General features: G+C 59.9%; 148 protein-coding genes, 3 pseudogenes and 1 riboswitch (1 of these 152 running past the window's edge). Of the genes and pseudogenes, 96 read left to right on the plus strand and 55 right to left on the minus strand.

Annotated features, from left to right (window positions below; genetic code table 11):
* The 6 genes from PL597_RS01115 to PL597_RS01140 form a co-directional block, all read right to left on the minus strand.
* A protein-coding gene (locus tag PL597_RS01115) for an ABC transporter permease (protein ID WP_077985097.1) crosses the window boundary here: on the minus strand, positions 1–524 show its 5' portion. The gene continues 328 nt to the left of window position 1, outside the view; only the first 524 of its 852 coding nucleotides appear in the window; it begins with the start codon at positions 522–524; its stop codon lies beyond the left edge, outside the window.
* Entirely contained in the window at positions 524–1474 is a 951-nt protein-coding gene (locus tag PL597_RS01120) for an ABC transporter permease (protein ID WP_271364430.1), read from the minus strand. The genes PL597_RS01115 and PL597_RS01120 overlap by 1 nt, the downstream gene beginning before the upstream one ends.
* A 91-nt stretch (positions 1475–1565) precedes the next feature.
* Positions 1566–3176: an ABC transporter substrate-binding protein gene (locus PL597_RS01125; RefSeq protein ID WP_137411543.1), complete on the minus strand. Its 1611-nt coding sequence runs from the start codon at positions 3174–3176 to the stop codon at positions 1566–1568.
* A gap of 93 nt (positions 3177–3269) precedes the next feature.
* Entirely contained in the window at positions 3270–3983 is a 714-nt protein-coding gene (locus tag PL597_RS01130) for an HAD-IA family hydrolase (RefSeq protein ID WP_269823523.1), read from the minus strand.
* Between the two features lie 256 nt (positions 3984–4239).
* Positions 4240–5613, minus strand: coding sequence for an aspartate aminotransferase family protein (locus PL597_RS01135; RefSeq protein WP_271364431.1), 1374 nt, complete (start codon positions 5611–5613; stop codon positions 4240–4242).
* Between the two features lie 15 nt (positions 5614–5628).
* On the minus strand, positions 5629–6465 hold the full coding sequence (locus tag PL597_RS01140; RefSeq protein WP_271364432.1) for a GNAT family N-acetyltransferase: 837 nt from the start codon (positions 6463–6465) through the stop codon (positions 5629–5631).
* On the opposite strand from PL597_RS01140, the gene PL597_RS01145 reads away from it, so the two are divergent.
* From PL597_RS01145 to PL597_RS01155, 3 genes are read left to right on the plus strand one after another with little or no spacing between them, the layout of a single operon-like run.
* Positions 6430–6789, plus strand: coding sequence for a hypothetical protein (locus PL597_RS01145; protein WP_271364485.1), 360 nt, complete (start codon positions 6430–6432; stop codon positions 6787–6789). The two genes, PL597_RS01140 and PL597_RS01145, sit on opposite strands and share 36 nt — an antisense overlap.
* Positions 6786–7454, plus strand: coding sequence for a haloacid dehalogenase type II (locus PL597_RS01150; protein ID WP_269823525.1), 669 nt, complete (start codon positions 6786–6788; stop codon positions 7452–7454). Before PL597_RS01145 ends, PL597_RS01150 begins: the two co-directional genes overlap by 4 nt.
* Before the next feature lie 15 nt (positions 7455–7469).
* On the plus strand, positions 7470–8744 hold the full coding sequence (locus tag PL597_RS01155; RefSeq protein WP_077985091.1) for an NAD(P)/FAD-dependent oxidoreductase: 1275 nt from the start codon (positions 7470–7472) through the stop codon (positions 8742–8744).
* 93 nt (positions 8745–8837) lie between these two features.
* Here the strand turns inward: PL597_RS01155 and PL597_RS01160 are convergent, their stop codons facing one another.
* The 6 genes from PL597_RS01160 to argE form a co-directional block, all read right to left on the minus strand.
* Entirely contained in the window at positions 8838–10295 is a 1458-nt protein-coding gene (locus PL597_RS01160) for an NAD-dependent succinate-semialdehyde dehydrogenase (protein ID WP_077985310.1), read from the minus strand.
* 15 nt (positions 10296–10310) lie between these two features.
* On the minus strand, positions 10311–11354 hold the full coding sequence (locus PL597_RS01165; RefSeq protein WP_271364433.1) for a tartrate dehydrogenase: 1044 nt from the start codon (positions 11352–11354) through the stop codon (positions 10311–10313).
* A gap of 13 nt (positions 11355–11367) precedes the next feature.
* The gene (locus PL597_RS01170; protein WP_271364434.1) at positions 11368–12831 is read right to left on the minus strand and encodes an aldehyde dehydrogenase family protein; all 1464 of its coding nucleotides are present in this window, start codon (positions 12829–12831) and stop codon (positions 11368–11370) included.
* A 189-nt stretch (positions 12832–13020) separates the two neighbouring features.
* Entirely contained in the window at positions 13021–13377 is a 357-nt protein-coding gene (locus tag PL597_RS01175; RefSeq protein WP_271364435.1) for a cupin domain-containing protein, read from the minus strand.
* A gap of 27 nt (positions 13378–13404) precedes the next feature.
* Entirely contained in the window at positions 13405–14328 is a 924-nt protein-coding gene (locus PL597_RS01180; protein ID WP_077985087.1) for a 2-hydroxyacid dehydrogenase, read from the minus strand.
* Positions 14329–14351: 23 nt separating this feature from the next.
* A complete protein-coding gene (gene argE, locus PL597_RS01185; protein WP_271364436.1) occupies positions 14352–15476 on the minus strand; it encodes an acetylornithine deacetylase in 1125 nt (374 codons plus the stop codon).
* A 202-nt stretch (positions 15477–15678) separates the two neighbouring features.
* Here argE and PL597_RS01190 point away from each other — a divergent pair, with 202 nt between their 5' ends.
* From PL597_RS01190 to PL597_RS01210, 5 genes are all read left to right on the plus strand, one after another.
* Complete coding sequence (locus PL597_RS01190; RefSeq protein ID WP_271364437.1) at positions 15679–16557, plus strand: GNAT family N-acetyltransferase; 879 nt, start codon at positions 15679–15681, stop codon at positions 16555–16557.
* A 39-nt stretch (positions 16558–16596) separates the two neighbouring features.
* Positions 16597–16831, plus strand: a riboswitch (cobalamin riboswitch).
* Positions 16832–16989: 158 nt separating this feature from the next.
* On the plus strand, positions 16990–18021 hold the full coding sequence (locus PL597_RS01195; protein ID WP_271364438.1) for an ABC transporter substrate-binding protein: 1032 nt from the start codon (positions 16990–16992) through the stop codon (positions 18019–18021).
* Positions 18022–18092: 71 nt separating this feature from the next.
* Positions 18093–19046, plus strand: a complete 954-nt coding sequence (locus tag PL597_RS01200) for a FecCD family ABC transporter permease (protein ID WP_416372225.1) — start codon at positions 18093–18095, stop codon at positions 19044–19046.
* A complete protein-coding gene (locus tag PL597_RS01205) occupies positions 19043–19843 on the plus strand; it encodes an ABC transporter ATP-binding protein (protein WP_269826456.1) in 801 nt (266 codons plus the stop codon). Before PL597_RS01200 ends, PL597_RS01205 begins: the two co-directional genes overlap by 4 nt.
* A complete protein-coding gene (locus PL597_RS01210) occupies positions 19840–20319 on the plus strand; it encodes a pseudoazurin (RefSeq protein WP_271364440.1) in 480 nt (159 codons plus the stop codon). Before PL597_RS01205 ends, PL597_RS01210 begins: the two co-directional genes overlap by 4 nt.
* Before the next feature lie 20 nt (positions 20320–20339).
* Here the strand turns inward: PL597_RS01210 and PL597_RS01215 are convergent, their stop codons facing one another.
* A complete protein-coding gene (locus tag PL597_RS01215; RefSeq protein ID WP_271364441.1) occupies positions 20340–21155 on the minus strand; it encodes a class I SAM-dependent methyltransferase in 816 nt (271 codons plus the stop codon).
* A gap of 113 nt (positions 21156–21268) precedes the next feature.
* Here PL597_RS01215 and PL597_RS01220 point away from each other — a divergent pair, with 113 nt between their 5' ends.
* The 10 genes from PL597_RS01220 (at position 21269) to PL597_RS01265 (ending at position 34189) form a co-directional block, all read left to right on the plus strand.
* Positions 21269–22402, plus strand: a complete 1134-nt coding sequence (locus tag PL597_RS01220) for an ABC transporter substrate-binding protein (RefSeq protein ID WP_271364442.1) — start codon at positions 21269–21271, stop codon at positions 22400–22402.
* 96 nt (positions 22403–22498) lie between these two features.
* Entirely contained in the window at positions 22499–23638 is a 1140-nt protein-coding gene (locus PL597_RS01225; RefSeq protein WP_077985078.1) for an ABC transporter substrate-binding protein, read from the plus strand.
* Positions 23635–24702 carry a FecCD family ABC transporter permease gene (locus PL597_RS01230; RefSeq protein ID WP_271364443.1) on the plus strand — a complete coding sequence of 356 codons (1068 nt, stop codon included), beginning with the start codon at positions 23635–23637 and terminating at the stop codon, positions 24700–24702. The genes PL597_RS01225 and PL597_RS01230 overlap by 4 nt, the downstream gene beginning before the upstream one ends.
* Entirely contained in the window at positions 24696–25448 is a 753-nt protein-coding gene (locus PL597_RS01235; RefSeq protein WP_077985076.1) for an ABC transporter ATP-binding protein, read from the plus strand. The genes PL597_RS01230 and PL597_RS01235 overlap by 7 nt, the downstream gene beginning before the upstream one ends.
* A 190-nt stretch (positions 25449–25638) precedes the next feature.
* The gene (locus PL597_RS01240; RefSeq protein ID WP_077985075.1) at positions 25639–26139 is read left to right on the plus strand and encodes an RNA polymerase sigma factor; all 501 of its coding nucleotides are present in this window, start codon (positions 25639–25641) and stop codon (positions 26137–26139) included.
* Between the two features lie 110 nt (positions 26140–26249).
* Entirely contained in the window at positions 26250–27245 is a 996-nt protein-coding gene (locus tag PL597_RS01245) for a FecR family protein (protein WP_142911972.1), read from the plus strand.
* A 149-nt stretch (positions 27246–27394) separates the two neighbouring features.
* Positions 27395–30166, plus strand: a complete 2772-nt coding sequence (locus tag PL597_RS01250; RefSeq protein WP_271364444.1) for a TonB-dependent receptor — start codon at positions 27395–27397, stop codon at positions 30164–30166.
* A 105-nt stretch (positions 30167–30271) separates the two neighbouring features.
* Complete coding sequence (locus PL597_RS01255) at positions 30272–31027, plus strand: hypothetical protein (protein ID WP_142911970.1); 756 nt, start codon at positions 30272–30274, stop codon at positions 31025–31027.
* Positions 31028–31041: 14 nt separating this feature from the next.
* The gene (locus PL597_RS01260; protein ID WP_271364445.1) at positions 31042–32889 is read left to right on the plus strand and encodes a type I secretion system permease/ATPase; all 1848 of its coding nucleotides are present in this window, start codon (positions 31042–31044) and stop codon (positions 32887–32889) included.
* Entirely contained in the window at positions 32876–34189 is a 1314-nt protein-coding gene (locus PL597_RS01265) for an HlyD family type I secretion periplasmic adaptor subunit (protein WP_271364446.1), read from the plus strand. The genes PL597_RS01260 and PL597_RS01265 overlap by 14 nt, the downstream gene beginning before the upstream one ends.
* A 24-nt stretch (positions 34190–34213) precedes the next feature.
* On the opposite strand, the gene PL597_RS01270 is transcribed toward PL597_RS01265, so the two are convergent.
* Both PL597_RS01270 and PL597_RS01275 read right to left on the minus strand, forming a co-directional pair.
* Positions 34214–35134, minus strand: a complete 921-nt coding sequence (locus PL597_RS01270; protein ID WP_271364447.1) for an SMP-30/gluconolactonase/LRE family protein — start codon at positions 35132–35134, stop codon at positions 34214–34216.
* 33 nt (positions 35135–35167) lie between these two features.
* On the minus strand, positions 35168–35875 hold the full coding sequence (locus PL597_RS01275; RefSeq protein ID WP_142911966.1) for a GntR family transcriptional regulator: 708 nt from the start codon (positions 35873–35875) through the stop codon (positions 35168–35170).
* Positions 35876–35978: 103 nt separating this feature from the next.
* Here PL597_RS01275 and PL597_RS01280 point away from each other — a divergent pair, with 103 nt between their 5' ends.
* From PL597_RS01280 to PL597_RS01325, 10 genes are read left to right on the plus strand one after another with little or no spacing between them, the layout of a single operon-like run.
* Positions 35979–37031: a Gfo/Idh/MocA family protein gene (locus PL597_RS01280; RefSeq protein ID WP_173990824.1), complete on the plus strand. Its 1053-nt coding sequence runs from the start codon at positions 35979–35981 to the stop codon at positions 37029–37031.
* A complete protein-coding gene (locus PL597_RS01285; RefSeq protein ID WP_077985068.1) occupies positions 37024–38040 on the plus strand; it encodes a Gfo/Idh/MocA family protein in 1017 nt (338 codons plus the stop codon). The genes PL597_RS01280 and PL597_RS01285 overlap by 8 nt, the downstream gene beginning before the upstream one ends.
* Positions 38037–39110 (plus strand): Gfo/Idh/MocA family protein, encoded by a 1074-nt coding sequence (locus PL597_RS01290; RefSeq protein ID WP_271364448.1) that lies wholly within the window; start codon positions 38037–38039, stop codon positions 39108–39110. The genes PL597_RS01285 and PL597_RS01290 overlap by 4 nt, the downstream gene beginning before the upstream one ends.
* Positions 39111–39131: 21 nt before the next feature.
* Entirely contained in the window at positions 39132–40403 is a 1272-nt protein-coding gene (locus PL597_RS01295; protein ID WP_077985066.1) for an ABC transporter substrate-binding protein, read from the plus strand.
* A 57-nt stretch (positions 40404–40460) separates the two neighbouring features.
* Positions 40461–41429 carry a carbohydrate ABC transporter permease gene (locus tag PL597_RS01300; RefSeq protein ID WP_271364449.1) on the plus strand — a complete coding sequence of 323 codons (969 nt, stop codon included), beginning with the start codon at positions 40461–40463 and terminating at the stop codon, positions 41427–41429.
* The gene (locus PL597_RS01305; protein WP_137411569.1) at positions 41422–42465 is read left to right on the plus strand and encodes a carbohydrate ABC transporter permease; all 1044 of its coding nucleotides are present in this window, start codon (positions 41422–41424) and stop codon (positions 42463–42465) included. Before PL597_RS01300 ends, PL597_RS01305 begins: the two co-directional genes overlap by 8 nt.
* A gap of 22 nt (positions 42466–42487) precedes the next feature.
* A complete protein-coding gene (locus PL597_RS01310; protein WP_077985064.1) occupies positions 42488–43567 on the plus strand; it encodes an ABC transporter ATP-binding protein in 1080 nt (359 codons plus the stop codon).
* A gap of 37 nt (positions 43568–43604) precedes the next feature.
* Positions 43605–45329: an L-arabinonate dehydratase gene (araD, locus tag PL597_RS01315; RefSeq protein ID WP_191216636.1), complete on the plus strand. Its 1725-nt coding sequence runs from the start codon at positions 43605–43607 to the stop codon at positions 45327–45329.
* An 11-nt stretch (positions 45330–45340) separates the two neighbouring features.
* Positions 45341–46138, plus strand: coding sequence for an NAD-dependent epimerase/dehydratase family protein (locus PL597_RS01320; RefSeq protein WP_142911961.1), 798 nt, complete (start codon positions 45341–45343; stop codon positions 46136–46138).
* Positions 46139–46171: 33 nt separating this feature from the next.
* On the plus strand, positions 46172–46882 hold the full coding sequence (locus tag PL597_RS01325) for a ribonuclease activity regulator RraA (protein ID WP_003506768.1): 711 nt from the start codon (positions 46172–46174) through the stop codon (positions 46880–46882).
* A 3-nt stretch (positions 46883–46885) separates the two neighbouring features.
* Here the strand turns inward: PL597_RS01325 and PL597_RS01330 are convergent, their stop codons facing one another.
* Positions 46886–49237, minus strand: coding sequence for a helix-turn-helix transcriptional regulator (locus PL597_RS01330; protein ID WP_271364450.1), 2352 nt, complete (start codon positions 49235–49237; stop codon positions 46886–46888).
* Between the two features lie 136 nt (positions 49238–49373).
* On the opposite strand from PL597_RS01330, the gene PL597_RS01335 reads away from it, so the two are divergent.
* From PL597_RS01335 to PL597_RS01405, 15 genes and pseudogenes are all read left to right on the plus strand, one after another.
* A complete protein-coding gene (locus PL597_RS01335; RefSeq protein ID WP_077985061.1) occupies positions 49374–50402 on the plus strand; it encodes an ABC transporter permease in 1029 nt (342 codons plus the stop codon).
* Entirely contained in the window at positions 50402–51283 is an 882-nt protein-coding gene (locus PL597_RS01340) for an ABC transporter permease (protein ID WP_077985060.1), read from the plus strand. Before PL597_RS01335 ends, PL597_RS01340 begins: the two co-directional genes overlap by 1 nt.
* Before the next feature lie 4 nt (positions 51284–51287).
* A complete protein-coding gene (locus PL597_RS01345; protein WP_271364451.1) occupies positions 51288–52934 on the plus strand; it encodes an ATP-binding cassette domain-containing protein in 1647 nt (548 codons plus the stop codon).
* A gap of 17 nt (positions 52935–52951) precedes the next feature.
* On the plus strand, positions 52952–54508 hold the full coding sequence (locus tag PL597_RS01350; RefSeq protein WP_269823543.1) for a hydantoinase/oxoprolinase family protein: 1557 nt from the start codon (positions 52952–52954) through the stop codon (positions 54506–54508).
* Positions 54501–55634, plus strand: a complete 1134-nt coding sequence (locus PL597_RS01355; RefSeq protein WP_004438394.1) for a DUF917 domain-containing protein — start codon at positions 54501–54503, stop codon at positions 55632–55634. Before PL597_RS01350 ends, PL597_RS01355 begins: the two co-directional genes overlap by 8 nt.
* A 43-nt stretch (positions 55635–55677) precedes the next feature.
* Positions 55678–57273 (plus strand): ABC transporter substrate-binding protein, encoded by a 1596-nt coding sequence (locus tag PL597_RS01360; protein WP_269823544.1) that lies wholly within the window; start codon positions 55678–55680, stop codon positions 57271–57273.
* A gap of 117 nt (positions 57274–57390) precedes the next feature.
* Positions 57391–58467: a DUF917 domain-containing protein gene (locus PL597_RS01365; RefSeq protein WP_137411575.1), complete on the plus strand. Its 1077-nt coding sequence runs from the start codon at positions 57391–57393 to the stop codon at positions 58465–58467.
* Positions 58464–60002: a hydantoinase/oxoprolinase family protein gene (locus PL597_RS01370; RefSeq protein WP_271364452.1), complete on the plus strand. Its 1539-nt coding sequence runs from the start codon at positions 58464–58466 to the stop codon at positions 60000–60002. The genes PL597_RS01365 and PL597_RS01370 overlap by 4 nt, the downstream gene beginning before the upstream one ends.
* A 45-nt stretch (positions 60003–60047) precedes the next feature.
* Positions 60048–60992: an isoaspartyl peptidase/L-asparaginase family protein gene (locus PL597_RS01375; protein ID WP_269833852.1), complete on the plus strand. Its 945-nt coding sequence runs from the start codon at positions 60048–60050 to the stop codon at positions 60990–60992.
* A 13-nt stretch (positions 60993–61005) separates the two neighbouring features.
* A pseudogene (locus tag PL597_RS01380) lies at positions 61006–61381 on the plus strand (LysR substrate-binding domain-containing protein); the annotation flags it as partial.
* 30 nt (positions 61382–61411) lie between these two features.
* Entirely contained in the window at positions 61412–61573 is a 162-nt protein-coding gene (locus PL597_RS01385; RefSeq protein ID WP_271364486.1) for a hypothetical protein, read from the plus strand.
* 148 nt (positions 61574–61721) lie between these two features.
* Positions 61722–62651 carry a sugar ABC transporter substrate-binding protein gene (locus PL597_RS01390; protein ID WP_271364453.1) on the plus strand — a complete coding sequence of 310 codons (930 nt, stop codon included), beginning with the start codon at positions 61722–61724 and terminating at the stop codon, positions 62649–62651.
* A gap of 48 nt (positions 62652–62699) precedes the next feature.
* Entirely contained in the window at positions 62700–62888 is a 189-nt protein-coding gene (locus tag PL597_RS01395) for a hypothetical protein (RefSeq protein ID WP_077985053.1), read from the plus strand.
* A 1-nt stretch (position 62889) separates the two neighbouring features.
* The gene (locus PL597_RS01400) at positions 62890–64431 is read left to right on the plus strand and encodes a sugar ABC transporter ATP-binding protein (protein WP_077985052.1); all 1542 of its coding nucleotides are present in this window, start codon (positions 62890–62892) and stop codon (positions 64429–64431) included.
* A 32-nt stretch (positions 64432–64463) separates the two neighbouring features.
* A complete protein-coding gene (locus tag PL597_RS01405) occupies positions 64464–65495 on the plus strand; it encodes an ABC transporter permease (RefSeq protein WP_077985051.1) in 1032 nt (343 codons plus the stop codon).
* 80 nt (positions 65496–65575) lie between these two features.
* Here PL597_RS01405 and PL597_RS01410 read toward each other — a convergent pair whose 3' ends face one another.
* Positions 65576–66331, minus strand: coding sequence for a gamma-glutamyl-gamma-aminobutyrate hydrolase family protein (locus tag PL597_RS01410; RefSeq protein WP_137411579.1), 756 nt, complete (start codon positions 66329–66331; stop codon positions 65576–65578).
* Between the two features lie 304 nt (positions 66332–66635).
* Between PL597_RS01410 and PL597_RS01415 the strand changes: the two genes are divergently transcribed.
* A complete protein-coding gene (locus PL597_RS01415) occupies positions 66636–67733 on the plus strand; it encodes a TRAP transporter substrate-binding protein (protein ID WP_271364454.1) in 1098 nt (365 codons plus the stop codon).
* 146 nt (positions 67734–67879) lie between these two features.
* Here the strand turns inward: PL597_RS01415 and PL597_RS01420 are convergent, their stop codons facing one another.
* Positions 67880–69745, minus strand: a complete 1866-nt coding sequence (locus PL597_RS01420; RefSeq protein ID WP_269823547.1) for a TRAP transporter large permease — start codon at positions 69743–69745, stop codon at positions 67880–67882.
* 1 nt (position 69746) lies between these two features.
* Positions 69747–70316 (minus strand): TRAP transporter small permease subunit, encoded by a 570-nt coding sequence (locus tag PL597_RS01425; RefSeq protein WP_236760805.1) that lies wholly within the window; start codon positions 70314–70316, stop codon positions 69747–69749.
* A 418-nt stretch (positions 70317–70734) separates the two neighbouring features.
* Between PL597_RS01425 and PL597_RS01430 the strand changes: the two genes are divergently transcribed.
* The gene (locus PL597_RS01430) at positions 70735–70959 is read left to right on the plus strand and encodes an aa3-type cytochrome c oxidase subunit IV (protein WP_003524572.1); all 225 of its coding nucleotides are present in this window, start codon (positions 70735–70737) and stop codon (positions 70957–70959) included.
* A gap of 70 nt (positions 70960–71029) precedes the next feature.
* Complete coding sequence (locus PL597_RS01435; protein WP_165691340.1) at positions 71030–71563, plus strand: hypothetical protein; 534 nt, start codon at positions 71030–71032, stop codon at positions 71561–71563.
* A gap of 16 nt (positions 71564–71579) precedes the next feature.
* Here the strand turns inward: PL597_RS01435 and PL597_RS01440 are convergent, their stop codons facing one another.
* Positions 71580–72833, minus strand: coding sequence for an NAD(P)/FAD-dependent oxidoreductase (locus tag PL597_RS01440; protein WP_271364455.1), 1254 nt, complete (start codon positions 72831–72833; stop codon positions 71580–71582).
* A 317-nt stretch (positions 72834–73150) separates the two neighbouring features.
* Between PL597_RS01440 and PL597_RS01445 the strand changes: the two genes are divergently transcribed.
* The gene (locus PL597_RS01445) at positions 73151–74887 is read left to right on the plus strand and encodes a methyl-accepting chemotaxis protein (protein WP_077985044.1); all 1737 of its coding nucleotides are present in this window, start codon (positions 73151–73153) and stop codon (positions 74885–74887) included.
* 83 nt (positions 74888–74970) lie between these two features.
* Here PL597_RS01445 and PL597_RS01450 read toward each other — a convergent pair whose 3' ends face one another.
* The 6 genes from PL597_RS01450 to PL597_RS01475 all read right to left on the minus strand — a co-directional run bounded on the left by PL597_RS01450 (position 74971) and on the right by PL597_RS01475 (position 81000).
* Positions 74971–76287, minus strand: coding sequence for an LLM class flavin-dependent oxidoreductase (locus tag PL597_RS01450; protein ID WP_271364456.1), 1317 nt, complete (start codon positions 76285–76287; stop codon positions 74971–74973).
* 18 nt (positions 76288–76305) lie between these two features.
* A complete protein-coding gene (locus tag PL597_RS01455) occupies positions 76306–77652 on the minus strand; it encodes an MmgE/PrpD family protein (protein WP_271364482.1) in 1347 nt (448 codons plus the stop codon).
* Between the two features lie 4 nt (positions 77653–77656).
* Positions 77657–78457: an amino acid ABC transporter ATP-binding protein gene (locus tag PL597_RS01460; RefSeq protein WP_137411584.1), complete on the minus strand. Its 801-nt coding sequence runs from the start codon at positions 78455–78457 to the stop codon at positions 77657–77659.
* Between the two features lie 12 nt (positions 78458–78469).
* Positions 78470–79252, minus strand: a complete 783-nt coding sequence (locus tag PL597_RS01465) for an amino acid ABC transporter permease (protein ID WP_271364457.1) — start codon at positions 79250–79252, stop codon at positions 78470–78472.
* The gene (locus PL597_RS01470) at positions 79249–79992 is read right to left on the minus strand and encodes an amino acid ABC transporter permease (protein WP_137411585.1); all 744 of its coding nucleotides are present in this window, start codon (positions 79990–79992) and stop codon (positions 79249–79251) included. Before PL597_RS01470 ends, PL597_RS01465 begins: the two co-directional genes overlap by 4 nt.
* A gap of 168 nt (positions 79993–80160) precedes the next feature.
* Positions 80161–81000 carry a transporter substrate-binding domain-containing protein gene (locus PL597_RS01475; RefSeq protein WP_080795754.1) on the minus strand — a complete coding sequence of 280 codons (840 nt, stop codon included), beginning with the start codon at positions 80998–81000 and terminating at the stop codon, positions 80161–80163.
* 258 nt (positions 81001–81258) lie between these two features.
* Between PL597_RS01475 and PL597_RS01480 the strand changes: the two are divergent.
* The 9 genes and pseudogenes from PL597_RS01480 to PL597_RS01520 form a co-directional block, all read left to right on the plus strand.
* Positions 81259–81683 (plus strand): annotated as a pseudogene (locus PL597_RS01480) (transposase); the annotation flags it as partial.
* 124 nt (positions 81684–81807) lie between these two features.
* Positions 81808–82761: a sugar-binding transcriptional regulator gene (locus PL597_RS01485; RefSeq protein WP_271364458.1), complete on the plus strand. Its 954-nt coding sequence runs from the start codon at positions 81808–81810 to the stop codon at positions 82759–82761.
* Positions 82762–82905: 144 nt separating this feature from the next.
* The gene (locus PL597_RS01490) at positions 82906–84219 is read left to right on the plus strand and encodes an ABC transporter substrate-binding protein (protein ID WP_271364459.1); all 1314 of its coding nucleotides are present in this window, start codon (positions 82906–82908) and stop codon (positions 84217–84219) included.
* A 173-nt stretch (positions 84220–84392) separates the two neighbouring features.
* Positions 84393–85265, plus strand: coding sequence for a carbohydrate ABC transporter permease (locus PL597_RS01495; protein ID WP_077985038.1), 873 nt, complete (start codon positions 84393–84395; stop codon positions 85263–85265).
* A gap of 12 nt (positions 85266–85277) precedes the next feature.
* The gene (locus tag PL597_RS01500; RefSeq protein WP_137411722.1) at positions 85278–86102 is read left to right on the plus strand and encodes a carbohydrate ABC transporter permease; all 825 of its coding nucleotides are present in this window, start codon (positions 85278–85280) and stop codon (positions 86100–86102) included.
* Positions 86103–86114: 12 nt separating this feature from the next.
* The gene (locus PL597_RS01505) at positions 86115–87113 is read left to right on the plus strand and encodes an ABC transporter ATP-binding protein (protein ID WP_271364460.1); all 999 of its coding nucleotides are present in this window, start codon (positions 86115–86117) and stop codon (positions 87111–87113) included.
* 125 nt (positions 87114–87238) lie between these two features.
* Positions 87239–88723, plus strand: a complete 1485-nt coding sequence (locus PL597_RS01510) for a mannitol dehydrogenase family protein (protein ID WP_142911946.1) — start codon at positions 87239–87241, stop codon at positions 88721–88723.
* Positions 88724–88730: 7 nt separating this feature from the next.
* Positions 88731–89450: an HAD family hydrolase gene (locus PL597_RS01515; RefSeq protein ID WP_142912104.1), complete on the plus strand. Its 720-nt coding sequence runs from the start codon at positions 88731–88733 to the stop codon at positions 89448–89450.
* Between the two features lie 60 nt (positions 89451–89510).
* Complete coding sequence (locus tag PL597_RS01520) at positions 89511–91085, plus strand: FGGY-family carbohydrate kinase (protein WP_162520357.1); 1575 nt, start codon at positions 89511–89513, stop codon at positions 91083–91085.
* Positions 91086–91297: 212 nt separating this feature from the next.
* On the opposite strand, the gene PL597_RS01525 is transcribed toward PL597_RS01520, so the two are convergent.
* Positions 91298–92131: a MurR/RpiR family transcriptional regulator gene (locus PL597_RS01525; RefSeq protein ID WP_142911944.1), complete on the minus strand. Its 834-nt coding sequence runs from the start codon at positions 92129–92131 to the stop codon at positions 91298–91300.
* Positions 92132–92431: 300 nt separating this feature from the next.
* Here PL597_RS01525 and PL597_RS01530 point away from each other — a divergent pair, with 300 nt between their 5' ends.
* The gene (locus tag PL597_RS01530) at positions 92432–93169 is read left to right on the plus strand and encodes a sulfate transporter family protein (RefSeq protein ID WP_142911943.1); all 738 of its coding nucleotides are present in this window, start codon (positions 92432–92434) and stop codon (positions 93167–93169) included.
* Here the strand turns inward: PL597_RS01530 and nth are convergent.
* Complete coding sequence (gene nth, locus PL597_RS01535; protein ID WP_271364461.1) at positions 93131–93913, minus strand: endonuclease III; 783 nt, start codon at positions 93911–93913, stop codon at positions 93131–93133. The genes PL597_RS01530 and nth overlap by 39 nt on opposite strands.
* 37 nt (positions 93914–93950) lie before the next feature.
* On the opposite strand from nth, the gene PL597_RS01540 reads away from it, so the two are divergent.
* Together PL597_RS01540 and PL597_RS01545 are read left to right on the plus strand one after the other, a co-directional pair.
* On the plus strand, positions 93951–94433 hold the full coding sequence (locus PL597_RS01540; protein ID WP_271364462.1) for a DUF2244 domain-containing protein: 483 nt from the start codon (positions 93951–93953) through the stop codon (positions 94431–94433).
* Positions 94434–94693: 260 nt separating this feature from the next.
* Positions 94694–95566, plus strand: coding sequence for a bifunctional helix-turn-helix domain-containing protein/methylated-DNA--[protein]-cysteine S-methyltransferase (locus PL597_RS01545; protein WP_271364463.1), 873 nt, complete (start codon positions 94694–94696; stop codon positions 95564–95566).
* A gap of 202 nt (positions 95567–95768) precedes the next feature.
* Here the strand turns inward: PL597_RS01545 and PL597_RS01550 are convergent, their stop codons facing one another.
* Positions 95769–96758, minus strand: a complete 990-nt coding sequence (locus tag PL597_RS01550) for a sugar-binding transcriptional regulator (RefSeq protein ID WP_271364464.1) — start codon at positions 96756–96758, stop codon at positions 95769–95771.
* Between the two features lie 206 nt (positions 96759–96964).
* Between PL597_RS01550 and tal the strand changes: the two genes are divergently transcribed.
* On the plus strand, positions 96965–97930 hold the full coding sequence (tal, locus tag PL597_RS01555) for a transaldolase (protein WP_271364465.1): 966 nt from the start codon (positions 96965–96967) through the stop codon (positions 97928–97930).
* A gap of 106 nt (positions 97931–98036) precedes the next feature.
* Here the strand turns inward: tal and PL597_RS01560 are convergent, their stop codons facing one another.
* A complete protein-coding gene (locus PL597_RS01560; RefSeq protein WP_269826480.1) occupies positions 98037–98810 on the minus strand; it encodes an IclR family transcriptional regulator in 774 nt (257 codons plus the stop codon).
* A gap of 199 nt (positions 98811–99009) precedes the next feature.
* Between PL597_RS01560 and PL597_RS01565 the strand changes: the two genes are divergently transcribed.
* Positions 99010–99741 carry an SDR family oxidoreductase gene (locus PL597_RS01565; protein ID WP_271364466.1) on the plus strand — a complete coding sequence of 244 codons (732 nt, stop codon included), beginning with the start codon at positions 99010–99012 and terminating at the stop codon, positions 99739–99741.
* Between the two features lie 58 nt (positions 99742–99799).
* On the opposite strand, the gene PL597_RS01570 is transcribed toward PL597_RS01565, so the two are convergent.
* The 5 genes from PL597_RS01570 to PL597_RS01590 all read right to left on the minus strand — a co-directional run bounded on the left by PL597_RS01570 (position 99800) and on the right by PL597_RS01590 (position 103670).
* The gene (locus tag PL597_RS01570; protein ID WP_003499086.1) at positions 99800–99973 is read right to left on the minus strand and encodes a DUF1328 domain-containing protein; all 174 of its coding nucleotides are present in this window, start codon (positions 99971–99973) and stop codon (positions 99800–99802) included.
* A 212-nt stretch (positions 99974–100185) separates the two neighbouring features.
* On the minus strand, positions 100186–101040 hold the full coding sequence (locus tag PL597_RS01575) for a metal ABC transporter permease (protein WP_271364467.1): 855 nt from the start codon (positions 101038–101040) through the stop codon (positions 100186–100188).
* On the minus strand, positions 101037–101897 hold the full coding sequence (locus tag PL597_RS01580; protein WP_137411597.1) for a metal ABC transporter permease: 861 nt from the start codon (positions 101895–101897) through the stop codon (positions 101037–101039). The genes PL597_RS01575 and PL597_RS01580 overlap by 4 nt, the downstream gene beginning before the upstream one ends.
* On the minus strand, positions 101878–102783 hold the full coding sequence (locus tag PL597_RS01585) for a manganese/iron ABC transporter ATP-binding protein (RefSeq protein WP_162520336.1): 906 nt from the start codon (positions 102781–102783) through the stop codon (positions 101878–101880). Before PL597_RS01585 ends, PL597_RS01580 begins: the two co-directional genes overlap by 20 nt.
* On the minus strand, positions 102780–103670 hold the full coding sequence (locus PL597_RS01590) for a metal ABC transporter substrate-binding protein (RefSeq protein ID WP_165691337.1): 891 nt from the start codon (positions 103668–103670) through the stop codon (positions 102780–102782). Before PL597_RS01590 ends, PL597_RS01585 begins: the two co-directional genes overlap by 4 nt.
* Before the next feature lie 284 nt (positions 103671–103954).
* Between PL597_RS01590 and PL597_RS01595 the strand changes: the two genes are divergently transcribed.
* A complete protein-coding gene (locus PL597_RS01595) occupies positions 103955–104884 on the plus strand; it encodes a hypothetical protein (protein WP_244614214.1) in 930 nt (309 codons plus the stop codon).
* Positions 104885–105059: 175 nt separating this feature from the next.
* Here the strand turns inward: PL597_RS01595 and lysS are convergent, their stop codons facing one another.
* From lysS to PL597_RS01620, 5 genes are all read right to left on the minus strand, one after another.
* Positions 105060–106559, minus strand: coding sequence for a lysine--tRNA ligase (lysS, locus tag PL597_RS01600; RefSeq protein WP_269826485.1), 1500 nt, complete (start codon positions 106557–106559; stop codon positions 105060–105062).
* 251 nt (positions 106560–106810) lie between these two features.
* Positions 106811–108268: a glutamate--tRNA ligase gene (gene gltX / locus PL597_RS01605; protein WP_269823563.1), complete on the minus strand. Its 1458-nt coding sequence runs from the start codon at positions 108266–108268 to the stop codon at positions 106811–106813.
* 236 nt (positions 108269–108504) lie between these two features.
* Complete coding sequence (locus PL597_RS01610; RefSeq protein WP_077985021.1) at positions 108505–110277, minus strand: SLC13 family permease; 1773 nt, start codon at positions 110275–110277, stop codon at positions 108505–108507.
* 240 nt (positions 110278–110517) lie between these two features.
* The gene (locus tag PL597_RS01615) at positions 110518–111276 is read right to left on the minus strand and encodes a TerC family protein (protein ID WP_077985298.1); all 759 of its coding nucleotides are present in this window, start codon (positions 111274–111276) and stop codon (positions 110518–110520) included.
* Between the two features lie 163 nt (positions 111277–111439).
* On the minus strand, positions 111440–112126 hold the full coding sequence (locus PL597_RS01620) for a TetR/AcrR family transcriptional regulator (RefSeq protein WP_080795819.1): 687 nt from the start codon (positions 112124–112126) through the stop codon (positions 111440–111442).
* Positions 112127–112286: 160 nt separating this feature from the next.
* On the opposite strand from PL597_RS01620, the gene PL597_RS01625 reads away from it, so the two are divergent.
* From PL597_RS01625 to PL597_RS01655, 7 genes and pseudogenes are all read left to right on the plus strand, one after another.
* The gene (locus tag PL597_RS01625; RefSeq protein WP_137411603.1) at positions 112287–113501 is read left to right on the plus strand and encodes an HlyD family secretion protein; all 1215 of its coding nucleotides are present in this window, start codon (positions 112287–112289) and stop codon (positions 113499–113501) included.
* Between the two features lie 34 nt (positions 113502–113535).
* Positions 113536–115119 (plus strand): DHA2 family efflux MFS transporter permease subunit, encoded by a 1584-nt coding sequence (locus PL597_RS01630; RefSeq protein WP_142911934.1) that lies wholly within the window; start codon positions 113536–113538, stop codon positions 115117–115119.
* A 245-nt stretch (positions 115120–115364) separates the two neighbouring features.
* The gene (locus PL597_RS01635) at positions 115365–116033 is read left to right on the plus strand and encodes an MSMEG_1061 family FMN-dependent PPOX-type flavoprotein (protein WP_271364483.1); all 669 of its coding nucleotides are present in this window, start codon (positions 115365–115367) and stop codon (positions 116031–116033) included.
* 118 nt (positions 116034–116151) lie between these two features.
* Complete coding sequence (locus PL597_RS01640; RefSeq protein ID WP_271364468.1) at positions 116152–117174, plus strand: LacI family DNA-binding transcriptional regulator; 1023 nt, start codon at positions 116152–116154, stop codon at positions 117172–117174.
* Between the two features lie 47 nt (positions 117175–117221).
* On the plus strand, positions 117222–118676 hold the full coding sequence (gene xylB / locus PL597_RS01645; protein ID WP_142911932.1) for a xylulokinase: 1455 nt from the start codon (positions 117222–117224) through the stop codon (positions 118674–118676).
* Between the two features lie 241 nt (positions 118677–118917).
* Entirely contained in the window at positions 118918–120228 is a 1311-nt protein-coding gene (gene xylA / locus PL597_RS01650; RefSeq protein ID WP_077985014.1) for a xylose isomerase, read from the plus strand.
* A 38-nt stretch (positions 120229–120266) separates the two neighbouring features.
* Positions 120267–120515: pseudogene (locus PL597_RS01655) on the plus strand (transposase); the annotation flags it as partial.
* A gap of 161 nt (positions 120516–120676) precedes the next feature.
* Here PL597_RS01655 and PL597_RS01660 read toward each other — a convergent pair.
* Positions 120677–122965 carry an NADP-dependent malic enzyme gene (locus tag PL597_RS01660; protein ID WP_077985012.1) on the minus strand — a complete coding sequence of 763 codons (2289 nt, stop codon included), beginning with the start codon at positions 122963–122965 and terminating at the stop codon, positions 120677–120679.
* Between the two features lie 474 nt (positions 122966–123439).
* On the opposite strand from PL597_RS01660, the gene PL597_RS01665 reads away from it, so the two are divergent.
* From PL597_RS01665 to queE, 10 genes are all read left to right on the plus strand, one after another.
* Positions 123440–124870, plus strand: a complete 1431-nt coding sequence (locus tag PL597_RS01665; protein ID WP_142911930.1) for a mannose-1-phosphate guanylyltransferase/mannose-6-phosphate isomerase — start codon at positions 123440–123442, stop codon at positions 124868–124870.
* Positions 124871–125173: 303 nt separating this feature from the next.
* Entirely contained in the window at positions 125174–126406 is a 1233-nt protein-coding gene (locus PL597_RS01670) for an ABC transporter substrate-binding protein (RefSeq protein ID WP_271364469.1), read from the plus strand.
* Between the two features lie 142 nt (positions 126407–126548).
* Entirely contained in the window at positions 126549–127451 is a 903-nt protein-coding gene (locus PL597_RS01675; RefSeq protein ID WP_271364470.1) for a carbohydrate ABC transporter permease, read from the plus strand.
* Positions 127444–128385 carry a carbohydrate ABC transporter permease gene (locus PL597_RS01680; protein ID WP_137411610.1) on the plus strand — a complete coding sequence of 314 codons (942 nt, stop codon included), beginning with the start codon at positions 127444–127446 and terminating at the stop codon, positions 128383–128385. Before PL597_RS01675 ends, PL597_RS01680 begins: the two co-directional genes overlap by 8 nt.
* Positions 128386–128390: 5 nt before the next feature.
* A complete protein-coding gene (locus tag PL597_RS01685) occupies positions 128391–129479 on the plus strand; it encodes an ABC transporter ATP-binding protein (RefSeq protein ID WP_077985297.1) in 1089 nt (362 codons plus the stop codon).
* Positions 129480–129535: 56 nt separating this feature from the next.
* Positions 129536–130300: a sugar phosphate isomerase/epimerase family protein gene (locus PL597_RS01690; RefSeq protein WP_142911929.1), complete on the plus strand. Its 765-nt coding sequence runs from the start codon at positions 129536–129538 to the stop codon at positions 130298–130300.
* 24 nt (positions 130301–130324) lie between these two features.
* On the plus strand, positions 130325–131458 hold the full coding sequence (locus PL597_RS01695; protein ID WP_077985007.1) for a Gfo/Idh/MocA family protein: 1134 nt from the start codon (positions 130325–130327) through the stop codon (positions 131456–131458).
* 143 nt (positions 131459–131601) lie between these two features.
* Positions 131602–132312: a 7-cyano-7-deazaguanine synthase QueC gene (queC, locus tag PL597_RS01700; RefSeq protein WP_269827315.1), complete on the plus strand. Its 711-nt coding sequence runs from the start codon at positions 131602–131604 to the stop codon at positions 132310–132312.
* The gene (gene queD, locus PL597_RS01705; RefSeq protein ID WP_269827316.1) at positions 132312–132668 is read left to right on the plus strand and encodes a 6-carboxytetrahydropterin synthase QueD; all 357 of its coding nucleotides are present in this window, start codon (positions 132312–132314) and stop codon (positions 132666–132668) included. Before queC ends, queD begins: the two co-directional genes overlap by 1 nt.
* Positions 132665–133420: a 7-carboxy-7-deazaguanine synthase QueE gene (gene queE / locus PL597_RS01710; protein WP_137411613.1), complete on the plus strand. Its 756-nt coding sequence runs from the start codon at positions 132665–132667 to the stop codon at positions 133418–133420. The genes queD and queE overlap by 4 nt, the downstream gene beginning before the upstream one ends.
* A gap of 319 nt (positions 133421–133739) precedes the next feature.
* Here the strand turns inward: queE and PL597_RS01715 are convergent, their stop codons facing one another.
* From PL597_RS01715 to PL597_RS01740, 6 genes are all read right to left on the minus strand, one after another.
* A complete protein-coding gene (locus PL597_RS01715; protein WP_077985003.1) occupies positions 133740–134789 on the minus strand; it encodes a Gfo/Idh/MocA family protein in 1050 nt (349 codons plus the stop codon).
* 5 nt (positions 134790–134794) lie between these two features.
* The gene (locus tag PL597_RS01720) at positions 134795–135580 is read right to left on the minus strand and encodes a ThuA domain-containing protein (protein ID WP_271364471.1); all 786 of its coding nucleotides are present in this window, start codon (positions 135578–135580) and stop codon (positions 134795–134797) included.
* A gap of 57 nt (positions 135581–135637) precedes the next feature.
* Positions 135638–136666 carry an ABC transporter ATP-binding protein gene (locus PL597_RS01725; protein ID WP_142911925.1) on the minus strand — a complete coding sequence of 343 codons (1029 nt, stop codon included), beginning with the start codon at positions 136664–136666 and terminating at the stop codon, positions 135638–135640.
* Between the two features lie 10 nt (positions 136667–136676).
* A complete protein-coding gene (locus PL597_RS01730) occupies positions 136677–137510 on the minus strand; it encodes a carbohydrate ABC transporter permease (RefSeq protein ID WP_045018509.1) in 834 nt (277 codons plus the stop codon).
* The gene (locus PL597_RS01735; RefSeq protein ID WP_142911924.1) at positions 137507–138481 is read right to left on the minus strand and encodes a carbohydrate ABC transporter permease; all 975 of its coding nucleotides are present in this window, start codon (positions 138479–138481) and stop codon (positions 137507–137509) included. The genes PL597_RS01730 and PL597_RS01735 overlap by 4 nt, the downstream gene beginning before the upstream one ends.
* Positions 138482–138545: 64 nt before the next feature.
* A complete protein-coding gene (locus PL597_RS01740; protein WP_077984999.1) occupies positions 138546–139811 on the minus strand; it encodes an ABC transporter substrate-binding protein in 1266 nt (421 codons plus the stop codon).
* 268 nt (positions 139812–140079) lie between these two features.
* On the opposite strand from PL597_RS01740, the gene PL597_RS01745 reads away from it, so the two are divergent.
* The 3 genes from PL597_RS01745 (at position 140080) to PL597_RS01755 (ending at position 141888) form a co-directional block, all read left to right on the plus strand.
* Positions 140080–141093, plus strand: a complete 1014-nt coding sequence (locus PL597_RS01745) for a substrate-binding domain-containing protein (RefSeq protein ID WP_077984998.1) — start codon at positions 140080–140082, stop codon at positions 141091–141093.
* 174 nt (positions 141094–141267) lie between these two features.
* On the plus strand, positions 141268–141465 hold the full coding sequence (locus tag PL597_RS01750) for a hypothetical protein (protein ID WP_077984997.1): 198 nt from the start codon (positions 141268–141270) through the stop codon (positions 141463–141465).
* Between the two features lie 126 nt (positions 141466–141591).
* A complete protein-coding gene (locus tag PL597_RS01755) occupies positions 141592–141888 on the plus strand; it encodes a hypothetical protein (protein ID WP_271364472.1) in 297 nt (98 codons plus the stop codon).
* Here the strand turns inward: PL597_RS01755 and PL597_RS01760 are convergent.
* Positions 141866–142438, minus strand: a complete 573-nt coding sequence (locus tag PL597_RS01760) for a DNA-3-methyladenine glycosylase (RefSeq protein ID WP_271364473.1) — start codon at positions 142436–142438, stop codon at positions 141866–141868. The genes PL597_RS01755 and PL597_RS01760 overlap by 23 nt on opposite strands.
* A gap of 97 nt (positions 142439–142535) precedes the next feature.
* Here PL597_RS01760 and PL597_RS01765 point away from each other — a divergent pair, with 97 nt between their 5' ends.
* The 4 genes from PL597_RS01765 (at position 142536) to PL597_RS01780 (ending at position 145738) form a co-directional block, all read left to right on the plus strand.
* Entirely contained in the window at positions 142536–142919 is a 384-nt protein-coding gene (locus tag PL597_RS01765) for a hypothetical protein (protein WP_162520334.1), read from the plus strand.
* Positions 142916–143701, plus strand: coding sequence for an SDR family oxidoreductase (locus PL597_RS01770; protein WP_173990757.1), 786 nt, complete (start codon positions 142916–142918; stop codon positions 143699–143701). The genes PL597_RS01765 and PL597_RS01770 overlap by 4 nt, the downstream gene beginning before the upstream one ends.
* Positions 143702–143877: 176 nt before the next feature.
* Positions 143878–144933, plus strand: a complete 1056-nt coding sequence (locus PL597_RS01775; RefSeq protein WP_271364474.1) for a L,D-transpeptidase family protein — start codon at positions 143878–143880, stop codon at positions 144931–144933.
* Between the two features lie 19 nt (positions 144934–144952).
* Positions 144953–145738, plus strand: a complete 786-nt coding sequence (locus PL597_RS01780) for a L,D-transpeptidase (protein ID WP_137411622.1) — start codon at positions 144953–144955, stop codon at positions 145736–145738.
* Positions 145739–145793: 55 nt separating this feature from the next.
* Here the strand turns inward: PL597_RS01780 and PL597_RS01785 are convergent, their stop codons facing one another.
* A complete protein-coding gene (locus PL597_RS01785; protein WP_077984349.1) occupies positions 145794–147128 on the minus strand; it encodes an aspartate aminotransferase family protein in 1335 nt (444 codons plus the stop codon).
* Positions 147129–147273: 145 nt separating this feature from the next.
* Between PL597_RS01785 and PL597_RS01790 the strand changes: the two genes are divergently transcribed.
* From PL597_RS01790 to PL597_RS01805, 4 genes are all read left to right on the plus strand, one after another.
* Entirely contained in the window at positions 147274–147822 is a 549-nt protein-coding gene (locus tag PL597_RS01790; protein WP_173990752.1) for a cupin domain-containing protein, read from the plus strand.
* A 618-nt stretch (positions 147823–148440) separates the two neighbouring features.
* The gene (locus tag PL597_RS01795) at positions 148441–149121 is read left to right on the plus strand and encodes a sugar transferase (RefSeq protein ID WP_077984348.1); all 681 of its coding nucleotides are present in this window, start codon (positions 148441–148443) and stop codon (positions 149119–149121) included.
* Positions 149122–149315: 194 nt separating this feature from the next.
* On the plus strand, positions 149316–150572 hold the full coding sequence (locus tag PL597_RS01800; RefSeq protein WP_271364475.1) for a polysaccharide biosynthesis/export family protein: 1257 nt from the start codon (positions 149316–149318) through the stop codon (positions 150570–150572).
* A 7-nt stretch (positions 150573–150579) separates the two neighbouring features.
* Entirely contained in the window at positions 150580–151848 is a 1269-nt protein-coding gene (locus PL597_RS01805) for an O-antigen ligase family protein (RefSeq protein WP_271364476.1), read from the plus strand.
* Here PL597_RS01805 and PL597_RS01810 read toward each other — a convergent pair.
* From PL597_RS01810 to PL597_RS01830, 5 genes are all read right to left on the minus strand, one after another.
* Positions 151845–152339 carry a hypothetical protein gene (locus PL597_RS01810; RefSeq protein WP_142911917.1) on the minus strand — a complete coding sequence of 165 codons (495 nt, stop codon included), beginning with the start codon at positions 152337–152339 and terminating at the stop codon, positions 151845–151847. The genes PL597_RS01805 and PL597_RS01810 overlap by 4 nt on opposite strands.
* A gap of 85 nt (positions 152340–152424) precedes the next feature.
* Complete coding sequence (locus PL597_RS01815; RefSeq protein ID WP_142911916.1) at positions 152425–153783, minus strand: HlyD family type I secretion periplasmic adaptor subunit; 1359 nt, start codon at positions 153781–153783, stop codon at positions 152425–152427.
* Positions 153784–153791: 8 nt separating this feature from the next.
* Positions 153792–155996: a type I secretion system permease/ATPase gene (locus PL597_RS01820; protein WP_271364477.1), complete on the minus strand. Its 2205-nt coding sequence runs from the start codon at positions 155994–155996 to the stop codon at positions 153792–153794.
* A gap of 83 nt (positions 155997–156079) precedes the next feature.
* Entirely contained in the window at positions 156080–158095 is a 2016-nt protein-coding gene (locus tag PL597_RS01825) for a hypothetical protein (RefSeq protein ID WP_271364478.1), read from the minus strand.
* Between the two features lie 146 nt (positions 158096–158241).
* Complete coding sequence (locus PL597_RS01830; protein ID WP_269824168.1) at positions 158242–159210, minus strand: fibrinogen-binding protein; 969 nt, start codon at positions 159208–159210, stop codon at positions 158242–158244.
* A gap of 908 nt (positions 159211–160118) precedes the next feature.
* On the opposite strand from PL597_RS01830, the gene PL597_RS01835 reads away from it, so the two are divergent.
* Entirely contained in the window at positions 160119–160892 is a 774-nt protein-coding gene (locus PL597_RS01835) for a helix-turn-helix transcriptional regulator (protein WP_142911912.1), read from the plus strand.
* Positions 160893–160951: 59 nt separating this feature from the next.
* On the opposite strand, the gene PL597_RS01840 is transcribed toward PL597_RS01835, so the two are convergent.
* Positions 160952–161302: a hypothetical protein gene (locus PL597_RS01840; RefSeq protein WP_080795921.1), complete on the minus strand. Its 351-nt coding sequence runs from the start codon at positions 161300–161302 to the stop codon at positions 160952–160954.
* A 392-nt stretch (positions 161303–161694) separates the two neighbouring features.
* Between PL597_RS01840 and PL597_RS01845 the strand changes: the two genes are divergently transcribed.
* The 5 genes from PL597_RS01845 to PL597_RS01865 are packed head-to-tail and all read left to right on the plus strand — an operon-like array spanning position 161695 to position 167145.
* Positions 161695–162717: a UDP-glucuronic acid decarboxylase family protein gene (locus tag PL597_RS01845; RefSeq protein WP_080795923.1), complete on the plus strand. Its 1023-nt coding sequence runs from the start codon at positions 161695–161697 to the stop codon at positions 162715–162717.
* Position 162718: 1 nt separating this feature from the next.
* Positions 162719–163702 (plus strand): UDP-glucose 4-epimerase GalE, encoded by a 984-nt coding sequence (gene galE, locus PL597_RS01850; protein WP_077984338.1) that lies wholly within the window; start codon positions 162719–162721, stop codon positions 163700–163702.
* Complete coding sequence (locus tag PL597_RS01855) at positions 163699–165651, plus strand: glycosyltransferase family 2 protein (RefSeq protein WP_416372224.1); 1953 nt, start codon at positions 163699–163701, stop codon at positions 165649–165651. Before galE ends, PL597_RS01855 begins: the two co-directional genes overlap by 4 nt.
* A 14-nt stretch (positions 165652–165665) precedes the next feature.
* On the plus strand, positions 165666–166169 hold the full coding sequence (locus tag PL597_RS01860; protein WP_077984380.1) for a DUF995 domain-containing protein: 504 nt from the start codon (positions 165666–165668) through the stop codon (positions 166167–166169).
* 13 nt (positions 166170–166182) lie between these two features.
* Positions 166183–167145, plus strand: a complete 963-nt coding sequence (locus PL597_RS01865) for a glycoside hydrolase family 26 protein (RefSeq protein WP_142911909.1) — start codon at positions 166183–166185, stop codon at positions 167143–167145.
* The last annotated feature ends 165 nt before the right edge of the window (positions 167146–167310 follow it).

The raw sequence follows: 167310 nt of genomic DNA on the forward strand, positions 1-167310 counted from the left end.
TCCATGGTGTTGACATTGACAGCCAGCGCTCGCGCGAAACGATAGGCGCCCGGCGTGTAGATGACCGAGAGCGTGATGATCAGCACCGGTATGGAAGAGCCGACGGCGGCGACGACCACGAGGCCGAAAAGCTTGCTCGGAATGGAGTTCACCGCATCGAGAAACCGGCTGAGTGCTGCATCGAACCAGCCGCCGATGACGGCGGCGCACATGCCGAGCAAAACGCCGGAGGTGCAGGCGATGGTAACGGCTGCGAGCGATATGCCGACCGTGAAACGCGCGCCCATGAGAATGCGGGAAAATACGTCACGGCCGAGATAATCGGAACCGAGCCAGAGATCGGATGTCATCGGCCCGAAATAATCGAGATCGACGATTTCACCGACCGGATGCGGAATGAGATAGGGCGCGAAGATTGCGACCATGGCCCAGAAAAAAATGACGAGAAAGCCGAAAACGCCGACTGCGTTGATCTTGTAGCCCAAACGCGAGGTCCCCGAAGTTGTTTTGATATTGTCGGCCATCAGCGCAGCCTCGGATTGGACATGATGGCGATGATATCCGCCGTCGTGATGAGGAGGAGATAACCGACGCAGAAGATCATCGCGCAGCTTTGGATCAACGGCAGGTCGCGGGTGGCGACGCCATCGACCATCAACTTGGCGATACCAGGATAATTGAAGATCGTCTCGACGATGATGACGCCGCCGACGAGATAGGAGAGCGACAGGGCCACCGCATTGACGATGGGGCCGAGCGCATTGGGAAGCGCATGGCGAAGCACGATGCGCATCCGCGGCGCACCCTTCAAAAGCGCCATTTCCACGTAGGGCGTATCCAGCGTCTCGATCACGGCGGCGCGGCTCATGCGGATCATCTGTGCGGAAACGACGAAGGTCAGCGTGATGACTGGCATTGCATAGACCCGCAGCACATCGAAAAGCGTGTGAACTTCGCTCACCAGCGACAGCGCCGGCAGCCATTTCAGATAGACGGCGAAAAGTAGCACGGCGAGTGTGGCGATCATGAATTCCGGCACCGAGATGACGCCGATGGTCAGCACGGTGACGGCCCGGTCATAAAGCGTTCCGCGCAGCATGGCGGAACTGATGCCGAGGGTCAGCGCCAGCGGCACGGCGATGACGGTGGTAATGCCGGCGAGCTTCATGGAGTTGACGAAGCGCGGACCGATGAGATCGGCAATCGCCATGTTGTTGGCGTAGGACGTACCGAGTTTACCCTGCAGCAGGCCCAGAAGCCAGCGCACGAAACGCAGCAGGGCCGGATCGTCGAGATGCATGGCGGTGCGCAGGCCGGCCACGGCTTCCGGCGTGGCCGCTTGGCCAAGAAGGATCGTCGCCGTATCCCCGGGCAGCAGGCTGGTGGCCGAAAAGACGATAAACGACACGATAAGCAGCGTCGTCAGCATGACGACCAGCCGCCTGGCGATAAGGGACATTATTTGGCTGTTCATTCCATATGCTCCTGCGACCGACCCTTATTGTGGAGGCTTCCCGCATCGGCGGAAAGGTCGCCGGGCAGTTTATGCCCGGCTCCGTGGTCTATCAGGCTTCGAGCCAGACGTATTCCGCAAAGGCGTAACCCATCATGCCACCCAGCGGATTGGCTTCCAGACCCTTCAGCTTGGAAGAGATGGCGTCCACATTCGATATATAGGCGGGGATGATGGTGCCGGCTTCATCGGCGATCATTCTTTCCATCTCGAAGTAAATCTGCTTGCGTTTCTCGATATCGAGCATGCCGCGTGCTTCAAGCATCATCTTGTCGAATTTCGGCGACTTGTACTGGCTCTCATTCCACGGCGCGTCGGAGGCATAAAGCAGCGAGAACAGAATATCCGGCGTCGGGCGCGGGTTGATGTTGCCGAAGTGGATCGGCGCCTTCAGCCAGTAGTTGCTCCAATAGCCATCCGATGGCACGCGTTGAACGTCCAGCTTGACGCCGATCTGCGCCGCGGAAGCCTGCATGATCATCGCCATGTCGACAGAGGAGCCCGCAGCATCCGATGCGATGACCGGAATGGACTGACCGATGACGCCGGCTTTTTCGAAATGGAACTTGGCCTTGTCCAGATCGAAGGCCCTCGGTTTGAGGTCCGGGTTATGATACGGGCTCATTGGCGGAACCGGCTGGTCGTTGCCGACTTCACCGAGGCCGCGCAGCGCCGCCTTGACGATCTGCTCGCGATTGATCAGCGATTTCATGCCCGCGACAAAGTCTGTTTTGTTGCCCGGTGATTGATCAAGCCGAATGTTGAGGTTGGTATAATTACCCGATGTCGTCTTGGACAGCACGACACCTTCCTGCTTGTCGAGCAGGCGGAGCGCGCGGGGGTTGATGGCGGCAGCAAGCTGGATGTCGCCGGAAATAAGAGCATTGACGCGGGCATTGTCGTCCGAAATCGCCATGAATTCGAAACTGTCGATGTGTGGGCCGCCGGACTTCCAGTAATTGGTGTTCTTGGCCATGATCGAACGCACGCCCGGCTCGAACTTTTCGAGCTTGAAGGCGCCGGTGCCGTTGCCCTTGGAGAAATCCGTGGTGCCATCGGCAACGATCATGAAATGGTGCAGGGCCAGAATGGACGGCAGGTCGGCGTTCGGGTTCGCCAGCGTGATTTCGACCGTGCTCTTGTCGAGAGCCTTGAAGCCGGTCATCTGGGCGGCGATCTTGGCGACCTTGGAGCCGACGGCCGGATCGAGATGGCGCTTCAGCGAATAGACCACGTCGTCGGCGGTCAGCGCCTTGCCGTCATGGAAGGTGACGCCGGAACGCAGCTTCACGGTCCAGGTCTTGGCATCCTTCGTCTCGATGGCTTCGGCCAACTCCATCTGTGGCGTGCCCGAAGCATCGAGGAAGCTCAGGCGGTTATAGAGCGCGCAGCAACGGACATAGTCCGTCGAAAGCGAGGCTTTCGCCGGATCGAGCGTATCGGCTGTGGAGGAGGACCAGCCGGCGGCTTTCAGCGTGCCGCCGGAGACCGGCGTTGCGGCCACGGCATTTGAGGCGCGACCAAGAATGGCCGAACCGGCGGAAAGGGCGACGCCGCCCGCCAGCAGCATGTGAAGCAGCTCACGCCGCGTTGCGCCGCGCCGGATGGCCTGTTCAACGGCGGCATCGTCGGAACGGGTCCAGTTTGTAATCCTGTCACTCATGGTCTTCCCCTTTTGTATGATTTGTTGAAATGCGTCTGAATGAATTTCCGGCATGCCGCATCCCAGTTCGCGGCGCGCCATTGGCGGGGCGGCTTAGCCGCCCGTCTGTCTCAATGCTTCGGCAAGGCCGGCCATCGAGGTGAAGTGGTAGTCCGGCTCGGTAAAGTTTTCCGGCTCTATCGTTCCGCCATATCCCTTCTGGGCGTGGCGGCGTTCGATCCAGCAATTGGTCATGCCCAATTTCCGGGAAATGCCGATATCGTGATACTGGCTTTGCGCAACGTGCAGAATGTCGTCCTTCGATGCGCCCTCGCTTTCCACAAAGGCGAAGACCTTTTCGAAGAAAGCGGGATTTGGCTTTTCGGTGCCGGTGTCATCCGCCGTGAAAGCGGCATGAAAAGGATTGCCGAGTTCCTGCGAGAAATATTCGAAGGCCCAGCGCTGGGCGTTGGTCATGGCGATGAGGCGATGCGTCTTGGCAAGCTCGGCCATGGCGGCGCGGCTGTCTTCAAAGCCTTTCCAGCTTTTTGCCGCATCGCGCAGGCGCTCACCGAATGCGCGTTCCGCCGGCAGGCCGAGTTCGGGAGCGATGATCAGGTACACCCGCACGAGGTCATCCGGAAACAGGTCGGTCGCGTCGGAATAACGGGCCGCACGGTAGAGCGCGAGCGCCTTTTCACCATCGACTTCCACGCCGTTTTCCGCGCCGATTGCGGTCAGCGTCGATTTCAGGCCGCCTTCGAAATCGATGAGGGTCCCCACCACGTCGAAGCTCATATATTTGAAGTCGCTCAGTTTTTTGGGCAATGTCGGTCTCCGCTTTGCCGCCTCGGTCTCCTGGGGAGACTGCGGCAGATTATTCTGTTCCCGGACGGGGTCCTTGCCCCGTTCCCATTTGCGATTACGCCCTTTTTTATGGCGTTTATTGCCGTTTGCATTAATAGTTTGGCACTTTTGGCGCGCCGGATTCGCCGAAATGGAATAGCTCTTCGGCAGAATATTGCGAATATGCGGTGCGTTGCGACATTTCGAGAGGGTGGCGCAACGCCTCCCGGCTATAGCCTCAGGCCATGGCGGCCCGCACCGCGGGGTCTTCGAGCGTCTGATCGAGGGTCTTCAGCGTCCGCTCGATGATGGCGTCGATCTCGCTGTCGGTGCAGCAGAGCGGCGGCGCGTAACCCAGAATACCGTTCGCAAAGGCACGCACGATCAGGCCGTTTTCCCAAGCGCGGTCGAAAACTTTTCGCGCGGGGGCGGCCGCGGTCGGCAAGGGCGTCTTCCTGTCCTTGTCTGTCACGAGTTCGAGGGCGGCGAGCATGCCGCGCCCGCGGACATCGCCGACCAGCGGATGGCTTCTCAGGCTCTCAAGCCCGGCCATCAGCCTTTGGCCGGCGCGGCGGCCGTTTTCCAGCAGCCCGCCCTCGTAAAGTTTCAGCACTTCGAGACCGACGGCGGCGCTGACGGGATGGGCGGAATAGGTGTAGCCGTGCCCGATTGCGGCCTCGCCTGCGAAGTCGGCTATTGTATCATAGACGTGGTCCGCCATGAAGACGGCGCCCATCGGCACGTAGCCGGAGGTGAGGCCCTTGGCGGTGGTGATGAAGTCCGGCACGATATCCTCGTCAGCGCAGGCAAACAGCGGCCCCGTCCGGCCAAAGCCGGTGATGACCTCGTCGGCGACGAAGAGGATGCCATAGGACCGGCAGAGGTCGCGCATGGCCTTGATCCAGCCGGGAGGCGGTACGAGAACCCCGCCGGAACCCTGGATCGGTTCCGCATAGAAGGCGGCGACACGGTCCGGACCGATCGTCTCGATCTTGTCCTTCAGGATTTGCAGGGAGGATGCGATGATGGCGGCCGGGTCGCTTCCCACCGGGTTACGGTAGGCGTAGTGCGACGGGATTTTGTGCTGCCAGTCGTAGGGCACGCCAAAACCGGCATGGAAAGCGGGCAGGGCGGTGAGGCCCGAACCGGCGGTGGTGGAGCCGTGATAACCCTGTTCGATGGAGATGAACTGGTCGCGCTGCGGCTGACCTTTGGCATGCCAGTAGTAGCGGATGAACCGAATGGTGCTGTCCACCGCATCGGAACCGCCAAGCGTGAAATAGACATGGTTGAGATCGCCCGGCGCGCGGTCGGCAAGCTCGGAGGCGAGCCGGATCGCCGGTTCGCTGCCAATGTCGAAATAGGCCGTCGCATAGGGCAATTCCCGCATCTGCTTTGCCGCCGCCTCGACGATGCTGTCATGGCCATAACCGGCATTGACGCACCACAAGCCGGCAAAGCCGTCGATGAGCCGATGGCCGGTGATATCGGTGACGGTGGCGCCGCTTGCCGATTGCAGCACCCGCACGCCCAGCTTCTCGTGGCCGCGGAAGGAGGAGACAGGGTGCACCAGATGGGCGCGATCCAGTTCGATCAGTGAATTGCTTAACATGTGGTCTCTCCGAATTCAGCCTAGCGCCTGGCTGGCCAATGCGAATGTTTTCAATCTCTTTTCAGCGGGTAGTTCGGTCGTTGACCGGCGCATCGCGATGCCGCCGCCGACATGGGCGAGATCCTGTTCGGCGAGCCACGAACCGAGGCCTGCCTTGACGGTGGTGTCCACACGCAGGAATGCGCCGGGGCGTTCAGAAATTGCGAATGCAATCAAATCTTTTGCGATTTCAATGGTTTCGGCCACGACCGGACCTATGACTTCACCGCGACCGAAGGTGCGGATTGCCGCAAATCCCTTGATGACGCCCTCGTTCCTGACCGTCGCGAAACGTGCCCTTTGCGCAAGTGCGGCAAAAAGTGATGTCCGATCTGCGCCAAAAGCCTCTGCATCAAGTGTCGCGAGTTCGGCCGCGTCGATGTTTAGCGCCCAGACCACATTTTCCGGTTTGGTGGCGGACTTCGGAATTCCCTGATGCTGAACCACCTCACCCCAGGCGACAAATCCGAGTTTTTCATAAAGCGGCAACCCATCGGCAGTGGCGACCAGACGGCATTCACGATCGTCGGCGGCGTCGAGCGCCGCGTGCATCAACTTGCGTCCAAGGCCGCGGCCGCGCATGCTCTCGTCCACGATCACCATGTTGACGGTGGCGCAGCTTTCTCCGAGATGCGTTGCCATGGCCGTTCCGACGACGCGGCCGTTCTCAACGGCGACGAAACCCTTGCTGATGGAAAGGACCATGGCCCAGTCCTCTTTCCGGTGCGGCCATCCGGCCTGGCGGGAAAGTTCAACGGCCGCGTCGAGGTGGTCCGGTTGAAACGTTTGGATATCGATCAGGCTCGCCTGCATGCCGGTACTCCCTTGTTCTGCTTATTCATTGATAGACCGATGCCGAAAGAAGATTGTCCCGACAAATGGGAAGGTTCGATATGTTTCGCTGTTGCTTTTATCCGCCGCCGCATCTTATGCCGCGTCTTGTTCGCATCGGTCCGGAGCGCCGGAGAGGGGGAGCTGCCAGTCCGCCCCGGCGCAACTCTCTGCCAAACTGGCGGCTGGATACGCAACAATCTGCTTCCGCGAACAGCAATTGCGGTGCGCCGATCGGACAAAGGCATCTATGATCTGATTATTGCAGCCACCACCAATCCCCAAGCAAGGATGACGACGAGATGACCATCTTCCGCCCGAAATACATCACTTTCGATTGCTACGGCACGCTCATTCATTTCCAGATGGCAGAGGCTGCCCGCGATCTCTACGGTGATCGTCTGGGAGAAGCGGAGATGGAGGAATTCATCAAGAATTTTTCCGCCTATCGTCTTGATGAGGTCATGCATGACTGGAAGCCCTACGCAGAGGTCGTTCACAATGCTCTGTCGCGCACCTGCAAGCGCAATGGTGTCGCTTTCAAGGACGAGGATGCGGAAATGGTCTACGAGCGGGTTCCGACCTGGGGGCCACATGCGGACGTTCCGGCGGGTCTTTCAAAGGTCGCCAAGGAGATTCCGCTGGTCATTCTGTCCAACGCCATGAACTCACAGATCATGTCGAATGTTGCAAAACTCGGCGCACCGTTCCATGCCGTCTATACTGCCGAACAGGCACAGGCCTACAAACCGCATTTCAAGGCGTTCGAATATATGTTCGACATGCTCGGTTGCGGCCCGGAGGACATCCTGCATGTGTCGTCCTCCTTCCGCTACGATCTGATGTCGGCGCACGATCTCGGCATCAAGAACAAGGTCTGGGTCAACCGTGGCCATGAACCTGCAAACCCCTATTACGGTTACACGGAAATTGCCGATATTTCCGGCCTTGCTGGTGTTGTCGGACTGTAAGAGAGGACATTGATCATGAAGCTCGTCTCCTATTGGCACGACACGGCGCCCCTCTTTGCGGGGGCGGCGCAAGGTCCTGTCGAAGGCCATTATGATGTGGCCGTCATCGGTGGCGGCTTCACGGGTCTCGGTGCCGCGCGCCAGCTTGTGAAAGCCGGTGCGCGCGTCGTCGTTCTGGAAGGGCAGCGCGTGGGCTGGGGCGCTTCGGGCCGCAACGGTGGCCATCTCAACAATGGCCTTGCCCATTCCTATCTCTCTGCCAAGGCGGAACTCGGCAAGGAGCGGGCCATCGCGCTCTACCAGGCGCTCGATTCCTCCATCGATACGCTGGAGGCGCTGATTGCGGAGGAGGGGATCGAGTGCAATTTCCGGCGCGCCGGAAAGCTGAAAATGGCGTCGAAACCACAGCATTTCGAAGGACTTGCTCGGAATTTCGAAGCCGTTCACGCCGAGGTCGATCCTGATACGGCGCTTTTGTCCGCCGCTGATCTGAAGGCGGAAATCGGCTCGCCTTTCTACGGCGCGATGCTCTCTAAAAAAAGCGCCATGATGCATATGGGCCGTTATGTCGCCGGTCTTGCCGAAGCCGCCAGCCGGCATGGCGCGGTGATCTTCGAAAATGCTGCCGTGACGAAGCATACTCAGAACGGCAAGCTCCATGAGCTGGAAACCCCGCGCGGCAAGGTGACGGCCGACAATGTTCTGGTCGCGACCGGTGCCTATACGCCTTCCGGCTTTGGTTATTTCCGCCGCCGCATCATCGCGGTCGGCAGTTTCATCATCGCCACGCGGCCGCTGACGGATGCCGAGATCAAGGCTTCGGTTCCGGGCAACCGAACCTACGTCAACACCATGAATATCGGCAATTATTTCCGTCTGGCGCCGGACAATCGCTTGATTTTCGGCGGCCGCGCCCGTTTTTCCGCGACATCGGACCAGCGTTCCGACGCCAAGAGCGGTGCGATCCTGACTGAAAGCCTGCATCGCATCTTCCCGCAGCTTGCCCATGTGCCGATCGATTATTGCTGGGGCGGACTGGTCGATATGACCAAGGACCGTTATCCGCGCGCCGGTTTTCATGACGGTGTCTGGTACGCCATGGGCTATTCCGGCCATGGCGCGCAGCTTTCCACCCATCTCGGCATGATCATGGCTGACGCCATTCTGGGACGGCCGGACAGGAACCCGCTAAAAGGGCTGGATTGGCCGGCGGTGCCGGGGCACTTCGGAAAGCCCTGGTTCCTGCCGCTGGTAGGCTATTATTACAAGATGCTCGACACGTTTCGATAATTCAAGAGCGGCCTCCGGGCCGCTTTTTTGTTGCGTCTGCAAAAAAGAAGGGCCGCAAAGCGACCCTTTAGGCGGGGAGAAAACAAGTGGGCGTCAGGCAAGCCCACCGATATGAAAGGCCTTGGTCTCCAGATATTCTTCGATCCCGATCTGCGCGCCCTCGCGGCCGAGACCGGATTGCTTGACGCCGCCGAAAGGGGCGACCTCGGTGGAGATCAACCCGGTATTGAGGCCGACCATGCCGAATTCCAGCGCCTCACCCACGCGCCAGGCGCGCTTGAGGTTCTCGGTGTAAAAATAGGCGGCAAGGCCAAAGGGTGTTCCATTGGCGATGGCGAGCGCTTCTTCCTCCGTCTCGAAACGGAAGAGCGGAGCGACCGGTCCGAAAGTCTCCTCGCTCGCCAGCTGCATCGCCGTCGTTGCGCCCGTCAGCACCACGGGCGCTGTATATTGCGGACCATCAGGCAGATTGCGCGGCTTGGTGATGATCGTGGCACCCTTGGAGACGGCGTCATCGATATGGGCGCGGATTTTCGCGATGGCCGGTTGGTTGATCATTGGGCCGATGGAGACGCCCGCTTCCGTTCCGGGGCCAACGCGCATGGCGTCGACGCGATCCGCCAGCTTCTTCGCAAAGGCGTCATAAACGCCAGACTGCACCAGAATCCGGTTGGCGCAGACGCAGGTCTGGCCACCATTACGGAATTTCGAAACCAGCGCACCTTCAACGGCGAGATCGAGATCGGCATCGTCAAAAACGATGAAAGGCGCATTGCCGCCCAGTTCCAGCGACAGCCGTTTGATGCTGTCCGCAGCGCCGCGCATCAACAGCGAACCGACGCGGGTGGAACCGGTGAAGGAAATTTTCCGAACCGTCTCGTTGGCCATGATTTCATTGCCGATATCAGTCGGCATGCCGGTGACGATGTTGATGACGCCTGCGGGGATGCCCGCCCGTTCGGCGAGCACGCCAAGCGCCAAGGCCGAATAGGGTGTGAATTCCGAAGGCTTGATAACGACGGTGCAGCCGGTGGCGAGTGCCGGCGCGACCTTGCGGGTGATCATCGCATTCGGGAAATTCCATGGCGTGATGATGCCGCAGACGCCGACCGGCTCCTTCAGCACCACGATGCGCCTGTCTGGAGTCGGTGAAGGAATGGTGCCGCCGCCGATGCGCCGGGCTTCTTCCGCAAACCATTTGACGAAGGAGGCGCCGTAGCGGATTTCTCCCTTGGCTTCATCAAGCGGTTTTCCCTGTTCGATAGTGAGGAGCAGGCCGAGATCATCGATATTCTCGATCATCAGCGCAAACCATTTTTCCAGAAGGGCGGCGCGCTCCGCATGGGTTTTTTTCTTCCATGGACCGAAGGCCGCGTTGGCAGCCTCGATTGCCGCGCGGGTTTCCGCGCCGCCCATATCAGGCACGGTGCCGATAACCGCCTGTGTCGCCGGATCGATGACATCCACCACCTTGCCCGATGCTGCCGCCTTCCATGCGCCACCGATCAAGCCCGTCTGGCGAAAGAGTTCCTTGTCCTTCAAGCCCTGCATCATAAGTCTCCGAAATCAGGCGAGTGCCGCGAGAACCGCGGCTGTGATGGTATCCGTCTTGTCCTTGCCCCGCACGGTACCGATGCCGCGAGCGGTCGCCGTTTCCAGCGCCGTCATGATCCCTGCTGCCGCATCCTTTTCGTCAAGATGCTCCAGCATCATCGCGCCGGACCAGATGGCGGCAATGGGGTTGGCGATGCCGAGATGGGCGATATCAGGGGCGGAACCGTGCACCGGCTCGAACATCGAGGGCGCGCTGCGGTCGGGATTGATATTGGCGGAGGCGGCAAAACCGAGGCCGCCCTGAATGGCGGCGCCGAGATCGGTCAGAATGTCTCCGAAAAGGTTAGAGGCGACCACGACATCGAGGCTTTCCGGCGCCATCACCATGCGCGCCGCCATGGCGTCGATGTGGTAGCTCGTGACCTCGACATCTGGATACTCCGCCGCGAGCTTGTGGGTCACCTCGTCCCAGAACACCATCGAATATTTCTGGGCATTGGACTTGGTGATGGATGCGAGCTTGCCGCGACGTTTTTGCGCCTGTTCGAAACCGAAGCGCAAGATTCGCTCCACGCCCTTGCGGGTGAAGATCGACGTTTCGACAGCCACCTCGTCGTCCGTGCCCTGATGCACGCGGCCGCCGGCGCCGGAATATTCGCCTTCCGTGTTTTCGCGGATGCAGAGAATATCGAAGCCGTCCGCCTTCAAGGGCCCTTGCACGCCGGGCAGCAGCCGGTGCGGGCGGATATTGGCATATTGCACGAAAGCCTTGCGGATCGGCAGCAGTAGACCGTGCAGCGACACCGAGTCAGGCACTTCCGCCGGCCAGCCGACCGCGCCGAGCATGATGGCGTCGAAGCCGCGCAGCGTTTCGATGCCGTCCTTCGGCATCATCGACCCGGTTTCCTTGTAGAAGGCGCAGGACCAGGGGAATTCGGTTCCTTCGAGCGCAAAACCGGAGGTTTTGGCGACGGCATTGAGGACCTGCCACGCCGCGTCCGTCACGCTTTGGCCGATGCCGTCTCCGGGAATGAGTGCGATGCGATGCGTTTTCAAGAGAATTCCCCTGTTACAGTCCGATAAGGACGCTTTTGCTCTTGCGGTTGGCGAGATAGGCCTCGCGTCCGAGATCCTTGCCGATGCCCGAGCGTTTGTAACCGCCGGTCGGCAAGATGTGGTCGCGCGAGCGGCCATAACGATTGACCCAGATCGTTCCGGCCTGGATCGCGCGCGACAGTCGCAGGACACGCGAGACGTCGCGGCTGAAAAGACCCGCCGCCAGACCGTAGGTCGGATGATCGGCAAGCGCCAGAGCCTCTTCTTCCGTGCGGAAGGTCTGTAGTGTCAGCACCGGCCCGAAGATTTCCTCGGTGACGGCGGGCGAGGTCTGGTCGACATTGGCGATCAGCGTCGGCTGATAGAAATAGCCGGGGCCATCCATCACTGCGCCGCCCGTCAGGCATTCGCCGCCATGGGCGACCGCCGCCTGCACGATGCCATCGATGCGCTTGCGCTGCACCTCGGAGATGATCGGGGAATATTGCGTCGTCTCATCCCAGGTCGGGCCGGGCCTCACCGTTTTCATGCGGGCGATGATCGCGGCGGAAAGGGCGTCGGCCGCACTTTCCTCAACGATGATGCGCGAGCCGGCGACACAGGCCTGTCCCGCATTGGAAAGAATATTGCCGGCGATCGCTGCTGCCGCCTTTTCAATATCGGCATCGGCAAAGACCAGCTGCGGGCTTTTGCCGCCGAGTTCCAGCGTCATGGGCTTGATGCCGGTGCGGGCGACATTGGCCATGATGGCGGCGCCTGCGGCGGTCGAGCCGGTGAAGCTGACCTTGGAAATCTCGGGATGGCCGGTGATGGCGTTGCCCGTCACGGGCCCGTCGCCGAGCACGATGTTGATGAGGCCGGCGGGCAGGCCGGCCTTGATGGCCAGTTCAGCCAAGAAAATGCTGGAAAAAGGCGTCATTTCCGATGGTTTCAGCACCACGGCATTGCCGGCCGCGAGCGCCGGGCCGAGTTTCCAGCCCGCCATGGAGACGGGGAAATTCCAAGGGGTAATCGCGCCGACCACGCCATAGGGTTCGGTCATGATCATGCCGAGGCTCGTATCGTCGGTCGGCACGAGATCGCCGCCTTCCTTGTCGGCAAATTCGGCAAAGAAGCGGATCTGCTCGGCGGTCACGGCAATGTCCCCGGCAATCAGTTGGCCCACCGGCCGCGTGGAGGACAAGGCTTCGATCTTTGCCAGCGTCTCAGCTTCTTGCTCGATCAGGTCGGCCCAGCGCTGTAGAACTTTCGTGCGTTCGCGCGGGCGACCGCCCCCCCAGTTGCTGCTTTTCAGCGCGGCCTTGGCGGTCTGCCCCGCTTCACCGACCGGCGCGGCACCCGCCCGGGGGCAGCCGCCATATTCGACGCCGTCCGACGGGCGATGCATGTCGATGCCGTTTTGAGCCGGGATCAGCTGACCGCCGATGAAATGGCCGATCGGCAAGGACAGGCTGTCTGGATCGAAGCTGAGCGTCATGGGAAACCCTCTGTGGACATGCCTCAAACCTAGCCCCTGATGGCAAGCAGCATCGGCCGACTCTGGCGGGGGCGGTGAACGAAAATCCCGTTTTGCCACCGGCGGACAGCGCAATCTTCGGTGCGTATGTCCGCCGGCATTTTCCCGGCACAAACCCTCACGGGCGATGCCGGAATGCAGGATCTCAGCTCATCCGTTCACGGTGACGTAAATCTTGCGCACGGTCTCGATGGTCTTCCACACGCCGACGAAACCCGGCTTCATGACGAAGCTGTCGCCCGCCGTATAACGCAGCGGCGCGCCGCCCTTCGGTGTGATTTCGATGACGCCTTCGAGAATATGGCAGAATTCGAAGGTCTCGCCCTTGATGGATCGGGTTTCGCCCGGGGTGGCTTCCCAGATGCCGGTGTGGACGGTGCCGTTGCGGGCTTCGTCCAGCGCCCAGGTCTTGAAGGCCGGGTCGCCGGCGATGAGGCGTTCAGGCAGGGCCTTGGAGGCCTTGGGTTCGAAGGCGGGATTGGTGTCTATGGTCTTGAGAAGCGGCATGGGTGTCCTTTCCTGGAACGGTGTGGGTTAGTATCCGCGGTTACGATCAACGAGGCCGAGCGGCTCGAGACCGGACTGGTATCGTTTGATGTTCTCGACAACGGTGCGCGCTGCCGAATGCGGCTGGGTGACGCTGGCGATATGCGGCGTCAGGAGAATTTTCGGATGGGTCCAGAAGGCATGGTTTTCCGGAAGCGGTTCCGGATCGGTGACGTCAATCATCGCGCCCGAAAGCAAGCCCCGATCCAGCGCATCGATAAGGGCGTCGTGGTCGAGCTGTTTGCCGCGCCCGGCATGAACCAGCCCCGCGCCCTCGGGCAGCATCGCCAGACGTTCGCCGTTCAAAAGCCCGGTGGTCTCTTCGGTCAGCGGTAGCAAGCAAACGAGAATATCGCTTGTCGAGAGGATGGTGGCCAATCCGGTTTCCCCATGATGGCAGGTCACGCCGTCGATCTCGCGCGGTGAGCGGCTCCAGCCAGAAAGCGGAAATCCGAAGGGTTTCAGCTGTTCCAGCGCCGCAACGCCCAGCATGCCGAGGCCGAGAACGCCCACCCGGCACTCTTCCGCCTGACGCTGCGGCAGGGCCTTCCAGAGTTGCTGGCGCTGCTGCTTCAAATAAACCGGCAGGTTGCGGTGAAGCGCCAGCACGCCGAGGCTCACATATTCTTGCATCATGCGGATGATGCCGTCATCCACCATGCGCACGACTTTTACATGCGCAGGGACGGCTTCGATGTGGAACTGATCGACGCCAGCACCGATGGAAAACAGGATTTCGAGATTGCGGTAGCGGCCGATATCATCAGGTACAGTCCAGGTGATGAGGTATCGAACCGCATCCGGATCAACGCTGGCTGCATCCATCGAAAAAGGCAGTTCCGGCAAGTCGCGGGCCAGAGCCTGCCGGAAAATCTCGCCGCGCTTCGCGTCGGAATTGAAGAAGAAAGTCATCTGAAATCCGTGGTTCCGAAGGTTTAAACCGTGCAGCGGTTCGCCAGTGTTTCCAGCATTGACTGGCAAGCCGACAGTTCATCGACCGTTATGAATTCGTTCGGCTTGTGGGCGCGGCCGATATCGCCCGGGCCGCAGATGATAGCGTCGATGCCAGTCGCCTGAAAAAGCCCGGCCTCCGTGCCGTAGCTGACGGCGGCGATGCATGGCGCGTCGGTCAATTCTTCCAGAAGCTTCACGAGCGGTGCATTGGCGGCAAGGGACAGCGCCGGATAATCGCTCATCGGCGTCCATTCAATGTCGATGCCCTCGGCGGCAAGCGCTTCGACGCCGTCGCGCACCGGCTGGAGCAGAGCCACCGGCGATACCCCGGCAATTGCCCGCGCTTCCAGTTCGATGGCGCAGAGATCGGGGATGATATTGATCGCCTGTCCGCCTTTCACCGTGCCGATCTGCAGGGAGGAATAGGGCGGCTCGAACGTCGCTTCGAAGGGCCCCTCCGTGAGAGCCCGTGCGGTCTCGACCGCCTTTGCCATGATGCCGGTCATCAGATGAATGGCGTTCACGCCCTGATCCGGCCGTGAGGAATGGCCGGAGCGGCCGCGAATGGTGATGCGAGCAGCGGCCTTGCCCTTGTGGGCGCGCACGGCGCGCAGATTGCTCGGTTCGCCGATGATCGCGCCCGCCGGTTTTGCGCATAGTTCCGGCAATCGGGCGATCATGTGCGGCACGCCGCGACAGCCCGCCTCCTCGTCATAGGAAAAGGCAATATGCACGGGCCGCTTCAACGCCATGCGCGAAAATGCCGGTGCAGCGGCGAGAACCGTGGCCAGAAAACCTTTCATGTCCGTGGTTCCGCGCCCGTAAAGACGCTCGCCTTCGGCTCTCAGCGTGAAAGGATCGGAGGACCATTCCGGCTCACCGGCAGGCACCACATCCATATGGCCGGATAGGATGTATCCGGCGACATCAGCCGGGCCGAAGCTCGCGAAGAGATTGGCGCGGTCGCCCTCCGGGCCGGCAAGCAGCGATACTTTCGCGCCGTGGCTTTCCAGATAATCGGCGATCCATCCGGCGATATCGCCATTGGCGGTTCCGACGACCGATGGGAAGCCGACAAGACGCTCCAGAATGTCGATTGCGTTCATGGCTGCCCCCGTCGTTTCAACGTCGAAAGCTTAAAGTGGCTGATGGCGTTTATCTGCTGAAATGCGGTTGATTTCGGTAGATTGTTGTGTCCTTCCAGTGCTTTCGGAAAATTCGTGCCGGCAAGGCTGGTTATCTTCGGAAGTTGTGGGCTGGGCTGCCGGGATCAAGGTTCCGCGCCGGAGGAAATGAGAGCCGTTTGTCATGGAACTGCTCAAGGTCGATAGTTTCGAGTTGCGAACCGTGGATATCGCCGATGTGGAGGCCGATCATCTGCACGCGCTTTCCATGGCTGTCGGGTGGCGATATCACGCGAATGAATGGTGTTTCCTGCGTCAATGTGGCGTCGGTCTTGCCGCGCTTGACGAAATCGACCGCGTTGTCGCAACTGCGATGCTGTTTCGCTATGATGAGGGTTTTGCGACGCTCGGCATGGTCATCGTTTCGCCGCGCCTTCAGGGGCAGGGTGTGGCACCGTGGCTGGTGCGGCGGCTTCTGGCGAAATTCCCTGCCATATCCCTGAGGCTCAACGCCACGGACGAGTCGAGGCGGTTGTTTGCCGGGCTGGGTTTTGCCGGAGAGACGGAACAAGTACATCTCCTTCGGGGCAAGGCGCGCTGCCTTGCCGAGATGCCGGCGCTCGGAAGGAAACAGAGGATCGAGCCACTTACGGAGGACCATTTGTCCGCTGTTGCGGATCTGGATGAGGCGGCTTTCGGTGTCTCGCGCCGGCGCGTCCTGCAGCGTCTCCTGCGGGAAGACGAGGGTTATGGCCTGTTTGAGGCGGATCGTCTTGAGGCATTTGCATTGCGACGCGCAGCGGGGCGGGGCCATATTGTCGGCCCGGTCGTTGCGGGCGACGAGACGGCGGCCATCGTGCTGGTCAGGCGGCATTTTTCCGATTTGGACGGTCAGCTTGTCCGTCTTGATGCCGTGCGTGACAGCGGTCTTCTGACCGACTTCCTGGCGCAATCCGGGCTGGTGGTGATCGAAACGCTCACCACCATGTCGAAAGGCGCGCCGCAACCGGCAGGCTGCGGTTCCGCAATGATTTTCGCCCTGGCAGGCCCGTCTTTGTGCTGAGGTGCGGCACTATCGCAATTGACGCCCCGCTTCTTGCCCCTTATGTGAGAAAGCGACGGTTCCTGCAGCCGAAAGGCGAAGGGATTAATAGGGAACATGGTGCGGGCGATCTTTTTCGCCCAATGCCGTGGCTGCCCCCGCAACTGTAAGCGGATTGTCGTTCATCCCCGTGACGCTTCAAGGCGTCATGCCACTGTATTTTTCGGAATGCGGGAAGGCAGATGAGAGACGCAAATCCGTGAGCCAGGAGACCTGCCGTCAAAATATGAACCATCGTTACGGGCGGGGAAGCCCGGAGGAGGATTTTGTAATGTTATTTCATAACATTTCGTTTGCGTCCTATTACCGTTCTCCGTACAAGACGTCCCGCTGTTGCTGCGCGTTCTGACGCCTGCTGCTCTGGAATAAGTTTTACTTTCGACTGGAGAACACATGTTTCATTCTAGACGCCTGCCGGTTCACGCCGGCTTTCTGGCCACCGTGCTTTCGGTTTTGCCTGTGGTCGGCGCCAATGCCGCCGAAACCACCTATCCCCTGACAATCAACAGCTGCGGTCAGGAGATCACCTTCAAGCAGGCGCCCGCCCGCACCGTTTCCGTTGGCCAGAGCACGACAGAGGTTCTTTACCTGCTTGGCGTTGCGGACAAGGTCGTCGGCACGGCGCTGTGGATTGGTCCGGTTCTGAAGGGCTACGAGGAGGCCAATGCCAAGGTCGAGCGACTGGCCGATAATGATCCGAGCTTCGAGGCGGTCGTCGGCAAGAAGCCGGACCTTGTCACGACGCAGTTCCAGTGGCAGATCGGTCCCGAGGGTGTTGTCGGAACGCCGGCGCAATTCGCCGAACTCGGTATTCCCGTCTATACCTCGCCTGCCGATTGCGTCGGCAAGGACAATTCCGGCGGCGGTGATGGTGTGCGCAACACCGGCTTCACCATGGAGTTGATCTATCAGGAAGTCCGCGACCTCGCCAAAATCTTCGACGTGCAGGACCGCGGTGAAGAGGTCGTTGCCGACCTGAAGAAGCGTGAAGAAGCCGCCCGCGCCAAGATCGCCTCAGCCAATGGCAAGCTTTCCGCCGTCTTCTGGTTCTCGAGCGCCGAGCTGGATGTCGATCCCTATGTCGCAGGTCGCAATGGCGCTCCCGGCTACATCATGTCCGCGCTGGGGTTAAAGAACGTCATCGAAAGCGATGAAGAATGGCCGACGGTCGGCTGGGAAACCATCGCCAAATCCAATCCGTCGATCATCGTCGCCGGCAAGATGGATCGCCGCCGTTTCCCCGCCGACGACATCGCCGTCAAGTTGAAGTTCCTCGCCACCGATCCCGTGGCCAGCATCATGCCCGCCGTCAAGGAAGGTCATGTGTTCGAGATGGATGCGCAGGCGATGAACCCGACCATTCGAACCATCGAAGGTATTGAAACGCTGGCCGAGGCGATTTCGGCCGCTGGCCTCGCCAAGTGAACCGTTTCACCACCCATCTTGGTAGGGCGGGGTTGGCATTTGCCGCGCTCGCCCTGCTGCTCGTCGCGCTGATGGCCGGGGCGGCCATCGGCGAGACTGCCATCCCTTTGGGTGTTGTAGCAAAGACGATTGCCAACCGCGTTTTCCACGCGGGTTATCCGCTTGAACCGCTGGATGAAGGCATCGTCTGGAGTTACCGCCTCAGCCGCGCCGTTGTTGCTGCCTGCTGCGGGGCGTCGCTGGCGCTCGCCGGGGCAGTGCTGCAATCTCTTTTACGCAATCCGCTTGCCGATCCCTATATTCTCGGAATTTCTGCCGGTGCCTCCACCGGTGCCGTCGCCGTGGCGCTTCTGGGCTTCGGCGCGGGCTTTCTGACGATGCCGGCGGGCGCACTCATCGGCGCTTTTGTCGCTTTTTCGCTGGTCAGCCTTCTGGCCGTGCGGGCGGGGCATGGCAACAGCGCCATCATTCTGGCGGGCGTTGCCGGTTCGCAGCTGTTCAACGCCATGACCTCCTTCATCGTCACCAAATCCGCCAATGCCGAACAGGCGCGCGGTATCATGTTCTGGCTGCTCGGCAATCTTTCCGGCGTGCGCTGGCCGGATGTCTGGCTGGCGCTACCGGTCAGCCTTGCGGGCCTTATCGTTTGTCTCTGGTACGCGCGGGCGCTCGATGCCTTCGCCTTCGGCGGTCAGGCCGCAGCCTCGCTCGGCATTCCGGTGCGCTGGGTCTATACCGTGCTGATCTCGGTTTCGGCGATCATGACGGCTGCGATGGTGTCGCTGGTCGGCTCCATCGGCTTCGTGGGCCTCGTCATTCCGCATGCTGCGCGCATCTTCGTCGGCGTTCGCCATGGTATCTTGCTGCCGGTGACGGCGCTGACCGGCGCGGTTTTCATGATCGTCGCGGATATTCTCTCTCGCATCGTCATTCCGGGCCAGGTGCTGCCCATCGGCGTCATCACCGCGCTCGTCGGCGCGCCCGCCTTTGCCTTCATCCTCGGGCAGAAGAGGAGGCGTTCATGAAACTGTCCGCCCACGACCTGCATTTCCATGCCGGCAATATCGACATCGTGCGCGGCGTTTCACTCGATGTCGGTTCCGGTGAGTTTCTCGGTGTCATCGGGCCGAACGGTTCCGGTAAAAGCACGCTGCTCTCCATGCTGGCAGGCATTCGCAAGCCGCGCCGGGGTCACGTTACGCTCGGAGATGAACCGCTTGCCTCGCTGGGACGGCGAGACCTTGCCCGCCGGCTCGCCTTCGTTGAGCAGCAGGCTGAAACCACCGAACGCATCACCGCACGACAGGCCGTGGAGCTTGGGCGCACGCCCTACCTCGGGCCGCTTTCCGCCTGGTCGCAGCAGGATGACGCCATCGTTGACGCAGCACTCGCCAATGTGGATATGGCTGATAAGGCGGAGCGCAGCTGGCACCATCTTTCCGGCGGCGAACGGCAGCGCCTGCATATCGCCCGCGCGTTGACGCAGGAGCCGCATATCCTGCTTCTGGACGAGCCGACCAACCATCTCGACATAGGTCACCAGATCGGCCTGCTCGATCTGGTGCGCCGACAGGGCCTGACCGTTGTAGCGGCGCTGCACGACCTCAATCACGCCGCCATGTTCTGTGACCGCGTCGCCATCATGCACCGGGGCGAGATGATCGCGGTCGGTCCGCCGCGCGAGGTGCTGACACCGGCGACAATAGCCGCCGTCTTCGGGGTGGAGTGCGTGGTCACCACGGATGAGGGGGGCTTTTCCCATATTCGTTTTTTGCCGGCCCATGGGCGGGCCGAGCATGCAAGGAAAGTATTGGCACGATGATGACAGTCATTACGTTCGCAAGCTCTGCTGCAAAGGCCAGACGGTTTTGTGCCGCTGCCGCAATTGCCGTTTCGGCCGCAGGGTTTCCCCTTCACGCTTTGGCCGAGGCCTTCGAGGTGAAGATGATGAACAGGGGCGAAAAAGGCCCGATGGTGTTCGAGCCCGATTTTCTCGAGATCGCCCCCGGTGACCGCGTGCGCTTCGTGCCGACCCACAAGAGCCACAATGCCGCGACCATTGACGGCATGGTTCCAGAAGGTGTCGAGGGTTTCAAGAGCCGGATCAATGACGAATTTGAGACCGTCTTTGAAAAACCGGGCTTTTACGGCATCAAATGCTCGCCGCATTATGGCATGGGCATGGTCATGCTGATCAAGGTCGGCGAGGCCACCCTGCCGCAGAGCTACCGGACTGTGGACGTGCCCGTCCGGGCAAAGCCAAGGTTCGAGGACCTCTTCGAGCAGGCGGAAAAATAAAGGTATACCGCCTCACCCCTTTACGGAACACCCGGCTTCACCGCGCAGACCGCATAACGGTGCTGCAGCCCGCGCAGAATGCCTTTCAGCAGGCTGAAGTTTTTCGCCTGGGCGCGGTGAATGGCTTGAAGCTCCTGATCGATTGCAACAGGTTCGAAGCCAGCCGCACGCAACAGCGCCGCGACATCGCCGGCCCTTGCGCCCTTCGAAAAATAAACGCGGGAAAGAATGCTGTTGAAGGTATTTTCCGGGTCCGCCGGCTTGTGCGGCTGGTCCGGTTTGACGAGGCCGATGCTCTCCAGGCCGGTGGCCAGTTTCTTCACCAGCTTTTCGCGCCAGCCGGTATTCACGAAATCGCCGTCGACGATCAGAAGCCGCCCGCCGGGCTTCAGAACACGGAACCATTCGGCAAAGCTTGCCTGCGGGTCCACCAGCGTCCAGACCAGATGGCGGGTGATGATGACGTCGGCGCTTTCATCCGGCTCCATCGTATTTTCGGCATCGCCGACAAAAAAGCGGATGCTGCGCCCACGGCTTTTTGCCTTTTCCCGGGCAAGCCCCAGCATCGTCTCCGACCAGTCTATACCGGTGACCTGAAAACCGAGATCGTCCATCAGGTGCGAGATGACGCCGGTGCCGCTGGCAAGATCGAGCGCCTTGCGGCCTTCTCCGTGGCCGAGATGTTTCAAGATAAGCGCGTGCCAGGCCTCGCGCTCGTCTTGGGAGAAAATTTCATGTCCGGGGGAAAGGTCGAAAGTCGCGGCGCGGCCGGACCAATAGGATTTGATTTCGTCTCTCAGACTGTCGTTCTTGCCATATTGGGTAGTATCGATCATCGGCCTTAAACTCATATACCGGTCAGTTAAGAATGGCTCTAAAACATAAATGTTGACTAGTACAGTCAGAAAATAATACAGCCGCGCCAGTCAACACTGGAGAGCAATATCCGATGCGCATTTCAGCCAAATCCGCGGCACTTGCCCTTGGCCTTCTCGTATCCGTCGCATGGCCGGCTTTCGCCGAAAAGGTCACCGTCAAGGATGTGACGGGCCGCGATGTCGAAGTCAATGTGCCCGTTTCGCATGTGATCCTCGGCGAAGGCCGTCAAATCTATTTCCTGGCTGCGCTCGACAAGGAAAATCCTTTCCAGCACGTCGTTGGCTGGCGCGACGACCTGGCGAAAGCCGACCCGGAAACCTATGCAGCCTATCTCGCGAAATATCCCGAGATTGCCAAGCTGCCGACTTTCGGCGGCATGAAAGACGGCACCTTCGACATAGAACAGGCTGTCGCACTGAAGCCTGACGTGATCCTGATGAACATCGACGCCAAGACGGCGACCGAAGAAGCGGGCTATATCGAGAAGCTCGCCAAGGTCGGCATTCCGCTGGTCTACGTCGACTTCCGCGAAAAGCCGATGGAAAATACCGAGCCGAGCATGCGCCTCATGGGCCAGCTGACGGGCAAGGAAAAGATCGCCGAGGACTTCATCAAGTTCCGCGCCGACTCCATCGCCAAGGTCACAGATACGCTGGAAAAGGTCAATCCGAAGAAGCCCGTCGTGTTCATGGAGCGCGCCGGCGGTTACTCCGACGATTGCTGCATGTCTTTCGGCAACGAGAATTTCGGCAAGATGGTGGAGCTTGCCGGCGGCATCAACATGGCCAAGGACATCATTCCCGGCACCTTCGGCACCGTCAACCCGGAACAGATCATCGCCTCCAATCCAGAACAGATCATCATCACCGGCGGCAACTGGAACGGTTATGTTCCGGGCGGCAACTGGGTCGGCGTCGGTTATGGCGCGGATCTGAAGGAAGCCCATCGCAAGCTTGAAAACCTGACCAAGCGTCCGGCTTTCACCGGCGTGCAGGCGGTGAAGGACGGCAATGTCCACGCCATCTGGCATCAGTTCTACAACAATCCCTATCAGTTCGTGGCCATTCAGGAAATTGCCAAATGGCTGCATCCGGATCTCTTCAAGGACCTCGACCCCGAGGCCACCTTCAAGGAGCTGCATGCGCGCTTCCTGCCGCTTGACTACAAGCCCGGCTACTTCGTGTCGCTGAAGGACGGGAAGTAATTCAGGGACGGTGAAGGGGAGCGCCGTCCGATCGATGGATGAAGCCGCAGCGCTGCGGCTTCATCGTTCTGCTTAGGAACTCAGTGAGGATTTCTCATGCGGCTCAACGCTCTCAGGCATCTTGCGGTGCTGGCATTTTCCCTTCTCGCCATGACGGCACATGCCGGGGAGATTACCGACGTCGCCGGGCGCAAGGTCGAGCTGGACCTGCCAGCCAAGCGCATCATCGTCGGTGAGGCCCGCCAGGTGCATGTGATCGCTGCGCTCAAGGGCGACAAGACCTTCGATACCATCGTCGGCTGGCGTGACGATCTTCTCAAGAAGGATCCCGACAGCTATGCCGCTTATGTCGAGCGTTTTCCGCAGATCGAGAAACTGCCGCGTTTCGGCTATGTGCCGCAGGGCGATTTCAGCCTCGAAACCGCCATCACCCTTTCGCCAGATGTGATCACCCTCAATCTGGAGGCTGAGAAGTCCGCGAAGGAAAGCGGTTTTGAAGACAAGGCCGCCGCCGCCGGTATCAAGGTCATCTATCTCGATTTCCGCATCGATCCTGAAAAGAACAGCGAAGCCTCGGTTGAAATTCTCGGCAAACTGTTCGGCGCCGAAGAGCGTGCGAAGGAATTCATCGCCTATCGCCGCGCCGAAATCGCCCGCGTGACCGACCGGCTCGCCAGCGTCAAGGACCTGAAACGCCCGAACGTCTTCATTGAACGCGCCCCCGGCATTTCCGGCGAAAACAATTGCTGCCGCACTTTCGGACCGGTCAATTTCGGCGCGATGGTCGATCTCGCCGGCGGCCAAAACATTGCCGACGGCATCATCAAGACGACGTTCGGCGACCTCAATCCCGAACAGCTCGTGATTGCCGATCCCGACCAGGTCATCGTCACCGGCTCCAACTGGGCAGCCGAATCCGACATCAACCAGTTCGTTCCGGTCGGACGCGGTGCAGATATGGTTCTCTCCCGTGAGAGACTTGCCAACCTGATGAAGCGCACGCCGTTTCCGGAGTTGAAGGCCGTGAAGGAAGGCAATGTCCATGCCGTCTGGCACCAGTTCTATGGCGCGCCCTACGAATTCTTCCCGATCCAGCAATTCGCCAAGTGGTTTCATCCCGATCTCTTCGCCGATCTCGATCCGGAAAGGAATTTTGAGGAGTTTCACCGCAAATTCCTCCCCATCACCTACAAGCCGGGCTATTTCGCCTCGCTCGACAAAGGTTTGAACCAATGACGTCGCTGAATGAAAGCGCAGTTGGCATGAGTGGGCGCGATCAATATCGCGCTCTTGCCGCGCGCAGGATCATTATCCTTTTCGGACTTTTTATCGCGCTGTGCTTCAGCCTGGCCGCAGACATGGCGCTCGGCCCGGCCCGCTACACGCTATCAGAGGTTCTGGCGACCATTGCCGACCCGGCGGCGGTCGGTAACCAGCTTCGGGTGGTGATCTGGGACATTCGCATGCCGATCGCGCTGATGGCGGTTACTGTCGGAGCGTCGCTTTCTGTTGCCGGCGCACAAATGCAGACAATTCTGTCCAACCCGCTTGCAAGCCCTTTCACACTCGGCATTTCCGCCGCCGCAAGCTTCGGCGCGGCGTTGGCGCTTGTCGGCGGCGTGGCGATCTTTCCGGGAGCCGTGCAGTATATGGTGCCCATCAACGCCTTCATTATGGCGATGATTGCGGCTCTCTTCATTCATTTCGCCTCAACGATGCGCGGCGTAACGGTGGAAACCATCGTTCTGCTCGGCATCGCGCTGGTTTTCACCTTTAATGCGGCGCTGTCCCTGCTCGAATATCTGGCGTCCGAACAGGCGCTCGCTGCCGTCGTGTTTTGGACAATGGGCAGCCTTACGAAAGCGACTTGGGAAAAGGTTTACATCACCGGCGCCATTCTCCTCGTCACCGTGCCGCTGTTCATGCGCAATGCCTGGGCGTTGACGGCGCTGAGGCGCGGCGATGACAAGGCGGCCAGCATGGGCATCAATGTGCGCCGTCTGCGGTTGTCGACCATGCTGACGGTCAGTCTTCTGGCGGCGATTCCTGTTTCTTTTGTCGGCACCATCGGCTTCGTCGGGCTGGTCGGTCCGCATATCGCCCGCATGGTTGTCGGTGAGGACCAACGCTTCTTCCTGCCCGGTTCTATCATCTGCGGGGCTCTGCTTCTGTCGGCTACCTCGGTCATCAGTAAAATCCTCATTCCCGGCGCGATCCTGCCGATCGGCGTCATCACGGCGCTTGTCGGCGTTCCATTCTTCTTCGCGCTCATTTTCGGTAACAGGAGACGCGCATGGTAGCGCTCGCACTGAAAGATGTCGGCGCCGCCTATGGGCGCATCACGGTACTCTCCAAGGTTGGCATCGATACGCTGCAAAGCGGCAGTGTTACGGCCGTGATCGGCCCGAACGCGGCCGGCAAGTCCACGCTCTTCAAGCGCATCGCCAGCCTGATTTCCGGTCCGGGTCTGGTCGAATTGTCGGACACGGCGCGCGGCAACCGCGCCATCTGCTATATGCCGCAGGATACCGGCGCCAACGCCGTGCTGACGGTCTATGAATCCATACTTCTTTCCGCCAAGCAGGGCGGCGGCTGGCGGGTTCACGACGATGAGCTGTTCGAGATCGACGCCATTCTCAAGGCGCTGAAAATCCACGATCTGGCCTTCCGCGGGCTTGGCGAATTGTCCGGGGGCCAGCGACAGCTTGTGTCGCTGGCGCAGGCGCTGGCGCGCAAGCCGGAAGTGCTGCTGATGGACGAGCCGACCTCTGCGCTCGATCTTCACCGGCAGATCGAGGTCCTGGGTTTCGTCACCGATCTGGCGCAGAAGACCGGCATGATCGTGCTGATCGCCCTGCATGACCTCAACCATGCACTTCGTTATTGCGAAAATACGATGGTGATCGCGCGCGGTGAAATGGTGGTGAGCGGCAGCACGGAGGCGGTTATAACCCCGGAGATGCTGCGCGATATCTATCGCATCGATGCGCGTATCGAGCCCTGCTCGCAGGGTAGGCCGATGGTTATCGTCGACGGGGCCATCTGACAGGTCAAAGCCCGGCCGCCCTTGCTGCCGGGTCCGCTCGATGCGGCCTGCACAAATTCTTGATGATAATAGTCATGAAATATCTGTTCGAGCCATGGTTTGAATGCTAGAGCTTTGAACGGCAAAACTGCGCGGCCACTCGGCGGACGGCAGGTTTCGTCGATCCCCTCAAATTTCTCTCGGTTGAGACATGGGCATACGGGAAGATGACAAGCGTTATAACGCTTACGTCGCGCATAGGGTCGACCTGATCAAATACGCCACCGTCATATTGGGGTCGCGGGCGGATGCGGAGGACGTGGTTCAGGAAGCGTTCCTGAAATTCGTTCCCGAGGCCTCCGGTAATCCCGCCAATCTCAAATCCTATCTCTTTCGTATCGTTCGCAATCTTGCCCTCGACAATCGCCGGCGCAGCCGCCAGGACATTCGCGAACGGCCGGACGATACGCCGTTCTGGGGTGTGCCGCAGGACAATGGCACGCCGGAGGAACACGCCCTTTTCTGCGATGAAGTCCGCCAGATGCGGACTGTTTTGGCCGGCCTGCCGGTTCAGGCAAGAGTGGCGTTGGAAATGCACAGATTCGGTGGTTACAATATGGAGGAGATTGCGCGTCACCTTGGCGTATCCGTGGCCAGCGCACACCGTCTGATCAAGGGCAGCATTGCCGCGATCACCAGAGAAATGAAGTAAATAGTCCCGATTGTCCCACCTTGTGAAAAAAATCTCTTCGTTAAACGTCTTTATAAAAATGCAGAAGACGACGCTCCTGCTGCGCGCCCCAAAGGAACTGGCCCGGTTCAATGACCATTGATCCAGAGAAAAAAACTGAATTGCCGGCCGGTAAGGCGGAAGAGGCGGCCGACTGGTTGCTGCGTTTGCAGTCCGGCTCGGCGGAATCGCGGCTGAAGGCGGAATTTGAGCAATGGCTGGGGGCAGAGCCGGCAAACCGTCTCGCCTGGGAACGAACATGCAGGACGTGGCGAAACCTCGGACTGGTGGAGCCGGAATTCAAGAGCCTCTGGGAAGATGCCCCGCATCTGCCGGGCAAGGCCGCGATAAAGCCGCAGCGGCGGCGCTGGTCCGGGCGGCGCTATGCCGGCGCGGCCGTGGCGGCGGCCTCCCTCTGTCTTGCGGTGCTGTTCGTTCCGGCATTTTTCGTTCGCTTGCAGGCTGACTATCAGACCACCACTGCTGAAAGCCGCACGATCACCCTCGAAGACGGCAGCAAAGTGCAGCTCGCCGCCGCGAGTGCGCTTTCAGCGGATTTCACGGATGGCCGTCGCAATGTCACGGTGTTGAAGGGGGAAGCTTTTTTCGACGTGGTGCCGGATAAAACGCGTCCCTTCGTCGTGAAGGCAAAAAACCTTACCGTTCAGGTGCTGGGCACGGCTTTCGACGTCGACCTGACGGATGGAGTAACCCAGGTGGCGCTGGCGCACGGTTCCGTGGAGGCGTCCTTCCGTAATGCGCCGCCAACGCGGCTCGTGCCGGGCGAGATGCTGATCGTCGACGCTTCCGGCGCGATCCGCAAAGAGACCGTTTCCGTCGAGGATATTGGCGGCTGGCGCAACGGCGAACTCTATGTGGTCGATTCGACGATAGGCTCGGTCGTGGAGCAGATCCAGCGCTACCATCCGGCGTGGCTTACCATGGCCGACAAGCGACTTGCCGAGCAGAGAGTGACAGGGTTTTACGATCTGCGCGACCCGGATCGCGCGCTGGAAGCCCTGGTGGAACCCTATAAGGGCAAGGTGCATGCGATTGGGGACAGTGCCCGCATCATCACCCGTTTCTGAAACATTCCAAAACAAAAAATCATATTTATTTTCAGTTATTTATAAAATTCCTTCCGAAATCCTGAAAAAAATCGACGAGGCAATCGTCTTTTTGTTGAGTAATCCGGTCAAGATATATCCGGAGCGAAAGACAGGAAGACGAAAGCAATATGCGCCTCCAGACATGCAAGACCGGTTCAGGGGAAAAAGCAGCAAAGCGGGCTCGCAGGGCCGTGCTGCTGGCGACAACGGCGGTCATTGTTTCATTCGCGACGCCCGTTCTGGCCCAGACCGGAGCTGGCGCCACCAATTCCCAGCGTCCAGGCGGCGAGCAGGGGGCGACGAGGCCATTCAATATTCCCGCCCAGTCGCTGTCGTCGGTCGTGGGTGCTTTCGGGCGGCAATCCGGCCTTCAGGTCACGCTTGCCACGCCGGCGGCGGGCAATGTGCGCACCAATGCCGTCACCGGCAGTTTCACGGTGCGGGAGGCGCTGTCACGGCTGTTGGCGGGAACGGGCGTCAATTTCCGTATCGCCGGCAATGGCAGAACCGTCGTCATCGGCACGGGGCAATCGACCGTCGATCTTTCCGCGGCGGAGGGCACTACGGTTCTGGAAACCATTACCCTGACCGGCAAGACCGGGCGCAACTCCATTGCCGGTTCCGGTTATCAGGGGACGCCCGACTGGGTTTATGAAACGCCCGCCAGTGTCAGCGTGGTCGGCCGCGAGGCGATCCAGTCGGCCGGCGTGCGCAATACGCGCGATGTTTTCAACCGGGTTTCCGGTGTTTATGCCGGCGAGGGCAACGGCAGCTTCCCAACCGTTTCGCCCAATGTGCGGGGTTTGCAGGAAAGCGGCCGCGTGGTTGTCTCAATCGACGGGGCCCGGCAGAATGCGCAGCGTGGTGCGACCTTCGGCGGCACCGCAAGCTATACTGCGAGTGCCGGGCAGGGCTATGTGGATGTCGCTTTCATCCGTGCCGTCGAGATCGAGAAAATAACCAATGCGCGGTCGGGTAATGCGGGCTCTCTGGGCGGCAAGGTCGAGTTCCGAACCGTCAGCGCCGACGATCTCATCGCCGAGGGTGAAAACAAGGGCGGGGAAGTGAATGTTTCCCGCGGCACCAATGGTTATGATTTTCAGGGCTCGGTTCTCGGCGCCGTTCGCTCGCCTGATGGTGCTCTCTCCTTTGTCGCCGGCTACAGCCGCACGATCATGGATGAATACAAGATCGGCACAAAAGGCGAGGCCCGCAGCACCGCGCTGACAATGAAGGACCTTCTCGGCCGCGACGGCTGGTCCACCTTCTTCAAGGGCGAAGGCGAATTTGGCGACGTGAAGGCTTCGCTCTCCTGGATGCATCAGGAGAATGACTTCGTTCAGGGCGCATCTGAGGTGATCGACCGGGAAAGCGTGCGAAACGACAGCGTCGTCGCGAAGCTTGACTGGGACCCGGAGAGCGAACTCATCGACTTCAAGTCGTCGCTGTGGCTGAACGATAATATGACGCATGAACTGCGTGCGGCGCGCAAGTATGCGGTGGAGACGAACCTTGACATGGGCCTGCGCAGCTTCGGCGGCAGCCTGGAAAATACCAGTCGCTTTGATACGGCGGCGGGCGCGCTCAGCCTGAACTACGGAGCGGAAGCCTTCCGGGACATCGCCACGTCCGTTGCGACAAGTGCCAAAATCGCCGAAAATCCTTCTTTCGCCAGCAGCTACACGTCCTTCAGCCCTGCAGGGCGACGCGATGTCGCCAGCCTGTTCCTGAATGGTGAGCTTGAGCCGGCCGATTGGATCACGCTGAGTGGCGGCGTGCGTTACGACTGGTCGCGTCTCAAGGGATCTGCGACCTATTATAGTGTCAAGGAATCGATAGTAACGACAAGTGTGCCTTGCGACCTTGTTCGCAATCACTATACGGCCCTGGAATACTTCAATCGGGTCTTTCTGCCTGCAAACTCCCCCATATGGGCATCCCGTTATAGTATTTTTCTCGTCAGCATCTGGCCGCGGACATCGGCCAACTGTATGCCGGGCACCGGTATAACCACCAATACGCCGGTCACCGAATATCCCTCGCATGAAGTCGATATCGATCGCACCTACAGCGCCTGGCTGCCCTCGGCCACCATCGAGCTGAAACCCGTCGACTGGTTCCGCCCCTATGTGAGCTATTCCCAGAGCCTGCGTCCGCCGACAATTCTCGAGGCGTTTTTTGCCGGTGCGCGTCCGGGCGATAGCGCCGGATACGAATACGCTCCCAATCAGGCTCTGCGCGCCGAAAAGGCGACGACCTATGAAATCGGCGCGAATGTGAGCTTCGACGGCGTGCTGCTGGACGACGATTCCATTCGCATCAAAATGGCCGCCTTTCGTCGCGAGGTGAAGGACTATATCGCGCTCGGTTATCTCGTCACCGATCAGGTTCTCGACCGCACCTATACCAGCTTCGTCAATCTGGACGGCACGACCTATATGCGCGGGCTTGAATTCGAGGGCAATTACGATGCCCGCAATTTCTGGCTCGGCGGCTCGGCGACGCTTCTGAAGACGGAATGGCCCGAAAAGACGCAGGTTTTTTCCAACGGCACGACCACCACGACGGGCGAAATCGTCGCTTGGCCGGGCGATGTCGCGCCCAAGGTGAAGCTGACGCTCGATGGCGGCATGCGTTTCTTCGATGAGAAATTCTCGCTGGGCGCAAGGCTCAACCATGTCACGCCGACACAGTCGCGCACACTGGATACGGAAGGCAATCTGCGGGAGGTGACCGATCCCTATACCACGGTGGACCTCTACGGTTCCTATGCCTTCAACGACAAGGCCACGCTCCGCTTCGCTGTCAACAACCTGACGGACCGCAAATACATCCCGGCGGCAAGCGCCTACTCGGCCCCGGGTCGCACCTTTATCGCGACGATGAACGTGAAGTTCTGAACCGTGGAAGAAATTCTCCGGGTTGGGGTTGCAGCCCGTCCCGGAGATGAAACGCCTTCGTCACATGACCAAGGTATCCCTATTGGCCAGCAAAGGAGTACACCTATGGCTACCACAATTCAACTGACGCAGTCTTCCTCCGATCTGATCGGCTACCTCAACGGTTGGACGAGCGGTTTCGGTTCGACCTATGGTGCGTTCTACGACGCTCAGACCAGCTCTCTCGCCACCACCACCATCGATCCGAACACGACCTATGAGGCGTGGGGCGATGGCAGTTCCGGCGGCAAGGGCATCGTCATGAGCGGCGCTTTGCAGTACTCCCAGGGCAACCTGACGGGTTCGGTCGACAGCATCGTTCTGGGCGCCGGCTACAGCCAGTCCACCAGCGGCATCGCCGTCAGCCAGCAGGAACTGCTGATCGATCCCGACAGCGCCTATTCGCTTGCCGGCGCTCGCGATCTTCTCGATCTCGCCGTCTACCAGCTTGCCCGCTTCGGTTCGCTGGCCGGCTTCTATGATTACTTTGCAGCCACCGGCACGGTGATCGAGGACACGGCTGCCTCCAACACCCTGACCGGCTTTGCCGGCGCAGACACCTTCGTATTTTCCGGCGGCAACGACGTCGTAGCGGCCGGCCCGACCGGAACCTACGGCTATCAGGACGGTACCGATACGCTCGATGTCTCCGCCTGGGGCGCAACTTCGGTGGACGATTTGTTGTGGTATAATGATAACGGAAATGCCGTTATCCTTTCGGCCACAGACACGTCCGTCTCCGTCACACTGAATGGTGTCGATGCAAATGTGCTCGACGCGTCGGACTTCATTTTCGCCAGCGCATCGGCGCTTGCCGCGTAAAGGAAAATCAGGCTGTGGGCTTTCAAAACCACCAGCAGACGCCGCCGCAGTCCCTCACTGCGGCGGTTGTTTCGCCCCTTAAAAGCACGTTTCTCGGCCTTGCGCTCGTCAGCGGCGTGGTCAATATACTCGCGCTCACTTCGCCGCTCTTCATGCTCCAGGTTTATGACCGGGTTCTGGCCAGCGGCAGCCTGCCGACGCTGGTCGGGCTCGCCATTCTCGCGCTTGGCCTTTACGGCTTCCAGTGCCTGCTCGATATCATCCGCGCTCGCGTTCTGATCCGTATCGGTGAAGATTTCGACTTGCGTTATTCCGGTAAGGTGCATGATGCGGTGGTGCGCCTGCCGCTTGTCAACCGCATGCCGGGGGACGGTCTGCAGCCGCTGCGCGATCTCGATAATGTGCGCGGTTTTCTCTCCGGCACGGGGCCGACGGCCTTTTTCGATCTGCCGTGGATGCCGCTTTATCTCGGCATATGTTTTCTGTTTCATTTCTGGATCGGTGTGACGGCGCTTGCCGGCGCGATATTGCTTGTCTCCCTCACAATCCTGACCAACATCTTTTCGCAGAAGCCGATCCGCGACACCATGGTCGAGAATATGGCCCGCAACCGGCAACTGGAGGCTTCGCGCCGCAATGCCGAAGTCGTGCAGGCCATGGGGCTGGGCGGTCGGCTCGGAAAACGCTGGCAGAATTCCAACGAGGCCTATCTCGCCGCCAATCGCAAGGCGGGCGATGTGGCCGGCGGTCTTGGCAACATCGCGAAGTCTTTGCGGGTCGTGCTGCAATCGGCAATTCTGGCGGTCGGCGCGTGGCTCGTCATCAATCAGGAAGCTTCGGGCGGCGTGATGATCGCCAGTTCGATCATGATGGGCCGGGCGCTGGCACCCGTCGATCTTACCATTTCCAACTGGAAGTCCTTCGTGGCCGCCCGGCAGAGCTGGGCGCGGCTGAGGGAGCTTTTTGCACAGATGCCGGCCAATGCCGCCGCCATGGCCCTGCCGAGGCCTGAAAAGGATTTGCGGGTCGAAAACGTCACCATCGTTCCGCCGGGAGAAAGAAAACCAACCGTCACCGGACTTGGCTTCATCGTGACCGCTGGAAACGCGCTCGGCGTTATCGGCCCCTCCGGCTCGGGCAAATCCACCCTGTCGCGCATTCTCACCGGCGCTTGGATGCCTGCGGCCGGCAAGGTACGGCTGGACGGTGCAAGTTTCGAGCAGTGGGACCGTGAGGCGCTGGGCCGCCATATCGGTTATCTGCCGCAGGGCGTTGAGTTATTCGATGGCACGATCGGCGAGAATATCTCCCGTTTCGAGGATAATCCCGATCCTGACGCCATCATCGCGGCGGCCAGGGCTGCGGGCGCGCATGAGCTGATCCTGCGTTTCGAAAAGGGTTATGACAGCGATATCGGCGAGGCGGGTTCGGCGCTTTCCGCCGGGCAGCGCCAGCGCATCGGCCTTGCCCGCGCGCTATACGGCGATCCCTTCATCGTGGTGCTGGACGAACCCAACGCCAATCTCGATGCGGAAGGCGAAGCCGCCGTGGTCAAGGCGATTTCCTCGGTCAAGGCGCGGAGCGGGATTGCCGTCGTCGTCGCCCACCGGCCGAGCGCCATCGGCGCTGTCGATTTCATTCTGATGATGGAAGAGGGGAGGATGAAGGCCTTCGGCCCGCGAGATGAGGTGTTGTCGAAAGTCCTGCGCGTTCCGCAGGCGCAGTCGGGCAAGGGATTTACCGCATCCGCCCAGACCATCTCGCCGCTGCGCGTCGTCGCCAATACCCAGCCTCACGCGCTGGTGCTGGAAGACGTCCGTGAAGAGAACAGCCAGGAAGGAGATGCAGATGTCAAACATTGACCGGCGCAGCCATGTGTCCCGCTCCATCCGCAAACATCTCGTTGCCGGCCTTGCTGCGGGCGTAGCGCTGCTGGCCGGTGTCGGCGGATGGGCTGCTACGACCAATCTTGCTGGCGCGGTTGTCGCCTCCGGTCATCTGGTGGTGGATTCCTACACGAAGAAGGTGCAGCATCCGAGCGGCGGTGTCGTCGGCGAAATTCTGGTGAACGAAGGCGATAGAGTGAAGGCCGGCGATGTGGTCATGCGCCTTGATGCGACCCAGACCCGCGCCAATCTCGCCATCGTGACCAAGCGTCTGGATGAGCTGAATGCGCGCATGGCAAGGCTGGAGGCCGAGCGCGACGATCTGCCGGAACTCGTCTTTCCGCAGGCGTTGATGGCGCGAAAAGACGATGCCGATGTCGCCTCCGCCATGCGCAGCGAGACCAAGCTGTTCGAATTCCGCAAATCCTATCGCCAAGGGCGCAAAGCACAGCTTTCCGAGCGTATCACCCAGTTCGAACATGAGATCGAAGGGCTGAAGGCGCAGGAAGTCGCCTATGATAACGGCCTTGCCGTGCTGGAGGCTGAAATCACCTCGCAGAAATCCCTGCTTGAACAGGGTGTCGTGTCCGTGCAGCGGCTGAACAGCCTGCAGACGCAGGCCGCGACATTCGGCGGTGAGCGCGGCGAGAAAATCGCCTATCAGGCGCAGACGGCGGGGCGCATCACCGAAACCAGGCTGCAAATCCTGCAGATCGATCAGGAATTGCGCACCGAGGTCGGGCGGGAACTGCGCGAGATACAGGCCCAGATGGGCGAATTCGTCGAGCGCAAGGTTGCGGCCGAAGACCAACTGAAACGCATCGACATTGTCGCGCCGCAATCAGGCGTGGTGCATGAAATGGCCGTGCACACCGTGGGCGGCGTGGTGACGCCGGCGGATCCGATCATGCTCATCGTGCCTGACGGAGACGAGCTGGCGCTGGAGGTGCAGATCGTGCCCAAGGATATCGATCAGCTTCAATTGGGGCAAAAGGCGATGCTGCGCATGACCGCATTCAACCAGCGCGTCACGCCGGAACTGGAAGGCCATGTCAACCGCATCGCGGCGGATATCACCACCGATCAGCGCAGCGGTCTCTCCTATTATCTGGCGCGGATTTCCGTACCGGTCTCCGAGCGGCGGAAGCTGAACAATGCGCCGCTGGTGCCGGGCATGCCGGCCGAGGCCTTCATTCAGACCAGCGAAAGAACGGCGCTGTCCTATATCGCCAAACCGCTGACCGACCAGATCAGTCGCGCCTTCCGGGAGGAATAGGGTTCGGAACCCGGCTTCCGGACGTTACCTACCGTCGCCAAAGCGGAAGCCGGCAAACCCTTTCGTCTGAGTGGGGATCGCCCAGACGCCACCTGAAAATGGCGCTTTGTGCAGTCGGTCCTCGGACATGTTGTGGCGGTGGGATGTCAGGAAAAGAGTACTGAAATCCGTGCCCCCGAAGCAGAACATCGTGGGGTGGGGCACTGGGGCTGCTATCACGTCCGCCAACGCGCCGTCGGGCGTGAAAACGTTGAGCAGGCCGGCCGACACGCCTGCGCTGTAATAGTTGCCGCTGCTATCGAGGCAGCCGCCATCGGGCCTTCCAGTCTCTTCCGTCATCTGGGCCACCAGCACGCCCTCATCGAAGCTGCCGTTCCGGCTGTCGAAATTTCGCCGACGTATCCATTTCTGAACGGAATCGCTCTGCCACATGATCGATCCGTCCTCGGAGAAGGCGAGCCCGTTCGGGCATGTCAGCCCCGTCTGAATACGCTCGGCGTTCTTTTCGGTGATCCGCCAAAGTTCGCCATGGGGCTCCATGTCCGGGAGCGGGACATTGTGCATGGTTCCCACCCAGAAAGCGCCGTCGGGGCCGATCCGCCCGTCGTTCAGCCGGCAGGGGATGCCTTTGGGCGCAGGAATGGAATGGAGGAGGCGCGTTTCGCCGCTATCAGGATTGAGAATGATAACATCCATGCCGCAGGCGACGACGAGATCGCCGTTCTGACAAAGTCCAAGGCTCGATACGGTGTGGGGGAACGACCATTCGCGATAACGCCCGGGCTCGAGCGCTGCGGACCGCACCGTCCCGCCGAGAATATCGCACCAGAAAAGCACCTGTCGCCGCTCGTCCCAAACAGGAGATTCCGCAAGTGTGCTCATCGTGTCGCAAAGAAGTTCCGCCTGCGACATGGCAAGCGTGTGTCCGGGGTTTGCCGTATTCATGATGCTCGAACCGTTGAAAAAAATGCTGCGGAATTATTCGAAGTAGTCCTGATGGTTCTCGAAAACTTGTGAGAGAATGCCTAGGACGCGTCTCAGGTGCTTTTGCAGACAATCCGTCGCGCGGGCGTCGTCACCCGCCCTGATTGCGTCGTATACCGCCTCATGTTCGGAAAGCAGCCGCGCCATATGCGCCTCATCGGTGATGGCCAGGGCGCGCAAACGATCCAGCCCCGCCTTCTCGCGGATCAACAGAGATTCCAGCCTTTCGAGGCCCGTTGCGGCGGCAAGCGCGCTGTGAAACTGGTCGTCATGGATGCGGAAAGCTTTTCTGTCGCCGTTGCGCATCGCCGCCCGCTGGCCATTCAGCGCATGCTCGATCTCCTGCTCGGCCTCCGGCGCCAGGCCAATCTGGCAAAGCCTGCGCACTGCGGCCACTTCAAGCGCCTCGCGGATGAATTGCGCGCTACGGATGTTCTTTTCCGATAGTCGCGAGACATAGGTTCCACGGCTTGGCAGCGTGACGATCAGGCCGTCGTCGCGCAGGCGGCTCAGCGCCTCGCGTACCGGCGTTCGGCTCGAATTGAACGACTGTCCGATCTCGTTTTCAGAGACGGCTTGCCCGGGAAAAAGCTCCCGCGAGAGGATGGCTGATTTCAGCGCGGAGTAAATCTGGTCCACGACCGGACGGTTGAGGTCCAGCCGCTCCATCGTCGGCACGCCTGTTACAGGAATTTTCGGCATGTACCCTCCACTGTTCTCATAACCGGTATACCGGAACACAAGTCTGTTGACAACCGGCATACCGGTATGCAAATGATCGCGCATTGGGAAGGAGGCTCCCGAAATGCAAAATATCAAGACCTGTGTCATCGTTGGCGCCGGAATGGTGGCGAAGACGCATGTGCTTGCCTGCGCGGCAAGCCCGGAAAAAATTCGCCTGAAGGGCATCGTCGATGGCGGTTCCGGCCGCGCCAAGGCGCTGGCTGCCGAGGCGTCGAAACATACCGGATACGCGGTGGCGGTTTATTCCTCCGTCGACGAAGCGGCGCGCGATGCGGATGTCGATTTCGCCATTATCGCCACGCCGCCCAATGCCCGCATCGATATTGTCGGAAAACTGGCGCAGGCTGGCAAACACATCCTGATGGAGAAGCCGGTCGCTCGCAATACGCGGGAAGCCGAGGGTCTCGTCGCCCTGTGTCGTGACGCGGGTGTCGCGCTCGGCATCATCTTCCAGCACCGCATGCGGGCCGCATCGCAAAAAGCGCGCGAGCTTGTGGATGGCGGAACGCTCGGGATGCTCGGCCTCTGCGAAATCTCGGTGCCCTGGTGGCGCGCGCAATCCTATTACGACGAACCGGGTCGCGGCACGCTGGCGCGCGATGGCGGCGGCGTACTGATCTCCCAGGCAATCCATACGATTGATCTGGCCTTGAGCCTGACGGGGCCGGTCGCCCGTGTTCAGGCGATGGCTGCAACGACGCGTTTCCACCGCATGGAAACCGAAGATTACGTGTCTGCGGGCCTGCGTTTCAGGAATGGCGCTGTCGGTTCGCTGGTGGCAAGCACCGCAAGCTTCCCCGGGGCTGCGGAATCGATCCTCCTGCATTTCGACAATGCCAGCCTGCGGCTCGCCTCCGGCCTGCTGCATGTCGACTGGCGCGATGGCCGGCAGGAGACTTTTGGCGGCGCGGCCGCTGGCACGGGCGGCGGCGCCGACCCCATGGCTTTCACGCATGAATGGCATCAGGGCGTTTTCGATGATTTCGCAGACGCCATCTCTTCAGGACGCCCGCCGGTCGTCACCGGCGAAGCGGCTCTTTTGTCTCACAGATTGATCGACGCGATCATCAACTCGGCCGACACCGGCAAGGAAGTGGAACTGCAGGATGAGTAAAGCAATCAAGTTCGTCGCTCTTGGTATTGAGCATCGGCATATTTTCGGCATGGCCCAGAACCTGCTGGATGCCGGCGCCGAATTTGCCGGCTGGTGGACAGAAGGCGAGCCCGATGTCGTGGAGGGCTTCGTCAAGCGCTTCCCGAATGTGCCGCGCGCAGCATCGAAAGAGGCGCTGCTGGCTGACGGCACTGTCGATCTCGTCGTGATCGCCGACATTCCCTCCAAGCGCGCCGATCTCGCTATCGCCGCCATGGAAGCCGGCAAGGACGTCATGTCGGACAAGCCCGGTTGCACCACCTTCGAACAGCTCGACCGCCTTCGTCAGACCGTGGCAAAGACCAAGCGCATCTGGACCGTCGATTTCTCGGAGCGCTTTGAAGTGCCGAGCGTGACCAAGGCGGCTGAACTCGTTGCTCAGGGCGCTATCGGCCGCGTCATCCAGACCGTCGGCCTCGGCCCGCATCGTCTCAACCGCCAGATCCGCCCGACATGGTTCTTCGAGCGTGAAGCCTATGGTGGTATCCTCACCGATATTGCCAGCCACCAGATCGATCAGTTCATGTTCTTCACGGGTTCGACCGAGGTTGAGATCGTGTCCGCCACCGTTGCCAATTATGCCAACCCCGGCGATCCGGGTCTTCAGGATTTCGGCGAAGTTGTGCTGCGCGGCGACAAGGGCCACGGCTATATCCGCGTCGACTGGTACACGCCCGATGCGCTGCCGACCTGGGGTGACGGCCGCCTGACCATCCTCGGCACCGAAGGTTACATCGAACTGCGTAAATATGTGGATGTCGGCAATACCGAAGGCACGGACCGCCTCGTTCTCGTCAACGGCGACCGCTGCGAGTATATTGATGCTTCCGGCGCCGGTCTGCCCTATTTCGCCCGCATCTGCGACGATATCCGCAACCGCACGGAAACGGCGATGACGCAGGAACACGTCTTCAAGGTCTGCGACCTCTCGCTTCAGGCGCAGGCCAAGGCTGAGGGAGCCTCGAAATGATCGGTGTTGCCATCATCGGCGCCGGCATCGGCGCCCAGCATCTGAGCGGTTATCGGGCGCTGCCCAAGCGCTTCGTCGTCAAGGCGATCTGCGATCTCGATCTGGAGCGCGCGCGCTCCGTCGCCGGCGATGACACCTCCATTCGTCTGACCACCGATCTCGATGAGGTTCTGGCCGATGAGAGCATTCAGCTCATCGACGTCTGCCTGCCGCCTCACCTGCATTTTCCTGTCACTCTGAAGGCGCATGCGGCGGGCAAGGATGTGGTCTGCGAAAAGCCGCTGGTTCGCTCTCTGGAAGAGGCCAATGCGCTGATCGAGTCCGTCAAGAAGACCGGACGCGGTGTATTTCCCGTCTTCCAGTACCGTTTTGGACATGCCATGCGGCAGTTGCGGGCGCTGATCGATGCCGGTCTTGCGGGCAAGGCCTTTGTCGCAAGCTCGGAAGTTCACTGGAACCGTGGCGCCAGCTATTACGACATCCCGTGGCGCGGCACCTGGAAGGGTGAGTGCGGCGGCGCGATCCTCGGTCACGCCATCCACGCCCATGATCTTCTCTGCCACGTCCTCGGCCCGGTCGAGGAAGTTTTCGCCATGGCCGACACGCGCGTCAACACCATCGAAACCGAAGATTGCGCAGCACTCAGTTTCCGCATGAAAAGCGGCGCGCTGGCGACCAGCTCCGTCACGCTCGGTGCAGCAGAAGATACGTCCCGTCTGCGTTTCTGCTTCGAAGGCTTCACCGCCGAGAGTGGCACGCTTCCCTATCGCCCGGCCGAAGACACATGGCGTTTCATCGCCCGTGCACCCACCACGCAGGACCAGATCGATGCCGTTCTGGCAAAGGTTGCCGACGGCGAAAACGGCTTTGCCGGTTTTGTCGAAGCCATTGCCGACGCGATGGAAGGACGCGGCGGCAAGGAAGTGACGGTCAATGACGGCCTGCAGTCCATAGAACTCGTTACCGCCATCTATCGCTCGGTACGGGAAAGAAAGCCGGTCCGCCTGTCCGACGCCGCCGAAGGCGAATGGATCAAAGGATGGGCTCCGCGCGCATCCGCCAACGCATAATCATCTAAGGGAGGAAAAGAGATGATCGGTAAATACAGCATGGCATTGGCGCTCGCCATTGGCGCGGCGTCCTTTGCAGGCGCCGCCCAGGCGGCCGAGGAAGTGCGCTTCACCTGCGCTTATGACGGCAATGGCTGCGAAATCCTGAAGGACATTCTCGCCCGTTACGAAAAGCAGCATCCGGACGTGAAGATCGTTACTGACATTGTGCCCTACAAGGCGTTGCTGGAAGGCCTGCCCGTACAGCTCGCCGGCGGCAGCGGGCCGGATTTCGCAACCGTGACCGACCTCGGCGGCCTCAACCGCTATTATCTCGATCTCACGCCCTATGTGGACGCGAAATATTGGGAAGACAATTTCTCCAATGTGCTGAAATGGTACCGCAGCGGCCCCGACGACAAGGGCATCTACGGCATGCATACCCAGCTCACCATCACCGGCGCTTTCATCAATCGTACCCTGTTCGATCAGGCAAATGTCGCCGTACCCGGCAAGGATGCAACGCTGGACGATTGGGCGAAGGCTGCCAATGCCGTCGCCAAGGCAACCGGCACACCTTACCCGATGGCGATTGACCGTTCCGGCCATCGCATCGCCGGCCCGGCCATTTCCTATGGCGCGAAGATTTTCGATGCTGACGGCAAGCCGATCCTCGTCGACGAAGGCTTTACGACTTTCGTGAAGAAATTCGTCGAATGGAACAAGGACGGCACCATGGCGCGTGACGTCTGGGCCGGGCAGGGCGGCAATACCTACCGCGACGCCGCGCAGGAATTCATCAACGGCCAGCTGGTTTATTATTATTCCGGCAGCTGGCAGACCGCGCGCTTCGACAGCCAGGTGGGCGATGCCTTCGACTGGGAAGTCGTGCCGCAGCCCTGCGGTGGCGCCGCCTGCACGGGCATGCCGGGCGGTACCGGCATCGTCGGCTTCAAGCAGACCAAGAACCCGAAGATCGTCGCCGATATCCTGAACTTCCTTGCTCAGGACGAGAATTATCTCGACTTCACCGTTCGCACCCGCAACGTTCCGGCCCACAAGGCCGTGGCCGACAAGGGCGTGACCTATACCGGTGCGACGCCTGCGACGCAGAAGGCCATGAATGCCTGGCTGGACCAGATTCCCGGCCTCAGCCCGATTGCCTATGCCTATCAGGGCTACAAGAACAATCGCGCCATGTTCAACATCTCCGTCCAGCGCATTACGCAGGCCATCGTCGGTGAGAGCACCGTTGATGAGGCCATGGCCCGTGCGAAGACGGACCTCGAGGAAGCGTTGAAACAGGCGAAGTGATCCATCGCCTTCCGGCGCGGCGCATGCCGCGCCGCGCCGGATCGAAGGAGGACCCTCATGTATAAATTTCTTGCGCCCGTCATGGGCATCGTCGAACTGCCCTTTGCCTTCCTGCAGAAGGTTCTTGGCCACCGGCGGATTGCGTGGGTGTTTCTGACACCCAACCTGATCCTGTTTGCGGTCTTCGCCTTCCTGCCGATCCTGCTGAACATGGCCTATTCCGTGACCGGCAGCGAACACATATTGCTTTCCGAGCGCCCTTCGGTGGGCGGCGAAAACTTTTCGGTCCTTCTTTCCTGTCAGAATTATCTTGATCCCAATTCCTGTGCGCGCGACCTGTTCTGGCGCTCCGTCTGGAACACGCTGTTCTTCGTCGTGCTGCAGGTGGGTTTCATGGTTGGATCCTCGCTGATCACGGCCATCGTGCTTAATCGCGATATCCGCGCCCGTGGCTTTTTTCGCGCGGTCTTCTTTTTCCCTGTTCTCTTGTCACCCGTCGTGGTCGCGCTGATCTGGAAGTGGATTCTCCAGCGTTTCGGCGTTCTCAATGCGGCGATGGAGGGGCTCGGCCTCGGTTCGGTGGACTGGCTGCTCGAGGCCAATCTTGCCTTCGGCTGGTCGGTCTTCCTGTCGGTCTGGGCGCATATGGGCTTTTACACGCTCATTCTCCTCGCCGGCCTGCAGGCGATCCCGCGTGACGTCTACGAGGCGGCGCAGCTGGACAAGGCAAGCCCATGGCGCATCTTCCGGCGCATTACCCTGCCGCTGCTTGCGCCCACCATGCTTGTCGTTCTCGTCCTGTCGGTCATCAAGGGCGTGCAGACTTTCGATGAAGTCTTTGCCTTTACCGGCGGTGGTCCGGGTTCGGCGACGACCTTCATCATTCAATTCATCTATCAGACCGGCTTTGCCGGGACGCCCCGGAATTTCGGACTTGCGGCCGCCGCTTCGCTGCTGCTCGCCGTGGTGCTCGTGGTGCTGACCGCCCTGCAATTCCGGGCAAACAGGAGCAAGGTCGATGGCTAGGATTGGCGCATTTCTGACCCGTACCCGCGGCCGCAACGGCAAGCTGCACTGGACCGACTGGCTGTCCTACGCCTATCTCGGCGTGGCCGTGCTGATGATGTTCGGCCCCGTCGTCTGGCTGGTGCTCTCCTCGTTCAAGACGGAGGCCGACCTTCAACGCTTCCCGCCGCGCCTTCTGCCCTATAGCCAGGAAACCGTGGCGGTTGATGGGCAGGCAGCGCCGCTGCCGGCCTATGTCGACAAGGATGGCCGCAAGCTCGGCATGATCCGCCGCATCGGCCTCGTGGCCCAGGTGGTTGACCCGGCCAAGCCGACCGAAGTCCTGAAGATGCCGTTCAACGAGCTGAAACCGGCTGAAAAGGTGGCGCTGGCGACGGAAAACTACACCGAGCTTTTCCAGCGCTTCAATTTCCCGCTCTATTTCTGGAACTCGACCTTCATCACGGTGACGTCGACACTCATCATGCTGATCGTCAATTCCATGGCCGCGTTTGCGCTCTCGAAATATCAGTTCAAGGGCAGGGGCGTGGTGCTAGCGCTGGTTGTCGGCACATTGATGATCCCGCAGACGGTGGTGCTGGTGCCGCTGTTTCTCATCACCAGCCAGCTTGGCATGATCAACAGTCTCTGGGGCGTCATCATTCCCGGTGCCGCGACACCCACGGGCGTTTTCCTGCTGCGGCAATACATGCTGACGATACCCGATGAAATCCTCGATGCGGCGCGCATGGACAAGGCGAGCGAGTGGAAAATCTACTGGCGTATCATCCTGCCGTTATCGGCTCCGGCGCTTGCCGTTCTGGCGATCCTTGCGATCATGTGGCGCTGGAACGACTTCCTCTGGCCTCTCATCGTGCTGACCCGCAACGACAACTTCACCCTGCAGCTGGCGCTCAACTCCTTCCAGGGGGAGATGACGACGGAATGGAGCAACCTTCTGGCCATGACCGTGCTGACGCTTGCGCCCATCGCGCTGGTCTTCATGTTCCTGCAAAAATATATCGCCACCGGCATTGCGTCCACGGGCGGCAAATAATCCTCAGGGAGGAAATACGACAATGGCAAGTATTCAGCTTCGTCAGGTCAAAAAGACATATGGCGCCCTCGATGTCATCAAGGGTATCGATCTCGATATCAAACATGGCGAGTTCTGCGTCTTCGTCGGCCCATCCGGCTGCGGCAAATCCACCCTGCTGCGCATGATCTCGGGTCTCGAGGAATTGACAGGCGGCGATATCGTCATCGGCGGCGACGTGGTCAACACGGTGCCGGCGGCGGACCGTGGCCTTGCCATGGTGTTCCAGTCATACGCGCTTTATCCGCATATGACGGTGCGCGAAAACCTGTCTTTCGGCCTTGAGAATATCGGCACCCCCAAAAAGGAAGTCGCCGAGAAGATCGCTCAGGTAGCGAAGATGCTGCAGATCGACCAGCTGCTGGAGCGTCGCCCCAAGGACCTGTCGGGCGGCCAGCGCCAGCGCGTCGCCATCGGACGCGCCGTGGTGCGCGAGCCGCGCGTGTTCCTCTTCGACGAGCCGCTTTCCAACCTCGATGCGGAACTGCGCGTCGATATGCGCGGCGAAATTTCCAGCCTGCACCGGCGTCTCGGCAACACCATGATCTACGTGACGCATGATCAGGTGGAGGCCATGACCATGGCCGACAAGATTGCTGTTCTGCGTGCCGGCAAGCTTGAACAGTTCGGCGTGCCGCTCGATCTCTACAACCGCCCGGCCAATATTTTCGTGGCAGGCTTCATCGGCTCGCCGAAGATGAATTTCTTTGCGGGCGAAGTGACTTCGGACGCAACGCCTGCTCTCAAAATCGCGACGGGCGAGACTATCCCGCTGCCGCAGACCGGCTTTGCCTATAAGCCCGGTCAGAAGGTGACGCTCGGCGTCCGCCCGAACCATGTGGAGCCGGGCGAAGGCGGTGCGTTGACGATGTCAGTACGCACCGCAGAGCAGCTGGGCGGCGAGTCCTATCTCTACGGTAATCTGGGTGACGGCACCCCGGTGACGCTGCATCTTTCCGGCCAGACCTCGACATCGGCGGGCGAAGTCATCCGCCTCTCCGCACCGCTTCAACACGTCCACCTTTTCGATACGACGAGCGGGCTGACGCTCCGGCAGGACTGACAGCCTTTGGCGCAACCCGCAACGCAGGACCATTGACATGACAGATAAAAAACTCCGTTCCGACCGCTGGTTCGCACCCGACGACCTGCGCAGCTTCGGCCACCGCTCGCGCATGATGCAGCTCGGTTATGCGGAGGAGGATTTTGTCGGCAAACCCGTCATCGGTATCCTCAACACCTGGTCGGAGCTCAATACCTGTCACTCCCATTTTCCCGAGCGCGTGCAGGATGTGAAGCGCGGCGTGTTGCAGGCGGGCGGTTTCCCCGTCGAAATGCCGTCGCTCTCGGTGGACGAGAGCTTCACCAAGCCGACATCGATGCTTTACCGCAACATGCTGGCAATGGAGACGGAGGAGATGATCCGCTCGCATCCGCTCGACGGCGTGGTGCTGATGGGCGGTTGCGACAAGACGACGCCCGGCCTCGTCATGGGTGCAATCTCAGCCGGTGTGCCGATGATTTATCTGCCGGCCGGCCCGATGCTGAGCGGAAATTATGCCGGCAAGGTGCTGGGCTCGGGTTCGGACGCCTGGAAATATTGGGATGAGCGACGCGCAGGCAATGTCACGGACGAGGAATGGCGTGGCGTGCAGGGCGGTATTGCCCGTTCTGCCGGTGTGTGCATGACGATGGGTACGGCCTCGACCATGACGGCCATTGCCGACGCGCTCGGCATCACCCTGCCGGGTGCCTCCTCCATCCCGGCAGTCGATTCCGAACATCAGCGCATGTCCGCAGCCTGTGGCCGCCGCATTGTCGAGATGGTGTCGGAAGACCTGACACCGAACCATATCCTGACGGCGGCAGCGTTTCGTAATGCCGCCATTGTTGCGATGGCGACCGGTTGTTCCACCAATGCCGTCGTGCATCTGATCGCCATGGCGCGGCGCGCCGGTGTGCCGATGACGCTGGACGAGCTGGACGAACTTGGCCGCGTGACGCCGCTCATCGCCAATGTCCGCCCCTCGGGCAAGGACTATCTGATGCAGGACTTTTTTTACGCCGGTGGCCTGAGGGCGCTGATGAAACAGCTGGAAAGTCGTCTTGACTGTTCCGTGCTGACCGTGACCGGTCGTAGCATGGGCGAAAATCTCGAAGGCGCGAAAGTCTATAATGACGACGTCATCCGCTCGCTCGACAATCCCGTCTATGCGGAAGGCTCGCTCGCGGTCCTGCGTGGCAATCTCTGCCCCGACGGCGCCGTGATCAAGCCTGCCGCCTGCGATCCCAAACTGCATGTCCATCAAGGTCCGGCGCTGGTGTTTGACAGCTACCCGGAAATGAAAGCCGCCATCGACGATGAAAATCTCGATGTGACGCCCGACCATGTGCTGGTGCTGCGCAATGCCGGTCCGCTCGGCGGCCCCGGCTTTCCGGAATGGGGCATGTTGCCCATTCCCAAGGCGCTGATCAAAAAGGGCCATCGCGATATGCTTCGCATTTCCGATGCCCGCATGTCCGGCACCTCCTACGGCGCCTGCGTTCTGCATGTCGCGCCGGAAAGCTTCGTCGGCGGCCCGCTGGCGCTCCTGAAGACCGGCGATATCGTGCGCCTCGACCTGCCCCAGCGTCGTCTCGATATGCTGGTAAGCGAAGAAGAGATCGCCCAGCGCCGGGCGGCATGGCAAGCGCCTGCGCCGCGTTATGAGCGTGGTTATGGCTATCTTTTCTCCAAGCACGTCACCCAAGCTGATCAGGGCTGCGACTTCGACTTCCTACAAACGGATTTCGGCCGCACCGCCGGCGAGCCCGATATTTTCTAAGAGGCGCCATCATGTTGAAGCGATTGCTCATCACCGGTGCCGGCGGCAAGCTGGGAAGCATGCTGCGCGGGCGGCTTGGCCACGTTACCGAAACTATTCGCCTGTCTGATGTCGTCGATTTGGGTACGCCAGCTCCTCACGAGGAACTCGTTCGCTGCGCGCTCGAAGACGAGCAGGCGGTGCACGATCTCGTCAAGGGTTGCGACGGCATCGTTCATCTCGGCGGTGTGTCGGTTGAAAGGGCTTTCGATCCGATAGAGGCGGCCAATCTGCGTGGTGTCTACAATCTCTATGAGGCGGCACGGTTGAACGGCATGCCGCGCATTCTGTTCGCCTCCAGCAACCATACGATCGGTTATTACCCGCAGGGTCAACAGCTTAGCCCGGAGACGCCTTTTCTGCCCGATGGCCTCTATGGGGTTTCGAAGATTTTCGGCGAGGCGATGGCAAGCCTCTACCATTCCAAATTCGGCCAGGAGACGGCCATTGTCCGCATCGGCTCCTGCGAAGAAAAACCGTCCAACTGGCGGATGTTATCGACGTGGCTGAGCTACGGTGACTTCGTCTCGCTGATCGAGGCCACATTCCGCGTGCCGACGCTCGGCTGCCCGGTCATCTGGGGCGTTTCGGCCAATGACGACAGCTGGTGGGACAATTCCCATGTCGACTTTCTCGGCTGGCAGCGGCGCGACAATGCCGCTGATTACCGGGGGGAAATCGAGCGCGACGTACCGCGCCCCGACCCGGAGGCTGCGATCGCAAAATATCAGGGCGGCATTTTTATCGATGAGCCCATTCACAGGACTTGAAACGCATTTATCCGCCATTGCGAGGAGACAGAGATGAACAATGAAACGCGCGAAAAACTGATGACGATTTCCGTCGCTACCCTGGCGACGGCGCTTTATAAGCGCGGCCTGCGCAACCAGGTCATTCAGGGCGTGCGCCCTCTGGGCTACAAGGGTAAAAACATGGTGGGCCCAGCCTTCACCCTGCGCTACATGCCGGCCCGCGAGGATCGCAACCAGCTCGTGGAATTCCGCAATCCCGCCCATCCGCAGCGCGTCGCCATCGAAACCTGCCCGCCCGGCCATGTGCTTGTCATGGACAGCCGCAAGGACGCTTCTGCCGCCTCGGCAGGCGATATTCTGGTCACGCGCCTGATGGTTCGCGGTGGTGCAGGCATCGTTTCCGATGGCGGTTTCCGGGATGCGGCCACTATTGCCGAACTGGATATTCCAGCCTACCACACCCGGCCCTCCAGCCCGACCAACCTCACCAAACACGAGGCTATCGAGATCAACGGCCCGATCGGCTGCGGCGATGCGCCGGTTTTCCCGGGTGACATCATCGTCGGCGACGCCGATTGCGTTATCGTCATCCCGGCGGGCATTGCCGACGAGGTGGCGACCGAGGCGGTGGAAATGACCGCTTACGAGGATTTCGTCGTGGAGCAGGTCAAGGCCGGCCAGACGATCATCGGGCTTTACCCCTGCACCAAGGAAGAGCACCAGACGGCATTTGCCGAATGGCGCAAGAAGAACAACCGCTGAACCTTACAGCCAGCCCAGTGCTTTCGCCGCGCGGATTGCCTCCGCGCGGCGTTTGCAATCCAGCTTGCGGAACAGGTTGCCGAGGTGAAATTTAACCGTCACTTCCGAGATGTTGAGCGTCTGGGCAATCTTCTTGTTCGACATGCCGCTGGTCAGCAGTTGCAGCATCTGCGCTTCCCGTTGCGAAAGCCCGCCATGCAGCGCGCGCGCCTGCGGTGAGTTCATTGAGGCGGCGAAAATCGATAGTGCGCTGCGGACATCGGAAGAGGTCTCGATGAAACTGCGGATGCGGCGATTGTTCAGAAGCGGCGACAGGAAGATGCGTTCCTCCGACAGGACGCCGCTGCATCCAAGGCGGGTTGCCGATTCAAGGGCGGTGAGGATATGGGCGCGGGCGGCGGCGTTGTCGCGACGCTGGTGCGCGGCGTAGCTCTGCCAGATTCTCAGCGCGACCTTCTCGCGGTTGGTCACCTTGGGATTGGCGATCATCGCGTCGATCTGGCGGGACAGATAGGCGCGCGGCGTGAAAAGATGCACCGCATCCCGCAGCCAGGCCATGACATAGGAGATTTCATCGCGCCGCGTCAGGCGGGAAAGATCCTCGTGCGCGCTCTCCACCCAGTTGCGGCCCATGGGCATGCGGATTGCCGAAAGGGTTGCTGCCGCGTCCGCCCAGCGGTTGGCGTTCTGATAGGCGATGGCCGTCCTGATTTCCATCATCGCATGGAATTGCAACCCTTCCGAAAGGTGGATCCACAAGCCATCGAGAAAGCCCGGGCGAACGGTCATCGGAAAATGGTCGATCAATACCTGTGAGGCGTAAAACAGGGCAAATTGCATGAGGCTCGGCCAGATTTCGGCAGCGGCGAAGTGATCGAATTCATGTTCGACGAAATGCAGGAGGTCGCGGGGCTTTCCGGCCTCATAGGCAAGGCAGGCTTCCGCCAGCCGCAACATCCGGAACTCCTGCACGGCGTCATGCGGCACCTGTTCCAGCCGCGCGCGCGCCTCCTGCGCGGCCCGGCGCGCCAGAAGCACGTCGCCGCTCATCAGCCGCAGCACGATCTGGTGCAGGTGGATGAAGAACTCCAGCAGCGGCTGCCCGCCCATTTTGCGCAGATAGATCAAAGCGCGGGCAGCGGCGGCCTCCGCCTCGCGGAAATTGCGGCGGCGGATTTCGAATTCCAGCAGCGCATTGTAATAGGCCGCCCATTTGCCGTGGTCGTCCATCGGATAATCGGCCATGAACTCGCCGAGCCGCGTTATCATCGCGTCATTGGGCGTCAGGTCCTCGGCAATCATCAGGTTGAGCCGGAATGTGCGGGCGGCGAAGGAAAACCGTGAACCCCGGGCAAGCACCTTCAACGGATCGAGATAATCCGATCCGAGGCTCTTGCCGAGCAGATGGCGCACACGCTGCAACTCACCCTGTTTCAACAGGGCGCGGGTAACGGCGAAGAGCACGGTTTCATTCGTTGCGATCATATCCTGCGAAAAACGCATAATGATCTCGCGAAACCTGCCGACGCTGCTTCTGTAAATCAGTTCGCGGCCATGGGCGCGTTCCAGAATTTGTGCGGCATGGGTCTCATAACCGCGGTCGAGCAGCATCGCCATGGCCGCAAGCGCCCGTCCTTCCTTTTCGAAAGCCGATGCGACCTCCACCACGGCGCTCCCGGCCTGCAGCGTAGCGAGACGCTCCCGTGCGGCCACGCCCAGAAGCCTTATCAGGGTGGGATGATTTTCGGGATTTCCGGTCAGGAAGGGCGGCAGCAATTCGGTCCATTCCGCCTCGGGTTCTGCGGAAGGGTTTTCGAGCCAGAGCGAAAGCTCAACCGTCTGGGTGGGCGAAAGATGCGGCAGGTAGTTTTCGCGCAGATAATCGGCACACAGCGGTTCGTTTGGAAGACGGACCAGTGACAGGAAAGCCGGCCAGCCGGCATAGTCGTGAAGGGCGAGACGCTTCTGCTCAGGTGGCAGGTCTTCAACCTCCTCCTGCCCAAGAAGCAGCTCATCCGGGCCGATGGTAAGCGAACCGTGATGCAGGATCTGCCGGGCCAGTCCGCTGATCCGTTGATCCGGGCGGCAGGCGATGACCAAAAAACGCACCTTTTCCAGAATGGCGGCGGGCATGCGCACCGCCCGCGCGAAAACCGGCACGTCCCATAGGAGGCAGTCATTTACGGCATCATCGCTTCGCGGCTGGTGCGTGCGGCATATCTGCGTTCCCAACTCCTTTGCCAGCATTTCCAGCAGCACGCTTTTTCCCGCACCCGCCGGAGCGCGCAGGAAGACTACGCCGGCGGTTTCGCTGGCGATGCGGCGGCAGAGGCGGGTGCGGGGCAGGAGCGTCATTGGCAACGGGATAGGGGACTTTATCTTAAAAACCTATACTCTTGTTTCAAAAAACTATACCTTTTTTAGATTGTTCAAAAGGGTTGGTGATGAAAACTTGTGCTCAGACAACCGATGCACAAGGAACGTTCCACCGATGCAGCAACATCCGTTGGTCGCGATTTTGAACAGGCTCGGCACCTTCGTGCTGGTCATGATCGCCCTGTCCATCATGATTTTCGCGCTCGCCCGCGTCGTGCCGGGAGATCCCGCGCGCATGGCGCTCGGCCCTGCGGCGACGCAAGAGCAGGTGGATGCGTTGCGCGGCGAGATGGGCCTCGACAAGCCGCTGGCCGTCCAATATCTCGACTATATCGGCAATGCCCTGCATGGCGATCTCGGTTTCTCGCTGGTGTCGCAACGCCCGGTGACTACCGATCTGGCACAGACCGTTCCTGCGACGGTCGAACTGGTACTGGTCTCGGTCATCTTCATGTTTGCCGTGGCTATCCCGCTCGGGGTCATTACGGCGCATTACCGCGACCGGCCGCTGGACCATATCGGCCGCATCCTGTCGCTCACCGGGGTGACGATCCCGAGCTTTCTTTTCGCCATCACGCTGCAATTGCTGGCCGCCCGTTTTCTTTCCGGCTGGCCGATCATCGGTAGGCTCGACCACGGGCTTGGCTGGCAGGGCGGCCCGACCGGCTTCATCCTGATCGACGGGACGCTGGCGGGGCGTTTCGATGTCGTGCTCGATGCGCTGAAACATCTCGCGCTGCCGGCCTTTGCGCTCTCCATGGCCGGCATCGGCCAGATCACCCGTATCACGCGCTCCTCGATGATCGAGAACCAGCGCAAGGACCATGTTTTGACCCTGCAAAGCTTTGGCGTGCCGGAGCGTGTCATCATCTTCCGTTACCTGCTGAAGCTTTCTTCCATCGCGCCGCTGACGATCATGGGTCTCGAATTCGCGTCGCTGATCGGCAATGCCTTCGTGATCGAGATGGTCTTCGCCTGGGGCGGCTTCGCTTCCTACGGGCTCAACGCCATCCTGCAGAAAGACCTCAACGCAGTGACCGCCGTGGTGCTGGTGGCCGGCCTGTTCTTCATCGTTGCGAACCTGATCGTGGATGTCCTGATCTCGATCATCGACCCGCGCCTGCGCCGCAAGGAGGCTCGCTGATGGCTGACATAAAAATGCTCGAACCCACCGATCGAGGCCTGAGTGCCGGTTACATGATGTGGTATCGCTTCAGCCGCAATCCGGCGGCGGTCATCGGCTCGCTGATCCTTCTGTCGGTACTGGTACTGGCGGTCTTCGCGCCATGGCTTACGCCTTATCCCAAACATATCGGCGCGGTCGTCGATTTCCGCGCCCGCCATATGCCGCCGGACCTGGAGCACTGGTTCGGCACCGACAAGGCCGGCCGCGATATCTTCTCCCGCACCATCTTCGGGCTGCGCGTCTCGCTGCTTCTCGTCATCGGCGTGCTCGGTATTTCGGTGCCAGTCGGAACCGTCCTTGGCCTGATTGCCGGTTATTTCGGCGGCTGGACCGAGAAACTCATCAGCGGCCTGACGAATGTGATGCTGGCGATGCCGCCGCTCGTCATGGCGCTCGCGGTCTCCAACCTCCTGGAACCGACGCTGACGAACGCCATGATCGCGATCACGTTGTTATGGTGGACCTGGCATGCACGGCTGATCTATTCGGTGTCAAAGTCTATCGCTTCGGAAGACTATATCGAGGCGGCACGTCTTGCCGGTGCAGGCCCGCTGCATATTCTTTTTCGCGAAATCCTGCCCAATTGCGTTTCGGTCATATCGGTCAAGACCACGCTCGATGCCGCCTTTGTCATCCTGTTCGGTGCGACGCTGAGCTTCCTTGGTTTCGGCGTCAAGCCGCCGACCCCCGACCTTGGATCTATGGTCGCCGACGGGCGCCAGTTCATGCCGGATTTCTGGTGGGAAGTGCTCTGCCCCGGCGCGGCCGTGCTTTACGTGACGCTGGGTTTCAATCTGCTGGGCGACGGCCTGCGCGACATGTTCGACGTGGAAAGCTAAAGTCATGACTGAACCGCTTCTCAAGGTCGAAAACCTCAACGTCACCTTCACCAATTACGGCCGCACCCGGCAGGTGCTGCGCGATGTCGCCTTCACGGTTGCCGCAGGTGAGCGCGTGGCGCTGATCGGCGAAACTGGATCGGGCAAATCCGTCACAGCCAAGGCGATCATCGGCACCCTGCCGAAGAATGCCGCGATCACATCAGGTGCGATCGTCATCGATGGCCGGGATGTGCTGTCCATGCCGCGCAGGGAGCGCGAGGCGCTGAAGGGCACGGCGTTTTCGCTGATCATGCAGGACCCGCTTTCCTCCTTCAATCCGGTCTTCAAAATCGGCACGCATCTCGATGATGTCATGCGTTTTGCCGACAAGCGCGACGGTATCAATTCGTCGAAGGCGGAGCGCCGCGACCGCATCGCGGCGGTGCTGCGCCGGGTACAGCTTGCCGATACCGAACGGGTGATGGACGCCTATCCGTCCGAACTTTCGGGCGGCATGCGCCAACGCGTTCTGATCGGGCTTGCCCTGCTGCACCAGCCGAAACTTCTGATCGCGGATGAGCCCGGCACGGCGCTCGACGTCACCACGCAGGATGAAATTCTCAATCTCATCAACCAGCTGGTTGCCGAAGAAAACATGGCGCTGCTGATGATTACCCACAATCTCGGCGTCGTGCGCAAGGTGGCGGACAGGGTCGTGGTCATGCATCACGGCGATATCGTTGAGACCGGACCCTGCACGCAAATCCTGCATACGCCTGCCGAGGACTATACGCGCTCGCTTCTGGATGCAGTGCCTCCGCTTTATGGCCCGCGCGTCACCGATCTGGCGCAAAGCACGCGCTCGCCCATCGTGACGATTGAAGGGCTGAACAAGATTTACGGCAGGCGCAACGGTTATCACGCCGTGCGGGATGTGAACCTGACCCTGAACGAGGGCGAGGTTTTCGGCCTGGCGGGTGAATCCGGTTCCGGTAAGACCTCGGTTGCACGCATGATCATGGGCCTTTCGCGCCCGACCTCCGGCAATCTCGTGATCGACGCTCCAGCACCTGAGCGCGGCAAGCGGCTGACGCAAATCGTCTATCAAAATCCGGGCACCTCGCTCAATCCGAAGCGTACGGTGAAACAGACGCTTGCCCTGCCGCTGAAATCCATCGGCATGGACGGGCCTGCGCGTGAAAACCGCATGCTGGAACTGATGGGGCTGGTGCGGCTGCCGCAATCCTATCTCGGCAAATATCCGCATGAACTGTCCGGCGGCCAGAAGCAGCGTGTGGCAATTGCCCGGGCGCTGGCGGCCGAGCCGAAAATCCTCATCCTCGACGAACCGACAGCCGCACTCGATGTGTCCGTCCAGAAGACGGTGATCGACCTTCTTTTGCAGCTGCGCGAGGAGCTTGGCCTGACCTATCTGATGATCTCGCACGACCTGTCGCTGATGCGCAATTTCTGCTCGCGCATCGCCATCATGCTGCGGGGCGAGATTGTTGAAGAGGGCGTGACGTCGGCGGTCTTCGCCGAGCCGGCCCATCCATACACCCGCGCCCTGATCGCGGCCATCCCCGTCGTCACCGACGAGGAAGAACGTCTCAAACCCACCGTGACCGAGGAAGAGCGTATGCGCTTCCTCGTCAAAACGACCGATTGATGAAAGAGGAGCCTGACGTGTATCGCGTTGGAATTGACGTCGGCGGCACGAATACCGATGCCGTTGTGTTGCAGGATAAAACCGTTCTGGCGGGGGTAAAAGCCTCCACGACAGAGGATGTGACATCCGGTGTCATCGAAGCCCTTGAAAAGGTCATCGAGGCGTCGGGCATTGACAGGGCGCGCATCGGCGCCGTGATGATCGGCACCACGCATTTCACCAATGCGGTGATCGAGCGCCGGCATATGGACGAGGTGGCCGCCATCCGTCTCGGCCTGCCCTCCGGCGCCGGCCTGCCGCCCATGGTCGACTGGCCGGATGACCTCCGGGAAATCGTCGGCAACCACGGCTATCAGGTGCGCGGCGGTTACGAATTCGACGGCCGCGAAATTTCGCCGCTCGACGAGGACGAAATCGTTCGCATCGCCGCGGATATCCGCGCCAAGGGCCTGAAGGCGGCTGCCGTCACCTGCGTTTTCAGCGGCATCAACGATGCGATGGAGTTGCGGGCGAAAGAAATCCTGCAAGAGCGTTGCCCCGGCCTGCCGGTGGTGATGTCCAAGGATATCGGCCGGCATGGCCTGCTTGCACGGGAAAGTGCTGCAATCATGAATGCCAGCCTGCTGTCGCTGGCCGACCGCACGGTTGCGGCTTTCGGCGTGGCGCTGAAGGCTGCGGGCATTACCTGCCCGTTCTATATCACCCAGAACGACGGCACGCTGATGGCGGCTGATGTGGTGCGCGGTTTCCCAGTGCTCACCTTCGCGTCCGGTCCGACGAACTCCATGCGTGGTGCGGCCTTCCTCACCGGTCTCAAGGATGCCGTGGTCGTGGATGTGGGCGGCACCACCTCCGACGTCGGCTCGCTGTCCCACGGTTTCCCGCGTCAGGCCTCGACCACGGTGGATATTGGCGGCGTGCGCACCAATTTCCGTATGCCCGACGTTTTCTCCATCGGTCTCGGCGGCGGTTCGCTCGTGGTCAATGGCGATCACGGCCTGACCGTCGGGCCGAAATCCGTCGGTTATCGCGTCCGTCGCGAGGCGCTCTGCTTCGGTGGCTCGACGCTGACAGCGACCGATATCGCGGTTGCCTCCGGCAAGGCGGACGTTGGGGAGAAAAAGCTGGTCTCCAGCCTCGACAAAAAACTGGTGGATGCGGCGGTCGACAAGATCAACGACATGCTTGAGGCCTGCGTGGAGCGCAGCCGCATCTCATCGTCGCCGGTGCCGGTGATCGCCGTCGGCGGCGGTTCTATCCTGATGCCGGATCGCATCGGTGATCTTGAGGTCATCCGGCCCGAGAATTTCGCAGTGGCGAATGCTGTCGGTGCGGCGATTGCGCAGATCAGCGGCGAGACCGACCGGGTCTTTTCTCTGGTGGACGGGCGCACGCGCGAGAGCGCGCTGGCAGAGGCAGAAGCGGAGGCCCGGGAAAAGGCGATTGCCGCTGGTGCGATTGCCGAAACGCTTGAGGTCATCGAGCGCGAAGATATGCCGCTTGCCTACCTGCCCGGCAATGCCACCCGCATTCATGTGAAAGTTGTTGGAGAAATGGGAGCCAATCATGGCTGAGACGCGCAAGCTGAAATATGACGAAGCGGCATTGCGGACGCTGACCCGTGAAGATCTCGACGCGCTGGAAATCGGTGCCGGCATTCTCGGCACGGGCGGCGGCGGCAATCCTTATCTCGGCAAGTTGCTGGCGCTGGAAGCCATGAAAGCCGGGTACGAAATGAAGATCCTCGCGACCGACGCAATCGAGCCGGACGCGCTGTGCATGTCCATCGGCGGCATCGGCGCACCTGTTGTCGGAGTAGAGCGCATTCGTGAAGGCCGCGAAGGCCTGCGCTGCCTGCGCGCGATGGAAGAGCTGATCCGCACGCCGGTAGACGCCATCGTCTGCGAGGAAATCGGTGGCTCCAACTCCATGAACCCGCTGGTAACGGCGGCGCTGGGTGGCCTGCCAATCCTCGATTGCGACGGCATGGGCCGGGCATTCCCGGAAATGCAGATGACCACCTTCTCCATTTACGGTCATAGTTCCACGCCATCGGTGATGTGCGATCTGCACGGCAATGCCGTCATCTTCAGTCATGCCGTTTCCGAGGTCTGGCACGAGCGCATGGCGCGCGCCTGCGTCGTCTCGCAGGGTGGCGGCGCGATGCTGGCGACCGCACCGATGCAGGCGCATTATGTGCACCAGTACGGCATTCCGAAAACCTACACCAAGGCGATTGCCATCGGCGAGGCCGTGATCCGTGCCCGCAAGCAGCAGGAAGACCCGATTGCCGCGGTCTGCGCGCTCGAAGGCGGGCGGCGCATCTTCAACGGCAAGATCACCGATCTGAAGCGCCATCTGCGCGGCGGTTTCGCGGTCGGCGATCTCACACTGTCCGGCTTCGACGATTGCGCCGGCCAGACGGCGGGCGTCGCCATCCAGAACGAATTTCTGCTGTTTTCCCGTGATGGCAAGGTGGAAGTGACGGTCCCCGACCTGATTGTCCTGCTCGATGTCGACACGGGTTACCCGATCACTACCGAAGTGCTGCGCTACGGCCAGCGTGTGGCCGTCATCGCCATCCCCTGCCACGACCTGCTGCGCAGCGCCCGTGCGCTCGAAGTCGTCGGGCCGGCGGCCTTCGGTTACCCCGACATTCCTTTCTCACCGCTGCCCGTTCCGGTCAGCAAGGCTGCCTAACCATAAGCGGGGCCAATGACCCGCAATAAAGAGGAGAACGATAATGAAAATGCCTGTAGTTTCTTCCCGTCTCGCCGCGCTGGCACTCGGCACGGCGCTTACGTTGCCGCTTATCTCTTCCGCATCCTTTGCGGAAGACAAGGTGTCGGTGGCGGTCAACACCATGCAGATATTCAGCTCGCTCGACCCGGCGAAGGTGACCGATTACACCGGCTACATGGCCATCGTGAACATGTATGACGGTCTGACCACGGTGAACGCCAAAGGCGAAATCGTGCCGCATCTGGCGAAATCCTGGGAGATTTCCGAGGACGGCCTGACTTACACCTTCCACCTGCGCGACGATGCGAAATTCCAGGATGGCACGGCGGTAAAGGCTGCCGATCTTGCCTGGTCGATCCAGCGTCTGCTCGGTATCAACAAGGGGCCGTCGAACCTCATCGTCGGCGTGCTGAAGCCCGAAAACGTCACCGCGCCTGACGATGCCACGCTGGTCATGAAGATCGAGCGCCAGTTCTCGCCCTTCATGGCGGCGACGCCGTTGATGATGGCGATGAACAAGACGCTGATCGAGGCCAATGCCAAGCCCGAAGACAAATGGGGTGAGGCCTATGTCGGCGAACATTCCGCCGGTTCCGGCCCCTACAAGCTGGTCAGCTACAATCGCTCCGCCGATATGGTCATCGCCCGCAATGCCGATTATTTCCTCGGCTGGACCAAGGGCAAGCCGATCGATGAAGTGCGCTTCGTGCAGACCAGCGACGACGCGACCGTCAAGGCACTGGCGGAAAAGGGCGAACTCGGCCTGTCCTCACACGGGCTTGGCAACGACACCTATGAATCCATCGGCCGCATGAAGGGTTACAAGCTGATCCAGACCCGCACCGCCGGCGGTTTCGTCATCAAGCTCAACACCAAGGTCTATCCGACCGACGACGTTCATGTGCGCCGCGCCATCGCCTATGCGACCGACTACAAGACGATCCAGGAAGTGATCTATCCGGGCTTCGATATGACGGGTCCGCTTTCCGACGCGTTCAAGGACGCGCATAATGGCGATATCCAGCCGGGCGTTTACGATCTGGAAAAAGCCAAGGAAGAGCTGGCGAAGTCGAAATATGCCGGCCAGAAGATCACGCTCGTCAACAGCTACGTCGCGTCGCTCGCCTTTGAGGCCGAAGTGGCGCTGCTTCTGCAATCCAGCCTCGAGCAGATCGGCATCACGCTTGATATCAAGCCGGAGCCGTGGAACCGCATCGTCGAGCTTTCTTCCAAGCCGGAAACGACGCCGGCATCGACGCAGGTGAATATTTCGCCGACCTATCCGTCGCCGGATGCGATGTTCTACAACCAGTATCACTCCAAGGCATCCGGCACCTGGATGTCGATGGAATGGTTGCAGAATGCGGAAATCGACGGGCTGATCGACAAGGTTCGCGCCACCACCGATGTCAACGAGCAGAACGCCACCTACAAGGAACTGCAGACGAAGATCGTTGATCTTCAGCCTGACGTCTGGGCCGTTGCGCCGAACCGCCGTTATGCGGCGAACAAGTGCCTTCAGGGTTACGAGTTCATTCCCATGCAGAGCTGGGACCTGAACTTCTCCAACTTCCATTGGGACTGCAAGGCGGAGTGATCTTCGTCTCATGAAAACCGGCCCCGCCCAGACGGCGGGGTTGGCCAGACTTGGAACTTCAAAGGGAAGGAGCATCGCCTGCGGCCGGAAAGGCTACGGCATGCCCGAGGATGACGCATGATCCAGGAATTTTCCGAAGACGATATCGAACCTCTCGCCACCGGCGCCTGGATTCTGGGGACGGGGGGCGGCGGTAACCCCTATCTCTCGACGCTCAATCTGCGGCGTCTCTATGCCGAGGGGCGGCGGGTAAAGGTCATGGACCCCATGGCGCTCGCCGACGATGATATGGTCGCCGTCGTCTCCAAGATGGGTGCGCCGCTTGTCGGTCAGGAAAGACTGGGGGACCCCGTGCATCTCGCCCGTGCGGTCGAGGTGATGGAGGATTATCTCGGCAAGCCGTTCCGGGCGATCATGAGCGTGGAGATCGGCGGTTCCAATGCTCTGTCGTCCTTCCTCGCCGCCGCCGTGCTCGACCGGCCGGTCGTTAATGCCGATGCCATGGGACGGGCCTATCCGGAAGCGCAGATGACATCCTTCGCCATCGGCAACCTGCCGATGTTTCCGCTGTCGCTGGTCGATGTGCGCGACAATGAGGTGATCGTGACGCGCGCGGCTTCGTGGAAATGGATGGAGCGCATCTCGCGCAAGGTCTGCACGGAGGTCGGCTCAACCGCCGCCACCTGCAAGGCGCCGCGCACCGGCAAGGAAGTGAAGGAATGGGGCATTCATTACACCGTCACCCAGGCGACAAAACTTGGACGCGCGGTGATGGAGGCGCGTGCGCGTCATGACGATCCGGTTCAGGCGGTTCTCGACCATGAGGGCGGCAAGCAACTGTTCCGCGGCAAGGTTGTTGATGTGGCCCGTGAGACCACCGGTGGTTTCCTGCGCGGCAGCACGACCATTGAAGGCGTCGATGCCGACCGGGGTTCGCGCATGGAGCTGGCCTTCCAGAACGAATGGGCGGTCGCCTTCCGCGATGGCCAACCAGTCGCCATGACGCCGGACCTGCTTTGCCTTCTCGATACGGTTTCCGGTGGCGCCATCGGTACGGAATCGGTGCGTTACGGTCAGCGTGTCACGGTTGTCGCCCTGCCTGCGCCGGAACTTTTGACGACACCTGCCGGCATCGCCGCCGTCGGTCCGCGCGCCTTTGGTTATGACATTGATTTCAGATCGGTATTCCCATGAAACGCATCGGTATTGACGTTGGCGGCACCAATACGGATGCCGTTCTGATCGATGGCGACACCATCGTCGCTTCCATCAAGGTTCCGACCACGCAGGATGTCCTGTCCGGCGTAAAGTCGGCGCTCGCTCATGTGGCGGGCCACGTAGGCGCGGCGGACCGGCCGATTGATGCGGTGATGATCGGCACCACCCATTTCACCAATGCGGTGGTGGAGCGCGCCCGACTGGAGCGGGTTGCGGCCATCCGCATCGCGTTGCCCACCGGTTCCTCGCTTCCGCCCATGTGCGACTGGCCTGGGGATCTGCGCGATGCCGTCGATCCGCTGATCTTCATGGTCCATGGCGGCCATGAATATGACGGCAGTCCGCTGGTGCCCATGGTTCCCGATGAAATCCGCGAAGCGGCGATGAAAATTCGCGATGCGGGCGTCACCTCCATCGCCATTTCGGCAACTTTCTCGCCGCTGACGACGGAGTGCGAGGTGCGGGCTGCGGAAATTGTCCGTTCAGTCATTCCCGATGCACGCATCACGCTTTCCCATACGCTTGGCCGTATCGGGCTTCTGGAGCGGGAGAATGTCGCCCTGCTGAACGCAGCGCTGCAAACGCTCGGCAAGACCACGGTGCAGGCATTTTCGGATGCGCTGCGCGAAGCCGGTGTGAAGGCGCCGTTTTATCTGACCCAGAATGACGGCACCGTGGCGCTCGCGGATGTCGCGGCTGCGAACCCCGTACACAGCTTCGCTTCCGGCCCGACCAATTCGATGCGCGGTGCGGCCTTCCTCACCGGGCTTTCCGATGCCATGGTGGTGGACGTCGGCGGCACCACTTCCGATATCGGCTGCCTTGTCGGCGGTTTTCCACGGGAGGCGAACAATATCGTTCATATCGGTGGGGTGCGCACGCTCTTCCGTATGCCCGATCTTCTGCCGATTGCGCTCGGCGGCGGTACTATCGTCGACCCTGAGACGGGCAAGATCGGTCCGCGCTCGGTCGGTTATCGCATCCTGACGCAAGCCCGCGTTTTCGGCGGTGAGACGCTGACGACATCGGATATCGCCGTTGCCGCCGGCCTGATCGAGATGGGTGACCGCGACCGTGTAAAAGACCTTGATCCGGCATTCGTGCAGGCCACACTTCAACGCATCCGTGACATGGTGGCGGACAGCTTCGACCAGATGAAGACCTCGGCCGAGGATGTGCCGCTCATTGCCGTCGGCGGCGGGGCGTTCCTTATCCCAGAGCGGGTTCCTGGAGCGTCGGAAGTGCTGCGCGTGGAAAATGCCGGCGTTGCCAATGCGCTGGGCGCAGCCATGGCGCAGGTTTCCGGAGAGATCGATCAGGTCTTTTCCGGCCTGAGCCGCGATGAGGCCCTTGCGAAAGCCGAGACCGAGGCGCAGAACGCGGCGGTCGCGTCCGGCGCGGAGCGGGCAAGCCTCAAGACGCTTGAGGTGGAGGACATCCCGATCGCCTATCTGCCTGGCGGCGCTCGCAGGGTGCGCGTGCGGGTCATCGGCGATATCGCCTTTCATTGACGGGAAGAGGCCCTGCCGCTGGCGGGGCGACGAGGGAGTGAGCACATGACGAAGATCGCACTGGCCATTCACGGTGGTTGCGGCGTGATGCCGGAAGACAGCATGACGGCCGGGGAGTGGGCTGCCGCGCGCGATGATCTGGCAGCGGCGCTGCGCGCCGGTTATGGCGTGCTGAAGGCTGGCGGAACCGCGCTTGAAGCGGTTGAGGCGGCGGTCGTCGTCATGGAGGACAGTCCGCATTTCAACGCCGGTCACGGGGCGGCGCTCAACGAAAACGGCATTCATGAACTCGATGCCTCGATCATGGACGGCGCGACGCTGGCGGCGGGCGCGATCAGCGCCTCCCGCGCCATTCGCAACCCGGTAAAGGCGGCCCGCGCGCTGATTGCGGATGAGCGTGCCGTCTATCTGACGGGGGAGGCGGCCGACTGCTTCGCGAGGGAAAAGGGGCTCGCCACCGAGCCTCAATCCTATTTCACCACGCAAAAACGCCTTGAGGCACTGGCAGCGATGAAGCGCCATGCCTCCGCCGGTACCGAAGCGACGGAAAACGAAAAGCACGGAACCGTCGGGGCTGTGGCGCTCGATGCGGCGGGGCATCTCGCCGCCGCCACCTCCACCGGCGGCTACACCAACAAGCCGGATGGGCGGGTTGGCGACAGCCCGGTGATCGGGGCCGGCACCTATGCGCGTGATGGGGCCTGCGCCGTTTCCGGCACCGGCAAGGGCGAGTTTTTCATCCGTTATGTCGTCGGCCACGAGATTGCGTCCCGCGTCGCCTATCTCGGGCAGGATCTGGAAACCGCCGCCGGCAATCTCGTCCACAAGGATCTGGCGCCTTATGAGATCGGTGCCGGTCTCGTTGCGATCGATGCCGAAGGTGGCATTGCCGCGCCTTACAATACCCCCGGCATGTTCCGCGGCTGGGTGACGCCATCAGGAGAGGCATGCGTGGCCACCCACGACACGGTTTATGAGGTGGAACTGTAACCGGCAACCATACCGGCTACCTGGCCACGCCGAGGATCTGCGCAATGGCGCGGCTGGCCCGAAAATCGTCCGCATCGGCCTGCCGAGCAGCATGTGGGAGAATTTCGCGCCCGCCATGCTGATCAATTATGTCAGGGATTTTTCCGGCGTTCGGATAGAGACTTTTTTTGAAACGACGACCGCCATCAACAAGTTCGTCGGCGAACGGGTGATCGATCTCGGTTTCCTGCGTATGGAAGGCGAGATCGGTCCGGGCATCGATGTCGAGCGTCTCGCGCCCGGCAAAAGCGTCTCTGTGGTCCGGGAGGATCATCCCCTGGCCGCGCTTGACGAAATCACCGTCAAGGACCTGCGCAAACATTCCGCTCATTCTGATCGGCCGGCAGCGATCCCCTCTTCGATCCGCGTGTGGTTGCCGAATGAAAAAGTTCACACTTAACGGGCAGGTCGGCGGCTTTTTCACCGCCCACCTGCTCACCAGCGCCGTGACCGGCCTGTTCTGGACGCCTTGTGATCCTATGAAGCTGGGCTTTGCCTCGCTTTTGCATCGCTCTGTAACAAGGTCACGAAGAAAGCATTGACGATCAGGCCAAAAATGGAATAAATATATCGGGCAGGCAGAAATTCGGTTTCATTATTCCGTTTTCTGATGTGAGGAGGTTGCGGCGGGCTTTAAGGTCCGCCTCCGGCTGGGAGAGGCGGCGCCGGACGCCATGGAGGAGAAAAACAATGAGGAAATTTATCATCGGCGCAGCCATGTCTGTGCTTCTCGGTACAGCGGCCCACGCGGAGACCATCGGTGTCTCGATGGCGCTGTTCGACGACAACTTCCTGACCGTGCTGCGCAACGGCATGCAGGATTATTCCAAGGAACTGAATGGCGTCTCGCTGCAGGTCGAGGACGCGCAGAACGACGTCGCCAAGCAGCAGAGCCAGATCCAGAATTTCATCGCGTCCAAGGTCGATGCGATTATCGTCAATCCGGTTGATACGGATGCGACAGCGGCCATGTCGAAGCTCGCCGCCGACGCCAAGATTCCGCTGGTTTACGTCAACCGCCAGCCGGTGAACGTTGATAGCCTGCCGGACGGCCAGGCATTCGTTGCCTCCGACGAAACGGTTGCCGGCACGCTTGAAGCGAAAGAAGTTTGCCGCCTTCTCGGTGGCAAGGGCAATGCGGTCATCATGATGGGCGAGCTTTCCAACCAGGCGGCGCGCATGCGCACGCAGTCTGCGAAAGACGTTCTGATGGCAGACGAATGCAAGGGCATTTCGGTTGTTGAAGAGCAGACCGCAAACTGGCAGCGTACGCAGGGTTCCGACCTCGTGACCAACTGGCTCTCCAGCGGCATCGAATTTAACGCCGTCATCGCCAACAACGATGAAATGGCGATTGGCGCGATCCAGGCACTGAAGGCCGCAGGCAAGGATATGAAGAGCTATGTCGTTGCCGGTGTTGACGCCACGCAGGACGCCCTTGCCGCCATGCAGGCGGGCGATCTGGATGTGACGGTGTTCCAGGATGCGGCAGGCCAGGGCAAGGGTGCGCTCGATGCTGCGTTGAAGCTCGCCAAGGGCGACAAGGTGGAGAAGAAGGTCTACATCCCGTTCCAGCTCGTCACGCCTGAAAACGTCAAGGACTACGTGGCCAAGAACTAACGGCCGCCTTCCGGCATCTGCGCCCGTTCAGATTGATATTGGAGGCAGATGCCGGTTTCCGACGCCATCGAAGACAAGTTTCGGTGCGTGAGCGGATTACGATTGAATTTCAGTCAATTCAAAGTGTTGCAGCGCTTTCATGTCGTGGTCGGCATGGCGCTGCAAGCCTCCCCGGAGGCAAGGTGTGCCGTCTGGCAAAGCCTGTTTCCGGTCATTTTTGTCTATTGTGGAGGGTGAGATGGTCGTCAGTCCATCGACAATGGCCGCCGTGCGCGCCAGCGGGGCCGTGCCGAATGCGGAGTATCTTCTCGCGGCGGAAGGCATACGCAAGGAATTTCCCGGCGTCGTGGCGCTCGATGATGTGCAGTTCAAGCTGAAGCGCGGCACCGTGCATGCGCTGATGGGCGAGAATGGCGCCGGGAAATCGACGCTGATGAAAATCCTGGCTGGCATTTATCAGCCGGACAGTGGCGAAATTCGCCTGAAAGGCGCCGGCATACGTCTCGATTCTCCGCTCGATGCGCTGGAAAACGGCATTGCCATGATCCATCAGGAACTGAACCTGATGGCCTATATGACGGTGGCGGAAAACATCTGGATACGACGCGAGCCAAAAAACCGGCTGGGCTTCATCGATCACGGCGAAATGTATCGTCGAACCGAAACGCTGCTTCAAAGGCTCGGCATCGATCTCGACCCGGAGACCCGCGTTGGCGAGCTTTCGGTGGCAAGTCGCCAGATGGTCGAGATCGCCAAGGCTGTTTCGTATGATTCCGATGTTCTCATCATGGACGAGCCGACATCGGCGCTGACGGAGCGCGAGGTCGAGCATCTCTTCCGCATCATCCGCGATCTCCGGGAACGCGGCATCGGTATCGTCTACATCACCCACAAGATGAACGAACTGTTCGAGATCGCCGATGAGTTTTCGGTTTTCCGCGACGGCAAATATATCGGCACCCATGCGTCGACCGAAGTCACGCGCGACGACATCATCCGCATGATGGTGGGTCGCGAAATCACCCAGATGTTCCCTAAGGAAGAGGTTCCGATCGGTGACGTTGTGCTTTCGGTCAACAATCTCACGCTCGACGGCGTTTTCCATGACATTTCCTTCGAGGTGCGCGCCGGTGAAATTCTCGGCGTCGCCGGTCTCGTCGGATCTGGCCGCTCCAATGTTGCGGAAACGGTGTTCGGTGTAACGCCCGCGTCCAAGGGCACGATTGCAATCGACGGCAAGCCGGTTTCGATCGACAGCCCGACGAAGGCTATCAGTCACCGCATGGCGTTCCTGACGGAGGATCGCAAGGATACGGGATGCCTGCTGATCCTGAACATTCTGGAGAACATGCAGATCGCCGTCCTGCAGGACAAATATGTCGCCAATGGTTTCGTGCAGGAAAACGCGCTGTCGGAAGCCTGCGAGGACATGTGCCGCAAGCTCCGGGTCAAGACGCCGCATCTTTACGAGCGTATCGAAAACCTGTCTGGCGGCAACCAGCAAAAGGTGTTGATCGGCCGATGGATGCTGACCAAACCGCGCATTCTCATTCTGGATGAGCCGACGCGCGGCATCGATGTCGGGGCGAAGGCCGAAATCCACAAGCTGGTTTGCGAGATGGCGCGCCAGGGCGTCGCCGTGATCATGATTTCATCCGAAATGCCGGAGGTTCTGGGTATGAGCGACCGCGTCATGGTCATGCATGAAGGCCGGGTGACGGGCTTTCTTGATAGAAGTGAAGCCACGCAGGTTAAAGTGATGGATCTCGCATCGCGGTGAGGCGCGCCGGGATTTCTCGAGGAGGAATAACTATGAATACGAACGCCGCCGCCAACACAGAGTTGGACGCAAAATCCGGACGCAAGCCGCACCGGCGCATCCCGCCCGAAGCCAATATCTTTTTCGTGCTGATCGGCATCGCGCTGGTCTATGAAATTCTTGGCTGGATTTTCATCGGCCAGAGCTTCCTCATGAACCAGCAGCGCCTGACGATCATGATCCTGCAGGTCTCGGTGATCGGCATCATCGCGGTTGGCGTGACCCAGGTCATCATCACCGGCGGTATCGATCTCTCTTCCGGTTCCGTCGTCGGCCTGACGGCGATGCTCTCCGCCAGCGTGGCGCAATCCTCAACATGGCCGCGGGCGCTTTATCCGGGCTTGACCGATCTGCCTTTCTTCATACCGCTCGCGGTCGGCATATTGGCCGGTACATTGGCGGGTTTCATCAACGGACAGCTCATCGCCCGCACCAAAATCCCGCCTTTCATCGCAACGCTTGGCATGATGGTGACGGCGCGTGGTCTTTCCAAGTGGTATACGAAGGGCCAACCGATCTCCGGTCTGACTGATGGTTTCAATTTCATCGGCACGGGCATCTGGCCGGTCGTGGTGTTCCTCGTTGTCGCCCTCATCTTCCACGTGGCGCTACGTTACACCCGTTACGGCAAATTCACTTACGCTATCGGCGCCAATCAGCAGGCGGCCCGCGTGTCTGGTATCAATATCGAAGCGCATCTGATCAAGGTCTATGCCATTGCTGGCATGCTCGCCGGTCTTGCCGGTGTTGTCACCGCCGCCCGCGCACAGACGGCGCAGGCCGGCATGGGCGTAATGTATGAACTCGACGCCATTGCCGCAGCCGTCATCGGTGGCACATCGCTCGCCGGCGGCGCCGGCCGGATCACCGGAACGGTGATCGGCACCATCATCCTCGGCGTCATGACGTCGGGCTTCACCTTCCTTCGGGTGGACGCCTATTATCAGGAAATCGTCAAGGGCCTGATCATCGTGGCTGCGGTCGTTGCGGACGTCTACCGACAGAAGAAACGCGCAAAGCGCTAAACCCTCCTCCCAGACTTGGGGCAGGCCTTCGGGCTTGCCCTTTTTTTATGTTCTTATGAGCCGGGGGGATTAATGGCGGATTATGCCTTGCTGTTGCGATAGTCGTGGACCGCCTTGCCGAAGGCCTCGAACAGCGCCCGGGAGGGCGCATCCGTCTCAGCCCAATATTCCGGATGCCATTGCACGCCGACGGCAAATCCGTTGGCGTCGATGACGGAGACGGCCTCGATGGTGCCGTCCGCGGCTGTCGCCTCCACCTGCAGGCGTGGCGCGGTCTCGGCGATTGCCTGCCGGTGCAGCGAATTGATCTGGATTTCGCCCGACATGCCAAGATGCTGCGCAATGCAGGAGCCTTCACGCACATGCACCGGCTGGCGGATGGCGAAGGCCACGTCGCGGTCGTCATGCTCCGGTTTTCGGTGATCCCATATGCCGGGCTGTTCCTGAATTTCGGAAGCGAGCGTACCGCCAAGCGCGACGTTCAGCTCCTGAATGCCGCGGCAGATGGCCAGCATCGGGATGCCGCGTTCGATGGCGCGGCGGATGAGCGGCAGGCTGGTTGCGTCGCGGGCCTGATCGAAGGGGCCGTCGCTCTCCTGCGCTTCTTTTCCGTAAAGGGAAGGGTGGACATTGGTGGCGGAGCCGGACACGAGCAGGCCGTCCACCCTGTCGAGAATGGCGTCGACCTCGTTCCCGTCCTCGAAGGCCGGGACGATGAAGGACATGACGCCAGCGACTTTCAGTGCAGCGGAAACATACTGGTTCTGCGCGGCGTGCCAGTCGGCTCCGGTGAAATGCCGGATGTCTGCGGGAACGGCGATAATGGGTTTTGGCATGGTGGCTCCGGGACGAATCTTCGAAATTTGTGCGACTGCCGGCGGGTCAAGTCAAGCATACGTTTTGCGTTCCGGAGGGTCTTTATGCGCCTAAAGTATAAGGCGATGCCGGGATATTTCAGTTGAAAATAAAATGCGAAGAAAAGTTCCCGAAGAATCCCGGAAAGGCCGGTATTTCTGCGATTAATTCTTGGTGCGGGTGCTTGTCAGCCGGGTCGTAACCGTGCTTACTTTGCTGCGATGCCTGAACAGCACCGAGGGGAATTCAAAGCTGCGGGCAGCGTTCATATCTGGGAGGATATAGATGGATCGCCGTTCCTTTATCAAAAAGGGCGCGCTTGCGGGAGCTGCAACGGCAGCTCTGGCTGCGCCCGCCATTGCACAGCAGAATACCAAGATCACCTGGCGCCTGACGTCGTCGTTTCCGAAATCGCTGGACACGATCTATGGTGGCGCGGAAGATATTGCCAAGCATGTTGCAGCCGCAACCGACGGTAATTTCACCATTCAAACCTTCGCCGCCGGCGAAATCGTGCCCGGCCTGCAGGCCGCCGATGCGGTGTCTTCCGGCACGGTGGAAATGTGCCACACCTGCTCATATTATTACGTCGGCAAGGATCCGACCTTCGCCATCGGCACGGCGATACCTTTCGGCCTCAATGCCCGCCTGACCAATTCATGGTTCTATGAAGGCAACGGCAACAAGCTGCTCAACGAGTTTTACGCCAAGCACAATCTCTATGGCATGATTGCGGGCAATACCGGCGCCCAGATGGGCGGCTGGTTCCGCAAGGAAATCAACACCGTCGACGATTTCAAGGGCGTGAAGATGCGCATTGCCGGTCTCGCCGGCAAGGTGGTGGAAAAGCTGGGCGTGGTGCCGCAGCAGATCGCCGGCGGCGACATTTATCCAGCACTGGAAAAAGGCACCATCGACGCGGCGGAATGGGTCGGACCTTATGACGACCACAAGCTCGGTTTCTACAAGGTGGCCAAATATTATTATTACCCAGCCTTCTGGGAAGGCGGTCCGGTCATCCATTCCTTCGTCAATCTGGAAAAATGGAACAACCTGCCGAAGAATTATCAGGCTGCGTTGCAGGATGCCTGCGCTTTCGCCAACACCAGCATGATGGCGAAATACGACGCCAAGAACCCGACCGCCGTGCGACAGCTGGTGGCCGAGGGAGCTGTGCTGCGGCCGTTCAGCCAGGAAATTCTTGAGGCCTGCTACAAGGCGGCGCTGGAAGTTTATGCTGGCATCTCGGCTAACAACCCTGATTTCAAGAAGATTTATGAGGATCAGGTGGCCTTCAAGCGCGAGGGTTATCTCTGGATGCAGCTTGCGGAATATACATTTGACACGTTCATGATGATTCAGCAGCGCAACGGAAAGCTGTGATCTTTCGGTAAAAGGCGGACCGGACAAAAAGCCCCGGAGATTTCGGTCTCCGGGGCTTTTTGTGTCTTTGTTGCAATGGTTCCAAGGTGGGGTTTTCAAGGGGGCGCGGCTTCGGACGACGTCCCTATTGATGCCGCGCCGCGCCGTTACGGTCCGATCTTCGGCGGTTGGCTGAGATCGGGCTGGCTATTCTGCGCAGGCTGCTGGGGTTGCGGTCCACCCAGGTTTAGGGGCGGCAGGCCAAGGGAGGGCGGTGAGGTCGGCGCACCGCTTTCCTGACCCGACGGCGCCGCCGCGGGGCCGCCGAGATTGAGCGGCGGCAAGCCCATGGATGGCTGCTGCGGAGAGGCGCCGCCGCCGCCAAGCGGTGGCAGGGACAGGCCGCTGCCTCCCGGGCCACCGGGTATCTCGATCTTGACGCTATTGGGATCGACGCTGGTATGGCCGCTCTTGTAGGTCAGCACCAGGCCGGGGAATGCGATGACGACAAGGATCATCACGAACTGGATGACGATATAGGGCAAGACGCCCCTGTAGATCTCCGTCGTTTTTACACCAGGCATTTTTTTGCCTGTCACCTTATCCACCCATGCGGCGTTCGGGGCGATGGAGCGCAGGAAGAACAGCGAGAAACCGAAGGGCGGTGTCAGGAACGAGGTTTGCAGATTGATGCCGAGAATGATGCCGAACCAGACGAGATCGATCCCGAGCTTGTCCGCGACCGGTGCCAGCAACGGGACCATGATAAAGGCGATTTCGAAGAAGTCGAGAAAACAGCCGAGAATGAAAATAATGATCGTGACCACGACCAGAAAGCCGTATTCGCCGCCGGGCAGGGCAAGCAACAGTTCCTCGATCCAGACATTGCCGTTGATACCATAGAACGTAAGGCCGAAGACGCGTGCGCCGATGAGGATCATCATGACGAAGGCAGAAAGCTTCGTCGTCGCATCCAGCGCATTCTTGATCGTCGCAAGCGAAAGCCTGCCCTTGGCAAGTGCGAGGATCAGCGCCCCGGTCGCGCCCATTGCGCCGCCTTCTGTTGGCGTCGCGATGCCGAGGAAGATGGTGCCGAGCACAAGGAAGATGAGCGCCAGCGGCGGCACAAGAACGATAATGACCTGTTCCGCGAGGCGGGAAATGACCTTCCTGCTTGCGATGCTGTTAAAAAGCGCAACCAGATAAACCGTGAAGACGGCGAAGGCGAGTGCAGCGACCAGTCGCCACTCCGGACTGGCCATGCCCGTGAAAAGGAGGTGCATTCCTATGAAATAGAGCGCCACCGAAACGGCGATCATCACGAAAAGCGAGGTCACGCCGTTGCCGAGCGTGCGCGCTTCTTTCGGAAGGGCAGGGACGAGCGACGGTTTGAAAATGGAGACTGCGAAAATATAGGCGCAATAGCTCGCGATGATCAAAAGAGCGGGATAAAGAGCGCCGACATACATGTCGCCGACGGAGCGGCCGAGCTGGTCCGCCATGACGATCAGGACGAGGGACGGGGGGACAATCTGCGCAAGAGTGCCCGAGGCGGCGATCGTACCCGCGACGAGGGGGCGATTATAACCGTATCGCATCATGATCGGCAGCGAGATGAGCCCCATGGCCATCACGGAAGCCGCCACAACGCCAGTGGTGGCTCCCAGCAGCGCGCCGACGAGAATGACCGCATAGGCGAGGCCGCCGCGGATCGGGCCGAATAATTGTCCTATCGTATCGAGAAGATCTTCCGCCATGCGGGATCGCTCAAGAATGATGCCCATGAACGTAAAAAACGGGATCGACAGCAACGTATCATTATACATGATGCCGTAGATTCGTTCGGGATGGGATTGCAGCAGCGGCCAGAAGAGGCGGATTTCAGGGGAAATCCATGAAAGCTCCACGCCAAGCACGAAATAAATGAGGCCGCCGGCGGCAAGCGTGAAGGCGACAGGGTAACCCAGCAGCAGCAGCAGCATCACGCTACTGAACATCACCAGCGGCAGGTTATGCGCAATCAGATCTATCATGTCAGCTCCCTGCCGTTCCGTTGGTTTCCGTGTCGGTTTCCGAAAGCACCGTTTCACGCGGATCGGCAATATATCCGGCAATCACCGCATAGCGCTTGATGATCTCCGAAAATGCCTGAACCAGAAGCAGGGAGAAGCCCAGAAGGACGACGAGCTTGGCAGGCCAGATGATCAGGCCGCCGGCATTGGAGGACATTTCTCCGGAGTTGAAGGAATTCCAGAACCACGGCCAGGCGAGATAGGACATCAGGCCAGCGAAGGGGACCAGGAAAACAATGTGAAGGACGAAGTCAACGATGTCACGTGTGCGCTTCGACCATGTGGAGGACAATATGTCGATCCTGACATGCTCGTTCTTCAGGAGCGCGTAAGCCGCCGCCAGCATGAAAACAGCGCCATAGAGATACCATTGCACTTCGAGCCATGCATTCGACGATATGTCGAACATCTTGCGCACCACGGCGTTTGTGGCGCTGATCAGCACCGCCGCTAGCAATAACCAGGACACAGATTGACCGATAACCGTGGTGACCGTGTCAACGGCCCGGCTTATTCCCAATAAGAACTTCACTTTCCCCTCCTCAGGACCAGAGCCAGGGTCCGGTCCGCAGCTTTTTTATCGGCGTTTTATTTGCCCTGTTGCCTGGCAAGTCCGATTTTTTTCTTGTTTGCAGGTGCTTATTCAACAGCATTTCAAAAAGCAACTCCGAACGGTCGCCCTTCCTCCGGGAATCCCGCACGGGCGGCGCCTGTGACTATTCATCGTGCACTTATTTTGTGTTGCGCGCTATATCATGCTCCTTTTTTGCAGCGCATTAATTTTACTTTTCCAGCCTTGCCGGAAGAGAATGGGCGGGTGACGATGCATTGCACTTCGCCACGACTTCATGTTACCTCTGGCGATGGAGAATCCGGCATGGGCCCGAGATCGTCCACGGGCAGATTTCCCGTATGGCGGGCATGGCGGATGGAGCATAAGGGGAAGCGGAATGAGCGAACACCACACAGGTCCTGTCGAAGTCGGCGCCGAAATGAACTACGCCGAGCACGAAAAGACCTATAACGGTTTTCTGGCCTTGACGAAGTACGGCACGATGATGCTGTGCGTGCTGATGCTGGCCATGGTCGCCGGTTTCTTCACCACTGCCGGCTTCCTTGGCGGCCTGGTCGTCTTCGTGGTGCTGTCGGCTGCGGGTTTCTTTCTGCTGCGCTGAAAAATCCTGTTCATGAGCGGTTCCCTTTCCGGGGGCCGGGCGGATGCCGGATAACCGGAAAGGCCAGGTCATGAAGCGTCTGCTCTATTGTCTGTTTCTGCTGGCGGCGATTGCGCATCCTGCTTTGTCACGCGATCTCTCACCTGCAGAGCAGGAGGGGCTTCGCACACAGATCGAGCGCTTCCAGACGGCTTTGAGCGCGCAGGATTTTGATGTCGTCGGCAAGACTGTACCGCCGAAAATCTTTGAATTCATCGCCCGCGACGCCGGCATTACCGTGGAGCAATTGCGCGGCGCTTTGACCGCGCAGATGCAGATGGCGCTCGCGGCGGTCAAGATAACCGAATTCACCATGGATATGCAGGCGATCAGCCTTGCGCAAACGCCTGATGGAACGCCCTATGCCCTCATTCCGACCAGGACGGTGATGGAAACCGGCGGCCAGACGATCGAGGCGAAATCCCATACGCTGGCGTTGATGGACGGTGCAGACTGGTATTTGCTGCGGGTAAGCGACCAGCAGCAGGTCACCATCCTTCGCAAGGTCTATCCGTCCTTCGCCGAGGTGGCGTTTCCGGACGATTCCATGCAGCCGGTGAAATAGTCCCGTCTTCCTGAACTCAGGAAAAACGCCCCGGCCGGAAAGGATCGATCGAGATTTCCGTATCCTCCCCGCTGGCCAGTTGCGTCACCAGACGGGCTGTGGCTGCCGATTGCGTCAGCCCGAGATGGCCGTGTCCGAAGGCATAGATGACGGACGGCGTGGCGCGCGCCGTACCGATGACGGGAAGACAGTCCGGCATGGACGGCCGGAATCCCATCCATTGTTTCCCGCCTTCCAGTTTGAGGCCGGGCAGGAAACGTCCTGCTTTTTTCAGCATGGCTTCGGCACGGCGGAAATTCGGTTTCAGTTCCAGCCCGCCAAGTTCGACCGCGCCGCCAATGCGGATACCTGTCGATAGCGGGGTGACCACGAAACCATGGTCGTTGAAATAAAGCTGGCGCGTCAGGTTGAAAGCGTTGGGGGAAAGGGTGGTGTTGTAACCACGTTCCGTTTCCAGCGGCACGATGCTGCCAAGCGTCGCGACAAGTTTTCTCGACCAGGCGCCGCAGGCGATAACCACCCTGTCGGCATCGATCTTGTCACCATTTTCCAGCGTCACGATCGTACTTTCGCCGACAGCATCAATGCGTTCGGCCTCGCCCTTGCGCAGGCTGGCGCCGCGGGCGATTACCAGATCGAAAATGGCACGGGTGAAGTCGTAAGGGTCGGAAACCTGCAGACCGTCCGGCGAAAACATGGCATGGCGGAACTGGTGCGCGAGACCCGGTTGAAGTTCCTCGATTTCGGGGCGGCCGACGCGCTGGAAGGTGAAGCCGGCGCTTTCCTTTTCGTCCCAGTCCCTGCGGGCGGCATTGAGACTTGCCTCGCTGTCGTAAAGATCGAGCGTTCCGGTTTTCGAAACGAGGTGCGAGACTTCAGGCATCGCCGCGACATGGGCCATTTCCATGGCAGCGAGCCGGTTGAGATCGGTAAGTGACTTCAGCCCATGGCGAAAGCTGCGCTCGGCGCTCGCCCGCCAGAAGCGCCACAGCCAGGGTGCGATCTTCGCCGCATAGGCCGGCGGCACGCTAAGTGGGCCGAGCGGATCGAACAGCCAGCGCGGCGCTTTTTTCATGATTCCGGGAGCGGGAATGGGGATGATTTCGGGGAAGGCCAGAATGCCGGCATTGCCGGAACTCGCGCCCCGGGCAACCTCGCCGCGCTCAAGAAGCACCACTTCGCGTCCGGCATTCTGCAGATAAAGGGCCGCCATGGAACCGATAATGCCGGTGCCGATCACCAGCACATCGCATTTCAGGGTTTTGGTCATCGGCGCTCCTGCAACACAAATCTTTCAACCCCGCATAACAATGAATGCCGCTGCGATGAAAGGCCGTATCGTGTTGCTGGCGCAGAAATATCAGCACTGTGGCAAATAAGCGGTCCGAAACAGACAAGGGGAATATATTCGCGGTGAAGCAGATTGGCAGTTTAATGAGGTTCAAGACCGATAGTTATAGTTCATTATTAATCGCTATTTAACGGTATCCGGCTAGTTTCGCGTACAGTCGGGCCAACCGCTTTTCATCTTATATTTCGAGGGTGAAAGAGGTCTGCATATGGGTTGCTGTTTGAGGGTTCAAAAAGATGTCTTACTTTTCTAAACTTGGTCCGGACGCTTCTGCAGTGCTTGATGCGCTTGGCCGCTCGCAGGCCATCATCGAGTTCGATCTGACCGGCAAGATTTTGAGAGCGAACGATAATTTCTGCAAGACCGTCGGCTATCAGCAGTCTGAAATCGTTGGGCGTGCCCACAGCATGTTCCTGTCTCCCGAAGATTCGGCATCGCCTGAATACAAAAGCTTCTGGGCGAAGCTGTCGCGTGGCGAATACGATCAGGGCCAGTATCGTCGTCGCGCCAAGAATGGCGACGAAATCTGGATCGAGGCTTCCTACAACCCGGTGTTCCGTTTCGGTAAACCCTACAAGGTGGTCAAGATCGCAACCGACATCACCTCGATCAAGCGCAGGAGCGCTGAGGATAACGGGAAACTGGCGGCGCTCTCCCGCGCGCAGGCCATGATCGAATTTACGCCCGATGGAAAAATCCTCAGCGCCAACGAAAATTTCCTCGCGACGCTCGGTTACACCGCGGAAGACATCATCGGCAAACATCATTCGATGTTCTGCGAGCCGACCTATGCCCAGTCCCAGGACTATCGGGATTTCTGGAAAGAACTCGGAAAGGGACATTTCTCGACGGGGCAATTCATGCGCCTTGGCAAGGATGGCAAACGCGTTTTTATTCAGGCCTCCTATAATCCGATCATCGATGATCGGGGTCGTGTCTTTAAGGTCGTGAAATTCGCTTTCGATGTGACGGACCGGATGCATGCGGTCGAGGAACTTGGTGCTGCGCTCGAGCGGCTTTCTCAATGCAATATCCGCATTACGCTGGACAAACCCTTCGTCGGCGAGTTCGAACGACTGCGCCGCGATTTCAATAAATCGATCGCTGAATTCCAGAAGACGCTGGAAAACGTTCTTGGCCAGACCGGAGACCTGACCCGCAGCAGCCAGGAGGTCAGCGAAGCCTCCGTCAATCTCGCCGAACGTTCGCGTGAGCAGGCGGTGGCGCTTGAGGAGACCTCGGCAGCACTCGAAGAAATCACCGCGACGGTGCGTTCGTCGACTGAAAACATGAAAGAGACGCGCAAGCTGGTTCAGAGCGCGCGGACATCCACCGTGGCCTCCACCGAGGTCGTGGAGCGGACAGTCGACGCCATGCAGCGTATCGAGACGGCCTCGCGGGAAATCAGTCAGATCATCGGTGTGATCGACGAAATCGCCTTTCAGACGAACCTGCTGGCGTTGAATGCCGGTGTGGAGGCCGCGCGGGCGGGCGATGCAGGTAAAGGTTTTGCCGTCGTGGCGCAGGAAGTGCGCGAGCTGGCGCAGCGTTCCGCCAATGCCGCCAAGGAAATCAAGGCGTTGATCAACAATTCCGGGACCGAGGTTCTGGAAGGCGTCAGGCTGGTGGGCGAAACCGGCGAAGCGCTGAAGCAGATCGACGCGCTGGTCAGGCACATTGACGGCAATGTCGACATGATCGCCAAGGCGGCTGACGAGCAGGCTGCCGGCATCAGCGAGATCAACAAGGCAGTCAACCGGCTGGACCGGATGACGCAGGAAAACGCGGCGATGAGCGCCCGCACCACGGTGATCAGCACCACGTTGGCGCAGGGAGCGGATGCGCTGGCACAGCTCGTCAGCCTCTTCAAGCTGAACCGCCGCACAGTCCAACGCGAGGACGGATCGTCCACCCGCTCGGATACCGCCAATACCACCCGGCGCGACAAGCCATCGGCACGGGCGGCCGCGTAAAGGAGCAGGCTCAGGCCCGCTTCAGCTTGAGAATGAGATCCGGTGGATGCGGATGCCTTTGAACGGGCATCCGCATGGCTTTTTTACCGCAGCGCCGGCCTTGCGATACCGAGATGGTCGCGCAGCGTCGAGCCTTCGTAGTCCTTGCGGAACAGGCCGCGCTCCTGCAGGAGTGGAACGACCTCGCGGTTGAATTCCTCCAACCCGCCGGGGAAGAAGGGCGGCATGACGTTAAAGCCATCGGCCGCACCGTTTTCGAACCATTCCTGCATGCGGTCGGCGACATCCTTGGCCGTGCCCATGACGATATGGTGGCCGCGACCGGCGGCGACGCGCAGCGCCAGTTCCCGGATCGTCAGCTTTTCGCGGCGCGCCAGTTCGGTCAGAAGTTCGGCGCGGCTGCGCAGTTGGTCGGAAATCGGCAGGTCCGGCAGCGGGCCGTCGAGATCGTAATCCGTGAGGCTGTGGCCGATGCGTTCCTCAAGCAGCGGCATGGCGCTCTTGATATCGGTCCAACGGTTCAGTTTCTTCAGTTTTTCGCCAGCCTCTTCAAAGCTCATGCCGATAATCGGCATGAAACCGGGCATGACGGCGACGCTGGCCGGATCGCGGCCGAATTTCGCCACGCGAGCCTTGAGGCTGGTATAGAAGGCCTGTGCTTCGGAAATCGCCTGCTGGGCGGTGAAGACGATATCGGCGGTGCGGGCCGCGAGATCCTGCCCGGGACCGGAAGAGCCGGCCTGGATGAGAACCGGGTGGCCCTGCGGCGAGCGCGGAATATTGAGCGGCCCCTTGACCGTGAAATATTTGCCTTCGTGGTTGAGGATATGGACTTTCTCTGGATCGACGTAGCGGCCCGCCTGCTTGTCCTTGATGAAGGCGTCATCATCCCAGCTGTCCCAAAGGCCGCGTACCACATTCACATATTCTTCCGCCACCGCATAACGCTCGTCATGCTCGGGATGGTCCTTGGAAAAATTCGCCGCCGTGCGAGCGTAAGAGGTGGTGACGATGTTCCACGCCGCGCGGCCATGGCTGAGATGATCGATGGAAGCGAAGGCGCGGGCGGTGTGGTACGGCTCGCCATAGGTGGTGGAGGCGGTGGCGGCCAGACCGATCTTGTCAGTCACCATGGCAAGCGCCGCCAGCAACGTCAGCGGCTCAAAGCGCGCGATCATGGAAGGGTGGGCGTCGACGCCGCTGGTGAGGCCGTCGGCGAGGAATACCATGTCGAATTTTGCGGCTTCCGCCATTTTTGTGACGCGGGTGAGCAGATCCAAGTTCTCGCTACCGGCCTCCGCATCGGGGTGACGCCAGCCGGAAACGTGGTGCCCGGCGCCTTGCAGGAAAAGGCCGAGATGCATCTGTCTGTCGCGGGTCGTATTGGTCATGGGGATCATGCCTTCATGTCGGTCGAGTTATATGTCAGTTGTCAGAAGCGCCTCGAGCTTCCGGAGGTCGGTTGCGGTCTTCATGCTCCGCACCAGTGCCGGGATGCTGGCGAATTTTTCATTGCCGCCGGTCGCATCAGCAAATTTTTCGGTCGGGTCATCGATGCCGGGGAGGCCGTCGACACGGCGTGACAGCACCGTGCCGTCCTTCTTCGTCACGTCGATGATCACGAACCGGGTGGTCGGATCGGGCGAGAGGCGGCGGGCGGTTTCGTCATGCCGGCGTGAGACTTTTGCGGAAAGGGCAAGAAGGTCAAGGCGGGTCGGGCGTTCGTCGAAATGGCCGATGCCGAGCGCTCCATCCGTCAGCGCGGCGGCAAAGACATATTCGGCGCTGAAGCGTGCATCGATGCCCGTCGCGGGCGTGGCCGAGCCAACGAGGGCGGCATCGCCGCCCGGCGGGAAGGTGATGGTGACCGTTTCGATCTCATCTGGCGTCAGATCGTGGTTGTTGCGCAACGCCAGCGCGCCGACAGCAACGGGATGGCTGGCGGTGCAGCACGGAAAAGCCTTGAGGGTGAGGCCGGGCGAGACGATCTGCCAGGGTGCGCCCCAGCCGGAGAGTACACGTTTCGGCTGCTCGGCGCCGAAGGCGTAGGCGGAATAAAAACCGATGGGGTTTTCCAGAAAATCTGGCGCGCCCTGAAAGCCCGATCGCGCCAACCGCGCAGCAGTGAGGCCAGCGCGGGCGGCAAGCCCTGCATGCAGCGGCTTAGCGTCGAACCCGAATTGCAAACGAAGCCCGGCCGATTGCGTGGCCGCGAGCCCGAGTGCCACGGCCGTGGTCTGCAGATCGAATTTCAGGAGATGGGCGATCGCTGCTGCCGCGCCGATGGGGCCGAGCGTAGCGGTGGCGTGGAAGCCGTTTTCGTAATGCCTGGTGCCGAGCGAGAGGCCGATCCGCGCCATGGTTTCAAGCCCGACGATATAGGCGGCGATGAAGGCATCCGCCGTTGATCCCTCTTCGACCGCAATAGCCAGCAAAGCCGGGATGATGGCGACAGTGGGGTGGCCGCGCACGCTGCCATGGACATCATCATAGTCGAGCACATGGCCGGCATGGCCGTTGATGAGGGCGGCGGTAAAGGCATCCGTGCGAAGATCGTGGCCGATGATTCCGGCTGCGCCCTGTATGCCGGACGTGAAGGTATCGATCAGGATTTTCGTGCTTCTGTCGGCAGCGCCGCCCAGCACGCAGGCGAAAAAATCGATCAGCGCCGTGCGGGCGATGGTAACAGCCTCTTCGTCACGCAGGGGGTCAGATGCGGCAATCGCTTCGGCCAGACGAAGGGTGAGTTTTTCCTCGGCGACCATGGCGTCAGATCCCTTCACCGTCATTCACCCGCGCCACCTGTCCGCCAAGACCCTTGACGAAGGCGTTGATGCGCGGATTGGTCGACTTGTAGAAGATATGCTCCGGCGTGCCCTGATCGACGATCAGGCCGTTTTCGGTGAAGACGATATTATCGCTGATTTCTTCGGCAAAACGCATTTCGTGCGTGACGAGAATGCTGGTCATACCGTCATTGACGAGATCGCGGATGACGGCGAGCACTTCGCCCACGGTTTCCGGGTCGAGCGCGGAAGTGACCTCATCGAACAACACCAGTTCCGGCCGCATGGCAAGTGCGCGGGCAATGGCCACGCGCTGCTGCTGGCCGCCGGAAAGCTGGCCGGGATAGGCATCGACCTTCTGGGAAAGGCGCACTTTTTCCAGCAATTCGCGGGCATGTCGCTCGGCTTCCGCCTTCGGCGTGCCGAGAATCTTGATTGGTGCAATGGTGATATTTTCCATCACCGTCAGATGCGGAAAGAGATTGAACTGCTGGAAAACGATACCAATGCGCTTGCGCAGTGCAATGCGCTCAGCCTCGGTCTTCAACTGGTCCACGCGGGTGCCGCCGACGGTGATCTTGCCCGATTGCGGAATGAGCAGGCCGTTGATGCAGCGCAGGATGGTGGATTTGCCGGAGCCGGAAGGGCCGATGATAGAGACGGCGTCGCCTTTGTTGACCGTAAGATCGATGCCCTTCAGGACCTGATTGTCGCCGAAGGACAGGTGTATGCCTTCCAGTTCAACCAGAGCTTTTTCGGCGGTTTGTGGTGCGGGTGCGGACATGGCGTGTTCCAATCAGCGGGAAGCGAAGCGCCGTTCCAGGCGCTGCGTGAAACGGGAGACGGGATAGCAGAACAGGAAGAACGCCATCAGAACGGTGAGATAGACCACGACGGTGAAATCGTTGCGCTGCACGGCGGTACTGGCGTCCGTCGCGGCGTGCAGAAGTTCATGCACGCCGACCAGCGAGGCGAGCGCCGTACCCATGGTGATCGACGCGTAGAGGTTCATCCATGGCGGCAGCGAACGTTTCACGCATTGCGGCAGGATGATCCAGCGCAGCGTCTGGTTGTGCGAAAAACCGAGGCCCTGCGCCGCTTCCCATTGCGCCGTCGGAATGGACTGGATGGCGCCGCGGGTGATTTCGGCGATATGGGCGCTGGCCGGAATGGCGAGACCGACGACGGCCTTGATCCAGTCCGGGAAGGGAATGTAGTTGCCGAAGGCGACAATCTCGAAGGGGAAGATGTAGGTCGCGGCAAAGATCAGCACCAAATGCGGCGCGTTGCGGAAGATTTGCACATAGGTAAGCGCCGGCGCGCGCACGAGACGATAGGGCGCAAGCTCCATGATGCCGAGTAGGACGCCGATGAAGGTGCCGATGGCGATTGCCAGAACGCTGATCAGCACGTTCATGGCGAAACCCTTGGCAAGATAGGGCAGCCATTGCAGCAGCACCTGGCCGAGCGAGGGATCGAGGATCAGCCACAGGATGACCGATATCACCACCCCGAGCAGCAGAATGGTGCCGAAGGGCGGCTTCCTTACCGCCTGTGTTGGAGAAACCACCGCACTCATTGACCAAACCCCGGAACAGCAAGACGCCGCTCCAGCCAGAGACCGGCCCTTGCGACGATGAAATTGATGACGCTGAAAAAGATGAGGATGACGAGCATCAACTCGACCACATTGTCGCGCTGGGTCCAGATCAGGATTGAGGCATAGGTGATTTCACCCACCGCAATGGCCGAGCCGACCGTGGTGAGCTTTACCAGATTGACGAGGTTGTTGATGATGGAGGGCAGCGCCGTGCGGATCGCCAGCGGAAACTCCACATAGCGTAAAATCTCGAATGAACTGAAACCGATCGCGCGCGCCGCCTCGATGGTGGTGGCCGGCACCGCCTCGATACCACCGCGCAACGCTTCCGCATGGAAAGCGGCAATATGCAGGCCGGTGATGGCGACCACCCAGAAAAAGGGTGTTAGCGGATTGTTCTGCGCGCCGCCCAGCGCATTGGAAATCAGCATGTTAAGCACGAGGAACCCGCACATCAGCTGCACCAGTGTCGGCGTGTTGCGTGTCAGTTCCACATAGGCGCGCACGGGACCGGAAAGCCAGCTCTTGCCCGATGTCAACATGGCCGCGAAAATGAAGCCGAAGACGAGGCTGAGCGGCAAGGTGACAGAGACGAGGATGAGCGTCATCTTCATGCCGTCAAGCCAGATCTGAACCTCATACCCGCTGTTCAGAAAATCATAGTTGAGGCCGAAATGCGCAGCCAGTTCTATAAAGCGCGCTGTAAGTGAATCCTGCATCGGAAATCCATGCTTTTATTGCGGGCGCCGCCTCGCGAGCGGCGCCGGAATGGCCTGCCGTTTTGCAGAGCGAAAAAGAACGACAGGCGAAACCGGTCGTTCTTGAGGGTTGGCGTAAACGCCATCCGCCATCTGGAGGCGACGGGACAGCCAAGACCGTCTGGCCGTTTATTGCGCGGCCGAAAGCTTCTTCTGCTGCTCTTCCATGTAACCGATGCTCGGCAGACGGTTGGCCTTGGCGAATTCGAGCATCTTGCCGGAAGCGTGCAGGTCCTTGACGATCTTGTCGAGAGCGGCCTGTGTGTCAGCCTCACCCTTGCGCAGCCAGATCACGGAATCGGAAGGGATGAGGTCGGTGGGGATCAGGATGCCGTAATCCTTCCACTCATCGGCGCGGTCCTGAAGCATCAGGCTCAGCGTGCCGTTGACGTGAACGGAGACATCGCAATTGCCGCCCTTGAGCGCCAGCAGCGATTCCGGCTGGCTCGGCAGCGCCTTCACCTGCGCGCCATATTGTTCGATCAGCGGCTGGGTGTAGTTCGAGCCTTGTGAAACGCAGGCGATTTTACCCTTCAGGTCCGGCCAGTCCTTGATGCCACTGTCCTTGCGGCCGATGGCGGCGCCGCCCTGGCGATCATAGGGGGTAGGCACGTAGCCCAGCGTTTTGGCGCGTTCTTCCGTGTATTGCATGTTGGCGATCAGAATATCGACCTTGCCCTGCTGCAGGAACTGAACGCGGTTGGGCGGGGTCACGGTTTCGGTGACCAGTTCGACACCGAGGCCGGCGGCCAGAGCCTTGGCGACGTCGATGTTGAGACCCTTCTGCTCCTGTGTCTTCGGGTCGATGAAGCCGAAGGGCGCGCCGGAGAGGATGACGCCGACGGTGAGCTTGCCGCGACCCTTGATCCGGTCGAGCGTCGCATCCGCATGGGCTGCTGTGGCCATCGAAGCGATGACGACGGCTCCGGCGATCAATTTTGCGGTAAATCTGGAGAAAGAGAGGGCCATGGGCATTTCCTTTTGATTGTCGTGGGAAACTACAGGAGGCGCCCGTCGAGAGCGAGAATTGGCATTGCGTGAAAAATAGTATGAATAAAATCCGGTTCCAATAAATCTTTTAGAGGGAAAAAATATCCTAATAGTTTGGAATTGTAGAACCCTGTTCTTCGTTCGCCTTCCCAGAGGGGCGGGACAGTAAATCTGGCGCAGCATACGGACCGTATCGCCCTTGGAAGCGAGCGATTGCAGCTTTCGCCTTCGCCGCGGCAGTTCGAGAAGCTTCTGTCGCGTCTTCGTGATGAGAAAAGCGCCGGGCGTCGGGCCTATGAGCCGCTGGTGAAGTTCAAGGCGCCGCTTTGCGGTCGCTTTATGGGTTTTCCGAGATGGAACTTGAGGAGGCGTTGGGCGACCGGCTGTCGTTCAAGCATTTCATCGGACTTGCACTGCAAGAGGTCGTTCCCGAGCATTCCAGGCCTTGCCGTTTCCGCAGCCTGCCGATCGTCGAAGGTCTTCTGGAGAAGCTGTTTGGTGAATTCGACCGGCAGCTTGACGCTGCCGGCCCGATCCTGCGGCGCGGCGCGGTGCTGGATGCGACGACCATTGAGACGACGGCGGCGCAGCCGCCCAGAGGCCGCAACGACGACCTCGATGCCGCCGCTGGATATTGCAGCGCGCCCCGCCGGGGAGAGGAAACGCGCCGTACCGGCGTGCCAATCATTTTCAGCTAACTGCCGCTCTCTTCCTCATCCTACGTTTGACAGCCGATGCAAAAAAATGCCAGCAAATGCGCAAGAATAATTCTCAAAGGGCGGCGGCATGGCCAGACGAAACGACGCACATGGACGGCTGGACGATGCGGCCCGCGCCGGCTGGCTTTATTATGTCGCCGGCCGCACGCAGGATGAGATCGCCGCTGCCATGGGCATTTCCCGGCAATCGGCGCAGCGGCTGGTGTCGCTTGCGGTCGCCGAGCGGTTGATCAAGGTCCGGCTCGATCACCCCATCGCCGCCTGTCTCGAAAAAGCCGAACGGCTGAAGGAGAAATTCGACCTCAAATATATTGAGGTGGTGCCAAGCGATCCGGCCGGGGTCTCCTCCACTGTCGGCATTGCCGAGGCCGGGGCGGCGGAAATCGAGCGCTGGCTGAAAAATGCCGATCCCATCGTGCTCGCCATCGGCACCGGCCGTACCTTGAAGGCCGCTGTCGACCAACTGCCGCCGATGGAATGCCCGCAGCACCGTATCGTGTCGCTGACGGGTAATATCGGGCCGGATGGCTCGGCCGCCTATTATAACGTTATCTTCAGCATGGCGGACGCCATCAAGGCCCGGCATTTTCCGATGCCGCTGCCGGTTCTGTGTTCCTCTGCGGAAGAGCGTGAATTGCTGCATGACCAGTCCATGGTGCGCTCCACGCTGGCGCTGGGGTCCGCGGCCAATGTCACCTTCGTCGGTGTCGGTGAACTCGGCGAGAATGCACCGCTCTGCGTCGATGGTTTCCTCGGCGTGGATGAGATGAAGGCGCTGATGGCGAGCGGGGCGATCGGAGAGATTTGCGGCTGGATGTATGATGCCAATGGCCGCATTCTCGAGCACGCCGTCAACGAGCGCGTCGCCTCTGTTCCCATCCCTTCAAGAGAGACCTGCACCGTCATCGGCATGGCGCAGGGCGCACGCAAGAACGCTTCGATTCTGGCGGCGCTGAGGGGCGGTCTGCTGAACGGCCTCATCACCGATGAGATTACCAGCGAATATTTGCTCACTCATTGAGCAAAAATTAAACACATAAAATCAATGGCTTGGTTTTTCCCTGTGCGTCGCAGCACAGGATGTCGCTTGACATTTTTGCTTATGAAGTGAGTAAATGCCCTAGAGCAAAGCGAATGCTCATCATTTTTCTTCTGGGAGGAAGATATGACATTGAAGACCATTTTGCTGGGCGCATGCTCGGCACTCGCCTTTTCGACCCTTGCTTCCGCCGAGACGCTGACCATCGCGACCGTGAACAACGGCGACATGATCCGCATGCAGGGTCTGACCTCGGACTTCACCACCAAGAACCCTGACATTAAGGTCGAATGGGTGACGCTTGAAGAAAACGTCCTGCGCGAGCGTGTGACGACCGATATCGCCACAAACGGCGGTCAATATGACATCATGACTATCGGTAACTACGAAGTGCCGATCTGGGCCAAGCAGGGCTGGCTGCTGCCGCTTGAAAAGCTCGGCGACAAATATGACGTCGACGATCTGCTGCCGGCGATCCGGGGCGGTCTTTCCATGGACGGTAAACTTTACGCCGCGCCCTTCTATGGCGAATCCGCCATGATCATGTATCGCAAGGACCTGTTCGAAAAAGCAGGCCTCAAGATGCCTGAAAACCCGACCTGGGAATTCATCGGCGACGCCGCCCGCAAGATCACCGACCGCAAGGCCGATATCAACGGCATCTGCCTGCGCGGCAAGGCCGGCTGGGGCGAAAACATGGCCTTCATCAGCGCGCTCAACAACTCCTTCGGCGGCCGATGGTTCGATGAAAACTGGAAACCGCAGTTCGACCAGCCGGAATGGAAGAGCTCCCTGCAGTTCTACGTCGACCTGATGAAGGATGCCGGCCCGTCCGGTGCTTCCTCCAACGGCTTCAACGAAAACCTGACGCTGTTCCAGCAGGGCAAATGCGGCATGTGGATCGACGCCACGGTTGCTGCCTCCTTCGTGTCCAACCCGAAGGATTCGACCGTTGCCGACAAGGTCGGTTATGCGTTGTTCCCGACGCATGGCGAACTGAAGAACCACGGCAACTGGCTGTGGTCGTGGAACCTCGCGATCCCGAAGAGCTCGCAGAAGGCGGAAGCGGCCGAGAAGTTCATTTCCTGGGCGACGAGCAAGGATTACACCGAGCTTGTCGCTTCGAAGGAAGGCTGGGCAAACGTGCCTCCGGGTACCCGCACCTCGCTTTACAAGAACGCCGAGTATGAAAAGGCCGCCGCCTTCGCCAAACCGACGCTTGCCGCGATGGACGCCGCCGACATTACCAAGCCGACTGTAAAGCCCGTGCCTTATACCGGCGGCCAGTTCGTGGCGATCCCTGAATTCCAGGCGCTTGGCACCACGGTCGGCCAGCTATTCTCGGCGGTTGTTGCCGGCCAGTCCAGCGTCGATGATGCGCTTGCGAGCGCCCAGTCGACTGCGACGCGTGAAATGACCCGCGCCGGCTACATCAAGTAATCCTCCTGAAGATCGCTGTCCGGTGTCAACGCCGGGCAGCGAACCTTGGGGATCGGAAGCCGCGGTCCGTACGGCGGCATTTAAGCCTTTCACATCAAAACAAGAATGAGCCGGTTCTTCCGGATATGCCGGGCGCATGTCGTGACGCCCAGGCCCAAGGGGAGGTGAGTGCAATGGCAACCCGAAACACGAGCGGATTAGCGCGGGTAATGCTTGCGCCGTCGGTGCTGTTGTTGCTGGTGTGGATGATCGTGCCTTTGGCGATGACCCTGTGGTTTTCGTTCCAGAACTACAATCTCCTCAACCCGGCCAATGTCAGCTTCGCCGGTCTTTTCAATTACCAGTATTTCTATACCGACCCGGCCTTCTTCCAGTCGATCTGGAACACGCTGCTGATCGTCGGCGGGGTGCTTTTGATCACGGTGGTTGGCGGCATCGCCATTGCGCTTCTGCTCGACAATGACATTTTCGGTCAGGGCATCGTGCGCATCATGATCATTTCGCCCTTCTTTGTCATGCCGCCGGTGGCAGCATTGGTGTGGAAGAACATGATCATGCATCCCGGCTACGGCGTGCTGGCCGACCTTGCCCGCTTCCTCGGTTTCCAGCCGGTGGACTGGTTCGCGCAGTTTCCGCTGCTTTCCATCGTCATCATCGTCGCCTGGCAATGGCTGCCGTTCGCGACGCTCATTCTCTTGACCGCCCTGCAGTCGCTTGATGGCGAGCAGAAGGAAGCGGCCGAGATGGATGGCGCCAATTTCGTCAACCGTTTCATCTATCTGACCCTACCGCACCTGTCGCGCGCCATCACCGTCGTCATCCTGATCCAGACGATCTTCCTGCTCGGCGTTTACGCGGAAATCCTCGTCACCACCAATGGCGGCCCGGGTTACGCCTCCACCAACCTTGCCTTCCTCATCTATCGCACGGCGCTTCTGGGCTACGACGTCGGCGGCGCTTCGGCCGGCGGCATCATCGCCGTCATCCTCGCCAATATCGTCGCCATCTTCCTGATGCGCGCCGTCGGCAAGAACCTCGACCGGTAAAGGGGAAACATCATGGCCCGCAAGACAACCACTCGCGCAAAGATCGGCTTTTCCATCGCGGCATGGGCCGTGGCGCTTTTGCTGTTCTTCCCGATCCTCTATGCCTTCCTCACATCCATCAAGACAGAGCCGGAGGCGATCGCAGGCTTCAGCCTCATTCCCTCGGGCACGCTTGAGAATTACGTGACGGTGCAAACCCAGCGCGATTACTTCAAGCCGTTCATGAACTCGGTGGTGCTGTCGCTCGGCTCGACGATCATCGCGCTCATCATCGCCATTCCCGCCGCCTGGGCCATGGCGTTCTCGCCGACCAAACGCACCAAGGACATCCTGATGTGGATGCTCTCCACCAAGATGATGCCGGCGGTTGCCGTGCTGGTGCCGATCTACCTCATCTTCCGCAATGCCGGCCTGCTCGATACCCGCATCGGGCTGACCGTCATGCTCACCTTCATCAACCTGCCGATCGTCATCTGGATGCTCTACACCTATTTCCGCGAAATCCCCGGCGAGATCCTCGAGGCCGCGCGCATGGATGGTGCCTCGCTCTGGAACGAGATCGTGCATGTGCTGACGCCAATGGCGGTGCCGGGCATTGCCTCGACGCTGCTTCTCAACGTCATCCTTGCCTGGAACGAATCCTTTTGGACGATCCGGCTGACGACCACAAATGCGGCGCCGCTGACGGCCTTCATCGCCTCCTTCTCTTCGCCGCAGGGACTGTTCTGGGCAAAACTCTCGGCCGCCTCGATGATGGCGATCGCCCCCATTCTCGTCATCGGCTGGTTCTCGCAGAAACAACTCGTGCGTGGCCTGACCTTCGGCGCCGTGAAATAAGGAACGACAAACATGGGCAGCATTTCCCTTCAGACCGTGTCCAAGCTCTTCGGTGAGGCGAAAGTCATCCCGTCGATCGATCTCGATATCCACGACGGTGAATTCGTCGTCTTCGTCGGTCCCTCCGGCTGCGGCAAGTCCACGCTTTTGCGCCTCATCGCCGGACTGGAGGACGTCTCCGGCGGCAAGATCGTCATCGACGGCAAGGACGCCACCGAAAAGGCGCCGGCCGAGCGCGGCCTTGCCATGGTGTTCCAGTCCTATGCGCTTTATCCGCATATGAGTGTGCGCAACAACATCGCCTTCCCGCTGAAGATGGCCAAGCTCGACAAGGCCGTCATCGAGAAGAAGGTCGAGGATGCCGCCCGCATTCTCAACCTCACCGATTATCTCGAACGCCGGCCCTCGCAGCTGTCCGGCGGCCAGCGCCAGCGCGTCGCCATCGGCCGCGCCATCGTGCGCGAACCGAAGGCCTTCCTGTTCGACGAACCGCTCTCCAACCTCGATGCGGCGCTGCGCGGCACCATGCGGCTGGAAATCTCCGAGCTGCACAACACGCTGAAGACGACGATGATCTACGTCACCCACGACCAGGTCGAGGCCATGACCATGGCCGACAAGATCGTTGTCCTCAACCGCGGCAATATCGAACAGGTCGGCTCACCGATGGAGCTTTACCGCTCGCCCGCCAACCTCTTCGTCGCCGGCTTCATCGGCTCGCCGCGCATGAACCTCATTACCAGCGACTATGCCCGCAGCAAGAATGCCACCACCGCCGGGGTGCGGCCGGAGCATCTGGCGCTGTCGAAAGAGGCCGGTCTGTGGCAGGGCAAGGTAACCGTCGCCGAACATCTCGGCTCCGATACCTTCCTGCATCTCGACGTCCAAGGCATCGGCCCGATTACCGCCAGAACCGATGGCGAGTTCGAATGCAAACACGGCGATACCGTCTTCATTACCCCCGATGAGACCAAGATTCACAGGTTCGATGACAAGGGCAAGGCGATCTAGGGGAAAGCGACCCTAAAAAGCTTTGCCGCCTGACTGCCTCTTGCAGCTGGCGGTGTTCCGACAGGCCGATTGCCCGGCAAGAGGGCGATCGGCAAGACCAACGTTTCCCCTTCGAGGATCGTGACATGACATGCAAACTCTCCCTCGCAACGCTTGACGAAGCCAGAAAGACGGCGGCGGTTCCGGCCTATTCCCGGGCCGATCTGTCCGCCGGCATCGTGCATTTCGGCGTTGGCAATTTCCATCGCGCCCATCAGGCAGTTTATCTGGATGACCTGTTCAACACGGGTGCGGATCACGACTTCGCCATCATCGGCGCGGGGGTTCTGCCATCTGATGCGGTGATGCGCGAGAAACTCGCCGCGCAGGATTTTCTGACCACGGTGGTGGAGCAGGACAATAACCGCACCGGCGCGCGCGTCACCGGACCGATGATCGACATTCTGACGGTCGGCGACACGAAGGCCATCATCGACACGCTCGCCGACCCGAAAATCCGTATCGTCTCGATGACGATTACCGAGGGTGGTTATTTCATCGATGCTTCCGGTTCCTTCAATCCGCAGCACCCGGCCATTGCCGAGGATGGCCGGCACCCATCTTCACCGAAAACCGTGTTCGGCCTCATCGTCGCCGGGTTGAAGGCACGGCGGGACAAGGGGCTGCAACCCTTCACCGTCATGTCCTGCGACAACATTCCCCATAATGGCAAGGTGACGAAAAATGCGGTGGTCGGGCTTGCGGCCCTGTCGGACCCGGCCTTTGCCAACTGGATCGGCGAAAACGTCGCTTTCCCCAATTCCATGGTCGACCGCATCACACCAGCCACCGGGGAGCGCGAACGCAATATCGCCCGCGACGATTTCGGCATCGAGGACAATTGGCCTGTCTTCTGCGAGGAGTTCAAGCAATGGGTGATGGAAGACAATTTCCCCGCCGGTCGCCCGGCGCTGGAAAAGGCCGGCGTGCAGTTCGTCAAAGATGTCGCGCCCTATGAGCATATGAAAATCCGCATCCTCAATGGCGGCCACGCGGCAATCGCCTATCCGGCGGCGCTGCTCGACATTCATTTCGTGCATGAGGCGATGGAACATCCGTTGATCCGGGCATTTCTGGCAAAGCTTGAAAATGAAGAGATCATTCCGGTCATTCCACCGGTTCCCGATACGAATCTCGCCGATTATTTCGCGCTGATCGAGCGCCGTTTCCTCAACCCGAAGATCGGCGACACCATTCCGCGCCTGGCGCAGGACGGCTCCAACCGCCAGCCGAAATTCATTCTGCCATCCACCGCCGACCGGCTGGCGCGCGGCGAGGATATTGTCGGCCTTTCGCTGGTTTCGGCGCTGTGGTGCCGTTATTTCCAGGGCACCTCCGACAGCGGCAAGGAAATCGCCTTCAACGATGCCAGCGCCGAGCGCCTTCATGCGGCGGCGATCAAGGCCAAGGACGATCCGATGGCCTTTCTCGTGTTCGACGATATTTTCGGTGAGGTTGCCGAATCGGAGCTTTTCCGTAAACGCTTTGCCCATGCACTGAAGACGCTGTGGCAAGACGGCACGGTGAAGACCTTGAAGCTTTATCTGGATGACAAGCTGGCTGAAGAGTGACCGCGAAATGGAAGACGAGACCGGGCCCCTTTTGATTTTCGACTGCGACGGCGTTCTCGTCGACAGCGAGCCGGTCTCCATTTCGGTCCTTCTCGACATGCTCTCCCATCTCGGCGTGGCGATGGGGGAGGAAGAGGCCTATGAGCGCTTTCTCGGCCGCAGCGTCGCCAGCATGACGGCGACGCTGTTTGAGGATTACGGTGTCGAGACGGACATCGATTTTCTCGACCACATGCGGGCGACGTTATTCGAGCGTTTCCGCACCGAGCTTCGGCCGATTGGCGGCATTGGCGAGACGCTGGACATGCTCCTGCCGCTGCGGCGTTGTGTGGCCTCCTCAAGCCAGCCGGAGCGCATCCGTTATTCGCTGGGGCTGACCGGGCTGATCGACAAATTCGAACCCCATGTCTTCAGCGCCACGATGGTGAAGAACGGCAAGCCGGCGCCCGACCTCTTCCTGCATGCGGCGCGTGAAATGGGCGTAGAGCCGCGTCACTGCATCGTGATTGAGGACAGCCCGGCCGGCATTGCCGCCGCAAAGGCGGCGGGCATGGGCGTTTTTGCCTTTACCGGCGGTTCGCATGCGCGCTTTCCCGCATTCCGTGAAAAGATCGCCGGGCTTGGGGCGAATGTGGTGTTTGACGCGATGCCGGATTTGGTTCAACTTGTCGCAAGCTATGTGGGGAAGGGCGGTTTTGACGGCCAAATGGAACGTGATGCGGGCTGAAGCAGATTTTGCCTGCCGCCGTCGCCGGGTCGTTGCGCAAGGGATGGAACTGCAGTCTTGATGCGTCAAAATCTCGTCGCTGTCGATGTCGGCACCGCCAGCGCCCGGGCCGGCGTTTTTGATCCGGCGGGCCGACTGCTTGCCCGATCCACCCATCCGATCCTGATGCAGAGGCCGCAGGAAAACCACGCCGAGCACGATTCCACCGACATATGGAAAGCGGTCTGCATCGTGGTGAGGGCGGCGCTTGCCGAGGCCGGGGTTTCATCGCAAAGCATTGCCGCAATCGGTTTCGACGCCACCTGCTCGCTGGTCATCCGCGATGGGCGGGGCGCGCCGGTCTCGGTTTCTACTACCGGCGAAGACTGCTTCGACACTATCGTCTGGCTCGATCACCGGGCGATTGGCGAAGCCGACCGGCTGACAGCATCCGGCCACCGGGTGCTGGATTTCGCCGGCAACAGCGTCTCGCCGGAAATGCAGATGCCGAAGCTGATGTGGCTGAAGACGCATATGCCGGCAAGCTGGTCGCGCATGTGCTTCGCTTTCGATCTGGCGGATTTTCTGACCTGGAAGGCGACCGGTTCAGCGCAGCGCTCAAATTGCACGCAGACGGCGAAGTGGAATTTCCTGGCGCAGGAAAATCCCGGCTGGCAGGCGGATTATCTTGAACTGGCGGGCCTTGCCGATTTGAGAGAGCGGGCAGGGCTGCCGGAGACCACGGTAATGCCGGGTGATAGCATTGGCCCGCTTTCGCCCGAAGCTGCCGCCGAACTGGGTCTCGATACCGGCTGCCAGGTGGCGGCGGGCATGATCGACGCCTATGCTGGCGCGCTTGGTGCGCTAGGCGGCTGCCTGTCTGCGGATGTGGGACGGCATGTGGCGCTGATCGCCGGTACATCGAGCTGCCTTGTGGCCATGTCGGAGCGGCAGATGCCCGGCCACAGCCTCTGGGGCCCCTATTGGCAGGCGATCCTGCCCGGGCACTGGCTGGTGGAGGGCGGGCAATCGGCCACCGGCGCGCTGCTCGACCATATCGTGCGCATGCATGCGGCAGGCGGTGAGCCGGATACGGCGCTACATGCCCGCATCGTTGCGCGGGTAACAGAATTGCGCGCGCTTGAGGGCGAGGCTTTCGCCGAGCGGCTGCACGTCCTGCCGGATTTCCACGGCAACCGCTCGCCGCTTGCCGATCCCCATGCCGTCGGCGTCATCAGCGGACTGACTTTGGATACCTCTTTCGACAGTCTCTGCCGTCTCTACTGGCGCACGGCCGTCGCCATCGCGCTCGGCGCCCGCCATGTGCTCGACGCCATGGAGCGTTTCGGTTATGCGGTGGAAAGTCTGCACGTTACCGGCGGGCATGTGAAGAACCCGCTGCTGATGGAGCTTTATGCCGATGTGACGGGCAAGCGTATCGTGGTTCCCGCCACCGCCGATGCGGTACTTCTCGGCACGGCGATGACGGCGGCGACGGCTGGCGGGGTGCATGCAAGCCTTGCGGCGGCAGGGGCCGCCATGTATCCGGGCAATGCTGAAATATCAGGTAATCCGGCGCGTGGCCCCCGTTATGAGCGGGATTATCGTCGTTTTCTCGCCATGTACCGGCATCGTCAGGAACTGGAAAGCCTTTGATTTTCTGAAGGCAAATGACAGGCGTTGACGGGTGCCGCGCGTTTCTTCTCCCCGCCAGGGAGATGGTGGCCCGAAGGGTCGGATGAGAGGGAACGCCAGCGATAGAACGCACTCTCGCCCCCTTATCCCGCTGCCGCGGACGTCTCCCCGGCGGGGAAAAGAAACGCGCGGCAACCGCTCGATCCATATGCCGCCGCTGCTGCTAGCCGCAATCAACCGCGTAGCGAGCGTTTCAGGGCGGTGAGGTTCTTTGCCCTTGCCCTGCTGCTGTCATCGGCGCTGGCGCTGAGCGCACAAAGGGTGAATTCCAGCAGGGAGACCAGTTGAAGCAGGCCCTGGCCGCCATTTTGCGCCTGCGGCATGGCAAGACAGAGATCGGCGCTTTCCGGTCCCCATTCATAAAAGCGTGTGGTGATCAGCAATGTCCTGTAGCCGCTCTTGCGTGCCATTGTCGACAGGCGTTGCAGCGGCGACGGGGCGCCGCCGCAATCCATGATGACGAGCAGCGCTTGCGCGGGGTCGAAATCCCACAGGGCGACATAGGCCGCGCTGTCGCTGCCGAGATAATGGATATGGCCCCGGCTCTCCAGAAGCCGCCCGTAGAAATGACGTCCGGCATCGAGACCTTCCGGAGAGGTTGCCAGAAAAACATCGCCGGCCGTGGCGATCTCGTTCATGGCGATCCGCCAGATCGATTGGGTGGTCATGTCGAAGGCCGTCTGGATGGCCTGGATTTGCTGCGACAGAAGCTGTGAAAACGGGCTGGAATGGCGTTCGCCGCTCTCGCCCATGGCCGGCTGCTCCGTGCTGGCCGTTTCTTCGGCATAGCGCAGATCGGCGCGGATATCGCTGAATTGCCGGTATCCCAGCGAGCGCAGGAAACGGCCGACCGTCATCGGACTGAGGCTGAGCTTGGCGGCCAGCGTCTGCGCCGTCTCGAACGGCAATTCGTCCAGATGCTCGATCAGATATTTGGCGATCTTGCGCTCCGAAGGGGTGCCTGCCTTCATGGCGCGCGTAAGGTTCAACAGCAGCTTTTCCACCAACGCCTCATTCTTTTATCTTTATTGAACGATGATGCATGCGCGCGCGCAAACGAGCGTGCGAACCGCGACTTGACGGTGGGGGATAGGTCTTCCCGGCCTTGTCCTCCACCGGACCGGAATGCGAAATGTAATAGGTGTATTATCATATTTTAGAGATACCTTTTATTCAAGAGAAATTCCATCAGCGGTTTATATCCGGGCATTTGGCATCTTTCCGTCCGTCTTGCAGAGCGGATGGGCAGCGCCTATCTCTCGTTTTGGTAAGTGTGTTTCAGCGCCAAAGGTGTCGAGGAGTTCCAGATGATTTTTGATGCGGCGAGGCTTGCCTTCCACAATCTCTTTGCCGCCGAAACCCGGTCGGTATTCTGGAAGGTTCTGGGGCTCACGCTTCTCGTGCTTGCGGCGCTGTGGTTCGCCATCCGCTCGATCTTCATTTATTTCGCCCTGCCGTGGGTGGATGCGCTGATCCCCGGCGTGCCGGACTGGGCGGGCTGGCTGACCTTCGTTTTCGCCATTTTCGCGGGTATCGGGCTGGCGCTGGCGCTCGCGCTGCTCATTTCGCCGGTCACCGCCGTCATTGCCGGCCTGTTTCTCGACGATGTCGCCGAAGTGGTTGAGAAAAAGAACTATCCGAACGATCCGCCGGGCAACGCGATGCCGGTCGGCGAGGCCGTTCTGTCGTCCATCAAGTTCTTCGGTGTCGTTATTGCCGGCAACCTTGTCGCGCTGTTGCTGCTTCTGGTGCCGGGTATCAATCTCATCGCGTTTTTCCTGGTGAACGGCTACCTGCTCGGCCGGGAATTCTTCGAGTTCGCGGCGATGCGTTTCCGCTCGCCCGCCGAAGCGAGGTTGTTTCGCTCAAAACACCGCGCCACCGTCTTCATGGCCGGGCTGGTGATAGCGGCCTTTCTGGCGGTGCCGTTCCTCAATCTGCTGACGCCGCTTTTTGCCGCCTCGATGATGGTACATCTGCACAAGGCCGTCAGCCGACGCGACCCCTCATTCGCCGTGGGCCGCACCGAACAATTGCGCGGGTAACTCCACCAGCGGTGCTGGAATATCGAAGGTCTTTTCCGGCGATTTGCAGATATCGGCAATCACGCAGCGCTCGCATTCCGGCTTGCGGGCCTTGCAGCAATAACGCCCATGCAGGATCAGCCAGTGATGCGCATGGAACAGATATTGTTCGGGAATGATGCGGACCAGCCGGTCTTCAACCTCGTCAGGGGTTTTGCCCGGCGCAAGACAGAGCCGGTTGGCAATGCGAAACACATGTGTGTCCACCGCAAGTGTGGGCACGCCGAAGGCCATCGACATCACCACATTGGCGGTCTTTCGGCCAACACCGGGCAGGGTTACCAGTTCCTCGCGGGTTTTTGGTACCTCGCCGCCGAAATTGTCGATCAGCATCTGCGATAGCGCGATGACGTTTTTTGCCTTGTTGCGATAAAGGCCGATGGTCTTGATATGGCCGATTAGCTGTTCTTCGCCGAGCGCCAGCATTTTTTCCGGCGTATCGGCCACCTTGAACAGGGCGTGTGTGGCGCGATTCACGCCGACATCGGTCGCCTGCGCGGAAAGCGCCACGGCGACCAGCAGGGTGAAGGGATTGGTGTGTTCCAGCTCGCCTTTCGGCTCCGGCCGCTGGATGGAAAAGCGGCGGAAGATTTCGGTGAGCTCGTCCTTCGAATAGGCGGTCTTTGCTCGCACCGATTTGCGCCGCTGCGCTGGAATTGACTTTTTTAATGTTTGGGTGCTGGATCGTTTCTTGGCGACTGTCATGCTCTATCTATAGCCAGCGCGGCCAAAGGAAAGCAACGTGGATACGCTCAATGACCAGCCGATTTTCGCGGCGGAACTCGTTCCGCACCGTTCGCTTGGCCGACGTGGTTTTCGGCTGCTTCTCCTCCTCACCGGTTTTGCCTGTCTTATCTATGGCGGTTTTTTTCTCGCCACAGGTGCGTGGCCTATCGGCCTGTTTTTCGGGCTGGATTTCCTGCTGCTTTATGTCGCCTTCCGCGCCAATTACCGGGCGGCGAAAGCGCGGGAAGAGGTCAGCGTGTCGCACACCAACCTGTCGATCCGCAAATTCACTCCCGCCGGACGCATGGTGGAATATCGTTTTAATCCGTTCTGGGCGCGCTTCCGGGTGAGGCGGCATGACGAGATCGGCATCGTTTCCATGCATGTGACGGGTGAGGGCCGGGCGACAGATATCGGTTCGTTCCTCAATCCGGATGACAGGGAAAGCTTTGCCAGGGCCTTCGGCGGTGCGCTGGCGACGGTGCGGCGGCGGATGTAGAGCGATAAGGAAACGTCGTCGCACGCTCTTCCCTCGTCCCTGTGCTTGTCACAGGGATCCAGCCAGCCCAAGTCCTTGGGCTGACAAGACTCTTCCCGCCGCGCAGACGCGCGTTGGCTGGATTCCCGTGACGAGCACAGAAGGTGGTGGGAAGGCTCCGGCATAGAGAACATTTGCGTCGTGTATCGTGATGCCGCGCAAGAAACGGGTGGAGACCGGCGCGCTTTAGTGGTTTTCTCCGGCCCGTTAGGAGACATGCGATGAACGCCAATATCATGCTGAACGAAGACATCACCCCCATCGGCTCGGATTACGATACGGTGCGCGGGGTTATCGAGCTTTTGACGCTGGATTATCGCGAGCAACCCTCCCTCGAAGCTATCGCTGCCAGGCTTGGCCAGTCGCCGACGCAATTGCAGAAGACTTTTACCCGCTGGGCCGGCCTTTCGCCCAAGGCCTTCCTGCAGGCCGTGACGCTCGATCACGCCAAGCGGCTGCTGCGCGAAGAGGATCTGCCGCTGCTTGAAACATCGATCGAGGTCGGCATGTCCGGTCCGGGACGCCTGCACGATCTGTTCGTCACCCATGAGGCCATGTCGCCCGGCGAATGGAAGGCGAAGGGCGGCGGGCTGACGATCCGTTACGGTTTTCACGCTTCGCCCTTCGGGCTTGCGCTGGTCATGATCACCGATCGCGGCCTTGCGGGCTGCGCCTTTGCCGATCCGGGCGAGGAAAGGGCCTGTTTCGAGGATATGGCCGGCCGCTGGCCGAATGCGGATTATGTGGAGGATCGCGACGCGACCGCGCCCTATGCCGCGCGCATCTTCGAACCGTCCCTATGGTCGGCAGACAGGCCGCTGCGTGTCGTGCTGCTCGGCACGGATTTTCAGGTACGGGTCTGGGAAAGCCTGCTGAAAATCCCGATGGGCCGCGCCGTCACCTATTCGCACATCGCCTGCGATATCGGCCAGCCCACCGCATCCCGCGCCGTGGGTGCCGCTGTTGGTGCGAACCCGGTGTCCTTTGTTGTTCCGTGCCACCGTGCCGTTGGTAAAAGCGGAGCTCTGACGGGCTACCATTGGGGCCTGACGCGCAAGCGTGCGATGCTGGGATGGGAAACGGGAAAGGCGTGACGCTGACGATCGGCTATTCCCTCTATTCCTCATCCCTGTGCTTGTCACAAGGATACAGCCAGCCCAAGTCTTTCGGCTGAAAGAACTCTTCCCGCCATGCAGACGCAAGGCGACTGGATTCCTGTGACGAGCACAGGAGGGAGGGGTGGAGAGCCGACGCAAGAGACGCTCGTGAGGATCGCGCCGAATGAGCCGAAGACGCCTAAACCAGTTCCATCAAGGCCCGCGCTGCCGCCTCATCCGTAATCAGCGTATTGCAGCCGATGCGCTTGATCGTGGCGCGGATGGCGATGGCGCGGTGGGCGCCGCCGGAGGCGAGTACGATGTGTTTGGCCTTGCGCAGCGTATCGAGATCGATCGCCATGGCGCGCTGGTTGATCGGATGATCGACGGAGCGGCCTTCGGCATCGATGAAGTTGAACATGGTGTCACAGACGCAGCCGGCGTCGACGAGTTCGCGCAACGTCTCCCTGGAGATGAAACCTTCCGACAGCGAGGTGGAATGCGTGCCGATATCGCCGCAGGAAACGATGGCGAGATCGAGCGTCTCGGCGAGATCGTAAAGCGTCGCCAGCCCGCATTTTTCGATCAACGCCCGTTTGGTCTCGACCGAATCCACCAAAAGCGGCGCGAGGAACATGTAACATTCCGCCCCGAGCGCACTTGCCAGCCGCCAGGTGTAATCGAGCGGGTTTGTCTGGTGCACGGCGACGATACCGCCGAGCAGGGAGACGACCTTGCAGTTTTCCCGCCGCGGTGGGCGGAAGCTGGAGAGCGAGGCGGTCATGGTGCGCCCCCAGCCGACGCCGATGGTGGCGCCGTTCGGTACCACTTCGGAGAGGAACTGCCCGAGGGCGAGGCCAACGGCCTTGGCGGTGCCTTCCACGCTTGTCTTGCTGGCGGTAGATAGGCCGGGCGAGGGGATGATGACGGCCTCGTCCAGCCCGTAGGCTGCCTCCAGCTGGCCGGCCAGCGAGACGAAATCCTCGATCCCTTCATTGATCCAGATCTGCACTTCGGAGCGTTTCATTGCCTCGTCCAGCAGGCGGATGACGGTAGAGCGGCTGATCCCCAGTCTTTCGGCGACATCTTTTTGCGTCATGCCCTGGTTATAATAGAGCCATGCCGCGCGCAGCCTCAACGAAGCCGCTTCCGAATAGGTCGTATGGGTCTCTCTTCTCAGTTTCGCCACGGTTTTCGCCATTCCTTATGTGCAGTCGAGTATCGCAGGCATGAAACTTATGTCAATTGCGATGCGCAAATGTCTTGACTTTCAACCGCGCCGCTTGCGATAGTCGGAGCCGGACAGAACCGTGATTTCGGCCTTGGGCGCACCCCGGTGCGGGAACGAAAAGACGGCTGAGCAAGTTTACCAGAGATCATGAAGGATCATTCGCCATGACGTCCAAACTCGAACAACTTCGCGCCATCACCACGGTTGTTGCCGATACCGGCGACATCGAGGCGGTCGCACGCCTGAAGCCGGTGGATTGCACCACCAACCCGACCATCGTTCTCAAAGCGCTTGGCACGCCAGCCTTTGCCGACGCGGTGAAGGAAGCCGTTGCCTGGGGCAAAAAGCAGGGCGGCCAGTCCGACGCCGTCGTTGCTGCCGTTGCCGACCGTCTGGCGATTTCCGTCGGTGCGGCCCTTGCCGGTCTGGTTCCCGGCCGTGTCTCGACCGAAGTCGATGCGGACCTCTCTTTCGATACGGAAGCCTCCATCGCCAAGGCGCGCCATATCATTGCCGCCTACAAGGAGCGCGGAATCGAGCGTGAACGCATCCTCATCAAGCTAGCCTCCACCTGGGAAGGCATAAAGGCCGCCGAAGTGTTGCAGTCCGAAGGCATCGACTGCAACCTGACGCTCCTGTTCTCGCAGGCCCAGGCGATTGCCTGCGCCGAAGCCAAGGTCTTCCTCATCTCGCCCTTCGTTGGCCGTATCCTCGACTGGTACAAGAAGTCGACCGGTGAGACCTACACCGCCGAGACCGACCCGGGTGTCGTTTCCGTGCGCGGCATCTACAATTATTATAAGGCCAATGGCATCAGCACCGTCGTCATGGGCGCCTCGTTCCGCAATGTCGGCGAAATCGAAGCGCTGGCCGGTTGCGACCGCCTGACGATCAGCCCGGCGCTGCTCGAAGAGCTGGACAAGGACACCGGCAAGCTCGAGCGCAAGCTTTCGGCCGACAACGTCAAGGCCGAGCCGCTGCAGACGCTTGACGAAAAGGCTTTCCGCTGGGCGATGAACGAAGACGCTATGGCTACCGAGAAACTTTCCGAAGGCATCCGCCTCTTCGCCAAGGATCTTGTGACGCTGCGCGAGATGGTCCGCAAGGAACTGACGCTGGCTGCGGCCTGATACAAAAAGGGGGAACCATCCACGTTCCCCTGACGTTTAAGAGATATAAATCTCCAGTCACTCAAAACGCGATCGGGTCCCTGCCGGTCGCGTTTTTTTGTGGGTTTCAGGAGTTTCCATTTCCGGTAGCCACTTCGGAAATCCGTTTTGCCGCCTCGCAGATCAGCGCTTCACAGGCCTCGCGTGTCGGGGCCTTGCCGCCGAGCGGCGTGATATAGGGGCAGGTGATGACGGCGAGCGCCGTCCCGTCCAGCGTCAGCACCGGTGCGGAAATATTGCGCACGCCGGCGGTCTGAAGGCTATCCATGGATTCGAAACCGTTTTTGCGCACCTCCGCCAGCCGCCCGGCGAGGTCCGGCGGCACGGTTTCGCCGCTGCCGCGCACCTGTTCGGTTATCATGATCTGGCGCTGCGCCTCGGTCTGGAAGGCCAGAAGCACATGGCCGGAGCCGGTGTGGAACAGGCTCATCTGCGCGCCGATCCGCATGGACATGGCCCAGTAGGTGGCGGATTCCTGCTGGGCGATGACGACGACGCTGCCGCGGTCATAAACGGCCAGATGACAGGCCTGCTCGGCGCTCGCCGAAAAATCGCGCATGACGGGTGCGGCGAAAGAGACCAGCCGGCGTATCGGTGCATGGAAATGGGCGAGCCCGAACATCTTCAGCGTAAGCGAGAACCGGTCGCCGTCAAGCCGCTGTACGTAGCCGCGGCGCACCAGTCGGTCCAGCATGCGATAAAGCTCGTTCGGGCTTTTACCGATAGACTTGGCGATCTCGATCTGCGTCAGCCCGCCATCGGTGCGGGCCAGAAGTTCGAGAATGTCTAGACCCTTGTCGAGGGCGGGAGCGCGATATCTTTCGCTGTCTTCGTCGGTCATCTGGCCTCGATGATGGTTCGTGTGTGCGCCCCGCGGGGTACGTTAAAATATGGTTGCCCGATACCCCGCATCCGCGCAAGTTTGCTTGACGCCATATGAATACCGCGTTTACATATGAATTGTCGATCCATATTTGAGATCATTCAAATTCAGCGTTCCAGTCCACGGCGGATGGGCGCGCCTTAGCGGGAGGCTATTCATGGTGCAGAATTTTAACGGCCGGACAGTGGTGATCACCGCCGCCGGTCAGGGTATCGGCCGGGCGACGGCGGAGCGCTTCATATCGCTCGGCGCGCGCGTCATCGCCACCGATATCAACGAGCAGGCGCTTTCCACCCTTAAAGGTGCGGAAACCCGGGTTCTGAACGTGCTTGATGGTGATGGCGTCAAGGATTTCGCCGCGGATATCGGCCATGCGGATGTGCTGTTCAACTGCGCCGGCTTCGTGCATTCCGGCACGATTCTCGATTGTGAAGAAAAAGACTGGGATTTCTCCTTCGATCTCAATGCCAAGGCCATGTACCGCACTTGCCGCGCCTTCCTGCCCGGCATGCTGGAAAAGGGCAAGGGCGCGATCGTCAACATGTCGTCGGTTGCTTCAAGTGTGAAGGGCGTGCCCAACCGTTTCGCCTATACCGCTTCCAAGGCGGCCGTCGTGGGTCTCACCAAGGCCATCGCCGCCGATTTCGTCACCAAGGGCATTCGCTGCAACGCCATTTGCCCCGGCACCGTCGACAGCCCGTCCTTGCATGACCGCCTGCGCGCCACTGGCAATTACGAACAGGCGCTGGCCGATTTCATCGCCCGCCAGCCGATGGGCCGTATCGCCACGCCGGAAGAAATCGCCGCACTTGTTACCTATCTCGCGTCGGACGAGGCTGGTTTCACCACCGGCCAGATTCATGTGATCGATGGCGGCTGGACGGGCTGATTATCTTTACTGGAAAGAGAAAAGGCGACCGGCATAAAACCGGGTCGCCTTTTTTCATTCAGACGACCGCGCTTCCGGCCATCAGTGCAAGCACGAGGAAGACCAGGAAGATCACCACGGCGATGAAGAACAGAATGCGGGCCACGCCCGCTGCGGCCGCCGAAATTCCGGTAAAGCCGAATACGCCTGCGATCAAAGAAATCACGAAGAAAATAAGAGCCCACTTCAGCATGGTGCTTCCCCTTTTGCATAATTTTCCCGAGCCTGACGCCCCGCGACTGGCTCAGTAAAATGACGCGCAAAAGGCGAAAATGTTCCACAAGCCCGCAAAAATCGTTGTTCTCGAGCATGTCCAGCAAAAGTGCGTTAGCGGTTTTGCGTTCGGACTGCGCAAAAGCAAAGAGAAAGAGCATTTCAGGTGAACCGGCTTTCACCGGAGATGCTCTAGAAGCCTGTCTCTCCCGCAGCATCGATCCGCCGGGCCTTCCAGGTGGTGCGGATGAAGGTGGCAACGAAAGCAAGGCTCATGAACATGACGATGGTGGGAGCTGGCGCACTGTCGATCAGGAAACTTAGCCATATGCCCGAAAGCGATGAGGCGACCGCTACCGTAATCGCCACCAGCAGCATGGCGGAAAAACGCCGGGTCAGCAGGAACGCGATTGCGCCCGGCGCGACCAGCATGGCGACTGAGAGAATGATGCCCACCGCCTTCAATGCACCGACGACGGTAAGCGATAACACCATCAGCAGACCATAATGCAGCAGGCGCACCGGCAGGCCGATGGCTTTGGCGTGTTGGGCATCAAAGGCGTTGACCAAGAGGTCCTTGCGCAGGATGCCGAGGAACAGCGTGGCGAAAAGTGCGATCACCCCTGTTTCCAACATGTCTGATGGCGCTATGCCGAGCATGTCGCCGAAGAGGATATGATCGAGATGGACATCGCTCTGCACCTTCACATAAAGCACCAGCCCCAGACCGAACATTCCCGAGAAGACGATGCCGAGCACCGTATCTTCCTTGATGCGGCTGTTTTCCTTGATGAAACCCGTGCCGAGCGCGCAGATCATGCCGGCGATGAAAGCACCGATGGAGAGCGGTATGCCAACGATATAGGCCACCACCACGCCGGGCAGCACGGCATGGGAAACCGCATCCCCCATCAGCGACCAGCCCTTCAGCACCAGAAAACAGGAGAGCATCGCCATTGGCACGGCGATCATCAATGTGATGATGAAGGCATATTGCATGAAGGGCAGCTGAAACGGCAGGATGGCGAGTTCGAGAGTGTCGTTCATGGCGTTTCCTCCAGTGCCTTGCGGGCCTTGGCGCGGGATGCGAGCAGGCCGTGCTTTGGCGCAAAAACGAAGGCGGCAAGGAAGATTGCGGTCTGTAGCACGACGATGACACCGCCGGTGGCGCCATCGAGGAAATAGCTGAGATAGGCGCCAACGAAGCTGGTGGCCGCGCCGATGATGAGGCTCATCAGGATCAGCCGCTCGAAACGGTCGGTCAGGAGATAGGCGGTGGCGCCCGGCGTCACCACCATGGCAACGACGAGGAAAGCCCCGACCGTCTGCAGGGCGGCAACCGTCGATGCGGCCAGCAGGGTGAAGAAGATCACCTTCAGCACTTCCGGTTTCAGCCCCACGGTGCGGGCATGGTTCTCATCGAAGAACACCACCATGAAGTCACGCCATTTCAGCGCCAGCACAATGAGGCTGATGCCGCCGATCAGCGCCAGCTGAATGGTGTCTTCCGCCGTGATAGCGAGAATATTGCCGAGCACGATGGTCTGTATATTCACCGAGGTGGGCGAGAGCGAGACCATGAATAGGCCAAGCCCGAAAAACGAGGTGAAGATCAGCCCGATGATGGCGTCTTCCTTCAGTCGCGTCTTCTGGTTCAGGAACAGCATGGAACCGGCTGCAAGCCCGCCGGACAGAAAGGCACCCAGCGAAAAGGGCAGGCCCAGCATATAGGCGCCCGCAACACCGGGAACGATGGCATGGGAAAGCGCATCGCCGATCAGCGACCAGCCCTTCAGCATCAGATAGGCGGAGAGAAAACCGCACACGCCGCCCACCAGTGCGCTGACCCAGATGGCGTTCAACATATAACCATAAGTGAAAGGCTCAAGAAGACTGCTTATCATCGACTTTTTCTTTCGGAGCCTCAGGATCGCGCCCGTTCTGGCCGTTCTTGCCGTAGATCACGAAAGGTCGCTCGTCATCGGTGATGACCTTCACCCGGCGTGGGTCGGCGTCGTCATGCAGGTCTGCCCCGCCGAGCACGAAGTGGCGCAGGCTGCCGCCGAAGGCCTTTTGCAGGTTCTCCTCGTTGAATGTATCCGCCGTCTTGCCCGATGCCAGCACCGTGCCCTTGACGAAGACCGCGCGGTCACAGAATTCCGGCACGCTGCCGAGATTATGGGTGGAAACCAGCATGACCCGGCCTTCGTCACGCAGCGCTTTCAGAAGCGCGACGATCTGCTCTTCCGTCGTCACATCGACACCGGTGAAAGGCTCGTCCAGCAGGATCACCTGACCCTCCTGCGCCAGCGCGCGGGCGAGAAACACCCGCTTCTTCTGCCCGCCGGAGAGCTCGCCGATCTGGCGCTTGCGATAGTCGAGCATGTTGACGCGTTTCAGCGCTTCCTCGACCATCTGGTGGTCGCGTTTCGACGGGATGCGCAGGAAATTCATGTGGCCATAACGGCCCATCATCACCACATCCTCGACCAACACCGGAAAACTCCAGTCCACCTCCTCGGCCTGCGGTACATAAGCGACGAGGTTCTTCCTGAGTGCTTCCTTCACCGGCAGGTCGAAAATCGAGACGGAACCGGCAGCCAGCGGCACGAAACCCATGATCGCCTTAAAAATCGTGGATTTGCCGGCGCCATTGACGCCGACAAGTGCAGTGATCGTTCCGCGGGGGATGGAAAAGCTGGCATTTCTTAATGCGGTGTGGCCGTTTCGATAGGTCACTGTCGCATTTTGAACCGTCAGGCCGCCTGCTTTTTTACTGCCCATTCTCATGAAGACAGCCCCTTGGCGATTGTTTCGCTGGTGACGCGCAGAAGGTCCAGATAGGTCGGAACCGGACCGTCCGCCTCGCTCAGCGAGTCCACATAGAGGATGCCGCCATAGGCTGCGCCGGTTTCCTTCGCCACCTGCTGGGCGGGATCGGCGGAAACCGTGCTTTCGCTGAAGATGACGTGGATATTGTGCTCGCGCATGGCGTCGATCACGCCGCGCACCTGTTGCGGTGTGCCCTGGCTGTCGGCATTGACCGGCCACAGGAACAGTTCCTTCAGGCCGAAATCGCGGGCGAGATAGGAAAACGCGCCTTCGCTCGTCACCAACCAGCGCTTGTTTTCAGGCAGAACGGAAAGCGTGTCGCGGATCGGCTGCACGGTGGCTCTGATCTTGTCCGAATAGGCCTTGGCATTGGCGGCATAGACATCCGCATGGGCAGGGTCGATATCCGTCAGGCCCTTGCGGATATTTTCCACGTAGATCAAGGCGTTATCGGGGGACATCCAGGCGTGCGGATTGGGTTTTCCCTGGTACGCCCCGCCGCTGATGGCCATGGGCTCCACGCCTTCGCTCACCGTCACGCTCGGCACGCCGGAGAGGTTGGCCAGGAACTTTTCGAACCACAATTCCAGATTGAGGCCGTTGCGAAGCACCAGATCAGCCTTGCGAGCTTTGAGAATATCGCGCGGCGTCGGCTGGTAGTTGTGAATTTCAGCGCCCGGCTTGGTGATGCTTTCCACCTCGGCCGCATCGCCCGCCACATTGCGCGCCATGTCGGCGATGATGGTGAAGGTCGTCACGACGGTCGGTTTTTCCTGAGCGAGGGCAGCACCGGGAAGGAAAAGCGAAAAAGCGAAAATGGCGTGGCGGATTTTATGGAAGTTCACGGGGCTCACCAGATTTTGTTGCGATTAATTCGCAATACCATCTGTTATAAAATCACGCTTGTCAACGCTATTGCAAATCATTCGCAAAATAGTGCATTTCGGAAATGTCCGAAATTGGCGCGTTTTTGCCGGTCTCGTGCCTATGGGATTAAACTTTTTTCAATGAGAAAGCGGCACTATCGCAAGGCTCGGACAGCGTGGTCCGGAGCTCGTCCCGCGTGTGTTCCTCATTCTTCGAGCCACGTTTCGGGGTGAGGGCGTAAGACGGGGTACTTGATGTCAGGATGTTGCGGGTGAAAGCTGTATTCGGACGAATGCGGTTTTCGCGCAAGCTCGTTATGATTGGAGGCGGGATCCTGCTTTTGGCGGGTGCGACCGGCTCTGCTGCCGTTTTTATCGGCAGCGAGCGGCTGCTCGGCCCATCCTACGCTTCTACCAACGGGCTTTCCTGCGACGCGGTCCAGACGGTCAATATCCGCAAGAACGGTTCCCTATGGGTCCGTAAATTCATTCGCACCCAGGGTGGTGACGGCGCAGAGCGGCTGAAGACGGCGCTTCGTGTCGCAAGGGCGGTTTACGACAAGCAGAAACCCGATCTGGTGCAGGTTTCCGTGCTGGACCAGAACGGTCCGCAACTGCGTTCGGAAATGCGCGGCCGCGCCATTGCCGCGCAGGTGGTCTTCATTCCCGATCCGGCAAAGATTCCCGAAGGCGCGGATGCCCATCGTTATTCCGCCTTCTATTATGACGGCGCGGCGAATGGCAGCGGCCAGTTTTACGGCCTGCGCATCGATCTGCCGCTCGAAGATACCGAGGCGCTGGCGGCAAGCCTCAGCGATTTGGCTGATTGCGCGACGCCCGCCACGGAGCCGGAAGCGGGCGGCCACGAAACCAAGTCCGCCACAGCTCACGGCGAAGGCAAGGGTGAGGCCGGCGGGGAACATGGTGCTGCGCCGAAAGAGCCTGGTCATGACGAAACGACACCCGAACCCCACGGTGAAACTCCGTCTCCCGAAGCGCATGGCGAACCGGCTGCCGACGAACTTCTGACCTCGACGCCGGAAGCCAGCGGCGGTAGCGTCTTCAGCCTGTCCTATCTGAAATCACTGATCTTCGGAAAGGGCTCGACGACCGCGCAGGCGGCGGAGGAGAAGGCAGCAGCGAGTGAGAATGTCGCTGCGGAAGAGCCGGGTGTGGGGACCCCGGGGCATTAAAGATAGCGGCCGCGATGGGATGTTGTTTGACATCCAGGCTGTCTTGCTCTCTTGGTCCGTTATACTCGACCGTCATTGTCGGGCCTGTCCCACCGCTGTCCGGTTTAAATTGATCGAAACGGCATAAGACTCTCATTTGAAGCAGGCGGCTTTTCGGCCGCCTGGCTTGATCCCCTCAATCCGCCTTGTTGCGGCGGGCCGGGAAGAGGATCACGTCGCGGATCGACGGGGCGTTGGTGAGCAGCATGATCAGGCGATCGACACCGATGCCGAGGCCGCCGGCGGGTGGCATGCCCTGGTCGATGGCGTCGAGGAACTCGTCGTCCAGCTGCTTGTCCTTTTCGCCGCGGGCGTGCGCTTGTTCCAGCTGCTCCACCATGCGGCGGCGCTGTTCTTCCGGGTCGTTGAGTTCGGAGAAGGCATTGCCCACTTCCCAGGCGTTGCAATAGCTCTCAAAACGCTCGACGAGGCGCGGCTCGCCCGGCACTTCCTTGGCGAAGGGCGAGATGTCCTTCGGGAAATGCGTCACATGGCTCGGCTGGATCAGCGTGCCTTCCACCTTTTCTTCAAAGATGAAAGCAAGGCATTCGCCCCAGGTCCAGTCCTTCTCGACGGCGAAACCGGCAGCCTTGGCGGCAGCGCGGGCTTCTTCGTCGGTCTTGATGGCGAGGAAGTCGATGCCCGTCGCTTCCTTTACCGCATCAGGCATCGGCACGCGCTTGAACGGGCCCTTGAAGGAGATCGTCTGGCCTTGGAATTCCACCTCGGTGGTGCCATGCAGCGAGATCGCGAGCGTCTCGAACAGCCGCTCAACGAGACCCATGATGTCCTCGTAATCAGCGTAAGCCCAGTAGCACTCCATCATGGTGAATTCAGGATTGTGCCGGGTGGAGACGCCTTCATTGCGGAAGTTGCGGTTGATTTCGAACACCTTGTCGGAAAGGCCCGATACCAGCGTGCGCTTCAGGAACAGTTCCGGCGCAATGCGCAGATACATGTCCATCTTCAGCGTGTTGTGGAAGGTCTTGAACGGATCAGCCGTCGCACCGCCATAAACGGTCTGCAACATCGGCGTCTCGACTTCGAGGAAACCTTCGGCTTCCATGAAACGGCGGATGCCGGAGAGAATCTTCGACCGCTGAAGGAAGCGCAGCTTGGATTCTTCGTTAGAGAGGATGTCGAGGTGGCGCTTGCGGTAACGCAGCTCGATGTCGGAGACGCCGTGCCACTTCTCCGGCATCGGCAGCAGCGACTTGGTCAGCATGGTGATTTCTTCGGCGTTGATTGTCAGTTCGCCGCGCTTGGTGCGGCGCACCTTGCCGGTTACGCCGATGATGTCGCCGATATCGATCATCGGCAGCAGGTTGCGAGCCGCTTCCGGCGTTGTATCCTTGTGAGAGAAGATCTGCACCTTGCCGGAGGCGTCATGGATATCCATGAACATGCCGGAATTGCGCGACGAATAAACGCGGCCCGCCACCGTTACCGTGTCGCCGGTTTCCGTGTCCGGTTCGATATCGGCATATTTTTCCGCCAGCTCCGCATTGGTCAGCGTGCGATGGAAATGCGCCGGATAGACATCGCCGATCTGCTCGCGCAGCAGCGCAAGTTTCTGGCGGCGCACTTCGGTGGCGTCGGAGGAAAGGGCGGTGGTTTCGGTCTTGGTGTCGGTCATGTTTTTTGCCTTAAGCGGGCTTGTTCGTTGCGGTTACCCTTTGCGCTCGGGGCTTACCTCCCCTCTGTCCTGCCGGACATCTCCCCCTCAAGGGGGGAGATCAGATGCCGCGCCCGCCCGTTCCATGGGCAAGGTGTCAGCCGCTTGTCGATCTCCCCCCTTGAGGGGGAGATGCCCGGCAGGGCAGAGGGGGGTACCCCAAGCAGAAGGGTATATTTCAGGATGCCGGCGTGAACGCCAACACCAAATTATCAGCTTCCGCTGCCAACCATCGTGGCCACAACGGTAATCGCAGCCTTCAGGCGCTGGCGCACCACAGAGCGGCCAAGCAGCGCCATCGAGTCAAACAGCGGCAGCGAGCGCGACGATCCGGACATGGCGACGAACAGCGGCGGGGTGACGACGCGCAGCTTCTTGCCGGTGCGTTCGGCGACATCGCGCAGCTCGGCCTCGATGGCTTCCACGTTCCAGTCAGGCATCTTTTCGAGGTCTGCTGCAACGGTGGTGAGAATTTCGTGGATTTCCTCCGGCTTGCTCTTCAGCCCGGCAAAGGAAGCGGGCGTCAGGCCAGCATCGCTTGCCAGCAGAAAGCCGGCAAGGTTCGGCAGCTCACCGAGCTTGGAAACGCGGCTCTGGGCAAGCTTCAGGCCCTCGGTCAGGCGGGAATTCTCCATCGCCCATTCCAGTGTGCGGGCAATGAACTCTTCCGGCGAGAGCTTTTCGCGCAGCCAGCGGCCGTTCAGCCAGTCCAGTTTCTGGATGTCGAAAATGGCGCCGGCTTTGGAAAGCGCCTCCGGGTCGAACTTTGCGGCGAGCTCTTCCATGGTGAGAAGCTCTTCGCCCTCGGCGATCTGGATGAAAAACAGGCCAAGGAAGTTCATCAGCGCTTCCGGCAGGTAACCGAGCGCAGAATAATAGGAGATCGAGGTCGGGTTCTTCCGCTTGGAAAGCTTCGACTTGTCGGCGTTGCGCATCAGCGAAAGATGCATGAACACCGGCTCCTGCCAGCCGAAATAACGGTAAAGCAGAATGTGCTTGGGCACAGATGCCAGCCATTCTTCGCCGCGCGCCACATGGCTGATCTTCATCAGGTGGTCGTCGATGACATTGGCCATGTGATAGGTCGGCATGCCGTCGGCCTTGATCAGCACCTGCATGTCGACGGAATCCCAGGGGATCGACACGTCGCCATAAACGCCGTCATGGAAATCGCACGACCCTTCGGTCGGAATTTTCATGCGCACGACGTTCGCTTCACCGGCGGCAACGCGGGCGGTCACCTCCTCGGCCTTCAGGTTGAGGCAATGGCCGTCATATTTCGGCGGCTTGCCGGCCGCGCGCTGGGCTTCGCGCATCTGCTCCAGCCGCTCGGGCGTGCAGAAACAGCGGAAGGCATGGCCTTTTTCGAGGAGTTCTTCGGCATATGGCCAATACATGGCCTTGCGCTCGGACTGGCGGTAGGGGCCGTGAGGGCCGCCGACATCGGGGCCTTCCGACCAGGTGAGGCCGGTCCAGCGCAGGGCTTCCAGCACCTTCTGCTCATATTCGAGGGTCGAGCGGGTGGCGTCGGTATCCTCAATGCGCAGGATGAACTCGCCGCCGTGTTTCTTGGCGAAGAGATAGTTGAACAGGGCGATATAGGCGGTGCCGACATGCGGCTCGCCGGTGGGGGAAGGTGCAATGCGGACGCGAACGCCGGAAGTGGTCATGAAATTCACTCGTCGTGACGTGGCAGTGACATCGGGGCGGCTTCACCCGTCTGTCACGTTGTTTTCGTTTGGATGCGGCAGGAAATCATGTCGGAAGGCACAATGAAAGCGTCTTTTACACATTCCCGTTCGGCTTCGGCTTAGGCCATATTCTACCGCAGGCGTCAAGGAAATACGAAGGCGACGCGGCTTCGCACGGCGGCGGTCCGCCCTGGTTCAGCACGCCGGTTCGCGTCCTAGTTCACGGGCCAGACGTAAAGTAGCATGGGAATGCTGGCGATGACGATCATGATAGACAGCGGCAGGCCAAGCCGCGGATAGTCGCTGAAGCGGTAACCGCCGGGGCCCATGACCAGAGTGTTGCACTGGTGGCCGATGGGGGTGAGGAAATCGCAACCCGCGCCAATTGCCACCGCCATCAGGAAGGCCTCTGGCTTGAAACCGAGTGTGGTGGCGAAACCGGCGGCGATGGGGGCCATGACCAGCACGGTGGCGGCATTGTTGAGAAAGGGCGTGACCGCCATGGCTGTGAGCAGGATCATGCCGAGCGCCGCAAAGGGCGGCAATCCCTGCGCGGCCTGGCCAAGCCAGGCGGCCATGAGTTCGCTTGCGCCGGTGGTGCGGAGCGAGTCGCTGACGGGAATGAGGGTGGCGAGCATGACGAGGATCGGTCCGTCAATGGATTTATAGACCTCGGTCAGCGGGATCGCACCGACGACGATCATCAGGAAGGCGGCTGCGAAAAAGGCGACGGAGACCGGCACCACCCCGCTGCCGGCGGCGATCATGGCGGCGGCGAGCACGATGACGGGCAAAAGCGCGCGGCGCTGCACGCCCAGCAGGATTTCCCGTTGCGCCAGCGGTAAGAGCGAAAATTCCTGCAGCACCTGCGGCAGGTTCTTGCGGCTTCCCTGTAGAAGAACGACATCGCCCGCCTGCAATGTCAGCTCGGAGAGCCGCTGGCTGACACGCTGGCCGCGCCGGCTGACGGCGATCAGGTTGACGCCGCGCGTATAAGAGAGTGAAAGCTCGCGCGCGGAAATGCCGCTCAGCACCGATTCATTGCTGATGACCGCCTCCATGGAAATGAGATCGGCGGTCTTCTGGCCGTTCTCCATCAGCGGCTTGCCGGAGAGCTGCAACTTTGCCTGGGAGACGATGCGGTCCAGCCCCTCCGGGCTGCCTTCGAGCAGAATAGTGTCGCCAGCTTTGAGCTTCACGTCGGGGAAGGGGGAGATGCGCCGCGGCCCGCGCAGGATCGTGCTGGCAATCACGTCGCCATCGGCCTGTTTCAGCAGCGTGCGCAGCGGCTTTTCCGCAAAGTTGCTGTCCGCCGGCAGCGTCGCTTCCGCCGTATAGGAGGCTTGGTCGAGAATATCCTCTACAGAGGCCTTTTCGCGGTTGCGCACCGGCAGAAGCCGGTAACCGAAGGTCAGGAAGATGATGCCGATGACGGTGAGGCCGGCTCCGACGGGCGTGAAGTCGAACATCGAAAAACTCTGCCCGGTCATTTCTTCGCGCAGTCGTGAGACGACGATATTGGGTGAGGTGCCGATCTGCGTCATCAGCCCGCCCAGGAGTGCGGCGAAGGCCATGGGCATCAGATAATAAGAGACCGGACTGCCGGACTTGCGGGCGAACTGGAAAGCGACCGGCATCATGATGGCGAGCGCGCCGATATTCTTGATGAAGGCTGACATGACCGCGACGACGATCATCAGGAAGGCAAGTTGCAGGCTCTTCGAATGCATTTCGGGAAAATATTTCTTGATCGTCATGTCGACGACGCCTGACCGCGCCACCGCCGAACTGACCACCAGAGCGCTGCCGACGATAATCACGATATCATCCGAAAACCCGGAAAAAGCCTTGTCGAAAGGCACGACGCCAAGAACCACCGCCACGAGCAGCGCACTGCAGGCGACGACATCGTAACGCAGCCTGTCCCAGATGAACGCAACCATCATGCCGGCGATGACGGTGAAGGCGAGGATCTGGTCTGTCGTCATGCTGGTTCATGCTTTCGAAGGAGAAGCGGAGAATGACTCTATCGACGAGGATATCAAAGAACGCAAGCCGGGGTGAAGCGGTTCCGGAGTGGAGACGGCCATTCCTGCCTTTCCGTCATGCCGGCCCTGAACCGGTATCCGGCCGCCGGGGCTCTCACGCGGCGGGAAGAGTTTTCTCAGCCCAAGGGCCTGGGCTGAAAATATGCGGGATCTGGTCCGGCATGACAAAAGGAAGTGCCGTCAATGCGCCTCTTCCGCGCTGGCCTTCTTCCTGCGCCTCGCATTGCGGGCGAGCATGTTGAGCAGTTCCACCAGCGCCGAGAACGCCATGGCGGCATAGACGTAGCCCTTCGGAACATGGAAGCCCATGCCTTCGGCGATCAGCGTTGTGCCGATCATCATCAGGAAGGCGAGCGCCAGCATGACGATGGTAGGGTTGCGCTCGATGAAGTTGGCGAGCGGCGTTGCGGCCAGCAGCATGACGGTGACGGCCACGATGACCGCGACGATCATGATCGGCAGATGCGGTGTCATGCCGACGGCGGTGATGATGCTGTCTACCGAGAAGACGAGGTCAAGCAGCAGGATCTGGCCGATGGCGGCGCCGAAATTCATCGCGGCCGGGCCGCCCACCATGTCTTCCTTGTGATCTTCCGGGTCGACATTGTGGTGAATTTCCTTCGTGGCCTTCCACATCAGGAAAAGACCGCCGGCGATGAGGATCATGTCCTTCCACGAGAAAGCATGGCCGAAGACTTCGAAGACCGGCGTGGTGAGCTGCACGATCCATGCGACGGTGCCGAGCAGGCCGAGGCGCATGATGAGCGCAAGGCCTATACCGATCTTGCGGGCTTTTTCGCGCTGTTCGGGCGGCAGCTTGTTGGTGAGGATGGAGATGAAGATCAGGTTGTCGATGCCGAGCACGACCTCCATGACGATCAGCGTGACGAGCGCCACCCAGGCGGCGGGGTCAGATAAAAGAGGGAGAATGGACTCCATCAGGTCGTTTTTCCTTTCAGCAACAAGGCCAGCCGAAACATTCGGTGGGTGGAACTTATAGCGCAATACGCGAGAAACAAGGAAATGATGGCTCCACAGCGCAGGATTTCATCGAAATTTCGCGCAGTCCGCGTATTGGCGTATTTTCCGTTGCTGAATGATTTCAGGCCTTGTCGGTTCCGTAGGCGGCCATGAATACCATAATGGCGCTGGCTATCACCCGGTCCAGCTCTTCTTCCGGAACCGGGCCTTCGATTTCTCCGAACAGGCGCAGCTTGAAGAAGGTGCCGGTGGAAAGCTCGATATATTGCCGGGCGGCCAGTTCCACGTCATCGACCTGCAGATGGCCGAGCGCGACATGATGTTCGATAAAATCCTGGAGCACGGTGCGGACATTGTTAGGCGCGGCGATGAAGAAGCGCTGCGCCAATTTCGGCATGCGGTCGATGACGCCGATGACCGACCGCATGGCCGGGATCATCTCGGAACAGATCATCTTGTTGGCGAAGGCCTTGCCGAATTGTCTCAGTCCGTCGCGCACCTCTTCGGTGCCGGCGAGAATATCGCGCATCGAGTTGGCGAATTCCTGCCGGTGGTGATCGACCAGCGCGGCGAACAGGTCCTCCTTGTTGGAGAAATAGACATAGATCGTGCCCTTGGAAACGCCCGCCTCGCGCGTGATGTCGTTCATGCTGGCGGCATCGAAACCCTTGCGCTTGAACACGCGCCAGGCACCTGCCAGAATCTGCTCGCGTTTGGCCGGGTCTTCGCCCGCCGCAAAACGCCCGGCGGCATTGCCCGGACAGCCCGTTTCCGTTTCCGTCTCCATATCCCTGTCTTCACCTGCCATCGCTACCGCCTCTTAGCATTGCAATGGCGTAAAAAAAATTAACCGAACGTCGAACCAATCGGTTCGATAACACTTGATATGTGTCAGGAAAGAGATTATGTCAATCGAACCGAACGGTTCAGTTCGAAAAACTTTCTTCAATCTATCACGGTAAGCTCTCATGTCGGCCCAGAAGAATAGCGCGGTTCGCGCCGTCAACGATGCGGAAGAGGCGGATATCTCCGCCAAGGCCGAGACCTCTCCCGCAAAGCCGGCCGAGGCTCCGGCCGCGCCGCCTGCTCAGACGACGGCTGCGCCGAAGCAGAAAAAGCGTTCCAAGCTTCTCCCCGTCATCGCCGTCGCCCTGCTGGCCGGTGCCGGCTGGTATGGTTATAACTGGTGGACCGACGGGCGCTTCCTTGTGTCGACGGACGACGCCTATATTGAAGGCGACATTGCCGTCATCGCCCCGAAGGTTTCCGGCTACGTCGCCAAGGTGAACGTCGTCGAGAACCAGGAAGTGAAGGCAGGCGATCCGCTGGTGACGCTGGACGACGGCGATTACCGCATCGCCCTTGAGCAGGCCGAAGCGCAGATCCGCACCGAAGAACTGTCGCTGAAGCGCATCGATGCGCAGATCATCGGCGGCGAGGCTGCACTGGAACAGGCGGTTGCCCAGAAGGGCGCGCTGGATGCCGCCCTTCGCGGCGCTGAAATCACCCAGAAGCGCGCGAGCGAGCTACAGGCGAAGGATGTCGGCACGGTCGCCGCCTCCGACAACGCGCAGGTCGCGCTTGATCAGGCCAAGGCGAATGTCGTGGCCGGCGATGCAGCCATCGCTTCGGCCAAGGCCAATGTGGAACTTCTGCGTGCCCAGCGCGAGGAAGCCGAAAGCACCATCCGTTCGCTGCAGCTCTCGCGTGACAAGGCCGCCCGTGACCTGTCCTTCACGGTTCTGAAGGCGCCCTATGACGGCGTCATCGGTAATCTGGCGGTGCAGAATGGCGATCTGGTGTCTGTCGGCAAGCGCCTGGCGTCGCTGGTGCCGATGAACGAGCTTTATATCGACGCCAATTTCAAGGAAACGCAGCTCGCCCGCGTTGTGCCGGGTTCGAAGGTTCGCGTCCATGTCGATGCTTTCGACGATGCGACCATCGAAGGCACGGTGCAGTCGATCTCGCCCGGCTCAGGCTCGGTCTTCTCCATGCTGCCGCCGGAAAACGCGACGGGCAACTTCACCAAGGTCATCCAGCGCGTGCCGGTTCGTATCGTCTTCTCCAAGGAAGACCTTGAAAAGCACAATCTGCGCGCCGGCCTCAGCGTTGTTGTCGATGTCGATACCCGCACGGCGCCGGAAACCACGAAAACGGCGCAAGCCAACCCGGAAGCCAAGTAAGGCGCATCGCTGATGCGCCGTTGAGGTCAAGATCATGGCGGCTACGGTTGTCGGTACGGGCGGGGCGTCCATCCCCGCCGATCCCCCGATGGACAGGCGCAGGCTCATCGCGTTTTTCGCGATGGTCTTCGGCATGTTCATGTCCATTCTCGACATTCAGATCGTCTCCGCCTCGCTTGCGGAAATCCAGGCCGGCCTCGGTGCCGGCTCGGATGAGATCGCCTGGGTGCAGACGTCCTATCTGATCGCGGAAGTGATCATGATCCCGCTGTCGGGCACGCTGGCGCGCATCCTCTCCACGCGGGTGCTCTTCGCCACTTGTGCTGCGGGCTTCACCATATCGAGCGCGCTCTGCGCCACCGCCACCAATATCGACCAGATGATCGTCTATCGCGCGATCCAGGGCTTTATCGGCGGCGGTATGATCCCGTCGGTCTTTGCGGCGGCCTTCACCATCTTCCCGCCGTCGAAGCGTTCTGTCGTCTCGCCGATCATCGGTCTTGTCGCCACGCTCGCACCCACCATCGGCCCGACGGTCGGCGGTTATCTTTCCAATGCCTTTTCCTGGCACTGGCTGTTCCTCGTCAACATTATCCCCGGCATCATCGTCACCATCCTGACCTGGAGCCTGATCGATTTCGACAAGCCGGAAAAGTCGCTCTGGAAGAAGTTCGACTGGTGGGGTCTGCTTTCGATGGCGGTTTTCCTCGGCTCGCTGGAATATGTGCTGGAAGAGGGCAACAACAAGGACTGGTTCAACGACGAACACATTGTGCTGGGCTCGATTGCGATGGTCGTCGGCGCCGTCGTGTTCTTCTGGCGCGCCTTCAAAGTGGAATTCCCTGTCGTGGATATCCGCGCCTTTGCCGACCGCAACTTCTCCATCGGCTCGCTCTTCTCCTTCGTCATGGGCATCGGGCTTTATGGCCTTACATATCTCTACCCGCTCTATCTCGGCCGGGTGAGGGGATATGATGCGCTGATGATCGGCGAGACCATGTTCGTATCCGGTCTTGCCATGTTCTTCACCGCGCCGATTGCCGGCAAGGTCTCCACCAAGCTCGATCCGCGCATCATGATGGCCATCGGCTTCATCAGCTTCGGCTGCGGCACATGGATCATGACGCATGTGACGACGGACTGGGATTTCTACGAGCTGTTGATCCCGCAAATCCTGCGCGGTTTCGGCCTGATGATGTGTATGGTGCCGATCAACAATATCGCGCTCGGCACGCTGCCGCCCGCCCGTATCCGCAATGCATCCGGCCTCTTCAACCTCACCCGTAACCTCGGCGGCGCGGTTGGTCTTGCCATCATCAACACCATGCTGTCGCAGCGCACGGACGACCATTATGTGCGGCTGGCCGAACATATCAGCTACTCCAACCCGCAGGCGCTGGAATGGCTGAACAATGTCGGCGCCAACTACGATTCCTACGGCCTGGACGGCGCCTCCGTCGCGGTCAAGAAAATGGTTGGCATGGTCTCGCAGCAGGCATGGATTTTGGCCTTCGCGGATGTGTTCTTCGCGCTGACGATCCTGTTCTCCAGCCTGATCTTCATGACCGTGCTGATTCAGAAACCCAAGGCAGCGCCGCCGCCAGACGCGGCGCACTGATAACAATTCCCTCCCATCCACCGCAGAGCTGGGGCCGTCGGAATGACGGCCCCTTTTTTGCGTCCGTCCAAAATTCCAATGCGGCTGTTGGCCGATTTCAGCTGTTGATCGCAACGGGCAATCCATGTATACCAATCATTGAGGTACGTACCTCAAAAAAATGCACAGAGGGAGCGAAATCGGGGCCGGGAGGACGGTTGACCTGGATTTTTGCCGCTGGGCAGAGCTGTTCAGAGGGGGAGATCATGACGGACTTGGAACTCACTCCAAACTTTGCAATCAGGCCAGACTTTGCCATAACGGATGAGCAGTCGCTTCGCGGGTTGTTTGAGCCGACACATGCGCTGGCGATACAGAAGTGTCAGGACAGGCTTGGCGTACATGCGCAGGAATTCATAAGACGGTCCCCGTTTCTCTGCATCGGCACCCAGAATCTCGCAGGAAAGGCCGATGTCAGCCCGCGCGGTGATCCGGCGGGCTTCGTAAAGGTTCTTGATGGCCGCACCCTGGTGATCCCGGACCGGCCGGGCAACAATCGCCTTGATACTCTCAGCAACATAATCGCCAACCCCGTTGTGGGTCTGTTGTTCATCGTGCCCGGCTTTGACGACACCCTGCGGGTGAACGGGCGCGCGACACTGAGCAACGATCCCAAACTGCTGAAGCTCATGAGCGTTGCGGATCGTATCCCCAAACTTGCCATCGTCGTGAAGGTTGATGAGGTCTTCATGCATTGCGCCAAGGCGTTCCGGCGCTCCCACCTGTGGGATCCCGCGCATTTGCAGGTCCGGTCGGAAATGCCCTCGCTTATCAAGATCATTCTCGAGGAGACAACGGGGGCGCCGAGGGACGGGCGCGAGATGCAGAAGATGGACGAGCAGCTGGAGCAAGACTACCGGCGGACGCTCTATTAACCTCAGCCCATGCGGGCATTGATATTCCGCAGCCGGTCGATGAAATATGAGGTACGTACGTCATTTTTCGATTTACGGCGGCGGCAAAGCTGGATATGCAAAGGAGGAGGGAGGAGCCATGAAGCCGACAGTTCACGATATTGCAGAGCGGGCAGGCGTCAGCCTTGCCACCATCGACCGGGTGTTGAACATGCGCCCTGGCGTGCATGCGGCGACGCGGGCGCGGGTGGAAGCCGCCATTGCCGAGCTTGGTTATGTGCGCGATATCGCTGCCGCCAATCTGGCCAAGGGCCGCAACTATTCCATGGTCTTCATTCTGCCCGGCAATGACAATTCCTTCATGGCGACATTGCGCGCCGAGGTGCGGGCTGCGGCTGGTCGTTCGCATCTGGAGCGCACGGCTATCCGTGTGATCGAGGTGCCGCCGTTCAATGCGGCGGCGCTGACCGAGGCTCTTGAGGTCGCGCGGCGGGAAAAACCATCCGGCGTCGCCTTCGTCGCCACAGATTCCGAAGATGTGGCCGAGGCCGCCGACCGGCTGGCGGAAGATGGCATTGCCACCGTGACGCTGGTCTCCGACCTTTCCGGCTCGCGGCGCGATCATTATGCCGGCGTTGACAATGTCGCGGCCGGGCGCACGGCGGCGAGCCTGATGGGGCGTTTTCTCTCCGGGCGTGGTGGCGATGTCGCCGTTGTTGCCGGCTCCATGCTGGTGCGTGACCATCGCGAGCGTCTGGAAGGGTTTCGCGCCGTCCTCGAAGCGGAATTCCCGCACTTGCGGCTGTTGCCCGTGCTGGAGGGCAGGGACGATCCTTTTACCGTCGAAGCGCTGGTGTCCAAGGCGCTGGGCAATGCCGCACTGTCAGGCATCTACAGTCTCGGTGCCGGCAATCGCGGTCTCATCCGCGCGCTTGGGGCCGCAGATGGCGAAAGAGCGCTTTCGGTCATCGCCCATGAACTGACGGAAAACACCGCCAATGCGCTGCGGCAAGGGCTGCTCGATGCCGTGCTCAACCAGGATGCTGGCCATGAGGTGCGCAGCGCCATCCGCGTGTTGAAGGCGCGCGCCGATGGGCTGCCTGTCATCGCCGCGCAGGAACGTATTCGTATCGACATCTTCCTCAGGGACAATCTTCCCTGAATAAAACTGCTGAAAGCGGCGCACGGAGCGCCGGAATGGAGAAATACATGTATCTCGGTCTCGATCTTGGCACGTCAGGCGTCAAAGCCCTGCTGATGGACGGCGATCAGAAAATCATCGGCTCGGCCAACGGCTCGCTGGATGTTTCGCGCCCGCATCACGGCTGGTCCGAACAGAACCCGGCAGACTGGATCGCCGCGACAAAAACCGCCGTTGCCGGCCTGAAGCAGAAGTTTGCGAAAGAGCTTGCCGCCGTCAAGGGCATTGGCCTTTCCGGTCAGATGCATGGCGCGACGCTTGTGGATGCCGAAGGCAAGGTGCTGCGCCCCTGCATCCTGTGGAACGACACACGCTCCCATGCCGAGGCTGCCGCTCTCGATGCCGATCCACGTTTCCGCAAGATAACAGGCAATATCGTCTTCCCCGGTTTTACCGCGCCGAAGCTTGCCTGGGTGGCGAAGAACGAGCCCGACATCTTCGCGAAAGTGGCCAAGGTATTGCTGCCGAAGGATTATCTGCGGCTATGGCTGACCGGCGAGTATATCTCGGAAATGTCCGATTCCGCCGGCACCGCCTGGCTGGATACCGGCGCGCGCAAATGGTCTTCCGATCTGCTTGCGGCGACGGGGCTCGATGAAAAACACATGCCGTCGCTGGTGGAAGGCACGGATGAGGCGGGCGTTCTGCGCAGTGAGCTGGCTTCCGAATGGGGCATTTCCGGCCGTGCCGTGGTCGCCGGTGGTGCTGGCGACAATGCCGCTTCCGCCTGCGGCATGGGCACGGTGAAGGAAGGCCATGCCTTCGTATCGCTCGGCACATCGGGCGTGCTCTTTGCCGCCAACGCCTCTTACCTGCCGAAGCCGGAAAGCGCCGTGCATGCCTTCTGCCATGCGCTGCCCGACACCTGGCACCAGATGGGCGTCATCCTCTCCGCGACGGATGCGTTGAACTGGTATTCGCGCCTCACCGGCCAATCCGCTGCCGATCTGACCAGTGAACTCGGCGAGACGCTTCTGGCCCCCTCCGGCGTCACTTTCGCGCCCTATCTTTCCGGCGAACGCACCCCGCATAATGACGCGGCCATCCGTGGCTCCTTCATTGGCCTGTCCCATGAAAGCGACCGCAAGGCGCTGACCCAGGCCGTGCTGGAAGGCGTTACCTTTGCGATCCGGGATAATCTCGAAGCGCTGAAATCGGCCGGCACGTCAATCTCCCGCGTCACCGCCATCGGCGGCGGCTCGCGCTCGACTTACTGGCTGGCCTCGATCGCCACCTCGCTGGGCGTTCCCGTGGATATTCCGGCCGAGGGTGATTTCGGTGCGGCCTTTGGTGCCGCCCGCCTTGGCCTGATTGCCGCCACTGGCGCCGATCCGGTGGCGGTTTGCTCGCAGCCGGAGACGGCGCGGACGATTGAGCCGGTGGCAGCGCTTGGCGATGCTTACGAAGAGGCTTACAGGCGGTATCATGCGCTTTATCCGGCGATAAGGGCGCTTTCGCAGTGAGACGCGGCGTGTGCGGCGTCACCCCCCTCTGCCCTGCCGGGCATCTCCCCCTCAAGGGGGGAGATCGGCAAGTGGCGGACACCTCACTTCATACTCCGCCTCGCGAGAGGTGAGGACGTAACTACTAGTCGATCTCCCCCCTTGAGGGGGAGATGTCCGGCAGGACAGAGGGGGGTGAGCCACACCCTCCAACCTTGAAATTTTCAAACACGATTTAAACCCACCATGGAGGAACCACCCAATGACGACAGGCTTCTTCGGCGATATCGCCAAGATCAAATATGAAGGCCCCGACAGCACCAATCCGCTGGCCTTCCGCCACTACAATCCCGACGAGATCGTCGCCGGCAAGCGCATGGAAGATCACCTGCGTTTCGCGGTAGCCTATTGGCACACCTTCACATGGCCGGGCGGTGACCCCTTCGGCGGCCAGACCTTTCAGCGTCCGTGGTTCGAAGACACCATGCAGGCCGCGAAACTGAAGGCGGACGTGGCGTTCGAATTCTTCTCGCTGCTCGGTTCACCGTTCTATTGCTTCCACGATGCCGATGTGCGCCCGGAAGGCAAGAACTTTGCCGAAAACACCAAGAACCTCAATGAGATCGTCGATTATTTCGCGCAGAAGCAGGCCGATACCGGCGTGAAGCTGCTGTGGGGTACGGCCAACCTCTTCTCCAACCGCCGCTTCATGTCGGGTGCAGCGACCAATCCCGATCCTGACGTCTTCGCCTTCTCCGCCGCGACGGTGAAGACCTGCATGGATGCCACCAAGAAGCTTGGCGGCGCCAACTATGTTCTGTGGGGCGGTCGTGAAGGTTATGAAACGCTGCTCAACACCGATCTGTCGCGTGAACTTGACCAGCTCGGCCGCTTCCTCAATCTTGTGGTGGAATATAAATACAAGATCGGCTTCGAAGGCACGATCTTGATCGAGCCGAAGCCGCAGGAGCCGACCAAGCACCAGTACGATTACGATGTCGCCACCGTTTATGCCTTCCTGCAGAAGAACGGTCTCGAAAAGGAAGTGAAGGTCAATATCGAGCAGGGCCATGCCATCCTTGCCGGCCATTCCTTCGAACATGAGCTGGCCATGGCCAATGCCTTCGGCATTTTCGGCTCCATCGACATGAACCGCAACGACTACCAGTCCGGCTGGGATACCGACCAGTTCCCCAACAACGTGCCGGAAATGGCGCTTGCCTATTACCATGTTCTGGCCGGCGGCGGCTTCAAGAATGGCGGCACCAACTTCGATTCCAAGCTGCGCCGCCAGTCGCTCGATCCGCAGGATCTGCTGATCGGCCATATCGGCGGCATGGATTGCTGCGCCCGTGGCCTGAAAGCAGCGGCGAAGATGATCGAGGATGGCGCGCTGTCGAAGCCGCTTGCCGAGCGTTACGCCAAGTGGGATTCGGCTGAAGCGCAGAAGATGCTGCGTGGCGAGCTGAAGCTGGAAGAGATTGCAGCGCTGGTCGAGCGTGAGGATATCAATCCTGAGCCGAAGTCAGGCCGTCAGGAGTATCTGGAAAACGTGGTCAATCGTTACGTTTGACGGGAATGTCGGGGGTGACGGTAGCGTTGCCCCCATCGCCGACGCGCCGGCCGAATCGGCGTCACCGTATCCTGACGCTGCGTCTTGTCCGCCTTAACCCGATGATATTGAAGGGTCGGGCGGCCGTGGAAACGACATTTGCCACACTGAAGAACCGTATTGGCCCCGGCGTGATCCGCTACCGTGGGATCGTCGAGACAAAGGCGCAGATCCTGCTAGCAGCGGTGGCTTTCAACACGCCCCTTTGGGTGACATTGCCGACGCCGACAACGCCTCATCGGGCCTGAAATCCACCCAAACCACCCTCAAGACCACGAAAAAGCCCGCCTCAGACAGAGGCGGGCGAGCGATACGCTTCCAAAATCTCCAGACCAGAAAGGGGCCAGGCGATGGATATTGCAACGCGCCTCGCCGGTGCGAAGAAACGTGCTGCAACCTCCAGCCCGTCTCAACGACCGGCGTTGTAGGCCGCGATTGCCGCCATGTTAACGATGTCGCTGTCCTTCGCGCCCATCGAAGTGATCTGCACCGACTTGTCGAGGCCGACGAGAAGCGGGCCGATGACGGTCGCGCCGCCCAGTTCCTGCAGCATCTTGGTGGAGATGGAGGCGGAATGGATGGCGGGCATGACCAGCACATTGGCCGGGCCGGAAAGACGCGCGAAGGGATACTGGCTCTGCATGCGGTGATGGTTGAGTGCTATATCGGCCGACATTTCGCCATCGACCTCGAAATTGACGTTTCGCTTGTCGAGGATTTTCACGGCCTCACGTACTTTGTCGGAGCGTTCGCCGACCGGCTGGCCGAAAGTGGAATAGGCGAGCATGGCAACGCGCGGTTCGTAACCGAAACGGCGTGCAAGGTGGGCGGCCTCTTCGGCGATATCCGCCAGGTCCTCGGCATTCGGCATATCATGCACGGCCGTATCGGCAACGAAGACGGTTCGGTTGCGCGAGACCACCAGCGAAACGCCGATGACGCGATGGCCGGGCTTTGTGTTGATGCAACGGCGAATATCTTCCAGCGCCGTGGAGTAATTGCGGGTGACGCCGGTGACCACGGCGTCCGCATCGCCCATCGCCACCATGCAGGCGGCGAAATGGTTGCGGTCGTTATGGATCAGGCGCTGTACGTCGCGCAGCAGGAAACCGCCGCGCTGCAGGCGCGCATAGAGGTAATCGACATAGGCATCGACACGGCTGGAAAGGCGCGCATTGGTGATCTCGATATTGGCGCGGTCGAGATCGATGCCGGCGCGTTCCGCATTGGCCCGGATGATGTCGTCACGGCCGAGCAGGATGGCGGTGCCGAGGCCCTGCGCGGTGAAGGAAATCGCCGCGCGCATGACCTGTTCTTCTTCGGCTTCCGCAAAAACGACCCGCTTGGGCGAGCGGCGCACCCGTTCGTAAAGGCGCTGCGTGGTGGAAGCCATCGGGTCGCGACGGGCGGAAAGCTCGCGGGCATAGGCATCGAGATCGGGCAGCTCCCGGCGGGCGACGCCGGTTTCAATCGCTGCTTTCGCCACGGCCACAGGAATTGCCGAAATCAGGCGCGGATCGAAGGGAACCGGAATGATGTATTGCGACCCGAAGCGCGGACGATTGCCCTGATAGGCGGCGGCCACATCGTCAGGCACATCCTCGCGGGCAAGATCGGCCAGCGCCTGTGCCGCCGCGATCTTCATCGCATCGTTGATCTGGCTGGCGCGAACATCGAGCGCGCCACGGAAGATATAGGGAAAGCCGAGGACGTTGTTGACCTGGTTCGGGTAGTCCGAACGCCCGGTCGCCATGATGGCGTCGTCGCGGATGCGCGACACTTCTTCCGGCGTAATTTCCGGGTCCGGATTGGCCATGGCGAAGATGATCGGCTTCGGCGCCATGGAGCGGATCATCTCTTCGCTGAAAGCGCCCTTTTGGGAGAGGCCGAACACCACATCCGCACCCTTCATGGCTTCCGCCAGCGTGCGGTTGTTGGTTTTCACCGCATGGGCGGATTTCCACTGGTTCATGCCTTCGGCACGGCCCTGATAGATCACGCCCTTGGTATCGCAGAGCGTGATGTTTTCAGGGTTGAACCCCATGGCCTTGATGAGGTCCATGCAGGCGATTGCCGCAGCGCCCGCGCCGTTGCAGACCAGCTTGGTGGTCTTGAAGTCGCGGCCCGTCAACTCGATGGCGTTGATGAGGCCGGCGGCGGCGATGATGGCGGTGCCGTGCTGGTCGTCATGGAAAACGGGAATGTCCATCAGCTCGCGCAGGCGGCTTTCGATGATGAAACATTCCGGCGCCTTGATGTCTTCCAGATTGATACCGCCGAAGGAGGGTCCGAGGTAACGCACACAATTGATGAACTCATCGGCGTCTTCGGTATCGACCTCGAGGTCAATGGAATCGACATCGGCGAAGCGCTTGAAAAGGACCGACTTGCCTTCCATGACCGGCTTGGAGGCCAGAGCGCCGAGATTGCCGAGACCCAGGATGGCGGTGCCGTTGGAGATGACCGCAACCATGTTGCCGCGCGTTGTATAATCGTAAGCGGTCGCCGGATTTTCGGCGATGGCTTTCACTGGTACGGCCACGCCAGGCGAATAGGCAAGCGACAGATCCCGCTGCGTCGCCATCGGCTTGGTCGGGGTGATTTCCAGTTTCCCCGGCCTGCCTTGAGCGTGAAAATCCAGGGCTTCCTGATCCGTAACCGATGTTCTTGTGCTGGCGGGCTTCGTCGTGTCGGACATGGGCTGAACGTGCTTTCGTGTCGATAACATTGTAAAAATATCCGCCGTTGTTATTGTATTTTTCGCGCGTCTGCCAAGTCTTGAATGTTGTTCAGTGCAGCAAATTTAAGCGTGATGAAATTTGCGGCCGGATTTAATCGATTAAGTCGACGTTCTTGACCCGTTGCTGGATTATCGGGCCCGTGCGCCACCGCCCGACCGCAGATGCGGATCCGCGGGTGGTGCATTGCCGCGATCCTCGTGGGCGTTTCCGTGGCGAGTTCTGTGGAACCTCGCAAGCCATGTCGCGTTAGCGAAACGGGTCCCCGGGCAATCGACATGTCCTCCAAATGCCCTGTTGCTCATTCACCAAGCTTTCACAAGGCGAATTTATGAGCTTGCGCTTGCCCGCTCGCAAACCGATGATGGCGGCATTGGGAAATATGTATATTGTCCGGCGCGCCGGAAAATTTTTGATATTGGAAAGGTTTTGCCGTGAAGGAACATACTCGAAAGATCACGCCGGTTCTTCTGGCTGGCGGTGCGGGCTCCCGACTTTGGCCCGTCTCGCGCGATCAGTTGCCCAAGCAGTTCCAGCCGCTGGTCGGCAATCTTTCGACCTATCAGCAAACGTTGCAGCGGGTGGGCGACAAGAGCCTCTATGCCGAGCCGCTTGTCATCACCAACGAGGATTTCCGTTTCTTCGCCCGCCGTCAGGCGGAAGAAATCGATTTGCCGGCGACGGTGGTGCTGGAGCCCGCCCGCCGCGACAGCGCCGCCGCCATGGCCGCCGCCGCCGTGCTGGCCGAGCGCCGCGAGCCAGGATGCCTGGTGCTGGCGCTTGCCGCCGATCATGTGGTGCTCGATGCCGACAAGTTCTCCGACGCCGTGAAACTCGGCGCAAAAGCCGCCGATCAGGGCAATATCGTCGTCTTCGGCCTGGTACCGACCGAACCGCGCACCTCCTACGGTTATATCAAGCCGGGCGAGGCGATCGACGGCGAGGAAGACCTCAGCACCGTGGATGCTTTTGTGGAGAAGCCGGATATGAAGACGGCGATCTCCTATCTGGAAAAAGGTTATCTCTGGAATTCCGGCAATTTCCTGTTCCGTTCCGATGTGATGATTGCCGAGCTGAAGGCCTTTGCCCCGGAGATTCTGGCGGCGGTGACGCAAGCGGTCGAGCAATATGAAAGCGACCTGGGTTTCGTGCGCCTGCATCAGGAAAGCTTCGAGGCTTCGCCGAAAAATTCCATCGACTATGCGGTGATCGAGAAGACCAAACGCATGGCGGTGGTGCACGGACATTTCCGCTGGTCGGATATCGGCAGCTGGGATGCGATCTGGGAAATTGCCGACAAGCGCGGCAACGACAATGCGCTGGAAGGCCACGGCGTTTTCATCGATTCGGAAGGCTGCCTCATCCATTCGACGCAATTGCTGACGACGGTGGTGGGCGCCAGGGACATGGTTGTCGTGGCCACTAAGGATGCGGTTCTGGTGGTGCCGAAAAACCGGGTGCAGGACGTGAAGGGGCTGGTGGAGACGCTGAAGAATGGCGAACACGCGCCGCAGACGCAGACCCACAAGCGGGTCTATCGCCCCTGGGGCTATATCGAACATATGTATGTGGACGAGCGCTACCGGGTCGGCCACATCACGGTGGATCCCGGCCACCGCATCTCATTCCAGAAACATTATCACCGCTCGGAACACTGGATCGTCGTCAAGGGCACGGCGACGGTGACGATTGGCGAGGAAACCCGGCTGCTGACGGAGAACCAGTCGGTTTACATCCCGATCGGCGAGTCACATCGGCTTGCCAATGAGGGGCAGATTCCGCTCGAACTGGTCGAAATCCAGACCGGAGCCTATATCGGCGAGGATGATGTCATCCGCATCGAGGATGACTATAAGAGGCAATAATGGATAGTGTTGTGAGGCAGCACGACAGAGGCGAGGCGGAAGGCGTTCCGGCTCGTTTGTATGTTTAAAGGGTGAGCCCCCTTATTCAAATACGGATGCGGCAGCCGCGTCCCTTGCAGAAATTGTAGGAATGGAAGGGGCAGGCCGGCAGGACCTGGCATGCCGCCGGTCGTCGATTTGCGAGGTTTCCAGTCGCAAGGCATGTCCGAAATTGCCACATCGAGATTCGTATTTTAGGCGGTTGCCTAATCAAAAATCTTCGCATACGTTCCAACTGTAACGTTTCAGTGAGGGAGGAGACTCATGCGAATGCGTGTTATTTCTGCGGCCTTTTTGGCCAGCGTCATGATTCCGGCGGGTATCGCCGGGGCCACCGATCTTGAGGTGACCCATTGGTGGACATCGGGCGGCGAAGCCGCCGCGGTCGCCGAATTGGCCAAGGCTTTCGACGCCACCGGTAACAAATGGGTTGACGGTGCGATTGCCGGTTCGGGCGGCACGGCCCGGCCGATCATGATCAGCCGCATCACCGGCGGTGACCCGATGGGTGCGACCCAGTTCAACCACGGCCGGCAGGCGGAAGAGCTTGTTCAAGCAGGCCTGATGCGCGACCTGTCCGATGTTGCTGCAAAGGGCAACTGGAAAGACGTCATCAAGCCCGCGAGCCTGCTTGACAGCTGCACCATCGACGGCAAGATTTATTGCGCGCCGGTCAACATCCACTCCTGGCAATGGCTGTGGCTTTCCAATGAAGCCTTCAAGAAGGCGGGCGTCGAAGTTCCGAAAAACTGGACGGAGTTTGTCGCCGCCGCACCGGCGCTGAAAAAGGCCGGTATCCAGCCGCTCGCGCTCGGTGGGCAGGCCTGGCAGGCCAACGGCCTGTTCGACACGCTGACGCTTTCGCTCGGCGGCAAGGACCTTTATCAGAAAGTCTATGGCGACAAGGATGCCGAGACTGCAGCCGGGCCTGAGATGGCGAAGATTTTCGCGGCTGCCGTCGAGGCGCGCGACATGGCCAAGGGCACCAATGTTCAGGACTGGAACCAGGCCACCAACATGGTTATCACCGGCAAGGCCGGCGGCCAGATCATGGGGGACTGGGCGCAGGGTGAATTCCAGCTTGCCAACCAGAAAGCCGGCACGGACTATTCCTGCCTTCCCGGACTTGGTCTTAGTGAATACCTCACCACGGGTGGCGACGCCTTTTATTTCCCTGTTTTGAAGGACGAGGCGAAAACCAAGGCGCAGGACGTTCTTGCCGCAACCATCGTCGATCCGAAAACGCAGGTTGCCTTTAACCTGAAGAAAGGCTCGCTGCCGATCCGCGGCGACGTCGACCTCAATGCAGCCAATGACTGCATGAAAAAGGGTCTGGCAATTCTGGCCAAGGGCAATGCGCTGACCAGCACCGACCAGCTGATTTCTACCGATACGCAGAAACAGAAGGAAGACCTGATGGCGGAGTTCTTCGCGGGCTCGATGTCGGCGGAAGACGGGCAGAAGCGCTTCGCAGACATTATCGGTTCGGCGGACTGATTGTGATCTCTCCGGGTGGGAAAGCGCTTCGACGCTTTCCCTTCCAGCGTCCTGCCTGTGCAAAATCACCAGCACGGGCAGGGGTTTCATGCGGCGAGGCTTTTGCCTGACCGCTAACTGTAACGTTACAGGAGGAGGTAACATGGCAGGGCAAGCGCGCTCAGGGCGCCCCAACCAGCTTTTCCGCAATCTCAATTCCAAGATTGCCTCCATTCCGATGATCCTGACCGCGATGGTGATTTTCCTCGGCGGCACGATCTGGACAGTGGTTTATTCCTTCACCAATTCCAAGCTTCTGCCGCGGGCAAGCTTTATCGGCTTCGATCAATATGAGCGTTTGTGGGCAGCACCACGCTGGATCGTCTCCATCCAGAACCTGGCGATCTACGGTATTCTGTCGCTGATTCTCAGCCTCGTTATCGGCTTTGTGCTGGCGGCGCTGATGGATCAGAAGATCCGCTTTGAAAACACCTTCCGCACGATCTTCCTTTATCCCTTCGCCCTGTCCTTCATCGTCACCGGCCTCGTCTGGCAATGGCTGCTGAACCCGGAATTCGGCATCCAGTCCGTGGTCCGCTCGATGGGCTGGGAAAGCTTTACTTTCGATCCGCTCTATAATTCCCAGATCGTCATCTACGGCATTCTGATTGCCGCGCTCTGGCAGGGCACGGGGCTCGTCATGTGCCTGATGCTCGCCGGTCTTCGCGGCATTGACGAGGATATCTGGAAGGCGGCGCGCGTCGACGGCATTCCGATGTGGAAGACTTATATTCTCATCATCATTCCCATGATGCGGCCGGTCTTCATCACCACGCTGGTCATCATCGCCAGCGGCATCGTCAAGGTTTACGATCTTGTCGTGGCGCAGACGAGCGGCGGGCCGGGCATCGCGTCCGAAGTGCCGGCGAAATATGTCTATGACTACATGTTTCAGGCGCAGAATCTGGGGCAGGGCTTTGCCGCCTCCACAATGATGCTCCTGACGGTCGCGATCATCGTCATTCCATGGGCCTACCTCGAATTCGGAGGCAAGAAGCGTGGCTAATATCAGCACATTGAACACGGTTGTCGCCGCCAGCGATGCGGTTGCCCCGGACCTTTCCGGCCCTCGCGGCAGGAAACCGAGGAAGACCTTTTCACGCCGCAACATCATTCTTTACGGCACGCTGTTTGTGGCTGCCGCCTATTACCTGCTGCCGCTATACGTGATGGTCGTGACCTCGCTGAAAGGCATGCCGGAAATCCGGCTCGGCAACATCTTCGCGCCGCCGGTGGAAATCACTTTCGAACCCTGGGTGAAAGCCTGGGCGAATGCCTGCACCGGGCTTAACTGCGACGGGCTTTCGCGTGGGTTCTGGAACTCCGTGCGCATTCTCGTACCATCGGTGGTCATTTCCATCATCGTCGCTTCCGTCAGCGGCTACGCTATGGCGAATTGGAAGTTCAAGGGATCGGAACTGTTCTTCTCGATCCTTATCATTGGCGCTTTCATCCCCTATCAGGTAATGATCTATCCGATCGTCATCGTGCTGCGGGAAATGGGTGTCTATGGCACGCTGACCGGTCTCGTCATCGTGCACACCATCTTCGGCATGCCGATCCTGACGTTGCTGTTTCGCAACTATTTCGCTTCGCTGCCGGAGGAATTGTTCAAGGCAGCGCGCATCGACGGCGCGAACTTCTGGCAAATCTATTTCCGCATCATGCTGCCCATGTCGCTGCCGATCTTCGTCGTGGCGATGATCCTGCAGGTGACCGGCATCTGGAACGACTTCCTGTTCGGTGTCGTCTTCACCCGGCCGGAATATTACCCGATGACGGTGCAGCTCAATAACATCGTCAACTCCGTGCAGGGCGTGAAGGAATACAACGTCAACATGGCCGCCACGCTTCTGACCGGGGCCGTGCCGCTGATCGTTTATTTCGTCTCCGGCAGGCTTTTCGTCCGCGGCATTGCCGCCGGCGCAGTAAAAGGTTGAGCTATATGAACAAAAGCGTTTCCATCCGCGATCTTTCACTGTCCTTCGGCGCCGTTGCCGTGCTGAAAGATCTCAATCTCGATATTTATGACGGCGAATTCCTCGTGCTGCTCGGCTCGTCCGGCTGCGGCAAGTCGACCCTTCTCAACTGCATTGCCGGGCTTCTGGAACCGACCGACGGACAGATATACATCAAGGACCGCAACGTCACCTGGGAAGAGCCGAAGGATCGCGGCATTGGCATGGTGTTCCAGTCCTACGCGCTTTATCCGCAGATGACGGTGGAAAAGAACCTGTCCTTCGGCCTTCAGGTCGCCAAGGTGCCGAAGGAGGAGATCGACCGCCGCGTCAAAAGGGCGGCGGGCATTTTGCAGATCGAGCCTTTGCTGAAGCGCAAGCCCGCCGAGCTTTCCGGCGGCCAGCGCCAGCGCGTGGCGATCGGTCGGGCGCTGGTGCGCGATGTGGATGTGTTCCTGTTCGACGAGCCGCTCTCGAACCTCGACGCCAAGCTGCGCTCGGAATTGCGTGTCGAAATCAAGCGGCTGCACCAGTCGCTGAAGAACACCATGATCTATGTGACGCACGACCAGATCGAGGCGCTGACGCTGGCGGATCGCATCGCCATCATGAAGAGCGGCGTCATCCAGCAGTTGGCGGACCCCGTCACCATCTACAACAAACCGCGGAACCTCTTCGTCGCCGGTTTCATCGGTTCCCCCTCGATGAATTTTCTGCGCGGCGAGTTGATCGAAAAGGACGGCAAGGTGGTTTTCACCACCAACGGCGTCACCTTCGCGCTGGACGGTTATCATGCGGAAACGCCGCTGGCCGGCGGCCGCGCCGTCGTTCTCGGGGTGCGCCCGGAACATGTGCGGGTCGATGCCGATATCGTCGGTGGCGAAGTGCATGAGGCAATCGTCGATATCGAGGAGCCGATGGGGGCCGACAATCTGATCTGGCTGAAACATGCCGGGCACACCATGTCGGTCCGCGTCGGCGGCCACAGGCGGTTCTCTCCGGGCACGAAGGTGCGCCTCGGCCTCGACATGACGATGGCCTCACTGTTCGACGCGCAAAGCGAGGAGCGGCTCTAGAACGCCTCCGATTTCCCCCACACAATCCCAAGACCCAGATCTCTATGGAGGAGACAATGACAGAACTCGGTTTTCAGCTTTACAGCGCCCGCAATTTCCAGCCTTTTTCCGATATTCTGAAAAAGCTTTCGGCTGCGGGTTATAAACATGTCGAGGGTTATGGCGCGATGTATGCTTCGCTGGATGAACCAGGCCTAAAAGGCCTGCGCGCCGAACTCGAAGCCAACGGCCTTTCGATGCCGACCGGTCATTTCGGCCTCGATCTTCTCGAGGGTGACCCGAAAAAGGCGCTCAATATTGCCACGGTTCTGGGTGTAGAGGCAATCTATTGCCCTTATCTGATGCCTGATCAGCGCCCGACAGACGCCGCTGGCTGGTTTGCCTTCGGCAAGCGTCTGCAGGAGGCCGGAAAGCCCTTCGTGGATGCCGGTCTGACTTTCGGCTGGCATAACCATGACTTTGAATTCAAGCAGCTCGCCGACGGCTCCACCCCGCAGGAGCAGATTTTTGCCGGCGGCCCGGACCTGAAATGGGAGGCGGATATCGCCTGGATTATCAGAGGCAATGCCGATCCGCTCGCCTGGATCGAAAGCTACGGCAAGCGCATCTCCGCCGTGCATGTCAAGGATATCGCGCCGGCTGGCGAGAATGCGGATGAGGACGGCTGGGCCGATGTCGGCCATGGCACGGTGGACTGGAAAGGCCTCGTCGCGGCGCTGAAGGCGAAATCCGCCACGAAACATTTCGTGGTCGAGCACGACAATCCGAAGGATATCGACCGGCTGATCACCCGCTCGATCGCGTCCTTCAAAACCTACTAAGTTTCAATTTTCGGAGTTTAAATCATGGCCAGAGATCTTGGCGTCGGCATCATCGGATGCGGCAATATCTCGTCTGCTTATTTTTCGCTGGCACCGCTCTTCAAGGGCATCAAGGTGCTGGCCTGCGCTGATCTCAACCGCAATGCGGCGGAGCTGAGGGCGGAAGAATTCGGTGTTGTCGCGCAGTCCATCGAGGAACTGCTCGCCAATCCCGAAATCGATGTGGTGGTGAACCTCACCATCCCCGCCGCACATTTCCCGGTGTCGAAAGCAGCCCTTGAGGCGGGAAAACACGTCTATTCGGAAAAGCCGCTGGTGCTTTCGCTGGAAGAGGGTGAGGAGCTGCGGCGCATCGCCCGCGAGAAAAATCTCTCCGTCGGCTGCGCCCCGGATACTTTCCTCGGCGGTGCGCATCAGCTTGCCCGACAATATATCGATGACGGCAAGGTCGGCCGCATCACGTCCGGAACCTGCCACGTTATGAGCCCCGGCATGGAGATGTGGCACCCCAATCCGGGCTTTTTCTTCCTCAAGGGCGGCGGGCCGATCCTCGATCTCGGTCCCTATTACGTTGCCAACCTCATCAACCTCATCGGCCCGATAAAGCGCGTCGGCGCGTTGACAAGCATGGCCAATCCGACCCGTACGGTGACCAGCCAGCCGCTGAACGGCGAGGTCATTCCCGTCGAAACGCCGACCAATATCCACGCGCTGCTGGAATTTGTGAACGGTGCGACGATCACACTTTCCGCCAGCTGGGATGTCTGGTCGCACCGCCACGCCAATATGGAACTCTACGGCACGGAAGGCTCGATCTATGTGCCGGACCCCAATTTCTTCGGCGGGGTTGTCGAAGCCAGCGGCCGAGACAAGAATATCCAGCCGCTGGAAGACTGGGCGCATCCTTTCGGCATTTCCAACCAGGAAAGTCCCCACGGCCCGCGCGCCAATTACCGCACGGCCGGCCTTGCCGATATGGCGATTGCCATTCTGGAGGGCCGTGATGCACGTTGCTCGCTGGATCGCTCCCTGCACGGTATCGACGTGATGACCTCGATCCTGAAGTCCGGTGAGGAAGGCCGCTTCATCGAGATGACAACGACCTGCACACAGCCGGCAGCCCTCGGCATCGAGGAGGCGCAGGCGCTGCTGCGCTAGTGCGTTTATGATCCGGAAAGCGGCGAAGGCGACTTCGCCGCTTTCCTGTTTTCGCGGCAGCCCTTCACAATCCCTTCGCTTTGCTTTAAAGCCGCGCCGTATCCGGTCGCAGCCCACCCGGTCAAAACAAGGGATCCTAAATTATGAAAACTATCGTCATCTGCTCCGGCGGATTGGACTCCGTTTCGCTCGCGCATAAAATCGCCGCGGAACATGAGCTTCTCGCTCTCGTCTCCTTCGATTATGGCCAGCGCCACAGGAAGGAACTGGATTTTGCCGCCGATTGCGCCAGACGGCTCGGCGTGCCGCATCATATTATCGATATCAGAACCATCGGCACGCATCTCACCGGTTCCGCACTGACCGACGATGTGGAGGTGCCTGATGGCCACTATGCGGAGGAGACCATGCGCTCCACCGTGGTGCCGAACCGCAATGCCATCATGCTCACCATTGCTTTTGGGCTGGCTGCCGCGCAGCAGGCGGATGCGGTGGCGATTGCCGTGCACGGCGGCGATCATTTCATCTACCCCGACTGCCGGCCGGGCTTCATCGACAGCTTCAACGCCATGCAGGCGCACGCGCTTGAAGGCTATGCCGATGTGAAACTCTTCGCGCCCTACGTCACCGTTTCCAAGGCGGCCATCGTGACCGATGGTGCAAAATATGGAACGCCCTTCGGTGAAACATGGTCCTGTTACAAAGGCGGCTTGCGCCACTGCGGCCGCTGTGGCACCTGCGTGGAACGGCGCGAGGCCTTTCATCTGGCAGGCGTCACCGATCCGACAGACTATGAGGACCCGGACTTCTGGGTGGCGGCTACCCACGCCTTTGCGGCGCAGGAGGTGCGCTGATGTTCCGCATCACCAAGGAATTTCACTTTTCCGCCTCTCACCAGTTGAAAAGCCTGCCGTCGGATCACCAGTGCAATCGCCTGCATGGGCATAATTACATTGTCGAGATCGAGCTGGCAGGCGAAGCGCTGAACGAGCACGGTTTCGTGCGCGATTATCATGAGCTTGCGCCGCTGAAGCACTACATCGACGAAAAGTTCGACCATCGCCACCTGAATGACGTTCTCGGCCATGACCGGGTGACGGCGGAATGCCTGGCGAAGCATTTTTATGACTGGTGCAAAGAGCGTCTGCCGGAAACCAGCGCCGTGCGCGTCAGCGAAACCGCCAAGACCTGGGCGGAATACCGGCCATGACGATGGCTGCACACAAGATTGCAGCGAAGGACGCAACGATCCGCATCAGCGAAATCTTCGGGCCCACCATTCAGGGCGAAGGTCTGCTGATCGGTCTGCCGACCGTCTTCGTGCGCACCGGCGGCTGCGATTATCGCTGTTCCTGGTGCGACACGCTGCACGCGGTCGATAGCGATTATCGCGAAACGTGGAAACCCATGTCGGTCGACGCAATCTGGCAGGAGGTGCGGCGGCTGTCCGGCGGCGTGCCGCTGACGGTCTCGCTGTCTGGCGGCAATCCGGCCATCCAGCCGCTCGGATCTTTGATATCGAAGGGGCAGGGCGAGGGGTATCGCTTTGCGCTGGAAACGCAGGGCAGTATCGCCAAAGACTGGTTTGCCGATCTCGACCATCTGGTGCTGAGCCCCAAGCCGCCATCGAGCGAAATGGAAACCGACTGGCAAGCCTTCGAAGGCTGTCTTGCCGCCGCCGGTGACGGACCGCAGGTGGCGCTGAAGATCGTGGTGTTCGACGATGCGGACTATGCCTATGCCAAGGCGGCATCCGCACGTTTCCCGCATCTGCCTGTCTATCTCCAGCCCGGCAACCACACCCCGCCACCGCCGGATGACGACGATGCGCGTGTCGATATCGATGGGGTGATGGACCGGATGTTGTGGCTGGTGGACAAGGTCAGCGTGGATCGCTGGTTTTCAGCGCGTGTGTTGCCGCAGCTGCATGTGCTGTTATGGGGAAATAAGCGGGGGGTGTGAATTTAAATTGTAGATGGAATTGATGAAAGACATTCTAATTTAGAATATCCGTTGACTTCCCTCCTGGGGTGTATTTGCGTGGTAAATGCATCTTTTGATTATATAGGGGGAGACAATGAAAAGGTTGATCGCCTTTTTGGCCTTAGCAATTATGACATGTTCATCTATCGCTCACGCTGGCTCGTGTAATCACTCGTGGCAGACAGCAAGCGATGGCTCTCGGTGCGGAGACAGAGCCGCTGACCGTCGCCCGGGCGGCTAGAAGCAGGAAACAAAAAACTGCGGAGAGCGACAGTCTGTGCCGCCGCTCTCCTGCAACTCAAGCCGAAACGGTCAGCTCACGCCGTTCCCGATCCGCGATGATCGACAGATCGAGCACCTTCTGCAAATTCGCGGCGTGGCGGAAGTCGGGATCGGCGACGCCACCTTCCATCACCGCCTTGGCGAATTTTTCGTAATTCGTCGGCACCGGGTCGACATCGATTGTCTTCCAGATCGCCTTTTCCACATCGTCACCGACGCAGGCGCGCAGGCTGGAGTAATCGGGCGTGTGGATCACTTCCAGTGCGCCCTTGTCGCCGTGGATGCGCAAACGAAGTTCGTTGAGATGGCCCGTTGCCCAGCGGCTGGCATGGATGACGCCCATGGCGCCGTTTTCAAGCTCGGCGGTCATGGTGAAGCTGTCATTGGCGTCGAGATCGTAGGCGCCGATCTTGTTGCCTTCATATTTGTCGAAGGTCTTCAGCCGCGTGAAGATGCGTTCCACATCGCTGCCCGCGCCATAAGAGGCGAAGTCGAGAATGTGGATGCCGACATCACCCAGAACACCGTTTGAGCCGTGCTTGGTGGAAAGTCGCCACAGCCACTTGCTCTCCGTCATCCAGTCGCCCCAGGCCTTGGAAACGAGCCAGCTCTGGAGATAGGAGGCTTCCAGATGCCGCACCTTGCCGATTTCGCCGGCCAACACCATTTCACGCGCCGCCTGCAAGGGTGCGACGTTGCGATAGGTGAGGTTGACCATGGCGACGAGGCCAGCCTTCTCGGCGGCATCGGCCATTTCGGCGGCCTTGGCGTAGTTTTCCGCCAGCGGCTTTTCGCAGAAGACATGCTTGCCGGCCGCAAGCAGCTTCAGGCTGGTCGGGTGGTGGATTGCGTCCGGCGTGACATTGGCTGCCGCATCGAATTCACCCCAGGCGATGGCGTCGTCCAACGAGGTGAAGGAAAGCGGGATGTTGTGGCGGAGCGCAAAGCCTCGCACCACCACGTCATCCACATCCACCGCCGCGACCAGTTCGACGCCCGGAATTTGTGAGAAATAGGTGGCATGATTGTTGGCCATGCCGCCGGTTCCGAGAATGAGAAGTCTCATGGTGTTTACCTGTAACCTGCTTCGCCTGCCTTGTGCAGCTTGGGACCGCGTTCTTCGATGGGCTCCAGCGCCTCGTCGATGGGGACATTAGGGGCGTCGTGAATGCTCTTCAGTGCGCCAATCGGATTATAGGCCCATTTCACCGAATTGCTGATGACCTTCTGGACATTGGCATCGTGATAGGTCGGATAGGTTTCGTGCCCGGGGCGGAAATAGAAGATGTTGCCGGCGCCGCGACGCCAGGTGAGTCCGGATCTGAAGACTTCGCCGCCCTGAAACCAGGAGATGAAGACGGTTTCCAGCGGCTCCGGCACGGAGAACTGTTCGCCATACATTTCCTCGTTTTCGAGCTCGAAATGTTCCGGCAGGCCGGCGGCAATCGGGTGGCGCGGATTGATCGTCCACAGACGCTCGCGTTCGCCTGCCTCACGCCATTTCAGCGCGCATGGCGTGCCCATCAAACGTTTGAACGGCTTGGAGAAGTGGCCGGAATGCAGGACGATCAGGCCCATGCCTTCCCAGACGCGCTTGGCGACACGCTCGACGATTTCATCCTGAACCGCGCCATGATCCTTGTGGCCCCACCAGACGAGAACGTCGGTCTTGTCGAGGCGCTCCTGCGAAAGCCCGTGTTCCGGCTCCTGCAGCGTAGCTGTCGTGGCATTGATCTCAGGGTTCTGGTTCAGCGCGTCGGCGATGGTGTTGTGCATGCCGTTTGGATAGATCGAACGCACCGTCTCGTTGATGTGTTCGTGGATATTTTCGCCCCATACAACGGTGTTGATGGTCATTGTCATGCTCCTCGGTGAAAGCCGGGACTTTGGGTGAGCCCGGCGAAAGTTGAATGTTCAGGCGGCACCCCTGGCAGGGTTGCGGGTAAGCGCCCGGCCCTCGGCGTCGAAACGGTGGATTTGAGCCTCATCCGGCACAACGGCGATGCGTTCGCCCGCCGTGCGGCCGGTCACGCCCTCTTCACGAACGACGACGGGTTCATCTGCGCCAATCTCGACATAGATATAGCTGTCAGATCCCAGCATTTCCGAATGCACGATCTCGCCGCTCCAGCCGTCGCCGTTGGGGGCGATGGTGATGTGTTCGGGGCGGATGCCGATGGTTTTTGCGCCTTCGGCTTCGGCATATTTGCCGGTGAGGAAGTTCATCTTCGGCGAGCCGATGAAGCCTGCGACGAAGGTGTTGACAGGGCTTTCATAAAGCTCCAGCGGCGTGCCGATCTGCTCGACGCGGCCGTCACGCAACACGCAGATTCGGTCGGCGAGCGTCATAGCCTCCACCTGATCGTGGGTAACATAGATCATTGTCGTGTCATGCATTTCGCGATGCAGCTTGGCGATTTCCAGACGGGTGGCGACGCGCAGCGCCGCATCGAGGTTGGAGAGCGGTTCGTCGAACAGGAACACCTTCGGATCTCGCACGATGGCGCGGCCGATGGCGACACGCTGGCGCTGGCCGCCGGAAAGCTGCTTCGGCAGACGTTCCAGGTAGGGTGTGAGCTGCAGCATCTCGGCTGCCGCTTCCACGCGTTTCCTGCGCTGTTCCTTGTTCGCACCTGACAATTTCATGCCGAAGGCCATGTTCTCGAACACGGTCATATGCGGATAAAGCGCATAGGACTGGAAGACCATGGCGACGCCGCGTTTGGCGGGCGGCAGGCGGTTCACCGCCTCGCCGTCGAAGGACAGGGTGCCGCTCGAAATCTCTTCCAGCCCACAGATGAGGCGCAGAAGCGTGGACTTGCCGCAGCCGGAAGGGCCGACAAAGACCATGAATTCGCCGGAGCGGATATCCATGTCGATGCCCTTGATGACATCGAAGGCGCCGAAGGATTTGCGAAGATCGCGCAGTTGAATGGTGGTCATTTATTTTCTCCTAGCCTTTGACGCCGCCGGCGGTGAGGCCGGAGATGATGCGTCGCTGGAAGATCAGAACGAGGACGACGAGGGGTGCTGTGACGATGACGGAGGCCGCCATGATCGTTCCCCAGGGGATTTCGAACTGCGAGCCACCCGACAGGAGCGCGATGGCGACAGGCACCGTGCGCTGCTCGTTCGATGAGGTGAAGGTGAGCGCGAAGAGGAACTCGTTCCACGCCGCGATGAAGGCGAGAAGCCCTGTCGTGACGAGCGCTGGCCACATCAAGGGCATGAACACCTGGGTGATGATGACCCATGGCGTTGCGCCATCGACGATTGCCGCTTCCTCGATTTCGATCGGCAGGTCACGCATGAAGGTTGTCAGCACCCATACCGTGAAGGGCAGGGTGAAGATCATGTAGGAAAAGATCAGCGCGAGCGGCGTGTTGAAGATGCCCGCCCAGCGGATCAGTTCGAACAGGCCGGCAAGAACGGCGATCTGCGGGAACATCGAAACCGACAGGATGGTGAGCAGGAGAAGCGAGCGGCCCCGGAAGCGCACGCGGGCCAAGGCATAGGACGCGGTTACCGCAAGGAACAGCGACAGCACGACGACCGAAGATGCAACGAACAGTGAATTGCCGAGATTGCGCAGGAACGTGCCGTTGCCGATGACAAAGCTGTAATTGGTCAGCGAAAATTCGCGGGGCCAATAATTGACCTGGAACAGCGCCGAGCCGGATTTCAGGCTCGTCAGGATCGCGTAGTAAAACGGGAATACCGAAATCACCATGATGACGGCGACCAGCGCATAAAACGCGGTGGTTTTCAGGATGCTTGGCAGGGTCATCGCGCGGCTCCATCGGTGTTGACGCGCCCCAGCCACATATAGATGACGGTGATCGAGGCGATGATGAGGAACAGCATGGTGGAGGCTGCAGCACCGTAGGAGAACTTGTCGAAATCGAACAGGTTCTCGCGCGCCAGCACCGACATAGTGCGGGTCTGGGCATTATTCGGCGTCAGAATGTAGATGAGGTCGAAGACGCGCATCGCATCCAGCATGCGGAAGATGACAGCGACCATGAGCGCGGGCCTGATCATCGGCAGCGTGACGCGGAAGAACACTTTGACGGGGTGGATGCCGTCCACTTTGGCCGCCTCATACATGTCCTTCGGCACCATCTGCAAGCCGGCGAGGATGAGCAGCGCCATGAACGGCGTCGTCTTCCAGATATCGACGATCAGCACGGCGACCATTGCGGTATCCGGATTGGCTGTCCACGCGATCTTCTGGGAGATCAGCCCAAGATTGAGGAACAGGTCGTTCAGGATACCGAATTGGTCGTTCAGCATCCACGCCCACATCTGCGCCGAGACGATGGTCGGAATGGCCCATGGCACGAGGATGGCGGCGCGCACAAAGCCGCGTCCTTTGAACTCCGCGTTCAGAACCAGAGCGACGACGAGGCCTAGCACGGTTTCGAAGCTGACAGACAGGATGGTGAATTTGAGTGTGTTGAGAACCGCGCCCCACCATGCGGGATCGGCAAGAAGGCCGCGATAGATGGTGCGGCCGCTGCTGAGCGTGATCCAGGTGAGATAGTTCTTGAGGCCGACGAATTGCGCACCCTCTAGATTGGTCAGCGAAGCGTCGGTGAGGCTGAACCACACGGTGCGCACCAGCGGCCAGCCGGCCACTAGCGCCAGCACCAGAAATGTGGGGGCAAGGAACAGCCAGGCGGATTTCAGGCGTTCCGATTGCAGGTCGGAGCTGGCGCCGGATACCGCGACCGGTTTTTGAAGGGCGATGTCGTTCATGGGGATATCTCGCGGTTGGGGCGCGGAAGGCGATCAGGCGAGACCGCCGCCCGCGCGGGCCGGATTACCAGCCGTTGCCTTTGAGATCGGTCAGTTCAACCTCGAGAAGTTCGAGATTCTCAGCCGCCGTGCCGTTGCCGGAGAGCGTGTTGTGCACGGCGCCCCAGAACTTGGCGGAAACTTCGTTATATTTCACCTTCGCCGCGGCGGAGGGACGCGGAACGGCGGTCTGGAAGATTGGTTTCCATGTCGGCATGAAGGGCTGCGCGTCGGCGACATCCTTGTCATCGTAGAGCGAAGCGATCGTCGGCATGTTGGAAAGCTGGATCGCGCGCATCTTCTGGGTATCCTTCGACGCCAGGAATTTCACCAGCTGAATGGCCGCTTCCTGATCGTCGGAATATTTCGAAACGGCGAGGTTCCAGCCGCCGAGTGTTGAGGCAGGGGCCTCGCCTTCCGCACCGGCGGGCAGCGGGGTGACGCCAAACTTGCCCTTGATGGCGCTGTCGTCGCCATTGCCCAGTGCATAGGCATAGGGCCAGTTGCGCATGAAGACGGAATTGCCGGTCTGCCAGACGCCGCGCGCTTCTTCTTCCTTGTAAGCAAGCACGCCCTGCGGCGCGATGGTGCCGACCCAGCCCTTGGCGGTTTCGATGGCGGCCGCGGCTTTTTCATTGTTCACGGAGATATCGCCGTTGGTCTCGACGATATGGCCGCCACCGGCAGAGGCGATCCATTCCAGCGCGTTGCAGGTCAGGCCTTCATAGGCGCTGCCCTGGAAAACGAAGCCCCAGAGGTCCTTCTGGCCAGCCTCGCGCTCCTTGTCCTGGATTTCCTTGGCGGTCTCGCTCAGTTCCTTCCAGGTTTTCGGCGGTTGTTTGCCGTATTTTTCCAGAAGGTCCTTGCGATAGAAAAGCGCTGGCGCGTCGGTGAACATCGGCATGGCGACGAGCTTGCCGTCTACCGTCTGCGAAGCGACGATGGAGGGGAAATGATCGCCGATGACATCTTTCGTCGCTGCGGTCAGATCCACGAACTGGTCGGCCAGCTGCGGCGCCCAGATCACGTCCGTCTGGTAGACGTCGACATCCTTGTTGCCGGCGGCAAGCCACAGCCGGTACTGGCTGAACTGTTCGCTGGACGATGACGGCATGGTGACGAGATTGACCTTGTGACCGGTTTCTTTTTCGAAGGCGGCTATCCGCTCCTTGAAAAATGCGATGTTTTTGCCGGTCGAGTTGGCGGCGATCGAAAGTTCGGCCGCCTGAGCCGAAACGGCGCCGCAAAATACGGTTCCGCACAGGAACAAAGTCTTCAGGGAAATATTCATTGTCAAACTCCTCCGTTGACGCTTCCGATTATCCTCAAAATTGAAAGCGCTTTTGACTGATGCGAGGCTCTCAAAAGCCGAGCGATCTGTCAATACTCTTTCTATTTTCCCGGAAATCGGCTGATTTTGTCTGTAATTTTCGGCGTTTGCCTTTGGGAATGATCAACTGTAAGGTTTCAGGTGAAGGAAAATTGAAATCGTTTTCAATTTTTGTCGGCTTGAAAAATCCGCGGCGGCAACGCATGCAGGGGCAAATTGGCAAAAAATTATGAAGCTCAAGGAATTCGCAGAGAAAGTCGGGCTTTCGCCCACCACCGTCAGCCGGGCGCTGGGCGGCTACCCCGAGGTGCGCGAGGAAACGCGCCAGCGGGTGATGGAGGCTGCGCTGAAATATGGCTACCGGCCGAATGCCAACGCCGTGAGGCTTGCAACGGGCAGGGCCGGCGCCATCGGCGTTGTCATGGGTCGTTCAGGCGGCGGGCATTTCTTTTCGGAATTCATGGGCGGCATGGCGACACGGCTGGAAAATGAGGAGACCGACATCCTCGTCAGTGTCACGGTCGACAATAATATTGACGAGGAACTGGCGATTTTCAGCCGGCTTGCGGCGAGCGGCCGGGTGGATGGCATCATCGTGCATTCGCCGCGCCCGGAGGATGAGCGCATTGCGCTGCTCAACCGGCTGGGTGTGCCCTTCATCGTGCACGGCCGCTCAAAAACGCCTTTCGAACATGCCTGGCTCGATATCGACAATCACGATGTGACCTATCGTCCGACAATCCATTTTCTGGAGCGCGGACACAGGCGTATCGCCCTTATCAATGGTCCGGTTGGCCGCACTTTCGTGCAGGACCGCGAGCAGGGTTTTCGGAAGGCGCTGGCGACCCACGGCATTACGCCCGATCCGCGGTTCATGATGAGTGAGCATTTCAGCGAGGAGGCGGCCTTCCGTTTCGCCCGCTCGCTTCTGGAGCAGACGCCGCGCCCGACGGCCTTCGTGGCAGGCGCGATGATGACGGCGCAGGGTGTCTATCGCGCGGCCACGCAGATGGGGCTGACGATCGGCAAGGATGTCTCCGTCATCGCCCATGACGACGTTTTTCCTTACCTCACGCCGGAAAGCATGATGCCGCCGCTTTCCACCACTCGCTCGCCCATGCGCATGGCGGGGATGCGGGTGACGGACCTGCTTTTGCAGATCATCGGCGGTCGCCCCGTCAGCGAGGTTCAGGAATTGTGGCCGGTCGAACTGATCTTGCGGGAGTCGGTCAGTCCGGCCTGAGCCTGGTGCCATAGCTCACTGATTCCACTCCATTTTGTGAACGTCGTTTGATGACGTTCGCCTTTCGTCATCTATACGTCCGCGTCGTCTCATGTATAATCGGAACAGTCACGGGCGTTATGGAACAGGACCCGGGCCGGCGCGTTGAGGGGACGTGTCGAAGGAGGTGGACGGATGTTTGAATTTCTTAAGCTGCAACAGCAGACTGTGATCGATGACGTCGAGGCGACCGGCACCTATGCCGATGCGTTGCTCAATGTTCCAAGCCGGGAATTGACCCGCTCGACCGCTCGCGAACATGGTCACGAGGCCCATTCCCGCGACTATTGTGAAAATCGCGACGTTTCCCGCAGCGCGCTGGGTTTCGCCTGAGCCGGCGCAAAAACCCTCATTAAAACGGAACGGACAGGCCGTCTCCGCGTTTTCCCTGTAAGACCCGCGGGGCGGCGCAACCTGACCGAAGGGACCTGACCGGCATTTGACCGATGGGCGAATTGGGTGTTGCGCCGCCTGACTTATTTAAGCGCGAAGGCGCTGTCCCGTGCTATAAAACTGCTGCTTGTGTCCACGGTGGCAAAGCTTGGTTATCAGGAGGCCGCCATGCCAGCCGTTCCCGTCGAACCCTATCCCGAACCGCCGATGCCTGTGCCGCCGCAGCCGGAGATACCGCCGGTAGAAGAACCGGAACCTGACCGGGCGCCGGACGAGGCGCCGATTCCCAACCCCGACGAAAATGACGAGCCGCCGAGGGTGCTCTCGCCTTTCACGCCTTTCAATTCTCGAATTTCTTGCTGACGAAAGCCGAGCCTTTTAGCCCGAAGCGCCACGGATATTCCGTCGCGCGGCTGATGCCGATTCGTCTGCCGCTGGTAACGGCGCTGGCTTCTTTCGGCAACTGCAGGAAAAAAGGCGCTGCGTCCAACGGCGCGCCGTCCATCTCCCCAGTAATAGCCAGCGCCTGACAGAGTCTACCCGGACCAGAACAGAGAAGTTTCGGCTTGTCAGTTCCCCTTCGCAGTTTCATTATGTCTATGCCGGTCATGGGTTCGATGGCGCGCAGAAGTACGGCGGAACCGGGGGCGCAGACAAAGTTGGCGCACCAGTGAATACCATAGGAGCGGTAGACATAAAGACGGCCGGCCGGGCCGAACATAGCGCTGTTGCGCGGCGTCTGCCCGTTGAAGCTGTGGGATGCCGGGTCGTCCGGATGATAGGCCTCTGTCTCCACGATGATGCCGCCGGTATCGCCAATGCGGAACTCCGCGCCGATGAGGGCGCGGGCGACATCCACCGCATCGCGCAGGAAGAAAGACTCCTGCATTTCCGGGCCAAAGGCCTGATTCATCTGGAACCCTTCCGCTCTGCCATCGTTGTGAATTCAGGATTTAACCGTTTTCCAGCATCGGATTCGTATCGGTGCTTCCCCAGCCGGAGGGCATGTCATGCAACTTTCCACGACCTATGTAAAACGCAATAACGGGGTTATCTCCGTCGAGTTCGTCGGCAGCGACGGCGATCAGGTCTCGGTCCGCCTCGCCGATGGTCTTGAAGGGATCGACGATGCCGAGGCCATCAAGCGGGCGAGCGCTGTGATGGTGCAACTGACCGCCTTCGGAACGCGCCATGGTGCGGATGCGCCTTCGCAATTTTCCGCTCTAGGTACGGCGCAGGATGAAGCTCCGCACGGACAGGCGAGCGCTCGCACATCGAAGGATCGCGACATTCTGGAGGAGGAGTTGGAAGAGGGACTGGAAGACAGTTTCCCGGCGAGTGATCCCGTCTCGGCAACGGTCACCTCCATTGCTTCGCGAAAAGGAGGGCAGTGACATTGGTTGTTCGCAAAGTTGCACTGGTGACCGGCGCTGGCTCCGGCATCGGGCGCGCCGCCGCCCTTCATCTGTCGGCGCAGGGCTTCTCGGTCGGTCTGTTGGGCCGCACCGAATCGGAATTGAACAATGTTGCGCGTGAAATAGGAGCCGAATCCGGTTCTTCGAAAGTGCTCATGGCCGATGTGGCGGATGAGGCGGCCATGCGTCACGCGGTCGCAGCGCTGGTTGAGGATTTCGGCCGGCTTGATGTCGTGGTGGCCAATGCTGGCGTCAATGGAGTCTGGGCGCCCATCGATGAGCTGAAACCGTCCGAATGGGACGATACGATCCGCATCAACCTGCGCGGCACCTATCTGACCGTCCATGCCAGCGTGCCACATCTGAAAGCGGCCGGCGGCGGATCCATCGTTATCATTTCGTCGATCAATGGCACCCGAACCTTCACATCGCCCGGTGCTACGGCCTATTCCGTGACGAAGGCCGGGCAACTCGCCATGGCGCAGCAACTGGCGCTGGAGCTGGGGCGCCACCGTATTCGCGTCAATGCCGTGTGTCCGGGCGAAATCGAAACGGCAATCGATGAAAATACCGATATACGCGGGCGGGAAAAAACGGAGGTTCCAGTTCGTTTTCCGGCTGGGGATATTCCGGTAACCGGCGGCGTGGCCGGAACGAGCGACGACGTCGCCGCGTTGATCGGTTTCCTGGCGTCGGATGCGTCCCGCCACATTACCGGCACGCCGGTTTGGATCGATGGCGGCCAAGGGCTGCTCCGATAATCTGCAGCCTTTAAGCTCAACGCCAGCGGCATCACAGGCTTGTGTCTTTATGATTAACGAATGGGTAACGTCTGTTCACGAGACTTTGTCCATGGGCGAGGTTGCCGTGTTGTGGCCACCTTCGATAGTTAAGCGTCTGCCGGAAAGGCGGGCAAATCAGGCGGGCAGAACGATCCATGGGCATGCAGGCAATGCTGGATTTCGCGGTTGCGGGGTTGCGGCAAAAGGTAAGGGCAGGGGCAAGAATGGCTGCGATCGTTGCGATCGGCGGCGGCCTTGCCGCGTGCACTTCCATGGGGCTCGATAGCGTCAAGAAAGACCCGCCGAAACTGTCGTACAAGATGATGGCGCAGATGTCGGCCAAGAGCATGCGCCCGGAAAGTCCTGTCCTCGTTCGCATTTTCAAGCAGGAAAGCGAGCTTGAGGTCTGGAAGATCGACAAGACCGGAAATTACGCTCTGCTCAAGGCTTATCCCATGTGCCGCTGGTCCGGAAAACTCGGCCCCAAGATGAAGTCGGGCGACCGGCAGGCGCCGGAAGGTTTTTATCATGTTTCGGCCGGCATGTTGAACCCGAACTCACAATATTATGTCTCCTTCAATCTCGGTTATCCTAACCGGCTGGAATCGGCGCTCGGTTACACCGGTGAGGCGCTGATGGTGCATGGCGCCTGCTCGTCTTCCGGCTGCTACGCCATGACGGATGCCCAGGTTGGTGAGATTTATGCCATCGTCGCGCGTGCGCTCCAGGGCGGACAGGACCGCTTTCAGGTGCAGGCCTATCCCTTCCGTATGACCGCAAGGAACATGGCGGCGCATCGGGACGACCCCAACATGCCGTTCTGGAAGACGCTGAAGGAAGGCTACGATTATTTCGAGGTAACGCGCAGGCAGCCCAAGGTTTCCGTCTGCGGCCGCCGTTATGTTTTCAACAGTGAATTCGCCGAAGGCGAACCTGCGGATCCGTTAGCGGCCTGCCCTCCGGCGATCAACCAGCAGGATCCGCTGGTGGCGTCGAAACTGGCCGAAGAGCAACAAAAGCTTGCCGCTGCCATGAGCGACGGAACTTCCGCCCCGCTCAGCGCGTATGTAGACGGCGGCATGCATCCAAGCTTCCGAGCCATTTTGAAATCCAGCGGCGCCAAGGCCATGGCGTCGCGGGTTTCCGGCACGAAGTATCCTATAAGCCGCCCCGAGGCGGCGCTGGCAGATCCCTTTGCCGGCGTGAGATGACGTAAATGAGGTTTTTCAATTGAATAAGACGATGACGACCCGGCGGGGTTTCCTGCTTGGAGCAGGTGGCGTGGCGCTTGCCGGCCTTGCGGGCTGCAACACGACGACGCGTGAGGCAGCGAGGCCTGCGCCGCCCGCTGACGACCCGATGTACGCCATGATGTATGGCCCCAAGCCGGACGAACAGTTCCCGCTGCCCGAGATTCCCTATAAGCGGATTCCGCGTCAGTTCCTGCGGCAAATGGTGGCAAACCCGACGGGTGAGCGCCCCGGCGTCATCGTGGTCGATACGGCCAATCATTTCCTCTATCTCACCTATGAGAACAATCAGGCCATGCGTTACGGCGTCGGTCTTGGCCGCGCGGGCTTTGAATGGTCCGGCCGCGGCGTCATTCAGTACAAGCGGCAATGGCCGCGCTGGACGCCGCCCGATGAGATGATAGCGCGCCAGCCGGAACTGGAACCCTATAGCAGCCGCAACGGCGGCATGGAGCCGGGCCTCAAGAACCCTCTCGGCGCGCGTGCGCTCTATATCTTCAAGGATGGCAAGGATACGATCTACCGCCTGCACGGTTCGCCGGAATGGTGGACCATCGGCAAGTCGGTATCCTCAGGCTGCGTGCGCCTGCTGAACCAGGATATCATCGATCTTTATAACCGCGTACCCGACGGGACACCGATCGTGGTGACGGCGCTCGGCCCCGCACAACAGGGCGTGCCGATTAGCCAGGACGGTGTGCCCGTGGCGCAATATGGTAACGGCGTGATCGGCGACGGCCTGTCGCAACCGACACAAACCTATTGACAAGGCACAAAAAAGGCCGCGCTTCGAAGCGCGGCCCTTTTTGTTTGCATGTTTCTTACTGCGCGCGCTTCAGCGCATCGCCGAGGATGGAGACGATATCGTCGAAATGGGATTTTTCGGCGATCAGCGGCGGTGAAAGGGCGATGATGTCGCCGGTGACGCGAATGAGCAGGCCGCGCTCGAAGCAATCCACGAAGACGTCATAGGCGCGTGCGCCGGCAGCACCGTCGCGCGATTGCAGCTCGATGCCGGCGATGAAGCCGATGGTGCGGATGTCGATGACATTGGGCAAGCCTTTCAGGGAATGGATGGCGTCGTGCCAGACATCCTGCAATTCGGCCGCGCGTGTGAAGAGACCCTCGTCGCGGTAGATGTCGAGCGTCGCGATGCCGGCGGCGCAGGCGACGGGGTGGCCGGAATAGGTATAGCCGTGGAACAGTTCGATCTGGTTTTCCGGGCCGTGCATCAAAGCATCATGTACCTTGCGGCTGGTAAAAACCGCACCCATGGGGATGGCGCCATTGGTCAGGCCCTTGGCCGTGGTGACGATATCTGGGGTAACACCGAAATAGTTGCTGGCGAAAGTGGAGCCCATGCGGCCGAAACCGGTGATGACCTCATCGAAAATCAGCAGGATGCCGTGCTTGTCGCAGATGGCGCGGAGACGCTCCAGATAACCCTTCGGCGGCACCAGCACGCCGGTGGAGCCGGCGACCGGTTCGACGATGCAGGCGGCGATGGTTTCCGCGCCATGCAGGGCGACCAGCCGTTCCAGATCGTCCGCAAGCTCGGCCCCATGCTCGGGCTGGCCCTTGACGAAGCTGTTCTTGGCTGGATCATGCGTGTGGCGCAGATGATCTGCAGGGATTTGCGGGAAAACGCGGCGGTTGTTGACCAAGCCGCCCACGGAGATGCCGCCGAAGCCGACGCCATGATAGCCGCGTTCACGGCCAATCAGGCGGCTGCGCGTGCCCTGACCGATGGCGCGCTGATAGGCGATGGCGATCTTCAGCGCCGTATCGACCGATTCAGAACCCGAGCCGGTGTAGAACACGCGGTCGAGCTTTGCGCCTTCCGGGCCGGGGGCGATTTCAGCCAGCCGTTCGGCGAATTCGAAGGCGACGGGATGGCCCATCTGGAAGGAGGGCGCATAATCCATGGTCGAAAGCTGGTGCTTTACGGCCGACGCGATCTGCTGGCGGCCGTGGCCGGCATTGACGCACCAAAGGCCAGCCGTGCCGTCGAGAACCTGGCGGCCGTCATTGCTGGTGTAATACATGCCTTCGGCGCTCGTCAGCAGGCGGGGATTGGCCTTGAACTGCCGGTTGGCGGTAAACGGCATCCAGTAGCTGTCAAGCGAGGTGGAATTGGATCGGTTCGGATTGTCCATGGTGATCTCCTGTTCGTTGCCGGTGATTGAAAGCTATTTTCTCGACTGAACAAGCCCTTTTCTGTCTTTGGCCAAGCCATTGAAAATGCTATAGGCTTGGACGCGGATTTTCGTTATTTCGAACAAGGGCAACGGGGGCTCAGGCATGTCGGTGGATATAGGCGGGCGTTTGCGCCATTTGCGGCTGCGCCATAATATTTCCCAGCGGGAACTGGCAAGGCGTGCCGGAGTCACCAATTCGACGATATCTCTGATTGAATCCAACACCTCCAACCCCTCCGTTGGCGCGTTGAAGCGCATTCTTGACGGCATACCGATCGGCCTTGCCGAGTTTTTCGCTTTCGAGCCGGAGACAAGCCGCAAGGCTTTCTACCGGGCGGATGAGCTGGTTGAAATCGGCAAAGGGTCGATCTCCTTTCGGCAGGTGGGGGAGAATGTTTTCGGCCGCAGCCTGCAAATCCTGAAGGAATGTTACCAACCGGGCGCCGATACCGGCAAGGTTCCGCTGGTTCACGATGGCGAAGAAGGCGGCATCATCCTCTCAGGGCGTCTGGAAGTAACTGTCGATGAGGAGAGGCGGGTGCTTGGCCCCGGTGATGCCTATTATTTCGAAAGCCGCAGGCCCCACCGCTTCCGTTGTGTTGGTCCGGTGCCCTGCGAAGTGATCAGTGCCTGCACGCCACCGACCTTCTGATTCCCGCCATATCTTGTGGTTTGTGGCGCCGCTGATAGGGTAAAATCCCGCCGGGCCAAGAAAAAACGCCACGAGCTACGGCAATTTTGCGTGGCTGCTATGACGGGAATGCGGTTCCTCGCCACGCTTTTGCCGTCTTTGCGCCCTCCTTGCGATTTTTCCATCGCTTTTTATTGGCGTAGCGACAATGACGGGCAAAAAATCCCGGCCAATATGTCAAATTTTATATGCATTGCCAAAATCTTGCTGCGATGCAAAAAACTTTAATAGTCTTTTCGAGAGATGCCTTTTCTTGGCGTTCCTGTCCCATCTGCGCAAGTCATAAGAAACATATAAGAAAAGACCGCCGAAGGTCCAAAACCCAATACATGGCGCGGTACTACCCATGCTCTCCACACATGGCCGTCGGCGCATTTGTTGCTTTTTTATGCAACCGTTAATATTGCTCGGACGTTGATCGGCCGTTCGCGCAAGAAATCGCATAGACGGTTATGGCCAATGTGCCTTACAAAAAATCCATTAGCATCAAATTCCGAACACAGACTTGTTATCTCCTTTAGACGGAAAGACGCGCCTCCGGGCACCGACCAATCGCAAAACATAAATGGAGTTCTCTCTATGAAGTCCGCGACCCAATCGGCTGAACAGACACTCAGCAGCTCCGAAGATTTCGATGTCAGTTTCCCTATCGGGGGCATCGCAAAACGCAGCTTCGATATGACATCGGCTGCGCTTGCGCTGCTCATCTTCAGCCCGATATTCCTGTTGATCGCCGTGCTGGTGAAGTTGTCCGATCCCGGCCCGATCTTTTATGGTCACCGGCGTGTGGGGCATAATGGCCGCTATTTCCATTGCCTGAAATTCAGGACGATGGCGATGAACGGTGATGAGATTCTCCGGCAATATCTTGCGGCCAATCCGGAAGCGGCCGAAGAATGGCGCGCCACCCGCAAGCTCAAGAACGACCCGCGGGTTACTGCCGTCGGCGCCGTGTTGCGCAAGCTCTCGCTCGACGAACTGCCGCAGCTTCTCAACATCATCCGCGGCGAAATGAGCGTGGTTGGCCCACGCCCGGTCGTCGATGAAGAACTGAGTTATTATGAGAGCGCCGCCGCTTATTATCTCAGCACCCGCCCGGGCCTGACCGGCCTGTGGCAGATCAGCGGCCGCAACGACGTATCCTACAAGACACGCGTCGCTTTCGACACGCACTATGTGCAGAACTGGTCGATGCGTCAGGATGTCTTCATCATCGTCAAGACCATACCCGCCGTGTGCCTTTCACGCGGAAGCTACTGAAAACCGATATTGAGTTCGGCTTTATCGATCTTCGTTTCGACACGCACCCCGACCGGGATCCCAAGTCCGGTCTTTGGGTGCGTCATTGGTGCTAATCATACCGGCCGCTTTTCGCGGCGCTGCGCAGGCGGCCCTGCCCAGCTGCGCGACGGCCGGCTCGCCCGTGTGGCGATCCGCTAACAGGGAGTTTCCCGATGAACGGCTTGTCTGCCGCCCGCCGCCCGTTTGTGGCCTTCGTATTTGCCGCTTCCGTCGCCCTTTCCGCGCCGCTCTCCGCCATGGCTGCGGATGGCGCCCAATATAAGCTCGGTACCGCTGACAAGCTGCGTATCCGCGTTGCCGAATGGCAGCCGGCGGATGGCAGCATCCGCAACTGGGATGTGATCAACGGTGATTATTCCGTCGGTCCGTCGGGGGCGCTGTCTCTGCCTTTCATCGGCCAACTGGATGTTGTGGGCAAGACCCCATCGGAGGTCAGCGAAGAGATTGGAGCCCAGCTTCAGAGCAAGTTCGCCCTTCGCAACCTGCCTTCGGCCTCCGTCGAAATCGCGCAGTTCCGGCCGATCTTCTTGAGCGGCGATGTGCAGACGCCGGGTGAATATCCCTATGCCGCCAATCTCACGGTGCTGAAGGCGGTCAGCCTTGCTGGGGGTCTGCGGCGCTCGGATGCCGGGCAGCGCTTTGCCCGCGACTTCATCAATGCCCGCGGTGACGCAGCCGTCTATGACAACCAGCGCGCAAGGCTGCTTGCCCGTCAGGCGCGGCTGATTGCCGAAGTCAAGGGTGACGCGACCATCGCCAAGACGCCTGAAATGGAAAAGATCGGCGATATCGACCTGCTGCTGGCCAGCGAAAGCGCGCTGATGAAATCGCGCACCGAACGTTACACCCTGCAACTCAAGGCGCTAACGGACCTCCACGCCCTTCTGGAGAGCGAAGTCGAATCCCTGAAGAAGAAATCGGAAACGCAGAACCGTCAGCTCCAGCTTGCCAACGAGGACCGCGACCGCGTCAACCGGCTGAACGAGCAGGGGCTTGCGCTGTCGCAACGGCGCATTTCTGCGGAAGAACGCGCCGCGGAAGTGGAATCCAACCTGCTCGATATCGATACGCAGTCGCTGCGCGCCAAACAGGATATCAACAAGGCGACCCAGGACGAGATCAACCTGCGCAACGACTGGGTGGCGCAGCGCTCCAAGGAACTGCAGGACACGGAAGCGGAACTGGACAAGCTCAACCTGCAGCTGACCACCAGCCGCGAATTGATGTCGGAAGCGTTGGCGCAATCGGCAGAAGCGATCCGTTTCGATCCGTCGGGCAAGTCCGCGACGATCAGCTATGTCGTGGTGCGTGAGGAAAACGGCAAGCCGAAGGAGCTGAAAGTGGATGAAAACGCCATGCTCCAGCCCGGCGATGTCATCAAGGTCTCGTCTGAAATCCTGATGCAGTGAGGTTTTTATGCGGATCGCCAAATCGGCGCTGATCGATCCCGAACTTAATGAAATTTACGGAATGGCGGCGGTTGCGCTGTCATTCTTCGTCTTCGCTTACTCGTCGCGTTTCGGGCAAATCTCGGTTCTGGCCTATTATGGCATGTGGCTGCCGCTGGTGGTGGTCGATTATCGGCGCGTGCTCGGCAATTATCCGCGCTATCTCTGGATATTCGCCTTCGGCACATTGACGGTTCTGTCCAGTTTCTGGTCGGAAGCGGCGTCGGTGACCATGCGTGCCTCCATCCAGTATATGACGCATATCGTCTGCGCGCTGATTGCCATGCGGGTGATCTCGATCGGGACGCTGACGCGCGGTGCGCTGATCGGCATCGCCGTCGTTCTGCTCTATTCGCTGCTGTTCGGCATTTATCTCTTCGATGCGCTGGATGGTACTTATAGTTTCGTTGGCGCTTTCTCTTCCAAGAACCAGCTCGGCTTTTATGCCTCGCTCGGCGTTATTTTTGCTGCGGCATCGGTGCTGGTGCTCAAGCAAAGGGGCATCTGGTTGCCGATTGCCGGCGTCACCGGGCTCCTGTCGGCCTATAGCCTCCTTGCGTCCCAATCGGCCACATCCACTATTACCACGGCGGCGGTGGTAGCGCTCATCATCGGCTTCATTCCCATCGGCATGCTTTCGCCGGCGAACCGAAAGATGACGTTTTTTGTGCTCGGTGGTCTCGGCGCATTGCTGGTGGTCGCTTCCCTGCAATTCGGCCTGCTGGACGCCATTCTCGGCATTTTCGGCAAGGATTCGACGTTGACCGGCCGAACCTACCTCTGGCAGCAGGGCATCGAGGCGGCGAAACAGACGCCGATCCTCGGTGTCGGTTATCAGGGGTTCTGGGTTGCGGGTTTTCCCGATGCCGAACGGTTGTGGAACGATTTCTTCATTACCGGCCGCAGCGGCTTTCATTTCCATAATACCTACATCGAGACCGTGGTGGAAAACGGCTTTGTCGGCATGCTGCTGCTTGGCATGGTGCTTTATGGCACTTTGCTCGGGCATCTGCGCTCGGTGCTGATGCGCAAGAGCGATCCGCAGGGCGTCATCCTGTTTGCGATCTGCGCCCTGTTTGTCGTGCGTTCCTTCGTAGAGATCGACATCATCTTCCCCTACCAGATAGGCTCGTTCCTGCTTTATTTTGCGGCCGGGAAACTATGTCTTCCGGCAAGGGTTTCTGAGGGGAGCGAGCAACACCCGGCAATCGGAATGCGGTTGCAAACGAGAGCCTAGAGATAATCCGCCGAGACATGCGGACTGGCGTGGATGAAACTCCACATGTCCTTGCTGACATCGACGATGTCGGCGATCGATTTTTCGAGCAGCCCGATTTCTTTCTCGTCCATGCGCTCCACCTTCCCGTAGCGCACCTGGCTGTCATCCTCCACCAGCCGCATGAGTTGCGTGCTGGCGATCTCGCCTTTTTCATCGAAGGAATAGATGCAGTGATTATATTTGTTGCGCGTCTTCGCTTCCTTCTTCAGCCGCGCCATGATGGAGAGTATGGTCTTGCGGTCCTTCGCATCGGTGGAAGGAAGCTTCGCCAGGCGCTCGATCAAATCCATGCGCGCCCGTGTGGTGTTAAGCGTCAGGAACACGACGATTGCCGCTTCCTTCTCCACTTTCAGGAGATGGACGATCAGATAGATCATCAGGCTTTCCGTGTTGGTCCACACGTAATTCAGCCTGCCGACCAGCAGCAATACATCCGACATCGCCGCCATGCCCGCTTCCCCCACCCCAAAAGAATTATACGGGCATTATATGCCGACAGGGGCGGGATTGACAGTGTAAATCCCTGTTATTTCTTCATCTTTCCTTGAAAGCGCGGGACATGCTGTCGGAGATCGGTTTGGTCAGATATTCGAAGAAGGTACGCTCCGAGGTCTGGATCAGCACGTCGGCCGGCATGCCGGGCACGGGATGGAAATTATGGACCTTGGCGATCTCTTCGTCGGGTATCTGGACGCGCACGATATAGACGTCCTTGACCTGAAGGCCGGCATTTTCCTCGATACTGTCGGCCGAAACGTAAAAGACCTTGCCGTTCAGAACTGGCGTGGTGCGGCGGTTGAGCGCTGAGAGGCGGATTGCGGCGGTCTGCCCTTCATGCAGCTGGTCGATGGAGGTTCTGAGCACCTGTGCCTCGAGAATGAGGGGAACATGGGCGGGCAGGATTTCCATGATCGGCTTGCCTGTCGTGATGACGCCCCCAGGCGTGTGATAATAGGCGCGCACCACGGTGCCGTTGACGGGGGAGCGGATGATGGTGCGTTCCAGCACTTCAGCCGCGCCGCGCACCTGTTCGCGTACGCTGTCGAGATCGGATTCGGCGGTTTCCAGCGCATCGAGCGCCGCCTGCTTGTTGGCGTTGACGGCAATGACCGCTTCCTGCCGGAACTTGGCGATTTCCGCCTCGCTCTGGTTCATCTCGCCGCTCAGCCGGGCTATATCGCCCATGGCGTCGGCGATGGCGCGCTCCAGCGCCAGCATGTCGGTCTTGCGGATGACGCCGTTCTTGGCGAGCCGTTCCTTGGAGTCGCGCTCCTGTGTCAAAAGCGCCAATTGCCGGTCGAAGGATTGTTTTTGACCTTCATACCCCGCATAGCGGAACTCCAGCGACTTGATGTTCTTGTCGATAAGGTTCAGCTGCTCTTCCAGCTTGATGAGCTTGCTGTGGAACACGATGTTCTGGCTCTGGATGATGGAAGTGATATCCGGATCGCCGGCTTCCTTCATGACGATATCGGGCACCTTGAAGCTTTTTGCGCCCTGGGCCTCGGCGCGTAGGCGCACCACGATGGTTTCGAGGCGAAGCCGCCGCAGTTGCAGCATGCGCTCGTTGGCAAGCGCCGTCGTCTTGTCCAGCGTCAGAAGGACATCGCCTTCCTTGACCGTGTCGCCTTCGCTGACCATCATTTCCTTGATGATGCCGCCTTCCAGATGCTGCACCACCTTGTTGTTGCCGGTGGCGACGAAACTGCCCTGCGCGATGATGGCGGAAGAGAGCGGTGCGGTGCCGGCCCAGAATCCGAAGCCGCCGAATGAGGCGAGCAGCATGGCAAGGCCGATCGAACTGTGCAGGCGGATCGAGCGCGGCACCTCGCTGTACCACTCCAGCTGGCCCTGGGGTTTGACTTCGGCAATGGTGGTTTTCTTTTTGAACATGACGGTCCTCAACCCTCGATTTGCGGGGACTGGTTAGCCTGGCGGCCATTGCCGGAAAGCGCCTTCAGCACGTCCATCCGTTCGCCGAACATGGCGACCGATCCGTCTTTCAGCACCATGATCTTGTCGACGCATTGAAGCAGCGCCGGTCGCTGGGTGATGGTGACGGTGGTGATGCCCTGTCTTTTGGCGTGCAGCAGCGCCTTGGCCAGCGCCTGTTCGCCCTGTGTATCCAGATTAGAGTTCGGCTCATCCAAAACCACGAATTTGGGATCGCCGAAGAAGGCGCGGGCAAGTGCGATACGCTGTTTCTGGCCGCCTGAAAGCGGCGCGCCATCGGCGGCGACCACGGTCTCATAACCCTGTGGGAAACCGGCGATCAGTTCGTGCACATCCGCCAGTACCGCGGCCTCGTAAATCTGCCGGTCTTCGACATCGTCGCGCATGCGGCAGATGTTGGCCTTGATGGTGCCGGGGAAAAGCTGAACATCCTGCGGCAGGTAGCCGATGCTTTCACCGAATTGCCGCTGGTCCCAGTTACGCAAATCCATGAGGTCGAGGCGCACATTGCCTGACGTAGGCAGGATGGAGCCGACCAGCATCTTGCCGAGCGTCGTCTTGCCGGAGCCGGAATTGCCGATGATGGCGAGCGATTCCCCTTTTTTCAGCGAAAAGGAAATGCCGTTCAAGATCACCTTCTTCTGCGGCGGCGGTACGAAGAGGATGCGCTCGACGTCGAGACGTCCTTCCGGGTTGGGCAGGCGCAGGCGCGGGAAATTTAGCGGCGAATTGACGAGAAGCTGTTTGATGCGGCCATAGGAGGCGGCAGATTTGTTGAACTGGTGCCAGCCTTCGATCGCGCCCTCGATGGGCGCCAGCGCGCGGCCGGAAATGATGGAGGCCGCGATCACCATGCCGCCGGTCAGTTCGCCGGATAGCGACAGATGCGCGCCCCAGCCGAGCAGAGCCACCTGGGTGATCATGCGCGCCGCCTTGGAGACGCCTGAGAACATGATGTTGCGATCCTGCGCCGCCACATGCGATTTCAGCGAACCGGCGGTTTCGCGGCCCCACATCTTCACCGCTTCGGGGATCATGGCGAGCGCATTGATGATCTGCGAATTGCGCGACATGGAATCGAGGTGGAAATTGGCGCGGCTGAGATAACCTGATGCTTCGGCGAACTGTCTCGCAGTGAAGCGCTGGTTCAGCCAGGCGATGGTGAACAGCACGACGCAACAGACCATGATGATGATGCCGAGATGCGGATGGACGAGATAGACCACCACGATGAAGAGCGGCATCAATGGCGCGTCGAGAAAGGCGATGAGCGTACCGGAGGTAAGGAAGGCGCGCAATTGCTGCAGATCTTGCAGGGTCTGATAGTCCTTGCCGTTGCCATGCAGGGAGGCGCGGGCGGCGGCGGACAGGATCGGCGCGCCCAGCTGCACCTCGAGTTCAACGGCGGTGCGCATCAGGATGAAGCGGCGGATGGCGTCCATGAAGGCCTGCAGGAGAACCGCGCCAATGACGGCGACAGTCAGCATCACCAACGTATCCATCGAGCGGCTGGTCAGAACCCGGTCGGAAATCTGGAACAGATAGAGCGGGATGGAGAGCAGCAGGATGTTGATGGCGACCGTGAACAGCATCACCACCACCATGTTGCGCCGCACGGCGGCGATGCCCTTGGCAAGGCTTGCGGCGAAATTGATCGGCTCGCTGCGTTTGTGAAAACCGCTCTGGCTTCCACCGCCGCCGCCACCACCGCCACCACCGCCATTGTCCGTCGGCTCCTTGCCGCCGCCGCCCGTCACCGGCCGGCGTTCGTTTTCACGGAGCGGCCCGTCATTATTGTCGATGGTCTTGACGAAAGGCAGGTCGCCATTGTCGATCTTGGCCTGTGGTTCCGGCGGGGAGGCGGGTTGCCTATCCCGTTGAGGTGCCGGCCGTTCTGGAGGAACATCCCGTAATTGTTCCGCCTGATCGGTTTTTGCATGGGGTTGGGAGATAACTTGTGGGGAGGCGGTCTGCGCGGGGGATGAAACGGTTTTTGCCGTCTGTTGCGCACCGGATAACTGGCGCAGGTTCTCGACGGCTTCATTGATTGCTGAAATACAGGCATCCGTCAGCTTGCTGTCTTCCGCTTCCTGATCCAGCGGCAAGTCAAGCGAGCGTCCGTCGGCGATGTTTTTTCTTGAAATATGATCCATTTTATATCGGTCCCCTCGGTGATCTAGCGGTGTTTGCGGTTCCGGCTGCAGCGGGGTGCGTTTGCAGCCCCGCTTGCCGGAGATTACGCAACGACCGTCTGCATGACGTCGGCCGAATGCCCGTTCGACCATGACAGGTCGTGACCGGCATTGATGACGCCATTGGATTCGTTTTCGATGGTGGCGGGATCGTCGTGAAGAAAGGCGATGACCTCGTTCGCCAGTTGGCCTTGCTGGGGTTGCGACATGTCGTTTTCGATGATGCCGCCCTGTATCAGTATGGCATCGGAATAAACGCCGCCGGCGACATAGGTGGTGGAGCCGAAGCTGTCGTAGTCGATGATCTGCGCCAGATTGACGACGGCATTGCTGCCGGTGTCGACATGGACGGTGGCGTCCTCGTTATTTTCGGCGAGCTTGGCGGCCGCCTGCGTCACATCGTCGGAATCGCCCAGTACGCTCACCTGTTTTATGATGCTGACGTCATAAAGATTGCCGGTGATGTAGAGGACGTTCAGACCCTCATAGCCGACGAAATTGACGTCATGAGCAAGCGCATCCGGCATGTTGGGATCGCGCTCGTTGATGGCGTTCACCGTCTGGTTCATATAATCCGGCATGGTTTCGAAACGGTCGTTGCTGCCGACGTTGTGAATGGCGGCATCGTTCCACAGCAGGTTGTTGCCGGACTGGATGGTGGCGCCTGCCGGTGCATCGGGATTGGCGCGCGCCCAGTCATTGTCGTAAAGCACGGCCATCTGACTGATGATGTTCATGTCCAGCACATTGCCGCCGACGATGATCAGGTCATATTGCATGCCGATGCCGAGGAAATTCGCAATGTTAAGTACCGCGTTGCCGCCTGTAAGCAGGCTGACGGTGGCGCCGGAGGTCGTTATCGTCAGCGTGTCGTTGTCGCTGACGAACTGGTATTGCTCGATCCAGTGCACAAAAGAAACGTCGCCATCCAGCACACTGACGCGCCAGGCGGTTGGAAAAACCGGCGGCTCGCCGTTGTCCTGATTGTTCTCCGTGTTTTCGGCGCCTGGATAGACGCTGCGCTCGAAGCTGGCGATATTGAAGGCTGCCGTTGCCGCCTGATCTTCCGCGCGTGTGAAAACGGAGTCGATCTCGTCCCGGTCGCTATAGATATAGGCTTGGGTGATCGCGTCGATCTGGTGATAGTCGCCCATGACGGCGGTGGCAGAGGTCATGACACCGGTATTGACCAACGTGGCGATGTTGGCGACGACATTGGCGCCTGCGGCGACATCGAGGCTGTTGCCGGCAGGGCTGTCCTCATGCAGCGAAACATCGCTCTTTTCCGGCTCTTCTGCCGGCTTGGCGATACCGCGATCAGGCATGTAGTCGTCGAGCATCGGCTTTTCGCCGGTTACCGAGCCGTTGATATAAAGCCCGTCGATGTCGTGGCCGGCGAGAACGAAATCCTGATCCGCGCCTGTGCCGAGCGACGTCACGTCGTTTTCGCGGGCGTGATCGATATAGTCGTGCGCAGATTTGGCCAGCGCCTGCAGGGCATCGTAATTGTCTGTGCGCTGGAAACCGGCAAAAGGCGTGAAGGTGGACGCCTCATTGTAGAACTCGACGGTGCGCGCGGTGACAAAGCTCGTATCGCGGGCCGCATAGGGGCCGTCCGTCATGTTCAGGTAGTCGTCGTCCTGAAGAATATTGACCTGCGCCACATGTGCGATGACCGAGCCGGGACCGGTGTGAACCACCAGTTCGTGCTCCTCCTCGAACGAAAGACGGCCGGGAAAACGGAAATGGGCGGCGGAAATATCGATAGGGACAGCATTTGCGAACTGCTGCATGTCGTATTCGACCATGCGCGCGAAATGCGGCTGCAGATAATCGAAATCATAATAACCGGCGCGGTAGTTGACGTCGGGATCGTAGTCCTTGAGCGCAACATCGTAATTTTTGTCGAGTAGTTTTGCCGCCTCATCGTCCGGCAGACGGTCCGGATTTGAGTGCGCCGGGCCTTCGCTGTAGTTGCTTCTTAGGCGCGCTTCCTCGATCACCGTGTCGAACAGGCCGATGAAATGCGCAATCATGTCCGAAATCTTGTCGATATGCATCGGAGGTCCCTCCCTGATCGCTGCGGCTGACGGGGAGGCGGGCGGCACACGTCTCAGAGGCGGTGCTTCGTTTTAACCAACCTGGTCGTTCAACCGCAAGCTGCACCGGCATCTGCCGGTGCAGCTATTTTCTCGAGAGGCGCTCGTCAGGCGCTGGTATCCTCACCGACGTCAGATACATGCGAGTTACCGCCTGTGATCGTGACATCAACTGCATTGGAGAGCATGTTGGCGCCCTGCACCAGTTCCAGATGGAAGCCGGAATTTGCAAGGATTGCCGATGCATCCGCAGTGCTGGTGCCTGCTGCGTCGTCGCCGGCCTTGAGGTCCCAACCCTTGCCGTCCATGCCTTCGGCGCCGTAGGCGTCACCGGCATTGGCGCTCAGGTGGTTTTCAGCGCCGCCGTTCTGCATCTTGACGTCGTAGGCCATATCCTGATCGGCCAGGTGGTTGGCCTGTACCATGCTGAAGCCGGAGTCATTGCCGGCGCCGTTGAGCGAGCCGTTGAGGATATTGTCGACATCGAGGGTGAAGGAGAAGTCGTCACCCAGATTGAAGGTGAGATCTCCGCCGGCGACGCCGAGGTTGCCGACATCCTTGACGCCCATGATGTTGCCGAAGTCGTCATCAGACTTGTAGAAACTGTCTGCGGAGTTGAAGCTGTCGGAGGTCGTGGTGGTCTTGGTGGAGGTGTCGTTGTCGGAATAGGAGAACGTCTTGTTGTCCGTATCCGTAATTGTCTTCACATTGGTATCGTTGTCGCTGTACGACTTGCTTTCATAGCTCCAGTCGTAGTCGGTTTTGATATCAGTGCTGGTTTCGGTGCTTGTTTTGACGGTCGTGTCGTTGTCGCTATACGACTTGCTGTCATAGCTCCAGTCATAGTCGTTGTCGCGATTGTCACCGTTATTGGCGTCGACATCGATCTTGGCGTCAACATCCACATTGGTGCTGTTGTCGCTGTTGTCGTTGTTGCGGTTTTCGCCGTTTGCGGTGCCGACATTGCTGTCATCGACCTCGGCGTCATTGGTCGAGGTGTTGGCAAAACCCTCGGAAAGCGCGCCGATCTTGGTGATATCGTCGTCGCTGCCAGATGCCTTGTGATCATAACCCATTTCGATTTCCTCCGAAAAAGCTCGGAGCAGCTTTCGAAATCCCTCTCATCTAAAACGGGATTTTTATCGCGCTTGCTCCAGGTAGCATGAAGATTGATGTTTTGCAGATGCACTCGGTACGCTTCATCTGCGGTTCGGTATTGGCCCGTGAACGGGCTCTTTTCGTTCAGCCCTTGTGCGCTACTCGGTAAAAAGGCGCACAAATCCGTTCCTCGCTCCAGCAGGGAGCGCGGTGGCTTCGTCTTTTTGCTTGCATGTTTTCTTGAAAAGGGACCGGCGTTTTCAAACACACGTCAAGGCCGGAGGTGTCTTTCCATCGGCCGCCGTTCAGCGACGGTCAGACTGTGCCGCAGAAAAATTGCGCTTCCTAGATATCAATTCGGGCTAAACATATCGGCACTGTTACCCCGAATATATATGCCGAAGGGTTGTCCGGTGTGCCGCGTCGTAGGTTTGGCCGGAGATTAAGAGGGTTTCGGCGGGTAAAGAGGGCTCTTTGAAACCAGGGTTAATTGCGGCGGGAAATGATCTTTATCCCGGAAAGGAACAGCTCCGCGCTTCGTTCGCTGGCAAGCTATGTAAAGGGATATCAACCAAAAGTTATATATTCCCGGATTGCAAAACCACAGCGAAAGCTTTTCCGATGCGCCTGTTTTTGTGGGCGTTCCCGAATAGGTGATTCTATTGCTTCGTAGCCTGTTTTGTATGTCAATTGTAAAAAATAACCCGTTTGGGCCATTTATTTACACAGCTTTTCGTATTAGCGTGTATTAATTAACGGGTGATTAATAATAGTTGACAGGACTTAAAGCGGAGATTCACCCCCAAGTATGAGGGGGGGATAGCCGACGGACAACAGGCTGCACAACCAAAAGAAAGTAATGCGTAAGCGCTTGAGGGAGGCATCAATGTTCATGGGGACGTCAGATTATGCGGCAAAACAAAAAAACGCCGTTGCTCCTATAAATGGAACTTTATTGATCATAGCGGATCCGGACCTGTTTTCCGAGTGCCTCATGGAGGCGCTGGGCAAAAAGTTCCCCACATTCGCGGTGGTAAGCGTGAGGTCGTCGGGGAAGATCGAAGACGATTACGGTAATAATGTACGGCTGGTTTTGCCTTACCGCATGTCTGGCGATCGTCTTCACGCCGTTCTATCGGAGGTTCGGGCAAAACATCCCGATGCGCCGATCGCGCTCGTTGTCGAAACCATCGATAAGTTCGAGGAGTCGTTGAAAAGACTGGTGGGAATGCGGGTCATTGACGGCGTGTTGCCGCTCAACCTCAGGCTCGATGTCTTCATGGCGGCCGTCGATCTGCTGATGAAGGGCGGAGAACATTTTCCGGCTGCCCTTCTCGGCAAGCTCACGCCCTATTCTTCTTCCGTCAGCGGCAAGAGCGTTCAAAGCAACGCCGTTATCGCCAACCGCGCCGATGCGCTTGCCGCAGGCAGGAGCGACGTGGCGGCGCTGACGACACGCGAGGTGCAAATCCTCGATCTGCTTTGCAAGGGAACGCAAAACAAGATCATTGCTGATCGGCTGCATCTGTCCGAGAACACCGTCAAGGTTCACGTTCGCAATATCTATAAGAAAATGAACGTGCGCAACCGCACGGAGGCTGCGTCGCGCTTCTTTAACAAGGACGAAGACACGACCTTCCCCGGCGGCTGGAAGAACTGAGCGTCAGGACGGAGAGAGCCGTCCGGACGCCGGTTCCTTCCGGTGTTTCTCCAGGAGGCTCAGGGCCTCAGGAAGCAGCGGGATTTCTGCCCGAATCCGCTCGGTGAGCAGATATAGGGAGATGAACCCGAGTAGGACTGCCGCGATATCGCGGGCGTGTCCGAGGCGTCGGCAACGAGCGTAACAGCCGCGTTGCCGGTTTTTTGATAACCGTAGGACGCCTTCGCCGGAGCGACCCGGCCTTGGATCGCGGCGGTATTGGCCGACGCGGTCTTGATGAGAACGGCGTCTTCGACCACGGAGCATGAAGCCGTCGCGAAGGTGAAGGTTACAAGTGCCGCGGCAATAAGCGCGAAGCGACAATGGCGGGCTGCTTTGCCGCTATGGGAATAAGGCATTTCATTCGTCATGTGTGTCCCCTGAAATCGACTATCTGTCGCATCTCGCCGGGCGGTTTTGTTCCCGGTGGACCGAGCCTTACGAAACCAGCATAGCCCCGACTGGTTGAGCGAAGCTTGCGCTAATGCTCAATAAGAAAGGCATAATAGAGGCATAGTTAAAAAGTATTAAATCAAGGGCTATTTCGAGTGGATTTGGGTAATCAATTGTAATATTTCGATAAAATGAAGTTGACCTGTTTTCTTCCGCGCCTATCATGAAAGTTGAAATTTATCCGGTCGAAAATATTAACCTCCAAAAGAAGTAAAAACCGGAGGGTGGTATTAAATACATCTTACAATCTGGGGTTTGATCCAGTTTAGGTGAATCAGCTGCGCTGATTTCTCTTGGGGAGGAGTGTGTAATGCGTAATTTCGTTCCCAACGAACACGACAACGGCGTCACCATCTACTCCGAATGGAGACCTGGCCAACGCGTTCTCGTTAACGGCGGCGCCGGTTTTCTCGGTTCTCATCTCTGTGAACGCCTGCTGAGCAGCGGCCACGAGGTGATCTGTCTCGACGATCTTTCGACCGGACGCACCGCGAATGTGGCGCATTTGCGGGACAATAAGCGGTTTCTGCTGGTAGAGCACGATGTGCGCAAACCCTATGACATCGATGTCTCGCTGATCTTCAACTTCGCTTCGCCGGCTTCGCCACCAGACTATCAGCGCGATCCGGTCGGTACGCTGCTCACCAATGTCCTGGGCGCGGTCAATGTACTGGAAGTGGCGCGCAGATGCGGTGCAACGGTGGTGCAGTCCTCTACCTCGGAAGTCTACGGCGATCCGCACGTCAATCCGCAGCCGGAAACCTATTTCGGTAATGTAAATACAATCGGACCGCGAGCTTGCTACGATGAAGGGAAACGCAGCGCCGAAACGCTGTTTTTCGATTATCACCGTAGTTTCGGTGTCGATATCAAGGTGGGACGCATCTTCAACACCTATGGACCGCGCATGCGGCCCGACGATGGGCGTGTGGTTTCGAACTTCATCGTCCAGGCTCTGAAGGGCGCTGACATCACCATTTATGGCGATGGCAGCCAGACACGGTCCTTCTGCTATGTCGATGACCTGATCGACGGTTTCCTGCGCTTCTCGGCCAAGCCGAAAGATTGCACCGGGCCGATCAATCTCGGCAACCCGAGCGAAATTCCGGTACGGCAGCTCGCCGATATCGTCATCCGTATGACGGGTTCCCGTTCGCGCATCGTGCATCTGCCCGCTGCAATCGACGATCCGCAGCAACGCCGCCCCGATATTTCACGGGCAAACGAGCTGCTGAGATGGCAACCGCGTGTGCCGCTCGAGATCGGTCTGGAAAAAACCATCGTCTATTTCGATGCACTGCTGGCCGGTAAGGCTGTGGCGGAGGCCGTATGAGATGCCCCGCACAATCCTCGTCACGGGCGGGGCCGGATTCATAGGCAGCCACATCTGCAAGGCGCTTGCCCTCTCCGGCTTCAAGCCCATCGCTTACGACAATCTCTCGACGGGTCACGCGGATTCGGTTCGCTGGGGACCCTTTATCGAGGGCGACATTCTGGATCGCGGCCTTTTGAAAGCCACGCTCAGGGAGTTCTCACCGGCCTTCGTCATCCATTGCGCCGCCAATGCCTATGTCGGTGAGTCCGTCGAGGATCCACGCAAATATTACCGGAACAATGTCGGCGGGAGCCTTTCGCTGCTGGATGCCTGTCTCGACCAGGATATCGGCGGGCTGGTTTTTTCTTCCAGCTGCGCCACCTATGGCGTGCCGCCGCAATTGCCTATCCGTGAGGAGACGGCGCAGATGCCGGTCAATCCTTACGGGCGCACCAAGTTGATCTTCGAGATGGCGCTGGAAGATTATGCTGCTGCCTACGGTCTGCGTTTCGTGGCGCTGCGTTATTTCAATGCCGCCGGCGCCGATCCGGACGGTGAGCTTTACGAGCGCCATGAGCCTGAAACCCATCTGATCCCGCGGGCGCTGATGGCTGCGGCCGCAAGGCTGCCGCGACTGGATGTCTTCGGGGCGGATTACGACACCAGCGACGGCACCTGCATTCGTGATTACATCCATGTCAGCGATCTGGCCGACGCCCATGTTGCCGCCGTCAATTATCTTGCCGATGGCGGAGAGACGCTGCGCGTCAATCTCGGTTCCGGGCACGGTACATCGGTCGGCGATATCATCCGCGCGATCCACCGCGTGACGGGGCAGGAGGTTCCGGTCCATTTCGGCGCACGGCGCGCCGGCGATCCGCCGGCCCTGTTTGCGGATATAAAGCGTGCGGAAGAGACGCTCGGCTTTATTCCGAAGCGTTCGGATATCGACACCATCATCCGCACGGCAGGTCCCGGCTTCGGACTGGAGGTGCGGTCATGAAGATCCGTTCCGCCGCTTCCGTTCCATCGGCCCGTTCGGTCGCGGTTGCCAGCGACCTGAGGATGCAACCGGTCTTCACCGGCTGGAACCGGTTGGCCTATCGCCTCGGCATCGGCGGTTGGCTGGTGACGCTCGCCTGGTTCTGGATCTGGTGGCTTGATCGCGACCGCGTCATCGACTGGCCCTATTACACCGTCGTCACGATCACTCTGGCGTGGATCACGCTTCTGCCGTCCTATTTCATCTTCATCTTCCTGAATGCAAGGGTCGTGGACCGGCGCTCCCCTCTGCCACGGGGCAGGGTGGCGATGGTTGTCACCAAGGCGCCGTCGGAACCCTTCGCGGTGGTGCAAAAGACGCTGCTGGCCATGCTCGATCAGAGAGGGCTCGATCAGGGAGGGCTGGAATTCGATGTCTGGCTTGCCGATGAGGCTCCCGATGCGGATACGCTGAAATGGTGTGGTGCGCACGGCGTTTTCGTTTCCACGCGACAGGGCGTTGCCGAATATCATCGCAAGACCTGGCCGCGGCGCACGCGCTGCAAAGAAGGCAATCTCGCCTATTTCTACGATCGTTACGGTTACGAGCGTTATGATTTCGTCGCTCAGTTCGATGCGGATCATGTGCCGGAGCCGGAATATCTCAGCGAGATTATCCGTCCCTTTGCCGATCCGAGAGTTGGCTATGTTTCGGCCCCGAGCATTTGCGACGCCAATGCCAGTGAAAGCTGGGCCGCGCGCGGCAGGCTTTATGCCGAGGCTAGTCTGCATGGCGCGCTGCAGCTGGGTTACAATAATGGCTGGGCGCCTCTGTGCATTGGTTCGCATTATGCCGTGCGCACGAAAGCCCTGCGCGAGGTCGGCGGTCTTGGCCCGGAGCTTGCCGAGGATCATTCCACCACGCTTCTGATGAACGCCGGCGGCTGGCGCGGCGTCCACGCCGTCAACGCCATCGCCCATGGCGACGGCCCGGTGACCTTTGCCGATCTCATCGTGCAGGAATTCCAGTGGTCGCGTAGCCTGATGACTATTCTGCTGCAATATTCCAGGCACTACGTACCGAAGCTGCCTGCGCGCCTGAAGTTCCAGTTCGTGTTTTCGCAGCTCTGGTATCCGCTGTTTTCCGGCTTCATGGCGCTGATGTTCTTGCTTCCCGCTGTTGCGCTGATACGCGGCGATGTACTGGTCGACGCATCCTATCCGGCGTTTCTGGCGCATTTCCTGCCGGTTTCGCTAATCATGATCGTCTTTGCCTTCTTCTGGCGGGCCACGGGCGCATTCCGTCCGCACGATGCGAAGCTTTTCAGCTGGGAGGCCATGGTATTTCTGTTCCTGCGCTGGCCCTGGTCGCTGATGGGGGTGCTGGCGGCGATACGCGACACGATCCGTGGCGACTTCGTCGATTTCCGCATCACGCCCAAGGGCATGCAGGCAAAACCGCCGCTACCGCTGAGGGTTGTCGCGCCTTACATCGTACTGGCGGCGCTCAGCCTTGCGGCCATGGTTCTGGCGCCCCGTGAAAACGGGGCGGAGGGTTTCTTCATCTTCGCCGCCATCAATGTGGCGATCTATTCGGGCCTCTGCGTGTTTCTGCTCATCCGTCATGCCACGGAAAACGGCTTGCCCAGGCTGCCGGCATTGCGCGGTGGAGCGACTGCCGCAGCCTGCTCGTTGCTGCTGGCGGCGGGAAGTGCTGTAGAGCTCAGTTCCCATGCAATCGGCGGCTTGGAAGCCCTGTCGCATGGGCAGCCCTATGTGAGTTTTACCGAAACGCGGTTCACGGTCGCCGGCGCGGGTGTGGAAGGTGCGAGATCGGTGCGTCTGAAACTGCGCATTACCGTACCGGGCTTGCGCGAACCGCAGGAAATGCAGGCGGAACCCATCGTGACGCCGCCGCCAGCGGTGGCGCCCGGAGAGATCATGCTGGCCGACAATAGGGTCGGACAATGAAGGAGGAGGCTGTGATGAAAACAACAATAAGCAAATGCGGATTCTCCGCTTTCGTACTCTGTCTTGCGGTGGTCTTGCCAAGCGCGGTCCATGCTGCAGGCGGCACGAAGACGCCGAAACCGCTCAGAACCAGCGAGGTCGTGAAGATGTACTTCGATAAGACCTGGAAATGGGAAACGGGCGGCGGACGCTTCATTGCCGAAGACCGCAAATTCATCGCTGCGACGCAGGAAAAGGGCCAGAAATCCACCGGTAAAGGCCGCTGGACTGTCGACGCCAACGGCACGCTCTGCATGCGCGCCACCTGGAAAAGCGCCGCGGGCAAAGGCAAGGCCGATACCTGTTTCGATCACGGCCGCATCGGCAAGGTGATCTACCAGCGCAAGCAGGGCGGGCCATGGTACGTGTTCCGGCACAACCCGCCACGCCCAGGCGATGAATTCCTCAAACTTGTCCGCAAGGACAATGTCACGCCGCAGATCGCCGCATACGACAAGGCGATGAGGGCAACAAGGTAGGGAGTAAGGTGTCATGCAAATAACAAGAAGAAAACTTCTGTTCGCAGGTGGTGCCGCCGCAGCCTTTACCGCCGGCATGTATCCGGTGCTCAAGCTCGACGCACAGGGTGTCGCCCCCATGACGTCGACGGGCATGAAGACGCTTGCCGACAAAAGACCGACATTGCATGCGGACGGTATTCGTTTCGGCGCATACGATCCGCACGGCGATTTCACCGGCCAGGCCGGGGTGGCGACGGAACATCTGTTCCTGCCCTGGGAAGACGTGGATCTCGACAGTCTGGCGCTTGCGGATGCCTATGCGATGGAACGCAAGCGCAACGTGCTGATCACGGTCGAACCCTGGTCCTGGGACGTAAACTGGCGGCTCACCTCCGACGAATTGCGCCGTAAGGTGATGAGAGGCGACTACGACCAGAATATGCAGGCGATCGCCGCGCGCATGTCTGCGATGAAGAGCCCACTGATCCTGCGCTGGGGACAGGAAATGGAGGACACGTCCGGCCGCTTCTCTTGGTCGGGCTGGAACCCGCGTGATTACATCGCGGCCTATAGACGTATGGTGGACATGACCCGTAAGGCGGTTCCCGGCGTCAAGGTGATGTGGTCACCCAAAGGTATGGATGGTCTGCGGGCTTATTACCCCGGCGACAATTACGCGGATCTTGTGGGTCTTTCGGTCTTCGGTCTCGAGGAGTACGATAAGATCGAATATGGCGCGCCGCAGACCTTTACCGACCTGTTGCGCAAGGGCTATGGACTTGTCGAAAACTTCAACAAGCCGGTCTGGGTTGCCGAATTGGGCTATGAAGGCGGCGATTCCTATGTTCGTCCGTGGATGAACGACGTGACGCTGAAGCAGGCGGATTTTCCAAAACTGGAAGAAGTCGTCTATTTCAATGACAAGGATGTTCATCCCTGGCCGCACAATCTCGGCAGACCTGATTGGCGCGTGGTCAGACCGGCCAAGGTTTGATCGCCATCGATACCAGCGAGCGGCGATGCCGCTCGCCCGCAGCTTCGATATTATTGATCCGCTGAAAGCACCGCCTCCGCCTCATATATGGCGCAGGCGATGTGATAGAAGGTGCTTGCCGGCGCCGGCTCATCGAGCATCGGCTTATCCGCTGGCCATTTGTCG

Origin of the sequence: Agrobacterium sp. ST15.13.013, from assembly GCF_027956525.1 — a bacterium.
Classification (GTDB): domain Bacteria; phylum Pseudomonadota; class Alphaproteobacteria; order Rhizobiales; family Rhizobiaceae; genus Agrobacterium; species Agrobacterium salinitolerans.

Bases quoted from the DNA above. Each gene is read 5' to 3' on its own strand.
- PL597_RS01120 (WP_271364430.1), bottom strand. From the start codon at position 1,474: ATGAACAGCCAAATAATGTCCCTTATCGCCAGGCGGCTGGTCGTCATG.
- PL597_RS01125 (WP_137411543.1), bottom strand. From the start codon at position 3,176: ATGAGTGACAGGATTACAAACTGGACCCGTTCCGACGATGCCGCCGTT.
- PL597_RS01135 (WP_271364431.1), bottom strand. From the start codon at position 5,613: ATGTTAAGCAATTCACTGATCGAACTGGATCGCGCCCATCTGGTGCAC.
- PL597_RS01140 (WP_271364432.1), bottom strand. From the start codon at position 6,465: ATGCAGGCGAGCCTGATCGATATCCAAACGTTTCAACCGGACCACCTC.
- PL597_RS01150 (WP_269823525.1), top strand. From the start codon at position 6,786: ATGACCATCTTCCGCCCGAAATACATCACTTTCGATTGCTACGGCACG.
- PL597_RS01155 (WP_077985091.1), top strand. From the start codon at position 7,470: ATGAAGCTCGTCTCCTATTGGCACGACACGGCGCCCCTCTTTGCGGGG.
- PL597_RS01160 (WP_077985310.1), bottom strand. From the start codon at position 10,295: ATGCAGGGCTTGAAGGACAAGGAACTCTTTCGCCAGACGGGCTTGATC.
- PL597_RS01170 (WP_271364434.1), bottom strand. From the start codon at position 12,831: ATGACGCTCAGCTTCGATCCAGACAGCCTGTCCTTGCCGATCGGCCAT.
- PL597_RS01175 (WP_271364435.1), bottom strand. From the start codon at position 13,377: ATGCCGCTTCTCAAGACCATAGACACCAATCCCGCCTTCGAACCCAAG.
- PL597_RS01180 (WP_077985087.1), bottom strand. From the start codon at position 14,328: ATGACTTTCTTCTTCAATTCCGACGCGAAGCGCGGCGAGATTTTCCGG.
- argE (WP_271364436.1), bottom strand. From the start codon at position 15,476: ATGAACGCAATCGACATTCTGGAGCGTCTTGTCGGCTTCCCATCGGTC.
- PL597_RS01190 (WP_271364437.1), top strand. From the start codon at position 15,679: ATGGAACTGCTCAAGGTCGATAGTTTCGAGTTGCGAACCGTGGATATC.
- PL597_RS01195 (WP_271364438.1), top strand. From the start codon at position 16,990: ATGTTTCATTCTAGACGCCTGCCGGTTCACGCCGGCTTTCTGGCCACC.
- PL597_RS01200 (WP_416372225.1), top strand. From the start codon at position 18,093: ATGGCCGGGGCGGCCATCGGCGAGACTGCCATCCCTTTGGGTGTTGTA.
- PL597_RS01205 (WP_269826456.1), top strand. From the start codon at position 19,043: ATGAAACTGTCCGCCCACGACCTGCATTTCCATGCCGGCAATATCGAC.
- PL597_RS01210 (WP_271364440.1), top strand. From the start codon at position 19,840: ATGATGACAGTCATTACGTTCGCAAGCTCTGCTGCAAAGGCCAGACGG.
- PL597_RS01215 (WP_271364441.1), bottom strand. From the start codon at position 21,155: ATGATCGATACTACCCAATATGGCAAGAACGACAGTCTGAGAGACGAA.
- PL597_RS01220 (WP_271364442.1), top strand. From the start codon at position 21,269: ATGCGCATTTCAGCCAAATCCGCGGCACTTGCCCTTGGCCTTCTCGTA.
- PL597_RS01225 (WP_077985078.1), top strand. From the start codon at position 22,499: ATGCGGCTCAACGCTCTCAGGCATCTTGCGGTGCTGGCATTTTCCCTT.
- PL597_RS01230 (WP_271364443.1), top strand. From the start codon at position 23,635: ATGACGTCGCTGAATGAAAGCGCAGTTGGCATGAGTGGGCGCGATCAA.
- PL597_RS01235 (WP_077985076.1), top strand. From the start codon at position 24,696: ATGGTAGCGCTCGCACTGAAAGATGTCGGCGCCGCCTATGGGCGCATC.
- PL597_RS01240 (WP_077985075.1), top strand. From the start codon at position 25,639: ATGGGCATACGGGAAGATGACAAGCGTTATAACGCTTACGTCGCGCAT.
- PL597_RS01245 (WP_142911972.1), top strand. From the start codon at position 26,250: ATGACCATTGATCCAGAGAAAAAAACTGAATTGCCGGCCGGTAAGGCG.
- PL597_RS01250 (WP_271364444.1), top strand. From the start codon at position 27,395: ATGCGCCTCCAGACATGCAAGACCGGTTCAGGGGAAAAAGCAGCAAAG.
- PL597_RS01255 (WP_142911970.1), top strand. From the start codon at position 30,272: ATGGCTACCACAATTCAACTGACGCAGTCTTCCTCCGATCTGATCGGC.
- PL597_RS01265 (WP_271364446.1), top strand. From the start codon at position 32,876: ATGTCAAACATTGACCGGCGCAGCCATGTGTCCCGCTCCATCCGCAAA.
- PL597_RS01270 (WP_271364447.1), bottom strand. From the start codon at position 35,134: ATGAATACGGCAAACCCCGGACACACGCTTGCCATGTCGCAGGCGGAA.
- PL597_RS01275 (WP_142911966.1), bottom strand. From the start codon at position 35,875: ATGCCGAAAATTCCTGTAACAGGCGTGCCGACGATGGAGCGGCTGGAC.
- PL597_RS01280 (WP_173990824.1), top strand. From the start codon at position 35,979: ATGCAAAATATCAAGACCTGTGTCATCGTTGGCGCCGGAATGGTGGCG.
- PL597_RS01285 (WP_077985068.1), top strand. From the start codon at position 37,024: ATGAGTAAAGCAATCAAGTTCGTCGCTCTTGGTATTGAGCATCGGCAT.
- PL597_RS01290 (WP_271364448.1), top strand. From the start codon at position 38,037: ATGATCGGTGTTGCCATCATCGGCGCCGGCATCGGCGCCCAGCATCTG.
- PL597_RS01295 (WP_077985066.1), top strand. From the start codon at position 39,132: ATGATCGGTAAATACAGCATGGCATTGGCGCTCGCCATTGGCGCGGCG.
- PL597_RS01300 (WP_271364449.1), top strand. From the start codon at position 40,461: ATGTATAAATTTCTTGCGCCCGTCATGGGCATCGTCGAACTGCCCTTT.
- PL597_RS01305 (WP_137411569.1), top strand. From the start codon at position 41,422: ATGGCTAGGATTGGCGCATTTCTGACCCGTACCCGCGGCCGCAACGGC.
- PL597_RS01310 (WP_077985064.1), top strand. From the start codon at position 42,488: ATGGCAAGTATTCAGCTTCGTCAGGTCAAAAAGACATATGGCGCCCTC.
- araD (WP_191216636.1), top strand. From the start codon at position 43,605: ATGACAGATAAAAAACTCCGTTCCGACCGCTGGTTCGCACCCGACGAC.
- PL597_RS01320 (WP_142911961.1), top strand. From the start codon at position 45,341: ATGTTGAAGCGATTGCTCATCACCGGTGCCGGCGGCAAGCTGGGAAGC.
- PL597_RS01325 (WP_003506768.1), top strand. From the start codon at position 46,172: ATGAACAATGAAACGCGCGAAAAACTGATGACGATTTCCGTCGCTACC.
- PL597_RS01330 (WP_271364450.1), bottom strand. From the start codon at position 49,237: ATGACGCTCCTGCCCCGCACCCGCCTCTGCCGCCGCATCGCCAGCGAA.
- PL597_RS01335 (WP_077985061.1), top strand. From the start codon at position 49,374: ATGCAGCAACATCCGTTGGTCGCGATTTTGAACAGGCTCGGCACCTTC.
- PL597_RS01340 (WP_077985060.1), top strand. From the start codon at position 50,402: ATGGCTGACATAAAAATGCTCGAACCCACCGATCGAGGCCTGAGTGCC.
- PL597_RS01345 (WP_271364451.1), top strand. From the start codon at position 51,288: ATGACTGAACCGCTTCTCAAGGTCGAAAACCTCAACGTCACCTTCACC.
- PL597_RS01355 (WP_004438394.1), top strand. From the start codon at position 54,501: ATGGCTGAGACGCGCAAGCTGAAATATGACGAAGCGGCATTGCGGACG.
- PL597_RS01360 (WP_269823544.1), top strand. From the start codon at position 55,678: ATGAAAATGCCTGTAGTTTCTTCCCGTCTCGCCGCGCTGGCACTCGGC.
- PL597_RS01365 (WP_137411575.1), top strand. From the start codon at position 57,391: ATGATCCAGGAATTTTCCGAAGACGATATCGAACCTCTCGCCACCGGC.
- PL597_RS01370 (WP_271364452.1), top strand. From the start codon at position 58,464: ATGAAACGCATCGGTATTGACGTTGGCGGCACCAATACGGATGCCGTT.
- PL597_RS01375 (WP_269833852.1), top strand. From the start codon at position 60,048: ATGACGAAGATCGCACTGGCCATTCACGGTGGTTGCGGCGTGATGCCG.
- PL597_RS01385 (WP_271364486.1), top strand. From the start codon at position 61,412: ATGAAAAAGTTCACACTTAACGGGCAGGTCGGCGGCTTTTTCACCGCC.
- PL597_RS01390 (WP_271364453.1), top strand. From the start codon at position 61,722: ATGAGGAAATTTATCATCGGCGCAGCCATGTCTGTGCTTCTCGGTACA.
- PL597_RS01395 (WP_077985053.1), top strand. From the start codon at position 62,700: ATGCCGGTTTCCGACGCCATCGAAGACAAGTTTCGGTGCGTGAGCGGA.
- PL597_RS01400 (WP_077985052.1), top strand. From the start codon at position 62,890: ATGGTCGTCAGTCCATCGACAATGGCCGCCGTGCGCGCCAGCGGGGCC.
- PL597_RS01405 (WP_077985051.1), top strand. From the start codon at position 64,464: ATGAATACGAACGCCGCCGCCAACACAGAGTTGGACGCAAAATCCGGA.
- PL597_RS01410 (WP_137411579.1), bottom strand. From the start codon at position 66,331: ATGCCAAAACCCATTATCGCCGTTCCCGCAGACATCCGGCATTTCACC.
- PL597_RS01415 (WP_271364454.1), top strand. From the start codon at position 66,636: ATGGATCGCCGTTCCTTTATCAAAAAGGGCGCGCTTGCGGGAGCTGCA.
- PL597_RS01420 (WP_269823547.1), bottom strand. From the start codon at position 69,745: ATGATAGATCTGATTGCGCATAACCTGCCGCTGGTGATGTTCAGTAGC.
- PL597_RS01430 (WP_003524572.1), top strand. From the start codon at position 70,735: ATGAGCGAACACCACACAGGTCCTGTCGAAGTCGGCGCCGAAATGAAC.
- PL597_RS01435 (WP_165691340.1), top strand. From the start codon at position 71,030: ATGAAGCGTCTGCTCTATTGTCTGTTTCTGCTGGCGGCGATTGCGCAT.
- PL597_RS01440 (WP_271364455.1), bottom strand. From the start codon at position 72,833: ATGACCAAAACCCTGAAATGCGATGTGCTGGTGATCGGCACCGGCATT.
- PL597_RS01445 (WP_077985044.1), top strand. From the start codon at position 73,151: ATGTCTTACTTTTCTAAACTTGGTCCGGACGCTTCTGCAGTGCTTGAT.
- PL597_RS01450 (WP_271364456.1), bottom strand. From the start codon at position 76,287: ATGATCCCCATGACCAATACGACCCGCGACAGACAGATGCATCTCGGC.
- PL597_RS01455 (WP_271364482.1), bottom strand. From the start codon at position 77,652: ATGGTCGCCGAGGAAAAACTCACCCTTCGTCTGGCCGAAGCGATTGCC.
- PL597_RS01460 (WP_137411584.1), bottom strand. From the start codon at position 78,457: ATGTCCGCACCCGCACCACAAACCGCCGAAAAAGCTCTGGTTGAACTG.
- PL597_RS01465 (WP_271364457.1), bottom strand. From the start codon at position 79,252: ATGAGTGCGGTGGTTTCTCCAACACAGGCGGTAAGGAAGCCGCCCTTC.
- PL597_RS01470 (WP_137411585.1), bottom strand. From the start codon at position 79,992: ATGCAGGATTCACTTACAGCGCGCTTTATAGAACTGGCTGCGCATTTC.
- PL597_RS01475 (WP_080795754.1), bottom strand. From the start codon at position 81,000: ATGGCCCTCTCTTTCTCCAGATTTACCGCAAAATTGATCGCCGGAGCC.
- PL597_RS01485 (WP_271364458.1), top strand. From the start codon at position 81,808: ATGGCCAGACGAAACGACGCACATGGACGGCTGGACGATGCGGCCCGC.
- PL597_RS01490 (WP_271364459.1), top strand. From the start codon at position 82,906: ATGACATTGAAGACCATTTTGCTGGGCGCATGCTCGGCACTCGCCTTT.
- PL597_RS01495 (WP_077985038.1), top strand. From the start codon at position 84,393: ATGGCAACCCGAAACACGAGCGGATTAGCGCGGGTAATGCTTGCGCCG.
- PL597_RS01500 (WP_137411722.1), top strand. From the start codon at position 85,278: ATGGCCCGCAAGACAACCACTCGCGCAAAGATCGGCTTTTCCATCGCG.
- PL597_RS01505 (WP_271364460.1), top strand. From the start codon at position 86,115: ATGGGCAGCATTTCCCTTCAGACCGTGTCCAAGCTCTTCGGTGAGGCG.
- PL597_RS01510 (WP_142911946.1), top strand. From the start codon at position 87,239: ATGACATGCAAACTCTCCCTCGCAACGCTTGACGAAGCCAGAAAGACG.
- PL597_RS01515 (WP_142912104.1), top strand. From the start codon at position 88,731: ATGGAAGACGAGACCGGGCCCCTTTTGATTTTCGACTGCGACGGCGTT.
- PL597_RS01520 (WP_162520357.1), top strand. From the start codon at position 89,511: ATGCGTCAAAATCTCGTCGCTGTCGATGTCGGCACCGCCAGCGCCCGG.
- PL597_RS01530 (WP_142911943.1), top strand. From the start codon at position 92,432: ATGATTTTTGATGCGGCGAGGCTTGCCTTCCACAATCTCTTTGCCGCC.
- nth (WP_271364461.1), bottom strand. From the start codon at position 93,913: ATGACAGTCGCCAAGAAACGATCCAGCACCCAAACATTAAAAAAGTCA.
- PL597_RS01545 (WP_271364463.1), top strand. From the start codon at position 94,694: ATGAACGCCAATATCATGCTGAACGAAGACATCACCCCCATCGGCTCG.
- tal (WP_271364465.1), top strand. From the start codon at position 96,965: ATGACGTCCAAACTCGAACAACTTCGCGCCATCACCACGGTTGTTGCC.
- PL597_RS01560 (WP_269826480.1), bottom strand. From the start codon at position 98,810: ATGACCGACGAAGACAGCGAAAGATATCGCGCTCCCGCCCTCGACAAG.
- PL597_RS01565 (WP_271364466.1), top strand. From the start codon at position 99,010: ATGGTGCAGAATTTTAACGGCCGGACAGTGGTGATCACCGCCGCCGGT.
- PL597_RS01570 (WP_003499086.1), bottom strand. From the start codon at position 99,973: ATGCTGAAGTGGGCTCTTATTTTCTTCGTGATTTCTTTGATCGCAGGC.
- PL597_RS01575 (WP_271364467.1), bottom strand. From the start codon at position 101,040: ATGAACGACACTCTCGAACTCGCCATCCTGCCGTTTCAGCTGCCCTTC.
- PL597_RS01580 (WP_137411597.1), bottom strand. From the start codon at position 101,897: ATGATAAGCAGTCTTCTTGAGCCTTTCACTTATGGTTATATGTTGAAC.
- PL597_RS01585 (WP_162520336.1), bottom strand. From the start codon at position 102,783: ATGAGAATGGGCAGTAAAAAAGCAGGCGGCCTGACGGTTCAAAATGCG.
- PL597_RS01595 (WP_244614214.1), top strand. From the start codon at position 103,955: ATGTTGCGGGTGAAAGCTGTATTCGGACGAATGCGGTTTTCGCGCAAG.
- lysS (WP_269826485.1), bottom strand. From the start codon at position 106,559: ATGACCGACACCAAGACCGAAACCACCGCCCTTTCCTCCGACGCCACC.
- gltX (WP_269823563.1), bottom strand. From the start codon at position 108,268: ATGACCACTTCCGGCGTTCGCGTCCGCATTGCACCTTCCCCCACCGGC.
- PL597_RS01610 (WP_077985021.1), bottom strand. From the start codon at position 110,277: ATGACGACAGACCAGATCCTCGCCTTCACCGTCATCGCCGGCATGATG.
- PL597_RS01615 (WP_077985298.1), bottom strand. From the start codon at position 111,276: ATGGAGTCCATTCTCCCTCTTTTATCTGACCCCGCCGCCTGGGTGGCG.
- PL597_RS01620 (WP_080795819.1), bottom strand. From the start codon at position 112,126: ATGGCAGGTGAAGACAGGGATATGGAGACGGAAACGGAAACGGGCTGT.
- PL597_RS01625 (WP_137411603.1), top strand. From the start codon at position 112,287: ATGTCGGCCCAGAAGAATAGCGCGGTTCGCGCCGTCAACGATGCGGAA.
- PL597_RS01630 (WP_142911934.1), top strand. From the start codon at position 113,536: ATGGCGGCTACGGTTGTCGGTACGGGCGGGGCGTCCATCCCCGCCGAT.
- PL597_RS01635 (WP_271364483.1), top strand. From the start codon at position 115,365: ATGACGGACTTGGAACTCACTCCAAACTTTGCAATCAGGCCAGACTTT.
- PL597_RS01640 (WP_271364468.1), top strand. From the start codon at position 116,152: ATGAAGCCGACAGTTCACGATATTGCAGAGCGGGCAGGCGTCAGCCTT.
- xylB (WP_142911932.1), top strand. From the start codon at position 117,222: ATGTATCTCGGTCTCGATCTTGGCACGTCAGGCGTCAAAGCCCTGCTG.
- xylA (WP_077985014.1), top strand. From the start codon at position 118,918: ATGACGACAGGCTTCTTCGGCGATATCGCCAAGATCAAATATGAAGGC.
- PL597_RS01660 (WP_077985012.1), bottom strand. From the start codon at position 122,965: ATGTCCGACACGACGAAGCCCGCCAGCACAAGAACATCGGTTACGGAT.
- PL597_RS01670 (WP_271364469.1), top strand. From the start codon at position 125,174: ATGCGAATGCGTGTTATTTCTGCGGCCTTTTTGGCCAGCGTCATGATT.
- PL597_RS01675 (WP_271364470.1), top strand. From the start codon at position 126,549: ATGGCAGGGCAAGCGCGCTCAGGGCGCCCCAACCAGCTTTTCCGCAAT.
- PL597_RS01685 (WP_077985297.1), top strand. From the start codon at position 128,391: ATGAACAAAAGCGTTTCCATCCGCGATCTTTCACTGTCCTTCGGCGCC.
- PL597_RS01690 (WP_142911929.1), top strand. From the start codon at position 129,536: ATGACAGAACTCGGTTTTCAGCTTTACAGCGCCCGCAATTTCCAGCCT.
- PL597_RS01695 (WP_077985007.1), top strand. From the start codon at position 130,325: ATGGCCAGAGATCTTGGCGTCGGCATCATCGGATGCGGCAATATCTCG.
- queC (WP_269827315.1), top strand. From the start codon at position 131,602: ATGAAAACTATCGTCATCTGCTCCGGCGGATTGGACTCCGTTTCGCTC.
- queD (WP_269827316.1), top strand. From the start codon at position 132,312: ATGTTCCGCATCACCAAGGAATTTCACTTTTCCGCCTCTCACCAGTTG.
- queE (WP_137411613.1), top strand. From the start codon at position 132,665: ATGACGATGGCTGCACACAAGATTGCAGCGAAGGACGCAACGATCCGC.
- PL597_RS01715 (WP_077985003.1), bottom strand. From the start codon at position 134,789: ATGAGACTTCTCATTCTCGGAACCGGCGGCATGGCCAACAATCATGCC.
- PL597_RS01720 (WP_271364471.1), bottom strand. From the start codon at position 135,580: ATGACCATCAACACCGTTGTATGGGGCGAAAATATCCACGAACACATC.
- PL597_RS01725 (WP_142911925.1), bottom strand. From the start codon at position 136,666: ATGACCACCATTCAACTGCGCGATCTTCGCAAATCCTTCGGCGCCTTC.
- PL597_RS01730 (WP_045018509.1), bottom strand. From the start codon at position 137,510: ATGACCCTGCCAAGCATCCTGAAAACCACCGCGTTTTATGCGCTGGTC.
- PL597_RS01735 (WP_142911924.1), bottom strand. From the start codon at position 138,481: ATGAACGACATCGCCCTTCAAAAACCGGTCGCGGTATCCGGCGCCAGC.
- PL597_RS01740 (WP_077984999.1), bottom strand. From the start codon at position 139,811: ATGAATATTTCCCTGAAGACTTTGTTCCTGTGCGGAACCGTATTTTGC.
- PL597_RS01745 (WP_077984998.1), top strand. From the start codon at position 140,080: ATGAAGCTCAAGGAATTCGCAGAGAAAGTCGGGCTTTCGCCCACCACC.
- PL597_RS01750 (WP_077984997.1), top strand. From the start codon at position 141,268: ATGTTTGAATTTCTTAAGCTGCAACAGCAGACTGTGATCGATGACGTC.
- PL597_RS01760 (WP_271364473.1), bottom strand. From the start codon at position 142,438: ATGAATCAGGCCTTTGGCCCGGAAATGCAGGAGTCTTTCTTCCTGCGC.
- PL597_RS01765 (WP_162520334.1), top strand. From the start codon at position 142,536: ATGCAACTTTCCACGACCTATGTAAAACGCAATAACGGGGTTATCTCC.
- PL597_RS01775 (WP_271364474.1), top strand. From the start codon at position 143,878: ATGGGCATGCAGGCAATGCTGGATTTCGCGGTTGCGGGGTTGCGGCAA.
- PL597_RS01785 (WP_077984349.1), bottom strand. From the start codon at position 147,128: ATGGACAATCCGAACCGATCCAATTCCACCTCGCTTGACAGCTACTGG.
- PL597_RS01790 (WP_173990752.1), top strand. From the start codon at position 147,274: ATGTCGGTGGATATAGGCGGGCGTTTGCGCCATTTGCGGCTGCGCCAT.
- PL597_RS01795 (WP_077984348.1), top strand. From the start codon at position 148,441: ATGAAGTCCGCGACCCAATCGGCTGAACAGACACTCAGCAGCTCCGAA.
- PL597_RS01800 (WP_271364475.1), top strand. From the start codon at position 149,316: ATGAACGGCTTGTCTGCCGCCCGCCGCCCGTTTGTGGCCTTCGTATTT.
- PL597_RS01805 (WP_271364476.1), top strand. From the start codon at position 150,580: ATGCGGATCGCCAAATCGGCGCTGATCGATCCCGAACTTAATGAAATT.
- PL597_RS01810 (WP_142911917.1), bottom strand. From the start codon at position 152,339: ATGGCGGCGATGTCGGATGTATTGCTGCTGGTCGGCAGGCTGAATTAC.
- PL597_RS01815 (WP_142911916.1), bottom strand. From the start codon at position 153,783: ATGTTCAAAAAGAAAACCACCATTGCCGAAGTCAAACCCCAGGGCCAG.
- PL597_RS01820 (WP_271364477.1), bottom strand. From the start codon at position 155,996: ATGGATCATATTTCAAGAAAAAACATCGCCGACGGACGCTCGCTTGAC.
- PL597_RS01825 (WP_271364478.1), bottom strand. From the start codon at position 158,095: ATGCATATCGACAAGATTTCGGACATGATTGCGCATTTCATCGGCCTG.
- PL597_RS01830 (WP_269824168.1), bottom strand. From the start codon at position 159,210: ATGGGTTATGATCACAAGGCATCTGGCAGCGACGACGATATCACCAAG.
- PL597_RS01835 (WP_142911912.1), top strand. From the start codon at position 160,119: ATGTTCATGGGGACGTCAGATTATGCGGCAAAACAAAAAAACGCCGTT.
- PL597_RS01840 (WP_080795921.1), bottom strand. From the start codon at position 161,302: ATGACGAATGAAATGCCTTATTCCCATAGCGGCAAAGCAGCCCGCCAT.
- PL597_RS01845 (WP_080795923.1), top strand. From the start codon at position 161,695: ATGCGTAATTTCGTTCCCAACGAACACGACAACGGCGTCACCATCTAC.
- galE (WP_077984338.1), top strand. From the start codon at position 162,719: ATGCCCCGCACAATCCTCGTCACGGGCGGGGCCGGATTCATAGGCAGC.
- PL597_RS01855 (WP_416372224.1), top strand. From the start codon at position 163,699: ATGAAGATCCGTTCCGCCGCTTCCGTTCCATCGGCCCGTTCGGTCGCG.
- PL597_RS01860 (WP_077984380.1), top strand. From the start codon at position 165,666: ATGAAAACAACAATAAGCAAATGCGGATTCTCCGCTTTCGTACTCTGT.
- PL597_RS01865 (WP_142911909.1), top strand. From the start codon at position 166,183: ATGCAAATAACAAGAAGAAAACTTCTGTTCGCAGGTGGTGCCGCCGCA.